The following is a 221,918-nucleotide window of genomic DNA, read 5'->3' on the forward strand; positions in this document are numbered from 1 at the left end:
CGAGGTGATCGACAGTAACTCGGTCTTGCCGATCTGACCCGCAACTGCAGCGGTCTTGATCGCCGAAAAACCGGGGTCGAACCGGCGGTTGAACCCGACCATCACTGGCTGACTGTGCGCCGCGACTGTCGCCTGACAGGCAAGGGCGCGTTGCAAATCCAGATCGACCGGCTTTTCACACAGAACCGCTTTGCCCGCCTGCGTCGCTGCTTCGATCAAATCCGAATGGGTATCTGTCGGGGTCGCGATCAGAACGGCGTCGATTTCAGGGTCCGCGATGATCTCATCCGAGCTGCGCACCTGCGCGCCGTAGTCCTCCGCCAGGCTGGCGGCGGCATCCTGAACCGCATCCGCGACCGCACTCAGCGCGCTGTACGGATGCGTCGCGATGGCCTGCGCATGAACGCGTCCAATGCGACCCGCACCAAGCAGTCCAACCCTCAGCATGCCAAACTCCCGATTCTAGCGTGACTGCACAATGCTCATCTTTGCAACCGGTTGCAATAATTTTTTCCGAGCGTTCGAAAATCAGCGAACTCTGCCCGGTGATGAGGATGCGGGGCCCCCGTAAAGATCACAGACCGCTTGTGCACAAACCCGCCCAAAATCGAAGTTTCACTATTTTGTGCGCAGCATCCGACTTGCCAGCGTAGCTTGGCGCAAGTATCGACAACGGCAAGACGGTCACCTTTGAACGCGGGCTTCCGAGCGCATTCATATTAAAGGTTAAAGATGGTACTACGTAGTTTCTTCGCCCTCGACAGCTCCAGCATGATCGTAACGTCGAGCCCGAGCGCCGGGATCATCGGCAACCCGATCATCAACAACTCTGACACGCCGGACGGAACCGTTTTCCAGTACAGTTCCGGCACTGGCACGACGGTCACGTTGGACGACACAGGCGGCAGCCAAGACATTTTTGGCGATGATGATGAGTTCAACCACGTCATTACCGATGGCGGTGGGCTGGTCGCAAATGGCACCCCGGTTGAATCGGAATCCTTCATCGACGTGCGTGCCCTGGATTCAGGCGGATCGCCAACAGGTCCGGTCATACGCCTGTACGTTTTTTCCCAAAACGGCGTCACGCAGGATGTCTGGGGTTTCGGCTCATCCGCCCCTCTGGTCGATGGCACGTCGTATGTGAAGGTCAGCGGGTCGAATGCCGGTTCCTCTACCTACACCGACTACATCACTTGTTTTGCAGACGGCACGATGATCGAAACGGCAAGCGGGCAAATTCCGGTGCAGGACATCGCTATCGGTCAAAAGATCTGGACCCGCGACAGCGACCTGCAGCCCGTGCGTTGGGTTGGCTCGACAACGGTTCCGGGTACAGGCAGTTTCGCACCCGTGGTTTTTGCGCCGGGCTCCATCGGAAACCAGTCTGAACTTGTCGTGTCGCAGCAGCACCGCATCCTGCTGGAAACACCGGTCGCCGAGGTTCTGTTCGGCAGTTCCGAAGTTCTGGTCGCGGCCAAGCAACTGTGCGGCCTGCCGGGGGTTTCCATCCGCGCGCAGGACGAAATCCGGTACACGCATTTCATGTTTGACCGGCACCAGATCGTCCGCGCGAACGGCACACTGACCGAGAGCTTCTTTCTGGCCCAAGGCGCAGTCCGCGCGCTCGACCGAAACCAGCGCGATGAAATTCTGTCCTTATTCCCGGAACTGGCCGTTGACCCAAGCGCGTTTGGAACTACAGCGGCCATCACACTCAAGTCTCATGAGGTCGACGTTCTGAAACGCCACATGGGATCATTGTGGGCCTGAGGCAGAGATCGCCCGGTGGTTTGACGATTCTTGCTAAAATTCCAAGGCTGCACACAGGCGCGCAGCTCAGTTCTGGGATCGATCCGTCACGCGCGTGAGGGGTCGAATATGCGCAGAATGTCCTCGACCGATGTCCCGAGTGACTTCATGTAATCGTCCATTGCCGCGTGTCGGTTGTTCTTTTTCACGGTCCTGTCCATATCATCGGCGAAATCGTGGAAGAAACACGCCTCATCACAATATCTGAACGCGTCTACCGGACAGGTCTTCAGCGCACGATGTGTCAACTCCAGCCCTTCATGACCGAACATTGCGTCGTCAAACCCGCCCAGTTCCAGAAAGGTATTTTTGTTCCAGGCCGAAAAGCCTTCGGTGCTGGGGGCGGTATAGGTGTCTCCGAACAAGTCATAGTGGGGCGGTATCTGCCCGGTTGCGGTTTTCGGGCAAATTCTGCCACGCACAGCCATCGCACCGTGTTCAAAAACCACTGCAGCCAGCGTGTGCATATCTCGGGCCGTACAATAACCATCGTCGTCAAGAAACAGGACAACATCGCCCAAGGCCTGTTTCGCGCCCAGGTTTCGGGCAATCGACGGGCCGGTGTTTCGCCCCAGATCGGTGTACCGGAACGAGTCCAGACGCGCCCTGGCAAGATCCAGCAGTTCACACGCGCCGGAGGCGAGCAAACAGACCTCGACCTCTTCGCTTCTGGCGGGCTCAATAAGCGCATCCAGTAATTGGATGGTTTGCTTGGCCGCACCCGATACTACGACGATGATGGAAATACGCGGTGCCTTGACCCGACCGAACATCCGGGACGGCTGCTGGCCGGCCAATTCCGCAACGCGGTTGGCGACCGAGCGGGCCTTGTCGTATTGGCCCGAAGCCACATGGGTGACGATATCATCCAGGTCGGGCCTAGTGCTGCCGTCTTTCAGGTCGCCCATAGCGCCCCCATCCGCCTTGGCGGAACATAGGCTTCGATTTCACTGATCGACTGCTCAGCGGACAAATCGTTTATCGACAGCTCCAACTCTTCCAGTTTTGCCTCTGTGTCCGAAATGAGAAGATCGACACCGTCATCATCAATGTCACCGTCCCGCATTTCATTCCGCCAAAAAGCATCAACCCACGTGTAGTCGGTCAAACGCTTCATCGGCAGTTGGTCAATGTTCGAATGGATGCACCCCAACCGCGCACCAAGCATGGCCCAGTGGCCATTTTCCGCATGACGCCCAACCGAGCACCAAATTCTGAGCCTGTCCCGGTTTGCAACTGCCATATGGTTTCGCAACGCCTCGGCCGGTGACAGGTCCGGATACACCTCGTGCGGTAGTTTTCTCTTGGCCAGGCTCAGCCGCGAACCTTCGCGATAACCAGAGCGGAACGCCGTTTTTGGCGATGTGGTGACGATGGTTTCAGACGGGACCTCGTTGACCTGAAAATATGGGACTTGTCCGGCAAAATCGACGGATGCCCCGCCATCGCGCGCCGCCTCGTGCGTGCGCAAAGTGCGCAGAAAGGCCCGAGGCCAGATCTTTATTCCTCCGTTGCCGTAGGTCAGGCCATTGTGAAAAACACGCGCGCCGAACGAGATGACGGATGCGCGCTCCTGTGCACCAATGTGAAAACGACGGGTGAAAAAATCGGGCTGAATTATGCGATTATCTCCGTCTATGGTTACTACGTTGTCGCTTTGGGCAACCGCACCGGCAAAACGATGCGCTGCATCAAACCCCTTCACGCCGTGAACGCGCTGCGCGGTTGGAACAAGCTTCTGAAGAGCATGGAAATTCTCTTCTGCGTGCGGCTCATCGTAACTGATAAACACAACTGAAAGGTCCGAAAGAGATAAAGGTTTCATCGCCTGTCCAGCACATTTCCGGGTGCCAGTTTGGTTTTGCCCTGTGGCTTCCACTTGTCCTCGATCAGCGACAGGCACTCGGCCCGCCGTGCGTCCCAATCCAAATGCGGGTGCGCGTATTGACCTGCCACAACATCCGGCAGCGCTTCAAAGATCACACCGTGCCGACGAAACACGTCGAACTTGTTGAGGTCCGTTAAGAAAACCGGGATCAGGTCCCTGTCTTCAGCTTCCCGCAACACAGTCGGGATCAGAGAGTCGATCGTCGCCGCGTTCAGCCCGGTCATGTCAAAAAAATGGAAGGCGGTATCCAGCCCTTTGTTGATTAGCGGCGCAGCATAGGGGCTGTCCGCATTCAATGGGTATGCAAGGTCAGCCAGTGCCTTAGCATTTTGCTTTGTCTCAGCCTCGGTCATTGGCCCACAACCTCGATTTGGGCCCCGCGCTCCATTGTTCCCGCGCGGGGCAGACCTGAAAGCGAACGGTATATAGCGATCCACTGCCTCGCAGCGACCGTCCAGTCACGACACCGGGCCACATGGCCCGCTGAGGCACCACGCTCCGACCAAATCTCGCGCCCTTCGTTCAGCGCAATCCGAATGGATCGGATAGGCGCAAATTCGTCTGCCTCGGGGTAAAGCAAGGCATTTTTTCTGTCCGTATAAACGTCGGCCAAGTCAGGGTTATCCGGCCCGATCACCCCCAGAGACGCCGAGGCGCAGATCAATGCGTCTTCGGCTCCAAAAGTCGCCGATTGCGGGGCAATGATTGCGTCGGCCGCCGCAAGATACAGCCCCAAGTCCTCGTCGAAATTCGAGCATTCGATCACGCGGGTCCGATCGGTTGCCTTGGTGTTTCCCTCCGCCCCGGTAGCGCCTGAAACGGCCAGTAGAAGGGTGTTTTCCTGATCCAGTTCCTCAAACGCTGATATCTCGCTTTCGAAAGCACCTGCGGATGCATGTTCATCGAAGGTGAGAAAGACAAAAACGTCCCGGTCGATGTCCAAACGCTGTCTGGCAGCGGGACCGGGCCATTGGGGGAACCGCCCAATTGAATGTCCGGGGCTGATAACCGTCGCCTTTTCGAACGGAATCGGAACCCGTTCCGACAAAGCCTCGAAACCACGCCAAGAGGTCAGGTGAATGACATCGGCCAGTTCCGTCATATGGGCATTGAAATCGTCTTGCAGCCGTGCCGCCGGGCCGTCCTTGGGCATAATCAGGTCTCTGCTCCAGACAATTTTCCCGCCGATGTCGACAAACGCGGATGCCGCATCCAAAACGGCCTGTACCGCGCCCCGCACGTCTTCATTTCTGGGCATCTCTTGAATAAGCCTGCTTTGCCGATGCAAATGGAAGACGATCGGATAATCCTCGGACTTTTGCTTTTTGAGCGCGTCCTCGAATACCCCCGGCCTTGAATCCGCTGCCGCACCGATGGATTGGTAAAGCGCTTTCTGACTGAAGCTTTGCCCAAACCGGTCGGTGTCGAAGTACACAATCGGCCTTTGCAAATACTTAACTCCGAAATTGTTTTTTGTTTTTTGCCATTTTCTTGGTATTACATGGAATATTGATCTGAAAACAGAATTTTCGGGGCCGACGTTTATGGCAACAAAAATTTCGAAACTGACAAACTGGTTGGTTGCGCTTTTCGCGATGTTGGCAGGCGGGATGGCGAACGCACAAGGCTCTCAAACGTTTTCTTCGACGGACGAGGCGCGTGCTTATCTGGCTGAGAACCCGACAGGCCCAAAGGCGCAGGAAGCGTTTCGGTTTCTGATGGGACAGAAAGTAGCGCGCGAGTTCCGCGAATATCCCCGTGACGGTCGTATTCCGGGGCGCTCCTTTACGCGCAACATAGAACTTTCACCAGCAAAAATAACCGAAAGCTTCGATGAACTGACGGTGTATTACTGAGGGGTTTCTATATGACAGCTTTTGGTTTTCGTATCGGCAGAACATTGGCACTGGCAGTGATGGCGGGGGTGATTACGGCCTGCGCAACAGACCCCCAGCTGGTCCAGATCAAGCGACTTGAACGTCTGGGTTTCTTGCCCGTTTCTGATGTCGCGCAAGCCGGAGCTCCGCGCGCCATGACTTATAGCGGTGAAATCGGAAACCGGGTGACATGCACCAAGAATGGCGAGAAAATCAGAGTTACAGATCAGGACCTGCCATCCACGATCGTGCCCGGCGCAACCATTCGGCAAGACAGCAGCCTGGATTCCTATATCATCGTAAACGGTGACGGCTCCACCGAAGGCACTCATATCGTGACGCTTGTGCGCATGCTTGAGGATAACGGCAAGATGATGGCGCGCGAGGTTGTCACGACGGAGATTGGCGTCAAAGGCTCTGCCGAACTGGGTGAGCTTGGGACCTGCATTGTTGCGTAGCAGACAGGCTGCTCTGTCTGGCAGCCGTTTTGACATCATCGTTCTGTGCGATCCACGCTCTGGTGACACGGGGTCCAGACATTCGGCTGCCGCGATTCAAGCGTTGGCGGCATCGGGTTATCGTGTCGGTGTGCTGTATTGGTTGGGGCAGATTGGTGCCGACATCGGTAAAGCCGACCCGCAGGTGGAAAACCTGCTGGATCATCCCAGAATATCCAGACTTGCCATAGGGGCCACCGCGAGTTGCCTGGCGCTGCTGGCGTTTGACATGCGCTTGTTTCTGGAACCCGCCGTTCAGCCAACAAACATCACTGCGGATCAGAGATTTGTCATTGTAACAAGACGGTTTGCAGATAGCGGCGCTGGTGCAAAAAAAGTATTGGAAAACGCCCGTGAAACACTCGGCGGTGAACTGCAACTGGTACCGGTTGCGCCGTCGATCCGGGCGCTTCTCGAAACCTTGGTGCCGGATGCGACAATCCTGGACGAAACTTGGACGCCGGTCTTTGCCCCTGCAACAGACCCGGACGCCGATCAGCCGCTGGCCAGTGCTTCGATTCGACCGACCCTTGGGTATTACCGGCACAGCCGCCACAGACGCTGGCCCAAAGATTTCGAGATATTCAATAAGTGGTTTCCGGCGCATCATCTGCTGGCCTACAGGCTTTTTCACGCGCCGGAAGCCTGGAACGAGGCGCTGCGCGATGCCTATGCCCCCCTTTCCCTGTTCGGGCAAGGAGGTTCTCAGCCCGAGACGTTTTTGTCAGGCTGTGACTTCATTCTGACAACGGACTCACCGGAAGACGACCCCTACCCGGAAGAATTGATCCGGTCATTGGATTCAGGTGTAATCCCTCTTCTGCAGCCGAACTGGCAAAGAAATTTCATGTATGCGGCAGCATATGCGCCACTGTCGCGTTTGGCCGACACGGCTATCGAGGTGTTCTCGGATAAGACACACGCGCAGGATATTCGGGCGGCATGGCGGGAACTGCGGGATATGCATTTCTCGCCAACTGAGTTTGCCCGCAAGGTGCGAAAGGCGCTTGGCCCGGAACATTCCACGCCCCTGGTTTCCAGCCGCATGGCCCGTCCCCCAAAAATCGTAATCAACTTGTCAACCAACGGTGTCGGCATGGGGCACCTGACCCGTCAATTGGCGATAGCGCGGAAGCTGCCCAACAATATTCAATCGGTCTTCATCAGCTTCTCGCACGCCGCAGACGTGGTACGCGACTTTGGATACGCCGTCGAGTTTCAGCCCTTCCACACGCATTCAGGGATGAACTCATCCTATTGGAACCTGGCGATGCACGACTATCTCGAAAGTGCCCTGCGCTTTTACCGACCAAGCGCGTTCATCTTTGATGCAAATATCCCCTTCGCGGCGATCGAATATCTTCGAGAGAAACATCCCGAGCTGCCATTTGTCTGGGTTCGGCGCGGCATGTGGGGCGAGGGCCGGGACTTGCCCGCCCTGCAAAAAGCCGAGATGTTCGACGCCATCATCGAGCCCGGCGAAATCGCCGAGGCCTATGACAATGGCCCGACGTCACTGGCCGGCGAAAGACGGGCAAAAGTGCCTCCGATTGTTCTGCTTGATGACGTCGACATCCTGTCACGGCACCAGGCTGCCACCGAATTGGGGCTGGACCCTGATGCCCTGAACATTTTGATCCTTCCCGGTGCGCAGAACAACTTCGACACATCCGGCGTCTGGCAAAATCTGATCGCTGAATTCGGCCGCATCCAGGGTCTGAACGTTGTGTTCGCCGAATGGTTGATGTCTGATCGGACATCACCGCTTCCGACCTTTGTCCGGCGTATCAAAGGGTATCCTTATCATCGCTGGTTCTCGGCCTTTGACTTTGCGGTGTCTGCCGGGGGCTACAATTCCTTTGCGGAACTGATGTCGGCACGGCTGCCTGCCATATTCGTTCCAAATGAAAATCCGATCATGGATCGGCAGGATCTCCGCGCGCGTTTTGCCGAGCGGCGCGGCATGGGCCTGTGCATTCGCAAGGGCGAGGAATACAAAATCAGAGACGCCGTAGAAGCGATGTGCAACCCGGATCGGCGGGCCGCATTCCGCATGGGCATGCAACATGTACCGCAGGCAACCGGGGCTGCCCAGGCCGCTGAAATTGTCGCGCTTCTGGCAGAAGCAGGCCGGACATCGTCAGAGGTCATTCGATAGCGGTTGGCCCGATCAAATTGTATCCGAGGTCTTTCAGAAAATCCCGACCCAAAGCCTGCCATTCGGGATGGGAAACCTGAACGTCCAGGGAACTGTGTCGTGGAAAAGACGTTACTTTGGTCGATTGGCTCGACAAAAGATCAAGAACCGCTTCTCTGAACCAGCCAGCATTCGCCTCGCAGTCTTCGCGCCGCACCTCGCGATAACGTCGTTGACCTATCATGGCAGCCTGCCGAAGCCCCGCGACCCCGCACAGCCAGTCAGACGGTGACGTTGCGCCATTGGCGGGGAACCCCAATACGTGCAGCGTGGGGCGGGTTCCCGCCTCGGCAACCGTTTGCGCGGGGCCAAGGTGGATGACAACGCGCAGATCGGGAAACTCGGAACACAGTTCCTGCCGTGCCCAGTCAGCCGTGTCACGGCAGGCGGTTCCGACAATCAATTCCACATCTTCAGAAAACCCTTGCCGCGTGCTGTCGATGCCTGGCGCAACAGTGGCGAATACCGGCGGGCTGGTCACGGTAGGATGATGCCGAAAACCGACGGCATCGACACTCAACAGAACAGAGTTATCCGGAGCCTGAACTAAGTCCTTGGATTGCGCCAACCGATTGCCGTGCCACGATTTTGCGCGGTCTTCGCCGGAAAACACTCGGGGAAGGTATTGCGATCGGATGTGATCCATCGACAGACCAAGATAATGGCGCAATCGCAGGTTTTCCCCTGCGACGGATCCGGGACACAGGCTGACAGTGTGCCCTCCGGTCTGCATCCAGGTCGCAAGATCGCAATCCTTACGGAAAATGCGCTGCTTCCGGTCCCTCTCGGACGAAATCACGTAGTGCCGCATCGTCTCGGGGAAATCTTCCGGTATGTGTTGCTCTGCCTCGGACTTCGGCACAAAGGTATATTCGGTACAATCGAACGTAACCGCCTTGCTTTCGGAATACCGGCCAACAAAGTCGATGAGCGGCGTTCCATCCTGCGTCTCGACGAATTCGTCAGCATCCGCATGCAGAATCCAATCGCTGTCGATACCGAAAATAAGGTCTCGCTTCAGCATCAACTGCCGTGTGAGGTCGAAATACCCTAGATACGGCTCATGGAAATAACCCACGACCGGTGCATCCCGGCGTGCCATCGCAATTCCAGAAGTCCCATCTGTCGAGCCGTGATCGACAAGAATGACCGGTATGCGTTCGGCCGCGTAATGAGACAAGACCCGGTCCAGCGTGGCTTCTGCGTTTCTGGCAACAAGAATTGCGGTTATTGTCGTTTCCGACTTTGCGGAAGCCGGTGACACCTTGGGGTGTTCTTTGATCGGCTCCGCCTCAGGGACCGGTCCGCTGCCCCACTTGTCAAGAACGGCTTGTGTCAGATCATTGTCCTCGGAACGACGCAGCAGGTCGGTCACGACGCGCGCGGTTCTTGGGCGGTCATAGGCTTCGGGGATATCCAGCAAGTTCAGCAGCGCCCATTCGGCCCCGGACTCTGCCGCAGATGTCAGATCATCGATCGCATCCTCAACGTGCCCCAACTCCAGATGAAGAAGCCCCCTATCCTTCCGGGCCCAGGGGTTTGTAGGGGCAACACCATCCAGCAGCCGCACCGCCTTTTTCAGGTCCCGGGGCACCGCAATTCCATCTGACATCAGCTTCGCCTGAGCCCGGACAACGGTACCGCCCGCGTCCAATGTGCAACGCAAAAACAACTCGGCAAGGGTGCGTGGGGAAATGCCCGCAAGCCGCCCTTCACAAAATTTTGCCGCAAGCTGAGCGGCTGCAAAATCACTTCCGGCCCGGGTTTCCTGCGTCAGCAACCGGCTCAACGCATCGGCTTCGAGTTTTCCCGTGTTAAATCTCAGAACCGCAAGCCTTACGCGGGCCTCAGGGTCGCCCAATTGCGCCGCATGGGTCAGCGCGTTTTCGGCAGCGGGCAGGTCGCCTGTTTCGATCAGATGACGCCCGGCATATCGCTGCGCCCGGACATTACCGGCCTCCGCCAGTTTCAAAAGGGCCGCCTCTGCTGCATCACGCACCGCGTCGGAAGTTTTAGGATCCGCGATCAGATTTACGGCTTCGCTTACCGCGAGGGTCGCGCTTTTGGCCCGCAGATCGCCTGTGCCCTGCCCCGCAATCCTGCGGAAAAACACTTCGGGTTCGACCACCATCAGACGCTCGTCATGCTTTTCGAGATTCATCTGATACAGAGTTCTGAAAAGGGTTGGCTTCGGCGGGATCAAACCGTCCCGCAATGCTGTGACTGAGAAATCAAGCAACGGGTAACGCCGAAAAATGCCCTCATCGTAAACGGCATCTGCAATACGGGAATAATCTCGCCAATCCGTTCTTTCCCGATACAGCAGCACATGCGGCACCTCAATCTGTGGGCCTCGCCGCAAGAAACCGAGGGTCAGATACCAGTCATACGCATTCATCGTCCGCTTGGGAAAGGCAGCCAGCAGGTCTTTGGTGCGAAAAAGGCCGTACATCCGGCTTCCGTTTGGCCGGGACAAAAAGGCACCCGCCCGATCAGCCCATGTGCCGGACAACGTGCTGGTATCCGGGGCGTCAGTACCCGCAGGTGCGTCGACAAAAGCGACCTTTGGGATTGCCGACACCGCGTTCTGGTTCTGGTTGAGCACGGCCACAGTTTTCTCAAGAAACTCGGGGGCCCAGTAGTCGTCGCCCGCCAACCAAACAAAATACGGCGTATCGGCCGCCTCGACGAGGCGGCGGAAATGCATGAACCCCTGCCGTTCGGATTGCCGGATAGCCTGAAAACGTCCATCGGTTTTTACCAGTTCGCAGCATCGCTCATATGTTCCATCCTTGGACTGATCGTCGGACAGAATGACCCGGAACTCGGTGAAGGACTGCGCTGCAATAGACTGGATCGCACGCTTGATGGTCGAAACATTGTTGTAGGCCGGAACACCTATCGTCACGCGTGCCATGCCGTGCCTCTTGCTCCAATCCGGTGCCACTTATCAAAAGATATCAATGGGTTTCGAATCGTGCAATGTTTCGGCATTACCCTCAGCCTTTTTGCTGAGACAAGGTTCTGCTAGGCTTTCCCAATTCTTGATTATGAGGATTCCCGACGTGGTTCTGAGTATTCGATCTGTAGTTTTGACGTTCGTACTTCTGGGTATCGCGCCTTTCGCGACGGCCCAGGACGCCGCAGAGTTTTCAGATCAGTCAACGCGTCGAATTGCGCTGGTCATCGGTGTTGGCGACTATGATCGGGCACCCGACCTGCCCAACCCTATCAGTGACGCGCGCGCTGTAGCCGCTGAATTCTGGCGTTCGGGTTTCGAAGTTATCGAAATCCTGGACCCCAATGTCGAGTTGCTAAAAGCCTCGATCAAAGTCATGGGCGAGCGCATGGAATCCGGCTCACATGCGGCATTCTTCTTCGCGGGTCACGGGGTTCAGGTCGCGAACAGCAACTATTTGCTGGCCAAGGACGTGGATCTTGCCAACGGAGAAAGAGCGGCGCTGAAGTCGGCAGTTTCCGCAAACGAAATCGCGTCTGCCTTAGCGAATTCGGGGGCTTCACTGTCGATCCTGGTGCTTGACGCATGTCGGGATAACCCCTTTGTCCTCCACTCCGCAGGAGCTGGGAACGCGGCAGCCAAACTGCCAATCAGCGAACCCTCCGGCGGCTTGGCCAAAATTGACGTAAGTTCGGACAACGAATTTCTTATGGCGTTTTCCACCAGTCCCGGACGCGTTGCATTTGATGGGCCGGACGGTGGCAACAGCCCGTTCACGACGGCATTGATAGACGTCATTCAGAAACCCGCGATGGACGTTCTGGATGTCTTTACCGAGGTACGAGACAAGGTTTCGCAAGCCACCGAAGGAAAGCAGGTCCCCTGGATCCATTCGGCCATGGACTCGGGCTTTGTGTTTCGCGAGGACGTATTTGCCGCGGAACGCGGAGCGGGAAATCAGGTCGACACACTTGGGTCCCTACCCCCGTCGCTTGTGCTCGAGCGATCGCTGTGGCGCACCGCCGTCCAGAGCGGGCGGCGCGAGCATTTCGAACTGTATCTGGATGAATTTCCGAATGGCGGGTTCATTCGCCAAGCCCGTGCCTGGTTATCGGGCAAAGGAAACACACCGGAAATCGGTCTGGAGGGTGACGAGACAGAGCAGTCCACGCTGACACTCGCGTCAGGTGTCCGCACACCCCTGTCATCCCTGTTCTCGGCCGAAGAACTTGCTGAAGTTGCGTTTCTGAACCTTGCCGCGCCTGCAGACGGTGTTCGTTTTCTTACCACAGAGGATCAGGAGCTTCGGGCTCCGGTTCAGGTGTCCGTCATCGATGTGCCCAAGATCGTGATCGAAACCGCGCCCACAACCGCCGGACGTCAGGGACGGATCGAGCTGGCCGATTTCGACGGGAATTCGCTGCAAGTGCGCGACGTTATCGTTGAATACGATACGTGCGACATGGTTGCGGGCTACCCTCATGATCCGAACCGCGTGGGGCGCGGGGCGCGGCTTGAATTGATGAAGCCGCGTCTGGCAATCGAAGCCTGCCTCGCCGCCGTCGAGCGATATCCGGAGTCCGCGCGGTTCAAAGCAGTGCTCGGGCGGGCCTATCGCAGCGCCGGTGATTACGAAGCAGCCCGTCTTTGGAACGGTCTCGCTCTGGATCAGGGGTATTCGACGGCTATTGTTGCCTTGGGGAAAATGTCACTTTTGGGTCAGGGCGGCCCAGCGGACCCCGAGGCTTCGGCTGAGTATTTCCGTCAAGGCGCCGAACTTGGTGACAGTTGGGGGCTGAACGCCCTGGGCGAGGCCTATCTGTTCGGCAATGGCGTGCCCGTGGACACCGAGCGAGGTGTGGGTTTGATCCGCCAGTCGGCAGATACGGGCAACGATTGGGCACACACTCTGATGGGACGTGTCTACGAAAACGGATGGGGCGTTGCGCCTTCGGACGAAACTGCCGTCGAATGGTATCTGAAAGCGGCAGAGCTGGGGGACCCATCGGCCAAGCTTGAACTTGCCGATGCCTATCGCAAAGGGCAAGGGGTTGAACGCAATCCCGCCGAAGCGCTGAAGTGGATTGAGAGTGCAGCCGGACAAGGTTGGACATTCGCACAAGCCCGGCTTGGGCGGGAATACGAGATCGGTGAACTCGTCCCACGCGACCTGGAAGCTGCGGCCTCGTGGTATGAAACCGCAGCCACTCAGGGGGATGCAGAAGGCGAATACCTGCTTGGCAAAGCCTTGTTAAACGGCGACGGCCGCCCGGAAAATCCAGAGCTTGCAATTGCGCTGCTCAGGCTGTCTGCCGCGAAGGAAAATGTTCAGGCCGCATTCCTTCTTGGGGAACTCCATGAACGCGGACAAAAAGTAGCCGTCGATCTGCCTTTTGCCCTGTCAATGTACGAACGGGCCTGGGATCTTGGTTTCCCGCCCGCCGCCAGACGACTGGCCGCCGCCCATGCCAAGGGATTTGACGGCCAGATCAACGGCCCTGCCGCCGTCAGTGTCCTGCAGGATATGATCGCCAAAACAGACGATGAATGGGCTCTTCGGGATTTGGCGGCGATCTTTAAGGACGGCAAAATCGTACCTCAGAACGCCACGGAATCGGCAAGGCTTACCCAGCGCGCCGCTGCCAAGGGCAACATCTACGCCTTCCGCGATCATGCCCGGAACCTGGAAACGGGTTTCGGCGGGACCCGCGATCCGGAAGCGGCATTCGGCTATATGCTTCAGGCCGCCGAGGCGGAAAACCCGTGGGCCAGGCTCGATCTTGCACGATACTATGCGGATGGAGTTGGCACAGATGCCGATCCGGTCAACGCAAGCGTCTGGCTTGCGCGCGCTGCCGCTCTTGGCGATGCAAAATCGGCAGAGATTGCCCGCGACCGAGCCGAAAATCTGGGCGCAGATGCACTGGTCGCCGCATACGGGCAACTGGCACGTCCCAACCAACCTCTTTCAACCAGCGAAGCCAGATCGGAACTGCAGGACGCTGGCAAAGACCCGTCCAACCCAACGGTGGTCTTTTTCGAATTGGTGCGCCTGGTCGGAAACCAGCAATAATAAAAGTACAGTCGCTTTAACATGGCGATCCCTGAAGGACTCGAACCCTCAACCTGCTGATTAGAAGTCAGCTGCTCTATCCAGTTGAGCTAAGGGACCGCTTGCGCCCTTCTTGCGGGTTTTAGCGGCGGGGTTCAAGGGCCAAGCGCATGAAGGCGCTGTTGGGGTCTGGCGCGTAGCCATGGATCGGGCCGCAATAGCTGTAGCCCAGCGATTCATACAGCCCGCGCGCCGCGTCATATTCGGGCAAATGCGCCGCGCCGGTTTCCAGAACCAGTGCTGAAATCCCCTCGGCCTGCGCCAGATCCGCCAGATGGGTCATCATCACGCGCGCCAGACCGCGCCCGCGCGCGGCCGCCAGGATATGAACGGATTTCACCTCGGCCGAACCATCCGGCAACGCCTTGAGTGCGCCGCATCCCAGCGGTGTGCCGCCCTCATACAGCGCCCAGAACCGCATTCCGGGTTCGCGCAGCGCAACGACGTCCAGAGTATGGTTCGAGGTCTGCGGCGTCGCCTCCCAACTATGGGCAAGGTGGGCCTCGATGATGGGGCGAATGCTCTCGTGACCCGGATCGACCTCACGGATTTCGATCATTCAGTGGGTCCAGGGACCACGACGGTTGGTGGCGAAATTCTCACCATAGCCACCAGCGCGCAGGTTCGGCTTGCGCTTGTGCGGTTCGCTGACCTGCGCGTCAATCCCGTTGTCTTTGGCGTAATCCAGCGCTTCTTCCTTGCTGTCGAATTTCAACCGCACCTGCGTCTGCGTGTCCGATGACGAGGTCCAGCCCATCAGCGGATCAACCTCGCGCGACGAGGCAGGGGCATATTCCAGAACCCATTTCCGGGTCTTGGCCATCCCCGAGGTCATCGCGTTTCGCGAAGGCTGGTAAATCCGTGCGCGCATGTCGCCTCTCCGTACTCACTTGGCTGGCCCCGTTTATGCGCCACAGCGCGACCGGGGACAAGATGACAAATGTCGCGGTGCGCTGATGTCAGAACCTGTCATCAACCCGCGCTAGACCGGGCGCAATTCAAACACGGGGACAGCACGTGCCGCAAAAATGCCGGAGAATACACGGATGCAGCCCGCCTGCCCCCCGATCCCCCCTTGCAGATGGACAAAATAAGAACAAATGTAAGGGCCTGATCCCCGGAGCCTGCCCATGCCCTACGCCCATTCCGACAAGACACAGCTGACCGCCGACGATGTCCGCGCCCGCCTGAAACTGGAAGGTGGCAAGCAGTTCGTGATGCATACCGAGTTCAATGCGGCGGGCGACCAACCGACGGCGATCAAGGAACTGGCAGGCGGCGTTCTGGACGGCGAGCGCGATCAGGTTCTGCTGGGCGCAACCGGGACCGGCAAGACCTTCACCATGGCCAAGGTGATCGAGGAAACCCAGCGCCCCGCGATAATCCTTGCGCCCAACAAGACGCTGGCCGCGCAATTGTATGGTGAGTTCAAGGGCTTTTTCCCCGAGAACTCGGTCGAATACTTCGTCTCCTACTACGACTACTACCAGCCCGAGGCCTATGTGCCGCGCAGCGATACCTACATAGAAAAGGAATCGCAGATCAACGAACAGATCGACCGGATGCGCCACTCGGCCACCCGCGCCCTGCTGGAACGCGATGACGTGATCATCGTCGCCTCGGTGTCCTGCATCTACGGTATCGGTTCGGTCGAAACCTATGGCGCGATGACGCAGGACCTGAAGGTTGGCCACGAATACGATCAGCGGCAGGTGATGGCCGATCTCGTCGCCCAACAATACCGCCGCAATGATCAGGCGTTTCAGCGCGGGTCCTTTCGGGTACGCGGCGACAGTCTGGAAATCTGGCCCGCCCACCTCGAGGACCGCGCGTGGAAGCTGTCCTTCTTCGGGGAAGAACTGGAACAGATCACCGAATTCGACCCCCTGACCGGCGAGCGCGCCGCCACGATGGAGCATGTGCGCGTCTACGCGAATTCCCACTACGTGACGCCGAAACCGACGATGCAACAGGCGATCATCGGGATCAAAAAGGAACTCCGCATCCGGCTGGACCAACTGGTTGGCGAGGGCAAACTGCTGGAAGCCCAACGTCTGGAACAGCGCACAAATTTCGATCTGGAAATGCTTGAGGCCACCGGCGTCTGTAACGGGATCGAGAACTACTCGCGCTACCTCACAGGCCGCGCCCCGGGCGAACCGCCCCCGACCCTGTTCGAATTCATCCCCGACAACGCCATCGTCTTCGCCGACGAATCCCACGTCTCGGTCCCGCAGATCGGCGGCATGTACCGCGGCGACTATCGCCGCAAATTCACACTGGCCGAACACGGCTTCCGCCTGCCGTCCTGCATGGATAACCGCCCGCTGAAGTTCGAGGAATGGGACGCCATGCGCCCCCAATCCGTCTTTGTCTCAGCCACGCCTGCGAAGTGGGAGATCGAACAGACCGGCGGCGTTTTCACCGAACAGGTGATCCGCCCCACCGGCCTGCTGGACCCCGAGGTCGAAATCCGCCCGGTCTCGATGCAGGTCGATGACCTGCTGGACGAGGTGCGCAAAGTGGCCGCCAACGGCTTCCGCACGCTGGTCACCACACTGACCAAACGCATGGCCGAAGACCTGACCGAATACCTGCACGAACAGGGCATCAAGGTGCGCTACATGCACTCGGACATCGACACGCTCGAACGCATCGAAATCCTGCGCGACCTGCGGTTGGGGGCCTTCGATGTGCTGGTCGGCATCAACCTGCTGCGCGAAGGCCTCGACATTCCCGAATGCGGGCTGGTCGCCATTCTGGACGCGGATAAAGAGGGCTTCCTGCGCTCGGAAACCTCGCTGATCCAGACCATCGGCCGCGCCGCGCGCAACGCCGATGGCCGGGTGATCATGTATGCCGACAAGATCACCGGTTCGATGGAGCGCGCCCTGAACGAGACCAACCGCCGCCGCGCCAAACAGCTCGCCTATAATCAGGAACACGGCATCACGCCCGAGACGGTAAAGAAGAATGTCGAGGACGTTCTGGCCGGTCTCTACGAAGGCGACGTCGACATGAACCGCGTCACCGCCACCATCGACAAACCGATGCACGGCGCGAATTTGGAAGCCCATCTGGACGGGTTGCGCGAACAGATGCGCAAAGCCGCCGAGAACCTCGAATTCGAAGAGGCCGCCAACATCCGGGATGAGATCAAACGTCTGGAAGCGGTCGATCTGGCCGTCGCCGACGACCCTATGGCGCGGCAGTGGGCGGTCGAGAAGGCGTCTGAGGATGCGGTCAAGTCGCGCGGGCGGTCAACGGCTGGACGGCCGGGTCAGAGAGGTGGGAATGTGAAGCGGAGGAAGAAACGATAAGTGATTGGCGAAGTTGCGTTTGAGACAAAGTGTGTAGCTTATTTGGTTGTCCGCTCCGAAAACCAAGAAAATCCCAAGACGGCGCCTGCAACAGGTTTCTTTTGGCGATACGATGAGAAAGAGTATTTGATTACCAATCGGCATGTCGTGACCGGCAGGCACTCTGACAACTCACCGGTTCCCGAGGGTTTCGATCCCCTATATCTTGACGCTTACTTCTATCGAAAAATTGGAGAACCCAATGAGGGTGTTCTTCCCGTAGAGTTCAAATCAATCCGAATTAACCTTTGGAAAGATGGAACACCGGATTGGATTGAGCATCCTGATGGGCGGAACTTTGACATAGTTGCACTAGACCTAAGCCCAAAATTGGATGTTTTTGCAGTAAATGACAAACAACAAAACGAAGAGATTTGGACAGAGGTGGGCGCGGACTGTTTCGTAGTGGGGTTTCCAGAGAAGTTAACTGGTCCGGCAATGACGCCTATATGGAAGCGCGGCTCAATCGCTACGGAGCCATCACTCGAATATGAGGAACTGCCAGTTTTTTTGTGCGATACGGCAACTCGACCCGGAATGTCCGGCTCTCCGACATTTATTAAAGCAATTGGCAACTTCGGAAAAGAAGGCGGTCCGAAATCAGATAGTGGTTTCTTTGGTTATTGGACCAGGTTCATAGGTGTCTACGCTGGGCGAAACGGCGACGAGAACGAAGGTTTCCAACTTGGCCGTGTTTGGAAAGCTAGCATAATAGAGGAGATGTTGGCTAATCCCAAGTCACCGAGCAGCCCATTCGCGAGTAACAAACCCGCTCGGTGAAACGCCCTACATTCCCCACACTCCACCCTTGCGCCCCACCCCTCCCTCCTCCACGTTTGAAATCACAAATTGTGATTCCAAACGGTTGCCATGAAGAACACCCTGCCCAGCACGCATGAGGTCCAAAGCGCCATTCACCGGGTGCGCGGCACCCGTGTGGTGCTGGCCGAGGATCTGGCGCAGTTCTACGGAAAATCCGTCAGCGCCTTCAATCAGGCCGTCTCGCGCAACAAGGACCTGTTCGAGGGCTATCGTTTTCAACTGACCGACGCCGAGGTCGCCGATTTGCAATCACAGAATGTGATCTCAAAACCCAAGGGGCGCGGCGGTCGGCGGGTCAATCCGTGGGTCTATACGGATTACGGCGTGGCCATCGCCTCGGCCCTGTTCAAGGACCCGCGCGCGATCCGGATCACAAGGATGATCACCGAGGCCTTTGTCGATGGCGCAAATGCGCTGGCCGAGACCCCGCGCAGCGTGCCGGAAGTCCTGCCGCCCGAGGGCGCCCCCGCCCCGCTGCTGCCCAATGGTGAGCAGTTGCGCGATCTGGCCGAAAACATCCTCGATTCCGGGCAGCAGAGCCTTGTGGATTACATCGCCAACCCAACCACCAAGCGCCAGCAGGCGGTGGCGGCGATCATGAAGACCCTCGCCGAGACCGCAGGCGAAGAGGTCCGCACCCAACAGGAACGCCTGCGCCTGCGCATTGCTGAACGTCTGGCCACCGGCGATTACGCCGATGACGATGACCGCAAACAGTTGCTGGAACTGCTGCAGGCGATGAAGGGTTAGACGCCTAACTCGGCCCGCATCTTTTTGGTCAGCTTAGCCACGACCATCTCGTAAGACGTCACGATATGCTCGCGCAGGGAGGCGTCGCTCATCCCGCGCTCTTCGTAGACCTGCAGCCATTTCATCCCACGCGAGGCCAGATAGGGCGCTGGGCGGATGCCGGGTTCGTCGCTGAGGACCTCAAAGGCCAGATCGGTGGCCTTGAAGGTGAACGCATCGCGCCCGTCATTCCAGCCGCAGATCGCAAACACCTTGCCGCCCACTTTCCACACATCCGCATTGCCCCATTGCACTACGTGCGAGGTGGCCTTGAGGCCCGAGCAGAAGGTGTTGAATTCATCGCGGGTCATGGAGGTGATACTGGCGGTCGGCCCTGCGTAAGGCAACCGCCAGCGCGTAGGTTAACCAGGCTTTAACCCAAACGGCCCAATGCTGCGGTCATGGAAAACCGAAACTCTCCGCTGTCGCCTGATGTCTGGCTGAAAGGTCTGTTCACGTCCAAGGCCGTTCAACAGGGCGGCGTTACCCGCCGCAAGGCCCGGGATATCGAACGCTTTGCCGGGATGGAGCGTTTCATGACCGAAATCCACCGCCGCGGGTATCAGGTGGCCGAGAACTCCGGACAGATCGTGATTTTCTGCAACCGCGCTCCGGTGCGATGGCTCACCTGAGCCGAGCATCGCTTTCTTCAAAAGAAAGCGAAACCGAAATCTTTTCAAGATTTCGGTTCCCCCGTCGCAATGCCTATCCGTTGTGCCAATGCGCAATCACGTCATAGCCCACAGGCGTTGGCGGGCCTTCCAGATACTCGGCAAACTGCCCCCACAACGCAGCCACTTTGGGTGCATTTGCGTTCGAGGTCTCTTCGCTTTCGACCACCGAGATCACGTAGCCGCTGCCGTCTTCGTTCATAACATTTGTAAAGCAATGCATGCCGGGCATCCCCAGAATCTCGGCCTTAAGGTCATTCATCTTCGCCGTGGCCGCGTCGCGCGTGCCGGGTTTCATTTTGAATTGAGTAACGCGTGCAAACATGTGTTTTCTCCGTTTCAGGGCGAAATTGCCCATTGGCGGCACCAAACCGGGGCCCACCGCGCGCAGTTTAACACGTTAAAAGGAATTCCCGTACATTCACAGGCTTAGCGGTTCTCCGACCGTCTCGGATCAACCAAAAGGCGGCCCGGTTCAGGGCCGCACGAATTTGGCACTGCCGACCATCCTGGCCCGCGCGCCTTCACCGCGTTGCGGGGCCGAGTTCGTGACCAGCGCGGGTGCATATCTCTCGCACGCCAAGCCATCCCCGTCGGGGTCGTTGCGCTTATGATATCCCGGCTGCCCCCTGCGGAAGGGGCCCAGCCCAAAGGCCTCGGCCGCGTCGCAACCGGCCAGTGCGATCAGGTGAACAACCGCTTCATTGCGCTCATAGTCCGACACCCGCATGTAAACGCCGACACCGATCAACACCGTGGTCAGCGGCAGCGCAAGAACCATCGTCAGTATACGCACTGGAGACAGCGCCTGACGCCGCAAAGCATCTGCTCGGCGCTGGCGTCTGGAAAGGGGTGAGTCATCCCCGTCCGAAGGGGGTTTTCCAAACAACATGCCCTCGTTTTAGGCGACTTATATGGCAAAGCCGAGGCAAGTCTGGAAAAATCGGGCTTAGTGACACCGGGTGTGCCAAACCGGTATCATTGGGGAGCCCTGATGGAACGAATGCCGTGACCAAAGACAGCCCCTATCGACCCACCGATACTGCCGCTGGCGTACAGGCGCGGGATCTGATCGCTCAGGCGCGTTTCGCCGCGCTCGCCGTTCTGCGACCGGACGTGGCCCTACCCTCCGTATCGCGGATTGCGCTGGCAACGGATGAGCAGGGCCACCCCATAACGCTGATCTCCGAGCTGTCCGATCACACACAGGCGCTGCAGGCCAACCCGTCCTGCGCCTTGCTGGTTGGTGAGCCACAGGCAAGCGGCGACCCCCTGACACATCCCCGGCTGACGCTGCACGCCGTGGCACGCAAGATAGCGCGCGGCGCATCAGATCATGAGGGTTTACGCGCCAGATATCTGAGCCTGCAACCCAAATCGAAGCTGTACATCGACTTCGCGGATTTTATCTTTGTCCGGTTTGAAATTCAGGACGGTGTCTTGAACGGCGGTTTCGGCAAGGCCTATCGCCTGGCCGCTTCAGATTTCTGACCCTCAGCGCACAACGTGCACGGCGCATTTGGCGTGGCGCACAACATGAGCCGCCGTGGACCCCAGCAACAGGTCCTGCATCCCCGGTCGGTGCGAGGCCATGATGATCAGATCCGGCCCGTTGACATCGGCCCAATCCAGAATCGAGCGTCCCGAATGACCTTCGATCACAATCCCTTGCGCATTGGGCAGACCGGCCGCCAGTTCATCAAGTTCGGCCTGAATCGCCTTACGCGCTTCACTCAGATACTCGGCAGGCATGTAAGAGATCACGTAGTTCGGGATATGCTCTACCACGTGCAGCAATGTCACCTGCGCGTCGGGTGTCCCCAGCATCTCGGTCAGTTTCAACGGGCCAGAGGTATCCCGCTCGGCATCAAAGGAAATCGGGACAAGAATGTTGTGATACATGGCGCAAGCCTCCGTGGTTCCAACTCAGAGTGAACCGACGGGGCCATCAGGGCCTTGATCCAGGTCAGGAAACGTCAAAGGTTTCGGCCACGTCATACATGACCGGCTCAAAACTTCTGCACAATTCGTTGATCTTGCGATTGCGCGCGCGCATCTCGGTCGAGCGCAGCATGGCCAGAAAATCCTCGCGCCGTTCCCATTGCGAATAGTTGGCGATCCGGGTTTGGGCGTCATTCACGTGCAACCCCGCCGATATGAAGCCGGGCTGTTTCGAGATGAACTCGGCATAGGCATCGGTTAGCGCCTCCAACAGGTCCTGACATGTGCCCGGAGACATTTCAAACGTGGTGATGACAGTCTGGACGCTGGCGCTTTTGGATATTATGGGCATCTGGCTTCTCCTTTGACTGGATCAAGCCTAGCACAGGAATTCCGAACGTCGCCCCTTTCCTGTGCTTCTCCAAGCAGTTTAACAAGCCAAGACGGGTGGCCGCCCGTTCCCAGACGACCACCCCAGCGGTTCAGCGCTCCATCCGCATCAGAACCGAGACTTCCCCCCGGACGCTTTCCGACCAGCGCAACCGCACACCATTGCCATTGCTGCCCTGCTCCAGTTCGACATATGGGGCCAGATAGCGGAACGACCCGAAGGCATTTCGCAGCGGCCCAAGTGCGGTCACCGCTTCGCAACTGCGCGCCTTACCGTCAAAGGGCAACTGCCCGCTTGACCAGACCGACCAGGCCGAGGCCACGCTGTTCTGCGAATAGCGGACACGCAGCGGGTTCTGCGCTTTATTGTCGACGCCGTGATAGGTGTTGTTCTGGAAGCTGACATTCACATGCCGGTCCTTATTCAGATCGGCGAAAGTGGTATCCACCCGTTCCGCCCGCTGAATATCGCTGCTACTGGACCGGAATTTGTTGCCCGTCACAGCCAGACCGTTCAGGAAGTGCCCCGGACCATGCGGGCGGATGACGATATAGCTGAACCACGGCGGCGCTTCACTGGAGTAAAAGATGTTGTCCGTGATGCTCATCGCGCTGAACGAATAACCCGAGACATAGGTCGGGTTCGCGTCCCGTTCGTTCGTCCATTCGACAAAGCAGTTATCCACGTAATTTTCGGCAATGGTCGAACTGTTATAGGTTCCGATCATGATCAGGCCAGCCGTGCGGACGCCCTGCGGAATGCTGTCACCCTGAAAGAAGTGGTTGCCCAGAACCATGTTGTTGTCGCCGCCCAGCACCGCAAAATGCTTGAAACGCACAGCCCGGTTGTGCCGCAGCTTCACATCGTTCGAACTGGTGTTCAGCGCAATCGACTTGCGGTCGGTGACGACAAAGGATTCCTCGGATGACAGGAACTGACAATTGTCGATCAGCATGCCCTTGCAGCCGGTCCCGATTGAGGTGATGCCACGATCCAGCGGACGGCTGATGAAGCAATCCGACAGCGAGAATGTGCTGCCCGAAGGGGCCAGTCGGATTGCGCTGCAGCGTCCGTTGCACTGAAATTCGATCTGCTCCATGCCGAATTTGCGCAAGGTGCCGAAGCCACTGAAATCCAACAGGTATTTGAACGAGACAAAGGTGAAGGTCTGGGTGCCCGACGCATCGTAAATCGGCGCGTTCAGGGTGATCTCACCCGCGGCCACATCCTTGGACCGCACGTAAATCTCACGCCCGACGCCGCTGCCCTGCACCAGTGAACCGACCGGGATATTCGCCACATTCACCACATTCGTCAGCCGCTTGGAATCCGACGGATCATAACTCGCGACCGAGGTGAAGGTCTCAGTATCCCAGGCCGAACTGGATTTGACATCGAACTGCCCGTTGCGGATAACCCTGCGCGTCGAAAAGCCCGGCTTGTTCGGCACCGCAGCCGCCATATCAATCGGAGCGGTGACCGAGATTTTGCGACCGCCCAGATCCAGCGATTCATGGTCCGAGTTGTTCAGCAGCGCCTGAAATGCCTTTTTGAACGCCAGTTCCTCGTCACCGAAGGCCGCGATGTAAGCCGCCAGATCAAAATCTCCGGTCAGCAGCAGCATCTTGTCATCGGGCATTGTCACCGTGCCCTCGAAATCCATCTCAGCCGCCATGCTGGTGTTCGCGGCCAGATGATAGGTGCCTTGCGGGACATAAACCCGCCGACCACCCGCAGCCTGATCCGCCGCCTCGAACGCGGCGGAATCGTCCGTGACCCCATCCCCGACAGCCCCGAAATCGCGCACGTCCACAACGCTGATCATCTCGCGCAGGAACACGCCGGTGACATCCGTGATCTCGATATCATCGACACGCACCAAAGCCCCGTTCGCGCCCTCGATATCCAGTCCGAAATGCCCATACAGCACCGCAACACCCCAGGGCATGTCCACACCCGGACGTCGCCCGGACCCCACGATTGCCGTTATCTCATGCACTGTGCCATAGCCGGAAAGTTGGGTAACCTGCCCTTGTTCGATCACGCCCGTCACATGCGCATCCCCGGCCCCACCGGCCCACGCAGCAATACGCACTTGCGGCAGCGGCCCGCTGATCGCCTTGACCCGCGCCTTGATCTGCAGATAGCAGCCGGGGATCAGAGGCGTCTGACCCATATACCGCAGCTTTTGCGTGGCATTGACCTTGAGGATTTCCAGACAGCCGCCAAAATCCGCATCCGCAGGCACAAAAGCCCCGGTGCCCGATCCGTCATAGGTTGGCGTGCCCGGCGTACCATCGCCCGCAGACCAGACGCCCAGACCATTCGCGAAAGCAGGCGGCGTGAACACGATGCCGTCGGTGATTGCCTTGTTCATGAAAAATCCCTTTCTCAATCGCGCCGCCGTTACCTGCAGCACGTTCAAACCCCGTGTTCAGGTCCACCCCGAACGCGAAAATCTGAGTATCGAAAAGGGATTAACCGCCGCTCACAGCACCGTCACGGCGGTGTTGCATCAGGCCGCCGGGTCAGAGTTCCCCAGCAGTTGCACACCATTGATCTTCCAGCCGTTTTCTTGCTGCACCATCTGATAATCCAGAATGTGCACCCGACCGTCACCATCAACGACCATCACCTTCTGCCACAGAAGGCCAGCAACCTCGCGCAGTTCCAGAAACCGCACATCCGCAGGCCGCCAGACCATCGGATAGCCATTGCGCACCATCGTCCCGAAATTTTCGGGGTTGCCGAACAAGCGCTGGATATTTGGGCTGGCAAAGGTAAAGGCGGTGGCAAAATCATCCGCCTTGAACGCCTGTATCTGGGCCGCGATATTGGCCTCAATCTCGGCGCTCTGCGCAAACGCGCCCGAGGCCAGTCCGGCGCTCAGGGATACAGCAAGCAAAAGTCGACGCATGGGGCCACCTCCTGTTGCAAGAGTAGCCCCACGCAGGTTCAGGTCAAATCAGACCAGTTCGCCAGCCAGCGCCTTGTCGATCAGGGCGATGGTTTCAGGCACACCATAAAGCGCAATGAACCCGCCAAAGCGCGGCCCCTGCGAGGCCCCAAGCAGCACTTCGTACAGCGCCGTGAACCAGCCGCGCATCGGATCAAAACGCTCGCGCCCGATGGAATAGACCACCGATTGCAGCGCCTCATCCTCGATGGGCCCGTCATAGGCCTCTAGCGCAGCTTTCAACGCCTCCAGCGCTTCACGTTCCTGATCGGTCGGCGCGCGGTGCTGGCGGGTGGGTTTCACGAAATCGTTGAAGTAGCGCACCGCAAAGCCCGCCGCCTGATCCAGATCGGGGTGCGTCTCGGCCGTGGCCTCGGGCGCATAGCGGCGGATAAAGCCCCACAGCGCCTCTTTGTCCTCGGCTCCAGAAACAGACGCCAGATTCAACAGCATCGCAAAGGGCACCATCAGCGTGGATGCAGGCACATCCCCGCCATGGATATGCCACACCGGATTGTTCAACTGCGCCTTCAACTCCTGCCCCGGATAGGCACGCAACTGCTGGTGATACTCATCGACCGCCTTGGGGATGACATCGAAATACAACCGCTTCGCCGTCTTGGGCTTCTGGTACATGAAATACGACAGGCTTTCCGGCGCGGCATAGGTCAGCCATTCCTCCATCGACAGGCCATTGCCCTTCGATTTCGAAATCTTCTGCCCCTCTTCATCGTTGAACAGCTCATAGCTCAGCGCCTCGGGCGGCTGCTTGCCTAGCGCCCGGCAGATCTTGGACGATTGCGTGACCGAGTCGATCAGGTCCTTACCCGACATCTCATAATCCACGCCCAACGCAGCCCAGCGCATCGCCCAGTCGGGCTTCCACTGCATCTTGACATTGCCGCCGGTGACCGGGATTTCGACCTTCTCGCCATCGGGTTCCTGATAGACGATTGTTCCCTTGGCGACGTTCCGCTCGAGCGTCGGAACCTGCAGAACATGGCCCGTCTTTGGGCTGATCGGCAGAAAGCACGAGTAGGTCTCGCGCCGCTCCGGCCCCAGCGTCGGCAGCATGATCTCCTGAATTTTGTCGAACCGCTCCAGCGCGGTCAGCAGCATCTCGTCGAACCGCCCGTGGGTATAGTAGTCGGCGGCCGAGGCGAACCCGTACTCGAACCCGAAACTGTCCAGAAACTCGCACAGCATCGCGTTGTTGTGCTGCGCAAAGCCCTCATGCGTGCCGAACGGATCGCGCACTTTGGTCAGCGGCAAATGCAGGTCCTGCTTTAGCTCTTCCTGCATCGGCACATTGGTCGGAACCTTGCGGAACCCGTCCATATCGTCCGAGAAACAGATCAGCTTGGTCGGAATATCGCTGATCTGTTCGAACGCATGCCGCACCATCGAGGTCCGCGCCACCTCGCCAAACGTGCCAATATGCGGCAGACCGGACGGGCCATAACCGGTCTGAAACAGCACATACCCTTTTTCCGGCGGTGCCTGTCTGTAACGTTTCAGCACCCGCCGCGCCTCTTCGAAAGGCCAGGCCTTGGACGTCATCGCGGTTTCACGCAGGTCAGACATTTGATTATCAGCTCCATCCGAAAAAACTGCCGATTGCCCCACGCAATCGACCGACCCCTCCTATTGTGCCAGTGCAGCATGAGTCAATGAGCCGAGATATGTTTCCTTCGGACCGGCGTCCGGTTTCATCCACATGCGCCGAAAAACAATGTGTTGAACCTGCCCGCTCTGCCTCATATCTTCCGTCCTCGAACACCCCTATCAAGGACAACGCGATGACCGAGCAAGCACCCCAACCCATGTCCCCGCAGGATTGCCTTGTGGCGATCATGGTTGCGATCTCGGCGTCGGACGAAAACATCCGCACTGCCGAACTGGTCAAGATCGAAGGCGCGGTGAATATGCTGCCGGTTTTCGCCGGGTATGACATCGACCGCACCCGTCGTGTCTCGCAGATCGTGTTTGACCTGTTCGAGCAAGAAGACGGGCTGGATGCCCTGTTCGGTCTGATCCGTGAAAACCTGCCCGAGCGTCTTCATGAAACCGCTTATGCGCTGGCCTGTGACGTGGCTGCCGCCGACGGATCGCTGGCCGAGACCGAACTGCGCCTGCTGGAAGAAATCCGTTACGAGCTCAACATCGACCGCCTGCACGCCGCCGCCATCGAGCGTGGGGCCCGTGCGCGTCACGTGGTCTGAGAACCGCCCTAGCTGCCGTAAAGCGCACCCCAGCGCTCAATCAGCGCGCGCTGCAGCTTGCGAGACCTCCGGTTCCAACTGCGCGCGCCTTCCGGGCGCTCGCGGTGTTCCCGTGGGATGGTCGCGCGGTGGTCCACATCTGCCGTGAAGATGGCAAAGGCCAGTTCCGAGCCGTCCGCCGTTGTCAGGAACCCACCGAGGCCCGATACGAAATTCAGGGTCCCGGTCTTGGCATTGACCTTGATTGGATGATCCCGAACCGCGCGCCCCTGCTTGTCGGTCAGAACAAACGGCTTCAACAACGGACGCAATACCCCGGACTTGCGCGCCGCCACCAGCGCAGACACCAGATCACCCGGCACCATGCGCGAGGCATCGCCCAGCCCCGAATGATCAACCATCGCGATCCGGTTCGCGCCGTAGGTCTCGGCGGCCCACCGGTTCATCTCGGCTGCTGAGTCCTGCAAGTTCTGCGGTGCCGCCCCCCGCGCCTTTGATGCCGCAAGACCCACCATCTCGGCGGTGATATTGGTCGAATACTTGAGCATGCCTTTCAGAATGCTCTTCAGCGGGTCGCTCTCATGCACCACCAGAACCGTACCCTGCGGAGCCTCACGCGTCACCTGAACCCGGCCCAGAACGATGCCGTTTGCCCGCGCCAGCGTGCGGAACACATCCCCCGCATAAAGCGCCGGTTTGCGCACCGGCAGCCAGCGCGCACCGCCATTGCCCAACGCTGCCTTTGCCACGGTCCACCGGTCCTGCCGCGCACTGGGCTGGTAGGTGTAGATCGGCAGACGGCGCGCCTCGACCCGCATGGCTGCCATGTCCACATCCGGCCTGTATTTGGCACTGCGCGCATCCATGGTCACGTCATAGCTGGTGCCGTCGCGTTTCCATTCGAAATGCACGCGGTTGAAATTCAGGGAAATACCGCTGATCGCCGGGCTGTAGCCGACATGATCGGGCTGTCCGGGGTCGATGCTGAACACGTAAGGCAATGCGCCGGAATAGACTTTGAAGGCGCCGCGCACCTCGGTAATCCCGGCCTCACGCAGATTGGCGGCCATGCTGGCCAGCGCGTCCGTGTCCAGCAAAGGGTCGCCCCCGCCCACAAGGATCAAATCGCCTTTCAGGATGCCATTCTCGATCGGGCCGTCGGCCATCAGCTTGGTTTCAAACCGATAATCCGGCCCCAGAACATCTAGCGCATAAAGCGCTGTCAACGCCTTAGCAACGCTGGCAGGCGGCAGGCCCGCTTCGCCGCCAAAGACCTCCAGCTCGGCCCCGGTTTCAACGTCGGCCACCGCAAAAACCACATCGCCTTTCAGCCCTGCGGCCCGAATGAACCGCTCGGCCCCGCTGACCTGTTTGCCGCGCAGCTGGGGGCGCAGGGATTCCAGCGGCGCACCGGCCAATGCCGCGCCGGGGACCACAGACGCCCCCAATCCCGCCAGAAACAAACGACGCGAAATACGATCAACCATGCGCCAATTAAAATCCCACAGATTAAATCCACACAACCATCGCATGAGATTATGCGACCAGTGTGGCTATTCCGGCAACACCCCATCCCCCCAGATGCCGCGATTGCGAAGATCAGTTGAACTGACGTCAACCATCGGCACGTTCACGAAACACCACGCCGGGGCCTGCGCGCGGCCCAGCAACTGCCGCGCCTGTCCGTCGATGCGGTACTGCGCATAGACCCGCGCCGCCGGCGACATCCGGGCCGAAATCCGATCTCCCGGCCGCGCCACAACGCCCACTGGCACGCTGTCCATGATCAGCCGCCAGTCCTTCCACCTGTGGAACTGCGCCAGGTTATCCGCGCCCATCAGCCAGACAAATTGTACCTCCGGGTAGAGCCGCTGCAACGCCGTCAGAGTATCCGCCGTCGCCCGCGTCCCGGTCAGCGCCTCGATATCCGTCACCTCGACCCTGGGGTGCTGCATCACCGCCCGCGCCGCCTCCATCCGCTGCGCCAGCGGAGCAGGCCCCCGTTCCTTCAGAGGATTGCCCGGAGACACCAGCCACCACACCCGATCCAGCCCGAACGCCTTCATCGCCTCAAGCGTCACATGCACATGGCCCCGATGCGGCGGATCGAAAGACCCGCCGAACAGCCCCACGACCTGTCCGGGTCGGGCATATGGGATTTGGAAACGTTCCATCCTTCGCTGATGTTCAGAACTGGCGCGCGTTGTCAATCAACCGGCTGCACGACATCGCCTAGTCGCACTTGTCCCGGATGCACCACCTCGGCACACCACCCGCCATGCCCGCGCACGGCGGAATAGCCACCCTTGCCCAGCGCTTCCTCCATCCGGCTGCAAGGCGCACAGATCACAGTGAACCGCAGAACGGCTTCACCAACCTGCACTTCGCGCCCTTTGAGTGCGGAGAGATTGATCCCCGATACCACCAGATTGCGCCGCAGGATTTCGGGCGAGACCGGCCCGCGTCCCAGATAGCTTCCAATCGCCGCCAAATGCTCCCGCTGGATCAGGGTCACGGCTCGCTTGCCCGCGCTGGCACGGTCGCCCTTGAGGCCGTCAGTAGCGATCAACCCTTCACGGCTTGCCACCATCGCGTTCCGACGGTTCGGTCGCAGACCAATCCACTCCACCCGCCCGGGCTGCGCCCACCCGGCAATCAACTCTGCCAGTTCTGTCAAAACACCCTCCGCCTCTGCCCGGATACCTCTAGGGTAGAAAAAGCCCGCGCCAAATTCACAAAACCACCAGCTTGCCCCGCCCGCCGCGCTCGGATATCCAGCGTTCCAACCCAATTCCCCGACCCAGAGGACGCGACATGGCCGCCTATCAATATGTCTACCACATGCAGGGTGTCTCCAAGACCTATCCCGGTGGCAAGAAGTGCTTTGAAAACATCCACCTGAGCTTTCTGCCCGGCGTGAAAATCGGTGTCGTCGGCGTCAACGGCGCGGGTAAATCGACGCTGATGAAGATCATGGCCGGCCTCGATACCGACTTCACCGGTGAGGCATGGGCCGCCGAGGGTGCCAAGGTCGGTTACCTGCCGCAGGAGCCGCAGTTGGACGAAAGCCTGACCGTCCGCGAAAACGTCATGCTGGGCGTGGCCGCGAAAAAGGCCAAGGTCGACCGGTTCAACGAAATCGCCATGGAGATCGCCGAGAATTACTCGGACGAGTTGATGGAGGAAATGACCACCCTGCAGGACGCCATCGACGCCGAAAACCTCTGGGATCTCGACAGCCAGATCGACGTCTCGATGGAGGCGCTGCGCTGCCCGCCGGACGATTCCAACATCGCCAACCTCTCAGGCGGTGAGAAACGCCGCGTGGCGCTCTGCAAGCTGCTGCTCGAAGCGCCCGACATGCTGCTTCTTGACGAACCGACCAACCACCTGGACGCCGAGACCATCGCCTGGCTGCAACAGCACCTGATCGACTACAAGGGCACCATCCTGATCGTCACCCACGACCGTTATTTTCTGGATGATATTACGGGATGGATTCTCGAACTCGACCGTGGCCGCGGTATTCCGTACGAGGGCAACTATTCCGCATGGCTGGAACAAAAGGCCAAACGGCTTGAGCAGGAAGCCCGCGAGGACAAGTCCAAGCAAAAGACCCTGCAGCGCGAGCTGGAATGGATGCGTCAGGGCCAGAAGGCCCGTCAGGCCAAATCCAAGGCCCGGATCAACGCCTATAACGAACTGGCCGAACAGTCCGAGCGCGAAAAGCTGACCCGTGCCCAGATCGTCATCCCCAACGGCCAGCGCCTCGGCGGCAAGGTGATCGAGGTCGAGGGCCTGTCGAAACACATGGGAGACAAGCAACTGATCGAAGGGCTGGACTTTGCCCTGCCCCCCGGCGGCATCGTCGGCGTCATCGGCCCCAACGGTGCCGGTAAATCGACGCTGTTCAAGATGCTCACCGGTCAGGAGCAGCCCGACAGCGGCACCATCACGCTGGGCGACACGGTCGAGCTGTCCTATGTCGACCAGTCCCGCGATGACCTCAAAGACAACGACACCGTGTGGGAGGCGATCACCGGCGGCGCCGAGATCATCCAGCTGGGCGACGCACAGGTCAATTCCCGCGCCTATTGCTCGTCCTTCAACTTCAAGGGCGGCGATCAGCAGAAAAAGGTCTCGCTGCTATCCGGTGGTGAGCGCAACCGCGTCCACATGGCCCGCCTGCTGAAAGAGGGCGGCAACGTCCTGCTGCTGGATGAGCCGACCAACGACCTCGACGTCGAAACCCTGCGCGCACTGGAAGACGCCCTGGTCGACTTCGCCGGCTGCGCCGTTGTGATCTCGCACGACCGCTTCTTCCTCGACCGCATCTGCACGCATATTCTGGCGTTTGAGGGTGACGCCCATGTGGAATGGTTCGAGGGCAACTTCGAGGACTACGAAGAGGACAAGAAGCGGCGTCTGGGGCCTGATGCGCTGGAGCCTAAGCGGTTGAAGCATAAGAAGTTTGCGCGGTGAGTGAATGAGGAGACGCAACGGATAGCGGTAAATCTTCAATGCATGTTTTTAGAGCAGGATGCGTTCTCCTACTGACCTCAGTTTCAGTCGCAGCCGACCCCAACGATACGGCCGCACAAGAGAAGTACGTGCACTACTTGTCAAGGGATGACATGACGCCAGCAAAGAACCAAGTTCTTGCCGAATGCATGATCGAAAAGCTCTCGACCATCGGCAAAATCAAAACGCGGTGCAGAGATCGCCATGCTCGCTGCCGGGCACAATCCTGTTCATGAAGACTGTCTTAAGAAAGCCGTCGCAGAAGCGCACTAGCATGCGTGATTTCACCTGAAAACGCAGGCTCGCGGGCTTTCAACTGCCACATAACAAGAGGCCGGATCATGGGTCACAACGGTTACGGAACATTTTGGTCTGGCCCATCCCTCGGCCCGCTGGAACAGGCTTGTCTGTTGTCCTTCGTGCGGGCTGGTCAACCGATCACCCTGTATTCCTACGACCTGCATGTGGAGGGCGTCCCGGACGGGGTTACCCTACGCGATGCGGCGCAAATCTTGCCCCTGACAGACGGGCTGGAACGCGTACTCTCCAACCATACAGCCCGCTTTTCCGACCTGTTCCGGCTGAAGATGATGCAGGCAGAGAATCTGGTCTGGGTTGATTGCGATGTCTACCTGTTGAAGCCGGTCACCTTCGAGAACAACCTGATCACCGTTGGCCGTGCGTTTAAGGATGGCACTCGGTTTTTGTGGAACGGCGTCATGTATCTGGACCCGACCTCGGACTTGTTCGCCGACTATCTGTCCCTGGCCAGCGCCGACGCAATCCCGTTCCGTGACGGTTGGGATATCAACGTGGAAACTGGTGTCGACAACAAGTCAGCCCGAGACATGTTCGCCAGATTGGGAGAGGTGAATTTCTTCTCAGACGACCTCCCAAGGAACTTTTTCGGCCCGATTCTGCTGACCCTTTTGGCTTTGGAGCACAAGCAAGCAGAACTGATCCCTCCGTATGTCCACTATCCTTTCGGGGCCCCTAAGCTGCGAAAGAACACTCATGATCCCGTCAGGTTTCCGCTGGCTTACCCGAACCGAAGTGAGACCATTCATTTTTTCGGCTCAATGGTGCGCAAGGCGTGCGGTCGCTACTGGACCCCCGAAACAAAATCCTACGACCGGCTCCCCTCGGGCAGCCTGCTTGAGCAGGCACTCAACGGGACGCTCGCCCGGAACTTCACACAATAAGCCCCATCGCGTGACGCTGGCGAAGGCCCGCCCAGAATTCCCGCGCAGGAAGGGACAAAACCCTCCCGGTTGTTCCACTATACGCCCCTTCGGTCGGATATCTACACCACTCTGGATCGCCCCCGCCTGCCCTAAAACCGCAACGGATTGACAAATAAGGCCAACCAGCCCGATGCCTTTTGCTCGGCGGATTTCCGACCAAAAGCACACGTTGAGCCCTGAAAGCAAAGTGAATTCCGCACAATCCACCCTTGCCACACGCCCTCCTCAATGCCATATCCAAAGAGCATACGTTTTTCTATTTCGACCTGCTGTCTCCTTTTACGGCGCTCAGTCTATCGATACAGACCGACGACGCCAGGCTGCCGCATCCCCGTGGGCAGCACCAAACAGGAGACAACGGACATGCCCGCAGGCACCGTAAAATGGTTCAACACCACCAAAGGCTACGGCTTCATCGCGCCCGAAGAGGGCGGCAAAGACATCTTCGTACACATCTCGGCTGTGGAACGTTCAGGCCTGACCGGTCTGGCTGACAACCAGAAAGTCACGTACGAACTGCGCGCCGGTCGCGATGGTCGCGAAAGCGCCGACAATATCGAGCTTGCATAAGCTTCTGAAAGGGTGAGGGGTTCTCTCACCCTTTTTCGTTTCAACACAATCTGAGTCGCCTCTGGTCGCGACCCGAGTGGCGATCAGAACACATCACTTTTCAGTTATTTCTGCCCTACAATTGACCAAATCAGCTATCATTTTGAAATAGTGCTAAGATTTATTTGATCATTTGAAGGGGTTCGCAATGTTCACTCGCCGAGTATTTCTGGCCGGAACGGCAGCCAGCCTGCTGCCCGGCGTCGCAAGCGCCAAGAAGGCTGTCGAATACGATCCGACACCACAATTCGTGCGGATCAAAAAGCAGTTTGTGCCCGGCCAGCTTTTGGTCGTTCCGCGCTCATTCTACCTGTATTACGTGACCGAGCCGCGAAAGGCGGTCCGCTATGGCTGCGGTGTTGGCAAAGCGGGGCTCGAGTTCACGGGTACCGCGACGATCGACGTCAAAAAGGAATGGCCCACCTGGCGACCGACCCAAGAGATGATCGAGCGTGACCCGGTCGCCTACTCCAAGTTCAAGGACAATGACTATGTCCAGCCCGGCGGGGGCGACAACCCTCTGGGCGCGCGGGCGCTGTATTTGTTCCAGAACGGGGTCGATACTTACTTCCGCATCCACGGAACCACGCAACCGCAAACAATCGGACGCGCCGCGTCAAATGGGTGTATCCGCATGCTGAACGAGCATGTCATAGATCTGTATAACAGAGTTCCAATCGGAACGGTCGTGACGGTCGTCTGACCGGCCCCTCACGGGGCCGTCCAATCCACATCTGTCGCTTCTTCGATCGTCAGCAACCCGTCTGGCCAGGGCTGGGCCAAGGCCTTTGCCTGATCCTCAGACCCCGTAAGCCAGACGTCCACCCCAGCCCGATCCAGCAGAACACCCATGCGATGATGGATCGGTTTCACATCGCCATTCGGCTCACAGGTGACCACCGCGAACTGGTCGACCGTCACCCCGCCCGGAGCCTGCCACCTGTCCGTGATCGCTGCAAAGAATAGAGGCGCGCCATCGGCAGAAGCAATACGCCACGCGGTTTTTCGGCGCTTCTCACCGGTCCATTCGTACCAGCCATCCACGGGAACCACCGCGCGGCCCACGCCCTCAAACGCGGTTTTGTCAAACACGGTCTCCGATCTGGCGTTGATGATGGTCTCCATCACGGGGCGCCCGCGCGCGTTGACCCGCCCCACCGGGATCATGCCCCAGCGCATCGGCACCAGCCCGTCCGAGGTCAGCACCACAACCTCCTGCCCCGGCTGGATGTTCCTGCGCGGCGGCTGTGCGGCAACGGCGAGGGTGCCGAAGATTTCAGCAATCTCAGAAATCGGTCGCGTCAGAAAGAACCGCCCCGGCACAGCTTACTCCCTTTGGCTGGCTTCGCGGGTCAGGTCCAGAACGAAGGGCCCCAGCGCTTCGACAATCCGAGCCACCCCTTCGGCGTTGGGGTGAATGCCGTCAGGCTGCATGAACTGACCAACGGCGTTCGGATCGCCATCTGCGGCCAACCCGTCAAAGAAACCGGGCGCGTACAGGGTCTGAAACGCCTGCGCCAGTTCCGGATACATCACATCGAAGTCCTGCTTGTATTCGACACCATAATTTCCGGGGGCCTGCATCCCAACCAGCAGGACAGCAACATCCTCGGCCTCGGCAGCGGTCAGAATGCTTTCGAGATTTGCCCGAGACACCGCCGGATTGATCCCGCGCAGCAGGTCATTGCCGCCCAGCGCGACGATCATCCCGTCCACCTCGGGCGTCAGCGTCCAGCCGACCCGCGCCGCGCCGCCTGCGGTTGTGTCGCCGGACACGCCCGCGTTGATCAGATGAACCTCCGCACCCTGCGCCTGCAACCAGCGTTCAAGCTGGGGGACAAACCCGTCCTCCTGAACCAGCCCGTAGCCTTGCGTCAGCGAATCCCCCAAAGCGGCAATCACCACGGGTTCGGCTGTGGCCGCAAAACCGCAGCATACAAACAGCCCCGAGATCAAAGTCTTGCGCAAATCTGTAACTGCTCCATATCCCAAATGACCGGTCCTTTTCGGAAAGCTCCATGACGCATCCTGTCCTGACCCTTCAAAATGCCGCATTGTCGCTGGATGGCAATGCCGGTCGGGTGAATATCCTGTATGACATTACTCTGACGGTGAAACATGGGGAAACGCTTGGGCTGGTCGGCCCGTCCGGGTCTGGCAAATCCTCGCTGCTGATGCTGATGGGCGGGCTGGAACAGGCAACCGGTGGCAGCGTGAGCGCGCTGGGTCACGACCTCAGCGGAATGGACGAGGACGATCTGGCCCGTTTTCGCCGCGACCGGATGGGGGTGGTGTTTCAGAATTTCCACCTGATCCCAACCATGACGGCGCTGGAAAACGTGGCCACGCCGCTGGAACTGGCCGGTCACAAGAATGCGTTTGCCCGCGCCGAGGCCGAGCTTGATGCCGTTGGCCTGTCGCACCGGCGCGATCACTATCCGGCGCAGATGTCGGGGGGTGAGCAGCAGCGCACCGCCCTCGCCCGCGCCTCGGCCCCGCGCCCACAAATCCTGTTGGCGGATGAGCCCACAGGGAACCTTGACGAAGCAAACGGCACGGCCATCGTCGATCTGCTGTTCGGGTTGCGGGACAGGCACGGGGCCACGTTGGTTCTGGTCACGCACAGCCACACGCTGGCGGCGCGCTGCGACCGGGTTGTCCGCCTGCGGGATGGGCGCATTGCCGAAGACACCCAGAGCGAGGCGGCGGAATGAGCCTGCAACTGGCCGGGCGGCTGGCCCGGCGCGAGCTGCGCGGCGGCTTGCGCGGGTTTCGCATCTTTCTGGCCTGTCTCGCCCTCGGCGTGGCCGCCATCGCCGCCGTCGGGTCGGTGCGGCACGCAATCCAGACCGGCTTAACCCGCGAAGGCGCGTCGTTGCTAGGCGGCGACGCGCAGATGGAATTCACCTATCGCTTCGCCACCAACGACGAACGCGCATGGATGGATGGCGCAGCTGAACAGGTTTCCGAGGTGGTGGATTTCCGTTCCATGGCCGTTGCGCCCCGCGACACAGGGCCGGAATGGGCACTGACACAGGTGAAAGCTGTGGACGAGGCCTATCCGCTTATCGGAACCGCCACGCTGAACCCGGAGATGCCGTTGCCCGAGGCACTGGCCGGAACCGCTGATCTGCCCGGCGCAGTCATGGATCAGCTGCTCATAGACCGGATGGGTCTTGCCATCGGCGACAGGTTTGCCCTGGGCACGCAGGATTTTGTCCTGATGGCCGCTTTGACAAAGGAACCCGACGGCGCGGCGGACGGATTCGCCCTCGGACCCCGAACGCTGGTGCGAACGCAGGACCTGCAAGCCTCGGGCCTGTTGGAACCCGGCACCCTGTTTTCGACCAAATACAGGCTGGATCTACCGGATGATGCCGAACTCGTCACCCTGTCAGCGCAGGCCAACATCGCGTTTGACGGCACCGGCATGCGCTGGACCGATGCCCGCAACGGCGCGCCGGGGATCACCGAGTTCGTCACCCGGCTCAGCGCGTTTCTGGTGCTGGTCGGCCTGTCCGGTCTGGCGGTCGGCGGCATCGGAGTCTCTGCCGCCGTACGTGCCTACCTGACCCAAAAGACCGAGACCATCGCCACCCTGCGGACCTTGGGGGCAGACCGGGCCACGATCTTCCAGACCTATATGATCCAGATCGGCATCCTGTCGGGCGTCGGCATCATCATCGGGCTGCTGCTGGGCGGGTTTGCGCCTTTGGCTCTGGCCCCGATCCTCGAAAGCCGCCTGCCCGTACCGGCAGTGTTTTCCCTCTACCCCCAACCACTGGCCGAGGCGGCGCTTTATGGTGTGTTAACCGCCTTCCTGTTCACCCTCTGGCCGCTCGCCAGAACCGAGAAGGTCCGCGCCGCCACCCTGTTCCGGGACGCGCTGACCTCGGCCAGCGCCATCCCGCGCGCGACCTTTGTCATCGCGACCGGGGTTGGGCTCACCATCCTGATCGCCTCGGCAGCGTGGTTCAGCGGCTCGACCCGACTGACCCTGTGGACCAGCGGCGGGCTGGCCGGGGCGCTTGTCCTGCTGTCCCTTTCCGCCTTTGCGATCCGCCGCTTTGCCCGGTCCGGGGCGCCATGGGCGCGCGGTCGACCCGCGTTCCGATGGGCGCTGTCGGCCATCTCGGACCCGCGCGAAGGGGCTGGGTCGGTGGTCCTGTCCCTTGGCCTTGGCCTGTCTGTCCTGGCAGCGGTCGGGCAGATCGACGGCACTTTGCGCAACGCAATCTCGGGCAACCTGCCCGAAATCGCCCCGTCCTATTTCTTTGTCGATATCCAAAAGGACCAGATGCCAGGTTTCACCGAACGGCTTGAAACCGACCCCGCCGTCAGCCGCATCGAAAGCGCCCCGATGCTGCGCGGTATCATCACCCAAATCAACGACCGCCCCGCATCTGAAGTGGCGGGCGAGCACTGGGTGTTGGAAGGCGATCGCGGCGTGACCTATTCAGACCGCCCGACTGAGAACACCCGGATCACCGCAGGCAACTGGTGGCCCGAGGACTATACAGGCCCGCCACAAGTCAGCTTCGCCGCCGAAGAGGCCGAAGAAATGGGCCTGAAACTGGGCGACCAACTCACCGTCAACATATTGGGGCGTGATATCACGGCGGAACTGACCTCGCTGCGCGAAGTAGATTTCTCGACGGCGGGCATGGGCTTTATCATGTCGATGAACCCATCCGCACTGGCCGGGGCCCCGCACAGTTTCATCGCCACGGTTTATGCCGAAGAACAGGCCGAGGCCGCCATTCTGCGCGATCTGGCCGGGCAATACCCCAACATCACCGCCATCCGGGTCCGGGACGCCATCGACCGTGTCTCGGGCCTGCTGGCGGGGATTGCGGCGGCCACCTCTTACGGGGCGGGCGTGTCGCTACTGACCGGGTTTCTGGTTCTGATCGGCGCAGCCGCCGCAGGCGAGCCCGCGCGCCGGTACGAGGCCGCCATTCTGAAAACACTCGGGGCCGACCGGCGGCGCATCCTGCTCAGCTTCGCCCTGCGCGCCATCCTGCTTGGGGCCGCCGCCGGATGCGTTGCGCTGTTTGCCGGAATTCTGGGCGGGTGGGCCGTCGCCACCTATATCTTCGACACCAGCTTCTCAGTCATCTGGTCCTCGGCGCTTGGCATCGTCGTGGCCGGGGTTATCGTCACCTTAGGCGCGAGCCTCGTCTTTGCCCTGCGCCCCTTGTCCGTCCGCCCGGCCCGCATTCTGCGCGCCAGCGACTGACCTCAGCGCACGCAAGCGACCGGTTGCAGGATTTTCATCAGGGGATCGTTGTCGCAGATCAGCGCTTCCAGCGTGATATCATCAAGCGAGGCATAAAACACCTCGGCCGCATCCTGCAGGGCCAGCCGCAGACGGCAGGCATCGGTCAGCGGGCAGGTGTTGTCGGCATCCGCAAAACACTCGGCAATCGGAAGGGACCCTTCCACATGCCGGAAAATCGCGCCGATATGGATTTGATCTGCCGGGCGCGCCAGCGACATGCCGCCATTACGGCCGCGCTGCGTGCTCAGGAAATCCAGTTGGCTCAGTTGGTTTATCACCTGCGCCAGGTGGTTCTCAGAGATGTTGCAAACCTCGGCAATCTCGGATTTCGTCACCAGCCGGTCGGGGTGGGCGGCGCAGTACATCAGCAACCGCACGGCAATGTTCGTTCGTTTGGTAATCCGCATGTGGACCTCCCAAAAATCAAGATGCGGCCTTATTGCATGTCAGGGAAAAAACCGGTTTGACATACATCAATTGTACCAAAAGGACGCACCCCCAGATGGCAGACCCCTATTTCTTCGGCTATGGCAGCCTGGTGAATCTGGCGACGCATGACTTCCCCGATCCCAGGCCCGCCCGATTGAAGGGGTGGCGCAGGGCATGGCGGCATACCGACCTGCGCCCGGTAGCCTTTCTGACCGCCATCCCCGATCCAGACTCAGAAATCGAAGGCATGATCGCCCATGTCCCCAAAAACGACTGGGCCGCGCTGGATGAACGGGAATGGGCCTATGACCGCGTCCCTGCGACCGACTCAATCACTCATCCTCTGGCTCATGAGGTTGAAATCGCCGTCTATGCGGTTCCACCCGGCAAACACGCCGAGCCGACAAACTGCCACCCGCTTCTGCTCAGCTATATTGACGTCGTGGTTCAGGGCTATCTGCGCGCCTATGGCCCGGATGGCGCCGACCGCTTCTTTGCCACGACTGACGGCTGGCAGGCCCCGATCCTGAACGACCGCGCCGCCCCCCGCTACCCACGTCACCAACAACTGAACCCCGACGAAACCCGCTTTGTCGACGCCCACCTGACCCGCCTGGACAGCAAGATCGTCCACCAGATTTAACAAAGGGGCAGGCACAGCAGCCCACCCCTTCTTCTGTTCAAAAAATACCTCCGCCGGAGGGTGAGAGGCGTCCCGGAAACTGTCCGGGGGACAGTTTCATCCTCGAACGGGTGGAGCCCCGGTCCGCGCCGCAAGGCGCATTCCCTTACCCCCGCGCGCGGATCACCTGCAGCAAGGGCAGCAGAGCCGCCATCTCCGGCCCCCGCTCCATGCCCGTCAGGGCCTTGCGCAGCGGCATGAAAAGGCCCTTGCCCTTGCGGCCCGTCGCTTCTTTGACAGCTTTGGTCCAGACACCCCAGGTCTCGCCATCGAACGGGCCTTCGGGCAGCAGCGCCACGGCCTCGGCGATGAAGTCGCGATCCTCATCGTCGATCAGAGGATCGGCGCCGTCGCGGCACAGCGCCCACCAGTCCTTGAGGTCCGCCAGCGTGGTGATGTTTTCACGCGCCATCGCCCAGAACGGCTCGGCCAGATCAGCGGGAACGCCGGCATCGGCCACGGCATCCGCCACATCAGCCAGCGGCAGCGTCTGCAGGTGTTTCGCGGTCAGCGGGAACAGGTCCTGTACGTCGAACTTGGTCGGGGCCGCACCAAAGCGGGTGACATCGAACCCCTCGATCAGCTCTGCCATATCCGCGCGCAGCTCGACCGGATCGGACGACCCCAACCGCGCCATCAGGCTCAGCAGCGCCATCGGCTGCACCCCCTGCTCACGCAGATCACGCAGCGCCAGCGTGCCCAGACGTTTCGACAGCGCCTCGCCCTGTGGACCGGTCAGCAGCGAATGGTGTGCAAAGCGCGGGCAAGACCCGCCCAGCGCCTCGATGATCTGGATCTGCGTCGCCGTGTTGGTCACATGGTCCGAGCCACGCACCACATCGGTCACGCCCATCTCGGTATCGTCCACCACCGAAGCAATGGTATAGAGAACCTGACCGTCGCCCCGGATCAGTACCGGATCAGAGACCGAAGCCGCGTCGATCGAGATATCGCCCAGAATTCCATCGGCCCACTCGATCCGCTCATGGTTCAGCTTGAACCGCCACACGCCATTGCCACGCTCGGCGCGCAGCGCGTCTTTCTCGGCATCTGACAAAGCCAGCGCCGCGCGGTCATAGACCGGCGGCTTGCCCATGTTCAGTTGCTTCTTGCGCTTGAGGTCCAGCTCGGTCGGCGTCTCGAACGCCTCATAGAACCGGCCCATCTCGCGCAGCTTGTCCGCAGCATCGGCATAGCGGTCCAGCCGCTCGGACTGGCGTTCAACCCGGTCCCAGTGCAGACCCAGCCACTCCATATCCTGCTTGATCGCGTCGACATATTCTTCCTTCGACCGCTCGGGGTCGGTATCGTCGATGCGCAGGATGAAAGTCCCGCCTGCCTTGCGGGCGATCAGATAGTTCATCAGGGCGGTGCGCAGGTTGCCCACATGGATGTAACCGGTGGGCGACGGGGCGAAACGGGTCGTGGTCATGGGAGTCTCCTGTTGGCGCGGCTCTTGTCACAGGATGGATGAATTGTCCAGCAAATGAGGGAAACCCGCCGGGCGGCGCAGGCCAGGGCTCAGGTCGGCTCGACTGGCCAGTGCGTCTCAAGGTCTTTCAGCCCGGCTCGGATCAGGTCAGAAAGAACATCCAAATCGATATCCGCCAGCTTGTTCACATAGAGACAGGACTTGCCCAGCTTGTGTTTCCCCAACCGGGACAGGATATCTCCGAAATCGGCATAGCCGGGCATGATATAGATCGAATACGCTGCCTTGCGCGGCGAAAACCCGGTGGCCAGAAATTCCCCCTCGCGCCCGGATTTGTAGCGGTAACGGTATTTCCCATACCCGATCATCGATGGGCCCCACATAACAGGTGCATAACCGGTCACTTTGCGGAATAGTGCATCCAGTATGAGTGCCTCGTCCGCTTTGCGCGCGGGTTGTACCGCGCTCAGAAAACGCGCGACACTGCGCCCGGTGGGGACGGTTTTGTTCTCTGATCGCGACATGAACAAAAATTAACACGTAATGTTCATCTACGCAGCCCATGTGTTGCGGGTACAAAGTGGCAGACGACACTGACCGACCTAGTTGAAGTTCTGATGTTCTGACAGGGAGAACCAAAATGACCATCAATTTGACACGCAGAGCGGCGCTTGGCGCTGCAGCAGCCTTGCCCTTCGCTTCGGCCGCCGCCCCGGTTCTGGCTGCGGGGACCGAGACCAAGGCCAATTCGACCATCGCGAAATCCTTCAAGCTTGGCGATTTCACCGTCACCACTCTGCTCGACGGCAGCCTGCCCCGCGACGGCGCGCAGGAGATTTTCGGCGGCGGGGCCTCGGACGAGGATTTCGCCAAGGTGTCGGCAGACAACTTTATCTCGCCCGACGTGGCGCAGTTCTTCTTTACGCCCACGCTGGTCAACACCGGGGCTGAACTGGTTCTGTTCGACACCGGGCTTGGGCAGGGCGGCATTCAGGCGGCGCTGGCGGATGCGGGCGTGACGCCGGATCAGATCGACGTTGTGGTCATCACCCACATGCACCCCGACCATATTGGCGGCATGACCACCAATGACGCAGCAACCTTCCCGAACGCCCGCTATGTCACCGCTGCCCCCGAATATGATTTCTGGGCCGCGCAGGAGGCCGGCAACCGCGTCGGTGATCTGGTGGCCGCCAAGGTCACGCCGCTGGCCGAGAAGATGACCTTTGTCGAAGATGGCAACGACGTTGTATCCGGCGTGACGGCGATGGCGACCTTTGGGCACACGCCAGGCCATATGGTTTATCACCTTGAAAGCAACGGACAGCGCCTGATCCTGACGGCGGATCTGGCCAACCATTATGTCTGGTCCTTCGCGCATCCCGAATGGGAGGTCCGCTTTGACATGGACAAAGCCGCCGCAACCGCCTCGCGCCGCAAGGTGTTGGGACTGCTGGCCGCCGACAAGGTGCCGATGATCGGCTACCACATGCCCTTCCCCGCCGCCGGGTATGTGGAAACGCGCGGCGACGGGTTCCGCTTTGTTCCGGTCAGCTATCAGATGATGGGCTGAGCGGGTTAGTAGCCCGGGTCCGGCCGCACCTCTGAGCCATCCGTGAAACGGGACAGGCGGAAGGCGGCCGGATCAACACAAGGTGTTGCCCCCGTCACCAGATCAGCCATCAACCGGCCCGCTCCGGGGCCGATGCCAAAGCCGTGTCCCGAGAATCCGGTTGCGATGAACATACCCGGCAGCGAATCCACGCCCGAGATCACCGGTATCGCATCCGGGGTGACGTCGATCATACCCGCCCAGCTTTGCACGATTTCAGCCTGTTCCAGCGCGGGAAAGCCCTTGCGCGCTTTGGCCCATGTTTTGCGCAGAATCTTCTGCGACGGCTCGGGGTCCAGCACCCGGCACTGTTCGAAAGGGGTCACGTCGGTAGGCAGCCACGACCTGTCCTCGCGCGCCTCGACCAGCCAGCGTTTGGACAGGCGGAAGCGGAGCGATCTCCATTCCTGAGCGAACGCGGGCAGGAATTGCCGGGCCAGCCGGAAACTGTCGGGCACCAGATCCACCGTATTTTCGTGGCCCGAGGCAATCGTGTAGCCGCCGTCCGCCCGTTTTCGGATGGCAAAACCGTCTGACCATAGCGCAGTCTCGGGACCATTCCCGGCGGGTGATGTGCGCATCACCGTGTTCAGCACCTTTAGCTGCGGCAGGTCGATCCCCGCGTTTCCGGCAAACAGGCGCGACCACGCGCCCCCGGCCAGAACAACGCCTGCGCAGGACACCCGCCCGCGCTCGGTAAAGACCCCGGCGATGCGGCCCGCCTGCATGTCGACGCTGCGCGCGGCGCAATTGGTCATGACCACAGCGCCCCTGTCGCGGGCTCCTTCCGCAATGGCGGGCGCGGCCCATTGCGGCTCAGCCCGGCCATCCTGCGGCATGTAGAGCGCGCATTCGAACGCGTCCTGATGATCCGGTAAGAGGGCGTTTAGTTCATCACCCGAAACGATCCGCGCACCGGTCTGCAACCCTTCGACATTGCGCAGCCAACGATCCAGGTTTCCAGCGGACCGGCCACCGGAGGCCCCGAACAGAATGCCGGATTGTGTGTATCCCGTATGGCGACCCAGACGGACATCCAACCCCTGCCAGATGCCCAAAGACTCTTGCATCAGCGGAATCTCACGCGGATCGCGCATTCCCAGCCGCACCCATCCCCAATTGCGGGAACTTTGCTCGCCCGCGATCTGGCCCTTTTCGCACAGCAGCACCGAGAGCCCCCGTTCCGCCAGTTCAAGCGCCGTCGAGGCTCCGATGATGCCGCCGCCGATCACGACGACATCCACCGTTTTGGGCAAAGACAGGTCAGATTCTACGGGGGTCGGTTTGGGACCGGGCATCAACGGCTCTTACTCAATCGCTCGGACCGCTATGGAGGCGCAGGAACCGGATGCAAGCAACTGGTTTGGCGGGTTACCGCGACGATTGTCGGAACCTGTGGCCAACGTGCAAAAGCCCGGGCCAAGACTTGGGCCCGGGCTGACTTTGGGTTTGGTCAGGTACTTAGGCTGCGCCCGAGAATTCCGCCCACTTCTGGCGCAGGACTGCCGAAAGTCCGGCATCCTTATGCGCGTCCAGCGCCGTCACGTCTTCCTGCGACTTCAGGTCCGGGAATTCGGGCCGGCGGATGGGCTCGACCTTGTTATCCACCGAAGGCTCTTGTTTCAGCATATCCGCGATGGCCGCATCCAGCTTTGCTTCATCCAGCTCCTGCGCCGGAGATTCCATCGTCTTGTACTTCAATGGCCCGTGAAGGGTCTTGTCGTATTCCTCGTACATTTTAACACCAAACCGTTAACTCAGATAAACAGCCCCGGGGTGCTTCACAGTCAGATCAGCTTTCGCCAATGTTCTGCAACTTAGCAGCCTTGCGTCACACCCACCCCACATGAGGCAACTTCCAAGCATAAATGTGGCGGAAAAATGTCAGTCAAACAAGCGAGATAGCCAGAATCGGGCAAAAACATGCTGTATTGAAACGAAGTCGGAAACAGTCGATGAATCTCGGCCCGCACTGTCCCTATTTCAGCGCAAATTCAGCCCCGATCCCGCCAGCGATTCACGATTGGATAGCGCCGGTCCAGCCAAAAAGCACGGCTGGTCAGGCGGGTTCCGGGGGCCGATTGGAACCGCTTGTATTCGCTGATGTAGATCAGATGCTCGACCCGGCGGGCGTCGTTTTCGTCGAACCCGGCGGCGACACAATCGGCAATCGAGCCGTCCTGATCGACGAGAATGTCCAGAATACCGTCCAGCACCGGGTAATCCGGCAGACTGTCGCTGTCCTTCTGATCCGCGCGCAGTTCGGCGCTTGGGGGTTTGTCGATGACCGAGGGGCGGATGACCTCACCCTCGGGGCCCATCATCCAGTCGCGGTGATTGGCGTTGCGCCAGCGGCAGGTCTGAAAAACGCGGGTCTTGTACAGGTCCTTGATCGGATTGTAGCCACCATTCATGTCGCCATAGATCGTGGCATACCCCACCGCGACCTCGGACTTGTTGCCGGTGGTCAGTAGCATCTCGCCAAACTTGTTCGAGATCGCCATCAACAACAGTCCACGCAGACGGGATTGGATGTTTTCCTCGGTCAGGTCTTCGTCACGCCCCGCAAACAGCGTCGCCAACGTACCCGTAACCGCCGCGCGGCTGTCCGAGATAGGCACAAAGTCGTAGTGAACACCCAGCGCCTTGGCGACTGCCTCGGCATCATCCAGCGAGGACTGGCTGGTGTATTCCGATGGCAGCATCACGCAGCGCACATTCTCGGCCCCGATCGCATCCACCGCAATCGTGGCAACCAGCGCGGAATCCACCCCGCCGGACAGACCCAGCAACGCCTTTTTGAAGCCGGTCTTGCCCATATAGTCGCGCAGGGACTGCACCATCGCGCGGTAATCCTGCTCCCACGCATCCGGTTGCGGCACGATCTCAGACGGGACGATCCGCCAGCCTTCATCGCCGCGCGCAAGGTCCACATGGGTTACGGTTTCATCAAAGACAGGCATGCGGAAGGCCAGTTCCCCGCCGGGGTTAAGGCCAAAGGTGGCCCCGTCAAAGACCTGATCGTCCTGACCGCCCACCATGTTCAGATAGATCAGCGGCAAGCCGGTCTCGACCACGCGCGCCACCATATGGTTCAGACGCACATCGTATTTGTCCCGGAAATAGGGTGAGCCATTGGGGATCAGCAGGAACTCGGCCCCCGTCTCTTCCAGCGTCTCGGCCACATCAGGGTGCCAGCTGTCCTCGCAGATCGGGCTGCCGATTCGGGAATTGCCGACGGAATAGGGCCCACCCAGAGGGCCCGAGTCATACAGGCGCACCTCATCAAAGACCGTCTCATTCGGTAGGTGATGTTTCAGCACCTTGCTGGTGATCCGGCCCCCTTTCAGGATCAGATAAGCGTTATAAAGGCTTTCGCCTTCGACCCACGGCCCACCGATGGCCAGAGCCGGGCCGTCCGCGCATTGGGCAGCCAGCGCCTCGACCGCAGCCATGGCGGCGCAGTGAAACACCGGTTTCATAACAAGGTCCTGCGTGTTGTAGCCGGTGATGAACATCTCAGGAAACGCCACCAGATCCGCCCCTGCCGCGCGGCCTTCTTCCCATGCGGCCAAGGCCTTGGCTGCGTTGCCGTCGATATCCCCGACAACGGGGTTAAGCTGCGCCAGAGTAATACGGAAACGGTCGGCCATGCTGCCCTCTTGCCTTCGTCCTTCTATTGCCATTTAGCAGATCACCGCCCGAGTGGAAGACCAATGCGGCAAAAGCCGTTGCTCTGCCCCGTGCGGTGCCCTAGTTTTGCGCCCGGGAAAGCAACCAAGATGACCGGGCAGGCAGAAGCAACCATGAACGTGATCCGCATCTCAGTGACCGCAGGTGTTTTGGCCATAGCGGCAGGTTTTGCCGCTGCGCAGGACACCAATGTTATCATCAAGGATGATGAGGTCGGCGGCGTCTACGAAGGCACATTCGAAAACGGCCTGCGCCACGGAACCGGCACTTATCGCCTGCCCAGCGGGTTCGAATATTCCGGCCAGTGGGTTGGGGGCGAGATTCAAGGCGAAGGCGTCGCCCGCTTTGCCAATGGCTCGATCTACGAAGGCAGTTTTGCCAAGGGCCAGCCCGAGGGGCACGGCAAGATCACCTATGCCAATGGCGGCAGCTATGAGGGCGACTGGGCCGGTGGTGCGATCAACGGCACCGGCGTGGCCACGTACGCCAATGGGGTCAACTACGAAGGCGAATTCAAAGATGGCCGCCATCACGGCGCGGGTAAACTGACCGATCCCAGCGGCTATACATATGAAGGCGACTGGCTGGACGGCGCGAAACAGGGCGCGGGTAAGATCACCCTGGCCGACGGCTCGGTCTATGAGGGCGAGGTCCAGAATGGCCAGCGCCACGGCAAGGGCCGGTTGGTGCAATCCGATGGCCTCGAATATGACGGGCAATGGGTGGACAACCTGATGACCGGCACCGGGCGGCTGACGCTTGCCAATGGCGATGTCTACGAGGGCGAACTGCTCGAAGGCCGCCGTCAGGGCAAAGGCAAGGAAACTTACGCCAACGGCAACACCTACGAGGGCGATTATTTGGATGACAACCGCCACGGTAAGGGCAGTTTCGTGGGCACCGATGGCTACCGCTATACCGGCGATTGGGCGGATGGCCAGATCGAAGGCTTCGGCGAAATTACCTATCCCGACGGCGCGACCTATATCGGTGAACTCAGCGCCGACCTGCCCCACGGCAAAGGGCAGAACACCTATCCCAACGGCACGATCTATGACGGTGAATGGATCGCCGGCGTGTTCGAGGGCACCGGCAAGGCCACCTATCCGAACGGTGTCGTCTATTCCGGCCAGTTCCGCAACGCGGTCAGCCACGGCACCGGCGTCATCACCTTTGCGAACGGCTATCGCTATGAAGGCGAGTGGGTCGATGGCGTGCGGCAGGGCAAGGGCAAGTCCAGCTTTGCAGACGGCACCAAATACGAAGGCGATTTCCTCGATGGCAAACGCCACGGCTCGGGCACCATCACGACGCCCGGCGGCTTCACCTATACCGGCGACTGGGTCGAAGGGAAGATCACCGGCATTGGCGTTGCGACCTATAGCACCGGCGATGTGTACGAGGGCGGTTTCCTCGACAACAAACGTCAGGGCGAAGGGACCATGCGCTACGCCAACGGGCAGGAGGAATCGGGCGTCTGGGAGAATGACGAACTGCCCGAACGCAACACGGCCTCAGACGCGACCGAGGCAGAAGATCAGCCCGCTGAGGCTGAGACCACTGAAGGCGAAGCAGCAACCGAACCGTCCGACGGCTGAGCCGTCACCACGGCACCGGTTTCCCGGCCCAATCGAAGAAGCCGCCCGTATCGGCGGGCGTCAGCGCCCCAATCACGTTCAATAGATTTTCGGCGGCGTCCTGCGGCTCGACCGCCGGATGCCTGCCCAGATATTTCTGTGTAAACGCCGTTTTGACCGTACCGGGATGCAGCGCGACGCAAATTGCCTCGGGATGGGTACGCGCCAGTTCGATGGCCGCCGTATGCACGATCTGGTTCACTGCAGCCTTGGCGGCGCGATAACTGACCCACCCACCCGCGCGGTTGTCGCCGATCGACCCGACCCGCGCCGACAGCACCGCAAAGACCGAACCCCCCTTTCGCGGAAGCAACCGTTGCGCCCGACTCAGAACCAGCGCCGGACCGACCGCGTTCAGGGCAAACTGATCCATCATCGCCTGCGCCGACACTGCGCGCAGGGTCTTTTCCGGCTCCGCCCCGTTGATCTCCAACGCGCCCGAGGCGACCAGCACAAGGTCGAACGGGCCGGGTTGTGCGTCCAGCATCCCAAGCGCCGCATCTGGTTCGGTCAGGTCAAACCCCTGGGCAGACCGCGACAGGCGCGTCACCGCGACCTGCTGGGCCACCAGCCGGTCGCAGATTGCGCCGCCGATGCCACCTGTCGCGCCGATGATCAGTGCTTTTTCCATGCTCCACACCTAGCGGCCAGACCGACGCGATCAATATACAATGAACCCAAAGCAGCCCCTTGCAATTTGGTTCTTTTCATTCCCGTTGCGCGCTGTATAACCTGACGGCATGATCAACCGCGCAGATATCCCTTTTGCCGCCACCGCCCTTCGCGGTGCGTCTCTGCGTGGCCTACTGATCCTAATCCGCCTCTGAGCGTGCCAACCGGCGCGCCCGCTCAGAGGAGGACGCCCGCGCGCCATAGGCTTTAGGACAGAAGAAGAAAGAGTATCCCATGACAAACGTGACCGACCAAGACCGCGTCTTGATCTTTGACACAACGCTGCGCGACGGCGAACAAAGCCCCGGCGCAACCATGACCCATAACGAAAAGCTGGAAATCGCCGAGCTGCTGGACGAGATGGGCGTCGACATCATCGAAGCCGGGTTCCCCATCGCCTCCGAGGGCGATTTCAAGGCCGTCACCGAGATCGCCCAGCGGTCGAAGAACAGCCGCATCTGCGGGCTTGCGCGTGCCAATTTCGCCGATATCGACCGCTGCTGGGAGGCGGTGAAACACGCAGGCAAAAACCGCATTCACACCTTCATCGGCACCTCTCCGCTGCACCGCGCCATTCCGAACCTGACGCAGGACGAGATGGCCGAGAAGATCCACGAAACCGTCAGCCATGCGCGTAACCTGTGCGAAAACGTGCAATGGTCGCCGATGGATGCCACCCGGACCGAGTGGGACTATCTGTGCCGCGTGATCGAGATTGCGATCAAGGCGGGGGCGACCACGATCAACATCCCCGATACGGTGGGCTATACCGCCCCGATGGAATCCGCCGACCTGATCCAGCGCCTGATCGAGACGGTCCCGGGCGCGCATGAGGTGATCTTTGCAACCCATTGTCACAATGACCTCGGCATGGCGACCGCGAACTCGCTGGCCGCTGTCGCCGGTGGCGCACGTCAGATCGAATGCACCATCAACGGTCTGGGAGAACGCGCAGGCAACACCGCGCTGGAGGAGGTGGTGATGGCGCTGCGGACCCGCAACGACATCATGCCTTGGAATACGGGCATCGACACCACCAAGATCATGCATATCTCGCGCCGTGTGGCGACGGTGTCGGGCTTCAACGTCCAGTTCAACAAGGCCATCGTCGGCAAGAACGCCTTTGCCCATGAAAGCGGCATCCACCAGGACGGCATGCTGAAGAACCGCGAGAATTTCGAAATCATGCGGCCTGAGGATATCGGCCTTTCGGGCACCTCGCTGCCCTTGGGCAAGCACTCGGGCCGCGCGGCGCTGCGCGACAAGCTGGAAACGCTGGGGTTTGAAGTTGGCGACAACCAGCTCAAGGACATCTTTGTGCGGTTCAAGGATCTGGCCGACCGCAAGAAAGAGGTCTTTGACGACGACCTGATCGCCCTGATGACTTTGGATGAGGCCGATGATCACCTGCAGTTGGTGTCGATGAAAGTCACCTGCGGCACCGGCGGTCAGGCGGAATCGACCGTCGAGCTTGAGGTCGACGGCGCGGATGTCATCGCCACCGAACATGGCGACGGCCCGGTTGATGCGACCTTCAAGGCGATCCGTGCGATCTATCCCAACAAGGCGCATTTGCAACTGTATCAGGTCCACGCCGTCACTGCAGGCACGGATGCGCAGGCGACCGTCTCTGTCCGGCTGGAAGAGGATGGAATGATCGCCACCGGCCAGTCTGCCGATACGGACACGGTGGTGGCTTCGGCCAAAGCCTATCTTCACGCGCTGAACCGTCTGATCGTGCGCCGTGAAAAGGCCGGTCCGGGGGCGGACGCGCGCGAGATCAGTTACAAAGACCTGACCTGAGCGCGGCGGGTGGGACCGGTTTCTTGAAAAGAAACCGTGCCTGAAACTTTCAAAGTTTCAGGCCCCCGGCACTCGCTCAGAGCCGGGCGAACAAAGCCGTCAGGCGTTCAGCCTCCTGCGCCAGCCCAAAGGGCGCGTTCAGCACGAACATGCCCGAACCGACCATCCGATGCCCCTCACGCGCCGGAGGGAACATAACCTCATGGCAGATGGCCTTGGGATAACCTGCCGCTTTCAACGCCGAGATCATCGGCCCATGCCGCCCGTCCGTAAGGATCGGATACCACAGCGCGATCACCCCAACGTTCCACTTGCGGTGCAGCTTGGCGATTACACCCGGCAGGCGGTCGTAGTCCGCTTTCACCTCATAGCTGGGATCGATCAGCATCATCCCACGCCGTGGCGTCGGCGGCAGCAAGGACTGCGCCAGTTCAAACCCGTCTTGCTGATAGACCTTCGCGCCAAACGGCGACATCGCCAACGAAAGCGCCGCATATTCCTGCGGATGCAACTCGGCGAAGTGCAGGCTGTCCTGCGCGCGCAGCAGATTGGCCGCAATCAGCGGCGAGCCCGGATAGGCTTCACCACCGTAACGGGCCTGCACCGCCCGCAGCACCCGCGCCATCGGATGATCGGGGCCGAACCATCCCTCCCGCTGGGCGCGTGCGGTGCCCGCAGCGGCTTCGCCCGTTCGAACCGCCTCAACGGCGTCAAGCTGGTACAGACCACGCCCCGAATGCGTCTCGATATAGCTGAGCGGTTTGTCCTTTTGCGTCAGGTAATCCAGCGTCCACGCCAATAAAGCGTGCTTTTGTACATCAGCCAGATTTCCCGCGTGGTAAATATGTTGATATGAGAGCATTTTGCCTTCTAAAGTCCCTATCAATAAGGCGGAAAGGTGCTGATTGTCGCGGAATCAGCCCTTTTACCGGGCGTGTTGGCACCCTATAAGGCATCCGTCCCGGAACCGTCGAGTCGCGGGCAGTAGAAAAACCGACATACAGGATCACGGAAAACATGGGAATCTTTGGCAATCTGGGCGGCCTGTTCACAGCGGACATGGCGATTGACCTCGGGACAGCGAACACGCTGGTCTATGTCAAGGGGCGCGGTGTGATCCTGTCGGAACCCTCGGTCGTAGCCTATCACGTCAAGGACGGCGTCAAGAAGGTTCTGGCGGTGGGCGAAGACGCCAAGCTGATGCTGGGCCGGACCCCCGGTTCGATCGAGGCGATCCGTCCCATGCGCGAGGGCGTCATCGCTGACTTCGACACCGCTGAGGAAATGATCAAGCATTTCATCCGCAAGGTGCACAGACGCTCGACCTTTTCCAAGCCCAAGATCATCGTCTGCGTTCCGCATGGCGCAACCCCGGTTGAAAAACGCGCCATCCGTCAGTCCGTTCTGTCCGCCGGGGCCCGTCGCGCGGGCCTGATCGCCGAACCCATCGCCGCCGCGATTGGTGCGGGCATGCCGATCACCGACCCGACCGGTAACATGGTTGTCGATATCGGCGGCGGCACCACCGAGGTGGCCGTTCTCTCGCTGGGTGACATCGTCTACGCCCGCTCGGTCCGCGTTGGGGGCGACCGGATGGACGAAGCCATCATCTCGTACCTGCGCCGCCAGCAGAACCTGCTGGTTGGAGAATCCACTGCTGAGCGCATCAAGACCACCATCGGCACCGCACGGATGCCCGACGATGGCCGTGGCCAGTCGATGCATATCCGGGGCCGCGACCTGCTGAACGGTGTCCCGAAGGAAATCGAGATCAGCCAGGCACAGGTGGCCGAAGCGCTGTCCGAGCCCGTCCAGCAGATTTGCGAGGCGGTGATGACCGCGCTGGAAACCACGCCGCCCGATCTGGCCGCCGACATCGTGGACCGGGGCGTGATGCTGACTGGCGGCGGCGCGTTGCTGGGCGATCTGGACCTGGCGCTGCGCGAACAGACCGGTCTGGCCGTCTCAATTGCTGACGAAAGCTTGAATTGTGTGGCTTTGGGGACCGGCAAAGCGTTGGAATATGAAAAACAGCTGCGCCACGCGATTGACTACGAAAGCTAAGGCGCGCACCCTTTGCAGATAGGGTAAATTCGGCACGGGCAGCACGGGAAGGTAACCTGTGGCAAAAGACCGATCACAGCGCGACGAATACACGACCCCTCTGCGCCGCTTGCTGCTGGGGATCGTGGTCCTGTGCCTGATTGGCATCTTTCTGGTCTGGCGCATCGACAGCCCGCGCGTGGAACGGTTCCGCGCACAGGTGGTGGATAAGGTCGTGCCCTCGATGGAATGGGCGATGGTGCCTGTGACCGCCACCGTCAACCTGATCCGGGATTTCAAAAGCTACCAGCGACTGAGCGAACAGAACCGCGAATTGCGTAGCGAGCTGCGCCTGATGCGCGCCTGGAAAGAGGCCGCTTTGCAGCTGGAGCAGGAAAACGCGCGACTGCTGGACCTGAACAATGTCCGCCTTGACCCGCGCCTGACCTATATCACCGGCGTTGTGATGGCCGATAGCGGATCACCCTTCCGGCAATCGGTTCTGCTGAATGTCGGTGAACGGGACGGTATCGTCGATGGCTGGGCCACGATGGACGGCATCGGGCTGGTCGGGCGGATTTCCGGCGTTGGCGCGGACACCGCCCGGGTGATCCTGATGACAGATGCCTCAAGCGCGATCCCCGCTACCATTCAGCCCTCGGGCCAGACCGCCCTGATCAAGGGCGACAACACCCCCGCCCCTGCCATCGAGTTTCTGGAAAACCGCGAACTGGTACGACCCGGTGACCGGGTCATCACATCCGGCGATGGCGGGGTGTTTCCCGCCGGTCTGCTCATCGGACAGATCGCAGCCGATCCCGGTGGCCGCTTGCGCGTGCGCCTCTCCGCCGATTTCGAACGGCTGGAATTCCTGCGGGTTCTTCGCTTTAACGCCGCCCCACGCATCAACGACCCCGGAGGCATCGTTGGCCCCGCCCGCCCCGAAGCCGCGCTAACACCCGAGGAGGCCGTCGATGGATAAACCGGCCTCTCACAACTGGGGAATGCGCGGGCTTTACGTCTTGCTGACCGTTTTGGTGCTGTTTCTGCACCTGCTGCCGCTGAACACTCCGCCGGATCGCTGGCCGTTTCCCGACGTTCTGATCGCGCTGACTTTTGCCTGGGTCCTGCGGCGACCGGATTATGTGCCGACCCTTCTGATTGCCGTTGCGATGCTGATGTCGGACCTACTGCTGCAACGCCCACCCGGCCTGATGGCGGCGCTGGTGGTGCTTGGCGCAGCTTATCTGCGGTCTGCGGCTCCGGGCATGCGTGATGCCGGTTTCGTGGGCGAGTGGTCGTCGGTCTCTGTCGTGATTACCGCCATCTTTCTGACCAACCGCATAGTCCTGTCCGTTCTGTCCGTCGAACAAACCGCACTGTCCCCGGTAGTCGTCCAACTGATTCTGACCGTGTTGGCCTATCCCCTGATCGTTTGGCTCAGCCAAAGCGTCTTTGGCATCCGCCGCATGTCCTCGGCGGATGCAAGCGCAGTGGGGTCGCGGGTATGAAGCAGCACAAGCCCAAATCTCAGGGACTGGCCTATAAACGCCTGCCGCGGCGAGCGCTGGTTCTGGGCGGGCTGCAAGCCGCGTTTGTCGGCGGGCTGGCGGCGCGGATGCGGTTCATGCAGGTGGATCAGGCCGACGAATACCGGCTGCTGGCCGAGGAAAACCGCATCAACATCCGCCTGATCCCGCCAAACCGGGGCCGGATTTACGACCGCAACGGGCAGATCATCGGCCAGAACTCTCCGTCCTACCGCATTGTGATCGTGCGCGAGGATGCAGGCGACGTGGACAAGGTGATCGCCAAACTGTCCGAGTTGATCCCGCTGAACGAAGATGAGATCGAACGCGCCCGCACCGAAATGCGCCGCACCGCACCGTTCCTGCCGGTCACGCTGGCCGATCAGGTGACGTGGGAAGATATCTCGAAAGTTGCCGTCAACACCCCGGCCCTGCCCGGAGTCACTCCCGAGGTCGGCCAGACGCGCCAATACCCCCGCTACGAGGATTTCGCCCATATCGTGGGTTATGTCGGCCCGGTCAGCGACTATGACCTCAGCCAGATCGAAGACCCGGAGCCGGTGCTGCGTATCCCCCGGTTCCAGATTGGCAAGGTGGGGCTGGAAGCGAGACAGGAGATCTCACTGCGCGGCAAAGCCGGGGCCAAACGCGTTGAGGTCAACGCAACTGGCCGTGTTATGCGCGAACTGGACCGGCAGGAGGGCCAGCCGGGCGCCGATCTGCAGCTGTCCGTCGATGCGGACCTACAGCAATACGCCCAAGCCCGATTGGCCGGAGAAAGCGCTGCCGCCGTCGTCATCGATTGCGAGACCGGCGATCTACGCGCGATGGCCTCGGCCCCCAGTTTCGATCCCAATCTGTTCGTGCGCGGTATCTCGGTCGCTGATTACCAGATACTGACGCAGGACAAGTACCGCCCGCTGGCGAACAAAACTGTCCAGGGCACCTACCCGCCGGGTTCAACCTTTAAGATGGTCACGGCGCTGGCCGCGCTTGAGGCCGGTGTCATCGGCCCAGGCAACACAGTTTACTGCCCCGGCCATCTGAAAGTCGGCAGCCGCCGCTTCCACTGCTGGAAACGCGGGGGCCACGGGATGGTCGATCTGGATACATCCTTGAAGCGCAGTTGCGACGTCTACTATTACGATGTTGCGATAAAGGTCGGGATCGACAAGATTTCGGACATGGCCCGCACCCTTGGACTGGGCATCAAGCACGACATACCAATGTCAGCGGTGCGCGCCGGATTGGCCCCCAATCAGGACTGGAAACGCCGGGTTCACGGCGAAGAGTGGCTGATCGGCGATACGGCCAACGCCTCAATCGGGCAGGGCTTCATGCTGGCCTCGCCCATGCAACTGGCGGTGATGACCGCGCGGATCGCAACCGGTCGTGCCGTCACGCCTCGGCTGGTGCGATCCATTGACGGGATCGAACAACCCAGCGGTGCGGGTGAGCCGCTGGGCCTCAACCCGTCCAACCTGCACCACATCCGCGAGGCGATGTGGGCCGTCTCGAACGACCGGCGCGGAACGGCCTATCGCAGCCGCATCATCGCGGATGAGTTCCGCATGGCGGGCAAAACCGGCACCAGTCAGGTCCGCAACATCACAAAGGCGGAACGTGCCGCAGGCGTGATCCGCAACGAGGATCTGCCGTGGGAACGTCGCGACCACGCGCTATACGTCAGCTTCGCGCCCTACGACAATCCAAAGTACGCCATTGCCGTTGTGGTCGAACATGGCGGCGGCGGGTCCAAGGCAGCGGCCCCGGTGGCGCGCGATATCATGCTGCAGGCGCTTTACAACGGCACGCCTCCGCTCGAAGCCTACCCCGTCGCCGACCGCGACCGGATCAAGGAACAGCAAAAACGGCTGGAAGGCGACCGCCGCCCCAAAGCGCGTCCTGACGAAAAGGACCGCGCATGAGCTATCTTGAATATGCCGTCAAATCCACGCCATCGGGGTTCCGCAAATTTCTGTATATGAACTGGCCCCTGACGCTGCTGCTGATCAGCACCGCCAGCGCCGGGTTCCTGATGCTGTTCTCAGTTGCGGGCGGCTCATGGCGGCCCTGGGCCGAGCCGCAGATGGAACGTTTTGGCCTGGGCCTGACGGCCATGTTCATCATCGCATTGGTCCCGATCTGGTTCTGGCGGAACATGTCTGTGGTGGCCTATCTCGGGTCAATCGCCCTGCTGGTTTTCGTTGAACTCTTCGGAACCATCGGCATGGGCGCGCAACGCTGGATCGACCTTGGGTTCATGCGGCTGCAACCATCCGAGGTCATGAAAGTTACGCTGGTGATGCTGTTGGCGGCTTATTACGATTGGCTGCCGTCGTACAAAACCTCACGCCCTTTATGGGTGTTGATCCCGGTCATCCTGATCCTGATCCCAACCTTCATGGTTCTGCGCCAGCCGGACCTTGGAACCTCAATCCTGCTGCTGGCTGCGGGCGGAGGACTGATGTTCCTCGCCGGTGTGCACTGGGCCTATTTCGCTGCCGTCATAGCCGCCGTTGTCGGGCTGATTGCAGCGGTATTCAACAGCCGGGGGACCGAGTGGCAATTGCTGAAGGATTACCAATTCCGCCGCATCGACACATTCCTGGACCCTTCCACCGACCCGCTGGGCGCGGGCTATCACATCACGCAATCGAAAATCGCGCTGGGATCGGGCGGCTGGAATGGCCGAGGCTTCATGCAAGGCACCCAGTCCCGCCTGAACTTCCTGCCCGAGAAGCATACCGACTTCATCTTCACCACGCTGGCTGAAGAGTTCGGCTTTGTAGGCGGCATCACCCTGCTGGTGCTTTACGTGCTGATCCTGGTCTTTTGCATGGTCACGGCACTATCGACCAAAGACCGGTTCTCGTCGCTGGTCACATTGGGCATCGCGCTGAACTTCTTCCTGTTCTTTGCCGTGAACATGTCGATGGTGATGGGGCTGGCCCCGGTTGTCGGCGTGCCGCTGCCTCTGGTCAGCTATGGCGGTTCGGCGATGCTGGTCCTGATGGCCGCCTTCGGTATCGTGCAAAGCGCCCATATCCACCGCCCCCGCTGATCTGAAAGGCCACCCATGCCCGTGAACGTCCTGTTTTCCGCGCGCTCTGCCCTATGGCCGATCTATGAGCCGCTCTTGTCACAAGGCCTGCGCGACGCGGGCGTGGCGTTCAATCTGGCCACCGACATCGCGCCCGATCAGGTGGATTACGTCGTCTACGCCCCCAACGGCGGTTTGTTGGATTTCACGCCTTACACGCGCCTCAAAGCGGTTCTGAGCCTGTGGGCCGGTGTCGAACAGATCGCGGACAATGAAACCCTCACCGTCCCGCTGGCGCGGATGGTGGATCACGGGCTGACACAGGGCATGACCGAATGGGTCGTGGGTCACGTGCTGCGCTATCACCTTGGCATGGACAAACACATCACCGTTCAGGACGGTGTCTGGACGCCCGACGCCCCGCCGCTGGCTTCCGAGCGTCGGGTTTGCGTGCTGGGTTTGGGGTCGCTGGGGCAGGCCGCCGCCGAAGCACTGACCGCGCTGAACTTTCGGGTGACAGGCTGGAGCCGGACACAGAAGGATATCCCCGACGTCAACTGCCTGAGTGGGACCGAGGGGCTGCGCAAAGCCCTGTCACAAGCCGAAGTCGTCATCCTCCTGCTGCCCGACACGTCTGCCACCGAGAACACGCTGAACGCCGAGACCATCGCCCTGTTGCCCAAAGGCGCAAAGATCATCAATCCGGGCCGTGGGCCGTTGATCGACGATGAGGCGCTCTTGGATGCCCTGAACTCGGGTCAGATCGGCCACGCCACGCTGGACGTGTTCCGCGTCGAACCCCTGCCGCCCGAGCATCCCTATTGGGCGCATCCCAACGTGACCGTCACGCCGCATATCGCCTCAGAGACCCGCCCGGTGACCGCCGCGCAGGTCATCTGCGAAAACATTCGGCGCGGTGAGGCGGGCGAGCCCCTCCTCCATCTGGTGGACCGCCAGTTGGGATACTGACGGCCCAATTCACTCAAGCCGCGATCAGGCCGCGCCCTTTCAACAGGGCCTCAACCCCCGGCATTCGACCGCGAAAGGCCAGATACAGGTCTTCGGCCTCGCGCGAGCCGCCGGTTGACAGGATGTTCTCCTCCAACGCCTTGGCGCGGTCGGAGTCAAAGGCACTTCCAGCCTCCTCAAAGGCGGCGAAGGCATCCGCATCCATCACCTCGGACCACATGTAACTGTAGTAGCCCGAGCTATAGCCGTCGCCCGCAAAGACATGGGCGAAATGCGGGGTGGCGTGGCGCATACCGATGGCGGCGGGCATGCCGATACCGTCGAGCACTTCGGCCTGTTTTGCCATCGGGTCCGCCGGAGCGTCGCCGTCATGAAAGGCCAGATCGACCAGCGCCGAGGCGACATATTCGACCGTCTGGAACCCCTGATCGAAATTGGCGGCTTCTAGCACCTTCTCCAGCATCTCCTGCGGCATGGGTTCGCCGGTTTCCGCGTGGGTTGCGAATTCGGCCAGAACCTCGGGCACTTCCAGCCAGTGTTCGTAAAGCTGACTGGGCAGTTCCACAAAATCCCGCGCCACACTGGTGCCCGAGATGCTTTCATAAGTCACGTTCGACAACATCTGATGCAGCGCATGGCCGAACTCATGGAACAAAGTCCGGGCGTCGTCATAAGACAGCAGCGAGGGGTCGCCCTTGGCAAAGTTGCAGACATTGATCACCACCGGTGCCTGTTCCTTTGGGAACTTGGCCTGCCCGCGCATCGCGCTGCACCATGCCCCCGAGCGTTTCGAGCCGCGCGCGAAGTAGTCCCCAATGAACACGGCGATATGCTCGCCGTTCCGCGTCACCTCCCACGCGCGGCAATCGGAGTGATAGAGCGGCACGTCCAGCGGGGCGAACTCCAACCCGAACAGGCGGCCCGCGCAGGCAAAGGCGGCCTCGATCATCCGGTCAAGCTGCAGATAGGGTTTCAGCGCGGCCTCATCCAAATCATGCTCGGCCTTGCGGCGCTTCTCGGCGTAGTAGCGCCAGTCCCAGGCTTCCAGAGGGCCATTCACACCATCCTCCTGCATCATCCGGGTCAGAATGTCGGCATCGGCATCCGCCCGTGCCTTGGCCGGTTCCCAGACCTGCATCAACAGATCGCGCACCCGGTCTGGCGTGCGCGCCATTTCAGTTTCCAGCTTGTAATCGGCGAAGCTGTCATAGCCCAGCAGCTTGGCGCGTTCCTCGCGCAGGCGCAGGATTTCCGCCGCAATCTCTCGGTTGTCAGTCTCACCGCCATTGGCCCCACGCGCAGTCCACGCGCGATAGGCCTTTTCGCGCAGGTCCCGGCGGGGTGAGAACTGCAGAAACGGCACGATGATCGACCGCGACAGGGTAACGACGGGGCCATCCGCCCCCTTCTCCTGCCCTGCGGCGCGGGCGGCATCCACCGCAAAATCCGGCAGGCCTTGCAGGTCGTCCTCGGTCAGGTCCATGAACCAGTCCCGCTCATCCGCCAGAAGGTTCTGCGTGAAGGATGTGCCCAGCGAGGCTAGCCGGGACTTGATATCCTGCATCCGAGCATCGTGCTCGCCCTGCAACGCGGCTCCGGCCCGCACGAAACCCCGATGTGTCAGCATCAGAACGCGGGCCTGTTCGTCGCTCAGGCCCAACTCATCGCGGCGGTTCCACAGATCAGCGACGCGCTGAAACAGGGCTTTGTTCGACGAAATCCCCGAAAAATGCGCCGAGAGCTTGGGCGAGAACTCGCGCTGCAGTTCCTCCCGCCGGGGATTGCTGTCCGCGCCCGCGACGGTGAAGAAAACCGACAGAACCTTGTCCAGTGCCTCGCCCGCAGCCTCCAGCGCTTCGATCGTGTTGGCAAAGCTAGGTGCCTCGGGGTTCGCGGCAATCGCGTCGATCTGCGCGTTGTGCGCTTGCATCGCCTGCTCCAGCGCCGGCGCGAAATCATCGTCGGAAATCTGCGCAAAGGGGGCGAGCTCGAACGGGGTGGTCCAGTCGGACAGGATCGGGTTGGTCATTGTGATCTCCTTTGCCCCAATAGCTAGGCAGGACCACCGCGATGATCCAGATCAGGTGGGAAATTTGATGCTGGTCAACCAGCCGTGCCGCAGATCGGGCAATCCGCGCGTTGCGACAGGGTGATTTTCCGGCTTTCGCCGTAAAGCGCGTCGTAGATCAACATCTCGCCACGCAATGCAGTCCCTGCGCCGGTGATCAGCTTGATCGCCTCGACCGCCATCATCGACCCCACCACACCCGGCAGGGGACCAATCACGCCAGCCTCGGAACAGGAGGGCGCCAAGCCTGCAGCGGGCGCTTCGGGGAAGATGCACTGATAGCAGGGGGCACCGCTGGCAGGGTCGAAAACGCTCAACTGCCCTTCCCATTGCGACAGCGCGCCCGAGATCAACGGCTTGCCCAACGCAACGGCGGTGCGGTTGGCCAGATAGCGCGTTTCGAAATTGTCGGTGCCGTCCATGATCAGATCGAAGTCGGCAAACAGGTCTGTAGCAATGTCCTCGGTCAAACGGCGGTGATAGGGCAGAACGGATACGTTCGGGTTTTGCGCCTGCATCGCTTGCTGCGCCGAAAAGACCTTGGGCATGCCGATGTTACCATCGCTGTGGATCACCTGCCGCTGCAGATTGGCGTTCTCGACCTCATCATCATCAATCACCCCGATGGTGCCCACGCCAGCCGCCGCCAGGTATTGCAGCACCGGCGCGCCAAGACCGCCTGCGCCGATCACCAGAACCCGCGCCTGTTTCAGTTTCTTCTGCCCCGGACCACCCAGTTCGCGCAAAACAATGTGACGGGCGTAGCGTTCAAGTTCGGTTTCGATGAAGCGGTCGGATGGCATGGCGGGCTCCTTGTCTGACGCGGGCGTGGCGCGGTTGCGCAACGCTTTCAGCCCTCTGCCATACACCAAAACAAGCGCGGCGAAACCTGCAAGGATCAGCCATGGTGCCGCAGTTCCACCCGTTGCCTGACGCAGAGGATGCCCGTCAGGCAGGATCAGTTGGGCGATGATCACGCCCAATAGCAGCACGCCGATCGACACCGTGCGGGCGGTGCGAGACACGCCCGCCAGCCAACCTACGCCCCAAAGCCCGGCGGACAGGATCAGAACCAGCAGCATCAGCCGCGCCCGGTCGAGCCAAAACCTCCGGCCCCGCGCGCGGTATCGCCCAACGCCTCGACCGGTTCAAAGACGGCCTGCACGACAGGGGCGACCACCAGTTGCGCGATGCGCTCGCCGTGCGTGATCTCGAACCGTTCCTGCCCAGCGTTCATCACGATCACGCCCAACGGTCCGCGATAATCGCTGTCGATGGTGCCGGGTGTGTTGGGCAGCGTGATCCCGTGTTTCAGCGCAAGGCCCGAGCGGGGGCGCACCTGCACTTCATACCCGCTGGGGATCTCGATCCGCAGACCAGTTGGCACAAGAGCGCGTTGGCCGGGCTCCAGCACAATGGAAGCCCCACCCGGCAGGTTCGCGCGTATATCCGCCCCGGCGGCCCCGGTTGTCTCGTAAGAGGGCAAGGCCACCGACGCATCGGACCCTTCTTCGCGGATCACACGAATTGCTACCATCACTGTACCTCTTGTTTTGCCTTACCCGGTCAGAGCGTCGGCGATTTTCCTCGCCAGCCGATCCGCCACCGCATCCTTGCCCATGCGCGGCCAGTCCTCGGCCCCGGATTCCGAGATCAGGATCACCGCGTTTTCCGAACCGCCCATGATGCCGGTGGCCGGGCTGACGTCATTGGCGACGATCCAGTCACATCCCTTACGCGCCCGTTTGGCGGTGGCGTTTTCGACAACATCATTGGTCTCTGCAGCAAATCCCACGACCAGTTCAGGCCGACCCGCGTCCATCTGAGCGACCCGTTTCAGGATGTCCGGGTTTTGCGCGAACTCCAGCGACGGCAGCCCATCATGACTTTTCTTCAGCTTCCGGTCCGAGGCCGACGCAACCCGCCAATCAGCAACCGCAGCGGCAAACACACCTGCATCCACGGGCAAGGCGGCATCCACCGCATCCGACATCTGCTGCGCAGATTCCACGCGCACGACCTGCACGCCGTCGGGCGGAGGGACATCGGCGGGACCGGTAACAAAAATCACCTCGGCCCCTAATGCCGACAGCGCCCGCGCCACAGCGGTGCCCTGCGCACCCGAGGACCGGTTGGCGATATAGCGCACCGGATCAATCGGTTCATGGGTTGGGCCAGAGGTCACCAGAATGCGCTTCCCTTTCAGCGGCCCATCGGCAAGCTGCGCTTCGATCGCCGCAGCAATCTCCAACGGTTCGGACATGCGACCGGGGCCGTATTCTCCGCAGGCCATGTCGCCCTCGTTGGGCCCGACAAACGTGATCCCATCCGCCTGCAATTGCTGCAGGTTGCGTCGGGTCGCGGGGTGATCCCACATGCGTACGTTCATTGCGGGCGCACACAGAACCGGCGTATCCGTCGCCATCAAGAGGGTCGAAGCCAGATCATTGGCTAACCCGGACGCCATCTTGCCCATCATGTCCGCCGTCGCCGGGGCCACAACGATCAGATCCGCCGAGCGGGACAGCTGGATATGGCCCATCTCGGCCTCATCCGTAAGGTCGAACAGGTCGCGAAAGACCTTTTCCCCCGCCAGTGCCGACACTGACAGCGGCGTCACAAATTCCTCGGCGGCGCGGGTCAGAACTGGGGTCACTGCAGCGCCACGTTCTTTCAGCCGTCGGATCAGGTCCAGCGACTTGTAGGCCGCGATGCCGCCGCCGATGATCAGCAGAATGCGCTTGGATGCCAGCATGTTTCGCCCTTCCCGTTCCGGTCGATCCTGACATTAGGCAAGGCCAACAGGTAGTTCCAGCGGTTAATTCTGGGTCTCGAAAGCCTTGCAGGGGTCTTCGCGTTCGACAGTGGGGCTGTCGATCACCGCATCGAATTCACCGGCAATAGCGCCATCCTCGGATTGCCCCAGAACATAGACCTTAAGCCCCGGACGCAGGCGCGACAGAAAGGTCGGGATGCCCCGATCCTTGCGGGCGTGTCCGTTTCCGGTGATCACGGCCACCGGCCCACCGGTATCTTCGATAGCCTGCAAAACAGCCCGCGTAAGAACCGCATCGCGCAACCGCTGGATGGCAACCATCTGAGGCAAAGCCTCGACCGGTAGGGCGTCGCAATGGACGGCCAGTTGATCGGCCTCGCGCGCGGCCTGATCTTCGGGCGGCAGCGGAACTGTCAGCCCATACCGGGCTGCATCCGCGCCCAGCGCGGTCGCAGCACCACGTTCCATTGCCGCGCGGGCGGCGCTGCGGGGGACCATCGCCCCGTAAACCGGTGCGTTCGACGCCTGAAAGATCGGATAATACATGCTGAGCGGCGGCCATCCCGTCTCGGCCCATTTCAAAATGCGATCCAGTTCCTGGGGGTTGGAAACGGCCTTTTGTGCCAGCCGTTGCGCGCCTTCTTCGGTAATCATCTCCCAGACCACGGCAGAGGGTTCTATGACCTCAATCGCCTCGGCCTGCACTTTATGATGTCGGGGATTGTCGTGGATTTCGCCAAGAAGGATCACATCCGCCGCCTGCATCGACGCGGCCACCTCCTCCGGGATCATGCCCGCAGCCAAGCCCGGACGCGACACGACAAGCGTCAGAGCACACAGCAGAATCGCAAAGTGTTTCATGCGATGAAGTGTTGCACCTCGCGCGATTGCGCTTCAAGGTTCTTGCGCATTTTCACAAAGGCCGCGGCCTCGAGCTGGCGCACGCGTTCTTTCGACAGGCCCAGCTCATTCCCCAGGCTTTCCAGCGTCCGCGCCGGTTCGCGCAGCTTGCGTTCGCGCACAATAAACCGCTCGCGATCATTCAGCGACTGCATCGCCGTCAGCAACCATTCGCGCAGTTGCCGCGTGTCATGGCTGTGCTCGACCGCCTCGGCGGCCTGTTCGCGTTCATCTTCCAGTGCGTCGATCCACTCGCGCCCGTCTTCATCCGCCGATTGCACAGCGTTCAGCGAGAAATCCGAGCCGGACAGCCGACCCTCCATCATTTCCACATCGCGCAGGGGCACGCCAATCTCGGTGGCGATCATCTGGTGCAACTGATGCCGGTCCAGCCGCATCCCCTCGGTTGCCGCTTCACGCTCTAACCGCGCCTGCACGCGCCGCATGTTGAAAAACAGCGATTTCTGGGAGGAGGTCGAACCGGTTCGCACCATCGACCAGTTGCGCATCACATAATCCTGAATGCTGGCCTTGATCCACCACACCGCATAGGTCGAAAACCGCACGCCGCGATCCGGGTCAAACTTGTCGGCCGCTTTCATCAGGCCCAGACCAGCCTCTTGAATCAGATCGTTCATCGGTGCGCCGTAACGCTTGAACTTCGCGGCCATCGAAATAGCTAGTCTCATGTAAGCGGTGATCAGGCGGTGCAACGCCTTCTCATCCCGCTGATCGCGCCAGGCATAGGCCAGTTGTAATTCGGTCTCTGCATCCAGCAACTCGGCCTTCATCGCCTGCCGGGACATCGAAAAATCGGTCGCGTTGTCCAGTGCCATGAAACTCTCCCCTTTTTCGCTGGCGCAGGCCGGGCTTGCCTTGCCGACCTAGGGTCGATACGCAGAGCAAAACCACGTGGATCACTTGGAAGGTAAGAATTGTGTATCCCAATTTAACCTTTGTGCTGGGTGGGGCCGCGTCGGGGAAGTCTGTTTTTGCAGAACAACTTGTTGTTTCATCAGAGAAAAGCCGCGTCTATCTTGCCACATCACAAGTGTTTGATGACGAGATGCAACAGAAGGTTCAGCGCCATCTGGCCCAGCGCGGCGATGGATGGGACACGGTCGAGGCCCCTTTTGATCTGGCCCCGGTTCTGGCCAATCTGACGGCGGATCAGGCCTGCCTGATCGACTGCGCCACGATGTGGCTGACCAACCATCTGCTGGCCGAAAGCGATCTGGAACAGGCCCAAACCGCATTGCTAAAGGCGCTGCGGGACTGCGCTGCGCCAATCGTCATCGTCTCGAACGAGGTTGGCCACGGGATCGTCCCCGAAAACGCACTGGCCCGCCAATTCCGCGAGGCGCAGGGGCGCCTGAACATCGCGCTGTCGGCGCAGGCCGATCTGGTGGTTCAGGTCACGGCGGGATTGCCGCTGGTTCTCAAGGGGCAATTGCCGTGACACGGCTGCACCTTATCCGGCACGGGCCCACGCATGCCAAAACCATGGTCGGCTGGTCTGACATCCCCGCCGACCTGAGCGACACGGCCGCGCTGGCCCGGCTGCACGACCATCTTCCGCCTGATGCTTTGGTTGTATCTTCTGACCTGTCCCGAGCGGTTGATACGGCCTCGGCGATCCAGGGCACCCGCCGCCGCCTGCCACACCACCCTGACCTGCGCGAGATCAATTTCGGCACATGGGAATTGCGCAAATTTGCCGAGATCGAGACTGAAGACCCCGAACTGGCCTTCGCCTATTGGGACCAACCCGGCGACGTGCGCCCGCCGCAGGGCGAAAGCTGGAACCAGGTCCGCGCACGGGTGGATGCGGTGATCGACGGGCTGATCGCAACCCATATCGGCTCCGATCTGATGATTGTGGCACATTTCGGGGTGATCCTGACTCAGGTCCAGCGCGCGCTGAATCTGGACGCCCGGCAAGCGTTTTCGCACCGGATCGACAACCTTTCGGTCACCGAGGTCATGTTTGACGGGCGCGCATGGTCAGCCGGGGTAATCAATCACCTTCCGTGATGCAGCCACGCACAAAACTCTGATTTACGGATGCGCGGGCCTGCGCCATCGTTGGGTCATGACCTATGACCTCTTTATCGGCGACCGCCTGTTTTCAAGCTGGTCCCTGCGCGGCTGGCTGATGCTGGAAAAGTTCGGCCTGCCCTATCGCAGCCACATGATCGGGCTCTATTCGGGCACGATGGCCGAGGATATGAAACCGCTGGCGCCCGCCCGCCTGGTACCCGCCCTGCGCTTGCCCGACGGCACCGTGGTAGGCGAAAGCCTGGCCATGGCCGAGACGCTGGCCGAACGCCACCCCGACGCAGGCCTGTGGCCCCAAGACCCCGCCGCGCGCGCAACCGCCCGCTGGCTCTGCGCCGAGATGGTGGCCGGGTTCAGCGCCCTGCGCGGCGAATGCTCGATGCAATTACGACATGTCTGGCAAGGGTTTACCCCGTCAAAGGAAACGCTGGCCGATTTGCAGCGAATCGAGACACTTTGGACCCACGCCCGACAGGTCTCTGGGGCCGAAACCGGTCCGCTTTTTGGCGCGTATTCGCTGGTGGATGTGTTCTATACGCCGGTGGCGGCGCGGATCATCGGCTATGGTTTGCCGGTATCGTCTGCCAATCGCGACTACTGCCTGCACTTGCTGTCAGACACCTCTGTCCGGCAATGGCGCGCGATGGGTCTGACGGTGCAATACGATCCGTTTCCCTATCCGCTGGATTTGCCGTCCAAGCCGTGGCTCATCGGCGGAGAGTCCTCGGCCCAAGCCGTCACCGAGGGGCCTTCGATCAACCCCGCCTGCCCCTACTCCGGCAAACCCGTCACGGATTTTCTGAAGCTCGACGGGCAGCGCTGGGGCTTCTGCAACCCGATCTGCCGCGACAAAACCGTGGCCGACCCGCAGGCCTGGCCCAAATTCACCGCAATGCGCGACGCCGTTAACGATTCCTAAACCGCCGCCGTGGCAGCAACATCCTATTAACCAAAAAACAGGATTGCCATGGTCGCCCGTGCCCACACCGTAGCCTTTCAGGGGGTCGATGCCCGCCCGGTCGAGGTTCAATGCGCCGTCTCACCCGGCCTGCCCGCCTTTTCAATTGTGGGGCTTCCCGACAAAGCCGTCTCTGAAGCCCGCGATCGAGTGCGCAGCGCGCTCAGTTCGATGGCCATCGCGCTGCCATCCAAACGGATCACCATCAACCTGGCGCCAGCCGATTTGCCGAAAGAGGGCAGCCATTTCGACCTGCCCATTGCGGTGGCGCTGTTATCAGCACTCGACATCATCCCCTCGGACGCCGCCGAAAGAACAGTTGCTCTGGGCGAGTTGTCACTGGACGGATCGCTAGTGCCCGTCGTCGGTGCCCTGCCCGCCGCGATGACCGCAGCCGCCGAGGATCGCGCCCTGCTTTGCCCGCGTGCCTCAAGCGCCGAGGCGGCCTGGGTCGATGCCACTCAAGTGATCGGAGCCGGGTCCTTGGGCGATGTGGTTCGCCATTTCTCGGGGCAGTCGCCGTTGTCCGCAGCGCAGCCCGGTGAGGTCAATCTGGCCCCCAGCGCTCGTGATCTGCGCGACGTTAAGGGACAGGAACGGGCCAAGCGGGCGCTGGAGATTGCGGCAGCGGGACGGCACCACTTGATCATGATCGGCACGCCCGGTTCAGGCAAATCCATGTTGGCCGCGCGACTGCCGGGCATTCTGCCGCCCCTCACCCCGGTCGAGGCGCTGGAAACGTCGATGATCCAGTCGCTCTGCGGTTTACTGGACGAAGGCGGCATCAGTCGCGCCCGCCCCTTTCGCGAACCGCACCACACCGCATCCATGGCCGCGATTGTCGGCGGTGGCAAGGGAGCCAAACCCGGTGAGATTTCGCTGGCCCATAACGGGGTTCTGTTCATGGACGAGTTTCCCGAATTCCCCCGCACGGTTCTGGAAACCCTGCGCCAGCCGATTGAAACCGGCGAGGTCATGGTGGCCCGCGCCAATGCCCACGTGAAATACCCCTGCCGCTTCATGCTTGTCGCAGCAGCCAACCCCTGCAAATGCGGATATCTGACCGACCCTTCCCGTGCCTGTTCCCGCGCACCGGGATGCGGCGAGGATTATCTGAACCGCATCTCCGGCCCCCTGATGGACCGGTTCGACCTGCGGATCGAAGTACCACCGGTGGGGTTCACGGACCTTGACCTGCCCCCTTCGGGCGACAGTTCCGCCACGGTCGCCGCACGGGTTGAAAAGGCGCGCGCCATTCAGGCCGCGCGTTTCACCAAGACGCCCTCAGCCCGTCAAAACGCGGATATCGAGGGCAAATTACTGGAAGAAATCGCGGCGCCAGATGCGGAAGGCAAAGACTTGTTGCTGAAAGCCGCCGAAAAATTCGGCCTCTCTGCCCGCGCCTTTCACCGCATCCTGCGGGTCGCGCGCACCATCGCCGATCTTGAAGGGGCACCAGATGTGCGCAGGCCCCATATCGCCGAGGCGCTGAGCTTTCGCATCAGCGCGCGCGTGATGGCTTAAAGCTTCGCCTCGATGGCCTGCCAGATCTTTTCGGCGATATTCTCGCCGTTGAACCGTTCCAGTTCCTGAATGCCGGTCGGCGAGGTCACGTTGATCTCGGTCAGGTAATCGCCAATGACGTCGATCCCGACAAAGATCTGCCCTTTCTCGCGCAACAAAGGCCCGATAGCAGCGCAGATTTCGAGGTCGCGATCCGAAAGACCGATCTTCTCGGGGCGGCCGCCGACATGCATGTTCGACCGGGTCTCACCCTCGGCAGGGACCCGGTTGATCGCGCCGACAGGCTCGCCATCCACCAGAATGACCCGCTTGTCGCCATTGCGCACATCGGGCAGGAATTTCTGCACGATCAGGGGCTCTCGTGAGAAGCCGGTGAACAACTCGTGCAGCGAAGACAGGTTGCGATCGTTTGCGTCCAAGCGGAACACGCCCGCGCCGCCATTGCCGTATAGAGGCTTGAGGATAACGTCGCTGTGCTTTTCCTTGAACGCCTTGATCGTCTTCAGATCGCGGGCAATCGTGGTCGGCGGGGTCAGGTCCGGGAAATCCAGCACCAGCAGCTTTTCGGGATAGTTGCGGACCCAGAACGGGTCATTGACCACCAATGCCTGCCCTTTCAGCCGGTCCAGCAGATGGGTCGAGGTGATGTAGTGCATGTCGAACGGAGGGTCCTGACGCAGCCAGATCACGTCGAACTCCGCCAGATCGACCTCGCGCTCCGGGCCCAGAACCGCAGGATTGTCCGGCACGCGCTGCACCGTCATGTCCTGTCCGCGCGCGGTAATCCGCCCTTCCTGATAGGCCAGTTGATCCGGTCCGTAGAAAAACAACGAATGCCCGCGGGCCTGCGCCTCCTCCGCCAGACGGAAAGAACTGTCGGCATTGATATCCACGGCCCCGATCGGGTCCATCTGAAAGGCGATTTTCATGGCGCGTCCCTTTAGCTGAGTGCCAGATACATGGCGCAGCCAGCCGGAGGGTTCAATGGGTCAGGCGTGCCCGAAGGCGTTTTCGATGATCTGCACGGCACCGGTTCCGTCCACCAAAGCCGCGTCAAACCGCACATTCGTCAACTGCCCGCCCGGCTCATTTTCCAGAAACTGCGCCGCAGAGGCATAAATGCGCTTGATCTGGCGCGGGTTGATCCGGGCCGCTGCCGTGTCGAAACTGGCGCTTGCCTTAACTTCGATGAAAACCAGATCGTCGCCGTCCCGAGCGATCAGATCAATCTCGCCCCCCGCGCCGCGCCAACGGTGGTGGGCGATGGAATATCCGCGCCGTTCATAGTCGGTTGCCACCCGCAACTCCGCAGCTTGTCCCGCATGATAAGAAACCGAACCGCGATGTGAGCTCTTGACCATGTTACCCTTTTCCCAATTTCAGAGCCTTCTGATAAATCGGTCGGCGCGGCAGATCGTACATTTCCGACACAAGAGCCGCCGCATCCCGAACCGAATGGGTTTCCAGGGCTCTTACAAGTGCTTCTTCTACGTCAGAATCCTTAACACTTTGCGAATGGTTGCGATCCACCAGCAGGACGACCTCGCCCTTGACGGTTTTGTCGCGATACTCTTCGGCCAGATCACCCAATGATCCGCGCCGGACCTCTTCGAATTTCTTGGTCAACTCGCGGCACAGCGCGGCCTGCCGGTCCGCGCCCAAAACCTCGGCCAGATCGGACATGCTATTGGCCACGCGTTTGGGGGATTCGTAAAACACCAGCGTTCCGGGAATATCGCGCAGCGCTTCGATGCGGCTGCGGCGGGCCCCGGAGGCATTCGGTAGAAAACCGGCAAAAAAGAACGCATCCGTTGGCAACCCCGCCAGGGTCAGTGCCGCCAACGCAGCGGACGGGCCGGGGGCGCAGGTCACGGTGTGACCGGCCTCTGCCGCCTGCCTTCCCAGGTCGTAGCCGGGGTCGGCGATCAGCGGCATTCCGGCCTCAGATGCGTAGGCGACCGACAGGCCCTGTTCCAGCGCCTCGAGAATCTTACCGCGCGCGCCTGCGCCGCTGTAGTCGTGATAGGCCTGAATGCGCCGCCCCTCCAAGGGTACACCGTGGATTTCCATTAGCCGCCGCAGGCTGCGGGTGTCTTCGGCGGCGATCATGTCGGCTGAGGCCAGCACATCCAGCGCCCTGAGCGTAATGTCGCGCGCGGTCCCGATCGGAGTGGCAACAAAATACAGGCCCGCAGCCAATCTGATCTTTTGGAAATTCAAAGCTGGACCCTCACAGCGTGACGTTTATTATCGCGGCTCGATAGAACAGCAGCGCCCCGCGCCGCCGGATCAGGGAGTTTTCATTTAGATGTTTACCGTTTGCAAGCCCGTAAGCAAGTTGGCGAAAGCCGCTGCTGCCCTGACCACCGCTGTATTCCTGGCCGCCTGTGAGCCCGGAGGCTTAGGCGGCGGGCCGTCGATCAACACGTCCGATCCGGTTCCCGTCGCGCTGCTGGTTCCGCAATCCGACGATGCCGCGCTGGCGCAGAGCCTTGAAAACGCGGCCCGCATGGCGATGTCCGACCTGCCGAATGTTCAGATCGACCTGCGCGTCTACGACACCGCCGGCAACCCGAGCACCGCAACCGCCGTGGCGCAGCAAGCCGTGGCGGACGGGGCGAAGATCATCCTCGGGCCGGTTTATGCGCAGGCCGCCAATGCCGCAGGCCTTGCGGTGCTGAGCAACAATGTCAACGTGCTGTCCTTCTCGAACAACACCAGCATCGCCGGGGGCAATGTGTTTGTTCTGGGCCCGACCTTCGACAATACAGCCAACCGGCTGGTCAGCTATGCGGGCGGCCAAGGCAAGACCGGCACGGTGATCGTGCACAGCAACGACGCCGCCGGACAGTTGGGACAGGCCGCGATTGCCAGTGCGTTGGCCAGCAGCCGGGTCAACAACGCCGGGACTGTTGGATATGACCGCTCGCAGCAAGGGGTGATCAACTCGGTACCCGCGATCAAGGCGACTGTTGATTCAACCGGAGCCGATTCCATCTTCCTAACCGCGACCACCGCAGGTGCCCTGCCACTTTATTCGCAACTGCTGCCCGAGGCCGGAGTATCGCCATCGACCACGCAGTTCATCGGCCTGACCCGCTGGGACATCCCGCCCCAGACGCTGGAACTGCCCGGCGTGCAGGGCGGCTGGTTCGCGCTTCCCGATCCGGCCAAGGCACAGGCGTATCGCCAGCGCTACAACAACACCTACGGCTTGGCCCCGCACCCGATCAGCGGGCTGGCCTATGACGGCATCGCCGCCATCGGCGCACTGGTGAGCCAGGGCAAATCCGATGCGCTGACCGCCTCGGCCCTGACACAGAACGCCGGTTTTCAGGGCGTCGGCGGTATCTTCCGCCTGCGCCCGAACGGCACCAACGAACGCGGTCTGGCTGTTGCCACGATCCAGAATAAACAGGTGGTTGTGATTGACCCTGCCCCACAAAGCTTCTCTGGCGCCGGTTTCTGACCGGCCCGACGTGATCACGCCGCCTGACGGCACGCTGATCTGTTCAGCCGAAGACATTTTCGACAGCCCAGGGGTTGAGGCGCAACTGGCCCAAGCGCTCGAAACCTGCGCGGACAATGCCGCAATGCGGTCCGAAACCGTGCGCATCCTGCGTGAGGCCCAAAAGACAGGCCGCAAGGCGATTGCCGATGCCTTTTCCGCCCATCCTTTCAGCGCCCGCCCGCTGACGCGGTCTTACACCTATCTTACCGACCAAATGGTCTGTACGGCCATGCGCATCTCAAGCCAGCGGCTGCACCCGCTGGCCACACCCACGCAAGGCGAAAAGATCGCCGTGCTGGCCGTGGGCGGTTACGGGCGGGGCGAGATGGCCCCGTCGTCAGATGTCGACCTGCTGTTCCTGACGCCCTACAAGATCACCGCCTGGGCTGAGAGCGTGATTGAATCGATGCTGTATATCCTCTGGGATCTGCGGCTGAAGGTCGGTCATTCCTCGCGCACCATCAAGGACTGTCTGCGTTTGGGGGCAGATGACTTCACCATTCGCACCGCGATGCTAGAACAGCGCTACCTTGCGGGCGACAAACCGCTGGCCGAGGCGCTGGAAGCGCAGCTCAAATCCGACCTGTTCAAAGGCACCGAGCGCGAGTTCATCGAAGCCAAGCTGCAGGAACGCGAGGCGCGCCACCTGAAACAGGGTGAGCGCTATATGGTCGAACCCAATGTGAAAGAGGGCAAAGGCGGCCTGCGCGATCTGCAATCGCTCTACTGGATCGCAAAATACGTCTATGGCGTGCACGATGTGGCGGAACTGGTGCCGCTGGGCTTGTTTACGCCGGATGAGTTCCAGACCTTTGTCCGGGCCGAGGATTTTCTGTGGGCCGTCCGCTCTCATCTGCATCTGGTGACCGGGCGGGCGACCGAGCAACTGACGTTTGACCTGCAGGTCGAAGTGGCCGATCGCATGGGTTACCACGATATGGCCGGTCGCCGCGCGGTCGAGATCTTCATGCAGCGCTATTTCCGGGAAGCGACTCGTGTGGGGGAGCTAACCCGGATTTTCCTGACCAAGCTCGAAGCGCAACATATTAAGACCGCCCCTCTGCTAGAGCGCATCTTCCGCCGCCGCCCGCGGGTCAAACCGGGTTACAAGGTGGTGCATGGCCGGTTGGACGTGGCCGACCCTGACACCTTCCTGTCCGACAAGATGAACCTGCTGCGCCTGTTTGAAGAAGGGCTACGGACCGGCATGCTGATCCACCCCGATGCCATGCGTTTGGTAACGGCCAACCTGTCGCTGATCGACAAGGACATGCGCAACGACAAAGAGGCGCAGCGGATTTTCCTGGACCTGATGCTGAAACACGGCAACCCGGAACGGGCCCTGCGGCGCATGAACGAGTTGGGCGTGCTTTCGGCCTTTCTGCCCGAGTTCGAACACATCGTGGCGATGATGCAGTTCAACATGTATCACAGCTATACGGTCGACGAGCATACGATCCAGTGCATCGTCAACCTGGCCCAGATCGAACGCGGTGAGCTGGTGGAGTCGCTGCCGTTGGCCTCGTCGATCCTGAAAAGCGGCGTGAACCGCAAGGTGCTGTACGTCGCTTTGCTGCTGCATGACATCGCCAAAGGGCGGCCCGAAGATCACTCGATTCTGGGGGCGCAGATTGCGCGCAAGGTGGCCCCCCGGCTGGGTCTGAACAAATCAGACTCCGAGACCGTGGAGTGGTTGGTGCGGTATCACCTGCTGATGTCGGATATGGCGCAAAAGCGAGATATCTCGGACCCGCGCACCGTGCGCGATTTCGCCAAGGCGGTGAAAACGGTCAAGCGGCTGGACCTGCTGACGGTGCTGACGGTTTGCGATATTCGCGGCGTTGGCCCGAACACCTGGAACAACTGGAAAGCCACGCTGCTGCGCGCCCTGCACGCGGAAACCAAACGCGCGCTTGAGACGGGTATGGAGGACCTCAACCGTGCCAATCGCGGGGCCGAGGCCAAGAAAGCCCTGCGCACGGAACTTGAATCGTGGTCCAAGGCGGACCTCAAGGCCGAAACCGGTCGGCATTATGCGCCTTATTGGCAGGGTCTGAACCTGTCGACCCATCTGGAATTTGCCGAAATGCTGCTGGCTTTGGAGAACAGCGGCGATCCCGGCGCGATGGAAATCCGCCTGCACCCGGATGAGGATCGCGACGCCACCCGCGCCTGCTTCGCAATGGCCGACCACCCCGGCATCTTTGCCCGCATAGCAGGCGCGCTGGCGCTGGTGGGCGCAAACGTGGTCGATGCGCGCAGTTACACCACCAAAGACGGCTATGTCACCGATGCGTTCTGGATTCAGGATGCCGAGGGCCACCCGTTCGAATCCAGCCGCCTGCCCCGCCTGACTCAGATGATCCACAAAACCCTCAAGGGTGAGGTGGTGGCCCGCGACGCGCTGAAATCGCGTGACAAGATCAAGAAACGCGAACGCGCCTTCAACGTGCCGACCCATATCACCTTCGACAATGACGGCTCCGAGATCTACACGATCATCGAGGTCGATACCCGCGACCGGCCCGGCCTGCTTTATGACCTGACCCGCACGCTGGCGGCGGCCAATGTTTATATCGCCAACGCGGTGATCGCGACTTATGGCGAGCAGGTGGTCGATACGTTCTACGTCAAGGACATGTTCGGCCTGAAATACCATTCGGAAAGCAAGCAAAGCGGGCTTGAGGCCAAGCTGCGCAAAGCCATCACCGAAGGCGCGGAGCGCGCAGCGTCATGAAGCAAATCCGGCTGTTTTCGGGCCTGTTCACGGTCGGGTTCTGGACTCTGGCCAGCCGGATACTGGGATTCCTGCGGGAAATTCTGCTGACCGCCTATATCGGCCCCGGCCCGGTGATGGACGCCTTTGTGGCCGCCTTCCGCCTGCCCAACATGTTCCGCCGCTTCTTCGCCGAAGGCGCGTTCAACGCGGCTTTTGTTCCGATGTTCTCCAAACGGCTGGAAGGCGAGGAGGATGCGCAGGGCTTCGCGCAGGACGCCTTCAACCTGCTGGCCGTGGCCGTGCTGGGGCTGGTCGGTCTGGCCATGGTGTTCATGCCCGGCCTCGTCTGGCTGACGGCCGAGGGCTTCTATGGCGACGAACGTTTCGATCTGGCGGTCGATTACGGCTACGTTGTCTTTCCCTACATCCTGTTCATGTCGCTGGCTGCGCTGTTTTCCGGCGTTCTGAATGCAACGGGCCGGTTCGCGGCGGCAGCGGCGGCCCCGGTCCTGCTGAACATCTTCGCCTGCACCGCACTGATCGCCGGGGCAATCTCGGGGGGCGAGGTGATCCGCTGGCTGATCACCGTCATCCCCATCGCAGGGGTCGCGCAGCTGGCGCTGGTCTGGGCGGCCACGGAACGCGCGGGCATCCGCATTCGCCCCGGCCTGCCCCGCCTGACGCCCGAGATGCGCCGTATGGTGCGCATTGCTGTTCCTGCTGCGCTGGCCATGGGGGTAACGCAGGTCAATCTGGTTGTGGGTCAGTTGGTAGCCTCGAAAACCGAAAAGGCCGTCAGTTGGCTGTTCGCCGCCGATCGACTTTATCAATTGCCGCTGGGCGTGGTCGGGATTGCGGTGGGCATCGTTTTGCTGCCTGATCTCTCACGCCGGTTGCGCGCCGGTGACAAGGACGGGGCCCGCAATGCCTTTTCCCGCGCCGGAGAATTCACGCTGCTGCTGACGCTGCCGTCAACCGTGGCGTTCCTGATCATCCCCAACCCGCTGGTCTCGGTCCTGTTCCAGCGCGGTCAGTTCAGTGCCGAGGATACCGCCGCGACCGCTCTGGCTGTTGCGATCTATGGGATCGGACTGCCCGCCTTCATGCTGCAAAAACTGCTGCAGCCCCTGTTCTTCGCGCGCGAGGATACAAAGTCACCCTTCCGCTACGCCGTTGTCGCGATGATCGTCAATGCGGCGTTGGCCTTTGGCCTGTATCCAATCGTGGGCTGGATCGCGCCTGCCATCGCCGCCTCAGCCGCCGGCTGGGCCATGGTCGCGCTGCTGGCCATCGGCGCGCGCCGCATGGGAGAGGAAGCGCGCTTTGACGACCGGTTCCGGCAGCGCGCTTGGCGGATCGTGGGGGCCTCAATCGGGATGGGCATCGTGCTTTATGCGGCCATCCACCTGTTCGGCTGGACGCTTGCAATACCGGGCTGGCGCTATCTTGCGCTGCTGGTGCTGATCGCCATCGCCGCCGCTGCCTATTTCATCCTCGGCCACCTTTTGGGGGCGTTCAGACTGTCCGAATTCAAACAGAGCCTGCGCCGGTCGTGATCAATCGCGCCGGATGCGGCCCCTGATCCGCGCCCATCCGCCCGGTGCCAGAAAGAAGGACAGGCCGAACCCGGTCGCGAACCCGCCCAGATCGGCCACCCAGTCCAACGTGCCGCCAAAGATCAGGCCAAAGACCAGTTGGATCCCCATCAGAATCGCAATCAGGCTGAACGCACGAGACTGGTTCTCGCCTACCAGCGACAGCTTGCGCCAGAGCAGCCACGTAAAAGCGCCGATCAACCCGTAGACAGGCGGGAACCCTCCGACCAGCGGATAGGCCGGGTCCAGCAGCAGCGCATAGGCCAGTGCACCGCCCACGCCGGACAGCACAAAGATAATCAGCATGGCGACGTTGCCAAAGACCTCGGCCACCATCTTGCCCATCGCCAGAACGAAAACACAGACAAAGATCGCCTGCGTGAAATTGGCCGAAACAAAGGGATAGGTGACAAAGCGGATCACATGCTCGAACGGCCAGCGCCCGTTTTCCACCATCCAGTCGAAGATATCGGGCGAAAACGTGTATTGCTGCAGCGCGTCCAGCCGCCAGCCCACCGCCGATGGCCCGCCGACGATGCCGCGCGATCCCAGATACAGGATCACCTCGATCCCCATGATGAACAATGTCAGCGCCACGACAACGGGCGGCAAGGGGTTCACGGGCGGCGTATAATGCTCACTGCTCATTGGGCTGGCCTTTCGCGGCTGTTGACGTCCCTTGGCCTCATGGGTAAGCGACGGGGGCTGATTTTTCCAGACGGGAGTTCCCTTCGATGACCGAAACCCAATTCACGCCGCGCGTGTTTTCCGGCATCCAGCCTTCGGGAAACCTGCACCTTGGTAACTATCTGGGTGCGCTCAAGCGTTTTGTAGACATGCAGGGTGACGAATTTCAGACCATCTACTGCATGGTCGACCTGCACGCGATCACCGTCTGGCAAGACCCCGAAAGACTGCGCGAAAAGACCCGCGAGGTTTGCGCGGGCTTCATCGCCGCCGGTCTGAACCCGAAAAAGTCGATCCTGTTCAACCAAAGCCAGGTGCCCGAGCACACGCAACTGGCCTGGATCTTCAACTGCATCGCCCGCATGGGCTGGATGCAACGGATGACGCAGTTCAAGGACAAGGCGGGCAAGAACGCGCAGAACGCCTCGCTGGGTCTGTTTGCCTATCCGGCGCTGATGGCGGCGGATATTCTGACCTATCACGCCACCCATGTGCCGGTTGGTGAGGATCAGAAACAGCATCTGGAACTGACCCGCGATATTGCGATCAAGTTCAACCACGATTATGGCGTCGAGTTCTTCCCTGTGACCGAACCCGTCATCGGCGGCCCCGCGCCGCGTGTGATGAACCTGCGGGACGGGTCGCGCAAGATGTCGTCCTCGGACCCGTCGGACATGACCCGGATCAACATGACCGACGATGCGGATGCGATTGCCAAGAAGATCCGCAAGGCCAAGACCGACCCAGAGGCGCTGCCCTCGGACGTCGACGGTCTGTCCGAACGCCCTGAGGCGCGCAATCTGGTGAACATCTATGCCGCGCTCAGCGATCAGACCGCCGAGCAGGTTCTGGCCGAGGTCGGTGGCAAGCAGTTCGGTGAGTTCAAGCCAATGCTGGCGGAACTGGCCGTGTCGAAACTGTCTCCGATCTCGTCCGAGATGGCGCGGCTCATGGGGGAAGAGGCTGAAATCGACCGGATTCTAGCACGCGGGGCGGAAAAGGCCCGGGCGATTGCCGCCCCGATCCTGCGGCAGACCTATGAGATCGTTGGAATGGTCGGCGCAGGCAACGCCTGACCCCCACGAAAAACGCCGCCCCGACGGGCGGCGTTATTACTTATGCCGCCTGTGGGCGCAGAACTTCTTCAACAATGGATTCCGCCACCTTGTGCGGGCTGACCGTTTCCGCCCGGGCACGGGTCAGGATACGGTCCATCGTCTGCTCAAGCGCCTGCAGCCTGCGGTTCACCCAGGCCTCCCGCTCGGCGACCTGCAGGATTTCGGTGGCGACATTCACGATCCCGCCGCCATTTGCCACGAAATCCGGCGCATACAGAATGCCCCGCGCGTGCAGCCGGTCTGCATCCGCATCGGTGGCCAGTTGGTTGTTCGCGCCGCCTGCAACGGCCCCGACCTGAAGCAGGGGGATGCTGGAGTCGTTCAGAACGCCGCCGATCGCGCAGGGCGCGAAGACATCGGCATCCACTCCATAAATCTCATGCGTTTCCACCAATGTCGCCCCAAAGCGCTCCTTGGCGCGCGCCATCTGCTGCGGGTCGATATCGGTGACAATCAGGTGCGCGCCGCTGTCATGCAGCAGGCTGCACAGATGCCAGCCGACATTGCCCAGCCCCTGAACCGAGACCGTGTATCCCGTCAGATCCGCCGAGCCAAACCGATGCGCCGCCGCGATACGGATCGCATTGAAGATGCCCCGCGCCGTGATGGGTGAGGGATCGCCGCTGGCGAAATCGCCCTCGGACAGTCCGGCGACAAAATTGGTCTCGGACCCGATCTGCGCCATGTCAGCGGGGGTCATGCCCATATCCTCGGCAGTCCAGTACTGGCCGTCCAGATGCTGAACCGCGCGCCCGAAGGCCCGCAGCAGTTGCGGAGATTTATCCAAGGCCGGATCGCCGATGATCACCGCTTTGCCGCCCCCCAGCGGCAGGTCCGCCGCCGCGTTCTTGAAGGTCATGCCCCGCGACAGGCGCAGGGCGTCATTCAGCGCCTCTGCGGGGTGTCCATAGGAGCGCATCCGAACGCCACCCGCAGCCGGGCCCAACTGGGTCGAGTGAATTGCGACATAGCCCAACAGACCGCACGCCGCATCTTTGAATTCAACCACACGCTCATGTCCCGGCGCGTCGATTCGGGTGATTTCCATAGCTCTCCTCCGAGGATTTGGGCCGAGTCTGCCATGAAATTCAGAACGGATTTCGCCAATGCACGCCTTCGTGTTGACCGGGTTTAGGGGATTACTCTACATTGGCAGGATTAGTTGGAGAATTTCTCTATGGATACGATTGACAGAAAAATAGTACGCGCATTGCAGAAAGATGGTCGCATGACCGTCATTGATCTGGCCGATCACGTCGGCCTGTCCCCGACCCCCTGCGCCAGACGGCTGGACCGGTTGCAGCGCGACGGGTTGATTACGGGCTATGCAGCGCAGGTCGATCCCGAATTGCTGGGCTACGGGGTCACGATCTTTATCTCGGTTGAACTGGAAAAGCAGGACCGATCCGCCATCGACTCGTTCGAAAAGGCCATCCGCCGCTGCGATGAGGTGATGGAATGCTACCTCATGACCGGGTCGCGGGACATCCTTCTGCGGGTCGTGGCCCGGGACCTGAAAGCCTTTGATGCGTTTCTGGAACAGCGGCTGATGCAGATACGGGGCATACGCAACCTGCGCTCGAACTTTGCCCTGCGCACCATGGTCAAACGCGAGGCCCTTCCGCTGCCGGTGGGATAATCCTCTGGACGTCTCAGCCGCGCGCTCCTAGGTTTCGCCAGAATAGGCGGAGGGGATCATGGCAGTAGGCAAAAATATCCGGACATATTTCGAAGGCCAATGGCATGACGGGGATGCCCCGATCATGCGTGCGGCAGATCACGGTGCATGGCTGGGGTCCTCGGTGTTCGACGGCGCCCGGTTTTTCGAAGGCCTGGCCCCCGACCTGCTGGCCCACTGCGCCCGTGTGAATCGGTCGGCCGAGGCGCTGATGCTGACCCCCACCGTGACGGCAGAACAAATCGTCGATCTGGTCCGCGAGGGGTTACAGGGTTACGCGCCCGATTCGGCGGTCTATATCCGCCCGATGTACTGGGGCATCGATGGCGACCGTACGGCCATCGTCCCGCAGGAAAACAGCACCGGGTTTGCGATCTGCCTTGAAGAGATCCCAATGGCACCGGAAACCGCGTCTGCCACTTTGACGACCACGCGATTCCGGCGACCGGTTCTGGAAAACGCCGTTGTGAACGCCAAGGCCGGGTGCCTCTACCCCAACAACGCGCGGATGCTGACTGAGGCGCGGTCCAAAGGGTTCAACAACGCTTTGGTTGCCGATGCGATGGGGCATGTGGCCGAAACCGCAACCGCCAACATCTTCATGGTACGCGATGGCGAGGTTTTCACCCCGGTCCCCAACGGCACCTTCCTGGCCGGGATCACCCGTGCGCGCCACATCGAAAACCTGCGCGCCGATGGCGTGACGGTGTACGAAAAGATCCTCAGCTTCGACGATTTCCACAAAGCCGATGAGGTGTTCATGTCCGGCAACATGAACAAGATCACTCCGGTCACGGCGTTGGACGACACGCAATTCCAGATTGGCCCTATCGCCCGCCGCGCCCGCGCGCTTTATTGGGATTGGGCGGCCAGCGAACGCTAGAAAAGGCGGCGGGATCGCCCGAGTTGCCAGCCCGCACGCGGTCGGGCATGATCCTCGAAAGATCAGAGGACACCCATGCGCAAGTTCCTAGTAGTTCTGGATGACAGCCGCGAATGCCTGAACGCCATGCGCTTTGCCGCGATGCGCGCAGCCCATACCGGCGGTGGTGTGACGATCCTGTCGGTCATTCCCCCCGATGAGTTCAATCACTGGATCGGCGTCGCCGAGGTCATGCGCGAAGAAGCGCGCGAACGTATACACGCCCATTTCGAGGTGTTTGCGAAATGGATGCGCGACAAGCAGAGCGTGGAACCCGAACTGGCCATCCGCGAGGGCGACCCGGTTCCGCAGATCATCGAACACGTTCAGTCCGACTCGGAAATCGGCGTTCTGGTTCTGGGGGCCGGCACCGACAAGAAAGGCCCCGGCCCTCTGGTCACGCAGTTGACGCGCAACTCGGGCAGCCTGCCGATTCCGATCACCATCGTGCCCGGTGATCTGAGTAAGGAAAAGCTGGAAGAAATCACCTGAGGTCTGGCGATGGGCGCAACGGTTCAGTTCTGGTTCGAATTTGCCTCGACCTATTCCTATCTGAGCGCGATGCGCATCGAACGGCTTGCGGCGGACAAGGGTGTTTCCATTGACTGGCAACCGTTCTTGCTGGGGCCGATCTTTGCCGAACAGGGGTGGAATAACTCTCCGTTCAACATCTACCCCGCCAAGGGGCGTTATATGTGGCGCGACATGGAACGCTTATGCGCCGAACGGGGGTTGCCGTTCCACCAGCCCGATCCTTTTCCGCAAAACGGCCTGCACGCGGCGCGCCTGACCCTGGCGATTGACCATGCCGACCACCGCGCGGCATTCGTGCGGGCGGTTTACGCGGCGGAGTTTGGGCAAGGCCGGATCATCTCGGATGTCGATGTGCTTGGCGATTGCCTGGGCACAGCGGGTTTGCCTTTGGACCTGATGGAGCGTGCAAAGGACCCGGTGATCAAAGCCGCCTTGTTTGATCAGACCACGCGCGCCAAGGAAAACGACCTGTTCGGCGCACCCAGCTTTCTGGTCGGCGGCGAGCTGTTCTGGGGCGATGACCGGCTTGAGAGCGCAATAAATCACGCCGCATCACTTTAGAACCGTTCCAAATCTTGACTTCCCAAGCGCCTGCCCGCATATCAGGGGCACCTTAGACGGAGCTGTCCTCATGTTCATTCAGACCGAATCCACCCCGAACCCGGCGACCCTGAAGTTTTTGCCCGGCCAAACGGTGCTTGAGGCCGGAACTGCGGACTTTCCAACCGCCGAGGCCGGGGAAAAATCCCCGCTCGCCAAGCGCATCTTTTCGGTCAACGGCGTCACCGGCGTGTTTTTCGGCAATGATTTCGTCACCGTGACCAAAGCTGATGGCGTGGATTGGGACCATATCAAACCCGCGATCCTTGGGGCCGTGATGGAGCACTACCAGTCCGGTCAGCCGGTCATGGGTGCTGGAGCCGAAACCGCCTCGGGCCATGCCGAACATACCGGTGAGGATGTTGAAATCGTCAACCAGATCAAAGACCTGCTGGACAGTCGCGTACGTCCGGCGGTGGCTCAGGACGGCGGCGACATCACCTTCCACGGGTTTGATCGCGGCGTGGTCTATCTGCACATGCAGGGGGCTTGTGCCGGCTGCCCGTCTTCGACTCTGACGCTGAAAATGGGCATCGAGAACCTGCTGCGCCACTACATCCCCGAAGTGACCGAGGTGCGCCCCGTTGCCGTCTGACGCAACGATATTGGCATTCGACACATCGGCCGCGCATTGCGCGGCCGCTTTGTTGCGGGGAGGTGACATCGTGATCTCCCGCGCCGAGGCAATGTCGCGCGGGCAGGCGGAACGGCTGATGCCCCTGCTGGAAGAGGTGTTGGCCGAGGCAGATTGCACATGGCGGGATCTGAACGCGATCGGCGTTGGCGTCGGCCCCGGTAACTTCACCGGCATCCGCATCTCGGTCTCGGCGGCGCGGGGTCTTGCCCTTGGGCTGGGCGTTCCGGCGGTTGGCGTCTCGGGGTTCGACGCCCTCACCGAGCTTGCCCCTCAAGGGCAGCTTGCCGCCATTTCCGCACCGCGCGATCAGGTCTATGTGCAGATGCCCGAGACTGCGCCGCGCCTGCTACCGAAGGCCGACGCGGAATTATTGGGAACCCTCTATTTCAACAACGACCCGACCCGACAGGCGCAGGCCATCGCCCGGATTGCCGCACAGCGCTGGTCTGATACGCAAACCCCTCCGGCCCCGCTTTATGTGCGCCCGGCGGATGCCGCGCCGTCCAGCGATGTGCCCCCGGCGCTTCTGGACGGATGACCCCGCAGGAGATGGCCCTGATCCACGCCGCCGCTTTCACGCAGGCGCGCCCGTGGACGACTGAGGAATTCACCGAACTCTTGGCCAACCGTTTCACTCATGCGGTGGGCGACTCACACGCCTTCGCCCTGTTCCAGGTCATCGCGGATGAGGCCGAGTTGCTGACTATCGCGACTCACCCCGCCCATCAGCGGCAAGGTTTGGCACGACGCTGCATGGAAACCTGGCATGCGCATGCTGCAGAGCTGGGCGCGCGCCGCGCGTTTCTTGACGTAGCGGCAGACAATTCTGCCGCCATCGCACTGTATAAACGCTGCAATTATAGCCCCTGCGGCCTGCGCAAAGGCTACTACGCCCGCAAAACCGGCGAAAACTGTGATGCCATCGTCATGGAACGCAACCTACCCTGACAGCAAATTCATGTTTTTCGACCATCTGGTCAAAAACCATTTGACCCTTCCTGTTGCAAACGTCCTTAATTCCCGCCATCACAACGGTTATGCTCGCTCTGAGTGGGTAAACGGGGCTATCTTGGCCCGGAACCGACAAAAACCAACGGGAGTATCAAATGACCCTGATGAAATCTTTGATGGGCGCGGCCGCTGCGGTTGCAATGACGGCTGGCGCAGCTTTGGCCGAACCGGCCCTGATTTTTGACCTGGGCGGAAAGTTCGACAAGTCGTTCAACGAAGCCGCCTATAATGGCGCGAAGCGTTGGGCGGACGAGACCGGCGGCACTTACCGCGAGATCGAAATGCAATCCGAAGCCCAGCGTGAACAGGCCCTGCGCCGTTTCGCCGAGGCCGGTTCGAACCCGATCATCACCATGGGTTTTGGCATGGCTGATCCGCTCGGCGCCGTTGCCCCGGACTACCCTGACACCACTTTTGTTGTGGTCGATGTGACATGGCTGGACGCGCCGAACGTGCGCCAGGTGGGCTTTGCCGAGCATGAGGGTTCGTACCTGGTTGGCATGATGGCCGCGATGGCCTCGAAATCGGGCACCGTCGGCTTCATCGGCGGTATGGACGTTCCGCTGATCCGCCATTTCGGCTGCGGCTACGCACAAGGGGCCAAGGCGGTTAATCCGGATATCAACGTGGTCGCCAACATGACCGGCACCACGCCGGCTGCTTGGAATGACCCGGTGAAGGGGTCTGAACTGACCAAGGCGCAGATCAGCCAGGGCGCTGACGTGATCTATGCTGCCGCAGGCGGCACCGGCGTGGGCGTTCTGCAGACCGCCGCCGACGAAGGTATCCTGTCGATCGGCGTGGACAGCAACCAGAACCACCTGCACCCCGGCAAGGTCCTGACCTCGATGCTGAAACGCGTGGACGTTGCCGTTTACGAGGCCATGAAGGCAGGTGACAGTGTTGAAACCGGCGTGTTCACCATGGGTCTGGCCGAAGATGGCGTTGGCGTCGCCATGGACGACAACAACAAAGAGCTTGTCACGGTTCAGATGAGCGATGCGGTTGATGCCGCGCGCAAGGGCATCATTGATGGCGACATTTCCGTCGTCAGCTACTACGAGAACGACAGCTGCCCGGCACTGCAGTTCTGATCTCATGCAGGGCGGGGGCTTCGGCCTCCGCCCTGCCTTCCACTCAGCCGCGATCGGCGCGGCCCTTTCGGCAACTGAGGACAAGACATGACCGTCCCCGCCATTGAGCTCAAAGGGATTTCCAAAGCCTTTGGGCCGGTTCAGGCCAACAAAGACATCTCGATCAGCGTCGCCCCGGGTACGATCCACGGGATCATCGGTGAGAATGGCGCGGGCAAATCCACGCTGATGAGCATCCTCTACGGCTTCTACAAGGCTGATAAAGGCGAGATCTGGATCAACGGGACCCGGACAGACATCCCCGACAGCCAGGCGGCGATTGCTGCGGGTATCGGGATGGTGTTCCAGCATTTCAAACTGGTGGAAAACTTCACCGTTCTGGAGAACATCGTTCTGGGGGCCGAGGATGGCGGGCTGCTGGCCCCGTCGCTGGCCAAGGCCCGGAAAGAACTGAAAGAGCTCGAGGAAGAATACGAGCTGTTCGTCGACCCCGACAAGCGCATCGACGAGATCGGCGTGGGCATGCAGCAGCGGGTCGAGATCCTCAAGGCGCTGTACCGCAAGGCCGAGATTCTGATCCTTGACGAGCCCACCGGCGTGCTGACCCCCGCCGAGGCGGATCAGCTGTTCCGCATCCTCGACCGGCTGCGGTCCGAGGGCAAGACGATCATCGTGATCACGCATAAACTGCGCGAGATCATGGAAAACACCGACACCGTGTCGGTGATGCGCCGGGGTGAGATGACGGCCACGGTCAAAACCTCCGAGAACAGCCCCGAACATCTCGCCGAGCTGATGGTGGGACGCAAGGTGCTGCTGCAGGTCGACAAGGTACCCGCGCGGCCGGGCAAGCCGGTTCTCGAGGTCGAAAACCTGCGCGTGTTCGATCAGGCCGGGGTTGAGCGGGTCAAAGGCATCGACCTGACCGTCCGCGCCGGTGAGATCGTGGGCATTGCCGGAGTTGCCGGAAACGGTCAGTCGGAACTGCTGGAAGTTCTGGGCGGGATGCGCCCCGGTCAGGGCACAATCCGGCTGAACGGCGCACCGCTGGCCCTCAGCGGGCAGGGATCAGACGGGCAGGCACGACGGGCGCAGGGCATTGCCCATGTGCCCGAGGATCGCCAACGCGAAGGCCTGATCATGGATTTTCACGCCTGGGAAAACGTCGCCTTTGGCTATCACCGCGACCCCGCTTACAAGCGCGGCATTTTCATGGACAACGCCGCCCTGCGCGCCGACACAGACGCCAAGATCGAGAAATTCGACGTCCGCCCCCCGAATGGCTGGTTAGCGGCCAAAAGCTTTTCAGGCGGTAACCAGCAGAAGATCGTCGTCGCGCGCGAGATCGAGCGCAACCCCGACCTGCTGCTGGTCGGCCAACCGACGCGCGGCGTGGATATCGGTGCGATTGAGTTCATTCACAAACAGATCGTCGCCCTGCGCGACCAGGGCAAGGCGATCCTGCTGGTCTCGGTGGAACTGGAGGAAATCTTCTCGCTGTCCGACCGGATCGCAGTGATGTTTGACGGGCATATCATGGGCGAGCGCCTGCCCGACGAGACGGATGAGAAAGAACTGGGCCTGCTGATGGCCGGTGTTGCGGGTGAGGCCGCGTAAGATATGGATAAGATGCCAAAATGGGCCGATGTGGTTCTGATCCCGCTGATCAGTCTGATCCTGGCCGCCATCCTTTCAGCGCTGGTGATCCTCGCCATCGGTGAAAACCCGGTCGAGGCGGTGAACCTGATGGTCACCGGCGCGTTGGGGTCGACCTATGGCTGGGGCTACACGCTGTATTACGCCACCAATTTCATGTTCACCGGGCTGGCGGTGGCCGTGGCCTTTCACGCCCGGCTGTTCAACATCGGCGGCGAGGGTCAGGCGATGCTGGGCGGGCTGGGCGTTGCGATGGTCTGCCTGTACATCCCATGGCCACATTGGAGCATCGCCCTGCTGGCCGCCTGTATCGGGTCGATGATCTTTGGCGCAGCATGGGCGGCGATCCCGGCCTATCTGCAGGCCAAGCGCGGCAGCCATATCGTGATAACCACGATCATGTTCAACTTCATCGCGGCCGCTTTCCTGAACTACATGCTGGTCAACGTGATGCGCCCGCAGGGCTCGCAGGACCCGGCCACAGCGCGGTTCCCCGAGGCTGTGCATCTACCGACCTTCCAGTCAATGTTCTCGACCGCTGAAAACGTGATGTTCCGGGGGGCACCTGCCAATATCTCGTTCTTTGTGGCGATCCTGGCCTGTGTCGTCGTCTGGGCGCTGATCTGGCGCACCCGGCTGGGCTATGAAATCCGCGCCTATGGCCATTCGGAAACCGGCGCGGTCTATGCGGGCATCTCACCGGTTCGGATCACCATCATCGCCATGCTGATATCGGGCGCGCTGGCCGGTCTGATGGCGATCAACAACGTGATGGGTGAGGCAGAGCGGCTGGTCCTGAACTCGACCGAAGGGGCGGGCTTTATCGGAATTGCCGTGGCGTTGATGGGGCGATCGCATCCCTTCGGCGTGTTTCTGGCGGCACTGCTGTTCGGGTTCCTGTATCAGGGCGGCGCGGAACTGGCGCTTTGGACCTCGATCCCGCGCGAGCTGATCGTGGTGATTCAGGCGTTGGTGATCCTGTTCACCGGAGCGCTGGACAATATGGTGCGCATGCCGCTTGAGAAGCTGTTTCTGAGCCTGCGGAAAGGGGCAGAGTGATGGAGTTTTTCTTAACACTCATCCAGATCCTCGATTCGACCATCCGTCTGGCCACGCCGTTGCTACTGGCCTGTCTGGCCGGTCTTTATTCCGAACGCGCGGGCATTTTCGACATCGGGCTTGAGGGCAAGATGCTGATGTCGGCCTTCTTCTCTGCCGCCGTGGCCGCCGTGACCGGGTCGGTCTGGCTGGGTCTGCTGGCAGGCATCGCGGCCTCGTTGGTTTTGTCGGCGCTGCACGGGTTCGCCTCTATCACGTTCCGGGGCAATCAATTGATCTCGGGCGTGGCGATCAACTTTCTGGCCTCTGGCCTGACGGTGTTGATTGCCCAAAGCTGGTTCCAGCAGGGGGGGCGCACCCCGTCGCTGTTTGGCGGCGGGCGCTTTGAATCCGCCGAGTTTCCCTATGCCATTGGCCCCGAGGACGCGGAACTGAGCGGACGTTCGGTCTCGGACCTGATGTCCGAGGCGAACCCGCTCCAGTTGATTTATTCCGAACTGCTGTCCGGGCACTCGATTCTTGTTTATGCCGCCTTCCTGATGGTGCCGCTCACCTGGTGGATCCTGTTCCGCACCCGGTTCGGCCTGCGCTTGCGCGCCGTGGGCGAAAACCCCGCAGCGGTGGATACCGCCGGTGTGTCGGTGGTCGGCCTGCGCTATGCCGCCGTCGCCATTTGCGGTGTGCTGTGCGGTATCGCCGGGGCGTATCTGGCAACCGCCCTGCAAGCCGGGTTCGTCAAGGAAATGACCGCAGGCCGAGGCTTTATCGCGCTGGCGGCGTTGATCTTCGCGAAATGGCGGCCATGGCATGCCATGGGGGCTTGCCTGTTGTTCGGGCTGCTGCAGGCGGTGGCGCTGCGATTCCAGAACATCGACCTGGGCGGCGTGATCATTCCGGTGCAGGTCATGGACGCCCTGCCCTACATTCTAACCGTGGTGATTCTGGCAGGCTTCGTGGGCAAGGCCATCCCGCCGCGCGCGGGCGGGGAGCCCTACGTAAAGGAACGGTGATAAGTCCAGTTCCGAACCAAAATTCGGTCCTGTTCGCTGCAGAGCGGCATGCAGTGTTGATTTTGCATGTCGCAACCGTTCTAAAGGGGTATGCGTGTGTCCCCTTTGCCATTCGGGTTCAAAAAGCATCTGGGTAAGGCGGGTTGCGCACCCCCCGAACCGCGGCGCTATTTGCATGCCGCCTGTAACAATTTTGGATTCAGCTTTGCCGCGCCCCCCGCCGGTTCAGGGCTTGGTTAAGAGACACTATGCAGATTTACCTTCCGATCGCCGAAGTCTCTGTGAACGCCTTTTTGCTGTTGGGGCTCGGCGGTATGGTGGGCATCCTTTCGGGCATGTTCGGGGTTGGCGGCGGCTTTCTGATGACGCCGCTTTTGTTCTTCATCGGCATCCCCCCCGCCGTCGCCGTTGCGACCGAGGCCAACCAGATTGTGGCCTCGTCCTTCTCGGGCGTGCTGGCACATTTCCGACGAAGAACTGTGGATTTCAGGATGGGAACGGTCCTGCTGATCGGGGGGCTGATCGGGGCCGCGTTGGGGGTGGTTGTGTTCAACTACCTCAAAAGCCTGGGTCAGGTCGATCTGCTGGTCACGCTGTGCTACGTCGTCTTCCTTGGGGTCATCGGCAGCCTGATGTTCGTCGAAAGCCTGCGCACGCTGCGCAAGGCCAAGAAAGGCGGCGGCGCACCGCCAAAGCGGCGGCAGCGGGGCTGGGTGCACGCGATGCCGTTCAAGATGCGGTTTCGGACATCGGGGCTGTATATCTCGGTCATCCCGCCGGTTCTGGTCGGTCTGTGCGTCGGTGTCCTGTCGGCCATCATGGGTGTGGGCGGCGGCTTCATCATGGTGCCTGCGATGATCTATCTGCTGGGCATGCCGACCAAAGTGGTTGTCGGCACCTCGCTGTTTCAGATCATCTTCGTGACCGCTTTTACGACCATGCTGCACGCCACCACGAACTACACGGTGGATGTGGTTCTGGCGGTTCTGCTGCTGATCGGTGGCGTCGTAGGGGCGCAGTTCGGCACCGTGATCGGCTCGCGCATGCCGGCCGAGCAACTGCGCGTGCTGCTGGCGGCGCTGGTTCTGGTCGTCTGCGGAAAACTGGCGCTGGATTTGCTGCTTGAACCGTCCGAGCTGTTCTCGCTTGGGTCCGAGGGAGGGCACTGAGGATGCTGCGCGCGCTCATTGCCCTTTTGTGCCTGCTGGGCCAACCGGCCCTTGCGGTGGACGAACAGGTTGTTCTGGGCCTGAGCCAGGACCGTGTGGCCATCACCGCAAATTTCGACGGCTCGGAAATCCTGATTTTCGGCGCCATCAAACGCGAGGCCCCGATCCCGTCCGGCCCCCCGCTTGAGGTCATCGTGGCCGTCGCTGGCCCTTCCGAGCCGGTGATGGTGCGGCGCAAGGAACGCAAGCTGGGGATATGGGTCAATGCCGACAGTGTTCTGGTCGACTCGGCCCCCAGTTTTTATGCCGTCGCAACCAGCGGTCCGTTCAAAGAGATCCTCACCGATACCGAAGACTTGCGCTATCGGATATCCATCGAACGCGCCATCCGTTCGGTCGGCGCGGCCATGCATATTCGCGAGGCGCAGGACTTTGCCGAGGCGGTGGTGCGCATCCGCGAACATGAACACCTGTACTCGATCCGCGAAAACACCGTCGCGGTTGATGAACAGACCCTGTTCCGCACGTCCATCGACATGCCCGCCGACCTGACCGAAGGCGATTACAAGGCGCGTATTTTCCTGACCCGGGGCGGAGAGGTTGTGTCGCAATACGAAACCACCATCGACGTCCGCAAAGTCGGGTTAGAGCGGTTCCTTTACAACATGTCCCGCCAGCAACCGGTCTGGTACGGTCTGATGTCTCTGGTCATCGCCATCGCTGCCGGTTGGGGGGCCTCGACCGCGTTCCGCTTGCTGCGCGAGAAGTAACGCTAGCCCCGACCGATATAGGGCATGGTCGTGGCCATCACCGTCATGAACTGAACATTGGACTCGGGCGGCAAGTTGGCCATGTGCAGAACGGAGCGCGCCGCGTCTTCGACCGCCATCGTAGGGTCCGGCGTTCTGCCCTCGGCAATTGCTGTATCGACCAGATCCTGAACCATCGGCGTGCGGGCATTGCCGATGTCGATCTGACCACAGGCGATGTTCAACTCGCGCCCATCCAGCGACAAGCTGCGGGTCAGCCCGGTGATCGCATGTTTAGTGGCCGAATAATGCACCGAATTGGGGCGCGGCACGTGGGCGGCGATAGACCCGTTATTGATGATGCGCCCACCCTGAGGGCTCTGGTTGCGCATGATCCGAAACGCCTCACGCGCGCTCAGGAACATGCCGTTCAGGTTGACGTTGACGCTTTGATACCAATCGTCCAGCGCGATCTCGTCGATCTTGCCGCCTGGTGCGAAGATGCCCGCATTGTTGAACAGAACGTCCAGCCTGTCGGCCCGGTTCGAGAAGGACCGGAACGCCCGCGCAACCGCAACCGGGTCGGTCACATCCGCGACCAGAGGGATCGCGGTCGAATGCGCCTTGGCCATTTCCGTCAGCTTGTCTTCGCTTCGCGCCAGCAGGCCAACTGTCCAGCCTTCGGCCAGAAAAAGCTCGGCCGTGGCGCGCCCGATACCGGAACTTGCGCCGGTTACGATTATGGTTTTCATGTCTCTTCCGCCTCCAATGTCAATGACGCCGCAGGAACCGCGCGCAGATCATCCACCAGCAGCGGATGCGTGGGTTTCGCCAACCGGTTGCGCACCACCCAGATCAGCCGTTCCTGCGCGCGGGTGATGGCGACATAAGCCAGCCGTTTCCACAAGGGTTGGCCCGCCTCGGTCCGGCCCATGCGGGCGGCGGCGTAAATATCGGGGGCAAAGACCTGCACCGTGTCCCATTGCGAGCCCTGCGCCTTGTGGATGGTCACCGCCGCGCCGTGCAGGAATGTGGCCCCCATGCGGGCCGCGTAGGGAATGAACGGCTCTTCTTCATCCGGTTTTTCGATCTTCACGATCGAGGCCGCGCTAACCTGCGGGTCCTCGGCCCCCATCACGTGCAGACGGGAAAAGCCGGGCTTTCGCCCCGGCCCCAGATAGATGACCTGAGCACCCTTGATCAGGCCGCGCGCCTCAAGGTCGAGTCGCTTTTTCCGGTGCTTCAACGGCAATTCAATGCCGTCGCAGATCAGCGGCTCGCCCTCCAGCAACTCGGTATCCGGCGCGCCGTGCACCTGACGGAAGGCCTGGATCAACCGAATGCGCGTCGCGTTGCGCCAAACCAGAACCGGGCTGCGGGCCATCAGGTCAACCTCGACCCGCTGGCCCCAGACCACGCGATCATCGCGGCGGGCGGTGTCTTCGACCAGACGTTCGAAATCCTCGAACCCCATCGCCGGATCGGCCAGCTCGTGCGCCAAATCGAGGATAGGGTTGTCCGCATCCTGCCGGTGCACCCGGTGCAGGGTCAGCTTGCGGGGATCGGGCAAGCCCTCAAACACCATCGACCCGGACTGATTGACCGGGGCCAACTGCGCCGGATCGCCGAACAGCAGCAGGGTGGGAAAGATTTCCTGCAGATCCTCGAACTGCCGGTCGTCCAGCATCGAGGCCTCATCGACAAAGCCGATATCCAGCGGCTCATCCCGGCGTTTCCAGCCGGTGATAAAGTCCGATCCGCGCAGACCGGCAGCGGCCAGAGCGCCCGGAATGGACTTGTTGTTCGCGTAAAAGGCAGCGGCCCGGTCCAGCGCTTCATCGGTCAGGCCTTCGATCTCGGGCCGGTCGTCATTGCCGGCCAGCCATTCAGCGATGCGTTCATATTCCGGGTCATAAACCGGAGTATAGAGAATGCGGTGAATAGTCGTGGCAGGCACGCCGCGCAACCGCAACACGCTGGCGGCCTTGTTGGTCGGGGCCAAAATCGCAAGGCTGCGCTTATCCCGCGATTTCCGGCTTTCAAAATCGCCCGAGACGATCTGGACGCCCGTCTCAGCCAACGCCTTGTAAAGCTCGGCCAGCAACAGCGTCTTGCCCGAACCGGCCTTGCCGATCACCGCCATTGTGCCCGACTTCCCGCCTCCCGGCAGCTTCAGCAGGGCGTCATCTTCCAGGTCAACACCGGCAGCGCGCAGCATCTCGGCAATGCTGTCAAAAGCGGCGGCCTGATCGTCAGAGAAAGTCACATTTGGCAAGGACATGGCGCGACCCTACAGGGCCGCGCCAGCGTTCACCAGATGCGGATTTGCGAAATCCGGCCGTTCACGCAGACAGCGCAAACCGGTGTTGCCGACCCGCGCCAAATGCGGTGTTGAACCACAGGTGCGACAGCTCGCGCGGGATGCCCGCACGCTCGGCCACGCGGTTGCAATCGTCGGCGGAATAGGGCCACAGGCCCACTGATATCTGATCACGCCCGGTGCCTTCGGTGCCCAGAACCTTGGGCGAAGAGCCGATCAGGCGATATATGCGGATCATGCGCGCGTCGAAGACGCCGGCGATGTGGGTCAGGCCGAAGCCTTCCATCATCTCGCCACCGCTCAGCATGATGGCCCCGGCGGTGTGCGGACTGGCGGTGCGAGACAGGCAGAAGCGCGTCACCTCCCAGATCAGAGGGCTGTGGATCGGTTTGCCGCCGGTCAGGTGGCCAAAGACCTCATTAACCATAACCGGCCCGGTCGTCGGCAGAACCCGCATCGAGCCGCCATGGCTGCCGTCCGCTTCTTCCCAAATGACGTAAAGCGGGTTGAGGTCATCGTACTGATCCCGCTCTTCCCCCTTGTCATTGACCTGGACATCCCACCCCAAGCGGGTTTTGAACTGATCCGCCCGGTCCCTGAACATCCCCTCGGCCAATACCGGAAATTTGTGCAACTCATCAGCATAGAGATAGCGCAACATGTCTTGTTCCCCTTGTCGTCCTGTGAAGGAACGAAGGGGGTACAAGCGCGTGGTTAATTTCCCGTTCGAAGGGCGTACGCCCGTTAAACGACTATTAATCCCCGGCTGAGGGCCGTTGCGATGGCATGAGTGGTATTTTGCGCGCCCAGCTTCGAGCGCGCGCTTTCGATATAAACCCGCAATGTATGCTCGGAAATCGACAGGGAATGGGCCACCTGCGCCCGGCTGTAGCCCAGCGCCAGCAGCGTCATCGCGTCAATTTCGCGGGGCGACAGGCTGCGCGGGGCGTCGGGTTGCCTGTCCACCTCGAATTCCAGCGCCTTGCGGTTAATGTAGTGCGCCACCAGGATCAGTTCGCGCCCATAGGTGGCGATGAAATCGGCCCAGACCTGATCGCTGCAGGAATGATTGACGGTGAACAGCGCGAATTGGCCATTGGGGCCGCGGATCGGGATCGAATAACCCTGATTGCCAACCCCATGGCTGCGCGCATCCTGCAAAAACGCCTTGGCAACCTTTCCCGACCAGTCCAGCGATTTCCAGTCCACCGGATGAAACCGCTGGAAACAGCCCAAGATTACGGGGTCAATTCTGTGGTAATTCTTGTCCCGATACCGGTCCTCCCAGGCATCGGAATAGGTGGTGCAGCCGTATTGGTCCCCGGCGCCATCCACCCAGTGATATGTCAGATGTTCGACCTTCAGCCGGTCCCGTAGTCGAACAGCAACGCCAGTGAGTTCATCAAGCGTGTTGGTGTTTTCCAAATCCTGCAGGATTTGACTCAAATCGAGTTCTGTTCCCATGCGCGGGCGTCTGTGCCTCATCCTTCATGGACGCAATCTCGGCCGCTGCGATCAGCTTTGTGTCATCAAGCTGTTCCGCAAGCGTCGTTAACCCATTCGCAACAGCGAAAGCGTTAAGGTCCGACAAAACGTCCAATATCCAATCATTTTGCGCCATCAGGGTCTCACTGAATTAGTTAACGAAGGGTTAACACAACCATAACATGTGCCATGTTTATTGGCATATTCGCTGGTTTCTACTCCCCAAAAACAGCGGGGCAGATTTTTGTAAGGCCTTGAAAACGGGCAGGACCCAAATCAAGCGCAAAACACCCGCAAACCGGCGTCGCGGTCTGCGGGTGTCAGGATCAACAACTGAAGCGTGTGTCAGCCCGCGTCCAGAACTTCTTCAAGCGTGCGCAGCCCGGTCCGGGGCGATTGCACCAGCACCGACATGTTGCCCGGCTTATGCTCGTTGCGCATCATCTTCATATGCGCCTCAGGGAGGTCGTTCCATGTGAAGACTTCGGACATGCAGGGGTCTAGACGACGCTCGACCATCAACTTGTTCGCGGCCGAGGCCTGTTTCAGATGAGCGAAGTGCGAGCCCTGCAGGCGTTTCTGATGCATCCACATGTAGCGCACGTCGAACGTACAGTTGAACCCCGAGGTTCCAGCACAGATCACAACCATGCCGCCCTTCTTGACCACAAAGGTCGAAACAGGGAAGGTGCTTTCGCCAGGGTGCTCGAACACCATATCGACATTGTTGCCCTTGCCGGTAATATCCCAGATCGCCTTGCCGAACTTGCGCGCCTCTTTGAACCACTCGGCATATTCCGGGGTGTTCACGGTGGGCAGTTGTCCCCAGCAGTTAAAGTCCCGACGGTTCAGAACGCCCTTGGCCCCCAGCCCCATAACAAAGTCACGCTTGCTTTCGTCCGAGATCACGCCAATCGCATTCGCACCTGCCGTGTTGATCAACTGGATCGCATACGAGCCCAGCCCGCCCGACGCGCCCCAAACCAGAACATTCTGGCCGGGTTTCAGATCATGCGGCTCATGCCCGAACAGCATACGGTATGCTGTGGCGAGGGTCAGGGTGTAGCATGCCGCCTCTTCCCAGGTCAGGTGCTTGGGACGCGGCATAAGCTGTTGGGCCTGCACGCGGGTGAACTGGCTGAATGAGCCATCCGGCGTCTCATAGCCCCAGATGCGCTGGCTGGTGGAATACATCGGATCGCCGCCGTTGCATTCCTCGTCATCGCCATCGTCCTGGTTGCAATGGATGACAACCTCGTCGCCTACCTTCCAGCGCTTCACCTTGTCGCCCACGGCCCAGACGATGCCCGAGGCATCCGAACCGGCAATGTGATAAGGCGCTCTGTGGCCGTCGAACGGGCTGATCGGCTGGCCCAGCGCGGCCCAGACGCCGTTATAGTTGACGCCAGCGGCCATCACCAGAACCAGCACCTCGTTGCTGTCCAGTGCCGGAACATCGACAACTTCCTGCTGCATGGCCGTGATCGGCTCGCCATGGCGTTCCTTGCGGATGGCCCATGCGTACATCTGTTTGGGCACAAACCCCATCGGAGGGATTTCCCCCATTTCATAGAGGTCTTTCTCGGGTGCCTCGTACGACGCGATACCGCTTTCGGTGTCCAAAGCCATGCTGGCCTCCTCTTTCTCTCTCATTGCTTTTGCCGCGACGCAGAATCGCAGGCTTCATATGATGGGATATTGGCCGTTGCGCAACAATGCAACCGTTTTTGGTGCAAAATTGTAATTTTATGACCCAGCAGGTGCAGAATTTTCTTTTGCAGGTGCGGCGCCAGCCAATTTCAACCGGTCCGGGACCGATGCAGCATAGTATTCCAGCAAGTCCGTGCGCTGACCGGACAGCAACAGAACATCCCCCTGCCGGAGCAGCATCCGGCGTTCAACCAGGATGTCGAGAGCGGCAGAGACCGCCTCAGCATAAGCTGCCGGTTGGGTGTTGTCCTGATCCAGCATAGCTTCGATCTGCGCCTGTGCATCAGACACTGACATGGTCTGGTTATCCCGCAGCAACGCGCAGGCCGCAGGCACGGGAACCACCGGGATGGCCCGGCCTAGACGGCGCATCAGTTCGCGCGCAAGGTCGGTCATCACGTCCTCGCCATTGCCCGCGCGAAACTCCCGCAACGAGATCGGCATGCCATAGCGGACCGAGGCCACCCCGAACCGTTTGTACCGCCCAATCAGCCTGCGCCAGAGCTGCTTCAGTATCCAACCGGTGATGACCCCGATCCGGGCCCGGAACCGCCGCTCGGACCCGAGCGCCGCGCGGGTCAGAATGGTATCCTCCAGCACCCGGTCGTAATTCAGCGCCACCGGCACAAACACCACGTCCCGCCCATCGGGCGAGGTTCCGTCCATGATGTATTTCAGCAATCCAAGCTTCGGGCGACCCAACGCCCCGGTCAGGCTCAGGCCGCCTTCGGGAAACATGGCTTGCGTCACACCGGCCTCGGTCGCGTGGCGCACATAGCTGGCCAGCACTTGACGATAAAGCTCGTTGCCCGACTTGCGGCGGATAAAATAAGCCCCCATCGCCCTTATCAGGCGGCTTAGCGGCCAGACCCGCGCCCATTCACCCACCGCATAAGACAGCGCCGATTGCTGTGCCGCCAGATAGGTCACCAGCACATAATCCATGTTGCTACGGTGGTTCATGACAAAGACAACCGTAGCGTCTGGATCGATGTCTTTCACCGCCGCTTCGTCTTCGTAGCTCAGGCGCACGTCATAGAACGTGTTGCTCAGCAGGCGCGCCAGACGGATGGCGAAGCTGAAATAGGCAAAGGCCGAGAAAGACGGCACAATCTCGCGCGCATAGCGGCGCGCCTTTTCCGAGGCGACGCCTTCGGGGATGCCTTCCTCCAGCGCATGTTGCTGCACCGCCTGCCCCACTTGGGGGTCATAGATCAGCCGCTGGATCATGTCGTGACGGCGTGCCAGTTTGAATGGCTGGATCGGCCGTTGCAGCCTTTTGTTCAGCCGCGACACCGCCCGTTCCAGACGACGCCGAAAGAACCAGCGCACCGACGGAAACAGAAAATGCGACGCGAACGTGACCGCGGCAAAGGTCACGATCAGCACGAAAAGCCAAAGCGGAAGTTCCACGGTCTGCGTCATGACTGCACACTGCCATCAATCGCGACCGCTCACAATCTGAACAATCTGGGAATGCCGCAACGCAGCGAATTGACATGTCCCGAAAATTGCGCTTTAGAGGCCTTGTACGTAATTTTGTTGCTCATCTGAAAAACGAGGCCCTTTATGACGCAGACGCAGAAAGATCGCCCCTGGCTCATCCGAACCTATGCCGGTCATTCTACCGCCAAGGCGTCGAACGAGCTGTATCGCGGCAATCTGGCCAAAGGTCAGACCGGCCTGTCGGTGGCCTTCGATCTGCCGACGCAAACCGGATATGACAGCGATCATACGCTGGCGCGGGGTGAGGTCGGCAAGGTGGGCGTGCCGATTTGCCATCTGGGCGACATGCGGGTGCTGTTCGATCAAATCCCGCTGGAGCAGATGAACACCTCGATGACGATCAACGCGACAGCGCCGTGGCTGTTGGCGCTGTATATAGCGGTGGCCGAGGAGCAGGGCGCGGACGTGTCCAAACTGCAGGGCACGGTTCAGAACGATCTGATCAAGGAATATCTGAGCCGGGGCACCTATGTCTGCCCGCCAAAGCCCTCGCTGAAGATGATCGCGGATGTGGCCGAGTATTGCTATTCCAACGTGCCGAAATGGAACCCGATGAACGTGTGTTCCTATCACCTGCAAGAGGCTGGCGCGACGCCCGAACAGGAACTGGCCTATGCGCTGGCCACCGCCATCGCTGTGCTGGACGAACTGCGGCCCCGAGTGCCTGCCGAGGATTTCCCCGCGCTGTGCGGTCGGATTTCCTTCTTCGTGAATGCAGGTATCCGCTTTGTCACCGAAATGTGCAAAATGCGCGCCTTTGTCGATCTTTGGGATGAAATCCTGCAACAACGCTATGGCGTTGAAGATTCCAAATTCCGCCGATTCCGCTATGGCGTTCAGGTGAACTCGCTTGGCCTGACCGAACAGCAGCCGGAAAACAACGTCTACCGCATCCTGATCGAGATGCTGGCCGTGACACTTTCCAAGAAAGCCCGCGCCCGCGCAGTGCAACTTCCCGCGTGGAACGAGGCGTTGGGCCTACCGCGTCCATGGGATCAGCAATGGTCGATGCGGATGCAGCAAATTCTGGCCTATGAAACCGACCTGCTGGAATATGGCGATCTGTTCGATGGAAACCCCGCCGTGGACGCCAAGGTCGAGGAACTGAAAGAGGGTGCCCGCGCTGAACTGGCCAACCTGGATTCGATGGGCGGCGCGGTCGTCTCTATCGAATACATGAAATCCCGGTTGGTGGATTCCAACGCCGAACGCCTAAACCGTATCGAGCGCAATGAAACGGTTGTGGTCGGCGTCAACAAATGGATCGAAGGTGAACCGTCGCCCCTGCAGACTGAAGATGGCGGCATCATGGTTGTCGATCCAGCGGTCGAGCAGGACCAGATCAACCGCCTGAACGAGTGGCGCGCCGAACGCGACGATGCAGAGGTCACGGCGGCTCTGGCAGCGCTGCGCGAGGCGGCGCAAACTGGGGCCAACGTGATGGAGCCGTCCATTGCCGCCGCCAAGGCCGGGGCCACCACCGGCGAATGGGCCGAGGAGATGCGCAAAGTCTACGGCACCTATCGCGGCCCAACGGGCGTGTCGGGGTCGGTCTCGAACAAGACCGAAGGGTTGGATGACCTGCGCGCCGCCGTCGATGCAGCCAGCGACCGGCTGGGCCGCCGCCTGAAATTCCTGGTCGGCAAGCCGGGGCTGGACGGGCATTCCAACGGAGCCGAACAGATCGCCTTCCGCGCCCGCGACTGTGGTATGGACATCAGCTACGAGGGCATTCGCCTGACGCCCGAGGAAATCGTCACCGCCGCGATCGAGGACGACGCGCATGTGATCGGTCTGTCGATCCTGTCGGGCAGTCATTTGCCTTTGGTTCAGGACGTCATGACCCGCCTGAAAGACGCGGGGCTGGCGCATATTCCGGTGATCGTTGGCGGCATTATTCCCGATGAAGACGCGGAAAAGTTGAAATCGATGGGCGTTGCGAAGATCTATACGCCCAAGAATTTCGAGTTGAATTCCATCATGGGGGACATCGTCACTCTGGTCGACCCGCAATCCATCGCGGCGGAATAACGAGCACTTTACCCTAATTCTCTGAATACCTATTTCCGATTAAACGGGAATGGAATATACCGGCATTTGCAATTCATACGGACAGGTATGTTTGCCGTGATTCAATACAGGTATGGAGAAGAATGATGGGGATCAATCTTGAAAGCATGTCGCGAAAAGAGCTTCTAAGTTTACGCGACAACGTTGAAAAAGCACTGGTAAGCGCCGAAAAACGCGAACGCCAGGAAGCACGGAAAGCCGCTGAAAAGGCCGCCGCTGAATTCGGATTTTCTCTGTCCGAATTGTCGGACGACGCACCGCGCAGCGCTAAGGGGTCAAAAGCAAAGGCAAAATATCGCAACCCCGCCGCGCCGGACCAGACCTGGACCGGTCGGGGTCGCAAACCGCAATGGGTTCATGATGCATTGAAATCGGGTGCAGATATTTCCGAGTTGGAAATCTAAAACAGGATTTGTCTCAGAATGACAATTCATATAGGCGCTGAAAAAGGCGAAATTGCGGAAACCGTTCTTTTGCCCGGTGATCCTTATCGGGCGAAATGGGCGGCCGAGACGTTTTTGCAAGACGTTAAGCAAGTCAATAACGTGCGCGGAATGCTGGGATTCACCGGTACGTGGAATGGAAATACTGTCACCATTCAGGGCAGCGGCATGGGGATGCCCTCGCTGTCGATCTACGTAAATGAACTGATCCGTGATTACGGGGCAAAGACGCTGATCCGCATCGGGTCCTGCGGCGGAATGCAGGACAGTGTCAATGTGCGGGATGTCATTCTGGCGATGACCTCGACCACGCTCAGCACCCCGTCGCGCGGCATCATGAAAGAGATGAACTTTGCCCCCTGCGCCGATTGGGGTCTGCTGCAGGCCGCCGCACAAGCGGCTGCAGCCAAGGGCACGCCAACCCATGTGGGCGGCATCTATTCCTCGGACGTGTTCTATGATGAACGCCCGGACCTGAACGAACAGATGGTGCGCCACGGAATCTTGGGTGTCGAGATGGAAGCGGCCGAGCTTTACATCCTCGCCGCGCGCCATAAATGCCGGGCGCTGGCGGTGCTGACCGTATCCGACCACCTGCTGACCGGCGAGGCGCTGCCCGCATCCGAACGCGAGCGCAGCTTTGGCGACATGGTCGAGATCGCGCTAGGGGCGGCCTTCCCCGCCAGTTGATCAAAGCCCATGCGTGCGATCATAGGCGTTGCGCGCAGGGCTGCTCCATCCCTGCAAGGCACCCTCGGCGGGGGCAAAGACCTCGACCAGCAGGGGGTGGCAGGGGGCGGTGTCCGAGGAATGCTCGGACGAGCAATCGCCACCGGGACAGGCGCTGAGATTGCCCAACAGGTCGATCTCGGCGAAGAACTCAAGGTAATCGCCCGGGCGCACGGGTGAGGCTTTCATGAAATATTGCCCGGTATCGCGCGTGAACCCGGTGCACATGAACACGTTCAGCACATCATGCACCGCCGGTTCCGCCTGCGCCAAGGGAATGCCCTGATGATCGGCCAGCGCGCGGGTCAGGTTTGAATGGCAACAATGGTGGTATTGCGTTCCCGATAGCAGGTTGCCCGTATAGGGATCGCATCGGGTGCCGATCACGTCATGGACCGAGCCGCCATACTCATCAATGCCATACCACCCCAGCGTATCCGCGGTGATCGTCGCCATCGGGCGCATATGCGGGAAACTGGACCACATCCGCTCGCCGGTCGTCAGATGGGTGCCATGCAACGCGCGGGTTTTGCCGGAATAGAACCGCTCGGACAGGTCATTCAGGTTCCACAGGTTCAGATCGCCCACCTGTGGCCCCTCGACCGAGGTGATGCGAAAGAAATGCCCGGCGGGCACTTCGAAACAGCGCGCGTCGCGCGGAGGGATCAGCACCTCGCCCGTCCTTTGCGCGGTGCTGCGCGCGGTTTGGTACAGCCTCAGATCCGCCGGCGGCAAATCGTCGTTGGGATAGCAGATCACAGGCGCGACGGCCCGGCGGGCCTCGGCGTCTTTCGGCGGTTGGGCTGGGTTCTGAGATTCGGTCATGGCGCCAACACTGGCCCAGTTCGCGCCGTCGGAAAAGCCCCGCCGCTACCCCTGCCCTTTCAGGCATTTGGTCGGTTCGGAATCGGATTGCGACACCGCGCCGCAAAAGCTGCAACGCCACTGGCCTTCTTTCCGGTGCTCGCGCCAACGGCAATCGCGCGTCAACGAGGACGTGCGGGATCGCCACAAGAAATAGGCAAAAACACCGGCGGCCAGCAAAAGCAAAAGGACAGGCATATCTCTGCTTTCCCGATAACCTTCGGGAAATCAAGGGCGCAGTCCTTTGGTCAGGCCGCGTTGGTGTTCTCGGAGTTAAGGCCGGCATGGCTGCCGACCTTGAATATCGCTGCGGGCTACGCCGCCATACAAGCGTTCGCTTTGGCGGCCTGTGCTTCGGTGATGCCATTGCCTGGAACAAAGACCTCGGTTTGTTTGCCGTCCTGAAGGGCGTATTGGGTCGTGAATGAACCTTCAATTCCAGCTTGGCTGGCGCATTCCACCTGCTTGAAAACAAGATCCGCCCGATCACTGCCCGAGCCACCGCACGCCGAAAGAACGGCGATTGCAGCAACGGACAGAGCCTTCAGTAGTGTTTGAGTCATTGATATTCTCCGATATTTCAATGCCCGCATAACACGAAAAAACCCGGGAAGTTTCCATCCCGGATTCACATAAATTCTTTGGCTGTGATCAGACGGCGCGTTCCACCATCATCTTCTTGATCTCGGCAATCGCCTTGGCCGGGTTCAGCCCCTTGGGACAGGTCTTGGCGCAGTTCATGATCGTGTGGCAGCGATAGAGTTTGAACGGGTCCTCAAGCTCATCCAGACGCTCGCCCGTCGCCTCATCGCGGCTGTCGATGATCCAGCGATAGGCGTGTAGCAAGGCGGCGGGGCCAAGGTAGCGATCACCGTTCCACCAGTAGCTTGGGCACGAGGTCGAACAGCTGGCGCACATCACACATTCATAAAGCCCATCCAGCTTGCGGCGATCCTCGATAGACTGCTTCCACTCTTTCGCCGGACGGTTGGTCTTGGTCTCCAACCACGGCATGATACTGGCATGCTGCGCGTAGAAATGCGTCAGGTCAGGGATCAGGTCCTTGACCACCGGCATATGCGGCAGCGGATAGATTTTCACGTCGCCTTTGATCTCATCCATGCCATAGATACAGGCCAGCGTGTTGATCCCGTCGATATTCATCGCGCAGGAGCCGCAGATGCCCTCGCGGCAGGAGCGACGGAAGGTCAGGGTCGCGTCGATCTCGTTCTTGATCTTGATCAGCGCGTCCAGAACCATCGGGCCGCAGGTGTCCATATCGACGAAATAGGTATCCACGCGCGGGTTCTGCCCATCATCCGGGTTCCAGCGGTAAATCTGGAACTTGCGCACATTGGTGGCACCTTCCGGCTTGGGCCAGGTCTTACCGGTGGTGATCCGGGAATTCTTGGGCAGGGTCAGTTGAACCATCTCAATTCTCCATTCAGCCTGTCCGGGCGCGTCTGGACGCGCCGCGATTGTAGTGCCCCCAATGGGCAATGTTCACATCAAAATCGGATGAGAGCCAGTCCGCGATTGCCTGCGGCGCGTCCTCATCAATGTCAAAGCGCAGGAACCGGGGATTGCCGTCGAAATAGGTCTCAACCTCAGCATGGTGCACATCATACATGCGCGCCCATCCCCGTTTTACCTCATCCGCTGTCTGGCCATTGGCCTTGCGGCAGCGTTCGAGATATCCGCCATTCGAATGCCGTGCGCGGGAGGCTATCCAGTCATCGCAGTTGCGCGTGTTCAGCAGGAAATAGGCATCCGGGTAGGCCGCATGCAATTCGCGAAAGAACCGCGTGCCGTCCAGCATGAAGCGCCCGTTGACAAAGGCCAGATCGGCAAAGGCGCGGGTTGCGCCGAACCCGTCCAGCGGTTTGCGGCCCATGGCGATATTCGTCATCATCCGCTGCGCAAGATTGTCGCCCAGGTCGTCCACCCAATGCACCGACGGAATCCCACTGGCCTGAAACAGCTTGTGGAACGAGGTCGTCGCACAGCGGTTCAGACCGATCAGCAGGATTTTGGGATCGCTTCCGGTGGGCTGCAGAACTTCAACGGTCATGAGGCGCACCCCGCAGGGCGCGACGCGCAAAGACCGCGCGCTGTACCTGCTTGTCTATGACGCCTGCGCACCACTGCTTCGCCCCTTAGAACGTCCGCGCCTTGGGCGCGATTTTCTTGAGGCTGATGCCGCCTTCATCCTCGGTGGTCAGCGGATCTACAATGACCGGGCGATAGCTGAGTTCGACGGTGTTGCCCTCAACCCGGCTTACGGTGTGGACGCGCCAGTTCTCGTCATCGCGTTCGGTGAAATCCTCATGCGCATGGGCACCACGGGATTCCTTGCGCGCTTCGGCACCGACGATGGTAGCGAGCGCGCTTGGCATCAGGTTGGTCAGTTCCAGCGATTCCATCAGATCGCTGTTCCAGACCAGCGAGCGGTCCGAGACTTTCAGATCATCCATCTTGGCGGCAATCGCGGTCATCTTCTCGACGCCTTCCGCCATCGTCTTGGCGGTGCGGAACACAGCCGCGTCCTGCTGCATGGTCTTCTGCATCTCAAGGCGCAGATCGGCGGTCGGAACCGCGCCACTCGCGTTGCGCACGGCGTCGAACCGATCAAAGGCTTTGTCAACCGAGGCCTGGTTCAGCACCGGGTTGGGCGCGGCGGCATCAACCACCTTGCCCGCACGGATCGCCGCCGCGCGGCCAAAGACCACAAGGTCGATCAGTGAGTTCGACCCCAGCCGGTTCGCTCCATGGACCGAGGCACATCCGGCCTCACCCACGGCCATCAGGCCGGGGACCACGGCGGTCGGGTTGTCGGCGGTGGGGTTCAGAACCTCGCCCCAATAGTTGGTCGGGATACCGCCCATGTTGTAATGCACGGTCGGCAGAACCGGGATCGGTTCCTTGGTGACATCCACACCGGCAAATACGCGGGCGGATTCCGAGATGCCCGGCAGGCGTTCGGCCAACGCCTCGGCGGGCAGGTGGCTCAGGTTCAGGTGGATGTGATCCCCGTCATCGCCGTGGCCGCGCCCTTCGCGGATTTCCATGGTCATCGAGCGGCTGACATAATCACGCGGCGCAAGGTCCTTGTATTGGGGCGCGTAACGCTCCATGAATCGCTCACCTTCCGAGTTGGTCAGGTATCCGCCCTCACCCCGAGCCCCTTCGGTGATCAGACAGCCCGAGCCGTAGATGCCGGTCGGGTGGAACTGCACGAACTCCATATCCTGCAAGGCCAGACCCGCGCGGGCCACCATGCCGCCGCCGTCGCCGGTGCAGGTATGGGCCGAGGTTGCGCTGAAATAAGCCCGGCCATAACCACCGGTCGCAAGCACCACCATCTTGGCGTTGAACACATGCATCGTGCCATCGTCCAGCTTCCAGCAGACGACGCCCTGACACTGCCCGTCATCGGACATGATCAGGTCGATGGCGAAGTATTCAATGTAGAACTCAGCGTTGTTTTTCAGCGACTGCCCATACAGCGTGTGCAGGATCGCATGCCCAGTCCGGTCGGCGGCGGCACAGGTCCGCTGCACTGCGGGGCCTTCGCCGAACTCGGTCGTGTGGCCGCCAAAGGGACGCTGATAGATCTTGCCCTCTTCTGTGCGGCTGAACGGCACGCCGTAATGTTCCAGCTCATACACCGCTTTGGGGGCTTCACGCGCCAAGTATTCCATCGCGTCGGTATCGCCCAGCCAGTCCGAGCCCTTGACGGTGTCATACATATGCCACTGCCAATGGTCGGGGCCCATGTTCGACAGCGACGCCGCGATGCCGCCTTGTGCGGCAACGGTGTGCGAGCGGGTCGGGAACACCTTGGTCACACAAGCGGTGCGCAACCCCTGTTCCGCCATGCCCAAAGTCGCCCGCAGCCCGGCGCCACCGGCACCGACCACAACCACGTCATATTCATGCGTTTCGTATTCGTATGCAGCCATTTCTTTCAGCTCCGGGAATTAAAGGGCAATACGCGCGATGGCGAAAATGCCAGCCGCAGCCGCGCCGTAGGACAGGCAGGTGGTCAGGATGATCAGCACCTTCTCCATGGTGCCGTGGACATAATCCTCAAGCATCACCTGCGCGCCTTCGGCAAAATGTTTGAACCCGACCCCCAAGGTCAGCGCCGCGACAATCGCCGGGAAGGGGCGCGAGTAATAGTCCAGCACCACGTCATAGGGCTGACCCAGAACCGGGCCGAATGTGAAGATGAACAGCGGGACAAGGATCAGCAAAGCCACCGAGCTGACCTTCATCCGCCAGAAATGAGCTGTCCCCGCCTTGGCCGATCCCAGGCCCATCGCGCGCTTGCGGTCTGTCAGATAACGCATATCAGGCCTCCTTTACGCGACGATCAGCAGGGTGAGCAGGGTCAGCACGACCGAGCCGATGACAACCGCCCAGCCCAGCTTGGTCGCTGTGGGCAGATCCAGACCAACGGCGCTGTCCCAGATCAGATGACGAATGCCCGCCAGCGCGTGATACCAGATGCCCCAGACCGACAGCGCCATGACCAGATCGCCGAGAACCGAGGTGATCACGCCATTCGCAACAGCAAAGGCCTCGGGCGAGGTTGCCGCAGCGAGGAACCACCAGACAATCAACAGCCCGGCGACGATCAGAGCGTTTCCGGTGATGCGCGTCAGGATGGATGTGACCGACGTCAGCTGTGGACGATAGATCGACAGATGAGGCGATAACGGGCGGTTGCCCCGATTAACATCGGCCATGGCGGCTCCTTTTCGGTTGGCTTCCGAAGGTTTTACTGTTTTTTCGACGTCTGTCACGTGCTGCAGGTGCAGAAAAGGGTAATTTCGCCGCAAAACGGCAGAATGTCGCGCTATGTGATCACACAAAATAAACTCGTGATCACAAAACCTATTCCGTCCTTTCAATGTTAGCGATTTCAAGGCCAAAGCAATGTGATCACGAATCTGCGCCGCCTTATTTCAAGGCCGCCGTTTGCTGCGTCACTTCGCGCAGAAGCTTTTTTCTTATTCGCTCGGGGTAATCGTCAAATCCAGCGGCCGAGACCACAAAGGCCCCTTCGCCGACGATCACATTTTCAAAGAAATACGCCGTCAGGTCGGGTTCGCTTTCTTCGATGGCGATAGCATTCACCGTCACGCCCCGGCTGCGCAAAAGGCTGTGAACCTGTGTCGGCTCGACCCCTTCGTTCGATATGCCGTCGCCCGAGATATCGATCAGCAGACGTTTGCAATCTGACACGGCATCGAAGCTGGCCATCGTGGATTCAAGCGCCTCGCCTATGGCGGTCGAGAAATTGCGCCAGACCCTTGGGTCGGCGGCCACCTGATCTGCGAAGCTGTCCAGTGCCTCAAAACTGTCGATCCGGGTCCAGGGGATCGTGGTCCTTTGGCGCGAAGCACCTGTCCACTGAACCAGCATCAATTGCGCCTGTCCCCGAACCAGCGCCTCGGACACCGCCGGATCGCGCAGACCGGTGGCCAGGCCATCCATCTGAATGCGGTATTCCTTGCTGTCGACCGAACCCGACACGTCCACGGCCAGCGCCAACGCAAGGTCACAGGCCCAAGCGGATGGGGCTAATAAAACGCAAGCAGCAAGAGTGCGAAGCAGGACCATGACCCAAGGTTAGCACGGATGAAACGCCCTGCCTTCCTCAGAATCTCGTGACACGCGCGATGGGATCAGATCGGCATCAGCGCCCAGTAGTCGAGGTCCAGCAGCACGTCCGGCAGGTACTTGCCATCGGCACCCCGCAGTTCAAACGGCGTGCCACCCTTGGTCGCCACCAGTCGCAGGCGCAATGCACCCACGCCCGGAACGCCGGTTTCGGCCCTGTCCAGAACCTCAGACCACGCTTTGATCGTATCGCCCGCGAAACAGGGGTTGGCATGGGCTCCGCCGTTCAGGCCTGCGATCATCTGCGCGTTTGCCAGACCATTGAACGACAGGGTCCGGGCCATCGAAATGACATGCCCCCCGTAAATCAGCCTGCCTTCGGGGCGGAAGGTCAGGTCGAAATGCACCTTGGCGGTGTTTTGCCAGAGGCGGGTGGCCAGCATGTGCTCGGCCTCTTCCACGGTGACGCCGTCCACATGGTCGATGGTTTCGCCGATTTCGTAATCGCCCCAGCGATGCGCTTCACCCGCCTGGACAAAGTCATAGGCCGAAAAATCGAGGCCCTGCGGCACCACCAGATCATCCACCGCAAGCGCCGGCTTCAGATCGGGCACCACCGTTTCCGGTGCCGGTGCATCGAGGTTCGACTTGCGCACCATCACCCAGCGAACATATTCGATCACCACCTCGTCGCGCTGGTTCAGGCCGCGGGTGCGAACCCAGACCACCCCGGTCTTGCCGTTCGAGTTCTGTTTCAGCCCGATCACCTGAGATTCGGCGCGCAGGGTATCGCCGGGATAGACCGGCTGCAGCCAGCGCCCCTCGGCATAGCCCAGATTGGCGACCGCGTTCAGCGAGATGCCGGGGACGGTTTTGCCAAAGACCACATGGAATGCCGCCAGATCGTCGATCGGGCTTTGCGGCAGGCCACAATTCCGGGCGAATTCGTCCGAGGAATAGAGCGCGTGGCGCGCGGGGTAGAGCGCGTGATACAAAGCGCGCTCGCCATCCGTCACGGTGCGGGGCACCGCGTGATGCAGCACCTGCCCGACGGTGTAATCCTCGAAAAAACGGCCAGGATTGGTTTTCATTATTGCTGTCCCAGTTTCATGTCGGGGGTGTAGTCGGCGGCAACCTCTTTGGTCACCGCCTGCGCGCAGCGCATGACGTTGTTGGCCGCATCAAAGGCGTAAGAGGGATCACCATAGAGCGACCACCCCTTGGCCAGCGCGTCCGAGACCTTGTGGCAGAAGGCGGACGTGTCTTCCTCGGTCAGCAAGCGATAAAGTTTCGCCATGATGTCAGCTCCTTACGAGGGGAAGGGCGAGGGGCCGACAAGCCCGTGGATATAGCCGATGATCACGAACAACACGATCGAGGCGACAAAGAACATCGCGTCCTTGCCATAGGTGCCGGGTTCGCCCGGGTCCCAGTTGGGCTGGGCGCGGTTGATCACCACCACCTCGGCCACGGCCCACAGGAACAATCCGCCGAACAGGATGATCGAGGCCAGATCGCCATTGACCAGCAGATGCGCAAAGGCCCAGGCGCGGAACCCGGCCAGCTGCGGGTGGCGCATCCGGTGCAGCAGGCGGCCTTTCTGGCCTGCGGGGCTCATCATCCAGATCGCGATCAGCACCAGCAGGTTGTTGATATGCACCATGAAACTGGGCGGGGCCCAGACAAAGACGGTGTCGGTCATGCGATAGCCGAAGATCATCAGCAGCACCGCCGCGACCAGCGCCAGCGCCACCGCGCCCTTGCCTGCGTCGCCCATCGCCGCGCGCCGGTCCGGCATCACGCGTTTGAACAGATGTGCGGCCCACCAAAGCGCCACACCAAGGATCAGAAGAACAAAGCCCATTGCTGGCCTACCCCGCTTGCAAAGCTGTTATCGCCTCTGCTTTTGCCAGAGTTTCGCGGGCAGTTACAACGTGCAGATTTTCAACGATCCGGCCATCAACCACGGCGACGCCCTGCCCCTGTGCCTGAGCATCGTCAAAAGCGGCAATCTGGCGGCGGGCCAGATCGACCTCGGCGTCCGAGGGCGCAAAGGCCGCGTTGGCAATATCGACCTGCGCGGGGTGGATCAGCGTCTTGCCGTCAAAGCCCATGTCGCGGCCCTGTTCGCATTCGGCGGCCAGCCCGTCGGTATCCTTGAAGGCGTTATAGACGCCATCGACGATGATCAGCCCCTCGGCCTTGGCGGCCAGCAGGCACAGGCCCAGCGAGGTCATCATCGGCAGGCGGTCAGGGCGGAAGCGGGTCCGCAGGTCCTTGGCCAGATCATTGGTGCCCATGACAAACCCCGCCATCAGCGGATGGGCCGCGATCTGGGCGGCGTTCAGCATCCCGCGCGGGGTTTCCATCATCGCCCAGATCGGCAGATCGTCGGTGATCGCCGCCAGCGCATCCACATGAGCGGGCGTTTCCACCTTGGGCAACAGGACCACATCCGCGCCCATATCGCGCACGGCCTCGGCATCGGCGCGGCCCCATTCGGTATCCAGCCCGTTGATCCGCACGATCTTGACGCGCGCGCCGTACCCTCCGGCGGCCAGCGCGGCCGCCAGCGTGGCGCGGGCGTTTTCCTTTTCATCGGCGGCAACCGCATCTTCCAGATCGAAGATGATCGCGTCCACCGGCAGGCTGCGCGCCTTGTCCAGCGCCCGGTCGCGCGAGCCGGGGATATAGAGAACGGAACGATAGGGGCGGTGACGGGGGTCCACGGGCCTCTCCCTTTGAAATAAAGTTGCGCGAAATGGGGCATTTTTTGACGGAAACTTCAAGGACAAAATCGCCGCATTGCAGCATACGCGGCGCAACCCGCGTTGGGTTAACCGGATTTCGGTCTGGGACCCGCACCCTGATTGCGAAAGGGAATCGAAAGGGGTTGCGGATGAAAACGCTGATCAAGATGACGATGGGGCTGGGGATCATGGTGCTGGCCGCGCAACAGGTCCGGGCGCAGACCTGCGCGCCGCGGGCGGATGTGATCGCCCGGCTGGCCGAGACCTATGGCGAGACGCGCCGCGCCATCGGCATCGCGCGGCAGGGCGCGATGATGGAGGTCTTTGTCTCGGACCGGACGAGAAGCTGGACCATTACCGTGACCTTGCCGGATGGGGTGACCTGCCTGATCGCCACCGGCCAGTCCTTCGAGGCGCTGGCCGAAGCGCTGCCGCCCAACGCTTAAGTAAGCGCGTCCCAGATCAGCTTGCTGCCGGTCAGTGTCAGCAGCACGTAAGCGATGCCAAAGAACAGGCGTTCGGACAGCATGAAATGCGCCCGGACGCCCAGCCATGCACCAAGGATGGCGAAGGGGGTCAGCAGCAGATCGGCCAGTGCGGTATGCCATGTGAACAGGCCCAGATAGGCGAAGGGCACAAATTTCACCGCGTTGATCACCCAGAAGACCAGCACGGTCGAGGCCTGAAACTTGGTCTTGGTCAGGCGTTGCGACAGCAGATAGACGGCGGCGGGCGGGCCGCCTGCGTGGCTGACAAAGCTGGTGAACCCGGCGACCAGCCCCGCGAACAGGCCAGCCGGGGGTGGCAGGCGGTTGGCAAAACCCCTGATCCAGCCGCGCGATTGCGCCACGTGCCAGATCACGAAGCCGACCGAGATGCCTCCGATCAGCAGGCGCAGCAGATCGTCATCGGTGGCGCGATAGAGCCACGCGCCCAGCGCCACGCCGGGCACCGCGCCCAGGATCAGCAGGCGGGAATCCGGCCAGCTCCAGCGCTTCCAATAGGGTTTCAGGGTGGCCACGTCGATCACCATCAGGATCGGCAGCATCAGCGCCAGCGCTTGTCCGGGCGTCAGGATCAGCGCCAGAATCGACGAGGACGCAAAGGCCACCCCCGAGCCGAACCCGCCTTTGGATATCCCGGCGAAGATCACCGCCGGGATCGCCACGGCAAAAAACATCAGGTTCATCTCGAACATCGGGCATCCCGCGAATAGGCATGTGTTGCAGGCGGTTTAGCGCAACCGGCAGGCGTTGCGCAAACGGTATGCGGTTGTATGCCACGCTGCGACAGGCTTGCGCAGCGCCCGATTTGCGACTAGCACATCCGCGATTTCAAAACCCATCGGAGATATTCCAAATGGCCAGACCCAAGATCGCGCTGATCGGCGCAGGTCAGATCGGCGGCACGCTCGCCCACCTCGCAGCAATGAAAGAACTGGGCGACGTCGTCCTGTTCGACATCGCCGAAGGCACCCCCGAAGGCAAGGCGCTGGACATCGCGGAATCCGGCCCCTCGGAAGGTTTTGACGCCAAGCTGAAGGGCACCCAGTCTTACGCGGACATCGCGGGCGCGGACGTCTGCATCGTCACCGCCGGCGTCCCCCGCAAGCCGGGCATGAGCCGCGACGACCTGCTGGGCATCAACCTGAAGGTCATGAAGTCGGTCGGTGAAGGCATCGCCGCCAATGCACCCGACGCCTTCGTCATCTGCATCACCAACCCGCTGGACGCGATGGTTTGGGCCCTGCGCGAATTCTCGGGCCTGCCGCATAACAAGGTCTGCGGCATGGCGGGCGTTCTGGATTCGGGCCGTTTCGCGCATTTCCTGTCGGAAGAGTTCAACGTCTCGATGCGCGACGTCACCGCGTTCGTTCTGGGCGGCCACGGCGACACCATGGTGCCGTCGGTGCGTTATTCGACCGTCGCCGGTATCCCGCTGCCCGATCTGGTCGAGATGGGCTGGACCACGCAGGACAAGCTAGACGCCATCGTGCAGCGCACCCGCGACGGCGGTGCGGAAATCGTCGGTCTGCTGAAAACCGGCTCGGCCTTCTATGCGCCTGCCACCTCGGCAATCGAAATGGCCGAAGCCTATCTGAAAGACCAAAAACGCGTCCTGCCCTGCGCCGCCTTTTGCGATGGAGAGCTGGGGGTCAAGGGCATGTATGTCGGCGTCCCCACCGTCATCGGTGCCGGTGGCGTCGAACGGGTCGTCAACATCAAGCTGAACGAAGAAGAGCAGGCCGGTTTCGACAACTCGGTGAATGCCGTGAAGGGTCTGATTGAGGCCTGTAAGGGCATTGATAGCTCGCTGGCATAAGGCAACCGCCAGACGATTTTGAAACCGGCCCTCATCTGGGCCGGTTTTCTTTTGCGGCTACCGCATCCGGCCCAAAATGTTGGCGCAAACGTCGCAAACGCCTTTTTTGAATGTGTTTTCCGGCAGGGCTGGCCAGACGACGAATCATCCCAAGCATTGCTTTTTTCTTTGTGATCACACCCGAAAAACCTGTGATCACAAATATGGAAAAACTTCGTGAAAATCTTCTCCTCTGTCAAAAAAGCCTTTAAACTTGACCCTTAGACACGCCAATAACGGTGTAATCGCAGTCAGACGGGACAATTTCGATGAACATTCACGAATATCAGGCCAAAGGGCTTCTTCGCAGCTATGGCGCTCCGGTCTCCGACGGTCGCGCGGTTCTGCGCGCCGAGGAAGCCAAAACCGCAGCCGGTGAGCTGGATGGGCCCCTCTGGGTCGTCAAGGCGCAGATCCATGCGGGCGGGCGCGGCAAGGGCTCGTTCAAAGAGGCCGACGCCGGTGAAAAGGGCGGTGTGCGTCTGACCAAATCGGTGGAGGAAGCCGCCGAGGAAGCCAAGAAGATGCTGGGCCGCACGCTGGTCACGCATCAGACCGGCCCCGCGGGCAAGCAGGTGAACCGCATCTATATCGAGGCCGGTTCGGGCATCGAGCGGGAACTGTATCTGGCGCTGCTGGTGGATCGCCAGACCAGCCGGATTTCCTTTGTCTGCTCGACCGAGGGCGGTATGGACATCGAAGAGGTGGCGGCTGCCACGCCTGAAAAGATCCTGTCCTTCTCGGTGGACCCTGCCACTGGTTATCAGCCCTATCACGGCCGCCGCATTGCGTTCTCGCTGGGTCTGGAAGGCGCGCAGGTCAAGCAATGCGTGAAGCTGATGAACCAGCTCTATAACGCCTTCGTCGAGAAGGACATGGAGATGCTGGAGATCAACCCGCTGATCGTCTCGGACAAGGGCGACCTGAAGGTGCTGGACGCCAAGGTCGGTTTCGACGGCAACGCGGTCTACCGCCACCCGGATATTGCCGAACTGCGCGACACGACCGAGGAAGACCCCAAGGAACTGGAAGCCAGCAAATACGACCTGAACTACATCGCGCTGGATGGTGAGATCGGTTGTATGGTCAACGGTGCCGGTTTGGCGATGGCGACCATGGACATCATCAAGCTCTATGGGGCCGAGCCTGCCAACTTCCTCGACGTGGGCGGCGGTGCGACCAAGGAAAAAGTGACCGAGGCGTTCAAGATCATCACCTCGGACCCGCAGGTCAAAGGCATTCTGGTCAACATCTTCGGCGGCATCATGCGGTGTGATGTGATTGCCGAGGGCGTGGTTGCTGCCGTGAAAGAGGTCGGCCTGCAGGTTCCGCTGGTCGTGCGCCTGGAAGGTACGAATGTCGAGAAAGGCAAAGAGATCATCAACACCTCTGGCCTGGACGTGATCGCGGCAGACAACCTGAAAGATGGTGCCGAGAAGATCGTGAAGGCGGTTAAGGGTTGATGGCGTATTCTCCTGCCCCAACAGCAATCGCATCTGGCCCTAAAACTCGAACGAGCAGAATGAGCGTTAAATGAAGGTAAAGTTCACCACAGCCGCATTCCTGCTGTTTCTGTCGGCATGCGCGGAACCGCTAACGCAAGAACAGCAAACTGAGCAGTTTGATAGAAAACTGCCACTCGCAAAAGCGTCTGTTCCGGCATGTGTTACGGCTGCGCTTGGTCAGGATCCGAATTATTCGGAATTGACCAAGCTGAGATACGAAACCTACAAACCCATCACAAAGTCCGGCGTAAACTTCCGAAGCAAGGATCGGAACAAGTTTACCGGGGAAGGTGGAACGCTGAACTTCAAAAAAGGTGTTGGTTGCGAGGTTTCATTTTCCAGCGAATCCGATGACTTCAATGTCATCGGACGAACATGGTTGACCGCGTTAAAAGACGCTGGATACCAGACAAGCTCAATTGGAAATGGAACGTTCACCTTTGTCGCAAATGGGGTTCCCATGCGCTTTCGAGGCATCCACCAAATCAGCACACATTCCAATGTGATGACTTTCAGCATTCAACGTGGCGACCGCTAACCAAGCGACGCCTAGAAACAGGAGACTCCTCAAAATGGCAGTCCTCATCGACGAAAATACCAAAGTGATCTGTCAGGGCTTTACCGGCTCGCAGGGCACATTCCACAGCGAACAGGCCATCGCCTATGGCACCAAGATGGTCGGCGGTGTGACCCCCGGCAAAGGCGGGATGACGCATCTTGACCTGCCCGTATTCAACTCGGTCCACGAGGCCAAGCATGTGACCGAGGCCAATGCCAGTGTGATCTATGTGCCGCCGCCCTTTGCGGCTGACTCGATCCTCGAAGCGATTGATGCCGAGATGGAGGTGATCGTCTGCATCACCGAAGGCATTCCGGTTCTGGACATGATGAAGGTGAAGCGCGCGCTGGAAGGCAGCAAGTCGCGCCTGATCGGGCCGAACTGCCCCGGTGTCATCACGCCCGACGCCTGCAAGATCGGCATCATGCCGGGCCACATCCACAAGCGTGGCTCGGTCGGTGTTGTGTCGCGTTCAGGTACGCTGACCTATGAGGCGGTCAAGCAGACCACCGATGTGGGTCTGGGCCAGTCCACCTGTGTGGGCATCGGCGGCGATCCGATCAAGGGCACCGAGCATATCGACGTGCTGGAATGGTTCCTGGCGGATGACGAGACCCATTCGATCATCATGATCGGTGAGATCGGTGGCTCGGCCGAGGAAGAAGCCGCGCAGTTCCTGGCGGATGAGGCCAAGAAGGGCCGTTCGAAACCCACCGCTGGCTTCATCGCAGGTCGCACAGCCCCTCCGGGCCGCCGCATGGGCCACGCGGGTGCGATCGTCGCCGGTGGCAAGGGCGGCGCCGAGGACAAGATCGAAGCCATGCGCAGTGCTGGTATCGTCGTGGCCGAAAGCCCGGCGACGCTGGGTGAGGCTGTGCTGGAAGCGATTGGCTGATGGCAAACCGACTCTCCAAAGGCGCTGAGGGCAGCGCCCGACCCTGGGTGGGTGCTGCAAGCGCCCTCCCGGGGGGAGGGTCGGGCGCTGCCCGGCGTTGCCGCCGGGCGGGTGCATTATTCGCCGCCCTGAGCGTTCTGTGCGGCCCCTCACATGCATCCGGTGAAACGGAAACCTTCCGCGAGGCACTGAGCCTGTGTTCAGACCTCGGAAACGACGTTGCCGCCGTTGATGGCGAGTTGAATAAGCTCGGCTGGCAGGCCGCCGACACCCAGCAAACGAGTTTGAACGTGCTGTTCTGGTCATTGTTTGCGCGGGACTTCGCGGTCTTTGGCGACGAAGCCCTCGAACTGATGGCAAATAGCAACGACTTTGGCACGCAGCTTGGGTATTTGATTGTCAATGCTGACTTCATGGCCGCCTCAATTCTGGGCAACTCTGCGCTGCCTCCGAACCAGCCCGCATATAGCAAAGGCGAGTACCGACTGGCAGTTCTCGGCGTAAGCCTCGGTAAAGGTTATTGCATCATGGCGGGACCCAGCAGCATCCTTGATGCCGCAACACAGCTCGACAGTTTTGCGGAGAAGTGGCCCGAGGACATGCCAAAAAGCAACCGGGACGGCGTGACAGCCTTGTTTGGAACGGCGGGCAACGCAAATATCTTTGCCGCCAATCTGGACGAACCGGCACTCAGAACGCTCTATTCATCGACGACAATCGAGCTCCCCGAATCCAGAAGAACATTCGATCCGCAAATCTTCGATGCTCTGCCACCGGCAGTCATCAGTATCTCCCCCACTAAGCTTCAGTGAGGTAGCCCAATGACCTTCTCTGACGCCATCCGCACCTGTTTCGCCAAGTTCTTCACCTTCTCAGGTCGTGCCACGCGGCCCGAATACTGGTTCTTTTTCCTGTTCATCGTGATCTGGAACATCATCGCCGGGATCATCGATGCGCAGTTCTTTACTCAGGTCACCGAAACGCAAACCGATGAGGTTAAGGCCGTTACCGCCACGTCCTCGGCGCCGGTGCAAAGCATCGTGACACTGATCGTTTTCATCCCGCATCTGGCCGTCGCGTGGCGGCGGATGCACGATACCGGGCGCAGCGGCCTTTATGCTCTGCTGCCGATCCTTCTGACCCTTGGGGCCTTCGCCGTTCTGATCTTTGGAATCGGCCTTGCGTCCAGCTTCCAGCATGGCGGCAATTTGGACATTCTGTTCACCCGTGCCACTCTGCTGATCGTTATTCCGACACTGCTTGTCTTGTTTGTGTCGCCCCTCCTAGTTCTGTGGTGGCTGGCCCGCCCCAGCCAGCCAGGCACCAACCAATACGGTCCCAACCCATATGAGGTAGCCCAATGACCGAACACTCGCCCAACTCTGCCTTTCATGCCTCAAGCTTTATGCAGGGGCACAATGCCGAATATCTGGAACAGCTTTATGCCCAATACACACGGGATCCCGGTGCGGTCGATGCCGCCTGGGGTGAGTTCTTCCGGGCCATGGGCGACGCCGTGCCGGATATCCAGCGCGAGGCGGACGGGCCATCCTGGGCGCGCACCGACTGGCCTCCGATGCCAGCGGATGATCTGACCGGTGCGCTGACCGGCGAATGGGCCGAGATTGACGCCAAGGCGGCGGGCAAGAAGATCAAGGAAAAGGCAGCCGATACCGGCGTGAAGGTCAGCGAGGACCAGATCAAGCGCGCGGTGCTGGACAGCTTGCGGGCACTGATGCTGATCCGGGCCTATCGCATCCGGGGCCATCTGGCGGCCAATCTGGACCCGCTGGGCATGCGCGCGGCCAGCACCAGCCCCGAGTTGGACCCAAGAACCTACGGGTTCACCGATGCCGACATGGATCGCCCAATCTTCATCGACAACGTGCTGGGCCTGCAGGTGGCCAGCATGCGGCAGATCGTCGAGATCGTGAAACGGACCTACTGTGGCACCTTCGCGCTGCAATACATGCACATCTCGGACCCGGAACAGGCCGCCTGGCTGAAGGAACGGATCGAAGGCTACGGCAAGGAAATCGCCTTTACCAAGGAAGGCCGCAAAGCGATCCTGAACAAGATGGTCGAGGCCGAAGGGTTCGAGAAATTCCTGCACGTCAAATACATGGGCACCAAGCGCTTCGGTCTGGATGGCGGTGAAAGCCTGATCCCGGCGATGGAGCAGATCATCAAGCGCGGCGGTGCCTTGGGGATCAGGGATATCGTGATCGGCATGCCGCACCGCGGGCGTTTGAACATCCTCGCCAATGTGATGCGCAAGCCATATCGCGCCATTTTCAACGAGTTTCAGGGCGGCAGCTTCAAGCCCGAAGACGTAGATGGCTCGGGCGATGTGAAATATCACCTTGGCGCGTCGAGTGATCGCGAGTTCGATGGGAACTCGGTCCACCTGTCGCTGACTGCCAACCCCTCGCACCTTGAGGCGGTGAACCCGGTTGTGCTGGGCAAGGTCCGCGCCAAGCAGGATCAGTTGAAGGATACCGACCGGACGGCGGTTATGGGCATTCTGCTGCATGGCGACGCGGCGTTTGCCGGTCAGGGCGTTGTGGCCGAAGGCTTCGGCCTGTCCGGTCTGCGCGGGCACAAGACGGGCGGCACCATGCATATCGTGGTGAACAACCAGATCGGCTTTACAACTGCGCCGCATTTCAGCCGCTCCAGCCCCTATCCCACGGATATCGCGCTGATGGTTGAAGCGCCGATCTTCCACGTGAACGGCGACGACCCCGAAGCGGTGGTGCATGCCGCCAAGGTGGCGACTGAGTTCCGCCAGAAGTTCCACAAGGACGTGGTGATCGACATCTTCTGCTATCGCCGGTTTGGCCATAACGAGGGCGACGAGCCCATGTTCACCAACCCGATCATGTACAAGAAGATCAAGACCCATAAGACCACGCTGAGCCTCTACACTGAGCGGCTGGTCAAGGACGGGCTGATCCCCGAAGGCGAGATCGAGGATATGAAGGCCGCCTTCCAGGCCCATCTGAATGATGAGTTCGAGGCCGGGAAAGACTTCAAGCCCAACAAGGCCGACTGGCTGGATGGCCGCTGGTCGCATATGGACAAAAGCAAAGAGGAATATGTGCGCGGCGAAACCGCCATTGCTCCGGACACGATGGCCGAGGTCGGCAAAGCCCTGACCCATGCACCGGACGATATCGCCGTACACAAGACAGTGGCCCGCCTGCTGGACCACAAGAAGCAGATGTTCGACTCTGGCAAAGGCTTCGACTGGGCGACGGGTGAGGCATTGGCCTTTGGCTCGCTGCTGACCGAGGGGTACCCGGTGCGCCTGTCCGGTCAGGACGCCACGCGCGGGACATTCTCGCAGCGCCACTCGGGGTTCATACATCAGGACACTGAGGATCGGTATTACCCGCTGAACAACATCCGAAAGGGTCAGTCGAAATACGAAGTGATCGACTCGATGCTGTCGGAATATGCTGTGCTGGGGTTCGAATACGGCTACTCGCTGGCGGAACCGAACGCGCTGACCCTGTGGGAGGCGCAGTTTGGCGACTTTGCCAATGGTGCGCAGATCATGTTCGACCAGTTCATCAGCTCGGGCGAAAGCAAATGGCTGCGGATGTCAGGTCTCGTCTGCCTGTTGCCGCACGGGTTCGAAGGGCAGGGCCCCGAACACTCGTCCGCGCGCTTGGAGCGGTTCCTGCAGATGTGCGGTCAGGACAACTGGATCGTGGCCAACTGCACGACACCTGCGAACTATTTCCACATCCTGCGCCGTCAGCTGCACCGCACCTTCCGCAAGCCGCTGATTCTGGTGACGCCGAAATCGCTGCTGCGGCACAAGCTAGCGGTCAGCACGGCGGATCAGTTCACCACCGGCTCCAGCTTCCACCGGGTGCTGTGGGATGATGCGCAGCACGGGAATTCGGACACCAAGCTGGTCAAAGACGACAAGATCAAACGGGTCGTTCTGTGTTCCGGCAAGGTTTACTATGACCTGCTGGAAGAGCGCGACGCGCGCGGCATCGACGACGTCTACCTGATGCGGATCGAACAATACTACCCCTTCCCGGCGCATTCGCTGATCAACGAGCTTGAGCGCTTCAAAGGGGCCGAGATTATCTGGTGTCAGGAAGAGCCCAAGAACCAGGGGGCCTGGACCTTTATCGAGCCCAATATCGAATGGGTCCTGACCCGCATTAAGGCCAAACACACACGGCCACGCTATGTGGGCCGCGCCACATCCGCCTCGCCCGCGACGGGTCTGGCCAGCCAACACAAAGCCCAACAAGAAGCGCTGGTGAACGAAGCGCTGAGCATTGAAGGAAAGTAATGATGTCCATTGAAGTTCGTGTTCCCACGCTGGGCGAATCCGTCACCGAAGCCACGGTTGCAACTTGGTTCAAGAAACCCGGCGACGCCGTGGCGGTGGATGAAATGCTGTGCGAGTTGGAGACTGACAAAGTGACGGTCGAGGTCCCCTCTCCGGCGGCTGGCGTCATGGGCGAGATCGTCGCCGCCGAAGGTGAAACGGTTGGCGTCGACGCGCTGCTTGCGACCATCGCGGCTGGCGAAGGCGCAACCCCCGCGCCCGCAGCGGCCCCTGCCCCTGCGGCGGCTCCAGCGGCATCGGGTGGCAGCGTCGACGTGATGGTGCCCACTCTGGGCGAATCCGTAACCGAGGCGACCGTTTCCACATGGTTCAAGCAGGTCGGCGACAGCGTCGCGCAGGATGAGATGCTGTGTGAGCTTGAAACCGACAAGGTCTCGGTCGAGGTTCCGTCCCCGGCGGCGGGTGTTCTGGCCGAGATCGTGGCACCCGAAGGCGCAACCGTGGATGCCACAGCCAAGCTGGCGGTGATTTCCGGCGCGGCGGCGCGTACAGCGACAGCCCCGGCGGCACCTGCGGCGGCTCCCGCAGCAGCAGCAAGCGGCAAGGACGTCGCAAACGCGCCGTCTGCCGAGAAAGCCATGGCCGAGGCCGGTCTCTCTGCCGATCAGGTCACCGGCACGGGCCGCGATGGCCGCATCATGAAGGAAGACGTAGCGAATGCCGTTGCAGCAGCGGCCTCGGCCCCAGCGCCTGCGGCGGCTGTGCCCGCCCCCGCTGCCCAGGCCCCGCGTGCGCCTGTCGCCGCCGAGGATGCCTCACGCGAGGAACGCGTGCGCATGACCCGTCTGCGCCAGACCATCGCCAAGCGTCTGAAGGATGCGCAGAACACCGCCGCGATTCTGACCACCTATAACGAGGTGGACATGACCGAGGTGATGGCCCTGCGCAACCAATACAAGGACCAGTTCGAGAAGAAGCACGGCGTACGTCTGGGCTTTATGTCCTTCTTCACCAAGGCCTGCTGTCACGCGCTGAAAGAAGTGCCCGAGGTGAATGCCGAGATCGACGGCACCGACATCGTCTATAAGAACTTTGTCCATATGGGCGTGGCCGCCGGTACGCCTCAGGGTCTGGTGGTTCCGGTGATCCGCGACGCGGATTCGATGTCCTTCGCAGCGATCGAAAAAGCCATCGCCGAAAAGGGCAAGCGCGCCCGTGACGGCAAGCTGTCGATGGCCGAGATGCAGGGCGGGACCTTCACCATCTCGAACGGCGGTGTCTATGGCTCGCTGATGTCTTCGCCCATTCTGAACCCACCGCAATCGGGCATTCTGGGCATGCACAAGATCCAGGACCGCCCGATGGTTATCAATGGTGAGATCAAGATCCGCCCGATGATGTATCTGGCCCTGTCCTATGACCACCGGATCGTCGATGGCAAAGGAGCCGTGACCTTCCTTGTTCGCGTGAAAGAGGCGCTGGAAGACCCGCGCCGCCTGCTGATGGATCTGTAATCATGGCAACGCATGTACTCTGGCAGGCCGATGTGGCCGATTTCGACGCCTGGCTGAAAGTGTTTCGTGAGGATAAGCCGATGCGCAAGGCCGCGGGCATCCGCGACCTGCACGTCTGGCGCGACCCTGATCAGCGCGACCATGCGATTGCCATGTTCGAGGTTACGAATCTGGACAAGGCCCGGGCCTTTTTTGGGTCCGAGGAATTGGCGATGCACCACGAACGCGGCGGCATCGCCCATATCTCGATCAAGTTGCTCGAGCCGGTCTGAGCCAAACCACGTCGCCCCGATCAGGGCGACGTGACCACTTAATGCCCGGGAACCTTGTGCTCTTAGACTGACGACGTAGCTGGCTAGAGTTTGCTTCTCATGGAAAAGTTCTCAAATCTAATAGGTATAATTGAGAAGATCGTGATTATTTTTGTCGCGACTGCAGCATTATTCCCAATGTACCAGTGGATAGCCGAATCAGACATGCGCGTGCTTCAGCGCACAACAGAGGTCATAAAAGCGGTGGAATACTGCGAAGAGTTTCAAGAGCAAGCATCAAACAGGAATATGAACCTGGCTGAGATCGATGTTAAAGAAGAAATTTGCAGTGTTATCTACTCGCAGCTGGAATCTTGGTACCGAGACGTTTTCGATGGCTAACTCTATGAAAATTGCAAGACGCTCGTTCCGAAAGAATGGCAAGCTAAACGGCCATATAAGCCTTGCCACGCTCAGGAAAATAAGCGGTAAACTTAATAACACTGACTTGGGAACAGAGTCGGTTTTCGGAAGGAAAGTAACCCATGTCTCAATATGACGTCATCGTAATCGGAGCCGGCCCCGGCGGCTATGTCTGCGCCATCCGCTGCGCCCAACTGGGGTTGAAAACCGCCGTGGTCGAAGGGCGCGAGACGCTGGGCGGCACCTGTCTGAACGTCGGCTGCATCCCGTCCAAGGCGCTGCTGCATGCCAGCCACCAACTGCATGAGGCCGAGCATAACTTTGCCAAGATGGGCCTGAAGGGCAAATCACCGTCGGTCGATTGGAAGCAAATGCAGGCCTATAAGGACGAGGTGATCGAGGGCAACACCAAGGGCATCGAGTTCCTGTTCAAGAAGAACAAGATCGACTGGCTGAAAGGCTGGGGCTCGATCCCCGCCGCTGGTCAGGTCAAGGTCGGTGACGAGGTGCACGAAGCCAAGAACATCATCATCGCCTCGGGGTCCGAGCCATCGGCGCTGCCGGGTGTCTACGTGGATGAAAAGGTCGTTGTCACCTCGACCGGAGCGCTGTCTCTGGGCAAGATCCCAAAGAAGATGGTGGTGATCGGTGCCGGTGTGATCGGACTGGAACTGGGCTCGGTCTACAGCCGTCTTGGGGCCGAGGTGACGGTGATCGAGTTCCTCAAGGAAATCACGCCGGGCATGGACCCCGAGGTGCAGAAGACCTTCCAGCGTATCCTCAAGAAACAGGGCCTGACCTTCGTCATGGGCGCGGCGGTGCAAAAGACCGAGGCCACCAAGACCAAGGCCAAAGTGACCTACAAGTTGCTGAAAGATGACAGCGAGCATGTGATTGACGCCGACACCGTGCTGGTCGCCACGGGTCGCAAGCCGTTCTCGGATGGCCTGGGGCTGGAGGCTCTGGGCGTCGAGATGACACCGCGCGGTCAGATCAAGGTGGGTGCTGACTGGCAAACCAACGTGCCGGGCATCTACGCCATCGGCGACGTGACCGAAGGCCCGATGCTGGCCCATAAGGCCGAAGACGAGGGCATGGCCGCCGCCGAGCAGGTCGCTGGCAAGCATGGCCATGTGAACTATGGCGTCATTCCGGGCGTGATCTACACCTGGCCCGAGGTCGCCAATGTCGGCGAAACCGAAGCGACGCTAAAAGAACAGGGCCGTGCCTATAAGGTCGGCAAGTTCATGTTCATGGGCAACGGCCGCGCCAAGGCAAATTTCGCCGCTGACGGGTTTGTCAAAATCCTTGCCGACAAGGACACCGACCGCATTCTGGGCGCACACATCATCGGCCCAGCCGCGGGCGATCTGATCCACGAGGTCTGCGTTGCGATGGAATTCGGTGCCTCTGCCGAAGATCTGGCCCTGACCTGCCACGCGCATCCGACCTATTCGGAAGCCGTGCGCGAGGCGGCGCTGGCTTGTGGCGACGGTCCAATCCACTCGTGAACCTGTAAGGGTTGAAAGCTCGGGATGCGAGGCTCTGCCTCGCGCTCCGGGATATTTTTAGCCAGATGAAGAACGGATCCCCTGCTTCATCTGGCTCTAAATATCCCGGGGGAGTCGCGGCTTGCCGCGGCGGGGGCAGAGCCCCCTTTTCTACCACATCGTCTTGGCGGCGCGCGCTCCCCATTCCTGGTCATAGCGTGCGCCACCTTCTTCTCCGGCGGTCATTTCGGCCAGAATCTCTCCGACACTTGGCAAGCCCTCAGCATCATCACCACCTGCCCATGTCTGCGCGCGCATCAGCGCGCGGGCGCATTGGGTGTAAATCTCGGCAATTTCGATAACGATGACGGTTGCGGGTTGTTTGCCGAGTTTTTCGAACCGGGTGCGCAGGGTTTCGTCCGCCGTCAGGCGCGCCGCGCCGTTCACGCGCACGACGTTGTTCGAGCCGGGCACAAGGAACATCAGCGACACGCGCGGGTCGCGCACGATGTTGCGCAGGCTGTCCAGGCGGTTGTTTCCGCGCCAGTCGGGCAGCGCCAGCGTACCTGGGTCCAGTTCCAGCACAACAGGGCCCTCATCGCCGCGCGGGCTGCCATCGACGCCTTCTGGCCCGACGGTGCTAAGCATACAAAGCCGCGCGGTCATGATCCATTTGCGATAGAGCGGCGTCAGCCGATGGGCCACCTTGCGCAAAGACGGCGCGCCGGGCGTACCATACAAACCCTCAAGCGTTGCGATATCTTCAATGAACTCCATCCGGATCAAACCCCACTTCGCGCATCAATTCGTTCGAGCGTGTTTCGATAACCGTCTCCAGTCGCCCGAGGAACGCATCCCGCCCCACGCCCGGCTCGATCGGGTCGAGGAAATCGACAATCGCCAGTCCCGGCTTGCGCAGGACACCAGTACGCGGCCAGAACACGCCCGCATTAGTGGCGACGGGCACACAGGGAAACCCGAGGCCCTCGTACAAAACGGCGGTGCCGACCTTATAGGGTTTCTGCGCACCCGGCGCGACCCGTGTGCCTTGCGGGTAGATGACCAATTGCCCGGGCTCGGTGAACTCTTTGGCTACGTCCTTGACCATCTTGGCCACCGCCACGCCCTTTTTGCCGCGATTGACCGGGATACAGCCCAGACGGCGGGCATACATACCGATGACCGGGGTCCACAGCAGTTCCCTCTTCATGATGAATTTGCCGTGGGGTATGGCACTGAAGATCATGATTATATCGAGAAACGATTGGTGTTTGGCCGCAATCACCACTTCGCCCGTCGGGGGTGTTCCGCGCACTTCGCTGCGGATACCGACCATCCAGCGGGTCAGCCACAGCGTCGTGCGGGCGTAGGTCATGCAGGCACTCGACGCGCCGCGTTTAGAAAACACCGCATAGGGCAGGAACAGGATGCCGAGGATCAGCATCCAGACATAGATCGTGATCATGAAGATCAGCGAGCGCAGCCATTGAACTGCCATAAGCATCACGAAAGCTCCTTTAGTTTCCGGCGTGCGGCGTTCCATGTGGCAAAAAACGCAACCAATGCACCCAGCAGGGGGATGAAGACCGGCAAGGCCCAGTCACCGCCTTGAAAGCCGACGCCCGACAGAAAACCGCCCGCGTCCGAGGCCTCGGGCAGCAGCAAAACACCCGTCATGCCCAGCAGCGTGCCCACGGCGGCCCCAAACAGCGCCCGGTAGGTGAAGCGCCGGACAAAGGCTCCGGCTATGAACCGGTCACGCGCGCCGACCTGACGCAGCACCTCGATGATCTGAGCGTTGGCGGCAAGCGAGGCATTGGCGGCCAGTGTGATCATTGCGGCCGTTGCGCCTCCAATCAGCAGGATCGAAATCCAGCCCAGCCGACGCAGCGACATAGCAGCCTCTACCAAGGGTTCGCGCCAACGCGTATGGTCGTCCAGTACAGCGCCCGGCACCTCGGCGCCCAGACGCAGGCGCAGACCGGCGGCGTCCAGACCCGGATCGCCTTCGACAATCTCGATCAGTTGCGGGATGGGCAGCGTGTCCAGCGACAGGTCCGGCCCGAACCACGGCGACAGCAGTTCGGCCTGTTCGTCGGCTGTCAGGGCGCGGGCGGATGCAACGCCGCGGGTCTGACCCAACACGGTCAGCGCAGCCTCGGTCTGGGCGGCAAGCTGTTCGGCGGGGGCGTTGATCCGCAGGGTCGCGGCACCCGCCAGTTCCGTCGCCCAGCGGTCTGCAATTCGGCCCGACGCCAGCGACAAAGCAAGCGCAAAAACCGCCAGAAACGCCATCGCGCCGGACACAAACAGGGTCAGATGCGCCGTGTAGCCGGTCGGCGGTACTACCCGGTCAGCGCGTTTGTCGCGATGCAGCAGGTTGCGGATGTCACCCTTGCTCATAGGTCCGCTCCCGCCAGTTGCAGCCGTCGCTGCGAGATGCGCAGGACACGGGCCTGAACCTGACTTTTGGCGGCCCGGATCAGGCTCAGGTCGTGGGTGGCGATCAGAACCGTTTTGCCCATCCGGTTCAGTTCGATCAGCAGGCGCAGCAGACGTTGCGACATTTCCCAATCCACATTGCCGGTGGGCTCATCCGCCAGCACCACATCGGGCGACAGGATCACCGCCCGCGCCAGTGCGGCGCGTTGGCGTTCACCGCCCGACAACTCCGGCGGGCGCGCTTCCAGACGCGCGCCCAGCCCGACCCAGTTCAGCAATTCGGTCAGGTTGTCCTGTTCGGCGGATTCGGCGCGCCCCGACACCATCAGCGGCAGGGCCACGTTTTCCGCCAGCGTCATGTGATCCAGAAACTGGCAATCCTGATGCACGACGCCGATCCGGCGGCGCAGCAGCGCCATCTGATCCCGATCCAAAGCCGAGATATCCTGATCAAACGCACTCAGCCGCCCCGAGGTCGGCAACAACGCGCCGTAGCACAGTTTCAGCAGCGTCGTTTTGCCCGCCCCCGACGGACCGGTCAGAAAATGGAACGATCCGGGCTGCAAATGCACCGAGACATCGCTCAGCAATTCGCCACCGCCATAGGTGTAGCTGACATTTTCCAGCTCGATCACAGGTGCCCCCAGGTTCTTTTGCCGCTCTTCTTGCCCGAGCGCGGTGGTGGTTTCAATGCCTGCACCGGGTCGAATTGGTGACAGTTGGCCCGCGAAACCGAAAACGCCCTTTGCTGTTGGGTCTTAACGGAATATCATTCCTGAAAAAACAACTATCGCGCCGACTATTTCGTTCGGTGGGGGAGGCAGCATGCGTTTAACATGTCCGAATTGCAGTGCCCAATATGAGGTTCCGGACGAGGTCATCCCGGAAGAAGGCCGGGATGTTCAGTGTTCCAATTGCGATCAGACCTGGTTTCAGGCCAAGCATCCGACCGATCCGACGCCCGTTGCGGAAGACGCACCCACTGAAGAGCCCAAGGTTGATGAAGTGGCAGAGGCCGCACCAGCAGAGACGGAAAAACCCGCCTCCTCTTCAAACGGCAATGTCGATCCTGCGGTTGCCAATATCCTGCAGGAAGAAGCCGCGCGCGAGGCTGACCTGCGCGCGCAGGAAGGCGCACCGCTGGAAACCCAGCCCGATCTGGCACTGGACACCCCGCCCGAGCCGGTTGAACCCAAGCGCCCGGCCTTGTCCGAGACCGCCGAGGATGCCGGTCAGAAAGATGCGCTGCCGGATGTCGAGGCGATCAATTCCAGCCTGCTCAGCGATGACGGCGATGCGGCGGTGGACCAACCCGCCCGCAAATCCGGCGGGTTCCTGCGCGGGTTTGCGCTGATCCTGATCATCGGCGTGGTACTGTACCTGATCTACGGCAATGCCCAGCAAATCAGCGAGGCCGTGCCGCAAGCCGATCCGGTGCTGAATTCCTACGTGTCTCTGGTGGATCAGGCGCGGCTCTGGCTTGAGGCGCAGGCCGGGTCCCAATAGACCTGATCTACGGGGTCAGAACCGCTCCAGCAACCGCTTGAGGTATTCCAGTTCGATTCTGGGCCGGTCGGATTCACCCGTGCGGCGGCGGATTTCATCCAACAACTCGCGCGCGCGGCGATAGACATCTTCGCCCTGCAGCAGGTTCTCATCGGTCGAGATCGACCCGGTCGCCCCCGGATTCCGCCCCAGCGGGTCGCGGTTATTGGCCTGCATGTCACCTTCCTGCGTACCCTGTCCCGGCTGGTTCTGCTGGTTCTGGGCCATCGCTTCGCCAAGGGATCGCATGCCTTCGCGCAGGGCCTCCATCGCCTCGGACTGGCGGTCGATCGCTTCGGCCAAATCGTCGCCGCGCAGCGCCTCCTCGGCACCCTCCATGGCGCGACCGGCGCGGTCCAGCGCCTCGCGCGCGGCTTCGCCTTCGGGCGTACCGCCGCCCGGCAGGCCCTGTTGCTGCCGGTTCAATTCGTCCCGCAGGGCCTGCTGCCGGTCGGCCAACGAGGGTTGGCCGGTCTGCCCATCCCCCGGCTCGTCCGAGCCCTGCCCCTGACCATCGTGGCTCTGCCCACGGCCATGACCGCCACTGCGGCCTTCATTGCCCTGACTGTGGCCCGCCTGCGCGCCGGGATTGAACTGCTCCTGCAGGTCCCGGAACGCCTGATCGCTAAGTCCTTGCTGTTCGCGCAGCGTCTCGGCCAGCCCTTCCATGGCCTGCTGGCCTTCGGATTGGCCACCCTGGCCCTGGCCTTGGGTGACGCGCATGTTTTCCATCATCTGCTGGAACTCTTCCAACGCCTGCTGCGCCTCGGCCATGCGGCCCTGTTCCATCAGTTCCTGAATGCGGTCCATCATGCGCTGCAGGTCATCCTGCGTCATCTGCATGCTCTCGCCATTCTGGCCCTGCTGGTTTTGCTGGCCCTCGCCGTTTTCCTGCGCCAGACGTTGCAATTGCTGCAGATAATCCTGCGTCGCCTCGCGCAATTCCTGCATCAACTCGGCGATCTCTTCGTCGCTGGCCCCGTTCTGCATCGCCTCGGTCAGACGTTCCTGCGCCCGGCGCATCCGTTCCAGCGCATCGGCCAGCGTGCCTTCTTCGATCAGCACCGCCAGATCCCACAGCGCCTGCGCGATTTCTTCCTGCTGTTCGGATTTGAGACCGAACTCGGTGAATGTCTCTAACCGGCGCAGGGTGACACGCAGGCGAAGATAGGCGGTATCCGAGCGGAACACGTCTTCGGGTCGGTGGGACACGGCCCGCAGCATCTGCGACACGCGCGGCGCGTTGGTGCGGGACCACAGAAGGTCGCGCCGCTGTTCGATCACCGCCGCCGCCAGCGGGTCGAAGAACCGGCGGGCGGGCAAGGCGGTGGCATAGGGTTCGGATTCCGACATCTGATCAGCGGCGTCCGTCGCCATCAGAGTGATCCTGACCGGTAGATGCGCCCAGGGATGTTCCGAGAAGTCTTCGATGAGATCTTCGGTAAACTCCGCCCGATCCCCGGTGATCGGCATCGGCAACTGAACCTCGATCGTCTCGCGCGGTTCGGGATCGGCTGTCAGGCCATAGCGGCGATCCACCGCTGGCAAATCCAGTTCGATCCGGGCCGCGCCCGAAACCACGGCGTAATCATCGCTGGCGGCAAAGGGCAGCTTCATCTGACCGCCCGCCTCGGCCTCGGCTCGGCCGTCAACGGCGATCCGGGGGTAGGCATCGTCGATGATGGTCAGCGCCCAGTCCCGGCCCGCGGGCCCTTCGATGCTTAGCTGACCGGACCGGTCTGCCACGAAATCCTGCTCCGGCTCTGTCGCCGCTTCGACCCCGGTGGCCGAGGTTGTCTCGGTCAGGCTATGGGCACCCACCTCACCATAAAAGCGCAGCGTGATGCGGCTGCCTTTGGGAACGGAGAGCTCCGGCTCGGACTGATCCGCCAGATAGAGCGTGGGCAACCCGGTATAGCGGGGCGGTTCCACCCAGCCTTCCCATGTGGGCCCCTGTCCGGCAACGGCCGCACCCGGCGTCATTTCAGCCACCGAGCCGATCCGCCAGAACGACCCGAACAGAACCGCAACCACCAGCGCCAGAAGCGCCGCGTAGCGTAAGGCAAAGGGATCGCGCGAGGCCAGTCGCAGGTCGGGCTTGACCGCACCGGCCCCCGCCGCGCGCTGCGCCATGCGGCGCTTATGTGCCTGCCAGAGCGCCACAGATTCGGCATCCGTTGCACCAATGGCTTGATCGTCCATCAGCGCCTGAATCGGCCTGCCGGGAAGCGTTTCATCCAGCCGCGCCAGCGCCGCCATCCGGGACGGGAAATGGAATCGCCTGGCCCCGAAAACAGCCGCGACGCCCAGCGACACGATAGCGATGACACCGATGCCCCAGACGGCCTCGACGGCCAGATGATCATGCAGGCCCATCATCAAAGTGGCCAAAAGCACCATCAAAATCGAGAAAAACGGCCAGAAGGCACGCAAAACCTGCTCGGCCAGCATGCCCCCATGGGTCAACCACAGGGATAGTCTCGGGATCGGCAGGTTCGATTTGTCGCGCAAGGCGGGTCTCCGGGATCGGGCCTGCGCGCCTATCGCGTCAGAGCCACGAGGGTATGGTATCGCGGTTTATGATTTCGTCAAAGCTTGGCCGTTCACGAATGACTGCAAATTGATCACCATGCACCAGAACCTCGGGGATCAGGGGCCGGGTGTTGTATTCGCTGGACATCACCGCGCCATAGGCCCCGGCGCTGCGGAAGGCAACCAGATCACCGGCTGCAAGCGGCGGCATGTTGCGTTCCTTCGCGAAGGTATCGCCGGATTCGCACACCGGCCCCACGATGTCATAGGGCTGCTGTTCCACCCCCGGCGCGGGTTCCAGCACGGGGACGATATCGTGATAGGCCTCATACATGGCCGGGCGGATCAGATCGTTCATGGCCCCGTCGAGGATCAGGAAATCGCGGCCTTCGCCGGATTTCACATAGATCACCTTGGAAACCATCAGGCCTGCATTTCCCGCAATCAGGCGGCCCGGCTCGATTTCAATCTCACAGTCCAGATGGCCCAGTGTTTTCTGGATCAGCGCGCCATATTCCAAAGGCAGCGGCGGCGCATCATTGGCGCGGGTATAAGGAATACCCAACCCTCCGCCCAGATCGAGGCGGCGGATATCATGCCCCTCGGCCCGCAACTGCTCGGTCAGTTCCGCGACCTTGGTGTAGGCCAGATTGAAAGGTTCCAACTCGGTCAGTTGCGAGCCGATATGGACGTCGATGCCGATCACCTCCAACCCCGGCAGGCTGGCGGCGTGTGCATAGACCTCGGACGCGCGGGCGATGGGGATGCCGAACTTGTTCTCGGACTTGCCAGTGGCAATCTTGGCGTGGGTCTTGGCATCCACATCCGGGTTCACCCGCACGGTGATCGGCGCGACCACGCCCAGGTCCAGAGCTGTGGCGTTGATCACCTCCATCTCGGGCTCGGATTCCACGTTGAACTGGCGGATGCCGCCGGTCAGCGCGGTGCGAATCTCATCCGCCGTCTTGCCGACGCCCGAGAACACGATCTTGTCTCCGGGCACGCCTGCCGCCTTGGCGCGAAGGTATTCCCCGCCCGAGACCACATCCATCCCCGCGCCCGCCTGCGCCAGCGTCTTCAGGATCGCCTGATTGCTGGCCGCCTTCATCGCATAGCAGACAAGGTGATCCGTGCCCTCAAGCGCGTCATCGAACAGCTTGAAATGGCGCAGCAGGGTCGCCGTCGAATAGACATAGAACGGGGTTCCGACCGCGGCAGCGATTTCGGAAATCGGGACATCCTCGGCGTAAAGCGCGCCGTCGCGGTAGAGAAAGTGATCCATGCCTGCGCGCTTAGACCAAAAACGCCCTGTGGATCAATGGATTCGGCGCAAGCCGGGCCCCGAGATCACTTTCTGGTGGATACGCCAACCCGGCCATAGCCCGAGATCGAAACGCCCGTGCCACTGGCTTGGGGCGCGGGGTCCGGGCGGGGGCTGCTGGTTGGCTCGCAGGCCGCAAGCAGGCCGAGGGATAGGATCAGACCTAGTAATCTCATGGTGTTCGTCTTTTCATCAGCTTCGGCGCAGGGCCGGTCTGTCCTTCACATGGTCGTGACTGCACCGGAATGCAATCGCTTTGTTACACGCCCAGATAGATGCCCAGACCGCCGCGCCGAAAGCCAACGCCGCCGCCCACATAGGTGCCGCTGCTGCCGACAGCCACATTTGCGCTGGCGGTTGGCTGAACCGGCTCGCCATCTGCACCGCAGTTCGCCAGCACGAGGCCTACGGACAGGAGCAGGATCACACGCAGAGCAGCCTTCATATCTTCGCCTTCCATCGCTTGATCTGGGCGCGCACCTGATCCGGTGCGGTGCCGCCGTAAGACTGGCGCGAGTTTACCGAGTTTTCGACCGTAAGGACAGAATAGACGTCATCGGTGATATCGCCGTGGACCGATTGCATATCCTCGAGCGTCAGATCGGGCAGGTCGCAGCCCTTGCATTCGGCCATCGCAACCAGCGATCCGGTGACATGGTGCGCATCGCGGAACGGCAGCCCCAGCACCCGCACCAGCCAGTCAGCCAGATCGGTCGCGGTCGAGAACCCCGACCCTGCAGCGGCGGCCAGACTGTCGCGGTTGGCGGTCATGTCCTTGACCATGCCCTCCATCGCGGCCAGTGCCAGCATCCAGTTGTCGGCGGCGTCAAAGACCTGTTCCTTGTCTTCTTGCATGTCCTTGGAATAGGCCAGCGGCAGCCCCTTCATCACCATCATCAGCGCGGTATTCGCCCCGTAAATGCGGCCCACCTTGGCGCGGATCAGTTCGGCTGCGTCGGGGTTTTTCTTCTGCGGCATGATCGATGAACCGGTCGAGAACCGGTCGGACAGCGTCACAAACCGGAACTGGGCCGAGGACCAGATCACCAGTTCTTCGGCAAAGCGCGACAGGTGGACGGCGCAGATTGAAGCGGTCGAGAGGAACTCGAGCGCGAAGTCGCGGTCGCTGACCGCGTCCAACGAGTTGGCAGCGGGGCGGTCAAAGCCCAAGGCGTCCGCCGTCATCTGCCGGTCGATGGGGAAGGAAGTACCTGCCAGCGCGGCGGCCCCCAGCGGGGATTCGTTCATGCGGGCGCGGGCGTCGCGGACGCGGCTGAGGTCGCGGCCAAACATCTCGACATAGGCCATCATGTGGTGGCCCCATGTCACCGGTTGCGCGGTTTGCAGATGGGTGAAGCCCGGCATGACCCAATCCGCCCCGGCCTCGGCCTGCGCCAGAAGCGCGCGGATCAGGGCCAGAAGGCCGGTTTCTGCCGCGTCGAACTGATCACGCACCCAGAGTTTGAAGTCGGTCGCGACCTGATCGTTGCGCGACCGGCCTGTGTGCAGGCGGCCTGCGGGCTCTCCGATCACTTCTTTCAGGCGCGCTTCGACATTCATGTGGATGTCTTCCAGCGCGGTCGAGAATTGAAATTCTCCGTTCTGGATTTCTGACAAGACTGTGAGCAGCCCTTCCCGAATGGCCTGCGCGTCATTATCAGTAATAACGCCTGTGGCAGCCAGCATGGCGGCATGGGCGCGCGAGCCTGCAATGTCTTGGGCTGCCATCCGCTGATCGAACCCGATCGAGGCATTGATCGCCTCCATGATCGCGTCTGGACCAGCGGCAAAGCGGCCGCCCCACATCTGGTTCGAGGATTGATCGGTCATGAAAGAAAACCCGGAGTTGATATGCGCCTGTTACGTCTGATCCCCCTTTATATGGCCCTTGCGCTGGGTGCAAACGCAGCGTTGGCTGCGGATGTTGAAACTCTGAAGCCCCTGCGCGAGGACACTCTGAAGCGTCTGATCCTGCATAAGGAACCCAAACCCGCCAAAACCATCGAGTTTCAGCTGGAAGATGACGGCGGCACCGGCACGCTTGCGGATTACGCGGGCAAATACGTGCTGCTGAACTTCTGGGCCACATGGTGCGCACCCTGCCGCAAGGAAATGCCGCAGATCGCCGAGTTGCAGCAAGAGTTCGGAGGCGACAAGTTTCAGGTTCTGACACTGGCCACCGGGCGCAACACGCCCGCCGGGATCAAGAAATTCTTTGACGAGAACGGCATCGAGAACCTGCCCCGTCATCAGGACCCAAGCTCGGCCGCTGCGCGCGAATTCGGTGTCATCGCCCTGCCGATCACCGTCATTCTGGACCCCGAAGGCCAGGAAATCGCGCGCCTGATCGGTGATGCCGAATGGAACTCGGACAGCGCCAAGGCGATCGTCGGGGCGCTTGTGGGCGGCGAAAGCTGACCGCCCGCGCGTCTTCTACACTTTTGTGGTAAACTGGAACCGGCCCTTACGGGCCGGTTTTCGTTTCTTGATCTGCGGGAAGGGAGACTGCGATGAAACCGGTGGTTCTGCTGATCGGAAAGCTGCCAAACGTGATCGGCGATGCGGCGCAACAACTCGATCACCTGCCGATCCAATGGCTCGGCGCGCATGACAGTGATGAGGTTCGCAAACAACTCGACGCCGAACCCCGGATTGCCTGCGCCATCATGGGGGCCGGTCTGGACGATACCGTGCGCGGTGAGATGGTTGGCATCATTGCCGCGCGCCGCCCCGATATCTGCATGCACCTGAAAGACCGGGCCTCGGGGCCGGATGGTCTGGTGCCGTTTGTCGAAAGGGTGGTGCAGCACGAAATCCTCGACCGTCCCGACGCCACTTGACGCGACGCCACCTTTGACAGCCTCCGGCCCGCTCTGCACTCTGGCGCGGGGAGGACGGAATGCCGCTTGAAATACTGTTAATTCTGGTGGTCGCAGGCATTGCCGGAATAACCCTGCTGCTGCATCTGACCGGCAAATCCGAACTGCGCATCCTGACGCATGAGACCGCGCGGGCAGACTGGCAGCGCCATTTTCCCGAGGATGTGGTGATCGATGTCACCATTTCACAGGACGGCCATGCGGCGCTGGTTCGAACCAACTCCGGTCCGGGTCTGCTTTGGTCCTTCGGAGCGGACACCGTGGCGCGGCACCTGCTGGATTTCGACTGGATCGAACAACCCGACGGGTTCGAGTTTCAGTTCCACGACTTCGCCACTCCCCGCGCCCTGATCCGCCTTGATGACATTGAACGCCAGCACTGGCGGAACCTGATGGACCCTGAATGACTGACCAGATTACCTTTCCCGACGCGGTGCAATGGGCCGTGCCGTTCTTCATCGCCGCCATTCTGGCCGAGTTCGTCTGGATCGCCGTCAAAGGCAAAGGCGGCCGGTACGAAACGCGGGACGCCGTGACCTCATTGATCATGGGGGCGGGCAATATCGCCTCGGGCTTTCTGTTGGGATTCATCGCCTGGGCGTTCTTCATGTGGCTGTGGCAGATTACACCGCTGAACTTGGGCACCTCGATCCCCGTCATCATCCTGTGCTTCGTGTTGGATGACCTGCGCTATTACTGGGTGCACCGGTTCGGGCATCGCATCCGCTGGGTCTGGGCCAGCCATGTGAACCATCACAGCTCGCAACACTACAACCTGACCACGGCGCTGCGGCAGACATGGACCTATACGTTCACCTTCATGATGGTGGTGCGCGCGCCGCTGATCCTGCTGGGGTTCCACCCGGCAATGGTGCTGTTTGTCGGCGGGCTGAACCTGATCTATCAGTTCTGGATCCACACCGAGGCCATCACCAAGATGCCCCGCTGGTTCGAGGCGGTGATGAACACCCCCAGCCACCACCGCGCCCATCACGGGCGCAACGCGCGGTATCTGGATTGCAACTATGCGGGCGTGTTCATCATCTGGGACAAGATGTTCGGCACGTTTGTCCCGGAGCAAGAGGATGACCGTGTCGATTACGGGCTGGTGCACAATATCGGTACGTTCAACCCCCTCCGCGTGGCCTTTCACGAATGGGTCGGCATCTGGCGCGACGCTACTCAACCGGGGCTGAGCCTGCGCCAGCGTTTGGCCTATTGCTTTGCACCGCCGGGCTACAGCCATGACGGCAGCCGGGACAATTCCCAGCAGATCAAAGCCAAGCACCTCGCCCGCCATCCAGAAGATCGCGGAACGCCCGGATTCGAGCACTTCACCGAAAATGCGCCCAATCCGCAGGCAGAACGCGCCTGAAATCCGGCGGAAATCCGCGTATCAATTTGAAATCACACCCGGCCGGTCCATATCGAGCAGGTATTTTCTTGTGCGAGTGATCGGAGGCCAACATGACCCGTGTGATGACAATCTCAACCGCGATTGGGCTTGTAGGTCTTGCGATGGCCATGCTCGCAGCCCTGAGCAACGGCGCGAGCCCTGTTTTTCTGGCGCTGGGTTTTGCCATGATGATCCTTGGATTTTTTGGGGCGGTTTTTGGCGCGGCGGCGTCTCTGGTTCGCACCTGACCAACGCCGGGCCGACCGGGAACCGGATCATTTTTTTCGGTCTTTAACTGCGGATTCATACATTTGCCGTGAAACTGTAGCCGAACTCTTGATCGGCAACAGACCGGACACCGGCGAATATGCGGCACAAGACACGCGCAGACATACCAGAAGGGTCCGAAAACCCCCTGAACTCGGCCCTGTCCTGCCGGGACCGTTCGGTTGTGCAGATGGCAACCGAAGCGGTCAAGCACAAGCAATGCAAACTGGCCTTTCAGCCGGTGATGCAAGCGCAGGAGCCCTATGGTGTGGCCTTCTACGAAGGATTCATACGGGTTCTGGACGAAACCGGTCGGGTGATCCCTGCGCGCGAGTTCATGCCGCAGGTCGAAAACACCCCCATCGGGCGCGAACTGGATTGCGTCGCGCTGGAACTGGGCCTGCGCACGCTGATCCGGAACCCCGGTATCCGGCTGTCGATCAACATGTCTGCGCGGTCCATCGGTTACGTCCGCTGGTCCCGCGTGCTGGACCGCTTTCTGAAAAAGGACCCCGGTCTGGGCGACCGGTTGATCCTTGAGATTTCCGAAGATTCAGCCATGCAGGTGCCCGAACTTGTGGTCGACTTCATGGATCGGCTGCAAGATCGGGGGATCGCTTTTGCGTTGGACGATTTCGGAGCCAGCAATTTCAGTTTCCGCCACTTCCGCGAGTTTCTGTTCGACGCCGCCAAGATTGACGGCCAGTTCGTGCGCGGCGTCAGCACCAATCCGGACAATCAGGCTCTGGTCCGTGCCCTGATCGCCGTGGCCCGCGAATTCGAGATTCTGGTGACCGCCGAATCGGTCGAAACACGGCAGGATGCAGAGTTCCTTGTCGCCAGCGGGGTGGACTGCCTGCAGGGTTTCCTGTTCGGTGCACCCACCGTCACTCAACCCTGGCGGGCCGAAAAGGGCGCTCAGGCAAAGGCTTAGCCAGGGAATCCAGTTGCGGCTTTCTGCCCGTCTGCGTCATGAGACAAGCTGTCCGTTGCTGCGTCTGCAGCATTACGCTATGGCAAGTAGTGCTGGAGCGGGGGATCGCCAGGCGCTCTTGGTGTTGGCAAAGGCTGTCTCTGCCAACTGCGCGCAAGACTTCCCACAGGACCATGACGGTAAAGGACTTAGTATATGACCAATGTAGTTATCGCATCCGCCGCACGCACCGGTGTCGGCAGCTTTGGCGGTTCGTTTGCGAACACACCTGCACATGATCTGGGCACCGCCGTGCTTGAGGCCGTCGTCGAACGCGCCGGTGTCGACAAGGGCGAGGTAAGCGAAACCATCATGGGTCAGGTCCTGACCGCGGCCCAAGGCCAGAACCCCGCGCGTCAGGCGCATATCAACGCCGGTCTGCCGCAAGAAGCCGCAGCCTGGGGCATCAACCAGGTCTGTGGCTCGGGTCTGCGGGCGGTTGCCTTAGGCGCGCAGCACATCCAGCTGGGCGATGCCGATATCGTCGCTGCCGGTGGTCAGGAAAACATGACCCTGTCGCCCCACGCCGCCGCCCTGCGCGCCGGTCAGAAGATGGGCGACATGAAATATATCGACACCATGATCCGCGACGGTCTGTGGGATGCCTTCAACGGCTACCACATGGGCCAGACCGCCGAAAACGTCGCCGAGAAATGGCAGATCAGCCGCGACATGCAGGACGAATTCGCCGTCGCCAGCCAGAACAAGGCCGAGGCTGCGCAGAACGCTGGCAAGTTCGCCGACGAAATCGTGCCCTTCACCATCAAGACCCGCAAGGGCGACATCGTGATGGACAAGGATGAATACATCCGCCACGGCGCGACAATGGAAGCCATGGCCAAGCTGCGCCCGGCCTTCACCAAAGACGGTTCGGTCACGGCAGCAAACGCCTCGGGCCTGAACGACGGCGCGGCGGCAACCCTGCTGATGTCGGCCGAGAATGCCGAAAAGCGCGGGATCGAGCCTCTGGCCCGCATCGCGTCCTACGCCACCGCCGGTCTGGACCCGTCGATCATGGGCGTCGGCCCGATCTACGCCTCGCGCAAGGCGCTGGAAAAAGCGGGCTGGTCGGTTGATGATCTGGATCTGGTCGAGGCCAACGAAGCCTTTGCCGCGCAGGCCTGCGCCGTGAACAAGGACATGGGCTGGGATCCGTCGATCGTGAACGTCAACGGCGGCGCGATTGCCATCGGTCACCCGATCGGCGCATCCGGCTGCCGGGTTCTGAACACGCTGCTGTTCGAAATGAAGCGCCGCGACGCCAAGAAGGGTCTGGCGACCCTGTGCATCGGCGGCGGCATGGGCGTGGCGCTCTGCGTGGAGCGCGACTAAGCAGACTGACGACCGCATAGAACAGGGCGCCCGACCGGCGCCCTTTTTTATCTCACCACTCCCCTGTCTTTTTGGGTGCGACAATATTTGCGGCGCTGAGGATGAAATATCCGCGAAACGATATTGCGCAACCAATCCCCTACAAGTAACAGAATTACCAAGCCGACTAAATTTGGAGGATTCCTAAATGGCACGTACAGCACTCGTCACCGGCGGCTCCCGCGGCATCGGCGCAGCAATTTCCAAGGCGCTCAAAGCCGAAGGGTATAATGTTGCAGCCACCTATGCGGGCAACGACGAAGCCGCGGCGAAATTCAGCGATGAGACCGGCATCAAGACCTATAAATGGAACGTTGCCGATTACGCTGAATCCAAAGCCGGCATCGAAAAGGTCGAGGCCGAGGTTGGCCCGATCGACGTGGTGGTCGCCAATGCGGGCATCACCCGTGACGCGCCGTTCCACAAGATGAGCCCGGAACAGTGGCAGCAGGTGATCGACACCAACCTGACCGGCGTGTTCAACACCGTCCACCCGGTCTGGCCCGGCATGCGCGAGCGTAAGTTCGGCCGCGTGATCGTCATCAGCTCGGTCAACGGTCAGAAGGGTCAGTTCGCGCAGGTGAACTATGCCGCGACCAAGGCGGGCGATCTGGGCATCGTGAAATCGCTGGCGCAGGAAGGCGCGCGCGCGGGCATCACCGCCAACGCCGTCTGCCCCGGCTATATCGGAACCGAGATGGTGATGGCCGTGCCGGAAAAGGTACGCGAATCCATCATCGCTCAGATCCCTGCGGGCCGTCTGGGTGAGGCGGAAGAGATCGCGCGCTGCGTGACCTTCCTGGCTTCGGATGATTCACAGTTCATCAACGGGTCGACCATTTCGGCCAACGGGGCACAGTTCTTCTCCTGATCCCTGCGGCAGACCAAAAAAGGGGCCGGTCCATTTGGGTCGGCCTTTTTTGTATGCGCCCCCATGTTCTGTGACAGGCCGTGAAAGACAGCGTATACCGCTGTTCGATTCGAACCGATCCCAGCAGCAGGCCCTTCCCCCTCATGACCAGAAACCGCGCCACCGCCATCGGATTTATCGCCGTTCTTCTGTGGTCGCTACTGGCCCTGTTTACGGTCGGCTCAGCCCCGACCCCGCCGCTGTTGCTGAATGCGATCTGTTTCAGCATCGGCGGCACGCTGGGCCTGATCTGGACATGGCGAACCGGAGGGTTGGAGCAGCTTCGCGCGGTCAGTTGGAAAGTCTACGCCTTTGGGACGGTTGGGCTATTTGGCTATCATGCGCTTTATTTCTCGGCCCTGCGTATGGCCCCCGCTGCTGAGGCCGGTCTGATCGCCTATCTCTGGCCGCTGTTGATCGTGCTGTTTTCCGGCCTGCTGCCGGGCGAGCATCTACGCTCCGGCCATCTGATCGGGGCCAGCCTTGGCTTTGCCGGGGCGGCGCTGATCATCACCGGCGGCGGCAGCGCCGGGTTTCAGGTGGGCCATCTGCCGGGCTATGCGCTGGCGCTGCTTTGCGCGGTGACATGGTCGGGCTATTCCGTCCTGTCCCGACGGCTGGGCGAGACACCCACAAGCTCGGTCGCCGTGTTCTGCGTGCTGACCGCAATCGCCTCATGGCTGCTGCATTTCGGGTTGGAGGAGACGGTCTTGCCCGACACCCCGCTCAGTTGGGCGTCAACGCTTGCGCTGGGGTTGGGGCCGGTCGGGCTGGCGTTTTATGTCTGGGATATCGGGGTCAAACAGGGCGACATCCAGATGCTCGGCACCAGTTCCTATGCGGCACCACTATTGTCTACCCTTGTTCTAGTTGGGGCCGGGATCGCCATGCCAACGTGGACCCTGGCGATCGCGGCTTTGCTGATTACCGGCGGGGCTGCCCTTGCGGCGCGCGCCAGCCTGACTCGTTAACTGGACAGGCGTTCGATTTCTTCTTTCAGCTTCAGTTTTTGCTTCTTGAGTTGAGCGATATGGAGATCATCGATGCCTGGCGAGCGTTGGGCTTCTTCTACCTCAAGACCGAGACTTTCGTGCTTTTTCTTCAGTTCGGTCAGATGTGCGCTCACGCTCATGGCGATCCTCCTTCTGTTGTGTCTGAGTGTCACGTAAGAAGTTGACCACATCGTTTCCAGTCTGTCACGCCGCAGACGCACAGAATCTGCCCTAAATCCGACAATTTCGGCTGGTCATTGCCGATCAGGGTTAAAACCGGGGTAACGCGGCCCCGTCGCGCAGTATCTTGGACACCTCTGGCGTATAGCTGTCGCCGTCCCTTTCGTGCCGACCGCCCTGGTGCAAAATCAACGGCGCATGCAGGCGAAATGCCGCACGCCCGCCTTTGCGCGCGCGCAGGATTACTAGTTCTGCCGCGCGGCCCGCGCGGGCGCACAGCGGCAGGATCTCGACCGATCCCAGCCTTTGGTCACAGGCCGACAGCATGTCCGGCAGGCGATCCGCCTTCTGGATCATATGCAGGTATCCTCGCGGCCCAAGGCGTTTGGCCGCCACGTCGATCCAATGCTCCAACGCGGTCTGCTCGCCCAAGGCAATGCTGCGCCCGGTGTCACTGGCCGGGCTGTGTGCACCGGGGCGATAATAGGGCGGGTTGGCGATGACATGGTCGAACTGGCGCTGCTTCAGGTCGCGTGGCAGCGCGGTCAGATCAGCCTCGACAACTTCAAGTTCCGCCTTGTTTTCAACGGCATTCCGCCGCGCCAGATCGACATAGGCGGGCTGCAACTCAACCCCCGATAGCTGCAGGCCCGGAACGCGCGCGGCAAGGCACAGAATCGCGGCCCCTGCCCCGCAGCCCAGTTCCAGTACCGCCTGGCCCGAGGCCGCCGGGACCGATGCGGCCAGAAACACAGGGTCTACCCCCGCGCGATAGCCTGCGACAGGTTGCCACAACCGAACCCGCCCACCCAGAAAATCGTTGCAGGTCAGATCACTGTCCGGAAAGCGGCTCATCGCCCCAAGGGGATTTCATTGTCGCGCATGACGCGTTCGGCCCGGGTCAGGTCGTCGGCCCGCACCATAAGGCGGCGCGGGAAGATTCCGATGCCGCCTTCGAGGATGCTCATATTTACGTCCATCTGAAAGCAGTCTATATCCTCGCCCTCAAGAAGAGCGGATGCAAAGGCCAGGATTGTCGGATCGGTGCTGCGCAAAAGTTCTTTCATGGGGATGGATGTAAGGGCAAGGAGAGGCAGAAGTCGAGCCTTGTATCAGGAGTGTGATGGACGTCGACGCGATCTCGAAACCGCATGAGCGGCTCGCCGAAATTCTGACCGGCGAAATGGAGGCGGTGAATGCGCTGATCCGCACGCGGATGGCGTCGGAACACGCGCCCCGCATTCCCGAGGTGACAGCCCACCTGGTCGAAGCCGGCGGCAAGCGCCTGCGCCCGATGCTGACCTTGGCTGCGGCGCGGCTGTTTGGCTATGCGGGCGACCACCATGTGCGTCTGGCGGCCACGGTCGAGTTCATCCATACCGCGACCCTGCTGCATGACGACGTGGTCGATGAAAGCGGCCAGCGGCGCGGGCGGCCCACGGCGAACCTGCTGTGGGACAACAAGTCCAGCGTTCTGGTCGGCGACTACCTGTTTTCGCGCAGCTTCCAGTTGATGGTCGAAACCGGATCGCTGCGCGTTCTGGACATTCTCGCCAACGCCTCGGCTACGATTGCCGAGGGCGAGGTGCTGCAGATGACCGCGGCCACCGACCTGCGCACGGATGAAAGCGTCTACCTGCAGGTGGTGCGCGGCAAGACGGCGGCGCTGTTTTCGGCGGCAACGGAAGTGGGCGGCGTGATCGCGGGCGCGTCCGAGGCGCAGGTCCAGGCCCTGTTCGACTATGGCGATGCGCTGGGGATTGCGTTTCAGATTGCCGATGACCTTCTGGACTATCAGGGTGACAGTAGCGCCACCGGCAAGAACGTGGGCGACGATTTCCGCGAGCGCAAGCTGACTTTGCCGGTGATCAAAGCGGTCGCTCAGGCCACACCGGACGAGCGCGCGTTTTGGGAGCGCACGATCGAGAAAGGCCGTCAGCAGGAGGGCGATCTGGATCACGCGCTGTCGCTGATGGACAAGTACAAGACGCTCGAGGCCACACGGTCGGATGCCCGAGACTGGGCGGCCAAGGCCAAATCAGCGCTTGAGGCATTGCCGGATCACGAAATCCGGACCTTGCTGCGCGATCTGGCGGATTACGTGGTCTCGCGCCTCAATTAAGCTGCGTGGCGCGGCACCACCAGTCGGGATGCGCTGCGCCGATCTCATAAGCCGCGAAATGCGCCGCCTTCATCGAGGGGTAGAGCGCGAAACAGGTCGAACCTGACCCGGACATGCGGGCCAGCAATACGTCCCGCGTTCCCTGCAGTTCATCCAGAACCCGTGCAATCGCCGGGGCAACTGCCTTTGCGGCGGGTTCCAGATCGTTGCGTTGGTCCGCAAGCCAATGGGCGCACGCCTCTGGCCCGTCAAAAACCGGAATATCGGCTGGCATCCCCGGGTTATCGCGCGATTCCATTGCTTTGAACACTGCGCCTGTGGGCACTTCGACGCCCGGGTTGACCAGCAGCGCATGCAGCGCGGGCAAGGTCACAGGCGCAACCTGCTCACCAATGCCCTGCATCCGAGCGGCCTCTGCCACCCTGCAAACCGGAACATCCGCGCCCAGAGACACCAGAACGTCCGTCGGCAGGTCAAAACCCTGACCTGAGAACACACGCAATGCTGCCGCGGCATCAGACGAGCCACCACCGATCCCGCCGCCATGGGGCAGTACTTTGTTCAAAACGATATGACCGGTCCACCCCGCCGCCTCAGCCGCTTTCCAGACCAGATTGCGATGATCGTCGGGAACGCCCTGCGCATGCTCACCGGTGATGGACATGGACAGGTGATCGCCCGGCTTAAACTCCAATCGATCCCCCAAATCCGCAAACACGACCAGCGAATCCAGCAGGTGATAGCCATCCGTGCGCTGGCCGGTCACATGCAGGGTCAGGTTGATCTTGGCGGGCGCGAAGGCCTCAGTTGCCATTGGCGACCTTCAGCGGGTCGGCCCCTTCTTCGGCCAGAACCGCGTCCAGTCCGATTTCAAGCTTGCGGCGAATGCGCTCGGGGTCGGCCTCGCCATCCGTGTTCTCGGGGTCGATGAAGGACAGCGCCCGGCTCCACTGGAATTCCGCCTCGCGTCCACGCCCGACGGCCCAGTAGACGTCGCCCAGGTGGTCGTTCACCACCGGATCGACCGGCATCAGTTCGACCGCGCGTTCCATATGCTCGACCGCTTCGTCATAGCGGCCCAGACGGAACAGCACCCAGCCAAGGCTGTCGACGATATAGCCGCTGTCAGGGCGCGCGGCGACGGCGCGTTCGATCATGCTCAGCGCCTCATCCAGCTTTTCCTGCCGTTCGACCAGCGAATAGCCCAGATAATTCAGCACCTGCGGCTGATCCGGGTTCAACTCCAGCGCGCGGCGGAAATCGGCTTCGGCCAGCTCCCAGTTCTTGAGCCGTTCATGACAAATCGCGCGCGCATAATGCAGGAACCAGTTGCCGGTTGCGCCATCTTCGGTCAGCGCGATGGCGGTGTCATAAGACGTGATCGCCTCGGCATAGTTTTCCTGTCGCCGCTGCAGATCGGCCAGCGCGACATGCACGCTTGGCAGATCAGGCCGTTGCGCCGCCAGATTTTGCAGAACCTCGACGGCAGCGTCGGTTTTACCGGACCGGCCCAGAACTTCGGCGCGGCCCAGTTCGGCCACGTGATGATCCAGACTACCCGGCGGTACCTTGCGATAGGCCGCAACCGCCAGATCGCTCTGATTCAGTTCGTCCAGCAACTCGGCGCTCAGCAGGATGGCATCCACGTGATCAGGGCGCAGGAAGTTGGCCGTACGCGTGTAAAGCAAAACGTAGTCGTGCGAGGCTTCGGTATTCAACGCCGCGCCCACCGAGAAGAATATCTCGGCCATACCGTCCTGCGCCGAACGGGCATGGGTGAAAGGCAGGGTTTCGCCCGCGCTCAACCGTGCTGAATAGTCTTCAATCGAAGGGTCGTTGCCAGCCGCAAACACCTTGTCCAGAAAGGCCAGCGCATCTTCGTTGCGATCCAGTTGCGACAGGACCTCGGACCGGGCGAGGGCCGCGCGGCGGGTGAATTGGGCGACGGCAGCATCATTTTCGGCGAAAATCGCTTCGGCCCCTTCAAAATCGCCAATTGAGGCCAGTGCTAGTGCCTTGTGGTACAGGGCAAACTCGCGCAGGCCGTCCTGGGTGGAAACAGTGTCGAACTGTTCCATCGCCTTAGTCATTTCGCCCTGGCCCAGATAGGCCCAGGCGATCATCAGCCCGTCCACCAGAGGCCCGACGCCTTGCGTTTCGGGATCACGGGCCAGCAACTCATCCAGTTTGCCGTCCGCGATCAAGTTGGCCGCAATCACCATGCGCGCGGGCTGGCTGTTCAAACCGGCGTCTTCGATGGTTTGTGCGATGGGCAGGGCGCGCTGAACTTCACCCAGCGCCAGCCGCGCCAGAAGAACGCTTTCCAGCAGTTTCTCGTTCTGCGGGTCAAACCTCAGCGCCTGTGCGTAGTATTTTTCGGCTGCGGTATAGTCGCTTTCATAGATCGCCTGACGCCCGGCCAGATAGGACCCGGCACCGGTATCCGCAAATCCGGGCATTGCAACCGAAGAAGAGAGCAGCACGGCCAGTGCCGCGCGACGTACCAAGGAAACCACCGAAATCCTGCCTTGCTGTCGTTGTCTGAACGACAAGCTAGGGCTTTGGCCGGTCAGAGGCAATGGCAGAGCCTTCACGACCCTGCCAGAGCCCGTATTTTCGCTTACATGTTGGGATAGTTCGGACCGTCCCCACCCTGCGGCGTGGTCCAGGTGATGTTCTGGCTGGGGTCCTTGATGTCACATGTTTTGCAATGCACGCAGTTCTGGAAGTTGATGACGAATCGCGGTCCGCTTTCATCCTCGACCATCTCGTAGACGCCCGCCGGGCAGTACCGCTGCGCCGGTTCGTCGAACTTGGGCAGGTTCACTTTGACTGGGATATCCGGGTCCGCCAGTTTCAGATGGCAGGGCTGGCTTTCCTCGTGGTTGGTCGCGGCAAAGGACACGTTGGTCAGACGGTCGAAGGACAGCGTGCCGTCGGGTTTGGGATAGTCGATGGGCTGGTGCCTGCTGGCATCCTCGGTCGCTTCGGCATCGTTCTTGCCATGCCCCACGGTACCAAACAGCGAAAAGCCCAGCGTGTTGGTCCACATGTCCAGACCGCCCAGCATCAGGGATGCGGTCAGGCCCCATTTCGACCAGATCGGCTTGACGTTGCGCACCTTCTTCAGGTCTGACCCGATGGCGCCTTCGCGCACGTCAGTTTCATAGGCGGTCAGTTCGTCGCCAGACCGGTCGGCCTTGATGGCGTCAAAAGCGGCCTCGGCCGCCGCCTTGCCCGACAGCATGGCGTTGTGGTTACCCTTGATGCGCGGCACGTTGACCATGCCCGCCGAGCAGCCCAGCAGCGCCACACCCGGCGCGACCAGTTTCGGCATCGACTGATAGCCGCCTTCGGTGATGGCACGGGCACCATAGGCCACGCGCTTGCCGCCTTTCAGAAGCTCGGCCACCATCGGGTGATGCTTGAAGCGCTGGAATTCCATGTAGGGATACAGATGCGGGTTCTTGTAGTTCAGGTGGACCACGAAACCGACATAGACCTGATTGTTTTCAAGGTGATAGATGAACGATCCACCGCCCGCGTTGCTACCCAGAGGCCAGCCCATGGTGTGGGTGACCGAGCCCTCTTTGTGCTTGGCCGGGTCAATCTCCCAGATCTCTTTCATGCCGACGCCGTATTTCTGCGGCTCTTTACCGGCAGACAGGTCGTATTTGGCGATGACCTCCTTGGAGAGCGACCCGCGCACGCCTTCCGACAGAAAGACGTATTTGCCGTGCAGTTCCATACCCGGTTCGGTGTTCGGGCCATAAGACCCGTCCGGTTCCAGACCAAAGACACCGGCAACGACGCCCTTAACCTCACCGTTCTCGCCATAAACCAGTTCCGAGCACGCCATGCCGGGGAAGATCTCGACACCCAGTTCTTCGGCCTGTTCGGCCATCCACCGGCAGACATTGCCCATCGAGACGATGTAGTTGCCGTGGTTGTTCATCAGCGGCGGCATGGGGAAGTTGGGGATGCGGATCTGACCGGCCTCGCCCAGCATGTAGAAATTGTCTTCGTTGACCGGCGTGTTCAGCGGCGCGCCCTTGTCCTTCCAGTCGGGGATCAGCGCGTCCAGACCGCAGGGGTCCAGCACCGCGCCCGACAGGATATGCGCGCCCACTTCCGAGCCCTTTTCCAGAACCACGACATTCAGGTCGGCATCCAGCTGTTTCAGACGGATGGCCGCTGACAGGCCCGCGGGGCCTGCGCCCACGATCACCACGTCATATTCCATCGCTTCGCGTTCAATCTCGGCCATCGCGGGCTCCTTAGCTAACTTTCCGAATTGGCGCTGTTCTCATGCGGTCGGCGCAATATTCTTTCTCGGCTGATTACATGGTCGGAAAGACTCAGGTCAATCGAAACACGGCGTAACATTCGCGCTATGCGGCAGATCATGCCTCTGGCGCATCCCCCATCAGGTATCTGGGACCGCTCCCATGGGATTTGGCCCGGTCATCGGGGTTGTAAAGCCTGCATTTCGGCAGGCTCAGGCAGCCGCAGCCGATGCAGCCGTCCAGATTGTCGCGCAGCCGGACCAGCGTGTCGATTCGCTGATCCAGACGGGCGCGCAGATTGACGCTGATATCCTTCCAGTCCTGCGGCGTGGGCGTCCGGTTTCCGGGCAGGTCCGACAGGACCTCGCGAATCTCGGGCAGGGTCAGGCCGAATTGCTGGGCGATCATGACAAAGCTTAGCCGCCTGATATCCGCCCGCTGATACCGGCGCTGCCCACCTGCGTTGCGCCACGGCGCGATCAGGCCCTGTGCCTCGTAATACCGGATTGCTGACACCGCCAGCCCGGTGCGCCGCGCCAAGGCCCCTATCGCCAACCCGTCGGAAACCGCCATCATGCCCTCGCAAATAATCCTTGACCTAAAGTTAGGTTTAGAAATTACGGTGAGTCGAAACAAGCCTGAAAATCGAAAAGGAGACCCCATGATGGCGACACTGGAACACACAAACTTCACCGTCCGCGACCCGAAAGCCTCGGCCGAGTGGATGGAGAAGGTCTTTGGCTGGAAAACCCGCTGGGAGGGCCCGGCCATCGCCGGCGGCTACACCGTGCATGTGGGCAGCGCGCATACCTATCTGGCCCTTTATGCACCCGAGAACCCGAAACCGGCAGGCGAAAGCAGCTATGACATCGTCGGCGGGCTGAACCATGTGGGCGTTCTGGTCGAAGACATTGACGCGACCGAGGCCAGAGTGATCGAGGCCGGGTTCACCCCCACGTCGCACGCGGATTACGAGCCGGGCAAGCGGTTCTATTTCGACGATGACAACGGCATCGAGTTTGAGGTGGTTCAATATGATTGAGATGCTCTGGCTTGGAACCGAAGCGCACCGATGGCGGCGCGGCAATCTTTTGGGCCACCGCCACAGGCGACCTCCGCCGCCGCCGCGGCGGCGCTAAATCGCGAATTGAACGAACGGGGTCTTGTCGCCTCTTGCAATTCACGCCTCATTTGGGTCAGGTATTCAGCAACCCATCTTTCGCCCCGACGCTTTCCATGCGGCGGGGCGGCTCAATTTATGCGTGGACGACAAGAGTATGGAAAAAATTCCAATGACGCCTGCGGGCAATGCCGCGCTCGCGGCGGAGCTGAAGAACCTCAAATCCGTCGAGCGCCCGGCGATCATCGAAGCGATTGCAACCGCCCGGGAACTGGGTGATTTGAAGGAAAACGCCGAATACCACTCGGCCCGGGAAAAGCAGGGCTTTATCGAAGGCCGCATCAAGGAACTGGAAGGCATCCTGTCGTTGGCCGACGTGATCGACCCCGCCAAGCTGTCCGGTGCGATCAAGTTCGGGGCGAAGGTGACGCTGGTCGATGAGGATACGGACGAAGAAAAAACCTGGCAGATCGTCGGCGAGTACGAGGCCAATATCGAAAACGGCCTGCTGAACGTCAAATCGCCCATGGCCCGCGCCCTGATCGGCAAGGACGAAGGTGACAGTGTCGAGGTGCGCACCCCCGGCGGCGTGCGGTCTTACGAAGTTCTGAATATCGAATACGCCTGATCCGGAGCGCGTGTCATGTCGGGGCCCAACCCAGACCCGGAAAGCGAACGGCCAACCTCATTGGGCATCTATGATCGTCCCAAGCAATCCAGCGTGACCGGGATCGAGATCGCGGCGCTGGTGCTGAGTGTGATCTGGCTGGTCGTGTCGGTTGTGTTTCTGGTTCTGCCCGGTCAGGGGCAGGGCGGATTTGTCGTGTCCTTTCTGGCCGTCTTCATGCCGGTGGCGATGATCTGGGTCGCGGCCACCGCCATGCGCGCCAGCCGCGTAATGCGCGAGGAAAGCGCCCGGCTACAGACGGCGATTGATGCGATCCGGCAGGCCTATGTCGTCCAGCAGCAGCGCGCCGCCAGCACGTCCGAGCCCACCGTGACCAAAAAGCTGGACGAAATCGCCGCCGCCGCGAAAAAGACCGAAAGCGCGCTGGCGACGTTTTCGACCAAGCGTGGTGAGTCGGTGGCCTCGGGTGCACGGGCTGCTGCGCCCGACGACCAGACCTCGCTGGAACTTGGCACCCCGGCCGAAGATATCGCGCCGCCGCTGACCACCGGCATCTTCATCCGGGCGATGAACTTCCCCGAGACCGAGAACGACACCGAAGGGTTCAATGCCCTGCGGATGGCGTTGAAGGACCGGAAGGCCGCGCAATTGGTGCAAGCCTCGCAGGATGTTCTGACCCTGCTCAGTCAGGAAGGCATCTATATGGACGACCTGCGCCCTGACATGGCCCGGCCCGAGATCTGGCGTCAGTTCGCCCAAGGCGCGCGGGGTCGCTCGATTGCGGCCCTTGGCGGCATCCGCGATCGGTCTTCGCTGGCGCTGACGGCCGCACGTATGAAACAGGACCCGATCTTTCGCGACGCGGCGCATCACTTTCTGCGCCGCTTCGACAATATGATTGTCGAGTTCGAGCCGGGTGCCAGCGACAGCGAACTGACCGCACTGGGTGAGACCCGAACCGCCCGCGCCTTCATGCTGCTGGGGCGTGTGGCAGGAACCTTCGACTAGTCCGGCGTAACTGTCCAACTCATCTTGGTGGCGCTGCTGAAGCCGAAAACATGCCGAAACGGGCCAGTCTGTTCCTGACAGATGGCCCGGAACCCCTCGCGCTCATAGAGCGCACGTGCGCGAGGGTTGCTGTCGATCACGTCCAGATGCACCTGCGTCGCCCCAGACCGGCGGGCCTCGTCCTTGATGGCGGTCAGCAGAGCGGTGCCCACCCCCTGCCCATGCGCCTCTGCCGCAACAAAGATGCCGTCCATTTGGAAGACGCCGGGCTGCAGATCACGCTCCAGTACGCTCAGAACCAATGCGCGCCATAACGCGCCAAACCAGCCGTAGACGCCCGCCAGATCGGACATGCTGCCCCCGGCCAACCCGCCTTCGCGGGTTTTGAACCCCGCCAATCCCAGCATCCTGCCATCCGCATCGCGCGCAACCAGCGCGAAGTCGGGGTTCAGGGCGCGCGCAAAGAAGGCGATACCCTTTTCATCCGGCCCCATCACCCGGTTCAGCTTGGCCGAAAACGCCTGCCAAAACAGGCTCGCCGCCAAAGGCCGTTCCGCCGGGATGAACCCGCGCGATACGGTGACGGTCACAGACCGAAACTGCCGTAGGGCAAAAACCGCACCATGTCGCCGGGCCTGATATCCCGCGCGCCGTCTTCGATTTCCACCAGCCCCTCGGCCCAGCTGAGGCCGCTGATCCGGCCCGAGCCTTCGGAATGGAACACCTCGGCCCGCCCGTCGCGGATGCGCGCGCGCAGGTATTCCCGCCGCCCCGGCTTTTTGCGTTTCTCAAACGCCGCCGGAACGTCGAACGCCTGCGGTTCCGACCAGCCTTCGCCCGACATCAGGCCCAGCGCCGGGCGGGCGAAGATCAGAGTGCACACCAAGGCCGCCACCGGATTGCCCGGCAGGCCAAAGACCGGCGTGCCCGCCCACAAACCCAGCGCCAGGGGACGGCCCGGTTTCAGCGCGATGCGCCATTCCTGCATCGCCCCGGCCTGCCGCAACAAGGCCGAGACGTGGTCTTCATCCCCCGCCGAGGCACCGCCGCTGGTCAGGACCACATCCGCTTGTTCAGCCGCCGCGTCCAGCCGCGCTCGCAGGACCTCACGATCATCGGCCACTCGGCCCATATCGACCGGGGCAAACCCTATGCGGTCCACCAGAGACAACAGCATCGGGCGGTTGGCGTCATAAATCTGCCCCGGCCCGGCGACATCTCCCGGTTCGACCAACTCGTCGCCGGTGGACAGAACCGCCACGCGCAACGGCTTGCGCACCGAGACCTGTGCCACGCCAATGGCCGAGAGCAGGGCCAGATCGGCAGGCGTCAGACGCCGCCCGGCGGGCAGCGCAGTGTCGCCCTCGGCCACGTCTTCCCCGGCGTCGCGGGCATTTGCGCCTTGTTTCAGGGGCCCGTTGAAGGCGATATGCCCGTCTTTCAGGGTCACGTCTTCTTCGAGGATTACCGTATCCACCCCGACCGGCAGCGCCGCGCCAGTCAGCACCCGCAGCGCGAAACCTGCAGGAACCGTGCCGTCAAACGGGACACCTGCAGCCGCGCGCCCCTCGGCCAGCGGCATCACCTGCGCGCCTTCAGGCGCGCGCCCAGCAAAGCCGTACCCGTCCACGGCGCTATTGGGCAGCGGCGGGTTTGACCGTTTCGCGATCACGTCCGCAGCCAGCACCCGGCCTGCGGCCTGCGGCAACGCGACCGTCTCAACACCCGTCACCACGCTGAGCCTGTCGCGCAGCAGAGCCAGCGCGTCATCCACCGGGGTCCAGTTCACCCCCGCGGGCAAGGCGAAGCAATCGTTGCGCAGCGGTGGCGGGGCGATGTCAGGTGTGCTCATAATCCGACCTCCTTCAGGATGAAATCCGCAATGGCGGCGGTGTCGTTCAGATCGAAAACCGGGATGTCCACATCCAGCGGCGTGTCGCTGGCCACAGCGCGGACCGTCGCATCATTGCCCGCAATCAGCGGGTTTTTGGCTTCGGCGCGAAACGCCTCGACCTTGGGGTGGCCTTCGCGTTTGAACCCCTCGATCAGCACCAGATCGACCGGAGACAGCCGCGCCAGCAGCGTATCCAGCGCAGGCTCAGGCGCGCCGCGCAACTCCTGCATCAGCGCCACGCGCTGGCCCGAGGCCAACAGCACCTCGCGCGCGCCTGCAACCCGGTGGCGATAGCTGTCGGTCCCCTGCTGATCGACATCGACAGCGTGATGGGCACGTTTGACGGTCGAGACCGAGAATCCCCGGTTGGATATCTCGGCCACCAGACGTTCCATCAATCCGGTTTTGCCTGCGTTTTTCCAGCCGGTGACGCCATAAACCCTCATGCCCGCTCCAGCAGTCTTTGCGCCCGATCCAGATCGGCGGGCGTGTTGACGTTGAAGAACGGATCGAACGGCTGGGCCTGAAACAGCGCCTCGCGCCCGTCATGCTGATCGGTCCACAGCACCACCTTGCGCAGCCCGTCCGTCAGCGCCGCGCGCAAATCATCGCGCAAAGCGACGGGCCAGAGGCCAAAGGTCGGGTGCCGGTTGACCCGCATGCCGCCGCCGGATTTCAGCGCCTTCTCCCCGGTGCGCGGGGTCGTTGCCAGCACCAGTGGATGCGTCTGCCCCTCGGCAGCCTGCGTCAGACGCGCCACCAGATCGTGCGGAAAGAACGGCGTGTCGGCGGCGGCGGTGACGATACGGTCGGCCCCTTGTTCAGCCGCCCAGTCCAGCCCGGCCAGCACACCGGCCAAAGGGCCCGCGAACCCGTCGATCGAATCCGCGATGACCGGCAGGTTCAGATCGGCAAACCGCGCCGCCTCGCCATTGGCGTTCAGCGCCAGCCCGTCGACCTGCGGAGCCAAACGGTCAATCACATGGCCCAGCAGGCTTTGCCCGCCGATTTGCAAAAGGCCCTTGTCGCCGCCGCCCATCCGGGTGGCAAGACCGCCTGCGAGGATGATGCCGAGAGGTTTGGTCAAGCTGCCCTCTCCGCAGAACGCCAGTTTTCAACCGTTTCAAGGAAGTTCTGAGCGTCCCCTGTGCTCAGAAGTTTCTTGGGCAGCACATAGACGAAAGCACCAGCGTAAAAGAAGAACCCAGCCTTATCTTCGACAACTTTTTCAACAGCACGCCAAGAAACACTCCAAGTTACATAGGGCGACCGCATATCCAAACCGTCTGACGTGAATGTAAAGTCAGTTCCGCCGCTGTAAATCGGCGATGCCATCATCTGTCTGACTTTCAGCCTTCTGGAAAAACGTTCCGCAAAAAAAAGCACGCCAGCTCCAATTATCCCTCCGGATACAGGTGCAAAAAGACCTTGTGTCAGAGGGAGAGCGCCAAGCGCACGAAACGCTATGAAAGCGACAACAATTCCGCCAACAACGGCCAAAATTCCTCTTATTGAATCCAACGCCACGTAGCCCCAGTAAGCGCCTTTTCCGGTGTTACTTTGCCTGCACTTACCCATGGCTCTAACGAGGATCTTGTCGTCAATTTGTTCTGACAAGTGATATTTGTAAGTCAATGTCTACTCCGCACTCTTCCGCCTGTGTTTCTTATCCTCAACCGCCACGCTCGCCGGGTCGACATCGCGCACCAGCCGGTCCTCACCCGACAGGCACACGAACCTCTGCCCACGCATGCGGCCGATCAGGGTCAGGCCGACCTCGCGCGCGATCTCCACACCCCAGGCGGTGAAGCCCGAGCGTGACGCCAGAACCGGGATGCCCATCATCGCCGTTTTGATCACCATCTCGGATGTCAGACGGCCAGTTGTATAGAGTATCTTGTCCGCCGCCCCTTCGCCCTCGGACAGCATCCAGCCTGCGATCTTGTCGACGGCATTGTGGCGGCCCACGTCTTCCATATAGACCAAAGGTCGGTTTTCGCGGCACAGGACCGTGCCGTGGATCGCCCCGGCCTCAAGGTACAGCGACGGGGTGCGGTTGATCTTTGCCGCCAGTTCATACAGCCATGAGGTGCGGACCGAGACCTGCGGCAGGCGCACATCCTCGAGCCCCTCCATCATGTCACCGAACACCGTACCCACAGCGCAGCCGCTGGTACGGGTCTTTTTCTTCAGCTTGTCCTCGTATGACGTCTGTCGCGCGGTGCGCACCACTACGGTTTCCAGATCGTCGTCATAATCGACACGGGTAATTTCATCATCGGTCAGCAGCATCCCCTGATTGCGCAGGAAGCCCAGCGCCAGATATTCGGGGTAATCGCCAATAGTCATCGCGGTCACGATTTCCTGCGCGTTCAGGAAAATCGTCAGCGGGCGTTCCTCGACCACCGAGATCTGGCTGATCTCGCCATTCTGGTCCACGCCCTCAACCGCACGGGTCAGACGGGCCGCGCCGGGATCGGGGGCGATGAGGTAATCCGAGACATCCAGTTCCGTGGCCAATTGCAACCCTTTCCCAAGACCGCTACTGCTGCTGCGATCACCATAGGATTTAGCCATGGCCTCCGCCACATCCAAGTCATACTTCTGGAAGGGTTTTCGCGACGGCACGCCGTTTGTCTTCGTGGCCATCCCCTTTGGCTTGCTGTTCGGCGTCTTCGCGACCGAGGCCGGGTTGAACGTCGTCCAGACCATGGCGTTTTCGGCCACCGTGTTTGCCGGGGCCGCGCAATTCACCGCCTTGCAGCTTTTGCAGGACAACACGCCCACGGTGATCGTGTTGATCTCGGCGCTGGCGGTGAATTTGCGGGTGGCGATGTATTCGGCCTCGCTGACACCTTATCTGGGGGCCGCGCCGCTGTGGCAGCGGGCTTGTGCTGCCTATCTGATCGTGGATCAGTCTTACGCTAGTTCCATCGTGCGGTTCGAGAAAGAGCCCGACATGACAGTGCCGCAGCGGATGGCCTATTTCTTCGGCGCGGTCACACCGATCACACCGCTTTGGATAATCGCCACCTATCTGGGAGCCGTTCTGGGAACGCAAATCCCGGAAAGCTGGGCGCTGGACTTCGCGCTGCCGATTACCTTTCTGTCCATGATCGGTCCGATGATGCGGACCTTGGCCCATGTGGTGGCCGCCTTGGTTGCCATCGTTGTCGCGCTGTTGACCGTTGGCGTGCCATTCAATCTGGGCCTGCTGATCGCAGGCGCGGCAGGCATGGTCACAGGTGCACAGGCTGAACTGATGCTGGAGCGACGAAAGATATGAGCAAGATCGACCCGACCACCATGTGGATCGTCATCGCCGGTCTCGCGATTGGCAGCTACGCACTGCGGTTTACCTTTATCGGGCTGGTCGGAGACCGCCCGATGCCGCCCTGGCTGCTGCGCCATCTGCGCTACACCGCGGTGGCGATCATCCCTGCGCTGATCGCGCCGCTGGTCGTGTGGCCCTCGGCCACTGAAGGGCAGCCGGACCTGCCGCGCATGGCTGCAGCGGCGGTGGCTTTGACTGTGGGGTATGTCACCAAGAACGTGCTGGCGGCGATCTTCAGCGGGGCCGCCACGCTTTACGGGCTGTTGTATCTACTGGGCTGACGCATCCAGCTGATTGAGCCGCGCGTTGTTCGCCGCCAAACCCTTTTGCAGGTCCGCATCGTCGTTCTCGCGGTAGTCCTCGGTCACCACGCCGGGAAGCTGGCCGAATTGTTCGGACAGTTTGACCGGGTAGAAGGTCACATCGATCTCTTCAAACCCCGGCACCTGCTGCAAGAGGCGTGCGGTGGAGTTTGCGCAGTAGGCCCCGGCAACCGGCCCCGACTGTTTCGCCAGTTGCAGCGCGATCTCGGCCTGCTGCGGTGTCACTTCGATGGTCTGGATGCGGGCATAATGCGTCTCGCGCGCATGGGCGCTGCGATAGGCACGCTCGACCGCCGGGGTGATACCGTAGAGGACGTCATCCTTCATCGGCACAACATCCGCCTGGAACGAGCCTGCGGGGTCAAAGATCACCCGCTCGCTGCCGCCGATCATCAACGACGTGTGCGCACCCGAACCGGTGCGCGTGTTGATCATCGTATAAAGCGTCAGGGTCGAGGGGCCGGGATCGCGGTAAGATCGGGCCACAATTTCAGACTGATCCGCCTGCGGACGGTTCGAGCCCGCGCAGCCTGCTAGCGTGGCCGCCAGAAGGCAGGCGATCAGGATGCGAAACACGGCTGCCCCCGCTTCGGCTTAGGACGCGAAAACCGCCAGGAACAGGCACAGGAAGGCGATTGCCACCACGCACCATGTTGTGGCCTTGACGAAGCCATTGAAGGTTTTGGTTTGAACCGTGATGTCCATTTCGCCGTGCTTGTGTTCAGCCATGAGTCGAAGATTCCTAGTTCGCGTGTTTGATCTGTTGGATAATGGAAAATCCGGGGCCTGTCACCACGTCATTCGCGCGCAGGGGCGCGCTCGCCAAAGACCGAGCATCCGGGATAACCGAACCCCCACCGCCAGGGCAGACCGCTGCAGGGGCCGCCGCCGAACCGTACCGCTCCGTACAGCGCATCGGCGGTCAGGGCGTGCACGTTGCGAATCTGGTCGGGGGTCATGTCGTAGCGGGTGGCATATTCATCCGCATGTTCTTCCCCATGGGCTTTGACGCAGGAGCGCAAGGTTTCGTCGGCGGACAGGCGGGCATCGTAACTGTCAACCGCGCGAGTTGCCCCGCCTGCGTTATGATAGGCGCGGTCGTGGGTCACGCAGCAGCCCTCCCACGGCGGGTGGGCCTGAAAAAGCTCTCCGATCTGAGGGAAAGTGTCAGCGACCCAGCGCCAACTGGCCGACAGGCCGCCCGAGCAGCCATCGGTTTCGAACGGCGTCAGTTCGGCCTCGCCCCGCTGCGCGATCAGGGCGCGGTGGGCGGGCATCTCGACCCCGCGCATCAGGTCCTGCGCCGATACCGGGGCAGACAGCGCGACCAAGAACAGCGCCAGCCTAGGGGCTTTCATCGCGCATCGCCTCGGTATCGACCTGCAGGCCGAATGTGGTGGCAAGCCACAGCAACAGCCGCTCGGCCGGGCCCATCTCGGCGCGCACGCGCAGAACCTCGTTGGCCATGGCGGGGCGGTCGGTGATCAGCCCGTCCACACCCATCGAGGCCATGGCCGACATCTGCAGCGGGTCGTTCACCGTCCAGACATAGATATCCTTGCCCGCGTCATGCACTTGCCGGATCAACCCCGGCGACACGGTTGCGGCGTTCACCGCCACGAAATCGCCGTCCAGACCCGACAGATCGCCCACGGCGGTGGCCGCCAGAACGCCCGCGCGCCAGTCGGGGCGGATCGCCTTCATCTTTTGCACCGCGGGGTATTTCAGCGACATGGTGGCAATGTCGTCCTGCATGCCCAGTTCCTCGACCAGCGCGGCAACGCGGTTTTCCAGATCGACATCATGGCCGTAGTATTTCAGTTCGATGATCACCTTGGCACGGCCTTTCGCGGCCTCAAGCACCTGACGCAATGTGGGCGTGCGCTCGTCTGCATATTCCGGGCCGAACCAACTGCCGATGTCGATCTCGGCCACATCCGCCATCGTGGCGTCCCAGACCTTGAGGTTCACTCCGGCCAGTTTCATGAAATCACTGTCATGGGCGACGATGACCACATCATCCGCCGTTTCCTGCACGTCGATCTCGACCCAGTCCGCGCCATCCTCAATGGCTTTCAGGACCGAGGCCATGGTGTTTTCCGGCCGCAAAGCCGCCGCGCCGCGATGGCCGATGACCTCTGCGTGGTCGGGGGCCTGCACGCGTTCCAGCAATTGATGGCTGAACACCCCGCCGATCACCAGCGCGCCCAGCGCCAGCCCGACCGCTACGACCAAAGGAACCCCCAGGCGCCCCGGCTCGGGATGCGGAGGCTCTTCCGTCCTGATCTCGAAGTACCGGTCCAGCAGCACCGCCAGCGCCCCCAGTGCCGTAGCCGCCAGAACCAGCCCGGCCAGAGACCACAGGCCCGCAACCAGCAAGCTGTAAATCAGCGCCAGCCGCAGATGGCTGGCCCCCTGCAGCGGTACGAGGGCAAACAGCAGCCCGGCGATCCATGCGATCGCGGCAGCAATGACAAAGCGCAGGATCAGCCACAGAACCAGCTGAACCTTGAGGCGGCCCCGCTTGCCCTCCATCCGCTGGGCACTGATGTTGAAGGCATGGGCCGGGTGGATGGTTTCGAACAGCACCAGATGCAGGCCCAGCGCCCAGGCCGAGAGCCTGCGGATCAGCACCCAGGCCATCACCAGCGCCACGGCTCCGATCAGGCCAGCCGCAACCAAGAAGGCGGGTGGATGGAAGGTCAGGTAATAGTTGATGTCATATTCGGTCAGCGTCCACCACGCGATCAGCCCCGCCACAGCCAGAAACGGCAGCGCCAGCAGAAGCACCCGTAGAATGAACCGCGCCGCAAAGCCAAAGAGTGCAGGCAGACGCGACAGGATCAGGCCGATGGCGGCACTGCCCGCGCGCCAGGGATCGGATTCGCCCATCCTCAGCGATCCGGCCATGACCGAGAAGACAAAGACCTCGGCCAGCAGAAACAGGCTGAGCACCACGATGGCCGCAACAAAGCCTACCGGCGACAGGATGAACATCGCGATGTCCTGATCCGTCAGCGCCGTCTGGTCCGACAGCGACACCGCCAGATTGACCGCCGCCGCCACACCGGGCGCGATCAGCGCGATCAGCAGCAGGCGCACGGCGAGGTAGATCGGCACAAACACCCACCGTCGTCTCCAGGCACGGGCATAGGCAGTTGTAACGGCTGAGAAAGTGGTCACGCGCGCGGCCTCCTGAATGGTTCACTCATTCAAGGCTGCGAAAGCGTGAATTGCAAGTCAGCTTTCTTCCAGATCGGCGGCCAGACGAAAGCCGATGCGGTTGGCGGGCTTGTCCTCGACCGATTTGGGCAGGGCGCGCAACATCACGTTCAACTGGGTGACATGCTGCACCAGTTGCGTCCGCGCGCCTGCACCATCCGAGCCATAGAAGGTGATCACGTCGGGGTCGAAATACCCCATCCCCTCGATCCGCATGACGCCCGCATCGCCGCCGGTGAAGCCCATGGCAACCTCATGGTCGCCATCCAGGGTCTTCTCAAAGTTCTGGATATAAAGGATCAGGCGTTCATAGGCCCATTGGGCGGGACTTTTTGTTTCGACGGGCTTTTGCAGCGGGCCGGGCAGGTTCTTGGCACCGGATTCTGCGTCGGGGTTGGCGTGAACCTCGTAACAGCGTGGCAGGGCGGCGGCTTCGGCGGCCTCGGCCGAGGTTTCGATCTGGTCCTGCATCGCGTTACCCTTTGCGCTGAAACTCCCACGCCCCGTCCGCGCGCTGCGTCCGGGTGACAGACCCAATGTGGTAGAGATGGTTCAGGTGTGCAACCGCTTCGACCAGTGCAAGCCCATATTCGCCTTCGCTGATGGTGCGTTTGAACAGCGGCAGGAAGCAATCGGACGCCGTTTTGGGCCTGTCCAGATCGTCCAGCAGGCGCGCCAGCGCCCCGTGGTGATTGTCGATCAGTTGCTGCATCCGCAGGGGCAGCCCGGTGAAGGGCAGCTTATGACCGCCCAGAACCAGATGATCGTCGCGCGCCAGCAGTTTCAACCGCTCGCAGGCTTCCAGCCAGCCTGAGACCGGATCGGCCAGCGGCTCAGTGGCGTACACTCCCAGATTGGGACTGATCGAGCTGAGGATCTGGTCGCCGGTCAACACCAGATGGTCGTCGCGGCTCCAAAACGTCGCGTGTTCGGGCGCGTGGCCGTTGCCCATATGGACGTCCCAGTCACGCCCGCCCATGCGGATCACATCACCCTGTTTGATCCGGGTAAAGCCCAGCGGCATCGGATAGACGGTATCGGCAAAATTGAAGGGCCGGTCGGCCATCCGTTTGGCCAGAATCTCAGCGTCCATGCCCGCACCGCGATAGAAATCCAGCGTCTCCTGCGGCCAGCTTTCCTGCACATCCAGCGTCAACATCCGTGCGAATAGCCAGGCGGTGCGGCTAGCCACCAGTTCGGCCCCATGTTCGGACTGAAACCACCCGGCATTGCCCACGTGATCCGGATGGTGATGGGTAATCACCACGCGGTTCACCGGTTTGCCAGCCAGCGGGCCAGAGAGCAGTTGTTCCCACAAACCTCGGGTCTTTTTGGTCGAAATGCCGGTATCAATCACCGTCCAACCATCGCCATCATCCAGCGCATAGATGTTCACGTGATCCAGCGCCATTGGCAAAGGCAGCCGCATCCACAGCACGCCCTTGGCAACCTCAACCGCCTCGGCGCCCGAGGGTGCTTCGGGCCACGGATATCGGATCGTTGCGGGCTCCACGCCGTCCATCACGCGATTAGCTCATCGGGGCTGAGTGCAAAAAGGTCCCCCGCCCCGGTCTGCGCCTGTGCCAGCAGACCGGAATATTCGGGCAGCAGGGCGTTGATATAGAACCGCGCCAGTTTTGCGCGCGGACCGTCCGGGTCGGCCAGCGCCGAGACCAGATGGTAATGCCCGCCCAACACCCGAGCAAAGGCGCGAAGATAGGCCGCCGCACCGGCAAAGCGGTCGTTCAGATCGTCCCGGGCAACCAGCCATTCGGTCGCCTCGCGCAGCGACTCGGTCGCTTCCCAAACCGGACCGGCGAGGTCGGGCATGGTGGCACGGGCCTGCTCGGCATGATCTTCGATCTCGTCCAACAGGCGCGAGGCCGCCTCGCCCCCGTCCATCATCTTGCGACCCACAAGGTCCATCGCCTGAATGCCGGTGGTGCCCTCGTAAATCGCAGTGACGCGAACGTCGCGGCAGAATTGCGCGGCCCCGGTTTCCTCGACATAGCCCATGCCGCCATGCACCTGCATCCCGGTCTCGGAGACACGAATGCCGGTCTCGGACCCGAAGGTCTTTCCGATCGGCGTTAGAAGCGCCGCGCGCGCCACCCAATCGGCATCGCCGGTGGCCTGTGCCATGTCGATGGCCACCGCGTTGGCCATCAGGATCGCGCGGGCCGCAAATGTATCGGCGCGCATCTCAAGCACCATCCGGCGCACATCCGCATGGTCGATGATCGTGCCCGATGCGGTCTTGCCCTGCTTGCGCTCGGTCGCATAGGCCAGCGCGTGCTGATAGGCCCCTTCGGCCACGCCAACCCCCTGACCGCCGACCCCAAGACGGGCGTTGTTCATCATCGTGAACATCGCTGCCATGCCGCCATGTTCCTCGCCGACAAGCCAGCCTTTGGCCCCGTCATACTGCATTACACAGGTCGGAGAGCCGTGCAGGCCCATCTTGTGTTCCAGCGAGACAACCTTCAGGTCATTTGCACCACCGGGATTGCCGTTTTCATCCGGGATGAACTTGGGCACCAGAAACAACGAAATCCCCTTGGTTCCCGGCACGCCATCCGGCAGGCGCGCCAGCACCAGATGGCAGACATTTTCGGCGAAATCGTTATCGCCCCACGAAATGAATATCTTCTGCCCCGTCACCGCGTAAGTGCCATCCCCGTTGGGTTCGGCCCGCGAGGCCAGCGCGCCGACATCCGAGCCCGCCTGCGCCTCGGTCAGGTTCATGGTGCCGGACCAGTCGCCCGCCATCATCTTGGGGATATACAGCTCTTTCAGCGCGTCGCTGGCATGATGTTCCAGCGCCTCGATCTGCCCTTGGGTCATCAACGGGGCCAGTTGCAGCGACAGGCAGGCACCGGCAAACATCTCATTGACCGCCGTCGTGACCGAGACGGGCAACCCCATACCGCCATATTGCGGATCGCCATTGATCCCGATCCAGCCGCCTTCGGCGATGGCCTTCCACCCCTCGGCATAGCCCGGCGAGGTGCGCAAGATACCGTTTTCCAGCCGCGCCGGTTCCAGATCGCCGGGGCGCTGCAGGGGGGCCAGAACCTCTTCCGAAAGTTTTCCGGCTTCGGTCAGGATCGCGCTGACCACATCCGGGGTGGCATCGGCGAACTTGTCGGTGGCGGCGATCTGGTCAAACCCCACCACGTTGCGGAACAGGAATTCATAGTCTGAGATTGGGGCGCGGTATGGCATGACTTCCCTCAAAAGGCGGTCTGATTGGGTCGCGCAGACGGGCTTGGAATCGTCGGCCAGCACCGTTATGCACTTGGGCTTGGAACCATTACCTACCCTTCCCCTAGGTGCAGGCAACCGAAACGCGGCGTCACGATCCATGAACCTGACCGGTACTCTCGACCTCTCTGCCGATCCTGGCGGCATTGCCCGCGCGGCGGATTTACTACGGCGAGGCTTGCTGGTCGCCTTCCCGACCGAGACGGTCTATGGGCTGGGTGGCGATGCGCGCAACGGGCAGGCCGTGGCGGGGATTTACGCGGCCAAGGGGCGGCCCAGTTTCAACCCGCTAATCGCCCATGTGGCCTCGGTTCAGGCGGCGCAGCGCTTCGTGCAATGGTCGGATCAGGCCGAGGCACTGGCGGCGGCCTTCTGGCCCGGACCCCTGACGCTCGTTCTCCCGCTCCGCGAAGGACATGGCGTGTCTTCGCTGGTGACAGCGGGGCTCGAAACGCTGGCGGTTCGGGTGCCTGCTCATCCCACGGCCCGCGCGCTGCTGGCCGCATTTGATGGCCCGGTGGCCGCCCCCTCTGCCAACCCGTCGGGCCAGATCAGCCCCACCACAGCCGATCATGTCCGCGCCGGGTTGGGCGGGCGGATCGCCGCCATTCTGGATGACGGACCCTGCGGCGTCGGGCTGGAATCCACCATCGTCGGTCTGGCCGGAGAGCCCGCCTTGCTGCGCCCCGGCGGCGTGGCGCTGGAGCAGATCGAAGACGTTCTGGGCGCGCGCCTGCACGCGCATCAGCCGGGGGACTTGCTGACGGCACCGGGCCAGTTGCAATCTCATTACGCCCCCGACGCGCCCGTCCGTTTGAACGCGGAAACCCAGCAAGGGGATGAGGTTCTGTTGGGCTTTGGCCCCGTCGATTGCGACCTCAACCTGTCAGCCGATGGCGATCTGCCCGAGGCGGCGGCGAACCTGTTTGCGGCCCTGCACAGCCTGAACGCAACCGGTCGCCCGATTGCGGTGACACCGATCCCCGATCATGGTTTGGGTGCTGCGATCAATGACCGGCTGCGCCGCGCCGCCGCGCCGCGCGACAGCTGATCAGGCGCGGCCCGCGCTGGCGGACAGGGTCAGGGGATCGACGCCAAGTGTGGCCAAAGCGGCCTCCCACTTGTCATCATCCGGGACGTCGAACACCAGCTTCGAGCTTGCCTCGGCGGTCAGCCAGCCGTTCATCGCGATCTCATCCTCCAACTGGCCGGGCCCCCAGCCCGAATAGCCCAGCGTCAGCATCGAGTTGAGCGGCCCGCGCCCTGCAGCCAGATCCTCCAGCACGTCCAGCGTCGCGGTCATGCTGAAATCTTCGGAGATCTGCATCGAATGCAAGTTCGCCTCATAATCCGCGCTGTGCAGGACAAAACCACGCGACATCTCGACCGGGCCGCCGAAATGCACCAGACGCTCGCCCACCACCGGAATCCGGCAGGCGATGTTCAACTGTCCCAGCAGGGTCTTGAGCCGCAAATCCGAGGGTTTGTTGATGATCAGCCCCATCGCCCCGTCATCGCCGTGACTGCAGATATAGACGACCGAGTGATCGAATCGCGGATCACCCATGCCGGGCATCGCAATCAACAGTTTTCCGGTCAGGTCCATTGGGGGCATCTCATTCTTAGACTCCCCTCAACAATGACCCTGCGGCACCGGAATTGGCAAGGGAGCAGCGGATATTTCGGCAGATTTCATTCAAGTGACCGGAACGTGACTTGGAATCCGGGGCCGGACCGCGCATTTATGGGGTATGAAGACATTTCTGCACACCACCGCCGCCGCGCTGACGGCCTGTTTCGCTTTTGCCACATCGGCCCCGGCGCAGGGGCTGGACGGTGTTGTGCAACTGGACATTCTGGATGGCGGCCGCACAACAAGCGGCACCTATCTGGGGGCGCTTCGACTGACCCTGAAAGACGGCTGGAAGACCTATTGGCGCGCGCCCGGCGACGCCGGTATCCCGCCCGAGTTCGACTGGAGCGGGTCGGGCAATGTTGGCGACGTGTCGATCACCTGGCCCGCGCCGAATATCTTCAACCAGAACGGTCTGCAATCGATCGGGTACGAGGATCAACTGGTGCTGCCGGTCGAGATCACGCCCAGGAATCCAGCCAAACCCGTGCGCTTGCGCGGCGAGATGGATCTGGGTGTCTGCAAGGATGTCTGCATTCCCGAGCGTCTGGGTTTCGATCACACGCTGGACGCCGAGGCCGGACGCAACCCGGCCATCGCCGCCGCGCTGGCGCAACGGCCCTTCTCGGCCCGCGAGGCGCAGGTGAGGCAGGCCAGTTGCCATCTGAGTGCAACGCAGGACGGCATGCAGATTGAGGCCCGCGTGACCATGCCATCCGCAGGGGGGCGTGAGGTTGCGGTGATCGAACCGGGCAATCCGGTGCTTTGGGCCTCGCAACCCGAAACCGAACGGCGCGGCGATACGCTGATCGCGCGGTCCGAGATCATCAGCGCCTCGGGCGCGCCCTTCGCGCTGGACCGGTCGGAGATTCGCATCACCGTGCTGGGTTCTGAGCACGCGGTGGATATTCAGGGCTGCACAGCAGGCTGACTGTATGAGCCAAACCCCTAAGATTGGCGCTCTGGCGGTTGTGCTGCACCGGGGTCAGGTTTTGCTGGTGCAACGCAGCAAACAGCCCGATGCCGGGCTTTGGGGCTTTCCCGGCGGTCATGTGGAATGGGGCGAGACTGTCCTGCAGGCCGCGCAGCGGGAGTTGCTTGAGGAAACCTCGGTCACGGCGACCGCCACGCATTACCTCGAAAATCTGGATTTGCTGCGATCCGACGATGCGGGTCAGGTCGTCTCGCACTATCTGCTGGTGGGGGTCGCCTGTCGGTACGAAAGTGGCGCGCCTGTTGCCGGCGATGATGCATTGGATGCCCGCTGGTTTCCCATCGACCAAATCCGGCAGGGGGACCTGCCGATGAGCGCACGAGTCACTGACCTGCTGGAGCGGGCCCTGGCGGATTAAGCCCCCGCCCGGCCCCGCAAGCGGGTATAGAGCAGACCTGATGCAAACACACTGACAATCACAATCGGGATCGCGCCCGCAAGGAATGCACCCAGTCCCATTTGCAGAACGGCCATACCGTCTTCCCCGGCATAGAACCCCGACAGAACGTCAACCGGTGCTCCGGTGATCAGTGGCCACAGCATCGTCGCACCGAACCACAGCAGCAACGCCAGCGCCGTCGCGGCCAGCGATCCCTGCACCACCCGGTCCGGTGCCCGCATTGCGCGGCGCATGGCAGTCATTGGGCGCGAGACATCGTTGAGTATGGCCAGAAGCGCGGGCACGAGGATCAGGACCAGCAACATCCCGAAGCCCAGACCATAGACCAGCGTGATCACGGTCGGTTTCAGGAACTGCGCCTGCTGCGAGCCTTCATAGAGCAGCGGCGTCAGACCTAGCACCGTGGTCAGCGTGGTCAGCATCACGGGCCGCAACCTGTCCGCGGTGCCTTCGACAATCGAGGGCACAAGGCCACGCTCTTTCTGGTAAGCGTCAATCGTCGTGACCAGAACGATCGAGTCGTTGATGATGATCCCGCTCATGCCCAACAGGCCCACGACCGTGAACATGCTCAGCGGCACCTCCCAGATGTAATGACCCCAAATCGCCCCGACCAGTCCAAACGGGATGATCGCCATGACAACCAGAGGTCGGCTCCAGCTGGCAAAGACCCAGGCCAGCACCAGATAGATGCCGGTCAGGCACAGGATCAGGCCGGTGCGGGCCTCGGACAGGAATTCATCCTCCTGCTCGCTCAGGCCGGACATGCGCCATTCGACCTGTCGTTCGGCGGCGATGTTGGGCAGGATCACCTCGTTCAGGGCGCGTTCGATTTCGGCGGCGCGGGCGGGGTTGTCCTCGGAGATATCGCCATTCACCGAAATCACCCGCAGACCGTTTTCGCGGCGAACGGTGGAAAAGCCTGCCTCGCGCTCGACCGAAACCAGATCGGCCAGCGGCACATACACCCCGTCTGGTGAGCGCATCAGGGTCCGCTCAAGGAAGTCGGCGGTCAACTCGCCCTCGGGCAGTTCCACGCGAATTTCGGCGCTGCGGGGGCCATCGGGGAAGGTTGCGGCCTCGATCCCGTTCAGACGGTCGCGCAACACCCGGCCCAGCGTTTCGATCCGGAACCCAAGCGCTTCGCCCTGCGCGGTCAGGTCCAGGGTAAATTCTTCTTTGTCATAGGCCAGATTGTCTTCCAGCGCCGACACCTCGGGGTATTTGAGCAACTCGGCCTGCAGGTCCTCGGACGCGGCTTTCAGCGTGTTCACATCCGCGCCGGAAAACTCGACGTCAATGGCATCGCCCCCCGGACCAGAGCGCCAGCCCCGGAAGCTGAGCAGTTCGACCTTGGGATGGCGCGGCACGAATTCCTGCAGTTCGGCCACAAATTCGAAACTGGAATAGGGGCGCAGATCGGCGTCGATCAGTTCGATGGATATGCCGCCCAGAAGGTCGGAATCCTTGCCATCGGCCGCCGACAGGCCAAACCCGGCGCTTCCGCCGACCTCGGCCAGCACATAGTCGATGGGGTTGCGGCCATGACGGTCTTCGTAGATCTGCCCCAGCTCTTCGGTGGCGCGCTGCAATTGCCGCATCATGTCCAGCGTGTCGGCGCGGGTCGAACCCTCGACCATGATGAAATTGCCGGTGACCGAGCCGCGCTCGGGCGCGTTGAAGAACCGCCAGTTCACATCGCCCCGGATAAACAGGGCGACCTGGCTGGCCAGTATGACCACCATCATCGCCACCACAACATAGCGCGCCCAGACAACCCAACCGATGAGTGGGCGGAACAGGTGATCGCGCACCCAGCGGAAGCCCCGGTTCACCACCCGGTTGGGCCAGTCATACCAATGCTCTTTCGCGGAATGCGCGATGGCATGGGCCATGTGGTTGGGCAGGATCAGGAAACACTCGATCAGCGAGGCGATCAGCACCGCGATCACGGTATAGGGAATGTCGCGGATAAGTTCCCCGAACCTGCCGCCGACCAGCGTCAGGCCAAAGAAGGCAATCACCGTCGTGATCGTCGCGGCAAAGACCGGCATCGCCATGCGGCGGGCGGCGCGCTCGGCGGCGACCACGGGCGGTTCGCCCAATCGGCGGGCCCGGAAATCTGCGTGTTCGCCCACCACAATCGCATCATCGACAACGATGCCAAGGGTGATGATCAGCCCGAACAGCGACACCATGTTGATCGACAATCCGCCAATATACATAAAGGCAATCGCCGCCGACATGGCGACGGGAATCCCGGCGGCCACCCAAAACGCAATGCGCGCGTTCAGGAACAGAAACAACAGGCAGACAACCAGACCAAGCCCCATCAGGCCGTTGTCGATCAGGATGTTCAGACGGTCGGTGATTGCCTGCGCGCGGGTGCGGATGAGTTCCAGCGTCACCCCTTCGGGCAGGCTGGCCTGCATGTCGGTCACCACATCCTCGACCGCCCGCTGAATCGCGATGGCATCCCCCCCGTTCGAGCGGTCAACCCGGATCGACATGGCGGGATTGTCGCCGACAAAATAGCTGCGGTTGCGGGTCACCCCTTCCACATGAATCTGCGCGACATCCCGGATAAACAGCTTCGAGCCATCGGCAAAGTTGCGCAGGGCAATGCCTTCGATCTCTTCCGGGGTGCGCTTTTCCGCGCCGGTCCGGATGCGGGCATTGGCACCTGAGACATCCCCCGCCGGGCTGGCATTCACTTCGGCAGCAATGGCCGAGGCGATCTCGGACAGCGCGATATCGTTGGCGATCAGTTGCGCTGTCGGCACTTCGACAACAACACGCGGCGCGGCCACGCCACGGATCGTGGTGCGGGTGACGCCCGCGTCAAACAGGCGGTTTATCAACTCGTCCGTGTACTTGGCCAACTGGTCCGGTGCGACTGGCCCCGCGATCACCACATCCGTCACGCGATCACGCCAGGCACGGCGGCGGATGGTCGGTTCTTCTACATCATCGGGAAGGTCGGTGACGCCATCGACCGCAGTGCGGATGTCTTCCACCGCGCGGGACATGTCCCAGTTGGGTTCGAATTCCAGACTGATCTCGGCCGAGCCTTCTCGCGAGGTCGCATAGGAATAGGCCACGCCTTCGACCGCCAACAGGGCAGGTTCCAGCAACTGGACGACGCCACTATCGACATCCTCTGGGCCCGCGCCGTCCCATTCAACGTTGATGTTGACCTCTTCCAGAATGACATCGGGAAAGAACTGCGCCCGCATGTTGGGGATAGCCGCGGCCCCCAGCACCAGCATGACCAGCAACAGCAGGTTGGCGACGGTGCGGTGTCGGGTGAAGTAGCTGAGGATGCCGCCCGCCGCGCCGGGGATTTCGCGCATCATGGCGCCTAGCCCCCGGCCCGGTTTTCAATGGTGCGGACTAGCGATGCGGGCACCTTGGCCTCTTCCAACTGCCCCAGCATCCGCGCTTTGACATCCTGCGGCATGCGCTCGCTGGCCTCGACCTGCGCCACCAACGCGGCGCGGCGTTCATCTGACAGTTCGACCATATCCGGGTCAGCACCGGCATTGGCCTCGGTCCGCAGCGGACGCACGCGGATGCCCGTTCCCAACAGCGGCGTGCGACCGATCACGACCTCGCGCCCTTCCAGCCCTTCGCCGCGCAACAGAACCTCGTCACCCTGCCTGCGGATAAGGGTCACGGGCAGAACCTCGAGCCGGTCGTCCGCGCCCAGCACCAGAACCGTGCCCGAGGCATCCAGCACCGAGGATGGCAGGCGCACTACCGCGTTCAGAGGTTGCTCTTCCACGGTAACCGTCACGAAATCCCCCGGCTTGAACCCCGGTGCGCTGTCAAGACGGGCATAGACCAAGCGTCCGGTCTGCCCCTCACCTGCCGAGCCGCTGTCTCGGCTGATACGCCCGGTGGCGGTCAGGTCGGTGCCGGTGACCTCGAGCGAGATGGTGACGGGCGCGTTGATCAGCGCGCCGTCCGGGTCCAGAAGCCGCACGAACTGCGCGGTGGAAACCCGAAAGGCGACCTCGAGCGCATCTGGGTCCACCAGTTCGGCGAGTTTTTCATTCGCCGAAACCAGCCGTCCTTCGACCAGAGTCACATCGGTCAGCGTGCCGCCGAACCCCGCCATGATGGTCATGTCGCCAAGGTCACGTTCGGCGGCTTCAAGTGCAATCCGTGCGCGGGCCAATAGGGTCGTCGCCTGATCGACACGGGATTCCGCCTGCGCCAGAGAAATCCTGCGGGCCAGCACCGATTGTTCGGCGACCGCAACGGCCAGTTCGGCCTCTTCCACGCTGGCCGTTGCCCCAACCCCACGCGATTCCAGATCACGTTGCCGCTGCAGGGCGCGCTGGCGCAGTTCGGCCTGCGCCTCGGCAGATTTCAACTCGTCCTGTGCCAGCAACAGCGACCGTTCGGCATCGCGTTCTTCAAACTGCGCGTCCAGCAGGTCGGATTTTGCCCGATCCAACGCGGATTGCGCGTCTGCCGGATCAAGCTCGACCAGAACCTCGCCCGCCGTGACCGTGCCGCCATCCTCGAAATCATCGGCCAGCGCGACCACGCGCCCCCCCAGCGCCGCGCGCAGTTCCAAACGACGGCGGCTTTGCACCTCGCCAAAGGCTTCAAGATGAGGGGTGACGGTTTCCAGCTCGGCGGCTTTGACGGTGACGGCAAAAATCCGTTCCCGCGCGGCAGGCGGCTTATCCTCTCGGGTCAGCACATCCTGCACGGCCCCAAGGATCATCTGCGCCGCAACAAATAGCAGCGCCAGCGTCAGAGACGCCAGAAACACACCGACAAGACTTTGCCGCAAGAATCGCATAAACCATTAACCCCGGTTGCAACAGGCTGCCTTCCACAAAATGTAGCCGGACCGTGAAATATGCCAAGCCACAAAGCGGTTATAAGATGTTGAACGTAGGACCAGTCTACTTCCGTCGCAGGTGTTCGTCCAATCTGGGCATTATTTCCACGAAATTGCAGGGACGGTGGCGGTAATCGAACTGTTTCTCCAAAATCCCGTCCCAGGCGTCCTTGCAGGCACCGGGACTGCCGGGCAGCGCGAAAAGATAGGTGCCGCCCGCCACGCCGCCGGTGGCGCGGGACTGCACGGCGGACGTGCCGATTTTCTCCATCGAGAGAATGGTGAACACGGTTCCGAACGCCTCGATTTCCTTTTCATAGACGTCGCGATGGGCCTCGACCGTCACGTCGCGCCCGGTCAGCCCGGTCCCGCCGGTCGAGATTACCACGTCAATGTCGGGGTCCGCGATCCAGGCCCTTAGCTGATCTGCGATCTGATCGCGTTCGTCCCGGATGATCTTGCGGTCGGCCACGGAATGCCCCGCGCGTTCGATCCGGTCCACCAGCGTCTGGCCCGAGCGGTCTTCGTCCAGCGAGCGGGTGTCGGACACGGTCAGAACGGCGATCCGAACCGGAATGAAGTCAGTGTTTTCGTCAATGCGCGACATCTTTCGTCAGGCCCTTTCCATAATGGCCAGCCGGATCGCAAGGGCACCAAAGATGCCGCCCGTGACCCAGCCCATGATCCGCGAGGCGTGGGGGTTCGAAATCAACACCCGCCCGGCCCCGCCTGCAAATATTCCGACCAATCCGTTCACTACAAACCCGCCCAGCGCAATCATCACACCGAAGATCAGAAACTGCGGCAGGATCGGCCCGATGGATGGGTCGACGAATTGCGGGATGAAGGCAAGTACGAACAGGATCACCTTGGGGTTGGTCAGATTGACCACCAGCCCGTCGCGAAAGGCAAAGCGCGCCGGTTTCGCGGGCGCGTCGCCGGGCATGGCCCCGTTCCGGATCGCGCCCCAGGCCAGATACAGCAGGTAAGCCACACCCATCCAACGGATCACATCGAACAGCCATGGCAGGGCGGACACCGCCGCGCCCAGCCCCAATCCGGCCAGCAGAACGTGGATCATCAACCCCGCCGAAACGCCCGCGCTGGCCACCAGCGCCGGTTTCGCGCCGGACCGCAGGCCTTGCCCGAAACAGAACATCATATCTGCGCCCGGGGTGAAATTCAGCGCCATTGCGGCTGGCACAAAGGCCAGCAGCGTTACCGTTTCGATCATGAGGGGACCTCGAACCACTGTACCTTGGGGCCAAGATTGGCAATTTGTGCGCGCCCCAACGTGCCGCGATAGCCCCAACTGTCATGAATATGGCCGCAGAACACGAAGGCAGGCTGAATCCGTTCCACCGCGTTGCGCACAGCGACCGAGCCAACGGACTGACCCTGCGAGGTGCTATCGCCATACCCTTTGGGCGGGGAATGCACGATCAGGATATCGGCACCGTCGCAGCGATCCAGCATTTCGGTGGCCTCGGCCTCGGTCAGGTCACAGGACCAGTCGCCGAAGGGCGTGACGGGCACACCATATCCCAGACCGAACAGGCGCAGATCACCGATGGCCATCCCGGTGCCGTGCAGCACATGCACGCCTTCGGGCGCGGCGTCGGCCAACTCCCCGGCGCTTTCGGCATTGCCCGGCACCAGCACCAGCGGGGCCGAGATGCCGGACAGCATCGCCATCGCTTCGTCCAGCCCCTGCCGCATGTTGCAGTAGTCTCCGGCCCCGATCACCAGATCAGCCTCGGCACTGGCGGCAACCAGATCAGCAGCACGATTACGCGCCATGTGAAGGTCTGAGAAGGCCAGAATCTTCATCCCTTTGCCCCCAGACGTGCCCGCAGTTCCAGCAGATCGGCCCAGGCCTGCCGCTTCATCTGAGGTTGGCGCAACAAGTACGCGGGATGGAACATCGGGATCACTGGCAGGTCGAGCGCCTGATTCCACTGCCCGCGCAACCGCGTGATGCCACGTTTGCCCAGCACCGCCTGACACGAGATATTGCCCATCACCACCAGAACCTCGGGCTTGGCCAGCGCCACATGACGGTCCAGAAACGGCTTCATCATGCCGATCTCTTCTGGTTTGGGGTCCCGGTTCTGCGGTGGCCGCCACGGCAGAACATTGGTGATATAGACGTTTTCGCGCCGATCCAGATCAATCGCCGCCAACATCCGATCCAGCAACTGCCCGGCACGGCCCACAAAGGGCTTGCCCTCGCGGTCTTCATCCCGGCCCGGAGCCTCGCCGATGATCATCACCCGCGCGCCCGGCGTGCCGTCGGCAAAGACCAACTGCCGCGCGCCCTTTTTCAACTCGCAATGCGCGAACGCGTCCATCGCCGCGCGCAACTGATCCAGCGAGCCCGCCCCGCGCGCCGCCTGCTGCGCAATCGCAACCGGATCGACCTGCTGCGGTTTGACAGGTACCGCTTGCGCAGGCTGCGGTTTCTTGGGCTTTGGCGACGTGTCGGGCAGCGCGTAACGGTCCACCGGCACATCGCCGATGGCATCGGTGACGCCCAGTTCGATCTGCCATTCCAGCAGCGCCCGCGCGGTATGATAGTCCAAAGCCGATTCCATGCCGTTCAATCTAACCACCTTTTGACCGAGGGAAAGCGAATAGACCTTGCCACGGCACCGGGTCGCACCGACCATGGGCACATTCATGTTGTCAGGCTTGCGATTCCTTCTGATCGGACTGCTATTTGCCGTCACCAGCGGCCAACCCGGGTTTGCCCAGTTTAACAACCAACGCGACCAGTGCCGCGGCGGCCAGTTCGCCTGCGGCAGCCGCTGCTGTTCCGGCGGGCAGAGGTGCAGTTTCGACAACCACTGCATCCCGCTGGGCGGCACCTATTGCGGCGGCGGGCGCAGTTGCGGGCCGTTCGAACGCTGCGTCGCAGGGGGCACCCGCTGCGCCCCGATTGGGGCGAACAAATGCCGCTCGCGCCTCGACTGTCCGGGCGGCAGTTTCTGCAACGGGCGGGGCGAGTGCGAACCGGTCTCGCCCGAATTCGACCCCACCCCCTCACCCGGCTTCAACCTTCCGACGCAATGCGCCGACGGGCGCAGCTGTGTCTCGGGCACCTATTGCCTGCCGCAGGGCGGCTGCTCGCGCCCGGGCTGGTTCTTGTGCGAGAAAACCGGCTCGCAATGCAGGCCCGGATTCAAGTGCTCGCGCAATCGGGGATGCGTGCCCGTCAAGGCCATCGATTGCGGTTATGGCAAGTGGTGCAAACCGGGCGAACATTGCCTGCCCGAAGGGGGGTGCGCGATATTGCCCTAGGGCCCTGTTCCCCATGTTGCGTCTGCCCGCGCAGCTTCCTATAAGCGGGCCGATTGTCAGACAGGAGCCCGCCCATGCGTTTCGCCCATCGTCACCTTCTTGGCATCGAGCATCTGTCCCCGTCCGATATCACCGCCATCCTCGATCTGGCCGAGACCTATGTTGACCTCAACCGCCAGTCGACCAAGCATTCGGATGTGTTGTCGGGGCTGACGCAGATCAACATGTTCTTCGAGAACTCGACCCGCACGCAGGCCAGTTTCGAACTGGCGGGCAAGCGGCTGGGCGCGGATGTGATGAACATGGCGATGCAAGCCAGTTCGATCAAAAAGGGCGAGACGCTGATCGACACCGCGATGACGCTGAACGCGATGCATCCCGACCTGCTGGTGGTGCGGCACCCGCATTCCGGCGCGGTCGGTCTGCTGGCGCAGAAAGTGAACTGCGCCGTGCTGAATGCAGGCGACGGGCGGCACGAGCACCCGACGCAGGCCCTGCTGGACGCGCTGACCATCCGCCGCGCCAAGGGCCGCCTGCACCGTCTGAACATCGCGATCTGCGGTGACGTTGCTCATTCTCGCGTGGCGCGGTCGAACCTGATCCTGCTGGGCAAGATGGAAAACCGCATCCGCCTGATCGGCCCGCCGACGCTGGTGCCTAGCCAATTCGCGGAATTCGGGGCCGAGATTTACGACGACATGAATGAAGGCCTGAAAGACGTCGATGTCGTCATGATGCTGCGCCTTCAGAAAGAGCGGATGGATGGTGGCTTCATTCCCTCGGAACGCGAATATTACCACCGCTACGGGCTGGACGCCGCCAAGCTAGCGCAGGCCAAATCGGACGCCATTGTCATGCACCCCGGCCCGATGAACCGCGGGGTCGAGATCGACGGCACGCTGGCCGACGACATCAACCGGTCGGTCATCCAGGAACAGGTCGAAATGGGCGTCGCCGTGCGCATGGCCGCCATGGAATTGCTGGCCCGAAACCTTGCCGAGGCCGCATGAGTGATCTGACCGTCGCCCCCCATGAACGCGGCGTGATCCGCCTGTTCACGCTGGATATGCGCCCCGAAGAGGCGAAATTCCTGCGCGAACCCGGCGCTGCCGATCAGGTTCTGGGGGTTGCCGGTCTGGACCCCGCGCAGATCGACATTTTCCCGGTCTCCGACCTCGAAGACCTTGGGCTCTACGGCTATCTGAACGAGGGTTGCGGCGTCTCGGCGGATCAGTTGGACCGCACCGCGTTGGAGGCCGTCGAGGGCTGGGTCATGGCCCTGCGCAGCGCCGCCTTCGGCGGGCGCGCGGCCAGTATCCAACCCGACCCGCGCCTGCATCTGATCGGGCTATACACCGAAGAGGCCACGAACTGGACCGGCGGCGTAATCGAAACCGAAAGCGCCAAGCCATTCTCGGCCCCTCAGACCCCGCCCGACGACGCGCGGCCCCGACGTATGGGCTCGGCCCTTATGGCGCTGGTGATCCTGCTGGTTATCGGAGGTGCCCTGTGGCTGATCTTGTGATCTTTACCCCCCATAAGGGCGCGTATATCCAGACCAACCTGACCCTTGCCGCCATCGCAATGGCGGGCGCGATGATCGTTCTTTGGCTGATCGGCAACCCCTATGTCTGGACCGGAGCCCCGGCCGGACTGGCCGCCATCGGCATCCGCGCGTGGTATCTGGCCTCGGAAGAACTGAACAACACGTGGGAGATGACCGAGACCACCCTCACCGGCCCCGGCGCTCGCAAGGTGGCATTGAACCAGATCGAGGCGGTCAACACGATGGGCAGCTTCGTTCAGATCGTCACTAAAGGCGGAGACAAGCACCTGATCAAATATCAGGCCGACCCCGCCGCCACCAAAGCCGCAATTGAAAGGGCGATGGGATGAGCGACGAATGGTGGCGCGAGAGAATACCAGCGACGGAACAGATCCTGTGGTCCGGACAACCGTATCAGGGGTATTTCCCACCCCGTTTGGGCTGGGCGTACAGATTTCTGATCGCCTGCCTTGTTCTGGCGTGGGTGGCTAGCCCATTGTTTGCGGATACCGTGCGAGACTATTGGAAGCTGGTCAGTTGCACGCTGCTGCTGGCATTTTTTATGTGCTGGGATCGTTTGATCCGCAGGCGGCGAATGTATGTCGTGACCACCCGCAATGTCTGGTGGATCAGCAAAATTTTCAAACCCAGGCACCTGCCCATAAACTCCCACCTCAAATTCTATCGCAACGGTCGAAACATCGTGTTTTCCCACCTGCGATTTCTCGTTTTCGAATACCTGCAAGACCCGGAGGCCGCATTAGCGGCGCTGACCCAAGCCCGAGAGGCCCAGACATGACTGCCCTGATCTTCACCAACGCCCGCCTGATCGACCCGGAAACCGGCACCGACAGCCTCGGATGGCTGCACATTGCCGATGGGCTCATTCAGGGAAAGGGCGCGGGGGACGCGCCCGCTGGTGACGGGCAGGTGATCGATTGCGGCGGGCAGTGCCTTGCACCCGGTATCGTTGATATCGGCGTCAAGGTGTGCGAGCCGGGCGAGCGGCATAAGGAAAGCTACAAATCCGCAGGCCTCGCTGCGGCTGCCGGGGGGGTGACCACCATCGTTACCCGCCCCGATACGTTGCCTGCGGTCGATACGCCGGAAACTCTGGAATTCGCGACCCGGCGCGCGCAGGCGGATGCGCCGGTCAACGTGCTGCCCATGGCCGCCCTGACCAAGGGGCGCGACGGGCGCGAGATGACCGAGATCGGGTTTCTGCTGGATGCGGGCGCGGTGGCCTTCACCGATTGCGACCACGTGGTTGCCAATACCAAGGTGTTTTCCCGCGCGCTGACCTATGCCAAATCCTGCGGTGCGCTGGTCATCGCCCACCCGCAGGAACCAGGCCTCAGCGCCGGGGCCGCCGCCACCAGCGGCAAGTTCGCCGCCCTGAACGGTTTGCCCGCTGTTTCTCCCATGGCCGAGCGCATGGGTCTGGACCGCGATATCGCGCTGCTGGAAATGACCGGGGCCGCGTATCACGCCGACCAGATCACCACCGCCCGCGCCCTGCCCGCACTGGAACGCGCCAAGCGCAACGGGCTGGACATCACCGCCGGGACCTCGATCCACCATCTGACGCTGAACGAGCTGGACGTGGCCGATTACCGGACCTTCTTTAAGGTCAAGCCGCCGTTGCGGTCCGAAGACGACCGGCAAGCGGTGATCGAAGCGGTGCGCACCGGCCTCATCGACACGATCAGTTCCATGCACACCCCGCAGGACGAGGAAAGCAAGCGCCTGCCGTTTGAAGAGGCAGCCTCGGGCGCGGTGGCGCTTGAGACGCTGCTGCCTGCGGCGCTGCGCCTGTACCACGCGGAGCAACTGGACCTGCCGACCCTGTTCCGTGCGATGGCGCTGAACCCGGCGAAACGGCTGGGGCTGGCTTCGGGCCGTCTGGCCGCCGGTGCGCCTGCCGATCTGGTGCTGTTCGACCCGGATGTGCCATTTGTGCTGGATCGCTTTGTTCTTAAATCCAAATCCCAGAACACACCGTTTGACGGGCAGAAGATGCAGGGTAAGGTCACAGCGACCTATGTCGCAGGCCAAGAAGTATACCGGAGATCCTGATGCCCCTGATCGACAGCACAATCGCCCAGCTGATCCTGTGGGCAGGGCTTGGGTATCTGATGGGATCGGTGCCGTTTGGCATGATCCTCGCCCATGTCATGGGGCTGGGCAATCTGCGCCAGATCGGGTCAGGCAATATCGGGGCCACCAATGTGCTGCGTACCGGGAACAAAACGGCAGCAGCGCTTACGGTGCTGTTTGACGGCGGTAAGGGCGCTGTCGCGGTCCTGCTGGCCCGGGTCTTCGCCGGAGAAGATGCGGCACAGATCGCGGCTCTGGCTGCGTTTGTTGGGCATTGCTTCCCTGTCTGGCTGGGCTTCAAGGGCGGCAAGGGCGTTGCGACCTTTCTGGGCCTGTGGCTGATGTTGGACTGGCGCGTGGGCGTGGCCTGTTGCCTGTCCTGGTTGGTTGCGGTGGCGATCTGGCGGATGTCTTCGGTCGGGGCGCTGGCGGCGGCGGCGCTTTCGACGACGTGGATCGTGGTGCTGACAGATGGCTCGACCTTCATTCTGGGCATCGTGCTGACTCTGCTGGTCTATTGGCGCCACAGCGCCAATGTCGCGCGCATCAAGGCCGGGACCGAGCCCAAAATCGGCAAATCGTGACCCCACCCGAGGCGTTTGCATCGGCGTTCTTTGATCTGCCAATGGGCACTTTCACTGGCACGGCAGACGGTCTGCGCTATGTCGTGGCACGTCAGGTGATGGCGGGTGGAAAGGCCCATAAACTGATCGCGCATCAGTTGGGTGGCAAGGACTATATCAGCCTTAACCTCTATCAGACCCGAAACAGCGGTCTGCTGCTAAAACCTTGTGAAATGCCCGCACGAAAAGTCACCGAATTCGTCATCGCACTGCGGCCCGAGGGTTGACCGCAAACCTGCATTTCTGAACAGAAACTCTTCACCTCTGCACAATCACAATTGATTGCTTTGAACGTGAACAGGGCCGTTCCCAATTGGGTTTCGTGGCAGCCAATTACAGGTGCCGCAAAAACAAATCCGGTTCGCCGGAGCAAAATTAAGGTGCTCGAACGCGGGCCTATTTCACGAAAGGTGAAGTCATGAACAAGATCAAATCCCTCATCGGCGGTGTCGCCCTGTCTGTCGCAGTAGCAAGCACGGCGCTGGCCGCTGGCGTTGAACTGAACGCGAGCTCGACCGGTCTGGCGCTGCAGGGTTACGACCCGGTTGCCTATTTCACCGTGGGCGAAGCCACCAAGGGCGACTACAAGATCACCGCACTGCACAATGATGCACTGTACCGCTTTGCATCGGAAGAAAACAAAGTGGCGTTCGAGGAAAACCCCGAAGCGTACCTGCCCGCATATGGCGGCTACTGCGCCTTCGGCACCGCGATGGGCTTCAAGTTTGACGGCGACCCGAACTACTGGAAAATCGTTGACAACAAGCTGTACCTGAACCTGTCGGCTGACATTCAGGAACGCTGGGAAGGCGACATCCCGGGCTTTAACGAGCGCGCAGACGCCAACTGGAAAGACATCGCTGACAAGACCCCTGCAGAACTGCAGCAGCAATAATCCGCTGAAAATTTCAGACGTGTCGGCGGCGGAGCGTATCCGCCGCCGCATGTCGTTTTGAACCCTTCCGTTCGACACCTATCTGTTCCCTGAGACAAGCGTCCAACCTCAATGGACCTGCGTCTGCGCCACCGTGCGGACGTGCGATACTACGGGCTGGAATAGACATCACTGATCCGGTCTTGGGACCGGGCCGTATCAATCAGCAGGCACCCGCAGTGGATTTTGCCCTTGCGGGGTGTGATTTCGAACGAAAGGACAACAAAGATGACAGGTAAATTGGCACTCGTCACCACTGTCGCGACATTGGCGGCAGGATCGGCCTTGGCGCAATCTTCGGGCAACTGGACCGGGTTTTATGGCGGTCTGCAGCTTGGCTATATCGACGTGGACACCAATGTGTCTGGCGTAGACGGCGATGGCGCGATTGGCGGTATCGTTCTGGGCTACGATTATGACCTGGGCGACTGGGTGATCGGCGGCGGTTTCGACTATGACTGGACCGATGTGGACCTGTCCGGCGCGGCTACCGTTGAAGACGTTTGGCGCCTTAAAGCGCGCGCCGGGTACAAGGTGAACCCGCAGGGCCTGTTCTACGGAACTGCAGGCTATGCCGAGGCTGGAACCGACAATCTGGGCAGCGACGATGGCTGGTTCATCGGCGCAGGGTACGAGCAGATCGTGGCCCCCAATGTCAGCATTGGCGGTGAGTTGCTGTATCACGAGTTCGACAATTTCAACTCGACCGGCGTGGATGTGGACGCCACGACACTGCAGTTCCGCGCAACCTATCGGTTCTGAGACACCCCACAAGAACGATCAGACCCGACGCATCCCGCCGGGTCTTTCCGTTCAAAGATCCAGAATCGTGCTGCCAGTGGTCTGGCGCGCCTCTAACGCGCGATGAGCGTCGGCGACCTGTTCCAGCGGGAAGCGTTGATCGATGTGGATTTTGACCTCACCACCTTCGACCTTGCCGAACAGCCGCCTTGCCATCGCCTGACAGACCGCATGGTCGGCGATATGCGTGAACAGTGTTGGCCGGGTGATCTTGAGCGATCCTTTCTGCGCCAGAACCCCAAGGTTCACCGGCGGCACCGGACCTGAGGCGTTGCCGAAGGAAATCATCATCCCCAGCGGTTTCAGGCAATCCAGCGACCCTTCGAACGTGTCAGCTCCGACCGAGTCCATCACCGCATCCACGCCTTTGCCACCGGTGATCTCGGCCACGCGTTCGGCGAAATTCTCGGTCCGGTAGTTGATGCAATGCGCGGCCCCGTTAAACTGCGCGAGAGAGCATTTTTCATCCGTCCCGGCGGTGCCGATCAGGGTGATGCCTTCGGATTTCGCCCATTGGCAGGCGATCAGACCCACGCCCCCGGCTGCGGCGTGAAACAATACCGTATCACCGCGCCTGAGCGGCGTTGTGCGGTGAAACAGATATTCGACCGTCATCCCCTTCAGCATCATCGCAGCGGCGGCTTCAAAACCGATACCGTCAGGCAGCGGGCAGACCTGCGCGGCGGGCATCACGCGCGCCTCGCAATAGGCCCCCGAGGGCGCGGCGGCATAAGCGGCGCGCTGGCCGGGTTCCAGATGGGTTACGCCCTCGCCCACCGCCTCGACCACGCCCGAGGCCTCCATGCCCAGCGCGTGGGGCAGGTCCAGCGGATAGAGCCCGGTGCGCTGATAGACATCAATGAAATTCAACCCGCAGGCGTGATGGCGTATGCGAACCTCCCCCGGTCCGGGGTCGCCTAACGGCCTGTCTTCGATCTGCAAAACCTCGGGCCCGCCGAATTCATGGATGACAACCGTTTTTGCCGTTTTCTGCATGCTGACCTCCTTCTTGCTAGCGCCCAAGCTAACACGACTGTGAGGCAGGGCAATCGGTGCGATCTCGCAGCGGTGATTCAGTGAAATACGAAACTGTGTTATAGTTGTCACAGGCGTTGCCGGCTGGTCCGGCCACGGGCAACCGTGTGCCAGACCCATCCCGCGACGCATCTCGTCAGGGAAAGGGATCAAGATGGCAAAAACAATCGGTAATCCGATCAGCTGGGCGGCCCAGAGCCTTGGCGCAACCAGCGATCACGTCACGGAAAGCGTATCCCGGATCGGCAGTTCGGAAACCCGCGATCTTCCAATGGTGCAAACGCTGACACTGCAGGACCTTCGCGCCTGTCTGCGGGCGGGGTATCACGATTTCCTCGAAACCCGCGCCGATGCGATATTTATAGCGCTGATCTACCCCATCGCTGGTCTGCTGATGTTCGGATTTGCGCTGAACATGAATATGGTGCCGCTGCTGGCCCCTCTGGTCGCGGGGTTTGCCCTGATCGGCCCGGTCGCGGCGGTTGGGTTGTATGAGATCAGCCGCAAGCGCGAACAGGGCGGTGCGGTACACTGGCTGGACGCGTTCGGGGTCTTCCGCTCGCCCTCCTTCGGCGCGATTCTGGCGCTTGGCTTCTATCTGGTCATGCTGTTGCTGGTCTGGCTCATGGCGGCCGAGGGCATCTATGAGCGCACGCTGGGGCCGGAACCACCTGCCTCGCTTGCCGCATTTGCGACCGACGTGTTCACCACCAGCGGAGGCTGGACCATGTTCGTGCTCGGCACGGCGGTCGGGTTTGTCTTTGCCCTGTGCGCATTGGCCATCAGCGTCGTCAGCTTCCCGCTGCTGCTGGACCGCGAGGTCGGCGTGCCGGTCGCGGTTGTGACCTCGGTCCGCGTGCTGCGGCACAATCCGGGTGTGATCCTGACATGGGGCTTCATCGTCGCGGCCTTGCTGGTGCTGGGCGCGCTCCCGATGCTGCTGGGGCTGATCGTGGTCATGCCGGTGCTGGGCCACGCGACCTGGCATCTGTACAGACGCGCGGTCGCCTGACCCGAGCTATTACCCGCCGGATACGTTCAGAACGATCTTGCCGATATGGCCCGAGCTTTCCATGCGCGCATGGGCAGCTGCGGCATCGGCCAGATCAAACTCGCTATCCATGACCGGAGCCACTTTCCCGGCCTCCAACAACGGCCAGACCGCCTCACGCAGATCCTGCGCGATTTTCGCTTTGGCCAGATCGCTTTGCGGACGCAGGGTGCTGCCGGTCAGGGTCAGCCGTTTGACCATCATCAGGGCAAAATTCAGCTCGACCACCGGCCCCTGCAAAAAGGCGATCTGCACCAGCCGCCCGTCCTCGGCCAGAGCCTTGACGTTACGCGGAATATAATCCCCGCCCACCATATCAAGGATCAGGTTCGCGCCGCCTTCGGCCCGCATGACGCCGACAAAATCCTCATTGCGGTAGTTGATCGCTTTTTCTGCCCCCAACTTGACGCAAGCTTCGCATTTCTCATCCGACCCGGCGGTGGCAAAGACGCGCGCGCCAAAAGCGTTTGCGAGTTGGATCGCCGTGGTGCCGATTCCGCTGGAGCCACCGTGGACCAGAAAGCGCTCTCCGGCTTTCAGGCCGCCACGGGTGAAGACGTTGGACCAGACGGTGAAGAAGGTTTCGGGAAGGCAGGCGGCTTCTTTCATGCCCATGCCGCTTGGCACGGGAAGGCAATGCGCAGCGGGCGTGGCGACATATTCGGCGTAACCTCCGCCGGGGAGCAAAGCACAGACCTGATCGCCGACCGACAGGCCTTCGACGCCTGAACCCACAGCCACAACCTCGCCCGAGGCTTCAAGTCCCGGCAGATCGCTGGCCCCCGGAGGCGGATCATAGGCCCCGGCCCGTTGCAGGGCGTCGGGCCGGTTCACCCCGGCATAGGCCACTTTCAGGATCACCTGCCCGATGCCCGGCTCGGGCACGGGCCGCTCGGTCACTTGCAACACATCCGGGCCGCCGGGGGTGGTGATCTCAACAGCGCGCATCATCTGGGTCATCGGCAAATCTCCTTTGACCGATGCCTAGCAGGCCTGCCGCCAAAGGCCCAGCCGCTTACTTTCGGGGGTTCAGCAGCCCGGGCAGATCAGCGCGCATCTTCATGGGTGCCCGCACCTGCCCCGCCAGCCAGTTCGGCACCGCCAGAAATGGTTTCAGCAGCGGGTTCCCGTTCACCTGCGCCTTGAGCTTTTCGAACTGCATCACATCGCCGATGCGTCGGTCCAGAAACTCCCACGTGCGCTGCTGATCCGGGGTCTCATCCCCCAGCCAGAACAGCAGGGTTGAGGAATAGACCCCCGACAGGGTCATCCGCTTGGTGTACCAGTTCACATCGTCCGAGGTGTCGCCCAGCGCGTCCCAGATCAGATCGCAGGTCTGCCACAGTGCCTTAGCCCCATCCGCCGCATGGGTTGGCAGCGAAAACAGGGTCATGCCGCGGCGCACCAGCTCCTTATCCTCGACCGCCTCAAGCCGGAACCGAACAGCGGCAGCGATCTTGTCGCGGAACTTGAGCGCGCTCAGATCCTCGGACTTGATTCGCTCCAGCATGGCCGCATCGCCGCGCGCGTGAAAGGCCAGCGCCAGATCGACCGCCCCGCGCGGGCAAATCGCCCGGGCCAGCCCGTCATCGATATCACAATCGGAAATCGCCGCCCGAAAGCTTGCTTCCGACCAGCCATCGAATGGAACATGGATCAGCATCGCATCCAATAGCTGCTGTTTGGCATCTTCATAGGTAACGGTCATGGCGGTTCTCCGGCTTTCAGCCCCAGTACTAGACAAAATAGGCCCGCTTTGCTATACGGCCAATTCCTGCAATTTCCTTGCAACTCTATCTAGAAAGGTGGTGACAACCACATGCAGGTTAGTGTTCGCGACAATAACGTCGATCAGGCGCTTCGTGCCCTGAAGAAAAAGCTGCAGCGCGAAGGCGTGTTCCGTGAAATGAAGCTGAAGCAACATTTCGAGAAACCGTCCGAGAAAAAAGCGCGCGAGAAAGCTGAAGCGATCCGCCGTGCCCGTAAACTGGCACGTAAGAAAGCACAGCGCGAAGGTTTGCTCTAAGCACCTGACGCTCGTCCAGCTTTGGATGACACTATTTGACGACCCCCGAGGCCCCGCCCGGGGGTTTGTCGTTTTCAGGGCCGGTTCTTTTTCGCCGACATGCGTCTCGCGCTGTGCGGCAACCTGCCAATTCCGGCCCGGCAACATTTTGCCCGGCATTTTGCAGCGCAGCGAATCCCGTATGAGTAGCGCGGGCCTGCCTGATTTGGCCCAACAGATAAGCGCCCCTATCCCCTGCGGCGACGCCCGACGTAACTGGCCCCGTCGAAACAGACGGCAAACCAAACGGAGGCAAAATGTCGACTGCAAGCACAATCGAGCAGGAAATGCTGGCGCTTATCAACGCCGAGCGCACATCCCGTGGGCTGAACCCGCTGAAACTGGAAACCAACCTGAATGAATCGTCCGAGGATCACAGCTCCTGGATGCTGAACTCGGATATGTTCAGCCATACCGGTGCCGGTGGCTCCAGCGCAACCGAGCGGATGCGCGATGCGGGGTTCGACCTGTCGGGAAGCTGGCGCACCGGTGAAAACATTGCGTGGCAGTCCGAGCGCGGCGCGCCGGGCATCAGCGATGACGTGGCCCAGCTGCACCAGAACCTGATGAACAGCCCCGGCCACCGCGCCAATATCCTGAACCCCGAGTTCGAATATATCGGCATCGGTATCGAGACCGGGGACATGCAGGGCTTTGACGCCGTCATGGTCACGCAGAATTTTGCAACCACGGACGGAATGGTGGTTCTGGACAATGGCGCACCAACCACGCCGGTGACCGAGGGGCCAGCGCCCGACCAGCCAGATGCCGAGACCCCGGATACAGATGTGACGGAAACACCCGCCCCTGCGCCGGAAACACCGGACACGGATGTCACTGAAACAGTCGATCCGACGCCCGACTCACCCGACACCGACGTGACCGAGACGGATGACCCGGGCGTGGATGTGACGGAAACCGACGATCCCGCACCGGAAACGCCCGATACAGACATCACAGAAACGGAAGATCCGGAATCAGAGACCCCCGACACGGATGTCACCGAGACGGACGACCCGGCCTCTGAAACGCCCGATACCGACGAACCAGAAACACCCGACACGGACGTCGTAGAAAACGACGACCCCGCGCCAGACACACCTGAAACCGGGGTTACAGACGACGGCGACCCGAATGACGGATGTTTCGACGTGGCCGCCTTCCTTGCCGAGATCGAGGCGTTTATCGAGGCTTTGCAATCGCGTCTGGATCAGTTCGCGTGGGATGACAGCGGGATGGACCCGTCGGACTCGACCGATGCGTTCGATCTGGTGATGGATGAATCAGAAACCGTCGACGAAGGCACGCCGATGTCAGATGTTACATGCGATGACGCAGCCGATATCTTCCAGTTCAACTTCTACACCTTTGACTGCATGTTGGACGCCGCCTGACCGGCCCGTCCGGTGCGGGGCAGGCCTTCTGCCTCGCACGTCCCGGATCAGTAGATCTTCGGCACATACAGTTCATCCGGCAGAATGCGGCGTTCGTATTCGGGATTGTAGCGCCGGTCGGGCAGGTTGACCTTTTCCTGCGGCACGTCCGTATAGGGAATTTTGGTCAGCAGGTGCTCGATACAGTTCAGGCGCTCGCGCTTCTTGTCATTGCCTTCGACGATGTACCACGGGGCCTCGGGGATGTTGGTGCGGAAGAACATGTCTTCCTTGGCCTTGGTATACGCCTCCCACCGGATGCGGGATTCCAGGTCCATCGGCGACAGTTTCCACTGTTTCATCGGGTCGTGAATGCGCATGAGGAATCGCAACTGCTGTTCCTCATCCGTGATCGAGAACCAGTATTTCAGCAGAATGATACCCGAGCGCACCAGCATCCGTTCGAATTCGGGAACGTCCTGGAAGAACTGTTCGACCTGATCTTCGTCGGCGAACCCCATCACCCGCTCGACACCTGCGCGGTTGTACCAGGAGCGGTCGAACAGAACGATTTCACCCGCCGCAGGCAGATGGGGCACATAGCGCTGGAAATACCACTGGCTTTGTTCCCGGCGGCTGGGTGCGGGCAATGCCACGACGCGGGCCACGCGCGGGTTCAGACGTTGGGTGATACGCTTGATCACGCCCCCCTTGCCCGCGCTGTCCCGGCCTTCGAACAGGATACAGACCTTGGCGCCGGTGTGCTGCACCCAGTCCTGCACTCTGATCAGTTCGGCCTGCAGGCGCAGCAGGTTGCGGAAATAGACCTTGCGGTCCAGCATATCCGGGTGCTGGTCCTTGTAAATCTTGCGAACTTCCATAGAGAGCATGGGCTCGCTGAACTCGATCTCGAAATCCTCGTCCAGCGTGTCTTCCAGTTCGGCTTCCAGCCAGTCTTTGGGCGCGTCATTGTTTTCGTAAGCCAAAATCAGCTCCTTCTCAGTCAACGGGTTGGGACCGTAACGGGTATGTGTAACTGCCCGATGTCATCGGAAAAATTGATGCCATCGTGATTAGTTGGCTGTGCGGGGTCCTGTTAGGGGAAACAGGCGCGGCTCGTGCAGCCGGGCGGTCTTTGCCCTCAATGTGGCCCGGACGGGCGGCAGATACAACCGGCAGAATTGCCGCAATGCCAACAGGTTGACGCTTGGGCCGGACTGGCATCTTGCAATGGCGCGCCTTTTCGCGGCAACACTGCGGTCAGTAGAACTGTGGAAGCGACGTGACCCCTCTTCTGTCTCAACTTCCGGTCATCTGGCCCTGGCTGATCCTGATTGCGGCGCAGGTCTTGGCGCTTGCCGGCAAAACCGCCATTGGCCTGTCGGTTCTGGTGCTGTTTGGCAGCGTCGCGCTGAGCCTCGGGCTGATGACGCCCCTGGCGCTTGCGGTCACCGCTTTAGGATTGTTTGGCGCGTCGTTCCCGCCCCGCCTGTCGGGATGGCAGGCCGGGCTGGGGCATCTGGCGCTGATTGTCTGGTGCGTGGCGCTGGGGGCGCATCTGGTTCCAGGGTTCTACAATCTTCGGCTTCTGGATCAGGTTCTTGCCGGGCCCGAGAGTGCAGCCTTCACCATGCATCTGAACGTGGACAAGCCGATGGTGTTCTTTGCTGTCCTGCTGGCGTGGCCTGCGATGCTGAGAAATGGGCGGATGGTAAACCTTCCGCTCCTGCTGCTCGGCCTCGCCCTGCTGCCCGTCCTGTTCGCGATTGGGCTGGCGGCAGAAGCCGTCCGGCCCGAGTTCACCCTGCCGCCCTGGTGGCTGATCTTCGCACTCTCAAACCTGTTTCTGACATGCCTGACGGAAGAGGCCTTCTTTCGCGGCTACCTGCAATCCGTACTGTCGTCCCGACTGGGCGCAGTGGGCGGACTGCTGCTGGCAAGCGTCGCGTTCGGTCTGGCCCATTTCGGCGGCGGCCCCGCGCTGGTGATCTTCGCTTCGATTTTGGGTCTGGCCTGCGGATTGGGCTACTATGCAACCGGGCGGCTTTGGGTGCCGGTCGCGATGCACTTCGCCTTCAACTTCGCGCATCTGGTCTTCTTCACCTACCCGGCCCCGGCCTGACCCTCAGACCGGCAGGGCGGTGGTCTTGAACACGGTGCGCAACGCAAATGAACTTTGCATCTGCGCCACACCAGGCAGGCGGGACAAATACTGCCGGTGGATGCGGGCAAAATCCTCGGTGTTTTCGGCGACGACTTTCAGGATGTAATCCGCTGTCCCGGCCATCAGATGGCATTCCAGCACGTCCGGGATGCGCGCAACGGCCTTTTCGAAGGCATCCAGCACCTCTTCGGCCTGACCCTGCAAGGTGATTTCGACAAACACGGTTGTCGGTACGTTCATCTTGCGGGCATCCAGCAGGGCAACGTAGTTGCGGATATACCCCTCGGCCTCCAACCGTTGCACGCGGCGATGGCAGGCCGAGGGCGACAGATTCGCCTGTTCGGAAAGCTCGGCATTTGACATTCTGCCATTTCGCTGCAGGGCTGCCAGAATCTTACGATCCGTCGTATCAAGGCTCATTCACGCACATCCTTTGCAAGAGAAGGCCATTTTACAGGAAATTCTTTCTGGAAAAAGCCCACGTGCACGCAATGTTTCACAGAAATTGCACCGGGGAATGCCCATAATTTAGGCAGTTTATGAATGGAGTCTCTTATGAAAATCGGCTGCCCCAAGGAAATCAAACCGCAGGAGTTCCGCGTCGGCATGACCCCCAACGCCGCGCAGGAAGCGGTGGCGCGCGGTCACGACGTGATCATCGAAACCGGGGCCGGGATGGGCTCGGGCTTTGACAATGACGCCTACATCGCCGCCGGTGCCCGTATCGTGGACACGGCGGAAGAGGTGTTTGCCACCGCCGACATGATCGTCAAGGTCAAGGAACCTCAGGCGGTCGAGCGCAAGATGCTGCGCGAAGGGCAGTTGCTGTTCACCTATCTGCACCTGGCCCCCGATCCGGATCAGACCCATGACCTGTTGGCATCGGGTTGTACCGCGATTGCCTATGAAACTGTGACCGATTCCAGCGGCGGTCTGCCCTTGCTGGCCCCGATGTCCGAGGTTGCTGGTCGTCTGGCGCCTCAGGTCGGGTCCTGGACCCTGCAAAAGGCCAATGGCGGGCGCGGAGTGCTGATGGGCGGCGTTCCCGGTGTTGGCCCGGCCAAGGTTGTTGTGATCGGCGGTGGAGTCGTTGGCACCCACGCCGCCAAGATCGCTGCAGGCATGGGCGCGGATGTGACGGTTCTGGACCGGTCTCTGCCCCGCCTGCGCTATCTGGACGATGTATATGGCCGCCAGTTCAAGAACCAGTACTCGACCGCAGGAGCCACCGCGGAACTGATCCAGGATGCTGACATGGTGATCGGCGCAGTCCTGATCCCCGGTGCCGCCGCGCCCAAGCTGATCACACGCGACCAGCTTTCAACTATGAAGCCGGGTGCGGTTCTGGTGGATGTGGCCATCGATCAGGGCGGCTGTTTCGAGACCTCGAAGGCCACCACCCATGCGGATCCGATCTATAACGTGGATGGCATCATGCACTATTGCGTTGCCAACATGCCGGGGGCGGTTGCGCGCACCTCGACCATCGCTCTGGGTAACGCGACGATGCCGTTCATGCTGGCGCTGGCCGACAAGGGCTGGCGGCAGGCCTGTCAGGACGACCCGCATCTGATGGAGGGTCTGAACGTCCATGCCGGTCAGCTGACCTATTACGCGGTTGGCAAGGCGTTGGGGATCGACGTGGTCTCGCCCAATATCGTGGTCAAATCGTAAACCCTCCCGCCCCTAAAAACGGCCCCTGAAGGGGCCGCTTTAAAGCGTTAGGCATAGCGCCGCGCCAAAAGGCGCGGCGCGGTTGCGTTCAGGCAAGCAGCCTTAGCCCTGTTTCTGGATTTCCACCGAATGCGGATAGGGGATCGAAACGCCCTTGTCGTCAAAGGCTTCCTTGACCGCCTTGGTCAGTTCAAACTTCACATCCCAGTAATCCGCCGCCGCACACCACAGGCGCGCGGTCAGGTCCACCGAACTGTCGCCCAGATTGGTCACCCGCACCCAGGGTTCGGGATCGCTGTGAATGCGTGCATCCGCCTTGGCGATATCCAGAATGATCTGCATCGCCTTGTCGGCGCTGTCGCCATAATCAATCCCGAACACCAGATCGACCCTGCGCGTGTCATGGGCCGAGTAGTTGGTGATGACAGTGCCCCAGGCCTGCCCGTTCGGGACGATGATCTGCACATTGTCGGGCGTCACCAGTTCGGTCGTGAACAGGTTCAGGTCCTTCACTGTCCCTGCGGTGCCGCCGATATCCACATACTGGCCCAGCTTGTAAGGCCGGAACACCACCAGCATCACCCCGGCAGCCAAATCGCTGAGCGTACCCTGCAGCGCCAGACCAATGGCCAGCGACGCGGCACCCAAAATGGCAACGATGCTTGTAGCCTCGATGCCGAAAATGCCCAGAACGGCCACAAGCACCATGGCCAGTATGGCCCATTTGACAAGGCTGGCCATGAAATTGCCCAGCGTCGGGTCAATCTGCGGGGTCGCGTTGATCCGGCGGCGCACCATGCCACCGATCGCGCTTGCCACGATCCAACCCAGAATAAGAACGACCAGAGCCTTGACCGCGCTCATGATCAGCGGGGCGAACGCGCCTACCTGTGTTACGACCTCATCCACGCGCATCTCCTTTTTGACACCACAAAACCCGCGCAGAACACGCGGGATTCGCCAAATTCTGAGCGAAAATCGCCGCTTGGTCTAGGTGCAGGACGTTCCGGTTTTCCCCGTTGTTCACCGGCAAACACCGATTGACCGGGATTGCACATCATTTGGGCCTTACAAGAACAGGCATCGCGACCTACCTTTCATGAGCAATCCCAACAGGACCCCCCCCAATGCTGGACGCAAAATCCCACCCGATCATGGCCCGCTGGCCTGCGCAGTTCCCGGAAAAGATCCAACTCTATTCCTACCCCACGCCCAACGGCGTCAAAGCCTCGATCATGCTCGAGGAAACCAGCCTGCCCTATGAGGTGCACAAGGTCACTCTGGCCGATGCCGATGTCAAAAGCCCCGAGTTCCTGTCGCTGAACCCCAACAACAAGATCCCCGCCCTGATCGACCCGAACGGCCCGGATGGCGAGCCGCTGGCCCTGTTCGAAAGCGGCGCGATCCTGCTGTATTTGGCCGAAAAAAGCGGCCAGTTCATTGGCCAGACCCAAGGCGACAAACACCGGGTCACACAGTGGCTGATGTTCCAGATGGGCGGGCTCGGGCCAATGTTCGGCCAGTTGGGCTATTTCCACAAATTCGCCGGCAGCGAGATCGAAGATCCCCGCCCCCGCGAACGCTACGTGGCCGAGGCCAAGCGCCTGCTGAACGTTCTGAACGGACAGTTGGAGGGGCAGGACTGGATCGCCGGAGATTACTCAATCGCCGATATCGCCATCGCCCCCTGGCTGCGCGGCCTCGACTTTTACGGTGCCAAAGAACTGCTTGGTTGGGACGGCTACACAAATGTCACCGCCTATCTCGACCGGTTCCTCGAACGACCGGCGGTTCAGAAAGGCCTGCTCATCCCCGCGCGGGACTGACCAAGAAACTGGGCAGCGGCGCCCGCGCGCCCTGCCCCAACCTTAGCCGGGCAACACGCCCGTCAGGACATAGCGCAGAATCTCAACCACCTGCGCAGGCTCCTCGGCCACAGCCAGCGCGGCCGCGTCCACCTCTTTCAATGCATGCTGATGGTCCGGGCCATGCAGCACGATGATCGACTTGCCCAGCGCAGCCGCGTAGCCCGCGTCAAACGCCGCATTCCACTGCTTGTACTTGTCGCCAAAGCGCACAACGACGACATCCGCATCCGATATCCCCTTGCGGGTCCGGATCGCATTCACCATCGCGCCCTTATGGTCGTGCCAGTACTTGTTCGGCTCCGCACCCAGAATCGCAACCCCGCAATCGTCCGAGGCCCCGTGATCCGTCACCGGGCTGCTGAACACAACATCCAGCCCCTCGGCCCCCGCCACGATCTGTTCCCGCCAATCCGTGTGAATCTCACCGGACAGATAAACTTTCAACATCTGTTTCTCCTCCCATGAAAAAGGGGCGTGCCCCGCCCCTTCTTCTCGTTCAAAATACGGCCGCCGGAGGCGGATGCAACCTCAGCCGCGCAAAACACCGCCGGTGGCTTTCGCCACCTTCTCAACGATCTTGGCACTGACCGCCTCAATGTCCTTTTCCTTCAAGGTTGCGTCCGAGGGCTGCAGTCGCACGGTAATGGCCAGCGACTTCTTGCCCTCACCCAGACTGCCCCCGATGAATTCGTCAAAGACGCGCACATCCTCGATCAGCGCCTTGTCGGCCCCGGCGGCGGCATTGACCAGCGTCAGCGCCTCGACACCCTCGTCAACGACAAAGGCAAAGTCGCGCTCTACCGACTGCAGGTCCCGCAGTTCAAGCGCCGCACGGGTGGCCCCGGACTTACGCGGCAGCGGCACTTCGTCGGGCCAGATTGTGAAGGCCATCGCCGGACCCTTGATATCCATCGCCTGCAGTACGCGGGGGTGCAACTCACCAAACACACCCAGCACTTTCTTCGGACCCAGACAAATCTTGCCGTGACGACCCGGATGCCACCAGGCATCGCCATCGCGCAGGATCTGGACCTTGGCAGGCGCGCCGATGGCCGCCAGCACCGCCTCGGCATCCGCCTTTGCGTCAAACAGATCGACCGGGCGCGATGCACCGTGCACATCCTTCGGTCCATCGCGACCAACCAGCAGACCGGCAATCTGGGTTTTCTGATCCCCGGGTTCCCCATCATGGAACACCGGACCGACCTCGAACAGGGCCACATCCGCATAGCCCCGCGCCTGATTGCGGGCTGCAGCCTGCAACAGACCGGGCAGCAGGTCAGGGCGCATATGGCTCATTTCTGAGGAAATCGGGTTTTCCAGCCGGGTCGCGTCATCCCCACCCCCGAAAAGCGCCGCCGAGGCCTGATCAATGAACGTATAAGACACGCATTCATTATACCCCAGCGCCGCACAGGTGCGCCGCGCCATCGACTGACGGCGCTGTGTCGGCGTCATCACCGCCTTGGGAATACCATCGGTCACCCGCGGCAGCGGCTTGCCCTGCAGCTTGGTCAAGGACGCGATCCGCGCGACCTCTTCCACCAGATCGGCCTCACCCATGATATCGGGGCGCCAGCTGGGCACATGGGCCATCTCGCCCTCCAGACGGAAGCCCAGACGGGTCAGGGTCTGGCGCTGCTCGGCCTCAGGAATGTCCATGCCGACCAGCGACTGAACGCGGGCAGAGTCCAGCTTGAAGGCCCGTGCATGGTTCGGCGCTTTCCCGGCCTCAACAACCGAGGACACCTCACCCCCGCAGATATCAAGGATCATTTGCGTCGCCTGCTCCAGTCCCTCGCGGGTGTAGTCCGGATCAACGCCACGTTCGAAACGATAGCGCGCGTCCGAGTTGATCTTCAGCGCCCGACCGGTCAGCGCGATCTGCACATGATCCCAGAACGCGCTTTCAAGGAAGACGTTGACTGTTTCGCTGGTACAGCCGGTTTCCTCACCACCCATGATGCCCGCAATCGATTCCGGGCCTTTGTCATCCGAGATGACCATCATGCCGGGCTGCACGGTGTATTCCTTCTCATCCAGCGCCACCAGCGTCTCGCCGCCCTTGGCGCGGTGGACGCGCAGGTTGCCCTGCACCTTGTCCGCATCAAACACATGCAGCGGACGGTTCTGGTCGAAGGTCATGTAGTTGGTGATATCCACCAGCGCTGAAATGGGCCGTAATCCGATGGCCTTCAACTGATCCTGCAACCACTGCGGGCTGGGGCCGTTCTTCACGCCCCGGATCAGGCGCCCGGTGAAATGCGGCGCGCCGTCCAGCGTGTCGTCATCAATGGTCACCTTGATCGGGCTTTCGAAATCCCCCGGCACCGGTGCGTAATCCCGCTGTTTCAGCGTCCCCACACCCCGCGCCGCCAGATCACGCGCAATGCCCGCCACGCCCAGCGCATCGGGGCGGTTCGGCGTGATCGCGATCTCGATCATCGGGTCGACCTTCGAAGGCTCATTCTCGGCCAGCCAGTCCACGAACCGATCCCCCACCGCGCCCGAGGGCAGCTCGATGATGCCGTCATGCTCATCCGACAATTCCAGCTCGCGCTCGGATGCCATCATGCCAAAGCTTTCGACACCGCGGATCTTGCCGACGCTGATGGTGATATCCAGACCGGGGATATACATGCCCGGCTTGCAGACCACGACCGTGATGCCTTCGCGCGCGTTGGGCGCGCCGCAGATGATCTGCAGATCGCCCTCGTCGGTTTCCACCGTGCAGACGCGCAGCTTGTCCGCGTCGGGATGCTTTTCCGCATGTTTCACATGGCCCAGCGTAAAGCCCGCCAGACGGTCCGCCGGGTTCACGATCTCTTCGACCTCAAGGCCAAGGTCGGTCAGCGCCTCGGCGATCTCGTCAACCGACGCGTCGGTATCCAGGTGGTCTTTCAGCCAGGACAGAGTGAATTTCATTGCTCGGGGCCTTTTTTGGCAAACATCCAGTCGGCACAGGCAATGGCAAAGATTGCGCCAAGGTGCAAGCGCTGCGGCTTACGGATAGGTGGGGGTGCGGCCCAAAAGTTCGTCCAACTGCCGCCCGATCCAACCATGGGGGATGAAATGCCCGCCCGGATGCGTGTCCAGCGTGACCTGCCCCTGCGCGCAATCGGTCCACTCCACGCGACTGAGGGTCAGGATCGGCACAACGCTCCAATCCCCGCGCGGGGTGGCATCGTGGCAATCGTAGGCCTGCCGCCAGAGCGACACCGGATAGGTCGTGTCGCCGTTCTGGCCAAAGGGAAAATCCATCACCGTGTCGTTGAGGCCATGCACATGCCGCGCCTCACGTGGGGCTTCGGGGCAATCCTCGGTCTGGCGAATGCTGCCAGCGACCGCCAGCAAAGCAGCAATGTCATTTCCCGACTGACAGACATAGCGCCACGCCATCGCGCCGCCGAAGGAATAGCCCGAGACATAGATGCGTTCGGGATCAATCGGATAGCGCTTAGCCACGTCCTTTAGCACTGCATCGGCAAACGGCACGTCACCGGTTTCTGAGCGCCAGAAATCCCAGCTTTTGCCCAGCCCGTTCGGGGCTACCAGCAACACACCGCGCAGCTTGGTCGCCCCCGCGATACGTTCATGATTGACGACGACAGTCCCCTGCCGCGCCCAGCCGTGGAAATGCAACAACACGGGCAGAGGCGTTTCGCCATCCCACCCCTCGGGCTCCAGCACGTGATATGAGCGGTCGCCGACCTCGCACGGCGTATCGCCGTGGCAGGTGTCCACGGCCAATGCGGGGGTCGCGGTCAGCAGCAGAAGGCATAGCAGTCGGTAGATCATAGGCCCGACCCTAGCGAGCCCTAGACCACTGTCACGTCAAAATCTTGTGTTTTGGAGCTTAGTGTACGTCGTATCTCGCGATTGGGAGGAGAGAACTTCTGATCTGTTCGATTGCATGCGTTTGCTGAAGTCCTAGTTCATCTTTTTCATCATACGAACCGCTCATCTGACGCCGCCATTTGACTTTTAAACTTCGTGTTTCTGAGTCATTTTCATCTTCGGAGTCAGTCAAGAACTCAATTGCTAGGGCAACTTTTCTCCGAACATCAAACAATTCGTCGATCGCCTTAGACACCATTTCTTTCCCAATCAACGCATCTTGTTGAATTTGAGCATCCCTTAGATTGTTGAACGCATCATTCTTGTCGACAATTCGTTGATACCGCCTCTCGTAGTGCTTCGCCCTATTCCCCACCTCATCACTTGGGATTCTGTCGAATGGGTTTCTGATTTGTTGCAATGCATCATCAACATTAGCCGCGGCAACCAAAACCATCTGGGCAGCTTCAGCTTTAGAGCGCGATTTGGCTTCCACCCTCCAGAGATTCACCTGACGAAACGCTGCGACTACGCCAATCCCGACAAGAAACGTCCCAATATCAGCAAGAACTGAAGCCGTCGGAGCAAGCCAATTCCAGTCACGGCACAAATTCTCACACGCCGTGATAACTTCTACTTGGCTCACCGCGACAAACCACCATGCAGGTTCGGCATATCCAGCGCGGCAAACCCATAATGCCGCAACCAGCGCAGGTCGGAATCAAAGAACGCCCGCAAATCCGGAATGCCGTATTTCAGCATCGCCAGACGGTCGATCCCGATGCCGAACGCAAAGCCCTGATAGACCTCGGGGTCAATGCCACCGGCGGCGATGACCTTGGGGTGGACCATGCCCGAGCCCAGAATCTCCATCCAATCGTCGCCTTCGCCGATCTTCAGCTGACCGTTGTCCCAGGAACAGCGGATATCGACCTCGGCCGAGGGCTCGGTGAAGGGGAAGTGTGAGGCGCGGAAGCGCAGTTCGACGTCGTCGACCTCGAAGAACGCCTTCACGAACTCTTCCAGAACCCATTTCAGGTTCGCCATCGAGATGTCTTTGTCGATGGCCAGCCCCTCGACCTGATGGAACATCGGCGTGTGGGTCTGGTCATAGTCGGCGCGGTAGACGCCGCCCGGACAGATGACGCGGATCGGCGCGCCCTGTTTCTCCATCGAGCGGATCTGCACCGGAGACGTATGGGTGCGCAGCACATGCGGCGGGCGGTCGTCGCCTTCGGCGCGGTGCATGTAGAACGTGTCCATTTCGGCCCGCGCGGGGTGGTGGCCGGGGATGTTCAACGCGTCGAAATTATACCAGTCGTCCTCGATACGCGGCCCTTCGGCCACCGAAAAACCCAGCTCGGCAAAGATTGCGGTCAGTTCCTCGGTCGCCTGGCTGATCGGGTGGATCGAGCCCTGACGGCGGGCGCGGGTCGGCAGGGTGACGTCCAGCCATTCGGTGCGCAGACGCTCATCCAGCGCGGCATCGGCCAGAGCGGCTTTCTTGGCCGTCAAAGCGGAATTGATCTCATCCTTCAGGGCGTTCAGCGCGGGGCCTGCGATTTGACGTTCCTCGGGGGTCATCTTGCCCAGCTCGCGCATCTTCAGCGCGACCTCGCCCTTTTTGCCGACAGCCGCCACGCGGATCGCCTCAAGCGCGTTTTCGTCGCCCGCCTCGGCGATTTGCCCCAGATATTTTGCCTTAAGATCGTCCATGACGCTTCCCGTACCGGGCCCCTGAATACTGTTGGGGACCTGCTATCACAGCCGCCCGCGAAAGCAAGAGGGGGCGGCGGCGCTTTCAGAGCGTCCGAAGCGCCAATGCCTCGGCCCGGGTCCGCACCGGCCTTGAGGTCGGGCCATACTGGCCGGGGTGGTCACTCAATTCGGGGAACAGCGCCAAGAGTTCGTCCGCTGCGTCGGCTGCAAGCCCATCGATCCCCTCGGCCCCCGGAAAAAAGCTTTCCGAGATCAGGCCCGAGGTTGAAAGCAACTGATGGCGGTCGAAAAACATATGCACATAGCGCACAAGATCGCAGGGCGCAGAGGTGATGGTGGTGCCGTTGCTCAGGGACCCGGCCGGGATCAGCACCTCATCCTCGCCATACAGAAGCTGCGCCTGCCAGCCGGATATCAGCACCCGGTGCTGCGGCGACACGCAGATATCGCGCTGCGCGCCCAGCACCCCGGCCTGAATCCGAACCGGCGCAAAACGACCCATGCCCCGGACGGTGCGCCCGCCGACCCATTGCACGGGGCAGGCACCATCATCGACGGTCAGGACCAGATCGCCGGGGCGCAACGCCTCGACCCGGCGCGGGCCATCTGGCGTGTCGACAAGGGTGCCCGCGACAAAACAGGGTGCGCCGCTGTCACCGGGGGAAAGTGGCGCATTGACCTGCGTGTTCGGGTCGGGCTGGTTGAACTGGATCGAGGTCGTGGTTTGACCGGGATTGGTCACAACCGGCAGGTTGACCGAGGTCTGACCCGCCGCCAGCCCATCCACGGCCACGATATTCTGCGTGCCGCCACCGATATCGTAGAAATCAATCACGGTCCCGGTCGCGGTGTTGGTCAGTGCGAAAGCTTCGAAATTGTTCGGGCCGCCGCCATTCGGGTCGGTCAGCAGGATCGGGAAATCATCCGCCGAAATAACAAAGACCAGTTCATTATTGTCCGGGTCAACGGTGACCTGCACCGAAGGATCGTTCAGCGGGATTTCGACCCCGACCGTGCCGTTGGCCTGATAGAAGGACACGGTGAAATTCGCCGGATCCTCGGACGCGTTCAGCGAGACTTCGAGAAACTCGGACACACCCGTCTGCGCCGCGTATGCGTTCGAGTAGTGGAGTTCGCTGATACGGGCCATAATCCTAGCGCCTGCAGAGAATTCGGTTCACATAGGCCTTCATTCCGCACCGGTGCCGAATGTTTTGGGCCTGCGAGGTTTTTCGCAGGTGCCCGTCACTGGATCAATAGCTGTATTCGGGGAAAACCCGGGTCAGGTCGCCGTTCCAGTCGCCAGTGTAGTGATCCAGCAACTCATCCGCCGGAACTTTGCCCGTTTCGATACTGTCCTTCAGCGCGTTGAGGAAATGCGTTTCATCCGGTACCAGCCCGCCCGCTCCGGGGAAGGCGCGGGACTTCAGACCGGTCTCAGAAATCGCGACAACCTCGCGCGCCAGATCGTGCATGTTGATGTTGCCGACCTGCGCCTGCAACCCGTCTTTGGCGGCCTCAATGCGCAGCGCCTCACGGGTTTCCGCGTCCCAGCCCTTGACCAGATCCCAAGCCGCATCCAGCGCGGTCTGGTCATAAGTCAAACCGACCCAGAAGGCGGGCAGCGCGCAGAGCCGCCGCCATGGGCCGCCATCGGCACCGCGCATCTCCATGTATTTCTTGATGCGCGCCTCGGGGAAGGCGGTTGTCAGGTGATCGGCCCAGTCGGACAGCGTCGGCGTCTCACCGGGCAGCGCGGGCAGTTTGCCTTGCAGGAAATCGCGGAAGGACATGCCCAGCGCATTGATATATTCACCATCGCGATAGACGAAATACATCGGCACATCGAGCGCATACTGCACGTAGCGCTCAAAGCCAAAACCGCCCTCGAACACGAACGGCAGCATACCGGTGCGCGCATCATCCAGATGCCGCCAGATATAGCTGCGCCAGCTTTTCTGGCCGTTCACCTTGCCCTCGAAGAACGGGGAATTAGCAAACAGCGCCGTGGCGACAGGCTGCAGGGCCAAAGCGACGCGCAGTTTCTGCACCATGTCAGCCTCGGACCCGAAGTCGATATTGACCTGCACCGTGCAGGTGCGCCGCATCATGGCGCGGCCCATGGTGCCGACTTTTTCCATATAGTCGTTCATCAGCCGATACCGGCCCTTGGGCATCAGCGGCATTTCATCATGGGTCCAGATCGGAGCGGCCCCCAAACCGATGAAACCCACGCCAATCTCGTCGGCGATGTCCTTCACCTCACGCAGGTGGGTGTTCACCTCGTCGCAGGTCTCGTGAATGGTCTCAAGCGGGGCACCCGACAATTCCAGCGCACCGCCGGGTTCAAGGCTGACATTCGCGCCGTCCTTTTCCAGCCCGATCAGCTTGTCGGCCTCGCGGACCTCGGCCCAGCCGTGGCGGTCGCGCAGGCCCTCAAGCACGGCGACGATGGACCGCGTGCCTTCAAACGGCAGCGGTTTCAGCGTGTCCTTGCAGTATCCGAACTTCTCATGCTCGGTGCCGATGCGCCAATCGGCCTTGGGCTTGCAGCCCGATTCCAGATATTCGGCCAGTTGCTCATGGCGTTCGATCGGCCCGCCGCCGGATTGGGGGATGGACATGAACCGCTCTCCGATCCTGATGTGTCTGTCTTTGGGTCAGTGGTGGGCGCAAACCGGGCCAGTGTCAATGCAGCCGAACGTGGGAAGGGCGCATCGGGCTGCGTTCCCAGATCACCACGGGATGCACCGCACCGCCGTTCAATTCCGATAGCATCTGCTCGGTTTTCAGGCCCGGCAGGGTCGAGAACACATCGAACAGCGCCTCGGCCCCTTCGGCGTTCACCGGAATGTGAAGCGTGGGCTGTCCCGGCTGGTCCAGCACCCAATGGGCCGGGTCCGAGGTCGGATCCAGCGCCAGCCTCTCGATCTCGCGCGTGGCGACCATACCGCCGTCGAACGGGCCGAGATAGGTGATCTGCCCCTCGTCAACCGACACGACGCCGGGGCCGCCTGCTCCACCGCGGAACCGTGCGCGCTGAAATCCAATCACCGCCAGCGCGAAGGCCACCGCGACCAGAACCAGCCCGAGCCAACCCAGCAATCCGCCCGGACCGCTGTACCAGCTAAGTCCGACCAGCAGGATCACAACCGCAACCAGCACCTCGCGCCAGCGCCACAGGGTTCGTTTGGCTTCGGGTCGAATGAAACTCATGCCGGGTCCTCTGGGGTCTTGAACAGGATCAGCGAGAACTGCCCCGCCGGTTGGAAACCTATAGCGATATAGGCGCGCGAGGCGGAATCGGAAGCGGAGAACAGACCGGCGCGGGTTGCTCCGGCATTTCGCGCCTCTTGCAGGTGCAACGCAACCGCCAGCCTTGCATAGCCGCGACCGCGCAAGTTGGGTGGCGTGTAGACACCGCCGATCTGAACCGCTTCGGGCAGGCGCGCGTTGAAACCGGTCATCGCCACGGGCGTGCCATCCAACAGCAGAACGCGATGAGAATCGCGCGCCGTGTAAGTGGCCCAGTCCTTGCCCGCCTGAATGCCCGCCCGATCAGCGTCGAAATCCATCGCTTCGATCAGGTATTCGGCGCGCCATCCTTCGGTAACCTCGCGGCCCAGATTGCCCAGCGGCACCAGTTCAGCCCCGGTTGTATCCGGCATGACAAGCTGGCTCAGGTTCAGCGAGAACCCCGGCTCGTCGCTGTTGAGCGTGGCGGGCCTGTCCTCCCACCCTGCCAGCTGCATGATCCGGCGGGCCTGTGTCGCGTCTGCGGCAAGGCCAAACAGCGGCCGCCCCCGGATCAGGTCGATTGCTGCGGCCAAATCATCATCGGTGCAGTCCGGGCATTGCGGCAGCACCATGCCTTCGTTCGTGATGGCAAACACAGCGCGCAGGGGGTCGCCCCGCATCCAGATGTTCACCGCACGGGGGTCGGACCCCCGCAGGCCATAGTCGCGCAGATTGGCCAGCGGAAACATCGAGGTCTGGATGTGCTGCATCAGGAAGCGGTCGATCCGTGCAACGTCGGCCTCTTGCGCCAATCGCCAGCTCACGACCAATCCCCCAACGCCTGCTGCCACATGGTCAGCGCCGCCACCGCTGCCGTGTCCGCGCGCAGGATGCGCGGGCCAAGGCTGACCACATGCGCATAGGGCAGCGCGGACAGTCGCGCACGTTCACGGTCGGAAAACCCGCCTTCGGGACCGATCAGAATGGCCCAGGGCTGGCCCTTTTCGTTGGCAGCCAGACGCAGGGCCGAGCCGACCTCGGCCTCATTGCAAAACATCAGTTGGCGATCATCCGGCCATGCATCCAGCACCCGGTCGAGGCGTTGCAGGTCAAGCACTTCGGGCACATATGTCCCGCCGCATTGCTCGGCTGCCTCAACCGCGTGGGCCTGCAGCCGATCCTGACGGATGCGTTCGGAATTGGTGAACTCGGTCTGCACCGGCATGATCCGCGCGGCCCCCATTTCTGCTGCCTTTTCAACGATGAAATCGGTGCGGGCCTTTTTGATCGGTGCGAACAGGAACCACAGGTCGGGCGGCAGTTGCAGTGTCTTGGTCTGCTCGACACAGGCCAAGACACCGCCGCGTTTTCCCGCCTCAGAGACCTCGGACAGCCACTCACCGTCCTGCCCGTTGAACAGGGCGACCTGCCCGCCCACCGTCAGCCGCATGACGCCAAACAGGTAATGTGCCTGATCGCGCGTCAAAGGAACCGATTGCCCCGGACCCAGGGGCTGCTCTACATACAATCTGATCTTCGCAGTCATGAGACCTTACATATGCAAGGCAATGCCCCAACACCAGACGGACAAGTCGCCGATGCCGTTTCCGGCAACTGGGTCGATACCCACGCGCCCGCCTTTGCCCGCCCCTATCTGCGTCTCAGCCGCGTGGACCGGCCCATCGGCACGTGGCTGCTGCTGATTCCCTGCTGGTGGGGTCTGGCGCTGGCGATCCTGAGCGACGGAAGCCCGAGGTGGGAGGACCTGTGGATCGCCATCGGCTGCGCTATCGGAGCTTTCCTGATGCGCGGCGCGGGCTGTACGTGGAACGACATCACCGACCGGGATTTCGACGGGCAGGTGGAACGCACAAGGTCACGCCCGATCCCCTCGGGTCAGGTCAGTGTGCGGCAGGCGGTCATCTGGATGGGCCTGCAGAGCCTGCTGGCGCTGGGGATTCTGCTGACGTTTAATCAGGCGGCCATCGCGATGGGCGTGCTGTCGCTGCTGCCGGTCGCCATCTACCCGTTTGCCAAACGCTTCACATGGTGGCCGCAGGTGTTTCTGGGACTGGCCTTCAACTGGGGCGCGCTGCTGGCCTGGGCCGCGCATACCGGTGGCGTCGGCTGGCCCGCGATCACATTGTATCTGTCGGGAATCGCCTGGACGCTGTTCTACGACACGATCTACGCGCATCAGGATGCCGAGGATGATGAGATGATCGGCATCAAATCCACCGCCCGGCTGTTCGGCACCGACACGGCGAAATGGCTGAAGTATTTTCTGATTGCGACCGTGGCGCTGATGGGGCTGGCCATTGTCGATGCCGGGGTGCCGGATGCCTCGGCCTTTGCAGTGATCGTGGCGCTTGGCGGGCCCTGGGCGATGGGGTGGCATATGACTTGGCAATTGCGCGGTCTGGACATTGAAGACAATGACAGGCTGCTGATGCTGTTCCGTTCGAACCGTGACACCGGCCTTATTCCGCTGATCTTCCTCTGCGTCGCCTTGCTGCTTTGATTGCACCTGCCGTTCGGGGTCTGTAAGAGTCCGCCCACCTGCCCGAGGAGTCTCAACGCCGCACATGCGTCTGCCCTATGTTTTTGCCGTTTCCCTGATTTTTCTTGTCTCCGTCGGGCTGTCCTTGCTGGCGGCCAGCTATGCGGTGACAAAGATCGAAGAAAGCTCGGAATTCGCCGTGCGGCGTGCGCTGGACCTGAACGGCCATGACTGGGCCGAGGTCGAATCCGACGGGCTGCGCGTGGTGCTGACCGGCACCGCCCCGGATGAGGCCACCCGCTTCAATGCCCTGACCGTTGCGGGGACCGAGGTCGATACCTCTCGGGTCATTGACCAGATGGAGGTCACGGCAACGTCGGATCTGGCCCCACCCCGATTCTCGGCTGAAATCCTGCGCAATGACAGCGGCATTTCGGTGATCGGGCTGATCCCGGCCAGCCATGATCGGGACGATCTGATCGCGCGGCTGGATGATCTGGACAGCGCCCATGCGGTGTCGGACCTGTTGGAAACCGCCGACTACCCGAAACCCAAAGGCTGGGACGAGGCAGTGTCCTATGCCGTCGAATCCCTGTCCCGCCTGCCACGTGCCAAAATCTCGGCCAGCCCCGGTCTGGTGAAGATCACAGCGATTGCTGATAGCCAACAGGAAAAGGAACGTTTGGAACAGGACCTGACCCGCGCCGCGCCGCCCAGCCTGCGCATCGGCCTGTCGATCTCGGCCCCAAGGCCGGTGATCACGCCCTTTACCCTGCGCTATCTGATCGACGCAGACGGCGGCAGGTTTGACGCCTGTTCCGCCCAGGATGAAGAGGCGCGCGAAACGATAGTTGCAGCCGCCGAAAGCGCGGGCCTGTCCGTCCCCTACACCTGCACCATCGGTCTGGGCGTGCCCTCGCCCCGCTGGCCCGAGGCGGCGGCTTTGACCATCGGCGCGCTGGTCGAGATCGGGCAGGGCTCGGTCACGATGTCCGATGCCGATATCACCCTGATCGCCGCCCAGGGCAGCGACCCCGTGTTGTTCGACCGGGTCGTGGGCGAGTTGGAAAATGCCCTGCCCGGCGTCTTTGCCCTGCACGCGGTCCTGCCGGAACCCGAGGTCGAAGAACAATCCGGCCCGATTGAGTTCTCGGCCACCCGCAGCCCCGAAGGGCTGGTTCAGTTACGCGGGCGGCTGGGGGATGAGACCTTGCGCGACATGGTCGACAGCTACGCGCGGGCGGCCTTTGGCTCGGAACAGGTCTACACCGCCACTCGCATCGCCCCCGATCTGCCCGGCGACTGGCCGGTGCGCGTTCTGGCCGGGCTCGAAGCCTTGTCGCAACTGCACAACGGCGCGCTGACAGTGACGCCGGATTCGGTCGATCTGACCGGCCTCAGCCACGATGAAGAGGCCAAGGCCCGTATCGCCGGGCAATTGTCTGAAAAGCTGGGCGAGGCGCAGGGTTTCACACTGACGATCACCTATCAGCCGCCACCCGAACCCGAAGACGCCCTGCCCGATCCCGAGATTTGCGAGGAACAGATCGCCGAGGCGCAGGCGATCAGCAAGATCGCCTTTGAGCCGGGATCAGCCACCATCGCCTCGGATTCGCGCGATACGGTCAACCGGATCGCCGACATCCTGCGCGATTGCGGCCCGATCCGGATGGAGATTCAGGGCCACACCGACAGTCAGGGCCGGGAAGAGATGAACCAGCAACTCAGCCAGGCGCGGGCGCAATCCATCCTGAACGAGCTGCGCGGGCGGCGGGTACCAACGTCAAGCTTCACCGCCGTGGGCTATGGGGAAACCCAGCCCATCGCCGACAATGACAGCGAAGAAGGCCGCGAGGAGAACCGCCGGATTGAGTTCCGCCTGATCCGGCCCGAGCCGATTGAGAACAGCGAAACCGGGCTGGAAGCGATGGAAGACGACGCCACCGGGGCCGAACAAACGGACAATTCCGCATCAGACGCGGATGCAGGGGACCAGTAAGTTGAACCGAACCGAATTCATCATCGCCACCGCCATCATCCTGTTTGCCGCCTTCTGCATGGGCTGGTTCGCCAACTGGCTGGCCCACCGCCTGTCCCGCGTGCGCCAAAGCGACGTGGCCGATCTGGACCGCATGAGTCAGGAGTTGCACGAGGCCGAAGAAACCCGCGATCAGGCCATCACCTATCTGCAGCAGCGCGAGGCAGAACTGACCAATCAGCTGACCCAGACCGAGGCCGAACTTTCAGCCGCCATGGACGGCCTGCGCGCCGCCCGGCAAGAGGCCGAGGAACTGCGCGGACGGATCAACAACGCGGATTGAACGGGGTTTAGTCCGCGGGGCTGAGATCAGAAGTTTTTGCTCGAAGGTCGGCATCCTCGCGCTATGCTCCGCGCGCGCAGGAGGAGAGCCAATGCCGACCCAACACGACACGTTCGAACAGTTCAAAAGCCTGCATTTCAGGCCCGAAGCCTTTGTCATTCCCAACCCGTGGGACGCGGGCTCGGCCCGGCTGCTGGCAAATATCGGTTTTGAGGCCCTGGCAACGACCAGCGCCGGGTTTGCCTTTTCCAAGGGCAAGCGCGATTCCTGCTCGGAACTTGGTCGGGATGAGGTGCTGGCCAACGCGCGCGACATCGTTGAAGCTGTCCCTTTGCCCGTGTCGGCTGATCTGGAAGGCGGGTTTGGCCGCGCGCCCGAAACCTGCGCCGATACCATTCGGCTGGCAGCAGAAACCGGTCTGGTCGGCGGGTCGATCGAGGATACAACAGGCGATCCCGACGCCTCGATTTACGATCTGCACGAAGCCGTTGACCGTATTCGGGCTTCTGCCGAGGCTGCCAGGGATTTGCCATTCTTTCTCACCGCACGAGCCGAAAACTACCTATGGGATCGCCCGGACCTGGGCGACACGATCCGGCGGTTGCAACTGTTCTCCGAGGCGGGCGCGGATGTCCTCTATGCCCCGGGCCTGCCGGACATGGACGCGATCAGAACCCTGTGCCGTGAGGTCGACAAACCGGTGAATGTCGTGATGGGGTTGAGCGGCCCGAATTTTTCTGTGTCCGATCTGTCTGAGGCAGGCGTTCGGCGCATCAGCGTTGGCGGCTCTTTCGCACGCGCGGCGTTTGGCGCGCTGAAACGAGCGGCGGAGGAAGTGAAATCGAAAGGGACGTTCAGCTACGCGCGCGATGCGATCCCCGATGCCGAAATGGCCGGGCTTCTGGCCTTAAAGCAGTCGGATTGACCCCACCTACCAGCGCGTCAGTGCGTCTTCGTCCTCATCCTTGGCGGCGACCCATTCGGCCCCGGACGTGGTGAGCTCTTTCTTCCAGAACGGGGCGCGGGACTTGAGGTAATCCATCAGAAACTCTGCCGCCTCGAACGCATCCTTGCGATGCGGCGCGGCGGTGGCGACCATCATGATCCGATCCCCCGGGGCCAGCCGTCCATGCCGGTGGATCACCAGCACATCGCCCAAGGACCATCGGGTCTGCGCCTCTTCGGCGATCTTGGTCAGGGCGCGTTCGGTCATGCCGGGGTAATGCTCGATCTCCATCACGTCCAGATCGCCCGAGGCCAGATCGCGCACCACGCCGGTGAAGGTCACGATGGCCCCGTTGGCGGCATCGCCGTCGGCGAACGCATTGGCCTCGGCCCCCAGATCGAACGCCTGTTCCTGTACGACAATACGCATTTCAGCCGCCGGTCATGGGGGGAAAGAAGGCCACCTCGCGCACACCGGCCAGTGACGCATCGAAATCCGACAGTTCCTGATCCAGCGCCACGCGCAGGGCCGAGGTATCCGCAAACGCGGCGGCATACCGGTCTTCCCGCGCGCTGAGTTCGGCCACAAGGTCGTTGACCGTGGCGGCTTGTGTCTCCACCCGCTCGCTTGGCAGGCCGATCCGTTCGCGCACCCAGGCGAAATACAGCACATTCATCCCCTAACTCTCCTTCAGATGAGGCATGGCTTTACGTAGGTAGTCATAGCCCGTGATCAATGTCAGCGTCGCCGCGATCCACAGCAGCCACAGCCCGATGCGGCCCGACCAGAACATCCCCTGCAGATGCCAGCGCAAACCATTCACATCTTCCACTTGCCCGCTGAGTACCTGATCAATGGTGACCGGGTCCATGCCGAACGATCCCATCACAAAGTAGTGCTCGAAGATTCCTTGCGAAAACAGAATGGCAATAGCCACCATCTGCGCCGTCGTCTTCCACTTGGCCAGCTTGGTGACTTTCAGCGTTCCGGCCACATCGCCCAGATATTCGCGCAGGCCCGAGACGAAGACTTCGCGGAACAGAATAACGGTGGCGGGCAGCACCAGCCACGGGGTCCAATGCTCGGTCGAGTAACCCACAAGGATCATCAGCGCGATCACCACCATCGCCTTGTCTGCAATCGGATCCAGCATCGCTCCGATCTTGGTCTCCTGCTTCCACGCCCGTGCCAGATAACCATCGAACCAGTCGGTGATGGCCGCCGACAGGAACAGGATCAGCGCGAACCAATCCGCATAAGGCCGGGTGAAATACAGAAACATCACGGCCAGACCGGGTGCGGCCAACAGGCGCAGCACGGTCAGGATATTGGGCAGGTTCCACTTCATGATCCGACACTACATCGCGGTTTCGGGACAGAAAAGACAGGGCGGCGAAAAACATCCCCAATCACAGGCAGTTGGTCAATCTACCGCAGCCCTTGGCCATTGGCCTGTTTGGCGTCAGATTGCACGACAGACCAAAGGCAAAGGCGCATGACCACCCATATCCAGACCGATCCCCGGTCAAACCTGATCGGCAGCGCGTGGATGATCGCGGGCATGGCGCTGTTCGCGCTGGAGGACGCGCTGTTGAAGGGTGCCTCTACAGCCCTACCGATCTGGCAGATTCTGATCCTGTTCGGCATTGGCGGGTCGGTAATCTTTGCCTGTGTCGCCCTGATGCGCGGCACCAACCTGTTTCACCGGGATGTGCTGTCGCGCCCGATGAAGGTACGGGTGGGTTTCGAGATTTTCGGACGGTTGTTCTATGTGCTGGCCATCACGCTGACGCCGCTGTCGGCGGCCACGGTGATCCTGCAGGCAACGCCTTTGGTTGTGGTCGCAGGTGCGGCGCTGTTTTTCGGCGAAACCGTCGGCTGGCGGCGGTGGAGCGCCATTGTCGTCGGCCTCCTTGGCGTGGTGGTGATCATTCAACCGACCGGGGAAAGCTTCTCGGCCCTGTCCGTACTCGCGGTGCTGGGCATGCTGGGCTTTGCCGGGCGCGATCTGGCCAGCCGCGCCGCACCCGCCTCGCTGGGCACCGAGGTTCTGGGCTTTTACGGCTTTCTCTGCGTCATTGTCGCCGGGCTGCTCTACCGGTTTTGGGAGGGCGCGCCGCTTGCGCCGGTTTCGCTGCACACAAGCCTGCACGTAACAGGGGCCTTCCTGATGGGCACCGCCGCCTACGCCGCATTGATGAAAGCGATGCGGACGGGCGAAGTTTCGGCGGTCACCCCCTTCCGCTATTCCCGACTGCTGTTCGGGGTTGCGCTGGGGGTGGTGTTCTTTGGCGAGAGGCTGGACCAGACCATGTGGATCGGCAGTGCGCTGATCGTGGCCTCGGGGCTTTACATTCTGTGGCGCGGGCGGCGGGCTTAGCCTTTGTCGTGGAAGAAATCGTAGACCTTCTGCGCCAACCCGGCTGAGATCCCCTCGACCGCTTTCAGATCCGCCAGATTGGCACGACTGACCGCCTTGGCGCTGCCGAAATGGGTCAGCAGGGCGCGTTTGCGGGCGGCACCGACGCCCGGGATTTCGTCCAGTGGCGTTGCACCCACTGCCTTGGCGCGTTTGGCGCGGTGGGTGCCGATGGCGAAACGGTGCGCCTCATCCCGCAGGCGCTGGATGAAATAGAGCACCGGGTCGTTGCGTTTCAGGGCAAAGGGGCGCTGGCCCGTCCGGTGGAATTCCTCTTTGCCATGATCGCGGTCGATGCCCTTGGCGACGCCGACCATCGGTATGTCCTCGACACCATGCTCGACCATGATCTCATGCACGGCGCTGACCTGCCCTGCGCCGCCATCGATCAGCAGCAGGTCGGGCCAGTGGCCTTTATCGCGGTCGGGGTCTTCTTTCTGCAAACGGGTAAAGCGGCGGGTCAGAACCTCTTTCATCATGCCGAAATCATCGCCGGGGGTCAGATCATCGCCCCGGATGTTGAACTTGCGATAGGCGTTTTTCATGAACCCCTCGGGGCCTGCCACGATCATGCCGCCCACTGCATTGGTGCCTTGAATGTGAGAGTTGTCGTAGACCTCGATCCGGGCCGGGGGGGCGTCGAGATCAAACGCTTCGGCCACCCCGCGCAGCAGCTTGGCCTGTGTGGCGCTTTCGGACATCCGCCGGGCAAGTGACTCGCGCGCATTGCGCAGGGCTCCGGCGACCAGTTCCTGTTTCTCGCCGCGTTGGGGCACGAGGATGTCGACCTTGCGGCCTGCCTTTTCGGACAAGGCCTGCTGCATCAGATCGGCGTTTTCGATGGCGTCGGACAGGATCAACTGACGCGGCGGTTCCTTGTTGTCGTAGAACTGGCCCAGAAAGGCCTCCATCACCTCGGCAGGCGACACATCCGCCCCGACCCGAGGATAGAAGTCCTTGTTGCCCCAGTTCTGGTTGGCCCGAATAAAGAACACCTGAACACAGGCCTGACCGCTATCCATATAGAGGCCGATCACATCTGCCTCGGCCACGCCGCGCGGGTTGATGCCCTGAGAGGTCTGCACCTGCGTCAGCGCCCTTATCCGGTCACGCAGACCGGCGGCGCGTTCGAACTCCATCGCCTCGGAGGCGGCCATCATCTGCTCAGCCAGATCCTCCTGCACCTTGGTCGAGCGACCCGAGAGAAACCGTTCCGCATCGCGCACGCTTTCGCGGTAATCCGCCTCGGAAATCAGATCCACGCACGGTCCCGAACACCGCTTGATCTGATAGAGCAGACAGGGCCGCGTCCGGCTGTCGAACATGGAATCCGAGCAATTGCGCAGCAGGAACGCCTTCTGCAACTGGTTCAGCGTCCGGTTCACCGCTCCTGCGCTGGCGAAGGGGCCGAAATAGGCACCTTTTTCCTTCTTCGCCCCGCGATGTTTCTTGATCTGCGGAAAGGCATGATCCTTGGCGACCAGAATATTGGGAAAGCTCTTGTCGTCGCGCAGCAGCACATTGTATTTCGGCTTGAGCTGCTTGATCAGGTTCTGTTCCAGCAGCAGCGCCTCGGTCTCGGTGCGCGTAGTCAGGAACATCATCGAGGCGGTTGCGGCGATCATTTTCTCGATCCGCCCCGAATGGCCCGGACGGGTGTAGTTCGACACCCGCGCTTTGAGATTCCGCGCCTTGCCCACGTAGAGAACCCGGCTGTCTGCATCCAACATCCGATAAACACCGGGCGAGCTGTCCAGCGTCTTCACATAGCGCTGGATGCAGGCATAACCGGTGGGCTGAGTGTCCGAAGGCGAGTCGTTCTGGGTGGTCATGACCCAGAGATATGATTCTCTGCCACTGGCTGCAATCTTGAGCGCTTCGGATCAAGGGAAAACAAATCCACGGATTATGTGGATAAGTATGAAGATAAGTTTTCCGGGCCCGGGAATCTTCCTTGTTTTCTTACCTTTTCCTTGAGTTGCCCAAAAAACAGGCAATATTGTAACCAATTGATTTATTTGATAAAAAATTTACTCACAAGACAAGTATATGAAAAACAATACAATTTTGTAACGCGCATGTAACGGAAATGAGAGCGGTGCAAAACTTGCGGCGAATATGTCTATTCTACGCCCAGAACGTCCGGTGTCTGCCACCCCAGATGCTGACCTCCGTCAACGCATAATAACTGCCCGGTGACGGCATCTGCGTCCAGAAAATACCCCAGCGCGGCGGTGATATCAGACGGGTTTGCACCGCGTTCCAGAACCGTGTTTGCCCGTTGCGCGTTAAAGTGCTCGGCGCTTTGGCGGTGGCCCTGCATGGTCGGGCCCGGCCCGATGGCGTTGACGCGAATGGCCGGGGTCAGCGCCTGCGCCGCTGTGCGGGTCAGCGCCCACAGGCCCATCTTGGCGATGGTGTAGGTCATGAACTCGGGCGTCAGTTTGCGCACCCGCATGTCGACCATGTTGACGATCAGGCCGGTGGCGACCGGCTCGCCATTGGCATCGGTGTCGGGCTGCAGACCCTGCGCGGCCATGGCCTGAGTCAGCACAAAGGGCGCGCGCAGGTTGCTGTCCAGATGGCGGTCCCAGCTTTCGCGGGTGGCCGTTTGGATCGTGTCGTATTCAAAGATCGAGGCATTGTTCACCAGACAGGTGATCGGCCCGCCCAACGCCTCGGCGGCGCGGGGCAGCAGGGATGTCACCTGTGCCTCGTCCAGCAGATCGGCCTGCAGCGCGACAGCCTGACGGCCCAGCGCGCGAATATCTGATACGGTGTCCTGCGCCGGTTGTTCCGAGGTCGCGTAGTGCACGGCGACATCATAGCCGCGACCCGCCAGATACTCGGCCATGGCCCGACCGAGACGAATTCCGGCACCGGTCACTAGAGCTCGGGTCATGGATCACCTCGTTCCGTCAGATCACACCAGCAGGGTGGTGACATAAAGCGCATAAAGGAAAGTCAATGCCAGACCCCAGCCGCGGGTGATATCCTGTTTGAAAAACACGAAGGGGATCAAAAGCAACGAGGCCCCCAGCATTACCCACAAGTCGAAATACAGGAACTCGGGATCGACCGGGATATTGCCGAACCATGTGGCGATGCCGACGATGGCCAGCAGGTTGAACATGTTCGACCCGATCACATTGCCCAGCGCCACATCGGCCTGCCGGCGCAGCGCGGCCATCATCGTGGTTGCAAGCTCGGGCAGAGATGTCCCCACCGCGATCAGAGTCAGACCGATCACCGTTTCACTGACCCCATAGGTGCGCGCGATGACGGTGGCGTTGTCCACCAGCAGATGCGCGCCCATCGGCAAACCGACCAGCCCCAGGATCAGGTAGATCGACACTTTCCAGTAGGGCATGTTGGGGTCGGCCTCTTCCAGGCCGTCCAGTTCCTCATCGTCCTCGCAGGCCGGACCACAGGCGGCGCGGTGGCGTTTCGCCTCGCGAAAGGCGTTGCCCAGCACCAGCGCCAGCGCCGTCAGCAAGACGGCCCCGCTGATCAGGTTGAAGACCCCGCAGAAGGCCAGACCGATGAACAGGACCGTCGCCAACAGCATGAACACATAGTTCTTGCGGCTGTCACATTCGCTGGTGTGCAGCGTCGCCAGAAGTGCGGGCAGGCCCAGCACCAGCAGGATGTTGGCCGTGTTCGACCCGACCACGTTGCCCAGCGCAATGCCCGGCGCGTTTTCCTTGAGCGCGCTGATGGCGATCAAAAGCTCGGGCGCCGAGGTGCCAAAGGCCACGATGGTCAGGCTGACGATCAATGCCGGCACGCCCAGCCGCAGGCTCAGGTTCACCGCACCGCGCACCAATGCGTCTCCTGCCAGCAGCAGGATCACCAGCCCCAGACCGGATAACAGCCATGCGGTCATGTCCGGCCCCCTTTTCCGCAGGCGCAGGGGCCTTTGCCGATGCGGAACCGTCCGCAGCGGGGGCATTTGGCCGAGCTCAGCTTCTTTTGCCCCGGAAAGCGCAACTTGCCGAACATGGCCAGAACGCCCATGGCAATCAGAAACAGGGTGACGGCCTTGATGATCACGTCACAAACCGAAACGCGCGTAGGCCGCCCGCTCCTCTAACCCCGCAATGGCGTCCTGCGCCACCGAGGCCCCAAGCCGCGACCAGAAGGGTTTGCGCAGCCCGTAGCGGCGGAATTTGACCTTGTCGCCGAACCGTTCCTGCATCTGGGGCTTCAGATGCGCGATGCCGTCGATCAGGCCCAGTTCCTGCGCACGCCGGGCAAGCCAGATTTCACCGGTGAACAGGTCCGCGCTCTGATCCAGCTTGTCGCCGCGCCGGGCTTTGACATGGGCGATAAAATTCTCGTGAATATCGCCCAACAGGCCCTTGAGGCGCGCGACATCCTCTTCCTTTTCCGGCGAAAACGGGTCGAGCATGGATTTCGATTTACCCGCCGTATGCACCCGCCGTTCGATCCCCTGCCGCGCCAGAAAGATATGCGCCCCAAACCCGGCCGAGATCACGCCGATCGAACCCAGAACCGAGCTTTCGTCGGCAAAAATCTCATCCGCCGCTGCCGCCAGCCAGTAACCGCCCGAGGCCGCAACATCCTCGACAAAAGCAATAACGGGGATATCCAGTTCCTCGGAGAGCCGCCGGATACGCGCACCGATCAGCGAACTTTGCACCGGCGAGCCGCCGGGCGAGTTGACCTCAAGCGCGACAGCCACAGGCTTGCCCTTGCGAAAGGCCTTTTCCAAAACGGGGGTCAGCGCAAGGTCGTTCAGCGACCCGCGGCCAGACATACCGATGGCACCGGACAGGCGCACGACGGCCACAACGGGTTGCTTTTTGACAAACGGCAGGCTGAGTTTCATGGATGCCCATGTAGAGTGCGCCCAACCGGTAAACAAGATATCCGCGAACCGTTAAACCCGACGTGACCCAATTTCCCGATGCTGATCGGCAAAAATGCAACGCCGCCGGAGCCTTTAGTTACGAATGCGCCAGCCGGTTTTGAAGATCCACCAGATCATCCCCAGACACAGCCCGGTAAAGGCCAGAATGGCCAGCAGGCTGAGCGCAATCGGCACGTCCGCCAGCCCGTAGAACGACCACCTGAACCCCGAAATCAGATAGACCACCGGGTTGAACAAGGTGATGGTCTGCCACAGCGGCGGCAGCATCGAGATCGAATAGAACGTGCCCCCCAGAAAGATCAGTGGCGTCACCACAAGCTGCGGCACCAGCGACATCTGTTCGAAATTGCTGGCCCAGATGCCGATGATGAACCCCAGCAGCGAAAAGCTGAGGCAGGACAGGATCAGAAACGCCGCCATCGCAAAGGGGTGCGCGATCTGGATGTCCACAAAGAAGGTGGCGGTGATCAGGATTACCAGACCGACAAACAGCGATTTCGTCGCCGCAGCCCCCACATAGCCGATCACAATCTCGATGAAATCCACCGGGGCCGAGAGCAACTCGTAGATCGTGCCCAGAAACTTGGGAAAGTAGATCGCGAATGAGGCGTTCGAGATCGACAGCATCACGACCGACAACATGATCAGACCGGGTACGATGAATGCGCCGTAGCTGACCCCTTCAACCTCCTGAATGCGGCTGCCGATGGCTGTGCCGAACACCACGAAATAAAGCGAGGTCGAAAGGACCGGCGACAGGAAGCTTTGCGCCAGCGTGCGGAAGAACCGGGCCATCTCGAACCGGTAGATGGCGGCAACGGCAGCCCAGTTCATGCGGCCTCTCCCGAAACCAGAGTGACAAAAATCTCTTCAAGGCTGGATTGCCGCGTCTGCACGTCGCGCAGCACCAACCCGGCCTTGGCGACATCATTTAGCAAAGTGGTGATGCCAGTGCGATCCGCATGAGTGTCATAGGTGTAGACCAGCGCATCGCCATCGCCGTTCAGAGCCAGGTTGTGTACCGCCAAAACGTCGGGAATTACCGCGATGGGTACGGTCAGCATAACCTCGATCTGCTTCTGGCCCATCTGCGCCATCAGCGTGTCCTTGTCCTGCACCAGCAGCAACTCACCCTTGTCGATGACGCCAACACGGTCAGCGATGGCTTCGGCCTCTTCGATATAGTGCGTGGTCAGAATGATGGTGACGCCCGAGCGTTTCAGTTCGGCCACGATCTCCCACATATCCTTGCGCAGTTCCACGTCGACCCCGGCGGTGGGTTCGTCCAGAAACAAAACGCGCGGCTCATGTGCCAACGCCTTGGCGATCAGCACCCGACGCTTCATGCCGCCCGACAACTCTTTGATGGCGTTCTTGCGTTTGTCCCACAGGGACAGCTTGCGCAGGATCTCTTCGATCCGCGCATCATCCCGGCCATAACCGAACAGCCCGCGCGACAGCCGCACCGTGTTCCACACCTTCTCGAACGGCTCCAGCGCAATCTCCTGCGGCACCAGCCCGATCATCCGGCGCGCGGCGCGAAATTCGGTCTGGATGTCATGGCCGCCGACAGTCACCGATCCCGAGGTCGGCGTTGTGATGCCGCAGATGGTCGAGATCAGGGTGGTCTTGCCCGCGCCGTTTGGCCCCAAAAGGGCGAGGATCTCGCCTTCTTCAATATCCAGCGACACGCCTTTCAGCGCCTCAAATCCGTCCGCATATGATTTGCGCAGGTCCTTGATGGACAAAATGGTGGTCATGCATGTTCCCCGTTCTGGCCACGGACCCTATCGCGCCGCTTGCCGACGGAACAGGGCAATTCCGCACAAGGACCTGCGCATTTTTAGCGCCGGATCAATTCGGACATGGCCGCTGAACCGCCAGATGCCATCATCCGGAACGCGCGGCGCTTGCAATCCATCCTTTCGCCCGAAAGGTTATGAATGACGGAGGACCCCATGCTGAACGGATTGCGCATCATCGAAATCGAGGCCCTCGGGCCCGGCCCGTTTGCCGCCATGCTGCTGGCCGATCTGGGCGCGGACGTGATCACCATCCACCGCAAAGGCGGAGCCGCTGCGCCCGTCACTCCCGAACGCTCCGTTCTGGATCGCGGCAAACGCTCCATCGCGCTGGACCTTAAAGACACAAGTGACCTGACCACCGCCAAACGCCTGATCGCAACCGGGGATGCGCTGATCGAAGGGTTCCGCCCCGGCGTTATGGAAAAGCTGGGTCTCGGCCCCGAGACCTGTCAGGCGCTGAATCCAAAGCTGGTCTATGGCCGAATGACCGGCTGGGGCCAGAACGGCCCGCTGTCCGACACCGCCGGGCATGACCTGAACTACATCGCCCTGTCCGGCGCGCTGTGGTACGGCTCGCCCCCCGGCCAACCGCCGCAAACGCCCGCGACGCTGGTGGGCGATATCGGCGGTGGCGCAATGTATCTGGTCACGGGCCTTCTGGCGGGGCTGCTCAACGCACAACGAACCGGTCAGGGCACCATCGTCGATGCCGCTATCTATGACGGCTCGGCCCATATGATGAATCTTCTAATGAGCCTGCGCCAAACCGGCAACCTGAACGACACACGCGGCCAAAGCTTGCTCGACGGCCCACACTGGAGCCGCACCTACACCTGCGCCGACGGAGAATTCATCACCGTCCAATGCCTGGAACCCAAATTCTACACCGAATTCCTGCAGATCATGGGCCTGTCCGATGACCCTGACTTCCAGCAGCAATACGACCGCACCCGCTGGCCAACCCTGACCCAACGCCTGACAGAAATCTTCGCCGGGCACCCGCGCGCGCATTGGGAAGACTGCTTCGATGGATCAGACGCCTGCGTCGCCCCGGTCCTCACCCCCGAACAGGCACAGGCGCATCCGATGAACGCAGCCCGAAACACTTGGTTAGAGCCCGACGGAGCCCTGCAAGCAGCAGCAGCCCCTCGCTTCTCAACCTACAACTGGCACCTAAAACCCAGCCCAAAACGCGGCGAACACACCCAGGAAATCCTCACCGACCTCGCCAAAAGTGACTGATCCGCCCTTCATCTGTCCAAAAATATCCCGGGGGATGAATTGGCCGCAGGCCAAGAAGGGGGCTGGCCCCCTTCGCCCTGCTTACCGCCCGCGCACCGTATCGATCATCAACTGAACATTCTCAGGATCCGCATCCGGCGTGATCCCATGCCCCAGATTAAAGATATGCGGCCCCTTGGAAAACGCCTCGACAACCGCGCGCGTCTCATCCACCAGCGCCTGCCCGCCCGTCACCATATGCGACGAGGCCAGATTGCCCTGAACACATCCATCCACCTGAACATGCGCGGCCGCCCAGTCTGGCGATACCGAGTTGTCCAGCGCCACGCAATCCACTCCCGTCGCCTTGGCAAAGCCGACATAGCCCTCGCCCGCTTCGCGCGGGAAGCCGATCACCGGAATACCCGGATGCCGCGCCTTAATGGCTTGCGTGATCACCCGGCAGGGCTCAACCGCATATTTTCGGAACGCCTCGCCTTTCAGCGAGCCCGCCCAGCTGTCGAAGATTTTAACCACTTCGGCCCCGGCCTCGATCTGGGCCGACAGGTATTCGATCGTCGCCAATGTGATCCGATCCAGCAGCGCCTCGAACAGCGCCACATTCCCTTCTCGCAGCGCATGCGCCGGACCCTGATCCGGCGTCCCACGTCCGGCGATCATGTAGGTCGCCACCGTCCAGGGAGCGCCCGCAAAACCGATCAGCGTGGTCTCGGACGGCAGTTCCCGCGACAGGATGCGTACCGTCTCGTATACCGGCGACAGGGTCTCGTGAATCTCCTCAACCGGTTTCAACGCATCAAAATCCGCCTGCTGCGAGATCGTCGACAGGCGCGGGCCCTCGCCGGTGACAAACCACAGATCCGCACCCAGCGCCTGCGGCACCAGCAGGATATCGGCGAACAGAATTGCCGCGTCGAACCCGTAGCGGCGGATCGGCTGCAAGGTGACCTCGGCCGCCAGTTCGGGATTGTAGCACAGCGACAGAAAATCCCCGGCCTGTGCGCGGGTGGCGCGGTACTCGGGCAGATACCGCCCGGCCTGCCGCATCATCCAGATCGGCGGCACGTCCTGCACCTCGCCCGCCAGCGCCCGCAGCAGTTTCTTTGTCTCGGCCATCTCAGCCCCCCAATCATCGGTTTGCGCCACCGGTCGTGCCTCAGTGGCAATTTGTCAAGCTCTGCCCCCATTGTCAGGGCAATGTGACGCGATTAAAGCTGAGCCCATGACTTTGACCCTGCCCACCCCCGCATCGCCGCTGAAGATCGGCACCCGTGGTTCGCCTCTGGCGCTGGCCCAGGCCCATGAGACGCGCCAAAGGCTGCGCGACGCGTTCGACTTGCCGGAAGACGCGTTCGAGATCGTGGTGATCAAAACCACCGGCGACAACCGCGCCATGATCGACGCCGACCGCCCGCTGAAAGAGATCGGCAACAAGGGGCTCTTTACCAAGGAAATCGAAGAGGCGATGCTGAAAGGCGATATCGACATCGCCGTACATTCCACCAAAGACATGCCCGTCGAACAGCCCGAGGGCCTGGTGCTGGACACGTTCCTGCCGCGCGAGGATGTACGCGACGCGTTCATCTCGCCCCACCTTCAGTCCATTCACGATCTGCCCGAGGGGGCCGTGGTCGGCACCTCATCTCTGCGTCGTCGGGCGCAACTGCTGAACCGGAGGCCTGATCTGCAAGTGGTCGAGTTTCGCGGCAACGTGCAGACCCGACTGAAAAAGCTGGCCGATGGCGTGGCCGATTGCACCTTTCTGGCCATGGCAGGCATCCGCCGCCTGAACATGGCCGAGGTTCCTGCCACTGCGATTTCGACCGACGACATGCTGCCCGCCATCGCGCAGGGTACGATCGGGATCGAACGACGCAGCGACGACAGCCGCGCCGCCGAAATGCTCGAGGCAATACACCACACCGAGACCAGCCAGCGTCTGGCCGCCGAACGGTCGCTTTTGCGTGCGCTGGATGGGTCCTGCGAAACGCCCATCGCCGGATTGGCCGAACTGCAGAACGGCCAGTTGCGCCTGCGCGGCGAGGTGTTGCGCCCCAACGGGGCCGAGGCGATTGCCGACGACACCACCGGCACGATCAGCGATGGCGCGGAAATGGGCCGCGCTATGGCGGAAAACCTGCTGAAACAGGCAGGTCCGGGATTCTTTGACTGGAAAAACACGTAAATGTTTAACGAATGTGAACTGCTTCACAGTCGCCCGGCCCATCTTACCGCAGTATAAGGGCATACCAGTTGTTAAGTCGGGTCAGCCTCGAAAGTATCGAAAAGTTTCAGATTGTTGGTGGTTATTTCAGTATTCGAGGGGGCGAGGCTGACCCCCGACTTCAATAGGTAGCGGGTCGCTGTTGTTTGCAACAGCGGCCCGTTTGATTTTGCCTTGCCCTAACAAATCGCCTCGACCGCGCGCTGAACGGCGTATTGGGTTTGCTCCAGATCAGCCTCGGTCACCGCCATCGACGGATAGAGCTTGCCGGGGGCCTTGAACACGCCATGGGCCCTGAGCGTGGCGTTGTAGACAACATTGCGTTGCGGGTCGTCATGTTTGGCGGTTCGATAATCTCGGCAGGTATTATCGGTGAAGTAGATATCGAACAGCGTCTCGTCGCCGCAGATGCGGTGCGGGATACCGGCTTTGGTCAGCGCGTCCGACTGTATGTCCTGCAGACGCTTGCCGATCTGGCGCAGATGGTCATAGGCCCCGTCCCGTCGCAGAATTTCCATCGTTTTCAGACCCGCGACCGAGGCCACCGGGTTGCCAGACAGTGTGCCCAACTGCATCAGCCAGCCATCCTCGCCCACTTGCGACTTGTCGAAATGCTTCATGATCTCGGTACGCGCGCCCAGCGCGGCCAGAGGGAACCCGCCGCCGGTGATCTTGCCCAGCGTGCAGATATCGGGGGTCACGCCATATCGTTCCTGCGCGCCGCCATAGGCCAGACGGAAGCCGGTGACGATCTCATCGAAGATCAGCAGAACGTTGTGTTTGTCGCACAGATCGCGCAGACCCTGCAGGTAGCCGGGCAAAGGCGGAATGATCCGCTGCAACGGCTCGACCATGATTGCTGCGATGTCATCATGTTCGGCCAGCAGGGTCGCGACCGCCTCAAGATCGTTGAAGGGCGCGATCAGCATCTGGTCGGCCACGCCCTGCGGGATACCGGCACTGTCGGGCACGGGTTGCGGAAAATTCACCTCGCGGCTGGGGGCCAGACTCATCTGCGCCTCGGCGCTCATCCCGTGATAGCCGCCTTCGAATTTCAGAATCTTGTCGCGGCCCGTATAGGCGCGGGCGAGGCGGAGCGCATACATATCCGCCTCGCCGCCCGAGGCGACAAAGCGGATTTGTTCGCAGCAGGGCACGGCCTCGATAATGGCCTCGGCCAGCTCGACGCCCTTGCTGTTATTGGCGAAGAAGGTCATGCCTTTGGGCAGTTGTTCCAGCACGGCCTCCATCACCTCGGGGTGGCCGTGGCCCAGCAGCATCGGGCCCGAGCCGATCAGATAGTCGATATATTCATTGCCGTCTTCATCCCAGACGCGGCTGCCCTGACCGCGGGCGATCAGGATACCGGGGTCGAAATTGCCAAACCCTCCGGCGGGCAGAACCTCGTTGGCGCGGGCGATCCATTCGGATTGAGTGTTGATCTTCAGCATCTCAGGCGATCTCCAGTATCGGGGAACCAAGGATTTCGGGGTCGGGGGTTACACCTAAGCCCGGACCGTCGGGCGGAGCAATCCTGCCGTTTTCACGGTTGGGTGCATCGGGGCAGAGGCGCGGGGCAACATAGGAGGACAAATCGCAGGTATTGAGGAGCGACCCGTGCGGGGTCGAGGCCGCGAAATGCAGCGAGGCGGCGGTGACGATATCCGAGCCCCATGTGCATTCGGCGCAGATCTCGGCCCCCAGATGCACGGTCAGATCCCGCGCGCGGCGCATGGCCGACAGCCCGCCGAATTTCGACAGTTTCAGCGCCACAGCATCCATGCAACCCAGTTCGTGCGCGCGCAGCAATGAGGCCAGATCATGGGCGTTTTCGTCGATCTTCATTGGCAGACCGGTGGCCTGACGAACAGCGGCGCAGTCTTCTAGCGTTTTGCAGGGCTGTTCCAGCATCACGTCCAGATGCGCCACGGCGCGGCCCGTGCGCGTGGCCTGCAGGCGCGACGCGCCGCAGTTCCAGTCACCATAGACGATAGGCCCCGGCCCCACGGCCTCGCGCACTTTGGTCAGGCGTTCGGCATCGGCCTGCCAGTCGGCCTCGACCCCCAGTTTGACCTGAAACTGGCGGATACCAGTCTGATAGGCCGTCTTGGCGATCCGCGCCATCTCATCCGGGGCGACGCAAGTGATCGAATGGTAGAGCGGCATGTCCTTGCGCGTGCGCCCACCTAACAGGGCATAGAGCGGCTGGCCCGTGGCCTGCCCAAACAGGTCCCACAGCGCGATATCGACGATGGATTTGGCGTAGGCGTGGCCTTGCAGAACCCCGTCGAGCTTGCGCATCGGTGCGTCGACTCCGAAAGGGGCGATGCCGAGGATTTCTGGGCCCATCTCGGTGATCGCGGCGGGGACGCCATCGGCATAGGCGGGCAGGTAGTGGGGGATGGGGCAGACCTCACCCCAGCCCCTCAGGCCGGTGTCGGTTTCAAGACACAGGACATGAGCTTTGACCGTGGCGCAGCTTTTGCCTTCGGCCATGTGGTAGGTCTCATGGCTGGTCAGGTTGACGGACCAGAGGGTGAGTTTGGTGATCTTCATTCGGGCCGTCCTGTGGGTTTGGGCGTGGCGCCGTCAGAGGGGCCAGCCCCTCTCTTGGCCTGCGGCCAATTCACGCCCCGGGATATTTTTGGACAGATGAAGGAGCGGATCATCGCGGAGCCTCGTAGGTGGCGATTGGGGGGCCAAGGGCGTCTAGGTCGGGGTGGACGCCGAGGCCCGGGGTTTCCGGCAGGTGCAGGTGGCCGTCGATGTTGCGGGGGCCGCGTCCACCGGCGATGTCAACGGTGATCATGTCCTGACAGGCCCAGACCGCGTGGCAGTTGTCGTCGGGGATGGTGGCGGCCAGATGCAGCGCTTCGGTATCGGCCAGGACCGAGCCACCGGTGGCCATCACAAACATGTCGATCCCGTGGGCCAACGCGATGTCACGTATGCGAGCAGCTTTGGTCAGACCGCCGACGCGGTTGAGCTTGATCCCGAACACCTCGGCCAGCCCGTCGCGGGCGATGCGGGCTGCGTCCTGCAGGGTGACGAGGCTTTCGTCTACCGACACGGGCGAGCCGTGGCGGGGGGCGATAGCGGCGATATCGTCCAGGGATTCGCAGGGTTGTTCGAACATCACGTTTAGGTCTTCGCAGGATGTCATCACGCGCAAGGCTTGCTGCCGGGTCCAGCCCCGGTTCACATCGTAGAGAATGATCTCGCCCGGGCGGCGGATGCTTTCCACATCGCGGACGCGGGCGATATCGCGTTCGACATCTCCGCCGATCTTGACCGAATGGGCAACGTAGCCCCGGTTGCGGTAGCGGTCCATCACCTCGCGGGTTTCTTCGATGGTTTTTGCGCCGACAGACGAGGCGATCGGGCGCGGGGTGCGGGACCCTCCGCCCATCAGGTCGGCAATCGGCAGGCCCGCCGACTGTCCGGCGATATCCCAGCAGGCCATATCGATCGGGCTTTTGGCATAGAGGTGGCCGGGCAAGGCGGTATCCATCGCCCGTTCCACCTCCAGCACCTGACGCGGGTCGAGACCGAGGAGGAACGGGGCCATGGTTTCGATCCCGGCGCGGATGCCTGGGCCGTGGGCCGGGACATAGGTGTGGCCCCAGGGCGTGCCCTCGCCCCAACCGGTCAGGCCGGTGTCGGTTTCGACCTTCACCAGCGTCGCGTCGAGGGTTTCGAACTTCAGCCGCCCGCCGGACAACCAGTACGGGTGCTCCAGAGGCAGGTCGATCTGGTAGACAGTGATGATTGTGATCTTCATAAGGTATACTCCGCCACGGGCGCGCCGAGGCTTTCGAAATCCGGGGTTACGCCCAACCCTGGCGTGTCCGGGGCGTAAAGCTTGCCATCCCGCGACACCGGGCCGCCGAGTCCGGTGGAACGGGTGTTATAATTCATCAGGTCGGTGGTGTTTTGCAGGTAATCCTCGGGCGTTGAGGCGGCGAAATGCGCGACAACCGAGGTCGTGATCTCGCCGCCCCATGTATCTTCGCTGACCACGGGGATGCGGTTTTCGATCAGGTAGTCGCGCACCCGCCGGGCCTTGCTGAGCCCACCTAGGTTCGAGAGTTTCAGGCAGCAGATTTCAGCGCCGCGATCCGCGACGATCCGCTGGGCCATATGCATGCCGGTCAGGCATTCGTCCAGCTTCATTGGCTGCTCGGCGACGCGGCGGACCTGCTGACATTCTTCATAACTGCGGCAGGGTTGTTCGAGGATGTAGTCCAGATCGTGTGTCGCCCGTGCCACCCGGATCGCATTGTCCACGCGCCAGCCTTGGTTGGCGTCGGCCATCGCCTTTTCCCCCGCTTGAAGCAGAGGCACAGTTGCGCGGATACGGTCGATATCACCGGCCCAGTCTCCGCCTACCTTGATCTGAAACTGGCGATAGCCCTGATCGCGGTATCGGTTCATCTCGGCCACCGTCTCATCCACCGGTTTCTGCGGCGCGACCCGGTACATCGGCGCGCCGTCGGTCAGCTTGCCGCCCAGCAGCATCCAGACCGGCTGATCGCAGGCCTGCCCCAGAATGTCCCAGCAGGCGGCATCGACCGGAGCCTTGGCGTATCCGTGCCCCTGCACCAGATGATCCATGAGTTGCTCGATCCGGGCCACCTGCCGCGGGTCCTCACCCAGCAAATGCGGGGCCACCAGACGAGCCAGCGCCGCGACACCCTCAGAATGCGCGACCATGTAGTTTTCGCCGCAGGGGGTGAATTCGCCGCAGCCCTGCAGCCCCGCATCCGTGTCGATAACCACGACCGAAGCCGTCGCCACTTCAAT

At 61.4% G+C, this 221,918-nt stretch carries 231 protein-coding genes and 1 tRNA gene (1 of these 232 running past the window's edge); 105 read left to right on the top strand and 127 right to left on the bottom strand.

Translation table 11 applies throughout. The features are described 5' to 3' along the window. Nucleotides 1-447 (bottom strand): Gfo/Idh/MocA family oxidoreductase (locus ACR0NJ_RS12890; protein ID WP_480817540.1); only part of this gene is annotated, 447 nt, incomplete at its 3' end. A gap of 285 nt (nt 448-732) precedes the next feature. On the opposite strand from ACR0NJ_RS12890, the gene ACR0NJ_RS12895 reads away from it, so the two are divergent. Then, complete coding sequence (locus tag ACR0NJ_RS12895) at nt 733-1,773, top strand: Hint domain-containing protein (protein ID WP_480817541.1); 1,041 nt, start codon at nt 733-735, stop codon at nt 1,771-1,773. Between the two features lie 86 nt (nt 1,774-1,859). Here the strand turns inward: ACR0NJ_RS12895 and ACR0NJ_RS12900 are convergent, their stop codons facing one another. From ACR0NJ_RS12900 to ACR0NJ_RS12915, 4 genes are read right to left on the bottom strand one after another with little or no spacing between them, the layout of a single operon-like run. Next, on the bottom strand, nt 1,860-2,720 hold the full coding sequence (locus ACR0NJ_RS12900) for a glycosyltransferase family 2 protein (protein ID WP_480817542.1): 861 nt from the start codon (nt 2,718-2,720) through the stop codon (nt 1,860-1,862). Next, nucleotides 2,708-3,637, bottom strand: coding sequence for a hypothetical protein (locus ACR0NJ_RS12905; RefSeq protein WP_480817543.1), 930 nt, complete (start codon nt 3,635-3,637; stop codon nt 2,708-2,710). Before ACR0NJ_RS12905 ends, ACR0NJ_RS12900 begins: the two co-directional genes overlap by 13 nt. Next, nucleotides 3,634-4,053, bottom strand: a complete 420-nt coding sequence (locus ACR0NJ_RS12910) for a hypothetical protein (RefSeq protein ID WP_480817544.1) — start codon at nt 4,051-4,053, stop codon at nt 3,634-3,636. The genes ACR0NJ_RS12905 and ACR0NJ_RS12910 overlap by 4 nt, the downstream gene beginning before the upstream one ends. After that, nucleotides 4,050-4,958, bottom strand: coding sequence for a glycosyltransferase family protein (locus ACR0NJ_RS12915; protein WP_480817545.1), 909 nt, complete (start codon nt 4,956-4,958; stop codon nt 4,050-4,052). The genes ACR0NJ_RS12910 and ACR0NJ_RS12915 overlap by 4 nt, the downstream gene beginning before the upstream one ends. A 163-nt stretch (nt 4,959-5,121) precedes the next feature. Between ACR0NJ_RS12915 and ACR0NJ_RS12920 the strand changes: the two genes are divergently transcribed. Genes ACR0NJ_RS12920 through ACR0NJ_RS12930 form a run of 3 tightly spaced genes read left to right on the top strand, consistent with a single transcriptional unit; the run spans nt 5,122 to nt 8,232 of the window. Further along, entirely contained in the window at nt 5,122-5,556 is a 435-nt protein-coding gene (locus tag ACR0NJ_RS12920; RefSeq protein ID WP_480817546.1) for a hypothetical protein, read from the top strand. An 11-nt stretch (nt 5,557-5,567) separates the two neighbouring features. Continuing rightward, nucleotides 5,568-6,035: a hypothetical protein gene (locus ACR0NJ_RS12925; protein WP_480817547.1), complete on the top strand. Its 468-nt coding sequence runs from the start codon at nt 5,568-5,570 to the stop codon at nt 6,033-6,035. Further along, entirely contained in the window at nt 6,028-8,232 is a 2,205-nt protein-coding gene (locus ACR0NJ_RS12930) for a glycosyltransferase (RefSeq protein WP_480817548.1), read from the top strand. The genes ACR0NJ_RS12925 and ACR0NJ_RS12930 overlap by 8 nt, the downstream gene beginning before the upstream one ends. Here the strand turns inward: ACR0NJ_RS12930 and ACR0NJ_RS12935 are convergent. Further along, entirely contained in the window at nt 8,222-11,188 is a 2,967-nt protein-coding gene (locus ACR0NJ_RS12935; RefSeq protein ID WP_480817549.1) for a glycosyltransferase, read from the bottom strand. The two genes, ACR0NJ_RS12930 and ACR0NJ_RS12935, sit on opposite strands and share 11 nt — an antisense overlap. A 175-nt stretch (nt 11,189-11,363) precedes the next feature. Between ACR0NJ_RS12935 and ACR0NJ_RS12940 the strand changes: the two genes are divergently transcribed. Then, entirely contained in the window at nt 11,364-14,303 is a 2,940-nt protein-coding gene (locus tag ACR0NJ_RS12940) for a caspase family protein (protein WP_480817550.1), read from the top strand. Between the two features lie 22 nt (nt 14,304-14,325). On the opposite strand, the gene ACR0NJ_RS12945 is transcribed toward ACR0NJ_RS12940, so the two are convergent. The 3 genes from ACR0NJ_RS12945 to ACR0NJ_RS12955 form a co-directional block, all read right to left on the bottom strand. Continuing rightward, a tRNA-Arg gene (locus ACR0NJ_RS12945) sits at nt 14,326-14,402 on the bottom strand. A gap of 22 nt (nt 14,403-14,424) precedes the next feature. Next, nucleotides 14,425-14,901 carry a GNAT family N-acetyltransferase gene (locus ACR0NJ_RS12950; RefSeq protein ID WP_480817551.1) on the bottom strand — a complete coding sequence of 159 codons (477 nt, stop codon included), beginning with the start codon at nt 14,899-14,901 and terminating at the stop codon, nt 14,425-14,427. Further along, a complete protein-coding gene (locus ACR0NJ_RS12955; protein ID WP_480817552.1) occupies nt 14,902-15,213 on the bottom strand; it encodes an ETC complex I subunit in 312 nt (103 codons plus the stop codon). Between the two features lie 259 nt (nt 15,214-15,472). Between ACR0NJ_RS12955 and uvrB the strand changes: the two genes are divergently transcribed. The 3 genes from uvrB to ACR0NJ_RS12970 all read left to right on the top strand — a co-directional run bounded on the left by uvrB (nt 15,473) and on the right by ACR0NJ_RS12970 (nt 19,273). Continuing rightward, nucleotides 15,473-17,662 (top strand): excinuclease ABC subunit UvrB, encoded by a 2,190-nt coding sequence (uvrB, locus tag ACR0NJ_RS12960; protein WP_480817553.1) that lies wholly within the window; start codon nt 15,473-15,475, stop codon nt 17,660-17,662. Continuing rightward, a complete protein-coding gene (locus tag ACR0NJ_RS12965; RefSeq protein ID WP_480817554.1) occupies nt 17,663-18,481 on the top strand; it encodes a S1 family peptidase in 819 nt (272 codons plus the stop codon). A gap of 90 nt (nt 18,482-18,571) precedes the next feature. Further along, nucleotides 18,572-19,273, top strand: coding sequence for an ORF6N domain-containing protein (locus ACR0NJ_RS12970; RefSeq protein ID WP_480817555.1), 702 nt, complete (start codon nt 18,572-18,574; stop codon nt 19,271-19,273). Here the strand turns inward: ACR0NJ_RS12970 and ACR0NJ_RS12975 are convergent. Then, nucleotides 19,270-19,623 carry an MmcQ/YjbR family DNA-binding protein gene (locus ACR0NJ_RS12975; protein WP_480817556.1) on the bottom strand — a complete coding sequence of 118 codons (354 nt, stop codon included), beginning with the start codon at nt 19,621-19,623 and terminating at the stop codon, nt 19,270-19,272. The two genes, ACR0NJ_RS12970 and ACR0NJ_RS12975, sit on opposite strands and share 4 nt — an antisense overlap. A 90-nt stretch (nt 19,624-19,713) precedes the next feature. On the opposite strand from ACR0NJ_RS12975, the gene ACR0NJ_RS12980 reads away from it, so the two are divergent. Then, a complete protein-coding gene (locus ACR0NJ_RS12980) occupies nt 19,714-19,944 on the top strand; it encodes an aspartate aminotransferase (protein WP_480817557.1) in 231 nt (76 codons plus the stop codon). A gap of 73 nt (nt 19,945-20,017) precedes the next feature. Here the strand turns inward: ACR0NJ_RS12980 and ACR0NJ_RS12985 are convergent, their stop codons facing one another. Both ACR0NJ_RS12985 and ACR0NJ_RS12990 read right to left on the bottom strand, forming a co-directional pair. Beyond that, nucleotides 20,018-20,308: a hypothetical protein gene (locus ACR0NJ_RS12985; protein ID WP_480817558.1), complete on the bottom strand. Its 291-nt coding sequence runs from the start codon at nt 20,306-20,308 to the stop codon at nt 20,018-20,020. Between the two features lie 150 nt (nt 20,309-20,458). After that, entirely contained in the window at nt 20,459-20,779 is a 321-nt protein-coding gene (locus tag ACR0NJ_RS12990; RefSeq protein ID WP_480817559.1) for an excalibur calcium-binding domain-containing protein, read from the bottom strand. 212 nt (nt 20,780-20,991) lie between these two features. Here ACR0NJ_RS12990 and ACR0NJ_RS12995 point away from each other — a divergent pair, with 212 nt between their 5' ends. Next, the gene (locus ACR0NJ_RS12995) at nt 20,992-21,474 is read left to right on the top strand and encodes a HugZ family pyridoxamine 5'-phosphate oxidase (protein WP_480817560.1); all 483 of its coding nucleotides are present in this window, start codon (nt 20,992-20,994) and stop codon (nt 21,472-21,474) included. Nucleotides 21,475-21,477: 3 nt separating this feature from the next. Here the strand turns inward: ACR0NJ_RS12995 and ACR0NJ_RS13000 are convergent, their stop codons facing one another. The 5 genes from ACR0NJ_RS13000 to ACR0NJ_RS13020 all read right to left on the bottom strand — a co-directional run bounded on the left by ACR0NJ_RS13000 (nt 21,478) and on the right by ACR0NJ_RS13020 (nt 26,855). Further along, nucleotides 21,478-21,885: a universal stress protein gene (locus ACR0NJ_RS13000; protein ID WP_480817561.1), complete on the bottom strand. Its 408-nt coding sequence runs from the start codon at nt 21,883-21,885 to the stop codon at nt 21,478-21,480. Nucleotides 21,886-21,949: 64 nt separating this feature from the next. After that, entirely contained in the window at nt 21,950-22,276 is a 327-nt protein-coding gene (locus ACR0NJ_RS13005) for an antibiotic biosynthesis monooxygenase family protein (RefSeq protein WP_480817562.1), read from the bottom strand. Nucleotides 22,277-22,406: 130 nt separating this feature from the next. Then, nucleotides 22,407-24,692 carry a glycosyl hydrolase family 28-related protein gene (locus tag ACR0NJ_RS13010; RefSeq protein ID WP_480817563.1) on the bottom strand — a complete coding sequence of 762 codons (2,286 nt, stop codon included), beginning with the start codon at nt 24,690-24,692 and terminating at the stop codon, nt 22,407-22,409. Nucleotides 24,693-24,830: 138 nt separating this feature from the next. Beyond that, a complete protein-coding gene (locus ACR0NJ_RS13015) occupies nt 24,831-25,232 on the bottom strand; it encodes a DUF4864 domain-containing protein (protein ID WP_480817564.1) in 402 nt (133 codons plus the stop codon). A 48-nt stretch (nt 25,233-25,280) separates the two neighbouring features. After that, nucleotides 25,281-26,855 carry a lysine--tRNA ligase gene (locus ACR0NJ_RS13020; protein ID WP_480817565.1) on the bottom strand — a complete coding sequence of 525 codons (1,575 nt, stop codon included), beginning with the start codon at nt 26,853-26,855 and terminating at the stop codon, nt 25,281-25,283. A 215-nt stretch (nt 26,856-27,070) separates the two neighbouring features. Between ACR0NJ_RS13020 and ACR0NJ_RS13025 the strand changes: the two genes are divergently transcribed. Beyond that, a complete protein-coding gene (locus ACR0NJ_RS13025) occupies nt 27,071-27,493 on the top strand; it encodes a tellurite resistance TerB family protein (RefSeq protein ID WP_480817566.1) in 423 nt (140 codons plus the stop codon). An 8-nt stretch (nt 27,494-27,501) separates the two neighbouring features. Here ACR0NJ_RS13025 and dacB read toward each other — a convergent pair whose 3' ends face one another. The 3 genes from dacB to ACR0NJ_RS13040 all read right to left on the bottom strand — a co-directional run bounded on the left by dacB (nt 27,502) and on the right by ACR0NJ_RS13040 (nt 30,170). Next, nucleotides 27,502-28,980: a D-alanyl-D-alanine carboxypeptidase/D-alanyl-D-alanine endopeptidase gene (gene dacB, locus ACR0NJ_RS13030; RefSeq protein WP_480817567.1), complete on the bottom strand. Its 1,479-nt coding sequence runs from the start codon at nt 28,978-28,980 to the stop codon at nt 27,502-27,504. 66 nt (nt 28,981-29,046) lie between these two features. Then, the gene (locus ACR0NJ_RS13035; protein ID WP_480817568.1) at nt 29,047-29,667 is read right to left on the bottom strand and encodes a nicotinate-nucleotide adenylyltransferase; all 621 of its coding nucleotides are present in this window, start codon (nt 29,665-29,667) and stop codon (nt 29,047-29,049) included. A 32-nt stretch (nt 29,668-29,699) separates the two neighbouring features. Continuing rightward, nucleotides 29,700-30,170, bottom strand: a complete 471-nt coding sequence (locus ACR0NJ_RS13040; protein ID WP_480817569.1) for an MOSC domain-containing protein — start codon at nt 30,168-30,170, stop codon at nt 29,700-29,702. Nucleotides 30,171-30,307: 137 nt separating this feature from the next. On the opposite strand from ACR0NJ_RS13040, the gene ettA reads away from it, so the two are divergent. From ettA to ACR0NJ_RS13060, 4 genes are all read left to right on the top strand, one after another. Further along, the gene (gene ettA, locus ACR0NJ_RS13045) at nt 30,308-31,975 is read left to right on the top strand and encodes an energy-dependent translational throttle protein EttA (protein WP_480817570.1); all 1,668 of its coding nucleotides are present in this window, start codon (nt 30,308-30,310) and stop codon (nt 31,973-31,975) included. A 380-nt stretch (nt 31,976-32,355) separates the two neighbouring features. Then, nucleotides 32,356-33,216 carry a hypothetical protein gene (locus tag ACR0NJ_RS13050; RefSeq protein WP_480817571.1) on the top strand — a complete coding sequence of 287 codons (861 nt, stop codon included), beginning with the start codon at nt 32,356-32,358 and terminating at the stop codon, nt 33,214-33,216. 405 nt (nt 33,217-33,621) lie between these two features. Then, nucleotides 33,622-33,828, top strand: coding sequence for a cold-shock protein (locus tag ACR0NJ_RS13055; RefSeq protein WP_480614380.1), 207 nt, complete (start codon nt 33,622-33,624; stop codon nt 33,826-33,828). Nucleotides 33,829-34,015: 187 nt separating this feature from the next. After that, nucleotides 34,016-34,570 carry a L,D-transpeptidase gene (locus tag ACR0NJ_RS13060; protein ID WP_480817572.1) on the top strand — a complete coding sequence of 185 codons (555 nt, stop codon included), beginning with the start codon at nt 34,016-34,018 and terminating at the stop codon, nt 34,568-34,570. Nucleotides 34,571-34,578: 8 nt separating this feature from the next. On the opposite strand, the gene ACR0NJ_RS13065 is transcribed toward ACR0NJ_RS13060, so the two are convergent. Next, nucleotides 34,579-35,190, bottom strand: coding sequence for an SOS response-associated peptidase (locus ACR0NJ_RS13065; RefSeq protein ID WP_480817573.1), 612 nt, complete (start codon nt 35,188-35,190; stop codon nt 34,579-34,581). Between the two features lie 3 nt (nt 35,191-35,193). After that, nucleotides 35,194-35,835, bottom strand: a complete 642-nt coding sequence (locus ACR0NJ_RS13070) for an arylesterase (protein ID WP_480817574.1) — start codon at nt 35,833-35,835, stop codon at nt 35,194-35,196. A gap of 50 nt (nt 35,836-35,885) precedes the next feature. Between ACR0NJ_RS13070 and ACR0NJ_RS13075 the strand changes: the two genes are divergently transcribed. Then, complete coding sequence (locus ACR0NJ_RS13075) at nt 35,886-36,581, top strand: ABC transporter ATP-binding protein (protein ID WP_480817575.1); 696 nt, start codon at nt 35,886-35,888, stop codon at nt 36,579-36,581. Then, nucleotides 36,578-39,106, top strand: coding sequence for an ABC transporter permease (locus ACR0NJ_RS13080; RefSeq protein ID WP_480817576.1), 2,529 nt, complete (start codon nt 36,578-36,580; stop codon nt 39,104-39,106). The genes ACR0NJ_RS13075 and ACR0NJ_RS13080 overlap by 4 nt, the downstream gene beginning before the upstream one ends. A gap of 2 nt (nt 39,107-39,108) precedes the next feature. Here ACR0NJ_RS13080 and ACR0NJ_RS13085 read toward each other — a convergent pair whose 3' ends face one another. Further along, complete coding sequence (locus ACR0NJ_RS13085; protein ID WP_480817577.1) at nt 39,109-39,555, bottom strand: RrF2 family transcriptional regulator; 447 nt, start codon at nt 39,553-39,555, stop codon at nt 39,109-39,111. 95 nt (nt 39,556-39,650) lie between these two features. Between ACR0NJ_RS13085 and ACR0NJ_RS13090 the strand changes: the two genes are divergently transcribed. Further along, complete coding sequence (locus ACR0NJ_RS13090; protein ID WP_480817578.1) at nt 39,651-40,220, top strand: gamma-glutamylcyclotransferase family protein; 570 nt, start codon at nt 39,651-39,653, stop codon at nt 40,218-40,220. A gap of 145 nt (nt 40,221-40,365) precedes the next feature. Here ACR0NJ_RS13090 and gltX read toward each other — a convergent pair whose 3' ends face one another. Next, nucleotides 40,366-41,691, bottom strand: a complete 1,326-nt coding sequence (gltX, locus tag ACR0NJ_RS13095; RefSeq protein WP_480817579.1) for a glutamate--tRNA ligase — start codon at nt 41,689-41,691, stop codon at nt 40,366-40,368. Nucleotides 41,692-41,780: 89 nt separating this feature from the next. Further along, on the bottom strand, nt 41,781-42,215 hold the full coding sequence (locus ACR0NJ_RS13100) for a DUF1801 domain-containing protein (RefSeq protein ID WP_480817580.1): 435 nt from the start codon (nt 42,213-42,215) through the stop codon (nt 41,781-41,783). Nucleotides 42,216-42,331: 116 nt separating this feature from the next. Between ACR0NJ_RS13100 and ACR0NJ_RS13105 the strand changes: the two genes are divergently transcribed. Then, complete coding sequence (locus ACR0NJ_RS13105; RefSeq protein WP_480817581.1) at nt 42,332-43,264, top strand: MBL fold metallo-hydrolase; 933 nt, start codon at nt 42,332-42,334, stop codon at nt 43,262-43,264. 5 nt (nt 43,265-43,269) lie between these two features. Here ACR0NJ_RS13105 and ACR0NJ_RS13110 read toward each other — a convergent pair whose 3' ends face one another. The 3 genes from ACR0NJ_RS13110 to ACR0NJ_RS13120 form a co-directional block, all read right to left on the bottom strand. After that, entirely contained in the window at nt 43,270-44,601 is a 1,332-nt protein-coding gene (locus tag ACR0NJ_RS13110) for an NAD(P)/FAD-dependent oxidoreductase (RefSeq protein WP_480817582.1), read from the bottom strand. A gap of 163 nt (nt 44,602-44,764) precedes the next feature. Beyond that, entirely contained in the window at nt 44,765-45,040 is a 276-nt protein-coding gene (locus ACR0NJ_RS13115) for a hypothetical protein (protein ID WP_480817583.1), read from the bottom strand. A gap of 257 nt (nt 45,041-45,297) precedes the next feature. Continuing rightward, on the bottom strand, nt 45,298-46,956 hold the full coding sequence (locus ACR0NJ_RS13120) for an NAD+ synthase (protein WP_480817584.1): 1,659 nt from the start codon (nt 46,954-46,956) through the stop codon (nt 45,298-45,300). A 129-nt stretch (nt 46,957-47,085) separates the two neighbouring features. Between ACR0NJ_RS13120 and ACR0NJ_RS13125 the strand changes: the two genes are divergently transcribed. Further along, the gene (locus ACR0NJ_RS13125; RefSeq protein ID WP_480817585.1) at nt 47,086-48,594 is read left to right on the top strand and encodes an MORN repeat-containing protein; all 1,509 of its coding nucleotides are present in this window, start codon (nt 47,086-47,088) and stop codon (nt 48,592-48,594) included. Between the two features lie 4 nt (nt 48,595-48,598). On the opposite strand, the gene ACR0NJ_RS13130 is transcribed toward ACR0NJ_RS13125, so the two are convergent. Then, nucleotides 48,599-49,264: an SDR family NAD(P)-dependent oxidoreductase gene (locus ACR0NJ_RS13130; RefSeq protein WP_480817586.1), complete on the bottom strand. Its 666-nt coding sequence runs from the start codon at nt 49,262-49,264 to the stop codon at nt 48,599-48,601. Nucleotides 49,265-49,539: 275 nt separating this feature from the next. Between ACR0NJ_RS13130 and ACR0NJ_RS13135 the strand changes: the two genes are divergently transcribed. Beyond that, a complete protein-coding gene (locus tag ACR0NJ_RS13135; RefSeq protein ID WP_480817587.1) occupies nt 49,540-51,108 on the top strand; it encodes a 2-isopropylmalate synthase in 1,569 nt (522 codons plus the stop codon). Between the two features lie 76 nt (nt 51,109-51,184). Here ACR0NJ_RS13135 and ACR0NJ_RS13140 read toward each other — a convergent pair whose 3' ends face one another. Continuing rightward, nucleotides 51,185-51,970 (bottom strand): 23S rRNA (adenine(2030)-N(6))-methyltransferase RlmJ, encoded by a 786-nt coding sequence (locus ACR0NJ_RS13140; RefSeq protein ID WP_480817588.1) that lies wholly within the window; start codon nt 51,968-51,970, stop codon nt 51,185-51,187. 155 nt (nt 51,971-52,125) lie between these two features. Here ACR0NJ_RS13140 and ACR0NJ_RS13145 point away from each other — a divergent pair, with 155 nt between their 5' ends. The 6 genes from ACR0NJ_RS13145 to ACR0NJ_RS13170 are packed head-to-tail and all read left to right on the top strand — an operon-like array spanning nt 52,126 to nt 58,692. Further along, nucleotides 52,126-53,172, top strand: coding sequence for a rod shape-determining protein (locus tag ACR0NJ_RS13145; RefSeq protein ID WP_480614337.1), 1,047 nt, complete (start codon nt 52,126-52,128; stop codon nt 53,170-53,172). A gap of 58 nt (nt 53,173-53,230) precedes the next feature. Next, on the top strand, nt 53,231-54,133 hold the full coding sequence (gene mreC, locus ACR0NJ_RS13150) for a rod shape-determining protein MreC (RefSeq protein ID WP_480817589.1): 903 nt from the start codon (nt 53,231-53,233) through the stop codon (nt 54,131-54,133). After that, the gene (locus ACR0NJ_RS13155) at nt 54,126-54,662 is read left to right on the top strand and encodes a rod shape-determining protein MreD (RefSeq protein WP_480817590.1); all 537 of its coding nucleotides are present in this window, start codon (nt 54,126-54,128) and stop codon (nt 54,660-54,662) included. The genes mreC and ACR0NJ_RS13155 overlap by 8 nt, the downstream gene beginning before the upstream one ends. Next, nucleotides 54,659-56,608, top strand: coding sequence for a penicillin-binding protein 2 (mrdA, locus tag ACR0NJ_RS13160; RefSeq protein WP_480817591.1), 1,950 nt, complete (start codon nt 54,659-54,661; stop codon nt 56,606-56,608). The genes ACR0NJ_RS13155 and mrdA overlap by 4 nt, the downstream gene beginning before the upstream one ends. Next, nucleotides 56,605-57,744, top strand: a complete 1,140-nt coding sequence (gene rodA, locus ACR0NJ_RS13165) for a rod shape-determining protein RodA (protein WP_480817592.1) — start codon at nt 56,605-56,607, stop codon at nt 57,742-57,744. The genes mrdA and rodA overlap by 4 nt, the downstream gene beginning before the upstream one ends. A 15-nt stretch (nt 57,745-57,759) precedes the next feature. Next, nucleotides 57,760-58,692 (top strand): 2-hydroxyacid dehydrogenase, encoded by a 933-nt coding sequence (locus ACR0NJ_RS13170; protein ID WP_480817593.1) that lies wholly within the window; start codon nt 57,760-57,762, stop codon nt 58,690-58,692. A gap of 13 nt (nt 58,693-58,705) precedes the next feature. Here the strand turns inward: ACR0NJ_RS13170 and ACR0NJ_RS13175 are convergent, their stop codons facing one another. The 6 genes from ACR0NJ_RS13175 to ACR0NJ_RS13200 form a co-directional block, all read right to left on the bottom strand. Further along, a complete protein-coding gene (locus ACR0NJ_RS13175; RefSeq protein WP_480817594.1) occupies nt 58,706-60,721 on the bottom strand; it encodes a M3 family metallopeptidase in 2,016 nt (671 codons plus the stop codon). Nucleotides 60,722-60,795: 74 nt separating this feature from the next. Further along, complete coding sequence (locus ACR0NJ_RS13180; protein ID WP_480817595.1) at nt 60,796-61,842, bottom strand: HesA/MoeB/ThiF family protein; 1,047 nt, start codon at nt 61,840-61,842, stop codon at nt 60,796-60,798. Further along, nucleotides 61,842-62,297, bottom strand: a complete 456-nt coding sequence (gene dut, locus ACR0NJ_RS13185; RefSeq protein WP_480817596.1) for a dUTP diphosphatase — start codon at nt 62,295-62,297, stop codon at nt 61,842-61,844. The genes ACR0NJ_RS13180 and dut overlap by 1 nt, the downstream gene beginning before the upstream one ends. Nucleotides 62,298-62,318: 21 nt before the next feature. Beyond that, the gene (gene coaBC / locus ACR0NJ_RS13190; protein ID WP_480817597.1) at nt 62,319-63,515 is read right to left on the bottom strand and encodes a bifunctional phosphopantothenoylcysteine decarboxylase/phosphopantothenate--cysteine ligase CoaBC; all 1,197 of its coding nucleotides are present in this window, start codon (nt 63,513-63,515) and stop codon (nt 62,319-62,321) included. Between the two features lie 63 nt (nt 63,516-63,578). Then, on the bottom strand, nt 63,579-64,397 hold the full coding sequence (locus ACR0NJ_RS13195; protein ID WP_480817598.1) for a ChaN family lipoprotein: 819 nt from the start codon (nt 64,395-64,397) through the stop codon (nt 63,579-63,581). Further along, nucleotides 64,394-65,272 (bottom strand): RNA polymerase factor sigma-32, encoded by an 879-nt coding sequence (locus tag ACR0NJ_RS13200; protein ID WP_480817599.1) that lies wholly within the window; start codon nt 65,270-65,272, stop codon nt 64,394-64,396. Before ACR0NJ_RS13200 ends, ACR0NJ_RS13195 begins: the two co-directional genes overlap by 4 nt. A 101-nt stretch (nt 65,273-65,373) precedes the next feature. Here ACR0NJ_RS13200 and cobU point away from each other — a divergent pair, with 101 nt between their 5' ends. From cobU to ACR0NJ_RS13220, 4 genes are read left to right on the top strand one after another with little or no spacing between them, the layout of a single operon-like run. Continuing rightward, nucleotides 65,374-65,895, top strand: a complete 522-nt coding sequence (gene cobU / locus ACR0NJ_RS13205) for a bifunctional adenosylcobinamide kinase/adenosylcobinamide-phosphate guanylyltransferase (protein ID WP_480817600.1) — start codon at nt 65,374-65,376, stop codon at nt 65,893-65,895. Next, nucleotides 65,892-66,470, top strand: coding sequence for a histidine phosphatase family protein (locus tag ACR0NJ_RS13210; RefSeq protein ID WP_480817601.1), 579 nt, complete (start codon nt 65,892-65,894; stop codon nt 66,468-66,470). Before cobU ends, ACR0NJ_RS13210 begins: the two co-directional genes overlap by 4 nt. Before the next feature lie 58 nt (nt 66,471-66,528). Further along, entirely contained in the window at nt 66,529-67,413 is an 885-nt protein-coding gene (locus ACR0NJ_RS13215; protein ID WP_480817602.1) for a glutathione S-transferase, read from the top strand. Nucleotides 67,414-67,461: 48 nt separating this feature from the next. Beyond that, the gene (locus ACR0NJ_RS13220) at nt 67,462-68,976 is read left to right on the top strand and encodes a YifB family Mg chelatase-like AAA ATPase (RefSeq protein WP_480817603.1); all 1,515 of its coding nucleotides are present in this window, start codon (nt 67,462-67,464) and stop codon (nt 68,974-68,976) included. Here the strand turns inward: ACR0NJ_RS13220 and gshB are convergent. From gshB to rsmI, 3 genes are read right to left on the bottom strand one after another with little or no spacing between them, the layout of a single operon-like run. Next, on the bottom strand, nt 68,973-69,905 hold the full coding sequence (gene gshB / locus ACR0NJ_RS13225; RefSeq protein ID WP_480817604.1) for a glutathione synthase: 933 nt from the start codon (nt 69,903-69,905) through the stop codon (nt 68,973-68,975). The two genes, ACR0NJ_RS13220 and gshB, sit on opposite strands and share 4 nt — an antisense overlap. Before the next feature lie 60 nt (nt 69,906-69,965). After that, nucleotides 69,966-70,337, bottom strand: coding sequence for a YraN family protein (locus tag ACR0NJ_RS13230; protein ID WP_480817605.1), 372 nt, complete (start codon nt 70,335-70,337; stop codon nt 69,966-69,968). A gap of 1 nt (nt 70,338) precedes the next feature. Further along, complete coding sequence (rsmI, locus tag ACR0NJ_RS13235; RefSeq protein WP_480817606.1) at nt 70,339-71,196, bottom strand: 16S rRNA (cytidine(1402)-2'-O)-methyltransferase; 858 nt, start codon at nt 71,194-71,196, stop codon at nt 70,339-70,341. Between the two features lie 88 nt (nt 71,197-71,284). Here rsmI and ACR0NJ_RS13240 point away from each other — a divergent pair, with 88 nt between their 5' ends. Genes ACR0NJ_RS13240 through murJ form a run of 3 tightly spaced genes read left to right on the top strand, consistent with a single transcriptional unit; the run spans nt 71,285 to nt 76,762 of the window. Next, nucleotides 71,285-72,445, top strand: a complete 1,161-nt coding sequence (locus tag ACR0NJ_RS13240) for a penicillin-binding protein activator (RefSeq protein ID WP_480817607.1) — start codon at nt 71,285-71,287, stop codon at nt 72,443-72,445. Continuing rightward, the gene (locus ACR0NJ_RS13245; RefSeq protein WP_480817608.1) at nt 72,405-75,224 is read left to right on the top strand and encodes a [protein-PII] uridylyltransferase; all 2,820 of its coding nucleotides are present in this window, start codon (nt 72,405-72,407) and stop codon (nt 75,222-75,224) included. The genes ACR0NJ_RS13240 and ACR0NJ_RS13245 overlap by 41 nt, the downstream gene beginning before the upstream one ends. Further along, nucleotides 75,221-76,762: a murein biosynthesis integral membrane protein MurJ gene (murJ, locus tag ACR0NJ_RS13250; RefSeq protein ID WP_480817609.1), complete on the top strand. Its 1,542-nt coding sequence runs from the start codon at nt 75,221-75,223 to the stop codon at nt 76,760-76,762. Before ACR0NJ_RS13245 ends, murJ begins: the two co-directional genes overlap by 4 nt. Here the strand turns inward: murJ and ACR0NJ_RS13255 are convergent, their stop codons facing one another. Continuing rightward, nucleotides 76,763-77,449 (bottom strand): rhomboid family intramembrane serine protease, encoded by a 687-nt coding sequence (locus tag ACR0NJ_RS13255; RefSeq protein ID WP_480817610.1) that lies wholly within the window; start codon nt 77,447-77,449, stop codon nt 76,763-76,765. Between the two features lie 86 nt (nt 77,450-77,535). Between ACR0NJ_RS13255 and trpS the strand changes: the two genes are divergently transcribed. Further along, on the top strand, nt 77,536-78,564 hold the full coding sequence (trpS, locus tag ACR0NJ_RS13260; RefSeq protein ID WP_480817611.1) for a tryptophan--tRNA ligase: 1,029 nt from the start codon (nt 77,536-77,538) through the stop codon (nt 78,562-78,564). A gap of 40 nt (nt 78,565-78,604) precedes the next feature. Here the strand turns inward: trpS and ACR0NJ_RS13265 are convergent, their stop codons facing one another. Then, entirely contained in the window at nt 78,605-79,654 is a 1,050-nt protein-coding gene (locus ACR0NJ_RS13265; protein WP_480817612.1) for a Glu/Leu/Phe/Val family dehydrogenase, read from the bottom strand. A 129-nt stretch (nt 79,655-79,783) separates the two neighbouring features. Here ACR0NJ_RS13265 and ACR0NJ_RS13270 point away from each other — a divergent pair, with 129 nt between their 5' ends. The 13 genes from ACR0NJ_RS13270 (at nt 79,784) to ACR0NJ_RS13330 (ending at nt 90,746) form a co-directional block, all read left to right on the top strand. Next, nucleotides 79,784-80,245, top strand: a complete 462-nt coding sequence (locus tag ACR0NJ_RS13270; RefSeq protein WP_480817613.1) for an Lrp/AsnC family transcriptional regulator — start codon at nt 79,784-79,786, stop codon at nt 80,243-80,245. Between the two features lie 58 nt (nt 80,246-80,303). Next, nucleotides 80,304-81,167: a branched-chain amino acid aminotransferase gene (locus ACR0NJ_RS13275; protein WP_480817614.1), complete on the top strand. Its 864-nt coding sequence runs from the start codon at nt 80,304-80,306 to the stop codon at nt 81,165-81,167. Between the two features lie 75 nt (nt 81,168-81,242). Continuing rightward, nucleotides 81,243-81,698, top strand: a complete 456-nt coding sequence (locus ACR0NJ_RS13280; RefSeq protein WP_480817615.1) for a universal stress protein — start codon at nt 81,243-81,245, stop codon at nt 81,696-81,698. 9 nt (nt 81,699-81,707) lie between these two features. After that, nucleotides 81,708-82,301: a DsbA family protein gene (locus ACR0NJ_RS13285; protein WP_480817616.1), complete on the top strand. Its 594-nt coding sequence runs from the start codon at nt 81,708-81,710 to the stop codon at nt 82,299-82,301. Between the two features lie 70 nt (nt 82,302-82,371). Next, nucleotides 82,372-82,935, top strand: coding sequence for a NifU family protein (locus ACR0NJ_RS13290; RefSeq protein ID WP_480817617.1), 564 nt, complete (start codon nt 82,372-82,374; stop codon nt 82,933-82,935). Then, a complete protein-coding gene (gene tsaB, locus ACR0NJ_RS13295) occupies nt 82,925-83,515 on the top strand; it encodes a tRNA (adenosine(37)-N6)-threonylcarbamoyltransferase complex dimerization subunit type 1 TsaB (RefSeq protein ID WP_480817618.1) in 591 nt (196 codons plus the stop codon). The genes ACR0NJ_RS13290 and tsaB overlap by 11 nt, the downstream gene beginning before the upstream one ends. Next, entirely contained in the window at nt 83,512-83,925 is a 414-nt protein-coding gene (locus ACR0NJ_RS13300; RefSeq protein ID WP_480817619.1) for a GNAT family N-acetyltransferase, read from the top strand. Before tsaB ends, ACR0NJ_RS13300 begins: the two co-directional genes overlap by 4 nt. Nucleotides 83,926-84,083: 158 nt before the next feature. Then, the gene (locus ACR0NJ_RS13305) at nt 84,084-85,082 is read left to right on the top strand and encodes a BMP family lipoprotein (protein WP_480817620.1); all 999 of its coding nucleotides are present in this window, start codon (nt 84,084-84,086) and stop codon (nt 85,080-85,082) included. An 87-nt stretch (nt 85,083-85,169) separates the two neighbouring features. Further along, on the top strand, nt 85,170-86,699 hold the full coding sequence (locus ACR0NJ_RS13310; RefSeq protein ID WP_480817621.1) for an ABC transporter ATP-binding protein: 1,530 nt from the start codon (nt 85,170-85,172) through the stop codon (nt 86,697-86,699). Between the two features lie 3 nt (nt 86,700-86,702). Then, the gene (locus ACR0NJ_RS13315; RefSeq protein ID WP_480817622.1) at nt 86,703-87,797 is read left to right on the top strand and encodes an ABC transporter permease; all 1,095 of its coding nucleotides are present in this window, start codon (nt 86,703-86,705) and stop codon (nt 87,795-87,797) included. Continuing rightward, nucleotides 87,797-88,807 carry an ABC transporter permease gene (locus ACR0NJ_RS13320; RefSeq protein WP_480817623.1) on the top strand — a complete coding sequence of 337 codons (1,011 nt, stop codon included), beginning with the start codon at nt 87,797-87,799 and terminating at the stop codon, nt 88,805-88,807. The genes ACR0NJ_RS13315 and ACR0NJ_RS13320 overlap by 1 nt, the downstream gene beginning before the upstream one ends. A gap of 248 nt (nt 88,808-89,055) precedes the next feature. Beyond that, on the top strand, nt 89,056-89,976 hold the full coding sequence (locus ACR0NJ_RS13325) for a sulfite exporter TauE/SafE family protein (RefSeq protein WP_480817624.1): 921 nt from the start codon (nt 89,056-89,058) through the stop codon (nt 89,974-89,976). Between the two features lie 2 nt (nt 89,977-89,978). Further along, nucleotides 89,979-90,746, top strand: a complete 768-nt coding sequence (locus ACR0NJ_RS13330; RefSeq protein WP_480817625.1) for a TIGR02186 family protein — start codon at nt 89,979-89,981, stop codon at nt 90,744-90,746. A gap of 2 nt (nt 90,747-90,748) precedes the next feature. On the opposite strand, the gene ACR0NJ_RS13335 is transcribed toward ACR0NJ_RS13330, so the two are convergent. From ACR0NJ_RS13335 to ACR0NJ_RS13360, 6 genes are all read right to left on the bottom strand, one after another. After that, entirely contained in the window at nt 90,749-91,477 is a 729-nt protein-coding gene (locus tag ACR0NJ_RS13335) for an SDR family oxidoreductase (protein WP_480817626.1), read from the bottom strand. Then, nucleotides 91,474-93,006, bottom strand: a complete 1,533-nt coding sequence (locus tag ACR0NJ_RS13340; RefSeq protein ID WP_480817627.1) for an ATP-dependent DNA helicase — start codon at nt 93,004-93,006, stop codon at nt 91,474-91,476. Before ACR0NJ_RS13340 ends, ACR0NJ_RS13335 begins: the two co-directional genes overlap by 4 nt. 61 nt (nt 93,007-93,067) lie before the next feature. Continuing rightward, complete coding sequence (locus tag ACR0NJ_RS13345; RefSeq protein ID WP_480817628.1) at nt 93,068-93,706, bottom strand: acyl-homoserine-lactone synthase; 639 nt, start codon at nt 93,704-93,706, stop codon at nt 93,068-93,070. Between the two features lie 83 nt (nt 93,707-93,789). After that, nucleotides 93,790-94,509: a helix-turn-helix transcriptional regulator gene (locus tag ACR0NJ_RS13350; RefSeq protein WP_480817629.1), complete on the bottom strand. Its 720-nt coding sequence runs from the start codon at nt 94,507-94,509 to the stop codon at nt 93,790-93,792. Between the two features lie 366 nt (nt 94,510-94,875). Then, entirely contained in the window at nt 94,876-96,159 is a 1,284-nt protein-coding gene (gene ccrA / locus ACR0NJ_RS13355) for a crotonyl-CoA carboxylase/reductase (protein ID WP_480817630.1), read from the bottom strand. Between the two features lie 117 nt (nt 96,160-96,276). Next, complete coding sequence (locus ACR0NJ_RS13360; protein ID WP_480817631.1) at nt 96,277-97,665, bottom strand: 1-acyl-sn-glycerol-3-phosphate acyltransferase; 1,389 nt, start codon at nt 97,663-97,665, stop codon at nt 96,277-96,279. Nucleotides 97,666-97,809: 144 nt separating this feature from the next. On the opposite strand from ACR0NJ_RS13360, the gene ACR0NJ_RS13365 reads away from it, so the two are divergent. The 3 genes from ACR0NJ_RS13365 (at nt 97,810) to deoD (ending at nt 100,949) form a co-directional block, all read left to right on the top strand. Then, on the top strand, nt 97,810-99,777 hold the full coding sequence (locus tag ACR0NJ_RS13365) for a protein meaA (RefSeq protein ID WP_480817632.1): 1,968 nt from the start codon (nt 97,810-97,812) through the stop codon (nt 99,775-99,777). A gap of 125 nt (nt 99,778-99,902) precedes the next feature. Beyond that, nucleotides 99,903-100,220, top strand: a complete 318-nt coding sequence (locus ACR0NJ_RS13370; protein WP_480817633.1) for an H-NS histone family protein — start codon at nt 99,903-99,905, stop codon at nt 100,218-100,220. Between the two features lie 18 nt (nt 100,221-100,238). Next, entirely contained in the window at nt 100,239-100,949 is a 711-nt protein-coding gene (gene deoD, locus ACR0NJ_RS13375) for a purine-nucleoside phosphorylase (protein ID WP_480817634.1), read from the top strand. Here the strand turns inward: deoD and ACR0NJ_RS13380 are convergent, their stop codons facing one another. From ACR0NJ_RS13380 to ACR0NJ_RS13435, 12 genes are all read right to left on the bottom strand, one after another. Next, nucleotides 100,950-101,813, bottom strand: a complete 864-nt coding sequence (locus ACR0NJ_RS13380; RefSeq protein ID WP_480817635.1) for an urea carboxylase-associated family protein — start codon at nt 101,811-101,813, stop codon at nt 100,950-100,952. Nucleotides 101,814-102,166: 353 nt separating this feature from the next. Continuing rightward, nucleotides 102,167-102,415: a hypothetical protein gene (locus tag ACR0NJ_RS13385; protein ID WP_480817636.1), complete on the bottom strand. Its 249-nt coding sequence runs from the start codon at nt 102,413-102,415 to the stop codon at nt 102,167-102,169. Between the two features lie 88 nt (nt 102,416-102,503). Continuing rightward, on the bottom strand, nt 102,504-103,283 hold the full coding sequence (locus ACR0NJ_RS13390) for a succinate dehydrogenase iron-sulfur subunit (protein ID WP_480817637.1): 780 nt from the start codon (nt 103,281-103,283) through the stop codon (nt 102,504-102,506). A gap of 13 nt (nt 103,284-103,296) precedes the next feature. Beyond that, entirely contained in the window at nt 103,297-103,923 is a 627-nt protein-coding gene (locus tag ACR0NJ_RS13395; protein ID WP_480817638.1) for a sulfotransferase, read from the bottom strand. An 85-nt stretch (nt 103,924-104,008) separates the two neighbouring features. Continuing rightward, nucleotides 104,009-105,814: a succinate dehydrogenase flavoprotein subunit gene (gene sdhA, locus ACR0NJ_RS13400; protein ID WP_480817639.1), complete on the bottom strand. Its 1,806-nt coding sequence runs from the start codon at nt 105,812-105,814 to the stop codon at nt 104,009-104,011. Nucleotides 105,815-105,832: 18 nt separating this feature from the next. Further along, the gene (gene sdhD / locus ACR0NJ_RS13405; RefSeq protein ID WP_480614225.1) at nt 105,833-106,204 is read right to left on the bottom strand and encodes a succinate dehydrogenase, hydrophobic membrane anchor protein; all 372 of its coding nucleotides are present in this window, start codon (nt 106,202-106,204) and stop codon (nt 105,833-105,835) included. Between the two features lie 12 nt (nt 106,205-106,216). Then, a complete protein-coding gene (gene sdhC, locus ACR0NJ_RS13410; RefSeq protein WP_480817640.1) occupies nt 106,217-106,603 on the bottom strand; it encodes a succinate dehydrogenase, cytochrome b556 subunit in 387 nt (128 codons plus the stop codon). A 214-nt stretch (nt 106,604-106,817) separates the two neighbouring features. Then, nucleotides 106,818-107,480, bottom strand: a complete 663-nt coding sequence (locus ACR0NJ_RS13415; protein ID WP_480817641.1) for a DUF1194 domain-containing protein — start codon at nt 107,478-107,480, stop codon at nt 106,818-106,820. 65 nt (nt 107,481-107,545) lie between these two features. Then, nucleotides 107,546-108,574 carry a MaoC family dehydratase gene (locus ACR0NJ_RS13420; RefSeq protein ID WP_480817774.1) on the bottom strand — a complete coding sequence of 343 codons (1,029 nt, stop codon included), beginning with the start codon at nt 108,572-108,574 and terminating at the stop codon, nt 107,546-107,548. Next, complete coding sequence (locus ACR0NJ_RS13425) at nt 108,571-108,777, bottom strand: DUF1737 domain-containing protein (RefSeq protein WP_480817642.1); 207 nt, start codon at nt 108,775-108,777, stop codon at nt 108,571-108,573. Before ACR0NJ_RS13425 ends, ACR0NJ_RS13420 begins: the two co-directional genes overlap by 4 nt. Before the next feature lie 12 nt (nt 108,778-108,789). Further along, the gene (locus ACR0NJ_RS13430) at nt 108,790-109,344 is read right to left on the bottom strand and encodes an NnrU family protein (protein ID WP_480817643.1); all 555 of its coding nucleotides are present in this window, start codon (nt 109,342-109,344) and stop codon (nt 108,790-108,792) included. A gap of 7 nt (nt 109,345-109,351) precedes the next feature. Then, nucleotides 109,352-110,209, bottom strand: a complete 858-nt coding sequence (locus tag ACR0NJ_RS13435; RefSeq protein ID WP_480817644.1) for an HpcH/HpaI aldolase/citrate lyase family protein — start codon at nt 110,207-110,209, stop codon at nt 109,352-109,354. Nucleotides 110,210-110,379: 170 nt separating this feature from the next. Here ACR0NJ_RS13435 and ACR0NJ_RS13440 point away from each other — a divergent pair, with 170 nt between their 5' ends. Then, entirely contained in the window at nt 110,380-110,676 is a 297-nt protein-coding gene (locus tag ACR0NJ_RS13440; protein ID WP_480817645.1) for a hypothetical protein, read from the top strand. On the opposite strand, the gene ACR0NJ_RS13445 is transcribed toward ACR0NJ_RS13440, so the two are convergent. Further along, on the bottom strand, nt 110,673-111,428 hold the full coding sequence (locus tag ACR0NJ_RS13445) for a sulfite exporter TauE/SafE family protein (protein WP_480817646.1): 756 nt from the start codon (nt 111,426-111,428) through the stop codon (nt 110,673-110,675). The genes ACR0NJ_RS13440 and ACR0NJ_RS13445 overlap by 4 nt on opposite strands. A gap of 161 nt (nt 111,429-111,589) precedes the next feature. Between ACR0NJ_RS13445 and mdh the strand changes: the two genes are divergently transcribed. From mdh to lpdA, 11 genes are all read left to right on the top strand, one after another. After that, nucleotides 111,590-112,552 carry a malate dehydrogenase gene (gene mdh / locus ACR0NJ_RS13450; protein WP_480817647.1) on the top strand — a complete coding sequence of 321 codons (963 nt, stop codon included), beginning with the start codon at nt 111,590-111,592 and terminating at the stop codon, nt 112,550-112,552. Nucleotides 112,553-112,860: 308 nt separating this feature from the next. Next, a complete protein-coding gene (gene sucC / locus ACR0NJ_RS13455) occupies nt 112,861-114,054 on the top strand; it encodes an ADP-forming succinate--CoA ligase subunit beta (protein ID WP_480817648.1) in 1,194 nt (397 codons plus the stop codon). 70 nt (nt 114,055-114,124) lie between these two features. After that, a complete protein-coding gene (locus ACR0NJ_RS13460) occupies nt 114,125-114,634 on the top strand; it encodes a hypothetical protein (RefSeq protein WP_480817649.1) in 510 nt (169 codons plus the stop codon). Nucleotides 114,635-114,668: 34 nt separating this feature from the next. Then, complete coding sequence (gene sucD, locus ACR0NJ_RS13465) at nt 114,669-115,550, top strand: succinate--CoA ligase subunit alpha (RefSeq protein WP_480531935.1); 882 nt, start codon at nt 114,669-114,671, stop codon at nt 115,548-115,550. After that, entirely contained in the window at nt 115,550-116,362 is an 813-nt protein-coding gene (locus tag ACR0NJ_RS13470) for a hypothetical protein (protein WP_480817650.1), read from the top strand. Before sucD ends, ACR0NJ_RS13470 begins: the two co-directional genes overlap by 1 nt. A 9-nt stretch (nt 116,363-116,371) precedes the next feature. Next, nucleotides 116,372-116,914 carry a DUF805 domain-containing protein gene (locus ACR0NJ_RS13475; RefSeq protein WP_480817651.1) on the top strand — a complete coding sequence of 181 codons (543 nt, stop codon included), beginning with the start codon at nt 116,372-116,374 and terminating at the stop codon, nt 116,912-116,914. Further along, nucleotides 116,911-119,868, top strand: a complete 2,958-nt coding sequence (locus ACR0NJ_RS13480; protein WP_480817652.1) for a 2-oxoglutarate dehydrogenase E1 component — start codon at nt 116,911-116,913, stop codon at nt 119,866-119,868. The genes ACR0NJ_RS13475 and ACR0NJ_RS13480 overlap by 4 nt, the downstream gene beginning before the upstream one ends. 2 nt (nt 119,869-119,870) lie before the next feature. Then, the gene (odhB, locus tag ACR0NJ_RS13485; RefSeq protein ID WP_480817653.1) at nt 119,871-121,382 is read left to right on the top strand and encodes a 2-oxoglutarate dehydrogenase complex dihydrolipoyllysine-residue succinyltransferase; all 1,512 of its coding nucleotides are present in this window, start codon (nt 119,871-119,873) and stop codon (nt 121,380-121,382) included. A 2-nt stretch (nt 121,383-121,384) separates the two neighbouring features. Next, nucleotides 121,385-121,654 carry a hypothetical protein gene (locus ACR0NJ_RS13490; protein WP_480817654.1) on the top strand — a complete coding sequence of 90 codons (270 nt, stop codon included), beginning with the start codon at nt 121,385-121,387 and terminating at the stop codon, nt 121,652-121,654. Between the two features lie 99 nt (nt 121,655-121,753). After that, complete coding sequence (locus tag ACR0NJ_RS13495) at nt 121,754-122,035, top strand: hypothetical protein (protein ID WP_480817655.1); 282 nt, start codon at nt 121,754-121,756, stop codon at nt 122,033-122,035. A 143-nt stretch (nt 122,036-122,178) separates the two neighbouring features. After that, a complete protein-coding gene (gene lpdA, locus ACR0NJ_RS13500) occupies nt 122,179-123,567 on the top strand; it encodes a dihydrolipoyl dehydrogenase (protein ID WP_480817656.1) in 1,389 nt (462 codons plus the stop codon). Between the two features lie 150 nt (nt 123,568-123,717). Here the strand turns inward: lpdA and ACR0NJ_RS13505 are convergent, their stop codons facing one another. Genes ACR0NJ_RS13505 through ACR0NJ_RS13520 form a run of 4 tightly spaced genes read right to left on the bottom strand, consistent with a single transcriptional unit; the run spans nt 123,718 to nt 126,623 of the window. Next, nucleotides 123,718-124,323 (bottom strand): pyridoxamine 5'-phosphate oxidase family protein, encoded by a 606-nt coding sequence (locus ACR0NJ_RS13505; protein ID WP_480817657.1) that lies wholly within the window; start codon nt 124,321-124,323, stop codon nt 123,718-123,720. Next, complete coding sequence (locus ACR0NJ_RS13510) at nt 124,310-125,050, bottom strand: lysophospholipid acyltransferase family protein (RefSeq protein ID WP_480817658.1); 741 nt, start codon at nt 125,048-125,050, stop codon at nt 124,310-124,312. Before ACR0NJ_RS13510 ends, ACR0NJ_RS13505 begins: the two co-directional genes overlap by 14 nt. Further along, a complete protein-coding gene (locus ACR0NJ_RS13515) occupies nt 125,050-125,949 on the bottom strand; it encodes a cell division protein FtsX (RefSeq protein ID WP_480817659.1) in 900 nt (299 codons plus the stop codon). The genes ACR0NJ_RS13510 and ACR0NJ_RS13515 overlap by 1 nt, the downstream gene beginning before the upstream one ends. After that, nucleotides 125,946-126,623: a cell division ATP-binding protein FtsE gene (locus tag ACR0NJ_RS13520; RefSeq protein WP_480817660.1), complete on the bottom strand. Its 678-nt coding sequence runs from the start codon at nt 126,621-126,623 to the stop codon at nt 125,946-125,948. Before ACR0NJ_RS13520 ends, ACR0NJ_RS13515 begins: the two co-directional genes overlap by 4 nt. Nucleotides 126,624-126,813: 190 nt before the next feature. Between ACR0NJ_RS13520 and ACR0NJ_RS13525 the strand changes: the two genes are divergently transcribed. Further along, a complete protein-coding gene (locus ACR0NJ_RS13525) occupies nt 126,814-127,494 on the top strand; it encodes a zinc-ribbon domain-containing protein (RefSeq protein ID WP_480817661.1) in 681 nt (226 codons plus the stop codon). Between the two features lie 15 nt (nt 127,495-127,509). Here the strand turns inward: ACR0NJ_RS13525 and ACR0NJ_RS13530 are convergent, their stop codons facing one another. The 5 genes from ACR0NJ_RS13530 to argH form a co-directional block, all read right to left on the bottom strand. Then, nucleotides 127,510-129,984, bottom strand: a complete 2,475-nt coding sequence (locus tag ACR0NJ_RS13530) for a TIGR02302 family protein (RefSeq protein WP_480817775.1) — start codon at nt 129,982-129,984, stop codon at nt 127,510-127,512. 97 nt (nt 129,985-130,081) lie between these two features. After that, nucleotides 130,082-131,347 (bottom strand): diaminopimelate decarboxylase, encoded by a 1,266-nt coding sequence (gene lysA / locus ACR0NJ_RS13535; RefSeq protein WP_480817662.1) that lies wholly within the window; start codon nt 131,345-131,347, stop codon nt 130,082-130,084. A gap of 65 nt (nt 131,348-131,412) precedes the next feature. After that, a complete protein-coding gene (locus ACR0NJ_RS13540) occupies nt 131,413-131,562 on the bottom strand; it encodes a hypothetical protein (RefSeq protein WP_480817663.1) in 150 nt (49 codons plus the stop codon). 83 nt (nt 131,563-131,645) lie between these two features. Further along, nucleotides 131,646-131,831, bottom strand: a complete 186-nt coding sequence (locus ACR0NJ_RS13545; RefSeq protein WP_480817664.1) for an argininosuccinate lyase — start codon at nt 131,829-131,831, stop codon at nt 131,646-131,648. Next, entirely contained in the window at nt 131,828-133,216 is a 1,389-nt protein-coding gene (argH, locus tag ACR0NJ_RS13550) for an argininosuccinate lyase (protein WP_480817665.1), read from the bottom strand. Before argH ends, ACR0NJ_RS13545 begins: the two co-directional genes overlap by 4 nt. Before the next feature lie 21 nt (nt 133,217-133,237). Here argH and ACR0NJ_RS13555 point away from each other — a divergent pair, with 21 nt between their 5' ends. The 9 genes from ACR0NJ_RS13555 to yddG all read left to right on the top strand — a co-directional run bounded on the left by ACR0NJ_RS13555 (nt 133,238) and on the right by yddG (nt 140,153). Beyond that, on the top strand, nt 133,238-133,804 hold the full coding sequence (locus ACR0NJ_RS13555; RefSeq protein ID WP_480817666.1) for a TlpA disulfide reductase family protein: 567 nt from the start codon (nt 133,238-133,240) through the stop codon (nt 133,802-133,804). 92 nt (nt 133,805-133,896) lie between these two features. Continuing rightward, the gene (locus ACR0NJ_RS13560) at nt 133,897-134,226 is read left to right on the top strand and encodes a hypothetical protein (protein WP_480817667.1); all 330 of its coding nucleotides are present in this window, start codon (nt 133,897-133,899) and stop codon (nt 134,224-134,226) included. Nucleotides 134,227-134,285: 59 nt separating this feature from the next. Beyond that, complete coding sequence (locus ACR0NJ_RS13565) at nt 134,286-134,672, top strand: hypothetical protein (RefSeq protein ID WP_480817668.1); 387 nt, start codon at nt 134,286-134,288, stop codon at nt 134,670-134,672. Then, entirely contained in the window at nt 134,669-135,640 is a 972-nt protein-coding gene (locus ACR0NJ_RS13570; protein WP_480817669.1) for a sterol desaturase family protein, read from the top strand. The genes ACR0NJ_RS13565 and ACR0NJ_RS13570 overlap by 4 nt, the downstream gene beginning before the upstream one ends. A gap of 92 nt (nt 135,641-135,732) precedes the next feature. Continuing rightward, nucleotides 135,733-135,909, top strand: a complete 177-nt coding sequence (locus ACR0NJ_RS13575) for a hypothetical protein (RefSeq protein WP_480817670.1) — start codon at nt 135,733-135,735, stop codon at nt 135,907-135,909. 119 nt (nt 135,910-136,028) lie between these two features. Next, entirely contained in the window at nt 136,029-136,862 is an 834-nt protein-coding gene (locus ACR0NJ_RS13580; RefSeq protein ID WP_480817671.1) for an EAL domain-containing protein, read from the top strand. A 195-nt stretch (nt 136,863-137,057) separates the two neighbouring features. Continuing rightward, the gene (locus ACR0NJ_RS13585) at nt 137,058-138,233 is read left to right on the top strand and encodes an acetyl-CoA C-acetyltransferase (RefSeq protein ID WP_480817672.1); all 1,176 of its coding nucleotides are present in this window, start codon (nt 137,058-137,060) and stop codon (nt 138,231-138,233) included. Nucleotides 138,234-138,420: 187 nt separating this feature from the next. Then, entirely contained in the window at nt 138,421-139,143 is a 723-nt protein-coding gene (gene phbB, locus ACR0NJ_RS13590) for an acetoacetyl-CoA reductase (protein ID WP_480817673.1), read from the top strand. A 143-nt stretch (nt 139,144-139,286) separates the two neighbouring features. Continuing rightward, nucleotides 139,287-140,153, top strand: coding sequence for an aromatic amino acid exporter YddG (gene yddG / locus ACR0NJ_RS13595; RefSeq protein WP_480817674.1), 867 nt, complete (start codon nt 139,287-139,289; stop codon nt 140,151-140,153). Here the strand turns inward: yddG and ACR0NJ_RS13600 are convergent. The 3 genes from ACR0NJ_RS13600 to ACR0NJ_RS13610 form a co-directional block, all read right to left on the bottom strand. Then, nucleotides 140,150-140,314: a YdcH family protein gene (locus ACR0NJ_RS13600; protein ID WP_480614149.1), complete on the bottom strand. Its 165-nt coding sequence runs from the start codon at nt 140,312-140,314 to the stop codon at nt 140,150-140,152. The genes yddG and ACR0NJ_RS13600 overlap by 4 nt on opposite strands. A 130-nt stretch (nt 140,315-140,444) precedes the next feature. Then, the gene (locus ACR0NJ_RS13605) at nt 140,445-141,209 is read right to left on the bottom strand and encodes a tRNA1(Val) (adenine(37)-N6)-methyltransferase (RefSeq protein WP_480817675.1); all 765 of its coding nucleotides are present in this window, start codon (nt 141,207-141,209) and stop codon (nt 140,445-140,447) included. Beyond that, nucleotides 141,206-141,421, bottom strand: a complete 216-nt coding sequence (locus ACR0NJ_RS13610) for a putative signal transducing protein (protein ID WP_037316655.1) — start codon at nt 141,419-141,421, stop codon at nt 141,206-141,208. The genes ACR0NJ_RS13605 and ACR0NJ_RS13610 overlap by 4 nt, the downstream gene beginning before the upstream one ends. A 56-nt stretch (nt 141,422-141,477) precedes the next feature. On the opposite strand from ACR0NJ_RS13610, the gene ACR0NJ_RS13615 reads away from it, so the two are divergent. Then, nucleotides 141,478-142,476 carry a polyprenyl synthetase family protein gene (locus ACR0NJ_RS13615; protein WP_480817776.1) on the top strand — a complete coding sequence of 333 codons (999 nt, stop codon included), beginning with the start codon at nt 141,478-141,480 and terminating at the stop codon, nt 142,474-142,476. Here ACR0NJ_RS13615 and ACR0NJ_RS13620 read toward each other — a convergent pair. The 4 genes from ACR0NJ_RS13620 to soxR all read right to left on the bottom strand — a co-directional run bounded on the left by ACR0NJ_RS13620 (nt 142,469) and on the right by soxR (nt 147,335). Next, nucleotides 142,469-143,290: a 4-(cytidine 5'-diphospho)-2-C-methyl-D-erythritol kinase gene (locus ACR0NJ_RS13620; RefSeq protein ID WP_480817676.1), complete on the bottom strand. Its 822-nt coding sequence runs from the start codon at nt 143,288-143,290 to the stop codon at nt 142,469-142,471. The genes ACR0NJ_RS13615 and ACR0NJ_RS13620 overlap by 8 nt on opposite strands. Beyond that, a complete protein-coding gene (locus ACR0NJ_RS13625; RefSeq protein ID WP_480817777.1) occupies nt 143,280-144,935 on the bottom strand; it encodes a tetratricopeptide repeat protein in 1,656 nt (551 codons plus the stop codon). Before ACR0NJ_RS13625 ends, ACR0NJ_RS13620 begins: the two co-directional genes overlap by 11 nt. Nucleotides 144,936-145,096: 161 nt before the next feature. Next, the gene (locus ACR0NJ_RS13630; protein WP_480817677.1) at nt 145,097-146,743 is read right to left on the bottom strand and encodes an electron transfer flavoprotein-ubiquinone oxidoreductase; all 1,647 of its coding nucleotides are present in this window, start codon (nt 146,741-146,743) and stop codon (nt 145,097-145,099) included. A 136-nt stretch (nt 146,744-146,879) separates the two neighbouring features. Further along, a complete protein-coding gene (gene soxR / locus ACR0NJ_RS13635; protein WP_480817678.1) occupies nt 146,880-147,335 on the bottom strand; it encodes a redox-sensitive transcriptional activator SoxR in 456 nt (151 codons plus the stop codon). Between the two features lie 88 nt (nt 147,336-147,423). Between soxR and ACR0NJ_RS13640 the strand changes: the two genes are divergently transcribed. From ACR0NJ_RS13640 to ACR0NJ_RS13650, 3 genes are all read left to right on the top strand, one after another. Continuing rightward, complete coding sequence (locus tag ACR0NJ_RS13640) at nt 147,424-147,804, top strand: VOC family protein (RefSeq protein ID WP_480817679.1); 381 nt, start codon at nt 147,424-147,426, stop codon at nt 147,802-147,804. Nucleotides 147,805-148,039: 235 nt separating this feature from the next. Continuing rightward, nucleotides 148,040-148,510, top strand: a complete 471-nt coding sequence (gene greA / locus ACR0NJ_RS13645; protein ID WP_480817680.1) for a transcription elongation factor GreA — start codon at nt 148,040-148,042, stop codon at nt 148,508-148,510. Nucleotides 148,511-148,525: 15 nt separating this feature from the next. Then, the gene (locus ACR0NJ_RS13650) at nt 148,526-149,518 is read left to right on the top strand and encodes a hypothetical protein (protein WP_480817681.1); all 993 of its coding nucleotides are present in this window, start codon (nt 148,526-148,528) and stop codon (nt 149,516-149,518) included. On the opposite strand, the gene ACR0NJ_RS13655 is transcribed toward ACR0NJ_RS13650, so the two are convergent. The 6 genes from ACR0NJ_RS13655 to ACR0NJ_RS13680 are packed head-to-tail and all read right to left on the bottom strand — an operon-like array spanning nt 149,515 to nt 153,938. Continuing rightward, nucleotides 149,515-150,108: a GNAT family N-acetyltransferase gene (locus ACR0NJ_RS13655; RefSeq protein WP_480817682.1), complete on the bottom strand. Its 594-nt coding sequence runs from the start codon at nt 150,106-150,108 to the stop codon at nt 149,515-149,517. The two genes, ACR0NJ_RS13650 and ACR0NJ_RS13655, sit on opposite strands and share 4 nt — an antisense overlap. Next, the gene (locus tag ACR0NJ_RS13660; protein ID WP_480817683.1) at nt 150,105-151,370 is read right to left on the bottom strand and encodes a molybdopterin-binding protein; all 1,266 of its coding nucleotides are present in this window, start codon (nt 151,368-151,370) and stop codon (nt 150,105-150,107) included. Before ACR0NJ_RS13660 ends, ACR0NJ_RS13655 begins: the two co-directional genes overlap by 4 nt. Beyond that, complete coding sequence (gene mobB / locus ACR0NJ_RS13665; RefSeq protein WP_480817684.1) at nt 151,367-151,858, bottom strand: molybdopterin-guanine dinucleotide biosynthesis protein B; 492 nt, start codon at nt 151,856-151,858, stop codon at nt 151,367-151,369. The genes ACR0NJ_RS13660 and mobB overlap by 4 nt, the downstream gene beginning before the upstream one ends. After that, nucleotides 151,855-152,499, bottom strand: coding sequence for a molybdenum cofactor guanylyltransferase MobA (gene mobA, locus ACR0NJ_RS13670; protein WP_480817685.1), 645 nt, complete (start codon nt 152,497-152,499; stop codon nt 151,855-151,857). Before mobA ends, mobB begins: the two co-directional genes overlap by 4 nt. Then, complete coding sequence (locus ACR0NJ_RS13675; protein ID WP_480817686.1) at nt 152,496-153,047, bottom strand: YcxB family protein; 552 nt, start codon at nt 153,045-153,047, stop codon at nt 152,496-152,498. The genes mobA and ACR0NJ_RS13675 overlap by 4 nt, the downstream gene beginning before the upstream one ends. Before the next feature lie 3 nt (nt 153,048-153,050). Continuing rightward, the gene (locus ACR0NJ_RS13680; RefSeq protein WP_480817778.1) at nt 153,051-153,938 is read right to left on the bottom strand and encodes a formate dehydrogenase accessory sulfurtransferase FdhD; all 888 of its coding nucleotides are present in this window, start codon (nt 153,936-153,938) and stop codon (nt 153,051-153,053) included. 49 nt (nt 153,939-153,987) lie between these two features. On the opposite strand from ACR0NJ_RS13680, the gene ACR0NJ_RS13685 reads away from it, so the two are divergent. Together ACR0NJ_RS13685 and ACR0NJ_RS13690 are read left to right on the top strand one after the other, a co-directional pair. Beyond that, nucleotides 153,988-154,698 carry an AzlC family ABC transporter permease gene (locus ACR0NJ_RS13685; RefSeq protein WP_480817687.1) on the top strand — a complete coding sequence of 237 codons (711 nt, stop codon included), beginning with the start codon at nt 153,988-153,990 and terminating at the stop codon, nt 154,696-154,698. Beyond that, nucleotides 154,695-155,027 carry an AzlD domain-containing protein gene (locus tag ACR0NJ_RS13690; protein WP_480817688.1) on the top strand — a complete coding sequence of 111 codons (333 nt, stop codon included), beginning with the start codon at nt 154,695-154,697 and terminating at the stop codon, nt 155,025-155,027. Before ACR0NJ_RS13685 ends, ACR0NJ_RS13690 begins: the two co-directional genes overlap by 4 nt. On the opposite strand, the gene ACR0NJ_RS13695 is transcribed toward ACR0NJ_RS13690, so the two are convergent. The 7 genes from ACR0NJ_RS13695 to ACR0NJ_RS13725 form a co-directional block, all read right to left on the bottom strand. After that, nucleotides 155,016-155,645 carry a hypothetical protein gene (locus ACR0NJ_RS13695; RefSeq protein ID WP_480817689.1) on the bottom strand — a complete coding sequence of 210 codons (630 nt, stop codon included), beginning with the start codon at nt 155,643-155,645 and terminating at the stop codon, nt 155,016-155,018. The two genes, ACR0NJ_RS13690 and ACR0NJ_RS13695, sit on opposite strands and share 12 nt — an antisense overlap. 18 nt (nt 155,646-155,663) lie before the next feature. Next, entirely contained in the window at nt 155,664-155,798 is a 135-nt protein-coding gene (locus ACR0NJ_RS13700) for an aa3-type cytochrome c oxidase subunit IV (RefSeq protein ID WP_480817690.1), read from the bottom strand. A 68-nt stretch (nt 155,799-155,866) separates the two neighbouring features. After that, on the bottom strand, nt 155,867-156,427 hold the full coding sequence (locus ACR0NJ_RS13705; RefSeq protein ID WP_480817691.1) for a hypothetical protein: 561 nt from the start codon (nt 156,425-156,427) through the stop codon (nt 155,867-155,869). Continuing rightward, entirely contained in the window at nt 156,414-158,252 is a 1,839-nt protein-coding gene (locus ACR0NJ_RS13710; protein WP_480817692.1) for a glycerophosphodiester phosphodiesterase family protein, read from the bottom strand. The genes ACR0NJ_RS13705 and ACR0NJ_RS13710 overlap by 14 nt, the downstream gene beginning before the upstream one ends. A gap of 57 nt (nt 158,253-158,309) precedes the next feature. Continuing rightward, nucleotides 158,310-158,762, bottom strand: coding sequence for a DUF6173 family protein (locus ACR0NJ_RS13715; protein ID WP_480817693.1), 453 nt, complete (start codon nt 158,760-158,762; stop codon nt 158,310-158,312). Nucleotides 158,763-158,766: 4 nt separating this feature from the next. Continuing rightward, a complete protein-coding gene (locus ACR0NJ_RS13720) occupies nt 158,767-159,813 on the bottom strand; it encodes an MBL fold metallo-hydrolase (protein ID WP_480817779.1) in 1,047 nt (348 codons plus the stop codon). Next, nucleotides 159,813-161,516: an acyl-CoA dehydrogenase gene (locus ACR0NJ_RS13725; RefSeq protein WP_480817694.1), complete on the bottom strand. Its 1,704-nt coding sequence runs from the start codon at nt 161,514-161,516 to the stop codon at nt 159,813-159,815. Before ACR0NJ_RS13725 ends, ACR0NJ_RS13720 begins: the two co-directional genes overlap by 1 nt. Before the next feature lie 139 nt (nt 161,517-161,655). Between ACR0NJ_RS13725 and ACR0NJ_RS13730 the strand changes: the two genes are divergently transcribed. Further along, nucleotides 161,656-162,606: an L-threonylcarbamoyladenylate synthase gene (locus ACR0NJ_RS13730; RefSeq protein ID WP_480817695.1), complete on the top strand. Its 951-nt coding sequence runs from the start codon at nt 161,656-161,658 to the stop codon at nt 162,604-162,606. Here the strand turns inward: ACR0NJ_RS13730 and ACR0NJ_RS13735 are convergent, their stop codons facing one another. Next, the gene (locus ACR0NJ_RS13735; RefSeq protein WP_480817696.1) at nt 162,607-163,161 is read right to left on the bottom strand and encodes a YqgE/AlgH family protein; all 555 of its coding nucleotides are present in this window, start codon (nt 163,159-163,161) and stop codon (nt 162,607-162,609) included. It lies immediately after the preceding gene. A 145-nt stretch (nt 163,162-163,306) separates the two neighbouring features. On the opposite strand from ACR0NJ_RS13735, the gene ACR0NJ_RS13740 reads away from it, so the two are divergent. Both ACR0NJ_RS13740 and ACR0NJ_RS13745 read left to right on the top strand, forming a co-directional pair. After that, nucleotides 163,307-164,119, top strand: coding sequence for a protein-disulfide reductase DsbD domain-containing protein (locus ACR0NJ_RS13740; protein ID WP_480817697.1), 813 nt, complete (start codon nt 163,307-163,309; stop codon nt 164,117-164,119). Nucleotides 164,120-164,123: 4 nt separating this feature from the next. Beyond that, complete coding sequence (locus tag ACR0NJ_RS13745) at nt 164,124-164,540, top strand: NUDIX hydrolase (RefSeq protein WP_480817698.1); 417 nt, start codon at nt 164,124-164,126, stop codon at nt 164,538-164,540. On the opposite strand, the gene ACR0NJ_RS13750 is transcribed toward ACR0NJ_RS13745, so the two are convergent. The 6 genes from ACR0NJ_RS13750 to ACR0NJ_RS13775 all read right to left on the bottom strand — a co-directional run bounded on the left by ACR0NJ_RS13750 (nt 164,537) and on the right by ACR0NJ_RS13775 (nt 172,034). After that, nucleotides 164,537-167,938 carry an efflux RND transporter permease subunit gene (locus ACR0NJ_RS13750; RefSeq protein ID WP_480817699.1) on the bottom strand — a complete coding sequence of 1,134 codons (3,402 nt, stop codon included), beginning with the start codon at nt 167,936-167,938 and terminating at the stop codon, nt 164,537-164,539. The two genes, ACR0NJ_RS13745 and ACR0NJ_RS13750, sit on opposite strands and share 4 nt — an antisense overlap. 5 nt (nt 167,939-167,943) lie before the next feature. Further along, entirely contained in the window at nt 167,944-169,398 is a 1,455-nt protein-coding gene (locus tag ACR0NJ_RS13755; RefSeq protein ID WP_480817700.1) for an efflux RND transporter periplasmic adaptor subunit, read from the bottom strand. 106 nt (nt 169,399-169,504) lie between these two features. After that, nucleotides 169,505-170,047, bottom strand: coding sequence for a molybdenum cofactor biosynthesis protein B (moaB, locus tag ACR0NJ_RS13760; RefSeq protein WP_480817701.1), 543 nt, complete (start codon nt 170,045-170,047; stop codon nt 169,505-169,507). A 6-nt stretch (nt 170,048-170,053) separates the two neighbouring features. Beyond that, the gene (locus ACR0NJ_RS13765; RefSeq protein ID WP_480817702.1) at nt 170,054-170,674 is read right to left on the bottom strand and encodes a LysE family translocator; all 621 of its coding nucleotides are present in this window, start codon (nt 170,672-170,674) and stop codon (nt 170,054-170,056) included. Beyond that, nucleotides 170,671-171,270, bottom strand: a complete 600-nt coding sequence (locus ACR0NJ_RS13770; RefSeq protein ID WP_480817703.1) for a metallophosphoesterase family protein — start codon at nt 171,268-171,270, stop codon at nt 170,671-170,673. Before ACR0NJ_RS13770 ends, ACR0NJ_RS13765 begins: the two co-directional genes overlap by 4 nt. Continuing rightward, complete coding sequence (locus tag ACR0NJ_RS13775) at nt 171,267-172,034, bottom strand: uracil-DNA glycosylase (protein ID WP_480817780.1); 768 nt, start codon at nt 172,032-172,034, stop codon at nt 171,267-171,269. The genes ACR0NJ_RS13770 and ACR0NJ_RS13775 overlap by 4 nt, the downstream gene beginning before the upstream one ends. A 73-nt stretch (nt 172,035-172,107) precedes the next feature. Between ACR0NJ_RS13775 and ACR0NJ_RS13780 the strand changes: the two genes are divergently transcribed. The 10 genes from ACR0NJ_RS13780 to ACR0NJ_RS13825 all read left to right on the top strand — a co-directional run bounded on the left by ACR0NJ_RS13780 (nt 172,108) and on the right by ACR0NJ_RS13825 (nt 178,702). Continuing rightward, nucleotides 172,108-172,740 carry a scavenger receptor class F, member 2 gene (locus ACR0NJ_RS13780; protein WP_480817704.1) on the top strand — a complete coding sequence of 211 codons (633 nt, stop codon included), beginning with the start codon at nt 172,108-172,110 and terminating at the stop codon, nt 172,738-172,740. Between the two features lie 74 nt (nt 172,741-172,814). Next, on the top strand, nt 172,815-173,750 hold the full coding sequence (locus tag ACR0NJ_RS13785) for an aspartate carbamoyltransferase catalytic subunit (RefSeq protein ID WP_480817705.1): 936 nt from the start codon (nt 172,815-172,817) through the stop codon (nt 173,748-173,750). Beyond that, a complete protein-coding gene (locus ACR0NJ_RS13790) occupies nt 173,747-174,265 on the top strand; it encodes a hypothetical protein (protein WP_480817706.1) in 519 nt (172 codons plus the stop codon). Before ACR0NJ_RS13785 ends, ACR0NJ_RS13790 begins: the two co-directional genes overlap by 4 nt. Further along, on the top strand, nt 174,250-174,636 hold the full coding sequence (locus ACR0NJ_RS13795) for a hypothetical protein (protein ID WP_480817707.1): 387 nt from the start codon (nt 174,250-174,252) through the stop codon (nt 174,634-174,636). Before ACR0NJ_RS13790 ends, ACR0NJ_RS13795 begins: the two co-directional genes overlap by 16 nt. Beyond that, nucleotides 174,633-175,085 carry a hypothetical protein gene (locus ACR0NJ_RS13800; protein WP_480817708.1) on the top strand — a complete coding sequence of 151 codons (453 nt, stop codon included), beginning with the start codon at nt 174,633-174,635 and terminating at the stop codon, nt 175,083-175,085. The genes ACR0NJ_RS13795 and ACR0NJ_RS13800 overlap by 4 nt, the downstream gene beginning before the upstream one ends. Continuing rightward, the gene (pyrC, locus tag ACR0NJ_RS13805; protein WP_480817709.1) at nt 175,082-176,362 is read left to right on the top strand and encodes a dihydroorotase; all 1,281 of its coding nucleotides are present in this window, start codon (nt 175,082-175,084) and stop codon (nt 176,360-176,362) included. The genes ACR0NJ_RS13800 and pyrC overlap by 4 nt, the downstream gene beginning before the upstream one ends. Beyond that, the gene (plsY, locus tag ACR0NJ_RS13810) at nt 176,362-176,967 is read left to right on the top strand and encodes a glycerol-3-phosphate 1-O-acyltransferase PlsY (protein ID WP_480817710.1); all 606 of its coding nucleotides are present in this window, start codon (nt 176,362-176,364) and stop codon (nt 176,965-176,967) included. Before pyrC ends, plsY begins: the two co-directional genes overlap by 1 nt. A gap of 41 nt (nt 176,968-177,008) precedes the next feature. After that, entirely contained in the window at nt 177,009-177,233 is a 225-nt protein-coding gene (locus ACR0NJ_RS13815) for a hypothetical protein (protein ID WP_480817711.1), read from the top strand. Nucleotides 177,234-177,424: 191 nt separating this feature from the next. Next, the gene (locus ACR0NJ_RS13820) at nt 177,425-177,901 is read left to right on the top strand and encodes a YHS domain-containing (seleno)protein (RefSeq protein WP_480817712.1); all 477 of its coding nucleotides are present in this window, start codon (nt 177,425-177,427) and stop codon (nt 177,899-177,901) included. A gap of 267 nt (nt 177,902-178,168) precedes the next feature. Next, a complete protein-coding gene (locus ACR0NJ_RS13825; RefSeq protein ID WP_480817713.1) occupies nt 178,169-178,702 on the top strand; it encodes an outer membrane protein in 534 nt (177 codons plus the stop codon). A 51-nt stretch (nt 178,703-178,753) separates the two neighbouring features. Here ACR0NJ_RS13825 and ACR0NJ_RS13830 read toward each other — a convergent pair whose 3' ends face one another. Then, nucleotides 178,754-179,737: a quinone oxidoreductase family protein gene (locus tag ACR0NJ_RS13830; RefSeq protein WP_480817714.1), complete on the bottom strand. Its 984-nt coding sequence runs from the start codon at nt 179,735-179,737 to the stop codon at nt 178,754-178,756. Between the two features lie 193 nt (nt 179,738-179,930). On the opposite strand from ACR0NJ_RS13830, the gene ACR0NJ_RS13835 reads away from it, so the two are divergent. After that, on the top strand, nt 179,931-180,788 hold the full coding sequence (locus ACR0NJ_RS13835) for a DUF2189 domain-containing protein (RefSeq protein WP_480817715.1): 858 nt from the start codon (nt 179,931-179,933) through the stop codon (nt 180,786-180,788). Nucleotides 180,789-180,797: 9 nt separating this feature from the next. Here ACR0NJ_RS13835 and ACR0NJ_RS13840 read toward each other — a convergent pair whose 3' ends face one another. Next, nucleotides 180,798-181,787 (bottom strand): NAD(P)H-quinone oxidoreductase, encoded by a 990-nt coding sequence (locus ACR0NJ_RS13840; protein ID WP_480817716.1) that lies wholly within the window; start codon nt 181,785-181,787, stop codon nt 180,798-180,800. A gap of 55 nt (nt 181,788-181,842) precedes the next feature. Then, entirely contained in the window at nt 181,843-182,535 is a 693-nt protein-coding gene (locus ACR0NJ_RS13845; protein ID WP_480817717.1) for a COQ9 family protein, read from the bottom strand. 111 nt (nt 182,536-182,646) lie between these two features. Between ACR0NJ_RS13845 and rpsU the strand changes: the two genes are divergently transcribed. Together rpsU and ACR0NJ_RS13855 are read left to right on the top strand one after the other, a co-directional pair. Continuing rightward, nucleotides 182,647-182,853, top strand: coding sequence for a 30S ribosomal protein S21 (gene rpsU / locus ACR0NJ_RS13850; protein ID WP_005614280.1), 207 nt, complete (start codon nt 182,647-182,649; stop codon nt 182,851-182,853). A 296-nt stretch (nt 182,854-183,149) separates the two neighbouring features. Continuing rightward, a complete protein-coding gene (locus ACR0NJ_RS13855) occupies nt 183,150-184,286 on the top strand; it encodes a CAP domain-containing protein (RefSeq protein ID WP_480817718.1) in 1,137 nt (378 codons plus the stop codon). A 47-nt stretch (nt 184,287-184,333) separates the two neighbouring features. Here ACR0NJ_RS13855 and ppk2 read toward each other — a convergent pair whose 3' ends face one another. Next, nucleotides 184,334-185,251, bottom strand: coding sequence for a polyphosphate kinase 2 (ppk2, locus tag ACR0NJ_RS13860; protein WP_480817719.1), 918 nt, complete (start codon nt 185,249-185,251; stop codon nt 184,334-184,336). 296 nt (nt 185,252-185,547) lie between these two features. Between ppk2 and ACR0NJ_RS13865 the strand changes: the two genes are divergently transcribed. Beyond that, nucleotides 185,548-186,387, top strand: coding sequence for a CPBP family intramembrane glutamic endopeptidase (locus ACR0NJ_RS13865; protein ID WP_480817720.1), 840 nt, complete (start codon nt 185,548-185,550; stop codon nt 186,385-186,387). Between the two features lie 3 nt (nt 186,388-186,390). Here the strand turns inward: ACR0NJ_RS13865 and ACR0NJ_RS13870 are convergent, their stop codons facing one another. Continuing rightward, nucleotides 186,391-186,849 carry an Lrp/AsnC family transcriptional regulator gene (locus ACR0NJ_RS13870; RefSeq protein WP_480817721.1) on the bottom strand — a complete coding sequence of 153 codons (459 nt, stop codon included), beginning with the start codon at nt 186,847-186,849 and terminating at the stop codon, nt 186,391-186,393. Between the two features lie 135 nt (nt 186,850-186,984). Here ACR0NJ_RS13870 and ald point away from each other — a divergent pair, with 135 nt between their 5' ends. Continuing rightward, complete coding sequence (gene ald, locus ACR0NJ_RS13875; protein WP_480817722.1) at nt 186,985-188,103, top strand: alanine dehydrogenase; 1,119 nt, start codon at nt 186,985-186,987, stop codon at nt 188,101-188,103. Between the two features lie 102 nt (nt 188,104-188,205). On the opposite strand, the gene ACR0NJ_RS13880 is transcribed toward ald, so the two are convergent. Further along, nucleotides 188,206-188,967 carry a mechanosensitive ion channel family protein gene (locus ACR0NJ_RS13880; RefSeq protein ID WP_480817781.1) on the bottom strand — a complete coding sequence of 254 codons (762 nt, stop codon included), beginning with the start codon at nt 188,965-188,967 and terminating at the stop codon, nt 188,206-188,208. Nucleotides 188,968-189,230: 263 nt separating this feature from the next. Between ACR0NJ_RS13880 and ACR0NJ_RS13885 the strand changes: the two genes are divergently transcribed. Continuing rightward, nucleotides 189,231-189,929 carry a glutathione S-transferase family protein gene (locus ACR0NJ_RS13885; protein WP_480817723.1) on the top strand — a complete coding sequence of 233 codons (699 nt, stop codon included), beginning with the start codon at nt 189,231-189,233 and terminating at the stop codon, nt 189,927-189,929. Nucleotides 189,930-189,971: 42 nt separating this feature from the next. Here the strand turns inward: ACR0NJ_RS13885 and ACR0NJ_RS13890 are convergent, their stop codons facing one another. From ACR0NJ_RS13890 to ACR0NJ_RS13935, 10 genes are all read right to left on the bottom strand, one after another. After that, complete coding sequence (locus ACR0NJ_RS13890; RefSeq protein ID WP_480817724.1) at nt 189,972-190,418, bottom strand: YtoQ family protein; 447 nt, start codon at nt 190,416-190,418, stop codon at nt 189,972-189,974. Nucleotides 190,419-190,499: 81 nt separating this feature from the next. Continuing rightward, the gene (pheT, locus tag ACR0NJ_RS13895) at nt 190,500-192,896 is read right to left on the bottom strand and encodes a phenylalanine--tRNA ligase subunit beta (RefSeq protein ID WP_480817725.1); all 2,397 of its coding nucleotides are present in this window, start codon (nt 192,894-192,896) and stop codon (nt 190,500-190,502) included. A 78-nt stretch (nt 192,897-192,974) separates the two neighbouring features. Continuing rightward, nucleotides 192,975-193,769: a CE1 family esterase gene (locus ACR0NJ_RS13900; RefSeq protein ID WP_480817726.1), complete on the bottom strand. Its 795-nt coding sequence runs from the start codon at nt 193,767-193,769 to the stop codon at nt 192,975-192,977. Nucleotides 193,770-193,827: 58 nt separating this feature from the next. Next, entirely contained in the window at nt 193,828-194,454 is a 627-nt protein-coding gene (locus ACR0NJ_RS13905; protein WP_480817727.1) for a hypothetical protein, read from the bottom strand. Further along, nucleotides 194,451-195,524, bottom strand: a complete 1,074-nt coding sequence (gene pheS / locus ACR0NJ_RS13910; RefSeq protein WP_480817728.1) for a phenylalanine--tRNA ligase subunit alpha — start codon at nt 195,522-195,524, stop codon at nt 194,451-194,453. The genes ACR0NJ_RS13905 and pheS overlap by 4 nt, the downstream gene beginning before the upstream one ends. Nucleotides 195,525-195,609: 85 nt before the next feature. Further along, nucleotides 195,610-196,677 carry a Hint domain-containing protein gene (locus tag ACR0NJ_RS13915; RefSeq protein ID WP_480817729.1) on the bottom strand — a complete coding sequence of 356 codons (1,068 nt, stop codon included), beginning with the start codon at nt 196,675-196,677 and terminating at the stop codon, nt 195,610-195,612. Nucleotides 196,678-196,780: 103 nt separating this feature from the next. Next, nucleotides 196,781-198,151, bottom strand: coding sequence for a glutamate--cysteine ligase (locus ACR0NJ_RS13920; protein ID WP_480817730.1), 1,371 nt, complete (start codon nt 198,149-198,151; stop codon nt 196,781-196,783). Nucleotides 198,152-198,215: 64 nt separating this feature from the next. After that, the gene (locus ACR0NJ_RS13925; RefSeq protein WP_480817731.1) at nt 198,216-198,743 is read right to left on the bottom strand and encodes a hypothetical protein; all 528 of its coding nucleotides are present in this window, start codon (nt 198,741-198,743) and stop codon (nt 198,216-198,218) included. After that, complete coding sequence (locus tag ACR0NJ_RS13930; protein ID WP_480817732.1) at nt 198,740-199,588, bottom strand: GNAT family N-acetyltransferase; 849 nt, start codon at nt 199,586-199,588, stop codon at nt 198,740-198,742. The genes ACR0NJ_RS13925 and ACR0NJ_RS13930 overlap by 4 nt, the downstream gene beginning before the upstream one ends. Next, the gene (locus tag ACR0NJ_RS13935) at nt 199,585-200,310 is read right to left on the bottom strand and encodes a 16S rRNA (uracil(1498)-N(3))-methyltransferase (protein WP_480817733.1); all 726 of its coding nucleotides are present in this window, start codon (nt 200,308-200,310) and stop codon (nt 199,585-199,587) included. The genes ACR0NJ_RS13930 and ACR0NJ_RS13935 overlap by 4 nt, the downstream gene beginning before the upstream one ends. A gap of 12 nt (nt 200,311-200,322) precedes the next feature. Between ACR0NJ_RS13935 and ubiA the strand changes: the two genes are divergently transcribed. From ubiA to ACR0NJ_RS13955, 4 genes are all read left to right on the top strand, one after another. After that, nucleotides 200,323-201,285, top strand: a complete 963-nt coding sequence (gene ubiA / locus ACR0NJ_RS13940; protein ID WP_480817734.1) for a 4-hydroxybenzoate octaprenyltransferase — start codon at nt 200,323-200,325, stop codon at nt 201,283-201,285. 64 nt (nt 201,286-201,349) lie between these two features. Beyond that, nucleotides 201,350-203,263 (top strand): OmpA family protein, encoded by a 1,914-nt coding sequence (locus tag ACR0NJ_RS13945; protein ID WP_480817735.1) that lies wholly within the window; start codon nt 201,350-201,352, stop codon nt 203,261-203,263. 1 nt (nt 203,264) lies between these two features. Next, a complete protein-coding gene (locus tag ACR0NJ_RS13950) occupies nt 203,265-203,585 on the top strand; it encodes a hypothetical protein (protein ID WP_170674840.1) in 321 nt (106 codons plus the stop codon). A 91-nt stretch (nt 203,586-203,676) separates the two neighbouring features. Continuing rightward, nucleotides 203,677-204,510: an isocitrate lyase/PEP mutase family protein gene (locus ACR0NJ_RS13955; protein WP_480817736.1), complete on the top strand. Its 834-nt coding sequence runs from the start codon at nt 203,677-203,679 to the stop codon at nt 204,508-204,510. 6 nt (nt 204,511-204,516) lie between these two features. Here ACR0NJ_RS13955 and ACR0NJ_RS13960 read toward each other — a convergent pair whose 3' ends face one another. From ACR0NJ_RS13960 to pgsA, 3 genes are read right to left on the bottom strand one after another with little or no spacing between them, the layout of a single operon-like run. Further along, nucleotides 204,517-204,960: a molybdenum cofactor biosynthesis protein MoaE gene (locus ACR0NJ_RS13960; protein WP_480817737.1), complete on the bottom strand. Its 444-nt coding sequence runs from the start codon at nt 204,958-204,960 to the stop codon at nt 204,517-204,519. A 1-nt stretch (nt 204,961) separates the two neighbouring features. After that, nucleotides 204,962-205,207, bottom strand: coding sequence for a molybdopterin converting factor subunit 1 (moaD, locus tag ACR0NJ_RS13965; RefSeq protein WP_480817738.1), 246 nt, complete (start codon nt 205,205-205,207; stop codon nt 204,962-204,964). Between the two features lie 3 nt (nt 205,208-205,210). Then, nucleotides 205,211-205,879, bottom strand: coding sequence for a CDP-diacylglycerol--glycerol-3-phosphate 3-phosphatidyltransferase (gene pgsA / locus ACR0NJ_RS13970; protein WP_480817739.1), 669 nt, complete (start codon nt 205,877-205,879; stop codon nt 205,211-205,213). A 147-nt stretch (nt 205,880-206,026) separates the two neighbouring features. Here pgsA and ACR0NJ_RS13975 point away from each other — a divergent pair, with 147 nt between their 5' ends. Then, nucleotides 206,027-206,911, top strand: coding sequence for a DMT family transporter (locus ACR0NJ_RS13975; RefSeq protein ID WP_480817740.1), 885 nt, complete (start codon nt 206,027-206,029; stop codon nt 206,909-206,911). On the opposite strand, the gene uvrC is transcribed toward ACR0NJ_RS13975, so the two are convergent. The 7 genes from uvrC to ACR0NJ_RS14010 form a co-directional block, all read right to left on the bottom strand. Continuing rightward, the gene (uvrC, locus tag ACR0NJ_RS13980) at nt 206,908-208,782 is read right to left on the bottom strand and encodes an excinuclease ABC subunit UvrC (RefSeq protein WP_480817741.1); all 1,875 of its coding nucleotides are present in this window, start codon (nt 208,780-208,782) and stop codon (nt 206,908-206,910) included. The two genes, ACR0NJ_RS13975 and uvrC, sit on opposite strands and share 4 nt — an antisense overlap. Nucleotides 208,783-209,072: 290 nt before the next feature. After that, nucleotides 209,073-209,852 (bottom strand): SDR family oxidoreductase, encoded by a 780-nt coding sequence (locus tag ACR0NJ_RS13985; RefSeq protein WP_480817742.1) that lies wholly within the window; start codon nt 209,850-209,852, stop codon nt 209,073-209,075. A gap of 21 nt (nt 209,853-209,873) precedes the next feature. After that, the gene (locus tag ACR0NJ_RS13990) at nt 209,874-210,836 is read right to left on the bottom strand and encodes a calcium/sodium antiporter (protein ID WP_480817743.1); all 963 of its coding nucleotides are present in this window, start codon (nt 210,834-210,836) and stop codon (nt 209,874-209,876) included. Then, the gene (locus ACR0NJ_RS13995) at nt 210,833-211,003 is read right to left on the bottom strand and encodes a hypothetical protein (RefSeq protein ID WP_480817744.1); all 171 of its coding nucleotides are present in this window, start codon (nt 211,001-211,003) and stop codon (nt 210,833-210,835) included. The genes ACR0NJ_RS13990 and ACR0NJ_RS13995 overlap by 4 nt, the downstream gene beginning before the upstream one ends. Nucleotide 211,004: 1 nt before the next feature. Next, a complete protein-coding gene (locus tag ACR0NJ_RS14000; RefSeq protein WP_480817745.1) occupies nt 211,005-211,802 on the bottom strand; it encodes a S49 family peptidase in 798 nt (265 codons plus the stop codon). Nucleotides 211,803-211,916: 114 nt separating this feature from the next. Next, the gene (locus ACR0NJ_RS14005) at nt 211,917-212,678 is read right to left on the bottom strand and encodes an ABC transporter permease (RefSeq protein WP_480817746.1); all 762 of its coding nucleotides are present in this window, start codon (nt 212,676-212,678) and stop codon (nt 211,917-211,919) included. After that, complete coding sequence (locus ACR0NJ_RS14010) at nt 212,675-213,604, bottom strand: ABC transporter ATP-binding protein (protein ID WP_480817747.1); 930 nt, start codon at nt 213,602-213,604, stop codon at nt 212,675-212,677. Before ACR0NJ_RS14010 ends, ACR0NJ_RS14005 begins: the two co-directional genes overlap by 4 nt. 198 nt (nt 213,605-213,802) lie before the next feature. Between ACR0NJ_RS14010 and ACR0NJ_RS14015 the strand changes: the two genes are divergently transcribed. Further along, nucleotides 213,803-214,891 (top strand): CaiB/BaiF CoA transferase family protein, encoded by a 1,089-nt coding sequence (locus tag ACR0NJ_RS14015; protein WP_480817748.1) that lies wholly within the window; start codon nt 213,803-213,805, stop codon nt 214,889-214,891. Between the two features lie 81 nt (nt 214,892-214,972). Here ACR0NJ_RS14015 and hemE read toward each other — a convergent pair whose 3' ends face one another. Next, nucleotides 214,973-216,007, bottom strand: a complete 1,035-nt coding sequence (gene hemE / locus ACR0NJ_RS14020) for a uroporphyrinogen decarboxylase (RefSeq protein ID WP_480817749.1) — start codon at nt 216,005-216,007, stop codon at nt 214,973-214,975. 106 nt (nt 216,008-216,113) lie between these two features. Here hemE and hemC point away from each other — a divergent pair, with 106 nt between their 5' ends. Further along, complete coding sequence (gene hemC / locus ACR0NJ_RS14025) at nt 216,114-217,076, top strand: hydroxymethylbilane synthase (RefSeq protein WP_480817750.1); 963 nt, start codon at nt 216,114-216,116, stop codon at nt 217,074-217,076. Between the two features lie 218 nt (nt 217,077-217,294). Here the strand turns inward: hemC and ACR0NJ_RS14030 are convergent, their stop codons facing one another. From ACR0NJ_RS14030 to ACR0NJ_RS14045, 4 genes are all read right to left on the bottom strand, one after another. Then, nucleotides 217,295-218,566, bottom strand: a complete 1,272-nt coding sequence (locus ACR0NJ_RS14030; protein ID WP_480817751.1) for an aspartate aminotransferase family protein — start codon at nt 218,564-218,566, stop codon at nt 217,295-217,297. Nucleotide 218,567: 1 nt separating this feature from the next. Further along, nucleotides 218,568-219,671 (bottom strand): mandelate racemase/muconate lactonizing enzyme family protein, encoded by a 1,104-nt coding sequence (locus ACR0NJ_RS14035; protein ID WP_480817752.1) that lies wholly within the window; start codon nt 219,669-219,671, stop codon nt 218,568-218,570. 109 nt (nt 219,672-219,780) lie between these two features. Next, nucleotides 219,781-220,896 carry a mandelate racemase/muconate lactonizing enzyme family protein gene (locus ACR0NJ_RS14040; RefSeq protein ID WP_480817753.1) on the bottom strand — a complete coding sequence of 372 codons (1,116 nt, stop codon included), beginning with the start codon at nt 220,894-220,896 and terminating at the stop codon, nt 219,781-219,783. Beyond that, a protein-coding gene (locus ACR0NJ_RS14045) for a mandelate racemase/muconate lactonizing enzyme family protein (protein WP_480817754.1) crosses the window boundary here: on the bottom strand, nt 220,893-221,918 show its 3' portion. Its footprint extends 81 nt past the window's final position; the window shows 1,026 of its 1,107 coding nt (coding positions 82-1,107); the start codon falls outside the window, past its right edge; its stop codon occupies nt 220,893-220,895. Before ACR0NJ_RS14045 ends, ACR0NJ_RS14040 begins: the two co-directional genes overlap by 4 nt.

It is taken from the genome of Ruegeria sp. F11 (genome assembly GCF_056533855.1).

What these genes read in the sequence shown, in the direction of transcription:
- ACR0NJ_RS12895 (WP_480817541.1), top strand. Translation starts at nt 733, where the DNA reads ATGGTACTACGTAGTTTCTTCGCCCTCGACAGCTCCAGCATGATCGTA.
- ACR0NJ_RS12900 (WP_480817542.1), bottom strand. Translation starts at nt 2,720, where the DNA reads ATGGGCGACCTGAAAGACGGCAGCACTAGGCCCGACCTGGATGATATC.
- ACR0NJ_RS12905 (WP_480817543.1), bottom strand. Translation starts at nt 3,637, where the DNA reads ATGAAACCTTTATCTCTTTCGGACCTTTCAGTTGTGTTTATCAGTTAC.
- ACR0NJ_RS12910 (WP_480817544.1), bottom strand. Translation starts at nt 4,053, where the DNA reads ATGACCGAGGCTGAGACAAAGCAAAATGCTAAGGCACTGGCTGACCTT.
- ACR0NJ_RS12915 (WP_480817545.1), bottom strand. Translation starts at nt 4,958, where the DNA reads ATGCCCAGAAATGAAGACGTGCGGGGCGCGGTACAGGCCGTTTTGGAT.
- ACR0NJ_RS12925 (WP_480817547.1), top strand. Translation starts at nt 5,568, where the DNA reads ATGACAGCTTTTGGTTTTCGTATCGGCAGAACATTGGCACTGGCAGTG.
- ACR0NJ_RS12935 (WP_480817549.1), bottom strand. Translation starts at nt 11,188, where the DNA reads ATGGCACGCGTGACGATAGGTGTTCCGGCCTACAACAATGTTTCGACC.
- ACR0NJ_RS12950 (WP_480817551.1), bottom strand. Translation starts at nt 14,901, where the DNA reads ATGATCGAAATCCGTGAGGTCGATCCGGGTCACGAGAGCATTCGCCCC.
- ACR0NJ_RS12955 (WP_480817552.1), bottom strand. Translation starts at nt 15,213, where the DNA reads ATGCGCGCACGGATTTACCAGCCTTCGCGAAACGCGATGACCTCGGGG.
- uvrB (WP_480817553.1), top strand. Translation starts at nt 15,473, where the DNA reads ATGCCCTACGCCCATTCCGACAAGACACAGCTGACCGCCGACGATGTC.
- ACR0NJ_RS12970 (WP_480817555.1), top strand. Translation starts at nt 18,572, where the DNA reads ATGAAGAACACCCTGCCCAGCACGCATGAGGTCCAAAGCGCCATTCAC.
- ACR0NJ_RS12975 (WP_480817556.1), bottom strand. Translation starts at nt 19,623, where the DNA reads ATGACCCGCGATGAATTCAACACCTTCTGCTCGGGCCTCAAGGCCACC.
- ACR0NJ_RS12980 (WP_480817557.1), top strand. Translation starts at nt 19,714, where the DNA reads ATGGAAAACCGAAACTCTCCGCTGTCGCCTGATGTCTGGCTGAAAGGT.
- ACR0NJ_RS12985 (WP_480817558.1), bottom strand. Translation starts at nt 20,308, where the DNA reads ATGTTTGCACGCGTTACTCAATTCAAAATGAAACCCGGCACGCGCGAC.
- ACR0NJ_RS13000 (WP_480817561.1), bottom strand. Translation starts at nt 21,885, where the DNA reads ATGTATCACAACATTCTTGTCCCGATTTCCTTTGATGCCGAGCGGGAT.
- ACR0NJ_RS13005 (WP_480817562.1), bottom strand. Translation starts at nt 22,276, where the DNA reads ATGCCCATAATATCCAAAAGCGCCAGCGTCCAGACTGTCATCACCACG.
- ACR0NJ_RS13010 (WP_480817563.1), bottom strand. Translation starts at nt 24,692, where the DNA reads ATGAACAAGGCAATCACCGACGGCATCGTGTTCACGCCGCCTGCTTTC.
- ACR0NJ_RS13015 (WP_480817564.1), bottom strand. Translation starts at nt 25,232, where the DNA reads ATGCGTCGACTTTTGCTTGCTGTATCCCTGAGCGCCGGACTGGCCTCG.
- ACR0NJ_RS13020 (WP_480817565.1), bottom strand. Translation starts at nt 26,855, where the DNA reads ATGTCTGACCTGCGTGAAACCGCGATGACGTCCAAGGCCTGGCCTTTC.
- ACR0NJ_RS13025 (WP_480817566.1), top strand. Translation starts at nt 27,071, where the DNA reads ATGACCGAGCAAGCACCCCAACCCATGTCCCCGCAGGATTGCCTTGTG.
- dacB (WP_480817567.1), bottom strand. Translation starts at nt 28,980, where the DNA reads ATGGTTGATCGTATTTCGCGTCGTTTGTTTCTGGCGGGATTGGGGGCG.
- ACR0NJ_RS13035 (WP_480817568.1), bottom strand. Translation starts at nt 29,667, where the DNA reads ATGGAACGTTTCCAAATCCCATATGCCCGACCCGGACAGGTCGTGGGG.
- ettA (WP_480817570.1), top strand. Translation starts at nt 30,308, where the DNA reads ATGGCCGCCTATCAATATGTCTACCACATGCAGGGTGTCTCCAAGACC.
- ACR0NJ_RS13050 (WP_480817571.1), top strand. Translation starts at nt 32,356, where the DNA reads ATGGGTCACAACGGTTACGGAACATTTTGGTCTGGCCCATCCCTCGGC.
- ACR0NJ_RS13055 (WP_480614380.1), top strand. Translation starts at nt 33,622, where the DNA reads ATGCCCGCAGGCACCGTAAAATGGTTCAACACCACCAAAGGCTACGGC.
- ACR0NJ_RS13060 (WP_480817572.1), top strand. Translation starts at nt 34,016, where the DNA reads ATGTTCACTCGCCGAGTATTTCTGGCCGGAACGGCAGCCAGCCTGCTG.
- ACR0NJ_RS13075 (WP_480817575.1), top strand. Translation starts at nt 35,886, where the DNA reads ATGACGCATCCTGTCCTGACCCTTCAAAATGCCGCATTGTCGCTGGAT.
- ACR0NJ_RS13080 (WP_480817576.1), top strand. Translation starts at nt 36,578, where the DNA reads ATGAGCCTGCAACTGGCCGGGCGGCTGGCCCGGCGCGAGCTGCGCGGC.
- ACR0NJ_RS13085 (WP_480817577.1), bottom strand. Translation starts at nt 39,555, where the DNA reads ATGCGGATTACCAAACGAACGAACATTGCCGTGCGGTTGCTGATGTAC.
- ACR0NJ_RS13090 (WP_480817578.1), top strand. Translation starts at nt 39,651, where the DNA reads ATGGCAGACCCCTATTTCTTCGGCTATGGCAGCCTGGTGAATCTGGCG.
- gltX (WP_480817579.1), bottom strand. Translation starts at nt 41,691, where the DNA reads ATGACCACGACCCGTTTCGCCCCGTCGCCCACCGGTTACATCCATGTG.
- ACR0NJ_RS13100 (WP_480817580.1), bottom strand. Translation starts at nt 42,215, where the DNA reads ATGTCGCGATCAGAGAACAAAACCGTCCCCACCGGGCGCAGTGTCGCG.
- ACR0NJ_RS13105 (WP_480817581.1), top strand. Translation starts at nt 42,332, where the DNA reads ATGACCATCAATTTGACACGCAGAGCGGCGCTTGGCGCTGCAGCAGCC.
- ACR0NJ_RS13110 (WP_480817582.1), bottom strand. Translation starts at nt 44,601, where the DNA reads ATGCCCGGTCCCAAACCGACCCCCGTAGAATCTGACCTGTCTTTGCCC.
- ACR0NJ_RS13115 (WP_480817583.1), bottom strand. Translation starts at nt 45,040, where the DNA reads ATGTACGAGGAATACGACAAGACCCTTCACGGGCCATTGAAGTACAAG.
- ACR0NJ_RS13120 (WP_480817584.1), bottom strand. Translation starts at nt 46,956, where the DNA reads ATGGCCGACCGTTTCCGTATTACTCTGGCGCAGCTTAACCCCGTTGTC.
- ACR0NJ_RS13125 (WP_480817585.1), top strand. Translation starts at nt 47,086, where the DNA reads ATGACCGGGCAGGCAGAAGCAACCATGAACGTGATCCGCATCTCAGTG.
- ACR0NJ_RS13130 (WP_480817586.1), bottom strand. Translation starts at nt 49,264, where the DNA reads ATGGAAAAAGCACTGATCATCGGCGCGACAGGTGGCATCGGCGGCGCA.
- ACR0NJ_RS13135 (WP_480817587.1), top strand. Translation starts at nt 49,540, where the DNA reads ATGACAAACGTGACCGACCAAGACCGCGTCTTGATCTTTGACACAACG.
- ACR0NJ_RS13140 (WP_480817588.1), bottom strand. Translation starts at nt 51,970, where the DNA reads ATGCTCTCATATCAACATATTTACCACGCGGGAAATCTGGCTGATGTA.
- ACR0NJ_RS13145 (WP_480614337.1), top strand. Translation starts at nt 52,126, where the DNA reads ATGGGAATCTTTGGCAATCTGGGCGGCCTGTTCACAGCGGACATGGCG.
- ACR0NJ_RS13155 (WP_480817590.1), top strand. Translation starts at nt 54,126, where the DNA reads ATGGATAAACCGGCCTCTCACAACTGGGGAATGCGCGGGCTTTACGTC.
- mrdA (WP_480817591.1), top strand. Translation starts at nt 54,659, where the DNA reads ATGAAGCAGCACAAGCCCAAATCTCAGGGACTGGCCTATAAACGCCTG.
- rodA (WP_480817592.1), top strand. Translation starts at nt 56,605, where the DNA reads ATGAGCTATCTTGAATATGCCGTCAAATCCACGCCATCGGGGTTCCGC.
- ACR0NJ_RS13170 (WP_480817593.1), top strand. Translation starts at nt 57,760, where the DNA reads ATGCCCGTGAACGTCCTGTTTTCCGCGCGCTCTGCCCTATGGCCGATC.
- ACR0NJ_RS13175 (WP_480817594.1), bottom strand. Translation starts at nt 60,721, where the DNA reads ATGACCAACCCGATCCTGTCCGACTGGACCACCCCGTTCGAGCTCGCC.
- ACR0NJ_RS13180 (WP_480817595.1), bottom strand. Translation starts at nt 61,842, where the DNA reads ATGCTGCTGGTTCTGATCCTGTCCGCCGGGCTTTGGGGCGTAGGTTGG.
- dut (WP_480817596.1), bottom strand. Translation starts at nt 62,297, where the DNA reads ATGGTAGCAATTCGTGTGATCCGCGAAGAAGGGTCCGATGCGTCGGTG.
- coaBC (WP_480817597.1), bottom strand. Translation starts at nt 63,515, where the DNA reads ATGCTGGCATCCAAGCGCATTCTGCTGATCATCGGCGGCGGCATCGCG.
- ACR0NJ_RS13195 (WP_480817598.1), bottom strand. Translation starts at nt 64,397, where the DNA reads ATGAAACACTTTGCGATTCTGCTGTGTGCTCTGACGCTTGTCGTGTCG.
- ACR0NJ_RS13200 (WP_480817599.1), bottom strand. Translation starts at nt 65,272, where the DNA reads ATGGCACTGGACAACGCGACCGATTTTTCGATGTCCCGGCAGGCGATG.
- ACR0NJ_RS13215 (WP_480817602.1), top strand. Translation starts at nt 66,529, where the DNA reads ATGACCTATGACCTCTTTATCGGCGACCGCCTGTTTTCAAGCTGGTCC.
- ACR0NJ_RS13220 (WP_480817603.1), top strand. Translation starts at nt 67,462, where the DNA reads ATGGTCGCCCGTGCCCACACCGTAGCCTTTCAGGGGGTCGATGCCCGC.
- gshB (WP_480817604.1), bottom strand. Translation starts at nt 69,905, where the DNA reads ATGAAAATCGCCTTTCAGATGGACCCGATCGGGGCCGTGGATATCAAT.
- ACR0NJ_RS13230 (WP_480817605.1), bottom strand. Translation starts at nt 70,337, where the DNA reads ATGGTCAAGAGCTCACATCGCGGTTCGGTTTCTTATCATGCGGGACAA.
- ACR0NJ_RS13240 (WP_480817607.1), top strand. Translation starts at nt 71,285, where the DNA reads ATGTTTACCGTTTGCAAGCCCGTAAGCAAGTTGGCGAAAGCCGCTGCT.
- murJ (WP_480817609.1), top strand. Translation starts at nt 75,221, where the DNA reads ATGAAGCAAATCCGGCTGTTTTCGGGCCTGTTCACGGTCGGGTTCTGG.
- ACR0NJ_RS13255 (WP_480817610.1), bottom strand. Translation starts at nt 77,449, where the DNA reads ATGAGCAGTGAGCATTATACGCCGCCCGTGAACCCCTTGCCGCCCGTT.
- trpS (WP_480817611.1), top strand. Translation starts at nt 77,536, where the DNA reads ATGACCGAAACCCAATTCACGCCGCGCGTGTTTTCCGGCATCCAGCCT.
- ACR0NJ_RS13265 (WP_480817612.1), bottom strand. Translation starts at nt 79,654, where the DNA reads ATGGAAATCACCCGAATCGACGCGCCGGGACATGAGCGTGTGGTTGAA.
- ACR0NJ_RS13270 (WP_480817613.1), top strand. Translation starts at nt 79,784, where the DNA reads ATGGATACGATTGACAGAAAAATAGTACGCGCATTGCAGAAAGATGGT.
- ACR0NJ_RS13275 (WP_480817614.1), top strand. Translation starts at nt 80,304, where the DNA reads ATGGCAGTAGGCAAAAATATCCGGACATATTTCGAAGGCCAATGGCAT.
- ACR0NJ_RS13280 (WP_480817615.1), top strand. Translation starts at nt 81,243, where the DNA reads ATGCGCAAGTTCCTAGTAGTTCTGGATGACAGCCGCGAATGCCTGAAC.
- ACR0NJ_RS13285 (WP_480817616.1), top strand. Translation starts at nt 81,708, where the DNA reads ATGGGCGCAACGGTTCAGTTCTGGTTCGAATTTGCCTCGACCTATTCC.
- ACR0NJ_RS13290 (WP_480817617.1), top strand. Translation starts at nt 82,372, where the DNA reads ATGTTCATTCAGACCGAATCCACCCCGAACCCGGCGACCCTGAAGTTT.
- ACR0NJ_RS13300 (WP_480817619.1), top strand. Translation starts at nt 83,512, where the DNA reads ATGACCCCGCAGGAGATGGCCCTGATCCACGCCGCCGCTTTCACGCAG.
- ACR0NJ_RS13305 (WP_480817620.1), top strand. Translation starts at nt 84,084, where the DNA reads ATGACCCTGATGAAATCTTTGATGGGCGCGGCCGCTGCGGTTGCAATG.
- ACR0NJ_RS13310 (WP_480817621.1), top strand. Translation starts at nt 85,170, where the DNA reads ATGACCGTCCCCGCCATTGAGCTCAAAGGGATTTCCAAAGCCTTTGGG.
- ACR0NJ_RS13315 (WP_480817622.1), top strand. Translation starts at nt 86,703, where the DNA reads ATGGATAAGATGCCAAAATGGGCCGATGTGGTTCTGATCCCGCTGATC.
- ACR0NJ_RS13320 (WP_480817623.1), top strand. Translation starts at nt 87,797, where the DNA reads ATGGAGTTTTTCTTAACACTCATCCAGATCCTCGATTCGACCATCCGT.
- ACR0NJ_RS13325 (WP_480817624.1), top strand. Translation starts at nt 89,056, where the DNA reads ATGCAGATTTACCTTCCGATCGCCGAAGTCTCTGTGAACGCCTTTTTG.
- ACR0NJ_RS13330 (WP_480817625.1), top strand. Translation starts at nt 89,979, where the DNA reads ATGCTGCGCGCGCTCATTGCCCTTTTGTGCCTGCTGGGCCAACCGGCC.
- ACR0NJ_RS13335 (WP_480817626.1), bottom strand. Translation starts at nt 91,477, where the DNA reads ATGAAAACCATAATCGTAACCGGCGCAAGTTCCGGTATCGGGCGCGCC.
- ACR0NJ_RS13340 (WP_480817627.1), bottom strand. Translation starts at nt 93,006, where the DNA reads ATGTCCTTGCCAAATGTGACTTTCTCTGACGATCAGGCCGCCGCTTTT.
- ACR0NJ_RS13345 (WP_480817628.1), bottom strand. Translation starts at nt 93,706, where the DNA reads ATGTTGCGCTATCTCTATGCTGATGAGTTGCACAAATTTCCGGTATTG.
- ACR0NJ_RS13350 (WP_480817629.1), bottom strand. Translation starts at nt 94,509, where the DNA reads ATGGGAACAGAACTCGATTTGAGTCAAATCCTGCAGGATTTGGAAAAC.
- ccrA (WP_480817630.1), bottom strand. Translation starts at nt 96,159, where the DNA reads ATGGCTTTGGACACCGAAAGCGGTATCGCGTCGTACGAGGCACCCGAG.
- ACR0NJ_RS13360 (WP_480817631.1), bottom strand. Translation starts at nt 97,665, where the DNA reads ATGACGCAGACCGTGGAACTTCCGCTTTGGCTTTTCGTGCTGATCGTG.
- ACR0NJ_RS13365 (WP_480817632.1), top strand. Translation starts at nt 97,810, where the DNA reads ATGACGCAGACGCAGAAAGATCGCCCCTGGCTCATCCGAACCTATGCC.
- ACR0NJ_RS13370 (WP_480817633.1), top strand. Translation starts at nt 99,903, where the DNA reads ATGGGGATCAATCTTGAAAGCATGTCGCGAAAAGAGCTTCTAAGTTTA.
- deoD (WP_480817634.1), top strand. Translation starts at nt 100,239, where the DNA reads ATGACAATTCATATAGGCGCTGAAAAAGGCGAAATTGCGGAAACCGTT.
- ACR0NJ_RS13380 (WP_480817635.1), bottom strand. Translation starts at nt 101,813, where the DNA reads ATGACCGAATCTCAGAACCCAGCCCAACCGCCGAAAGACGCCGAGGCC.
- ACR0NJ_RS13385 (WP_480817636.1), bottom strand. Translation starts at nt 102,415, where the DNA reads ATGACTCAAACACTACTGAAGGCTCTGTCCGTTGCTGCAATCGCCGTT.
- ACR0NJ_RS13390 (WP_480817637.1), bottom strand. Translation starts at nt 103,283, where the DNA reads ATGGTTCAACTGACCCTGCCCAAGAATTCCCGGATCACCACCGGTAAG.
- ACR0NJ_RS13395 (WP_480817638.1), bottom strand. Translation starts at nt 103,923, where the DNA reads ATGACCGTTGAAGTTCTGCAGCCCACCGGAAGCGATCCCAAAATCCTG.
- sdhA (WP_480817639.1), bottom strand. Translation starts at nt 105,814, where the DNA reads ATGGCTGCATACGAATACGAAACGCATGAATATGACGTGGTTGTGGTC.
- sdhD (WP_480614225.1), bottom strand. Translation starts at nt 106,204, where the DNA reads ATGCGTTATCTGACAGACCGCAAGCGCGCGATGGGCCTGGGATCGGCC.
- sdhC (WP_480817640.1), bottom strand. Translation starts at nt 106,603, where the DNA reads ATGGCCGATGTTAATCGGGGCAACCGCCCGTTATCGCCTCATCTGTCG.
- ACR0NJ_RS13415 (WP_480817641.1), bottom strand. Translation starts at nt 107,480, where the DNA reads ATGGTCCTGCTTCGCACTCTTGCTGCTTGCGTTTTATTAGCCCCATCC.
- ACR0NJ_RS13425 (WP_480817642.1), bottom strand. Translation starts at nt 108,777, where the DNA reads ATGGCGAAACTTTATCGCTTGCTGACCGAGGAAGACACGTCCGCCTTC.
- ACR0NJ_RS13430 (WP_480817643.1), bottom strand. Translation starts at nt 109,344, where the DNA reads ATGGGCTTTGTTCTTCTGATCCTTGGTGTGGCGCTTTGGTGGGCCGCA.
- ACR0NJ_RS13440 (WP_480817645.1), top strand. Translation starts at nt 110,380, where the DNA reads ATGAAAACGCTGATCAAGATGACGATGGGGCTGGGGATCATGGTGCTG.
- ACR0NJ_RS13445 (WP_480817646.1), bottom strand. Translation starts at nt 111,428, where the DNA reads ATGTTCGAGATGAACCTGATGTTTTTTGCCGTGGCGATCCCGGCGGTG.
- mdh (WP_480817647.1), top strand. Translation starts at nt 111,590, where the DNA reads ATGGCCAGACCCAAGATCGCGCTGATCGGCGCAGGTCAGATCGGCGGC.
- sucC (WP_480817648.1), top strand. Translation starts at nt 112,861, where the DNA reads ATGAACATTCACGAATATCAGGCCAAAGGGCTTCTTCGCAGCTATGGC.
- ACR0NJ_RS13460 (WP_480817649.1), top strand. Translation starts at nt 114,125, where the DNA reads ATGAAGGTAAAGTTCACCACAGCCGCATTCCTGCTGTTTCTGTCGGCA.
- sucD (WP_480531935.1), top strand. Translation starts at nt 114,669, where the DNA reads ATGGCAGTCCTCATCGACGAAAATACCAAAGTGATCTGTCAGGGCTTT.
- ACR0NJ_RS13470 (WP_480817650.1), top strand. Translation starts at nt 115,550, where the DNA reads ATGGCAAACCGACTCTCCAAAGGCGCTGAGGGCAGCGCCCGACCCTGG.
- ACR0NJ_RS13475 (WP_480817651.1), top strand. Translation starts at nt 116,372, where the DNA reads ATGACCTTCTCTGACGCCATCCGCACCTGTTTCGCCAAGTTCTTCACC.
- ACR0NJ_RS13480 (WP_480817652.1), top strand. Translation starts at nt 116,911, where the DNA reads ATGACCGAACACTCGCCCAACTCTGCCTTTCATGCCTCAAGCTTTATG.
- odhB (WP_480817653.1), top strand. Translation starts at nt 119,871, where the DNA reads ATGTCCATTGAAGTTCGTGTTCCCACGCTGGGCGAATCCGTCACCGAA.
- ACR0NJ_RS13490 (WP_480817654.1), top strand. Translation starts at nt 121,385, where the DNA reads ATGGCAACGCATGTACTCTGGCAGGCCGATGTGGCCGATTTCGACGCC.
- ACR0NJ_RS13495 (WP_480817655.1), top strand. Translation starts at nt 121,754, where the DNA reads ATGGAAAAGTTCTCAAATCTAATAGGTATAATTGAGAAGATCGTGATT.
- lpdA (WP_480817656.1), top strand. Translation starts at nt 122,179, where the DNA reads ATGTCTCAATATGACGTCATCGTAATCGGAGCCGGCCCCGGCGGCTAT.
- ACR0NJ_RS13505 (WP_480817657.1), bottom strand. Translation starts at nt 124,323, where the DNA reads ATGGAGTTCATTGAAGATATCGCAACGCTTGAGGGTTTGTATGGTACG.
- ACR0NJ_RS13510 (WP_480817658.1), bottom strand. Translation starts at nt 125,050, where the DNA reads ATGCTTATGGCAGTTCAATGGCTGCGCTCGCTGATCTTCATGATCACG.
- ACR0NJ_RS13515 (WP_480817659.1), bottom strand. Translation starts at nt 125,949, where the DNA reads ATGAGCAAGGGTGACATCCGCAACCTGCTGCATCGCGACAAACGCGCT.
- ACR0NJ_RS13525 (WP_480817661.1), top strand. Translation starts at nt 126,814, where the DNA reads ATGCGTTTAACATGTCCGAATTGCAGTGCCCAATATGAGGTTCCGGAC.
- ACR0NJ_RS13530 (WP_480817775.1), bottom strand. Translation starts at nt 129,984, where the DNA reads ATGCTGGCCGAGCAGGTTTTGCGTGCCTTCTGGCCGTTTTTCTCGATT.
- lysA (WP_480817662.1), bottom strand. Translation starts at nt 131,347, where the DNA reads ATGGATCACTTTCTCTACCGCGACGGCGCGCTTTACGCCGAGGATGTC.
- ACR0NJ_RS13540 (WP_480817663.1), bottom strand. Translation starts at nt 131,562, where the DNA reads ATGAGATTACTAGGTCTGATCCTATCCCTCGGCCTGCTTGCGGCCTGC.
- ACR0NJ_RS13545 (WP_480817664.1), bottom strand. Translation starts at nt 131,831, where the DNA reads ATGAAGGCTGCTCTGCGTGTGATCCTGCTCCTGTCCGTAGGCCTCGTG.
- argH (WP_480817665.1), bottom strand. Translation starts at nt 133,216, where the DNA reads ATGACCGATCAATCCTCGAACCAGATGTGGGGCGGCCGCTTTGCCGCT.
- ACR0NJ_RS13555 (WP_480817666.1), top strand. Translation starts at nt 133,238, where the DNA reads ATGCGCCTGTTACGTCTGATCCCCCTTTATATGGCCCTTGCGCTGGGT.
- ACR0NJ_RS13560 (WP_480817667.1), top strand. Translation starts at nt 133,897, where the DNA reads ATGAAACCGGTGGTTCTGCTGATCGGAAAGCTGCCAAACGTGATCGGC.
- ACR0NJ_RS13565 (WP_480817668.1), top strand. Translation starts at nt 134,286, where the DNA reads ATGCCGCTTGAAATACTGTTAATTCTGGTGGTCGCAGGCATTGCCGGA.
- ACR0NJ_RS13570 (WP_480817669.1), top strand. Translation starts at nt 134,669, where the DNA reads ATGACTGACCAGATTACCTTTCCCGACGCGGTGCAATGGGCCGTGCCG.
- ACR0NJ_RS13575 (WP_480817670.1), top strand. Translation starts at nt 135,733, where the DNA reads ATGACCCGTGTGATGACAATCTCAACCGCGATTGGGCTTGTAGGTCTT.
- ACR0NJ_RS13580 (WP_480817671.1), top strand. Translation starts at nt 136,029, where the DNA reads ATGCGGCACAAGACACGCGCAGACATACCAGAAGGGTCCGAAAACCCC.
- ACR0NJ_RS13585 (WP_480817672.1), top strand. Translation starts at nt 137,058, where the DNA reads ATGACCAATGTAGTTATCGCATCCGCCGCACGCACCGGTGTCGGCAGC.
- phbB (WP_480817673.1), top strand. Translation starts at nt 138,421, where the DNA reads ATGGCACGTACAGCACTCGTCACCGGCGGCTCCCGCGGCATCGGCGCA.
- yddG (WP_480817674.1), top strand. Translation starts at nt 139,287, where the DNA reads ATGACCAGAAACCGCGCCACCGCCATCGGATTTATCGCCGTTCTTCTG.
- ACR0NJ_RS13600 (WP_480614149.1), bottom strand. Translation starts at nt 140,314, where the DNA reads ATGAGCGTGAGCGCACATCTGACCGAACTGAAGAAAAAGCACGAAAGT.
- ACR0NJ_RS13605 (WP_480817675.1), bottom strand. Translation starts at nt 141,209, where the DNA reads ATGAGCCGCTTTCCGGACAGTGATCTGACCTGCAACGATTTTCTGGGT.
- ACR0NJ_RS13610 (WP_037316655.1), bottom strand. Translation starts at nt 141,421, where the DNA reads ATGAAAGAACTTTTGCGCAGCACCGATCCGACAATCCTGGCCTTTGCA.
- ACR0NJ_RS13615 (WP_480817776.1), top strand. Translation starts at nt 141,478, where the DNA reads ATGGACGTCGACGCGATCTCGAAACCGCATGAGCGGCTCGCCGAAATT.
- ACR0NJ_RS13620 (WP_480817676.1), bottom strand. Translation starts at nt 143,290, where the DNA reads ATGGCAACTGAGGCCTTCGCGCCCGCCAAGATCAACCTGACCCTGCAT.
- ACR0NJ_RS13625 (WP_480817777.1), bottom strand. Translation starts at nt 144,935, where the DNA reads ATGCCCGGATTTGCGGATACCGGTGCCGGGTCCTATCTGGCCGGGCGT.
- ACR0NJ_RS13630 (WP_480817677.1), bottom strand. Translation starts at nt 146,743, where the DNA reads ATGGCCGAGATTGAACGCGAAGCGATGGAATATGACGTGGTGATCGTG.
- soxR (WP_480817678.1), bottom strand. Translation starts at nt 147,335, where the DNA reads ATGGCGGTTTCCGACGGGTTGGCGATAGGGGCCTTGGCGCGGCGCACC.
- ACR0NJ_RS13640 (WP_480817679.1), top strand. Translation starts at nt 147,424, where the DNA reads ATGATGGCGACACTGGAACACACAAACTTCACCGTCCGCGACCCGAAA.
- greA (WP_480817680.1), top strand. Translation starts at nt 148,040, where the DNA reads ATGGAAAAAATTCCAATGACGCCTGCGGGCAATGCCGCGCTCGCGGCG.
- ACR0NJ_RS13650 (WP_480817681.1), top strand. Translation starts at nt 148,526, where the DNA reads ATGTCGGGGCCCAACCCAGACCCGGAAAGCGAACGGCCAACCTCATTG.
- ACR0NJ_RS13660 (WP_480817683.1), bottom strand. Translation starts at nt 151,370, where the DNA reads ATGAGCACACCTGACATCGCCCCGCCACCGCTGCGCAACGATTGCTTC.
- mobB (WP_480817684.1), bottom strand. Translation starts at nt 151,858, where the DNA reads ATGAGGGTTTATGGCGTCACCGGCTGGAAAAACGCAGGCAAAACCGGA.
- ACR0NJ_RS13685 (WP_480817687.1), top strand. Translation starts at nt 153,988, where the DNA reads ATGGCCTCCGCCACATCCAAGTCATACTTCTGGAAGGGTTTTCGCGAC.
- ACR0NJ_RS13690 (WP_480817688.1), top strand. Translation starts at nt 154,695, where the DNA reads ATGAGCAAGATCGACCCGACCACCATGTGGATCGTCATCGCCGGTCTC.
- ACR0NJ_RS13700 (WP_480817690.1), bottom strand. Translation starts at nt 155,798, where the DNA reads ATGGCTGAACACAAGCACGGCGAAATGGACATCACGGTTCAAACCAAA.
- ACR0NJ_RS13705 (WP_480817691.1), bottom strand. Translation starts at nt 156,427, where the DNA reads ATGAAAGCCCCTAGGCTGGCGCTGTTCTTGGTCGCGCTGTCTGCCCCG.
- ACR0NJ_RS13715 (WP_480817693.1), bottom strand. Translation starts at nt 158,762, where the DNA reads ATGCAGGACCAGATCGAAACCTCGGCCGAGGCCGCCGAAGCCGCCGCC.
- ACR0NJ_RS13720 (WP_480817779.1), bottom strand. Translation starts at nt 159,813, where the DNA reads ATGGACGGCGTGGAGCCCGCAACGATCCGATATCCGTGGCCCGAAGCA.
- ACR0NJ_RS13725 (WP_480817694.1), bottom strand. Translation starts at nt 161,516, where the DNA reads ATGCCATACCGCGCCCCAATCTCAGACTATGAATTCCTGTTCCGCAAC.
- ACR0NJ_RS13730 (WP_480817695.1), top strand. Translation starts at nt 161,656, where the DNA reads ATGAACCTGACCGGTACTCTCGACCTCTCTGCCGATCCTGGCGGCATT.
- ACR0NJ_RS13735 (WP_480817696.1), bottom strand. Translation starts at nt 163,161, where the DNA reads ATGGACCTGACCGGAAAACTGTTGATTGCGATGCCCGGCATGGGTGAT.
- ACR0NJ_RS13740 (WP_480817697.1), top strand. Translation starts at nt 163,307, where the DNA reads ATGAAGACATTTCTGCACACCACCGCCGCCGCGCTGACGGCCTGTTTC.
- ACR0NJ_RS13745 (WP_480817698.1), top strand. Translation starts at nt 164,124, where the DNA reads ATGAGCCAAACCCCTAAGATTGGCGCTCTGGCGGTTGTGCTGCACCGG.
- ACR0NJ_RS13750 (WP_480817699.1), bottom strand. Translation starts at nt 167,938, where the DNA reads ATGATGCGCGAAATCCCCGGCGCGGCGGGCGGCATCCTCAGCTACTTC.
- ACR0NJ_RS13755 (WP_480817700.1), bottom strand. Translation starts at nt 169,398, where the DNA reads ATGCGATTCTTGCGGCAAAGTCTTGTCGGTGTGTTTCTGGCGTCTCTG.
- moaB (WP_480817701.1), bottom strand. Translation starts at nt 170,047, where the DNA reads ATGTCGCGCATTGACGAAAACACTGACTTCATTCCGGTTCGGATCGCC.
- ACR0NJ_RS13765 (WP_480817702.1), bottom strand. Translation starts at nt 170,674, where the DNA reads ATGATCGAAACGGTAACGCTGCTGGCCTTTGTGCCAGCCGCAATGGCG.
- ACR0NJ_RS13770 (WP_480817703.1), bottom strand. Translation starts at nt 171,270, where the DNA reads ATGAAGATTCTGGCCTTCTCAGACCTTCACATGGCGCGTAATCGTGCT.
- ACR0NJ_RS13775 (WP_480817780.1), bottom strand. Translation starts at nt 172,034, where the DNA reads ATGGAATCGGCTTTGGACTATCATACCGCGCGGGCGCTGCTGGAATGG.
- ACR0NJ_RS13780 (WP_480817704.1), top strand. Translation starts at nt 172,108, where the DNA reads ATGGGCACATTCATGTTGTCAGGCTTGCGATTCCTTCTGATCGGACTG.
- ACR0NJ_RS13785 (WP_480817705.1), top strand. Translation starts at nt 172,815, where the DNA reads ATGCGTTTCGCCCATCGTCACCTTCTTGGCATCGAGCATCTGTCCCCG.
- ACR0NJ_RS13790 (WP_480817706.1), top strand. Translation starts at nt 173,747, where the DNA reads ATGAGTGATCTGACCGTCGCCCCCCATGAACGCGGCGTGATCCGCCTG.
- ACR0NJ_RS13800 (WP_480817708.1), top strand. Translation starts at nt 174,633, where the DNA reads ATGAGCGACGAATGGTGGCGCGAGAGAATACCAGCGACGGAACAGATC.
- pyrC (WP_480817709.1), top strand. Translation starts at nt 175,082, where the DNA reads ATGACTGCCCTGATCTTCACCAACGCCCGCCTGATCGACCCGGAAACC.
- plsY (WP_480817710.1), top strand. Translation starts at nt 176,362, where the DNA reads ATGCCCCTGATCGACAGCACAATCGCCCAGCTGATCCTGTGGGCAGGG.
- ACR0NJ_RS13815 (WP_480817711.1), top strand. Translation starts at nt 177,009, where the DNA reads ATGGGCACTTTCACTGGCACGGCAGACGGTCTGCGCTATGTCGTGGCA.
- ACR0NJ_RS13820 (WP_480817712.1), top strand. Translation starts at nt 177,425, where the DNA reads ATGAACAAGATCAAATCCCTCATCGGCGGTGTCGCCCTGTCTGTCGCA.
- ACR0NJ_RS13825 (WP_480817713.1), top strand. Translation starts at nt 178,169, where the DNA reads ATGACAGGTAAATTGGCACTCGTCACCACTGTCGCGACATTGGCGGCA.
- ACR0NJ_RS13830 (WP_480817714.1), bottom strand. Translation starts at nt 179,737, where the DNA reads ATGCAGAAAACGGCAAAAACGGTTGTCATCCATGAATTCGGCGGGCCC.
- ACR0NJ_RS13835 (WP_480817715.1), top strand. Translation starts at nt 179,931, where the DNA reads ATGGCAAAAACAATCGGTAATCCGATCAGCTGGGCGGCCCAGAGCCTT.
- ACR0NJ_RS13840 (WP_480817716.1), bottom strand. Translation starts at nt 181,787, where the DNA reads ATGACCCAGATGATGCGCGCTGTTGAGATCACCACCCCCGGCGGCCCG.
- ACR0NJ_RS13845 (WP_480817717.1), bottom strand. Translation starts at nt 182,535, where the DNA reads ATGACCGTTACCTATGAAGATGCCAAACAGCAGCTATTGGATGCGATG.
- rpsU (WP_005614280.1), top strand. Translation starts at nt 182,647, where the DNA reads ATGCAGGTTAGTGTTCGCGACAATAACGTCGATCAGGCGCTTCGTGCC.
- ACR0NJ_RS13855 (WP_480817718.1), top strand. Translation starts at nt 183,150, where the DNA reads ATGTCGACTGCAAGCACAATCGAGCAGGAAATGCTGGCGCTTATCAAC.
- ACR0NJ_RS13870 (WP_480817721.1), bottom strand. Translation starts at nt 186,849, where the DNA reads ATGAGCCTTGATACGACGGATCGTAAGATTCTGGCAGCCCTGCAGCGA.
- ald (WP_480817722.1), top strand. Translation starts at nt 186,985, where the DNA reads ATGAAAATCGGCTGCCCCAAGGAAATCAAACCGCAGGAGTTCCGCGTC.
- ACR0NJ_RS13880 (WP_480817781.1), bottom strand. Translation starts at nt 188,967, where the DNA reads ATGAGCGCGGTCAAGGCTCTGGTCGTTCTTATTCTGGGTTGGATCGTG.
- ACR0NJ_RS13885 (WP_480817723.1), top strand. Translation starts at nt 189,231, where the DNA reads ATGCTGGACGCAAAATCCCACCCGATCATGGCCCGCTGGCCTGCGCAG.
- ACR0NJ_RS13890 (WP_480817724.1), bottom strand. Translation starts at nt 190,418, where the DNA reads ATGTTGAAAGTTTATCTGTCCGGTGAGATTCACACGGATTGGCGGGAA.
- pheT (WP_480817725.1), bottom strand. Translation starts at nt 192,896, where the DNA reads ATGAAATTCACTCTGTCCTGGCTGAAAGACCACCTGGATACCGACGCG.
- ACR0NJ_RS13900 (WP_480817726.1), bottom strand. Translation starts at nt 193,769, where the DNA reads ATGATCTACCGACTGCTATGCCTTCTGCTGCTGACCGCGACCCCCGCA.
- pheS (WP_480817728.1), bottom strand. Translation starts at nt 195,524, where the DNA reads ATGGACGATCTTAAGGCAAAATATCTGGGGCAAATCGCCGAGGCGGGC.
- ACR0NJ_RS13915 (WP_480817729.1), bottom strand. Translation starts at nt 196,677, where the DNA reads ATGGCCCGTATCAGCGAACTCCACTACTCGAACGCATACGCGGCGCAG.
- ACR0NJ_RS13920 (WP_480817730.1), bottom strand. Translation starts at nt 198,151, where the DNA reads ATGTCCATCCCCCAATCCGGCGGCGGGCCGATCGAACGCCATGAGCAA.
- ACR0NJ_RS13925 (WP_480817731.1), bottom strand. Translation starts at nt 198,743, where the DNA reads ATGAGTTTCATTCGACCCGAAGCCAAACGAACCCTGTGGCGCTGGCGC.
- ACR0NJ_RS13935 (WP_480817733.1), bottom strand. Translation starts at nt 200,310, where the DNA reads ATGACTGCGAAGATCAGATTGTATGTAGAGCAGCCCCTGGGTCCGGGG.
- ubiA (WP_480817734.1), top strand. Translation starts at nt 200,323, where the DNA reads ATGCAAGGCAATGCCCCAACACCAGACGGACAAGTCGCCGATGCCGTT.
- ACR0NJ_RS13945 (WP_480817735.1), top strand. Translation starts at nt 201,350, where the DNA reads ATGCGTCTGCCCTATGTTTTTGCCGTTTCCCTGATTTTTCTTGTCTCC.
- ACR0NJ_RS13955 (WP_480817736.1), top strand. Translation starts at nt 203,677, where the DNA reads ATGCCGACCCAACACGACACGTTCGAACAGTTCAAAAGCCTGCATTTC.
- ACR0NJ_RS13960 (WP_480817737.1), bottom strand. Translation starts at nt 204,960, where the DNA reads ATGCGTATTGTCGTACAGGAACAGGCGTTCGATCTGGGGGCCGAGGCC.
- moaD (WP_480817738.1), bottom strand. Translation starts at nt 205,207, where the DNA reads ATGAATGTGCTGTATTTCGCCTGGGTGCGCGAACGGATCGGCCTGCCA.
- pgsA (WP_480817739.1), bottom strand. Translation starts at nt 205,879, where the DNA reads ATGAAGTGGAACCTGCCCAATATCCTGACCGTGCTGCGCCTGTTGGCC.
- ACR0NJ_RS13975 (WP_480817740.1), top strand. Translation starts at nt 206,027, where the DNA reads ATGACCACCCATATCCAGACCGATCCCCGGTCAAACCTGATCGGCAGC.
- uvrC (WP_480817741.1), bottom strand. Translation starts at nt 208,782, where the DNA reads ATGACCACCCAGAACGACTCGCCTTCGGACACTCAGCCCACCGGTTAT.
- ACR0NJ_RS13985 (WP_480817742.1), bottom strand. Translation starts at nt 209,852, where the DNA reads ATGACCCGAGCTCTAGTGACCGGTGCCGGAATTCGTCTCGGTCGGGCC.
- ACR0NJ_RS13990 (WP_480817743.1), bottom strand. Translation starts at nt 210,836, where the DNA reads ATGACCGCATGGCTGTTATCCGGTCTGGGGCTGGTGATCCTGCTGCTG.
- ACR0NJ_RS14000 (WP_480817745.1), bottom strand. Translation starts at nt 211,802, where the DNA reads ATGAAACTCAGCCTGCCGTTTGTCAAAAAGCAACCCGTTGTGGCCGTC.
- ACR0NJ_RS14005 (WP_480817746.1), bottom strand. Translation starts at nt 212,678, where the DNA reads ATGAACTGGGCTGCCGTTGCCGCCATCTACCGGTTCGAGATGGCCCGG.
- ACR0NJ_RS14010 (WP_480817747.1), bottom strand. Translation starts at nt 213,604, where the DNA reads ATGACCACCATTTTGTCCATCAAGGACCTGCGCAAATCATATGCGGAC.
- ACR0NJ_RS14015 (WP_480817748.1), top strand. Translation starts at nt 213,803, where the DNA reads ATGCTGAACGGATTGCGCATCATCGAAATCGAGGCCCTCGGGCCCGGC.
- hemE (WP_480817749.1), bottom strand. Translation starts at nt 216,007, where the DNA reads ATGGCCGAGACAAAGAAACTGCTGCGGGCGCTGGCGGGCGAGGTGCAG.
- hemC (WP_480817750.1), top strand. Translation starts at nt 216,114, where the DNA reads ATGACTTTGACCCTGCCCACCCCCGCATCGCCGCTGAAGATCGGCACC.
- ACR0NJ_RS14030 (WP_480817751.1), bottom strand. Translation starts at nt 218,566, where the DNA reads ATGCTGAAGATCAACACTCAATCCGAATGGATCGCCCGCGCCAACGAG.
- ACR0NJ_RS14035 (WP_480817752.1), bottom strand. Translation starts at nt 219,671, where the DNA reads ATGAAGATCACCAAACTCACCCTCTGGTCCGTCAACCTGACCAGCCAT.
- ACR0NJ_RS14040 (WP_480817753.1), bottom strand. Translation starts at nt 220,896, where the DNA reads ATGAAGATCACAATCATCACTGTCTACCAGATCGACCTGCCTCTGGAG.